The 225,931-nt window shown below is 62.3% G+C and carries 209 protein-coding genes and 4 pseudogenes (2 of these 213 running past the window's edge); 104 read left to right on the top strand and 109 right to left on the bottom strand.

The window, feature by feature from the left end:
- The 7 genes from EC86_RS0107435 to EC86_RS0107405 form a co-directional block, all read left to right on the top strand.
- Positions 1–874 carry the 3' portion of an ABC transporter substrate-binding protein gene (locus EC86_RS0107435; protein WP_029525037.1) on the top strand. Its footprint begins 299 nt before the window's first position, so 874 of the gene's 1,173 nt are visible here — the last part of the coding sequence; the start codon falls outside the window, past its left edge; its stop codon occupies positions 872–874.
- Positions 875–1,013: 139 nt separating this feature from the next.
- Complete coding sequence (locus EC86_RS0107430) at positions 1,014–1,886, top strand: branched-chain amino acid ABC transporter permease (RefSeq protein ID WP_029525036.1); 873 nt, start codon at positions 1,014–1,016, stop codon at positions 1,884–1,886.
- 1 nt (position 1,887) lies between these two features.
- Entirely contained in the window at positions 1,888–2,865 is a 978-nt protein-coding gene (locus tag EC86_RS0107425) for a branched-chain amino acid ABC transporter permease (protein WP_029525035.1), read from the top strand.
- Positions 2,862–3,644, top strand: a complete 783-nt coding sequence (locus EC86_RS0107420; protein ID WP_029525034.1) for an ABC transporter ATP-binding protein — start codon at positions 2,862–2,864, stop codon at positions 3,642–3,644. The genes EC86_RS0107425 and EC86_RS0107420 overlap by 4 nt, the downstream gene beginning before the upstream one ends.
- Positions 3,637–4,344: an ABC transporter ATP-binding protein gene (locus EC86_RS0107415; protein WP_029525033.1), complete on the top strand. Its 708-nt coding sequence runs from the start codon at positions 3,637–3,639 to the stop codon at positions 4,342–4,344. The genes EC86_RS0107420 and EC86_RS0107415 overlap by 8 nt, the downstream gene beginning before the upstream one ends.
- Positions 4,345–4,524: 180 nt before the next feature.
- Complete coding sequence (locus tag EC86_RS0107410) at positions 4,525–5,643, top strand: aromatic ring-hydroxylating oxygenase subunit alpha (RefSeq protein WP_051675780.1); 1,119 nt, start codon at positions 4,525–4,527, stop codon at positions 5,641–5,643.
- A gap of 10 nt (positions 5,644–5,653) precedes the next feature.
- Positions 5,654–6,625, top strand: coding sequence for a PDR/VanB family oxidoreductase (locus EC86_RS0107405; RefSeq protein WP_029525031.1), 972 nt, complete (start codon positions 5,654–5,656; stop codon positions 6,623–6,625).
- A gap of 134 nt (positions 6,626–6,759) precedes the next feature.
- Here EC86_RS0107405 and EC86_RS0107400 read toward each other — a convergent pair.
- Positions 6,760–7,038: pseudogene (locus tag EC86_RS0107400) on the bottom strand (acetoacetate--CoA ligase); the annotation flags it as partial.
- Positions 7,039–7,041: 3 nt separating this feature from the next.
- Here EC86_RS0107400 and EC86_RS27640 point away from each other — a divergent pair.
- A pseudogene (locus EC86_RS27640) lies at positions 7,042–7,260 on the top strand (IS3 family transposase); the annotation flags it as partial.
- Positions 7,261–7,318: 58 nt separating this feature from the next.
- The gene (gene thiD, locus EC86_RS0107395) at positions 7,319–8,182 is read left to right on the top strand and encodes a bifunctional hydroxymethylpyrimidine kinase/phosphomethylpyrimidine kinase (protein ID WP_029525029.1); all 864 of its coding nucleotides are present in this window, start codon (positions 7,319–7,321) and stop codon (positions 8,180–8,182) included.
- A gap of 142 nt (positions 8,183–8,324) precedes the next feature.
- Here the strand turns inward: thiD and EC86_RS0107390 are convergent, their stop codons facing one another.
- Positions 8,325–9,986: a 4-hydroxyphenylacetate 3-hydroxylase family protein gene (locus EC86_RS0107390; protein ID WP_036771955.1), complete on the bottom strand. Its 1,662-nt coding sequence runs from the start codon at positions 9,984–9,986 to the stop codon at positions 8,325–8,327.
- 102 nt (positions 9,987–10,088) lie between these two features.
- Here EC86_RS0107390 and EC86_RS0107385 point away from each other — a divergent pair, with 102 nt between their 5' ends.
- From EC86_RS0107385 to EC86_RS0107375, 3 genes are all read left to right on the top strand, one after another.
- Entirely contained in the window at positions 10,089–10,715 is a 627-nt protein-coding gene (locus EC86_RS0107385; RefSeq protein ID WP_029525027.1) for a TetR/AcrR family transcriptional regulator, read from the top strand.
- A 21-nt stretch (positions 10,716–10,736) separates the two neighbouring features.
- Positions 10,737–12,458 (top strand): acyl-CoA dehydrogenase family protein, encoded by a 1,722-nt coding sequence (locus EC86_RS0107380; protein ID WP_029525026.1) that lies wholly within the window; start codon positions 10,737–10,739, stop codon positions 12,456–12,458.
- A gap of 86 nt (positions 12,459–12,544) precedes the next feature.
- Entirely contained in the window at positions 12,545–13,168 is a 624-nt protein-coding gene (locus tag EC86_RS0107375; RefSeq protein WP_029525025.1) for an isochorismatase family protein, read from the top strand.
- Positions 13,169–13,187: 19 nt separating this feature from the next.
- Here the strand turns inward: EC86_RS0107375 and EC86_RS0107370 are convergent, their stop codons facing one another.
- Complete coding sequence (locus tag EC86_RS0107370) at positions 13,188–14,906, bottom strand: ABC transporter ATP-binding protein/permease (RefSeq protein ID WP_029525024.1); 1,719 nt, start codon at positions 14,904–14,906, stop codon at positions 13,188–13,190.
- Between the two features lie 376 nt (positions 14,907–15,282).
- On the opposite strand from EC86_RS0107370, the gene EC86_RS0107360 reads away from it, so the two are divergent.
- A complete protein-coding gene (locus EC86_RS0107360) occupies positions 15,283–17,211 on the top strand; it encodes a propionate--CoA ligase (RefSeq protein WP_269635734.1) in 1,929 nt (642 codons plus the stop codon).
- A gap of 113 nt (positions 17,212–17,324) precedes the next feature.
- Here EC86_RS0107360 and EC86_RS0107355 read toward each other — a convergent pair whose 3' ends face one another.
- From EC86_RS0107355 to EC86_RS25985, 11 genes are all read right to left on the bottom strand, one after another.
- Positions 17,325–17,810 carry a hypothetical protein gene (locus EC86_RS0107355; RefSeq protein WP_029525022.1) on the bottom strand — a complete coding sequence of 162 codons (486 nt, stop codon included), beginning with the start codon at positions 17,808–17,810 and terminating at the stop codon, positions 17,325–17,327.
- 49 nt (positions 17,811–17,859) lie between these two features.
- On the bottom strand, positions 17,860–19,878 hold the full coding sequence (locus EC86_RS0107350) for an ABC-F family ATP-binding cassette domain-containing protein (RefSeq protein WP_029525021.1): 2,019 nt from the start codon (positions 19,876–19,878) through the stop codon (positions 17,860–17,862).
- Between the two features lie 81 nt (positions 19,879–19,959).
- Positions 19,960–20,856, bottom strand: coding sequence for a 50S ribosomal protein L3 N(5)-glutamine methyltransferase (gene prmB, locus EC86_RS0107345; RefSeq protein ID WP_029525020.1), 897 nt, complete (start codon positions 20,854–20,856; stop codon positions 19,960–19,962).
- Positions 20,853–22,073, bottom strand: coding sequence for a succinyl-diaminopimelate desuccinylase (gene dapE, locus EC86_RS0107340; protein ID WP_029525019.1), 1,221 nt, complete (start codon positions 22,071–22,073; stop codon positions 20,853–20,855). The genes prmB and dapE overlap by 4 nt, the downstream gene beginning before the upstream one ends.
- Before the next feature lie 218 nt (positions 22,074–22,291).
- Positions 22,292–23,440 carry a PilT/PilU family type 4a pilus ATPase gene (locus EC86_RS0107335; RefSeq protein ID WP_029525018.1) on the bottom strand — a complete coding sequence of 383 codons (1,149 nt, stop codon included), beginning with the start codon at positions 23,438–23,440 and terminating at the stop codon, positions 22,292–22,294.
- Positions 23,441–23,742: 302 nt separating this feature from the next.
- Positions 23,743–24,570 (bottom strand): 2,3,4,5-tetrahydropyridine-2,6-dicarboxylate N-succinyltransferase, encoded by an 828-nt coding sequence (gene dapD, locus EC86_RS0107330; protein WP_029525017.1) that lies wholly within the window; start codon positions 24,568–24,570, stop codon positions 23,743–23,745.
- A gap of 10 nt (positions 24,571–24,580) precedes the next feature.
- Complete coding sequence (dapC, locus tag EC86_RS0107325) at positions 24,581–25,789, bottom strand: succinyldiaminopimelate transaminase (protein ID WP_029525016.1); 1,209 nt, start codon at positions 25,787–25,789, stop codon at positions 24,581–24,583.
- Positions 25,790–25,827: 38 nt separating this feature from the next.
- Positions 25,828–26,094, bottom strand: a complete 267-nt coding sequence (locus tag EC86_RS0107320; RefSeq protein ID WP_029525015.1) for a BrnA antitoxin family protein — start codon at positions 26,092–26,094, stop codon at positions 25,828–25,830.
- Positions 26,054–26,230: a BrnT family toxin gene (locus EC86_RS27635; protein WP_408633915.1), complete on the bottom strand. Its 177-nt coding sequence runs from the start codon at positions 26,228–26,230 to the stop codon at positions 26,054–26,056. The genes EC86_RS0107320 and EC86_RS27635 overlap by 41 nt, the downstream gene beginning before the upstream one ends.
- A gap of 239 nt (positions 26,231–26,469) precedes the next feature.
- Entirely contained in the window at positions 26,470–26,751 is a 282-nt protein-coding gene (locus tag EC86_RS0107315; protein WP_029525014.1) for a hypothetical protein, read from the bottom strand.
- Complete coding sequence (locus EC86_RS25985) at positions 26,720–26,971, bottom strand: hypothetical protein (protein WP_156955258.1); 252 nt, start codon at positions 26,969–26,971, stop codon at positions 26,720–26,722. Before EC86_RS25985 ends, EC86_RS0107315 begins: the two co-directional genes overlap by 32 nt.
- A gap of 192 nt (positions 26,972–27,163) precedes the next feature.
- Here EC86_RS25985 and smc point away from each other — a divergent pair, with 192 nt between their 5' ends.
- The 3 genes from smc to ligA all read left to right on the top strand — a co-directional run bounded on the left by smc (position 27,164) and on the right by ligA (position 34,214).
- Entirely contained in the window at positions 27,164–30,709 is a 3,546-nt protein-coding gene (smc, locus tag EC86_RS0107310) for a chromosome segregation protein SMC (RefSeq protein WP_029525013.1), read from the top strand.
- 14 nt (positions 30,710–30,723) lie between these two features.
- Positions 30,724–31,812, top strand: coding sequence for a cell division protein ZipA C-terminal FtsZ-binding domain-containing protein (locus EC86_RS0107305; RefSeq protein ID WP_029525012.1), 1,089 nt, complete (start codon positions 30,724–30,726; stop codon positions 31,810–31,812).
- 68 nt (positions 31,813–31,880) lie between these two features.
- Positions 31,881–34,214: an NAD-dependent DNA ligase LigA gene (gene ligA, locus EC86_RS25980; RefSeq protein WP_232229837.1), complete on the top strand. Its 2,334-nt coding sequence runs from the start codon at positions 31,881–31,883 to the stop codon at positions 34,212–34,214.
- Here the strand turns inward: ligA and EC86_RS0107295 are convergent.
- Complete coding sequence (locus EC86_RS0107295; RefSeq protein ID WP_029525010.1) at positions 34,200–34,682, bottom strand: YbaN family protein; 483 nt, start codon at positions 34,680–34,682, stop codon at positions 34,200–34,202. The two genes, ligA and EC86_RS0107295, sit on opposite strands and share 15 nt — an antisense overlap.
- Here EC86_RS0107295 and def point away from each other — a divergent pair.
- Entirely contained in the window at positions 34,681–35,220 is a 540-nt protein-coding gene (gene def, locus EC86_RS0107290; RefSeq protein ID WP_029525009.1) for a peptide deformylase, read from the top strand. The two genes, EC86_RS0107295 and def, sit on opposite strands and share 2 nt — an antisense overlap.
- 486 nt (positions 35,221–35,706) lie before the next feature.
- On the opposite strand, the gene EC86_RS0107285 is transcribed toward def, so the two are convergent.
- Both EC86_RS0107285 and map read right to left on the bottom strand, forming a co-directional pair.
- Positions 35,707–38,301, bottom strand: coding sequence for a [protein-PII] uridylyltransferase (locus EC86_RS0107285; protein ID WP_029525008.1), 2,595 nt, complete (start codon positions 38,299–38,301; stop codon positions 35,707–35,709).
- Positions 38,302–38,372: 71 nt separating this feature from the next.
- On the bottom strand, positions 38,373–39,206 hold the full coding sequence (gene map, locus EC86_RS0107280) for a type I methionyl aminopeptidase (protein ID WP_029525007.1): 834 nt from the start codon (positions 39,204–39,206) through the stop codon (positions 38,373–38,375).
- 230 nt (positions 39,207–39,436) lie between these two features.
- Between map and purL the strand changes: the two genes are divergently transcribed.
- Complete coding sequence (purL, locus tag EC86_RS0107275) at positions 39,437–43,480, top strand: phosphoribosylformylglycinamidine synthase (RefSeq protein WP_029525006.1); 4,044 nt, start codon at positions 39,437–39,439, stop codon at positions 43,478–43,480.
- Between the two features lie 76 nt (positions 43,481–43,556).
- On the opposite strand, the gene EC86_RS0107270 is transcribed toward purL, so the two are convergent.
- Positions 43,557–44,438: a D-hexose-6-phosphate mutarotase gene (locus tag EC86_RS0107270; RefSeq protein WP_029525005.1), complete on the bottom strand. Its 882-nt coding sequence runs from the start codon at positions 44,436–44,438 to the stop codon at positions 43,557–43,559.
- Positions 44,439–44,494: 56 nt separating this feature from the next.
- Positions 44,495–46,114: an alpha/beta hydrolase family protein gene (locus EC86_RS0107265; protein WP_029525004.1), complete on the bottom strand. Its 1,620-nt coding sequence runs from the start codon at positions 46,112–46,114 to the stop codon at positions 44,495–44,497.
- A gap of 144 nt (positions 46,115–46,258) precedes the next feature.
- Between EC86_RS0107265 and EC86_RS0107260 the strand changes: the two genes are divergently transcribed.
- Both EC86_RS0107260 and EC86_RS0107255 read left to right on the top strand, forming a co-directional pair.
- Positions 46,259–47,023, top strand: coding sequence for a heparan-alpha-glucosaminide N-acetyltransferase (locus EC86_RS0107260; protein ID WP_029525003.1), 765 nt, complete (start codon positions 46,259–46,261; stop codon positions 47,021–47,023).
- A gap of 206 nt (positions 47,024–47,229) precedes the next feature.
- Entirely contained in the window at positions 47,230–49,677 is a 2,448-nt protein-coding gene (locus EC86_RS0107255; RefSeq protein WP_036772896.1) for a catalase, read from the top strand.
- A gap of 63 nt (positions 49,678–49,740) precedes the next feature.
- On the opposite strand, the gene EC86_RS0107250 is transcribed toward EC86_RS0107255, so the two are convergent.
- From EC86_RS0107250 to EC86_RS0107230, 5 genes are all read right to left on the bottom strand, one after another.
- Positions 49,741–50,523, bottom strand: a complete 783-nt coding sequence (locus EC86_RS0107250; RefSeq protein ID WP_029525001.1) for a peptidylprolyl isomerase — start codon at positions 50,521–50,523, stop codon at positions 49,741–49,743.
- Positions 50,524–50,627: 104 nt separating this feature from the next.
- A complete protein-coding gene (locus tag EC86_RS0107245) occupies positions 50,628–50,930 on the bottom strand; it encodes a BolA family protein (RefSeq protein WP_051675777.1) in 303 nt (100 codons plus the stop codon).
- Positions 50,927–51,553 (bottom strand): septation protein A, encoded by a 627-nt coding sequence (locus EC86_RS0107240; protein ID WP_029524999.1) that lies wholly within the window; start codon positions 51,551–51,553, stop codon positions 50,927–50,929. The genes EC86_RS0107245 and EC86_RS0107240 overlap by 4 nt, the downstream gene beginning before the upstream one ends.
- 196 nt (positions 51,554–51,749) lie before the next feature.
- Positions 51,750–52,160, bottom strand: a complete 411-nt coding sequence (msrB, locus tag EC86_RS0107235; RefSeq protein WP_029524998.1) for a peptide-methionine (R)-S-oxide reductase MsrB — start codon at positions 52,158–52,160, stop codon at positions 51,750–51,752.
- A gap of 28 nt (positions 52,161–52,188) precedes the next feature.
- Complete coding sequence (locus tag EC86_RS0107230) at positions 52,189–53,682, bottom strand: protein adenylyltransferase SelO (RefSeq protein WP_029524997.1); 1,494 nt, start codon at positions 53,680–53,682, stop codon at positions 52,189–52,191.
- A gap of 197 nt (positions 53,683–53,879) precedes the next feature.
- On the opposite strand from EC86_RS0107230, the gene EC86_RS0107225 reads away from it, so the two are divergent.
- The 17 genes from EC86_RS0107225 to EC86_RS0107145 all read left to right on the top strand — a co-directional run bounded on the left by EC86_RS0107225 (position 53,880) and on the right by EC86_RS0107145 (position 72,757).
- Positions 53,880–55,502, top strand: coding sequence for a 3-(methylthio)propionyl-CoA ligase (locus tag EC86_RS0107225; RefSeq protein ID WP_029524996.1), 1,623 nt, complete (start codon positions 53,880–53,882; stop codon positions 55,500–55,502).
- A gap of 122 nt (positions 55,503–55,624) precedes the next feature.
- Complete coding sequence (locus tag EC86_RS0107220) at positions 55,625–56,857, top strand: branched-chain amino acid ABC transporter substrate-binding protein (RefSeq protein WP_029524995.1); 1,233 nt, start codon at positions 55,625–55,627, stop codon at positions 56,855–56,857.
- Positions 56,858–56,968: 111 nt separating this feature from the next.
- Complete coding sequence (locus tag EC86_RS0107215; protein WP_029524994.1) at positions 56,969–57,916, top strand: branched-chain amino acid ABC transporter permease; 948 nt, start codon at positions 56,969–56,971, stop codon at positions 57,914–57,916.
- A gap of 5 nt (positions 57,917–57,921) precedes the next feature.
- Positions 57,922–59,232, top strand: a complete 1,311-nt coding sequence (locus EC86_RS0107210; protein ID WP_036771944.1) for a branched-chain amino acid ABC transporter permease — start codon at positions 57,922–57,924, stop codon at positions 59,230–59,232.
- A complete protein-coding gene (locus EC86_RS0107205; protein ID WP_029524992.1) occupies positions 59,229–60,026 on the top strand; it encodes an ABC transporter ATP-binding protein in 798 nt (265 codons plus the stop codon). Before EC86_RS0107210 ends, EC86_RS0107205 begins: the two co-directional genes overlap by 4 nt.
- Before the next feature lie 2 nt (positions 60,027–60,028).
- Positions 60,029–60,724: an ABC transporter ATP-binding protein gene (locus EC86_RS0107200; RefSeq protein WP_029524991.1), complete on the top strand. Its 696-nt coding sequence runs from the start codon at positions 60,029–60,031 to the stop codon at positions 60,722–60,724.
- Between the two features lie 196 nt (positions 60,725–60,920).
- Positions 60,921–63,020 carry a 3-hydroxyacyl-CoA dehydrogenase NAD-binding domain-containing protein gene (locus tag EC86_RS0107195; protein WP_029524990.1) on the top strand — a complete coding sequence of 700 codons (2,100 nt, stop codon included), beginning with the start codon at positions 60,921–60,923 and terminating at the stop codon, positions 63,018–63,020.
- Positions 63,021–63,063: 43 nt separating this feature from the next.
- Positions 63,064–64,239 (top strand): acetyl-CoA C-acyltransferase, encoded by a 1,176-nt coding sequence (locus tag EC86_RS0107190; protein ID WP_029524989.1) that lies wholly within the window; start codon positions 63,064–63,066, stop codon positions 64,237–64,239.
- Positions 64,240–64,258: 19 nt separating this feature from the next.
- Positions 64,259–66,091 (top strand): acyl-CoA dehydrogenase, encoded by a 1,833-nt coding sequence (locus tag EC86_RS0107185; protein ID WP_029524988.1) that lies wholly within the window; start codon positions 64,259–64,261, stop codon positions 66,089–66,091.
- Positions 66,091–66,315, top strand: a complete 225-nt coding sequence (locus EC86_RS25975) for a hypothetical protein (RefSeq protein WP_036771942.1) — start codon at positions 66,091–66,093, stop codon at positions 66,313–66,315. Before EC86_RS0107185 ends, EC86_RS25975 begins: the two co-directional genes overlap by 1 nt.
- Positions 66,316–66,374: 59 nt before the next feature.
- Positions 66,375–67,166 (top strand): SDR family oxidoreductase, encoded by a 792-nt coding sequence (locus tag EC86_RS0107175; RefSeq protein ID WP_029524986.1) that lies wholly within the window; start codon positions 66,375–66,377, stop codon positions 67,164–67,166.
- 6 nt (positions 67,167–67,172) lie between these two features.
- Positions 67,173–67,616, top strand: a complete 444-nt coding sequence (locus EC86_RS0107170; protein WP_029524985.1) for a PaaI family thioesterase — start codon at positions 67,173–67,175, stop codon at positions 67,614–67,616.
- Between the two features lie 96 nt (positions 67,617–67,712).
- The gene (locus tag EC86_RS0107165; RefSeq protein ID WP_029524984.1) at positions 67,713–68,729 is read left to right on the top strand and encodes an NADP-dependent oxidoreductase; all 1,017 of its coding nucleotides are present in this window, start codon (positions 67,713–67,715) and stop codon (positions 68,727–68,729) included.
- A gap of 25 nt (positions 68,730–68,754) precedes the next feature.
- Positions 68,755–70,416, top strand: a complete 1,662-nt coding sequence (locus EC86_RS0107160; RefSeq protein WP_029524983.1) for an isovaleryl-CoA dehydrogenase — start codon at positions 68,755–68,757, stop codon at positions 70,414–70,416.
- Positions 70,417–70,438: 22 nt separating this feature from the next.
- On the top strand, positions 70,439–71,386 hold the full coding sequence (locus tag EC86_RS0107155; protein ID WP_029524982.1) for a glutathione S-transferase family protein: 948 nt from the start codon (positions 70,439–70,441) through the stop codon (positions 71,384–71,386).
- On the top strand, positions 71,383–71,835 hold the full coding sequence (locus EC86_RS0107150; protein ID WP_029524981.1) for a GNAT family N-acetyltransferase: 453 nt from the start codon (positions 71,383–71,385) through the stop codon (positions 71,833–71,835). The genes EC86_RS0107155 and EC86_RS0107150 overlap by 4 nt, the downstream gene beginning before the upstream one ends.
- A 16-nt stretch (positions 71,836–71,851) precedes the next feature.
- Positions 71,852–72,757: an SDR family oxidoreductase gene (locus EC86_RS0107145; RefSeq protein ID WP_029524980.1), complete on the top strand. Its 906-nt coding sequence runs from the start codon at positions 71,852–71,854 to the stop codon at positions 72,755–72,757.
- Positions 72,758–72,816: 59 nt separating this feature from the next.
- On the opposite strand, the gene EC86_RS0107140 is transcribed toward EC86_RS0107145, so the two are convergent.
- On the bottom strand, positions 72,817–73,050 hold the full coding sequence (locus EC86_RS0107140; RefSeq protein ID WP_156955257.1) for a hypothetical protein: 234 nt from the start codon (positions 73,048–73,050) through the stop codon (positions 72,817–72,819).
- 513 nt (positions 73,051–73,563) lie between these two features.
- On the opposite strand from EC86_RS0107140, the gene EC86_RS0107135 reads away from it, so the two are divergent.
- Complete coding sequence (locus EC86_RS0107135; RefSeq protein WP_029524978.1) at positions 73,564–74,352, top strand: response regulator transcription factor; 789 nt, start codon at positions 73,564–73,566, stop codon at positions 74,350–74,352.
- A gap of 104 nt (positions 74,353–74,456) precedes the next feature.
- Here the strand turns inward: EC86_RS0107135 and EC86_RS28665 are convergent, their stop codons facing one another.
- Entirely contained in the window at positions 74,457–74,570 is a 114-nt protein-coding gene (locus EC86_RS28665) for an IS4 family transposase (RefSeq protein ID WP_232229835.1), read from the bottom strand.
- A 65-nt stretch (positions 74,571–74,635) separates the two neighbouring features.
- Here EC86_RS28665 and EC86_RS30530 point away from each other — a divergent pair, with 65 nt between their 5' ends.
- From EC86_RS30530 to EC86_RS30355, 3 genes are read left to right on the top strand one after another with little or no spacing between them, the layout of a single operon-like run.
- Positions 74,636–74,842 (top strand): transposase, encoded by a 207-nt coding sequence (locus tag EC86_RS30530; protein WP_084181223.1) that lies wholly within the window; start codon positions 74,636–74,638, stop codon positions 74,840–74,842.
- Positions 74,805–75,383 carry a transposase gene (locus EC86_RS28660; protein ID WP_051675775.1) on the top strand — a complete coding sequence of 193 codons (579 nt, stop codon included), beginning with the start codon at positions 74,805–74,807 and terminating at the stop codon, positions 75,381–75,383. Before EC86_RS30530 ends, EC86_RS28660 begins: the two co-directional genes overlap by 38 nt.
- Positions 75,368–75,496, top strand: coding sequence for a hypothetical protein (locus tag EC86_RS30355; protein WP_269635693.1), 129 nt, complete (start codon positions 75,368–75,370; stop codon positions 75,494–75,496). Before EC86_RS28660 ends, EC86_RS30355 begins: the two co-directional genes overlap by 16 nt.
- A 26-nt stretch (positions 75,497–75,522) precedes the next feature.
- Here EC86_RS30355 and EC86_RS28655 read toward each other — a convergent pair.
- The 4 genes from EC86_RS28655 to EC86_RS0107100 form a co-directional block, all read right to left on the bottom strand.
- Positions 75,523–76,285 (bottom strand): IS5 family transposase gene (locus EC86_RS28655; RefSeq protein ID WP_156955256.1). Its coding sequence is split into 2 segments (ribosomal slippage): positions 75,523–75,970 and positions 75,969–76,285, totalling 765 coding nucleotides; the frame shifts between segments, so codons are not numbered across the junction.
- A 114-nt stretch (positions 76,286–76,399) separates the two neighbouring features.
- Entirely contained in the window at positions 76,400–78,085 is a 1,686-nt protein-coding gene (locus tag EC86_RS0107110; protein ID WP_029524976.1) for a PhoH family protein, read from the bottom strand.
- Positions 78,086–78,238: 153 nt separating this feature from the next.
- Positions 78,239–78,715 carry a peroxiredoxin gene (locus EC86_RS0107105; protein WP_029524975.1) on the bottom strand — a complete coding sequence of 159 codons (477 nt, stop codon included), beginning with the start codon at positions 78,713–78,715 and terminating at the stop codon, positions 78,239–78,241.
- Positions 78,716–78,844: 129 nt separating this feature from the next.
- On the bottom strand, positions 78,845–79,237 hold the full coding sequence (locus EC86_RS0107100) for an Mth938-like domain-containing protein (protein WP_029524974.1): 393 nt from the start codon (positions 79,235–79,237) through the stop codon (positions 78,845–78,847).
- Between the two features lie 199 nt (positions 79,238–79,436).
- Between EC86_RS0107100 and EC86_RS0107095 the strand changes: the two genes are divergently transcribed.
- The 8 genes from EC86_RS0107095 (at position 79,437) to clpB (ending at position 88,920) form a co-directional block, all read left to right on the top strand.
- Entirely contained in the window at positions 79,437–80,660 is a 1,224-nt protein-coding gene (locus tag EC86_RS0107095) for a pyridoxal phosphate-dependent aminotransferase (RefSeq protein ID WP_029524973.1), read from the top strand.
- Between the two features lie 73 nt (positions 80,661–80,733).
- Positions 80,734–82,080: a homoserine dehydrogenase gene (locus EC86_RS0107090; RefSeq protein ID WP_029524972.1), complete on the top strand. Its 1,347-nt coding sequence runs from the start codon at positions 80,734–80,736 to the stop codon at positions 82,078–82,080.
- Complete coding sequence (gene thrC, locus EC86_RS0107085) at positions 82,080–83,507, top strand: threonine synthase (RefSeq protein WP_029524971.1); 1,428 nt, start codon at positions 82,080–82,082, stop codon at positions 83,505–83,507. Before EC86_RS0107090 ends, thrC begins: the two co-directional genes overlap by 1 nt.
- A 78-nt stretch (positions 83,508–83,585) precedes the next feature.
- Positions 83,586–84,122: a molybdopterin-guanine dinucleotide biosynthesis protein B gene (gene mobB, locus EC86_RS0107080; RefSeq protein WP_029524970.1), complete on the top strand. Its 537-nt coding sequence runs from the start codon at positions 83,586–83,588 to the stop codon at positions 84,120–84,122.
- Positions 84,123–84,172: 50 nt separating this feature from the next.
- Positions 84,173–85,432, top strand: coding sequence for a molybdopterin molybdotransferase MoeA (locus tag EC86_RS0107075; protein WP_051675774.1), 1,260 nt, complete (start codon positions 84,173–84,175; stop codon positions 85,430–85,432).
- A 13-nt stretch (positions 85,433–85,445) separates the two neighbouring features.
- Positions 85,446–85,697 (top strand): MoaD/ThiS family protein, encoded by a 252-nt coding sequence (locus tag EC86_RS0107070; RefSeq protein ID WP_029524968.1) that lies wholly within the window; start codon positions 85,446–85,448, stop codon positions 85,695–85,697.
- A gap of 5 nt (positions 85,698–85,702) precedes the next feature.
- Positions 85,703–86,179 (top strand): molybdopterin synthase catalytic subunit MoaE, encoded by a 477-nt coding sequence (gene moaE, locus EC86_RS0107065; protein ID WP_029524967.1) that lies wholly within the window; start codon positions 85,703–85,705, stop codon positions 86,177–86,179.
- Positions 86,180–86,316: 137 nt separating this feature from the next.
- Positions 86,317–88,920 carry an ATP-dependent chaperone ClpB gene (gene clpB / locus EC86_RS0107060; RefSeq protein ID WP_029524966.1) on the top strand — a complete coding sequence of 868 codons (2,604 nt, stop codon included), beginning with the start codon at positions 86,317–86,319 and terminating at the stop codon, positions 88,918–88,920.
- A 296-nt stretch (positions 88,921–89,216) separates the two neighbouring features.
- Here the strand turns inward: clpB and EC86_RS0107050 are convergent, their stop codons facing one another.
- The 6 genes from EC86_RS0107050 to EC86_RS0107025 form a co-directional block, all read right to left on the bottom strand.
- Positions 89,217–90,293: a spore germination YkwD domain-containing protein gene (locus EC86_RS0107050; RefSeq protein ID WP_029524965.1), complete on the bottom strand. Its 1,077-nt coding sequence runs from the start codon at positions 90,291–90,293 to the stop codon at positions 89,217–89,219.
- Between the two features lie 324 nt (positions 90,294–90,617).
- Positions 90,618–91,013, bottom strand: a complete 396-nt coding sequence (locus tag EC86_RS0107045) for a type II toxin-antitoxin system death-on-curing family toxin (RefSeq protein ID WP_029524964.1) — start codon at positions 91,011–91,013, stop codon at positions 90,618–90,620.
- Complete coding sequence (locus EC86_RS0107040; protein WP_029524963.1) at positions 91,010–91,234, bottom strand: AbrB/MazE/SpoVT family DNA-binding domain-containing protein; 225 nt, start codon at positions 91,232–91,234, stop codon at positions 91,010–91,012. The genes EC86_RS0107045 and EC86_RS0107040 overlap by 4 nt, the downstream gene beginning before the upstream one ends.
- Before the next feature lie 459 nt (positions 91,235–91,693).
- Positions 91,694–92,023, bottom strand: coding sequence for a chaperone modulator CbpM (locus tag EC86_RS0107035; RefSeq protein ID WP_029524962.1), 330 nt, complete (start codon positions 92,021–92,023; stop codon positions 91,694–91,696).
- Complete coding sequence (locus EC86_RS0107030) at positions 92,020–93,006, bottom strand: DnaJ C-terminal domain-containing protein (RefSeq protein ID WP_029524961.1); 987 nt, start codon at positions 93,004–93,006, stop codon at positions 92,020–92,022. Before EC86_RS0107030 ends, EC86_RS0107035 begins: the two co-directional genes overlap by 4 nt.
- Positions 93,007–93,122: 116 nt before the next feature.
- The gene (locus EC86_RS0107025; protein ID WP_232229833.1) at positions 93,123–93,644 is read right to left on the bottom strand and encodes a CreA family protein; all 522 of its coding nucleotides are present in this window, start codon (positions 93,642–93,644) and stop codon (positions 93,123–93,125) included.
- A 90-nt stretch (positions 93,645–93,734) separates the two neighbouring features.
- Here EC86_RS0107025 and EC86_RS0107020 point away from each other — a divergent pair, with 90 nt between their 5' ends.
- The 5 genes from EC86_RS0107020 to EC86_RS0107000 all read left to right on the top strand — a co-directional run bounded on the left by EC86_RS0107020 (position 93,735) and on the right by EC86_RS0107000 (position 101,490).
- Positions 93,735–95,162: a coniferyl aldehyde dehydrogenase gene (locus EC86_RS0107020; RefSeq protein ID WP_029524959.1), complete on the top strand. Its 1,428-nt coding sequence runs from the start codon at positions 93,735–93,737 to the stop codon at positions 95,160–95,162.
- Between the two features lie 344 nt (positions 95,163–95,506).
- Positions 95,507–96,742, top strand: coding sequence for an MFS transporter (locus tag EC86_RS0107015; protein WP_029524958.1), 1,236 nt, complete (start codon positions 95,507–95,509; stop codon positions 96,740–96,742).
- A 127-nt stretch (positions 96,743–96,869) separates the two neighbouring features.
- Positions 96,870–99,323: a DUF3772 domain-containing protein gene (locus EC86_RS0107010; protein ID WP_232229832.1), complete on the top strand. Its 2,454-nt coding sequence runs from the start codon at positions 96,870–96,872 to the stop codon at positions 99,321–99,323.
- Positions 99,324–99,421: 98 nt separating this feature from the next.
- Positions 99,422–99,724 carry a hypothetical protein gene (locus EC86_RS0107005; protein ID WP_029524956.1) on the top strand — a complete coding sequence of 101 codons (303 nt, stop codon included), beginning with the start codon at positions 99,422–99,424 and terminating at the stop codon, positions 99,722–99,724.
- 71 nt (positions 99,725–99,795) lie between these two features.
- The gene (locus EC86_RS0107000; RefSeq protein WP_029524955.1) at positions 99,796–101,490 is read left to right on the top strand and encodes a thiamine pyrophosphate-binding protein; all 1,695 of its coding nucleotides are present in this window, start codon (positions 99,796–99,798) and stop codon (positions 101,488–101,490) included.
- Here the strand turns inward: EC86_RS0107000 and EC86_RS28650 are convergent.
- Positions 101,452–101,670 (bottom strand): hypothetical protein, encoded by a 219-nt coding sequence (locus EC86_RS28650; RefSeq protein WP_156955255.1) that lies wholly within the window; start codon positions 101,668–101,670, stop codon positions 101,452–101,454. The genes EC86_RS0107000 and EC86_RS28650 overlap by 39 nt on opposite strands.
- Before the next feature lie 11 nt (positions 101,671–101,681).
- On the opposite strand from EC86_RS28650, the gene ppk1 reads away from it, so the two are divergent.
- Positions 101,682–103,772: a polyphosphate kinase 1 gene (ppk1, locus tag EC86_RS0106995; protein ID WP_029524954.1), complete on the top strand. Its 2,091-nt coding sequence runs from the start codon at positions 101,682–101,684 to the stop codon at positions 103,770–103,772.
- An 8-nt stretch (positions 103,773–103,780) separates the two neighbouring features.
- Positions 103,781–104,254 carry a SixA phosphatase family protein gene (locus tag EC86_RS0106990; protein WP_029524953.1) on the top strand — a complete coding sequence of 158 codons (474 nt, stop codon included), beginning with the start codon at positions 103,781–103,783 and terminating at the stop codon, positions 104,252–104,254.
- Positions 104,255–104,306: 52 nt separating this feature from the next.
- On the opposite strand, the gene EC86_RS0106985 is transcribed toward EC86_RS0106990, so the two are convergent.
- Positions 104,307–105,806, bottom strand: a complete 1,500-nt coding sequence (locus EC86_RS0106985) for a Ppx/GppA phosphatase family protein (protein ID WP_029524952.1) — start codon at positions 105,804–105,806, stop codon at positions 104,307–104,309.
- Between the two features lie 82 nt (positions 105,807–105,888).
- A complete protein-coding gene (locus tag EC86_RS0106980) occupies positions 105,889–106,239 on the bottom strand; it encodes a fasciclin domain-containing protein (RefSeq protein WP_051675773.1) in 351 nt (116 codons plus the stop codon).
- Between the two features lie 132 nt (positions 106,240–106,371).
- Between EC86_RS0106980 and EC86_RS30480 the strand changes: the two genes are divergently transcribed.
- Positions 106,372–106,662, top strand: a complete 291-nt coding sequence (locus EC86_RS30480; RefSeq protein ID WP_029524950.1) for an ATP-binding protein — start codon at positions 106,372–106,374, stop codon at positions 106,660–106,662.
- On the opposite strand, the pseudogene EC86_RS28645 reads toward EC86_RS30480, so the two are convergent.
- The 5 genes and pseudogenes from EC86_RS28645 to trxA all read right to left on the bottom strand — a co-directional run.
- Positions 106,637–106,861, bottom strand: a pseudogene (locus EC86_RS28645) (MATE family efflux transporter); the annotation flags it as partial. The gene EC86_RS30480 and the pseudogene EC86_RS28645 sit on opposite strands and share 26 nt — an antisense overlap.
- Positions 106,837–108,606: a hypothetical protein gene (locus EC86_RS0106970; RefSeq protein ID WP_051675772.1), complete on the bottom strand. Its 1,770-nt coding sequence runs from the start codon at positions 108,604–108,606 to the stop codon at positions 106,837–106,839. The pseudogene EC86_RS28645 and the gene EC86_RS0106970, both read right to left, overlap by 25 nt.
- 129 nt (positions 108,607–108,735) lie before the next feature.
- The gene (locus EC86_RS0106965; RefSeq protein WP_036772877.1) at positions 108,736–109,029 is read right to left on the bottom strand and encodes a type B 50S ribosomal protein L31; all 294 of its coding nucleotides are present in this window, start codon (positions 109,027–109,029) and stop codon (positions 108,736–108,738) included.
- Positions 109,030–109,246: 217 nt separating this feature from the next.
- Positions 109,247–110,509: a transcription termination factor Rho gene (rho, locus tag EC86_RS0106960; RefSeq protein WP_029524947.1), complete on the bottom strand. Its 1,263-nt coding sequence runs from the start codon at positions 110,507–110,509 to the stop codon at positions 109,247–109,249.
- 270 nt (positions 110,510–110,779) lie between these two features.
- Positions 110,780–111,112: a thioredoxin TrxA gene (trxA, locus tag EC86_RS0106955; protein WP_029524946.1), complete on the bottom strand. Its 333-nt coding sequence runs from the start codon at positions 111,110–111,112 to the stop codon at positions 110,780–110,782.
- A gap of 168 nt (positions 111,113–111,280) precedes the next feature.
- On the opposite strand from trxA, the gene EC86_RS0106950 reads away from it, so the two are divergent.
- From EC86_RS0106950 to EC86_RS0106935, 4 genes are all read left to right on the top strand, one after another.
- Positions 111,281–113,815, top strand: coding sequence for a PD-(D/E)XK nuclease family protein (locus EC86_RS0106950; protein WP_029524945.1), 2,535 nt, complete (start codon positions 111,281–111,283; stop codon positions 113,813–113,815).
- 261 nt (positions 113,816–114,076) lie between these two features.
- Positions 114,077–117,340, top strand: coding sequence for a UvrD-helicase domain-containing protein (locus EC86_RS0106945; protein ID WP_029524944.1), 3,264 nt, complete (start codon positions 114,077–114,079; stop codon positions 117,338–117,340).
- Entirely contained in the window at positions 117,340–117,675 is a 336-nt protein-coding gene (locus EC86_RS0106940; RefSeq protein WP_029524943.1) for a DUF4124 domain-containing protein, read from the top strand. The genes EC86_RS0106945 and EC86_RS0106940 overlap by 1 nt, the downstream gene beginning before the upstream one ends.
- Before the next feature lie 279 nt (positions 117,676–117,954).
- Positions 117,955–119,262, top strand: a complete 1,308-nt coding sequence (locus tag EC86_RS0106935; protein WP_232229960.1) for a TIGR03862 family flavoprotein — start codon at positions 117,955–117,957, stop codon at positions 119,260–119,262.
- Between the two features lie 16 nt (positions 119,263–119,278).
- On the opposite strand, the gene EC86_RS30475 is transcribed toward EC86_RS0106935, so the two are convergent.
- Both EC86_RS30475 and EC86_RS0106925 read right to left on the bottom strand, forming a co-directional pair.
- Positions 119,279–121,342, bottom strand: coding sequence for an erythromycin esterase family protein (locus EC86_RS30475; RefSeq protein WP_029524941.1), 2,064 nt, complete (start codon positions 121,340–121,342; stop codon positions 119,279–119,281).
- Between the two features lie 14 nt (positions 121,343–121,356).
- Positions 121,357–122,061 (bottom strand): dienelactone hydrolase family protein, encoded by a 705-nt coding sequence (locus EC86_RS0106925; protein WP_029524940.1) that lies wholly within the window; start codon positions 122,059–122,061, stop codon positions 121,357–121,359.
- Positions 122,062–122,208: 147 nt separating this feature from the next.
- Here EC86_RS0106925 and EC86_RS25965 point away from each other — a divergent pair.
- Positions 122,209–123,266, top strand: a pseudogene (locus EC86_RS25965) (IS701 family transposase).
- Between the two features lie 77 nt (positions 123,267–123,343).
- Here EC86_RS25965 and argA read toward each other — a convergent pair.
- Positions 123,344–124,693, bottom strand: a complete 1,350-nt coding sequence (argA, locus tag EC86_RS0106915) for an amino-acid N-acetyltransferase (protein ID WP_029524939.1) — start codon at positions 124,691–124,693, stop codon at positions 123,344–123,346.
- Positions 124,694–124,932: 239 nt separating this feature from the next.
- On the opposite strand from argA, the gene hrpA reads away from it, so the two are divergent.
- Positions 124,933–128,832 carry an ATP-dependent RNA helicase HrpA gene (hrpA, locus tag EC86_RS0106910; protein ID WP_232229958.1) on the top strand — a complete coding sequence of 1,300 codons (3,900 nt, stop codon included), beginning with the start codon at positions 124,933–124,935 and terminating at the stop codon, positions 128,830–128,832.
- Positions 128,833–128,892: 60 nt separating this feature from the next.
- On the opposite strand, the gene EC86_RS27615 is transcribed toward hrpA, so the two are convergent.
- The 6 genes from EC86_RS27615 to lptF all read right to left on the bottom strand — a co-directional run bounded on the left by EC86_RS27615 (position 128,893) and on the right by lptF (position 134,176).
- Positions 128,893–129,051: a DUF3309 family protein gene (locus EC86_RS27615; protein ID WP_084181217.1), complete on the bottom strand. Its 159-nt coding sequence runs from the start codon at positions 129,049–129,051 to the stop codon at positions 128,893–128,895.
- Between the two features lie 90 nt (positions 129,052–129,141).
- On the bottom strand, positions 129,142–130,329 hold the full coding sequence (locus EC86_RS0106900; RefSeq protein WP_029524937.1) for a pyridoxal phosphate-dependent aminotransferase: 1,188 nt from the start codon (positions 130,327–130,329) through the stop codon (positions 129,142–129,144).
- Positions 130,330–130,334: 5 nt separating this feature from the next.
- Positions 130,335–131,279 carry a CysB family HTH-type transcriptional regulator gene (locus EC86_RS0106895; RefSeq protein WP_029524936.1) on the bottom strand — a complete coding sequence of 315 codons (945 nt, stop codon included), beginning with the start codon at positions 131,277–131,279 and terminating at the stop codon, positions 130,335–130,337.
- A 212-nt stretch (positions 131,280–131,491) separates the two neighbouring features.
- A complete protein-coding gene (locus tag EC86_RS0106890; RefSeq protein WP_029524935.1) occupies positions 131,492–131,869 on the bottom strand; it encodes a sirohydrochlorin chelatase in 378 nt (125 codons plus the stop codon).
- A 37-nt stretch (positions 131,870–131,906) separates the two neighbouring features.
- Positions 131,907–133,058, bottom strand: coding sequence for an LPS export ABC transporter permease LptG (lptG, locus tag EC86_RS0106885; protein ID WP_029524934.1), 1,152 nt, complete (start codon positions 133,056–133,058; stop codon positions 131,907–131,909).
- Positions 133,055–134,176, bottom strand: coding sequence for an LPS export ABC transporter permease LptF (lptF, locus tag EC86_RS0106880; protein WP_029524933.1), 1,122 nt, complete (start codon positions 134,174–134,176; stop codon positions 133,055–133,057). The genes lptG and lptF overlap by 4 nt, the downstream gene beginning before the upstream one ends.
- Positions 134,177–134,241: 65 nt before the next feature.
- Here lptF and EC86_RS0106875 point away from each other — a divergent pair, with 65 nt between their 5' ends.
- From EC86_RS0106875 to EC86_RS30525, 5 genes are all read left to right on the top strand, one after another.
- Positions 134,242–135,762: a leucyl aminopeptidase gene (locus EC86_RS0106875; protein ID WP_029524932.1), complete on the top strand. Its 1,521-nt coding sequence runs from the start codon at positions 134,242–134,244 to the stop codon at positions 135,760–135,762.
- Entirely contained in the window at positions 135,759–136,199 is a 441-nt protein-coding gene (locus tag EC86_RS0106870; protein WP_029524931.1) for a DNA polymerase III subunit chi, read from the top strand. The genes EC86_RS0106875 and EC86_RS0106870 overlap by 4 nt, the downstream gene beginning before the upstream one ends.
- Positions 136,196–136,543: a hypothetical protein gene (locus EC86_RS0106865; RefSeq protein WP_029524930.1), complete on the top strand. Its 348-nt coding sequence runs from the start codon at positions 136,196–136,198 to the stop codon at positions 136,541–136,543. Before EC86_RS0106870 ends, EC86_RS0106865 begins: the two co-directional genes overlap by 4 nt.
- 180 nt (positions 136,544–136,723) lie before the next feature.
- Entirely contained in the window at positions 136,724–137,854 is a 1,131-nt protein-coding gene (locus tag EC86_RS0106860) for a branched-chain amino acid ABC transporter substrate-binding protein (protein WP_029524929.1), read from the top strand.
- A gap of 129 nt (positions 137,855–137,983) precedes the next feature.
- Positions 137,984–138,175, top strand: coding sequence for a transposase (locus EC86_RS30525; RefSeq protein ID WP_051675771.1), 192 nt, complete (start codon positions 137,984–137,986; stop codon positions 138,173–138,175).
- 408 nt (positions 138,176–138,583) lie between these two features.
- Here the strand turns inward: EC86_RS30525 and EC86_RS0106850 are convergent, their stop codons facing one another.
- The 5 genes from EC86_RS0106850 to lexA form a co-directional block, all read right to left on the bottom strand.
- Positions 138,584–139,363 (bottom strand): oxepin-CoA hydrolase, alternative type, encoded by a 780-nt coding sequence (locus EC86_RS0106850; protein WP_029524928.1) that lies wholly within the window; start codon positions 139,361–139,363, stop codon positions 138,584–138,586.
- Position 139,364: 1 nt separating this feature from the next.
- Positions 139,365–140,888, bottom strand: a complete 1,524-nt coding sequence (locus tag EC86_RS0106845) for a 3-hydroxyacyl-CoA dehydrogenase (protein ID WP_029524927.1) — start codon at positions 140,886–140,888, stop codon at positions 139,365–139,367.
- Positions 140,889–140,944: 56 nt separating this feature from the next.
- On the bottom strand, positions 140,945–141,952 hold the full coding sequence (locus tag EC86_RS0106840) for a D-2-hydroxyacid dehydrogenase family protein (protein WP_029524926.1): 1,008 nt from the start codon (positions 141,950–141,952) through the stop codon (positions 140,945–140,947).
- A 133-nt stretch (positions 141,953–142,085) separates the two neighbouring features.
- A complete protein-coding gene (locus EC86_RS27605) occupies positions 142,086–142,496 on the bottom strand; it encodes a hypothetical protein (protein ID WP_029524925.1) in 411 nt (136 codons plus the stop codon).
- 147 nt (positions 142,497–142,643) lie between these two features.
- Complete coding sequence (gene lexA, locus EC86_RS0106830) at positions 142,644–143,348, bottom strand: transcriptional repressor LexA (RefSeq protein ID WP_051675769.1); 705 nt, start codon at positions 143,346–143,348, stop codon at positions 142,644–142,646.
- 126 nt (positions 143,349–143,474) lie between these two features.
- Here lexA and EC86_RS0106825 point away from each other — a divergent pair, with 126 nt between their 5' ends.
- Positions 143,475–144,440, top strand: coding sequence for an asparaginase (locus EC86_RS0106825; RefSeq protein WP_029524923.1), 966 nt, complete (start codon positions 143,475–143,477; stop codon positions 144,438–144,440).
- Between the two features lie 45 nt (positions 144,441–144,485).
- On the opposite strand, the gene adk is transcribed toward EC86_RS0106825, so the two are convergent.
- From adk to EC86_RS0106795, 6 genes are all read right to left on the bottom strand, one after another.
- Positions 144,486–145,142: an adenylate kinase gene (gene adk / locus EC86_RS0106820; RefSeq protein WP_029524922.1), complete on the bottom strand. Its 657-nt coding sequence runs from the start codon at positions 145,140–145,142 to the stop codon at positions 144,486–144,488.
- Positions 145,143–145,297: 155 nt separating this feature from the next.
- Positions 145,298–146,080 (bottom strand): 3-deoxy-manno-octulosonate cytidylyltransferase, encoded by a 783-nt coding sequence (gene kdsB, locus EC86_RS0106815; RefSeq protein ID WP_029524921.1) that lies wholly within the window; start codon positions 146,078–146,080, stop codon positions 145,298–145,300.
- 6 nt (positions 146,081–146,086) lie between these two features.
- Positions 146,087–146,269, bottom strand: a complete 183-nt coding sequence (locus tag EC86_RS0106810) for a Trm112 family protein (protein WP_029524920.1) — start codon at positions 146,267–146,269, stop codon at positions 146,087–146,089.
- On the bottom strand, positions 146,250–147,281 hold the full coding sequence (lpxK, locus tag EC86_RS0106805; protein ID WP_029524919.1) for a tetraacyldisaccharide 4'-kinase: 1,032 nt from the start codon (positions 147,279–147,281) through the stop codon (positions 146,250–146,252). Before lpxK ends, EC86_RS0106810 begins: the two co-directional genes overlap by 20 nt.
- Positions 147,282–147,321: 40 nt before the next feature.
- On the bottom strand, positions 147,322–147,750 hold the full coding sequence (locus EC86_RS0106800) for an ExbD/TolR family protein (RefSeq protein ID WP_029524918.1): 429 nt from the start codon (positions 147,748–147,750) through the stop codon (positions 147,322–147,324).
- Complete coding sequence (locus EC86_RS0106795) at positions 147,747–148,274, bottom strand: MotA/TolQ/ExbB proton channel family protein (protein ID WP_232229829.1); 528 nt, start codon at positions 148,272–148,274, stop codon at positions 147,747–147,749. Before EC86_RS0106795 ends, EC86_RS0106800 begins: the two co-directional genes overlap by 4 nt.
- Here EC86_RS0106795 and EC86_RS29845 point away from each other — a divergent pair.
- The 3 genes from EC86_RS29845 to EC86_RS29840 all read left to right on the top strand — a co-directional run bounded on the left by EC86_RS29845 (position 148,273) and on the right by EC86_RS29840 (position 150,677).
- On the top strand, positions 148,273–148,455 hold the full coding sequence (locus EC86_RS29845; protein ID WP_232229828.1) for a hypothetical protein: 183 nt from the start codon (positions 148,273–148,275) through the stop codon (positions 148,453–148,455). The two genes, EC86_RS0106795 and EC86_RS29845, sit on opposite strands and share 2 nt — an antisense overlap.
- Before the next feature lie 263 nt (positions 148,456–148,718).
- Positions 148,719–150,038 carry an exodeoxyribonuclease VII large subunit gene (gene xseA / locus EC86_RS0106790; protein ID WP_029524916.1) on the top strand — a complete coding sequence of 440 codons (1,320 nt, stop codon included), beginning with the start codon at positions 148,719–148,721 and terminating at the stop codon, positions 150,036–150,038.
- Between the two features lie 57 nt (positions 150,039–150,095).
- Complete coding sequence (locus tag EC86_RS29840; RefSeq protein ID WP_029524915.1) at positions 150,096–150,677, top strand: superoxide dismutase; 582 nt, start codon at positions 150,096–150,098, stop codon at positions 150,675–150,677.
- 77 nt (positions 150,678–150,754) lie between these two features.
- On the opposite strand, the gene EC86_RS0106780 is transcribed toward EC86_RS29840, so the two are convergent.
- Positions 150,755–151,201: a DUF192 domain-containing protein gene (locus tag EC86_RS0106780; protein WP_156955392.1), complete on the bottom strand. Its 447-nt coding sequence runs from the start codon at positions 151,199–151,201 to the stop codon at positions 150,755–150,757.
- Between the two features lie 665 nt (positions 151,202–151,866).
- Between EC86_RS0106780 and icd the strand changes: the two genes are divergently transcribed.
- The 4 genes from icd (at position 151,867) to sbcB (ending at position 157,695) form a co-directional block, all read left to right on the top strand.
- Positions 151,867–153,120 (top strand): NADP-dependent isocitrate dehydrogenase, encoded by a 1,254-nt coding sequence (gene icd, locus EC86_RS0106770; protein ID WP_029524912.1) that lies wholly within the window; start codon positions 151,867–151,869, stop codon positions 153,118–153,120.
- A gap of 175 nt (positions 153,121–153,295) precedes the next feature.
- Positions 153,296–153,667 (top strand): ATP-dependent Clp protease adapter ClpS, encoded by a 372-nt coding sequence (gene clpS / locus EC86_RS0106765; protein WP_036772865.1) that lies wholly within the window; start codon positions 153,296–153,298, stop codon positions 153,665–153,667.
- Positions 153,668–153,746: 79 nt separating this feature from the next.
- Positions 153,747–156,083 (top strand): ATP-dependent Clp protease ATP-binding subunit ClpA, encoded by a 2,337-nt coding sequence (gene clpA, locus EC86_RS0106760; protein WP_029524910.1) that lies wholly within the window; start codon positions 153,747–153,749, stop codon positions 156,081–156,083.
- 169 nt (positions 156,084–156,252) lie between these two features.
- Positions 156,253–157,695, top strand: coding sequence for an exodeoxyribonuclease I (gene sbcB, locus EC86_RS0106755; protein WP_029524909.1), 1,443 nt, complete (start codon positions 156,253–156,255; stop codon positions 157,693–157,695).
- A 76-nt stretch (positions 157,696–157,771) separates the two neighbouring features.
- On the opposite strand, the gene EC86_RS0106750 is transcribed toward sbcB, so the two are convergent.
- Complete coding sequence (locus EC86_RS0106750; RefSeq protein ID WP_051675768.1) at positions 157,772–158,512, bottom strand: glutathione S-transferase; 741 nt, start codon at positions 158,510–158,512, stop codon at positions 157,772–157,774.
- Position 158,513: 1 nt separating this feature from the next.
- Positions 158,514–159,470, bottom strand: a complete 957-nt coding sequence (trhO, locus tag EC86_RS0106745) for an oxygen-dependent tRNA uridine(34) hydroxylase TrhO (RefSeq protein WP_029524907.1) — start codon at positions 159,468–159,470, stop codon at positions 158,514–158,516.
- A gap of 235 nt (positions 159,471–159,705) precedes the next feature.
- Here trhO and EC86_RS0106740 point away from each other — a divergent pair, with 235 nt between their 5' ends.
- Positions 159,706–160,929 carry an extracellular catalytic domain type 1 short-chain-length polyhydroxyalkanoate depolymerase gene (locus EC86_RS0106740; protein WP_029524906.1) on the top strand — a complete coding sequence of 408 codons (1,224 nt, stop codon included), beginning with the start codon at positions 159,706–159,708 and terminating at the stop codon, positions 160,927–160,929.
- Between the two features lie 107 nt (positions 160,930–161,036).
- Here the strand turns inward: EC86_RS0106740 and EC86_RS0106735 are convergent, their stop codons facing one another.
- Positions 161,037–161,564: a hypothetical protein gene (locus EC86_RS0106735; protein ID WP_051675767.1), complete on the bottom strand. Its 528-nt coding sequence runs from the start codon at positions 161,562–161,564 to the stop codon at positions 161,037–161,039.
- Between the two features lie 32 nt (positions 161,565–161,596).
- Positions 161,597–162,121 carry a hypothetical protein gene (locus EC86_RS0106730; protein WP_029524904.1) on the bottom strand — a complete coding sequence of 175 codons (525 nt, stop codon included), beginning with the start codon at positions 162,119–162,121 and terminating at the stop codon, positions 161,597–161,599.
- 158 nt (positions 162,122–162,279) lie between these two features.
- Here EC86_RS0106730 and EC86_RS0106725 point away from each other — a divergent pair, with 158 nt between their 5' ends.
- Positions 162,280–164,652 (top strand): Tex family protein, encoded by a 2,373-nt coding sequence (locus EC86_RS0106725; RefSeq protein WP_029524903.1) that lies wholly within the window; start codon positions 162,280–162,282, stop codon positions 164,650–164,652.
- 287 nt (positions 164,653–164,939) lie between these two features.
- On the opposite strand, the gene EC86_RS0106720 is transcribed toward EC86_RS0106725, so the two are convergent.
- Both EC86_RS0106720 and EC86_RS0106715 read right to left on the bottom strand, forming a co-directional pair.
- Positions 164,940–166,913 (bottom strand): acyl CoA:acetate/3-ketoacid CoA transferase, encoded by a 1,974-nt coding sequence (locus tag EC86_RS0106720; RefSeq protein ID WP_029524902.1) that lies wholly within the window; start codon positions 166,911–166,913, stop codon positions 164,940–164,942.
- Positions 166,914–167,006: 93 nt separating this feature from the next.
- Complete coding sequence (locus EC86_RS0106715) at positions 167,007–168,143, bottom strand: iron-containing alcohol dehydrogenase (protein WP_029524901.1); 1,137 nt, start codon at positions 168,141–168,143, stop codon at positions 167,007–167,009.
- Between the two features lie 166 nt (positions 168,144–168,309).
- Here EC86_RS0106715 and EC86_RS0106710 point away from each other — a divergent pair, with 166 nt between their 5' ends.
- Complete coding sequence (locus EC86_RS0106710; RefSeq protein ID WP_029524900.1) at positions 168,310–169,275, top strand: alpha/beta hydrolase; 966 nt, start codon at positions 168,310–168,312, stop codon at positions 169,273–169,275.
- Complete coding sequence (locus tag EC86_RS0106705) at positions 169,272–170,129, top strand: YbgC/FadM family acyl-CoA thioesterase (RefSeq protein ID WP_029524899.1); 858 nt, start codon at positions 169,272–169,274, stop codon at positions 170,127–170,129. Before EC86_RS0106710 ends, EC86_RS0106705 begins: the two co-directional genes overlap by 4 nt.
- A 73-nt stretch (positions 170,130–170,202) precedes the next feature.
- Here the strand turns inward: EC86_RS0106705 and EC86_RS0106700 are convergent, their stop codons facing one another.
- Positions 170,203–171,054: an NRDE family protein gene (locus EC86_RS0106700; RefSeq protein WP_051675766.1), complete on the bottom strand. Its 852-nt coding sequence runs from the start codon at positions 171,052–171,054 to the stop codon at positions 170,203–170,205.
- A 24-nt stretch (positions 171,055–171,078) separates the two neighbouring features.
- On the bottom strand, positions 171,079–172,038 hold the full coding sequence (gene ygfZ / locus EC86_RS0106695; protein WP_408633868.1) for a CAF17-like 4Fe-4S cluster assembly/insertion protein YgfZ: 960 nt from the start codon (positions 172,036–172,038) through the stop codon (positions 171,079–171,081).
- 85 nt (positions 172,039–172,123) lie between these two features.
- Between ygfZ and mltG the strand changes: the two genes are divergently transcribed.
- The 6 genes from mltG (at position 172,124) to EC86_RS0106665 (ending at position 177,083) form a co-directional block, all read left to right on the top strand.
- A complete protein-coding gene (gene mltG, locus EC86_RS0106690) occupies positions 172,124–173,131 on the top strand; it encodes an endolytic transglycosylase MltG (RefSeq protein ID WP_029524896.1) in 1,008 nt (335 codons plus the stop codon).
- Between the two features lie 176 nt (positions 173,132–173,307).
- Entirely contained in the window at positions 173,308–174,021 is a 714-nt protein-coding gene (tmk, locus tag EC86_RS0106685; protein ID WP_029524895.1) for a dTMP kinase, read from the top strand.
- Complete coding sequence (locus EC86_RS0106680) at positions 174,018–175,148, top strand: DNA polymerase (RefSeq protein WP_051676127.1); 1,131 nt, start codon at positions 174,018–174,020, stop codon at positions 175,146–175,148. Before tmk ends, EC86_RS0106680 begins: the two co-directional genes overlap by 4 nt.
- Positions 175,149–175,215: 67 nt before the next feature.
- Entirely contained in the window at positions 175,216–175,593 is a 378-nt protein-coding gene (locus EC86_RS0106675; protein ID WP_029524893.1) for a PilZ domain-containing protein, read from the top strand.
- A 21-nt stretch (positions 175,594–175,614) separates the two neighbouring features.
- The gene (locus EC86_RS0106670) at positions 175,615–176,415 is read left to right on the top strand and encodes a TatD family hydrolase (RefSeq protein ID WP_029524892.1); all 801 of its coding nucleotides are present in this window, start codon (positions 175,615–175,617) and stop codon (positions 176,413–176,415) included.
- A complete protein-coding gene (locus EC86_RS0106665; RefSeq protein ID WP_029524891.1) occupies positions 176,412–177,083 on the top strand; it encodes an ankyrin repeat domain-containing protein in 672 nt (223 codons plus the stop codon). Before EC86_RS0106670 ends, EC86_RS0106665 begins: the two co-directional genes overlap by 4 nt.
- 98 nt (positions 177,084–177,181) lie before the next feature.
- On the opposite strand, the gene EC86_RS0106660 is transcribed toward EC86_RS0106665, so the two are convergent.
- On the bottom strand, positions 177,182–178,195 hold the full coding sequence (locus EC86_RS0106660) for a DNA-binding protein (protein ID WP_051675765.1): 1,014 nt from the start codon (positions 178,193–178,195) through the stop codon (positions 177,182–177,184).
- A gap of 105 nt (positions 178,196–178,300) precedes the next feature.
- Between EC86_RS0106660 and EC86_RS27600 the strand changes: the two genes are divergently transcribed.
- The 3 genes from EC86_RS27600 to EC86_RS0106645 all read left to right on the top strand — a co-directional run bounded on the left by EC86_RS27600 (position 178,301) and on the right by EC86_RS0106645 (position 183,075).
- Entirely contained in the window at positions 178,301–179,380 is a 1,080-nt protein-coding gene (locus tag EC86_RS27600; protein WP_084181215.1) for a tyrosine-type recombinase/integrase, read from the top strand.
- A gap of 121 nt (positions 179,381–179,501) precedes the next feature.
- Positions 179,502–180,443 (top strand): hypothetical protein, encoded by a 942-nt coding sequence (locus EC86_RS0106650; protein WP_029524888.1) that lies wholly within the window; start codon positions 179,502–179,504, stop codon positions 180,441–180,443.
- 445 nt (positions 180,444–180,888) lie between these two features.
- Positions 180,889–183,075, top strand: a complete 2,187-nt coding sequence (locus EC86_RS0106645; protein ID WP_029524887.1) for a catalase — start codon at positions 180,889–180,891, stop codon at positions 183,073–183,075.
- 4 nt (positions 183,076–183,079) lie between these two features.
- Here EC86_RS0106645 and EC86_RS0106640 read toward each other — a convergent pair whose 3' ends face one another.
- From EC86_RS0106640 to EC86_RS0106620, 5 genes are all read right to left on the bottom strand, one after another.
- Complete coding sequence (locus tag EC86_RS0106640; RefSeq protein WP_029524886.1) at positions 183,080–184,003, bottom strand: adenylate/guanylate cyclase domain-containing protein; 924 nt, start codon at positions 184,001–184,003, stop codon at positions 183,080–183,082.
- Between the two features lie 57 nt (positions 184,004–184,060).
- Entirely contained in the window at positions 184,061–185,020 is a 960-nt protein-coding gene (locus EC86_RS0106635; protein ID WP_029524885.1) for an LD-carboxypeptidase, read from the bottom strand.
- Between the two features lie 122 nt (positions 185,021–185,142).
- Positions 185,143–186,333, bottom strand: a complete 1,191-nt coding sequence (tadA, locus tag EC86_RS0106630) for a tRNA adenosine(34) deaminase TadA (protein ID WP_051675764.1) — start codon at positions 186,331–186,333, stop codon at positions 185,143–185,145.
- Between the two features lie 55 nt (positions 186,334–186,388).
- Positions 186,389–186,634: a hypothetical protein gene (locus tag EC86_RS0106625; protein ID WP_029524883.1), complete on the bottom strand. Its 246-nt coding sequence runs from the start codon at positions 186,632–186,634 to the stop codon at positions 186,389–186,391.
- A gap of 1 nt (position 186,635) precedes the next feature.
- On the bottom strand, positions 186,636–187,283 hold the full coding sequence (locus tag EC86_RS0106620; RefSeq protein WP_029524882.1) for an FMN-binding negative transcriptional regulator: 648 nt from the start codon (positions 187,281–187,283) through the stop codon (positions 186,636–186,638).
- A 1,002-nt stretch (positions 187,284–188,285) separates the two neighbouring features.
- Between EC86_RS0106620 and EC86_RS28635 the strand changes: the two genes are divergently transcribed.
- Positions 188,286–188,693 (top strand): hypothetical protein, encoded by a 408-nt coding sequence (locus EC86_RS28635; RefSeq protein ID WP_156955253.1) that lies wholly within the window; start codon positions 188,286–188,288, stop codon positions 188,691–188,693.
- Positions 188,694–188,794: 101 nt separating this feature from the next.
- Here the strand turns inward: EC86_RS28635 and EC86_RS27595 are convergent, their stop codons facing one another.
- The 17 genes from EC86_RS27595 to EC86_RS0106530 all read right to left on the bottom strand — a co-directional run bounded on the left by EC86_RS27595 (position 188,795) and on the right by EC86_RS0106530 (position 206,914).
- Positions 188,795–189,349: a hypothetical protein gene (locus tag EC86_RS27595; RefSeq protein WP_084181213.1), complete on the bottom strand. Its 555-nt coding sequence runs from the start codon at positions 189,347–189,349 to the stop codon at positions 188,795–188,797.
- A gap of 148 nt (positions 189,350–189,497) precedes the next feature.
- Complete coding sequence (locus EC86_RS28630) at positions 189,498–190,049, bottom strand: hypothetical protein (RefSeq protein ID WP_156955252.1); 552 nt, start codon at positions 190,047–190,049, stop codon at positions 189,498–189,500.
- Positions 190,046–190,561 (bottom strand): glycoside hydrolase family protein, encoded by a 516-nt coding sequence (locus EC86_RS0106600; protein WP_036771925.1) that lies wholly within the window; start codon positions 190,559–190,561, stop codon positions 190,046–190,048. Before EC86_RS0106600 ends, EC86_RS28630 begins: the two co-directional genes overlap by 4 nt.
- On the bottom strand, positions 190,558–190,860 hold the full coding sequence (locus tag EC86_RS0106595; protein WP_029524877.1) for a hypothetical protein: 303 nt from the start codon (positions 190,858–190,860) through the stop codon (positions 190,558–190,560). Before EC86_RS0106595 ends, EC86_RS0106600 begins: the two co-directional genes overlap by 4 nt.
- A 23-nt stretch (positions 190,861–190,883) precedes the next feature.
- Positions 190,884–191,105, bottom strand: coding sequence for a hypothetical protein (locus EC86_RS0106590; protein WP_029524876.1), 222 nt, complete (start codon positions 191,103–191,105; stop codon positions 190,884–190,886).
- Positions 191,106–191,114: 9 nt separating this feature from the next.
- Positions 191,115–193,157 carry a hypothetical protein gene (locus tag EC86_RS26975; RefSeq protein ID WP_051675763.1) on the bottom strand — a complete coding sequence of 681 codons (2,043 nt, stop codon included), beginning with the start codon at positions 193,155–193,157 and terminating at the stop codon, positions 191,115–191,117.
- 3 nt (positions 193,158–193,160) lie between these two features.
- Positions 193,161–193,571, bottom strand: coding sequence for a hypothetical protein (locus EC86_RS0106580; protein WP_029524874.1), 411 nt, complete (start codon positions 193,569–193,571; stop codon positions 193,161–193,163).
- On the bottom strand, positions 193,568–194,938 hold the full coding sequence (locus EC86_RS26970) for a hypothetical protein (RefSeq protein ID WP_051675762.1): 1,371 nt from the start codon (positions 194,936–194,938) through the stop codon (positions 193,568–193,570). The genes EC86_RS0106580 and EC86_RS26970 overlap by 4 nt, the downstream gene beginning before the upstream one ends.
- 3 nt (positions 194,939–194,941) lie before the next feature.
- Positions 194,942–196,114, bottom strand: coding sequence for a hypothetical protein (locus EC86_RS0106570; protein ID WP_029524872.1), 1,173 nt, complete (start codon positions 196,112–196,114; stop codon positions 194,942–194,944).
- Between the two features lie 31 nt (positions 196,115–196,145).
- Entirely contained in the window at positions 196,146–199,658 is a 3,513-nt protein-coding gene (locus EC86_RS0106565; RefSeq protein ID WP_029524871.1) for a hypothetical protein, read from the bottom strand.
- A 6-nt stretch (positions 199,659–199,664) separates the two neighbouring features.
- On the bottom strand, positions 199,665–200,063 hold the full coding sequence (locus EC86_RS0106560; protein WP_029524870.1) for a hypothetical protein: 399 nt from the start codon (positions 200,061–200,063) through the stop codon (positions 199,665–199,667).
- Entirely contained in the window at positions 200,064–202,766 is a 2,703-nt protein-coding gene (locus EC86_RS0106555) for a phage tail tape measure protein (protein WP_051675760.1), read from the bottom strand. It lies immediately after the preceding gene.
- 138 nt (positions 202,767–202,904) lie between these two features.
- The gene (locus EC86_RS0106550; RefSeq protein WP_029524868.1) at positions 202,905–203,663 is read right to left on the bottom strand and encodes a phage tail tube protein; all 759 of its coding nucleotides are present in this window, start codon (positions 203,661–203,663) and stop codon (positions 202,905–202,907) included.
- Between the two features lie 42 nt (positions 203,664–203,705).
- A complete protein-coding gene (locus EC86_RS0106545; RefSeq protein ID WP_029524867.1) occupies positions 203,706–204,125 on the bottom strand; it encodes a hypothetical protein in 420 nt (139 codons plus the stop codon).
- A 1-nt stretch (position 204,126) separates the two neighbouring features.
- Positions 204,127–204,435: a head-tail joining protein gene (locus tag EC86_RS0106540; protein WP_156955250.1), complete on the bottom strand. Its 309-nt coding sequence runs from the start codon at positions 204,433–204,435 to the stop codon at positions 204,127–204,129.
- 24 nt (positions 204,436–204,459) lie between these two features.
- Positions 204,460–204,822, bottom strand: a complete 363-nt coding sequence (locus tag EC86_RS0106535) for a DUF2190 family protein (RefSeq protein WP_029524865.1) — start codon at positions 204,820–204,822, stop codon at positions 204,460–204,462.
- A 70-nt stretch (positions 204,823–204,892) separates the two neighbouring features.
- Positions 204,893–206,914: a ClpP-like prohead protease/major capsid protein fusion protein gene (locus tag EC86_RS0106530; protein ID WP_051675758.1), complete on the bottom strand. Its 2,022-nt coding sequence runs from the start codon at positions 206,912–206,914 to the stop codon at positions 204,893–204,895.
- 226 nt (positions 206,915–207,140) lie between these two features.
- On the opposite strand from EC86_RS0106530, the gene EC86_RS0106525 reads away from it, so the two are divergent.
- Positions 207,141–207,953: a TIR domain-containing protein gene (locus EC86_RS0106525; RefSeq protein ID WP_029524863.1), complete on the top strand. Its 813-nt coding sequence runs from the start codon at positions 207,141–207,143 to the stop codon at positions 207,951–207,953.
- Positions 207,954–208,064: 111 nt separating this feature from the next.
- On the opposite strand, the gene EC86_RS0106520 is transcribed toward EC86_RS0106525, so the two are convergent.
- The 9 genes from EC86_RS0106520 to EC86_RS25945 all read right to left on the bottom strand — a co-directional run bounded on the left by EC86_RS0106520 (position 208,065) and on the right by EC86_RS25945 (position 215,623).
- Positions 208,065–209,657, bottom strand: a complete 1,593-nt coding sequence (locus EC86_RS0106520) for a phage portal protein (RefSeq protein WP_029524862.1) — start codon at positions 209,655–209,657, stop codon at positions 208,065–208,067.
- A gap of 8 nt (positions 209,658–209,665) precedes the next feature.
- Positions 209,666–209,890, bottom strand: coding sequence for a hypothetical protein (locus EC86_RS0106515; protein ID WP_029524861.1), 225 nt, complete (start codon positions 209,888–209,890; stop codon positions 209,666–209,668).
- A gap of 52 nt (positions 209,891–209,942) precedes the next feature.
- Entirely contained in the window at positions 209,943–210,290 is a 348-nt protein-coding gene (locus tag EC86_RS0106510; protein WP_232229822.1) for a Mor transcription activator family protein, read from the bottom strand.
- 6 nt (positions 210,291–210,296) lie between these two features.
- Complete coding sequence (locus EC86_RS0106505; RefSeq protein WP_051675757.1) at positions 210,297–212,474, bottom strand: phage terminase large subunit family protein; 2,178 nt, start codon at positions 212,472–212,474, stop codon at positions 210,297–210,299.
- Positions 212,474–212,986: a terminase small subunit gene (locus EC86_RS26965; RefSeq protein WP_051675756.1), complete on the bottom strand. Its 513-nt coding sequence runs from the start codon at positions 212,984–212,986 to the stop codon at positions 212,474–212,476. The genes EC86_RS0106505 and EC86_RS26965 overlap by 1 nt, the downstream gene beginning before the upstream one ends.
- A gap of 134 nt (positions 212,987–213,120) precedes the next feature.
- Positions 213,121–213,900: a hypothetical protein gene (locus EC86_RS0106495; RefSeq protein ID WP_029524857.1), complete on the bottom strand. Its 780-nt coding sequence runs from the start codon at positions 213,898–213,900 to the stop codon at positions 213,121–213,123.
- A 6-nt stretch (positions 213,901–213,906) separates the two neighbouring features.
- Positions 213,907–214,752, bottom strand: coding sequence for a helix-turn-helix domain-containing protein (locus EC86_RS26960; RefSeq protein ID WP_156955249.1), 846 nt, complete (start codon positions 214,750–214,752; stop codon positions 213,907–213,909).
- 17 nt (positions 214,753–214,769) lie between these two features.
- Complete coding sequence (locus EC86_RS0106485) at positions 214,770–215,096, bottom strand: hypothetical protein (protein WP_029524855.1); 327 nt, start codon at positions 215,094–215,096, stop codon at positions 214,770–214,772.
- Entirely contained in the window at positions 215,093–215,623 is a 531-nt protein-coding gene (locus EC86_RS25945; protein ID WP_156955248.1) for a phage regulatory CII family protein, read from the bottom strand. Before EC86_RS25945 ends, EC86_RS0106485 begins: the two co-directional genes overlap by 4 nt.
- A gap of 32 nt (positions 215,624–215,655) precedes the next feature.
- Between EC86_RS25945 and EC86_RS0106475 the strand changes: the two genes are divergently transcribed.
- Positions 215,656–215,910, top strand: a complete 255-nt coding sequence (locus EC86_RS0106475; protein ID WP_029524853.1) for a hypothetical protein — start codon at positions 215,656–215,658, stop codon at positions 215,908–215,910.
- 135 nt (positions 215,911–216,045) lie between these two features.
- Positions 216,046–216,414, top strand: coding sequence for a hypothetical protein (locus EC86_RS0106465; protein WP_156955247.1), 369 nt, complete (start codon positions 216,046–216,048; stop codon positions 216,412–216,414).
- 115 nt (positions 216,415–216,529) lie between these two features.
- On the opposite strand, the gene EC86_RS28625 is transcribed toward EC86_RS0106465, so the two are convergent.
- Positions 216,530–217,243 (bottom strand): hypothetical protein, encoded by a 714-nt coding sequence (locus EC86_RS28625; protein ID WP_156955246.1) that lies wholly within the window; start codon positions 217,241–217,243, stop codon positions 216,530–216,532.
- A gap of 1 nt (position 217,244) precedes the next feature.
- On the bottom strand, positions 217,245–217,658 hold the full coding sequence (locus EC86_RS0106455; protein WP_029524850.1) for a helix-turn-helix domain-containing protein: 414 nt from the start codon (positions 217,656–217,658) through the stop codon (positions 217,245–217,247).
- A gap of 74 nt (positions 217,659–217,732) precedes the next feature.
- Between EC86_RS0106455 and EC86_RS0106450 the strand changes: the two genes are divergently transcribed.
- The 3 genes from EC86_RS0106450 to EC86_RS0106440 are packed head-to-tail and all read left to right on the top strand — an operon-like array spanning position 217,733 to position 219,991.
- A complete protein-coding gene (locus EC86_RS0106450) occupies positions 217,733–218,236 on the top strand; it encodes a hypothetical protein (protein WP_156955245.1) in 504 nt (167 codons plus the stop codon).
- Positions 218,233–219,132: a hypothetical protein gene (locus tag EC86_RS0106445; RefSeq protein ID WP_029524848.1), complete on the top strand. Its 900-nt coding sequence runs from the start codon at positions 218,233–218,235 to the stop codon at positions 219,130–219,132. The genes EC86_RS0106450 and EC86_RS0106445 overlap by 4 nt, the downstream gene beginning before the upstream one ends.
- On the top strand, positions 219,107–219,991 hold the full coding sequence (locus EC86_RS0106440) for a hypothetical protein (protein ID WP_156955244.1): 885 nt from the start codon (positions 219,107–219,109) through the stop codon (positions 219,989–219,991). Before EC86_RS0106445 ends, EC86_RS0106440 begins: the two co-directional genes overlap by 26 nt.
- Before the next feature lie 44 nt (positions 219,992–220,035).
- Here the strand turns inward: EC86_RS0106440 and EC86_RS0106435 are convergent, their stop codons facing one another.
- Positions 220,036–220,902: a hypothetical protein gene (locus tag EC86_RS0106435; RefSeq protein WP_029524846.1), complete on the bottom strand. Its 867-nt coding sequence runs from the start codon at positions 220,900–220,902 to the stop codon at positions 220,036–220,038.
- Complete coding sequence (locus EC86_RS28620) at positions 220,887–221,102, bottom strand: hypothetical protein (RefSeq protein WP_156955243.1); 216 nt, start codon at positions 221,100–221,102, stop codon at positions 220,887–220,889. The genes EC86_RS0106435 and EC86_RS28620 overlap by 16 nt, the downstream gene beginning before the upstream one ends.
- 403 nt (positions 221,103–221,505) lie before the next feature.
- Between EC86_RS28620 and EC86_RS0106430 the strand changes: the two genes are divergently transcribed.
- From EC86_RS0106430 to EC86_RS0106395, 8 genes are all read left to right on the top strand, one after another.
- Positions 221,506–221,778 carry a hypothetical protein gene (locus EC86_RS0106430; protein ID WP_029524845.1) on the top strand — a complete coding sequence of 91 codons (273 nt, stop codon included), beginning with the start codon at positions 221,506–221,508 and terminating at the stop codon, positions 221,776–221,778.
- Complete coding sequence (locus EC86_RS28615; RefSeq protein WP_156955242.1) at positions 221,772–221,939, top strand: hypothetical protein; 168 nt, start codon at positions 221,772–221,774, stop codon at positions 221,937–221,939. Before EC86_RS0106430 ends, EC86_RS28615 begins: the two co-directional genes overlap by 7 nt.
- A 6-nt stretch (positions 221,940–221,945) precedes the next feature.
- The gene (locus tag EC86_RS0106420) at positions 221,946–222,302 is read left to right on the top strand and encodes a hypothetical protein (protein WP_029524844.1); all 357 of its coding nucleotides are present in this window, start codon (positions 221,946–221,948) and stop codon (positions 222,300–222,302) included.
- The gene (locus EC86_RS0106415; protein WP_029524843.1) at positions 222,299–222,514 is read left to right on the top strand and encodes a hypothetical protein; all 216 of its coding nucleotides are present in this window, start codon (positions 222,299–222,301) and stop codon (positions 222,512–222,514) included. The genes EC86_RS0106420 and EC86_RS0106415 overlap by 4 nt, the downstream gene beginning before the upstream one ends.
- Positions 222,511–223,224, top strand: a complete 714-nt coding sequence (locus tag EC86_RS0106410; RefSeq protein ID WP_029524842.1) for a deoxynucleotide monophosphate kinase family protein — start codon at positions 222,511–222,513, stop codon at positions 223,222–223,224. The genes EC86_RS0106415 and EC86_RS0106410 overlap by 4 nt, the downstream gene beginning before the upstream one ends.
- Complete coding sequence (locus EC86_RS0106405; protein WP_029524841.1) at positions 223,221–223,607, top strand: hypothetical protein; 387 nt, start codon at positions 223,221–223,223, stop codon at positions 223,605–223,607. The genes EC86_RS0106410 and EC86_RS0106405 overlap by 4 nt, the downstream gene beginning before the upstream one ends.
- A 15-nt stretch (positions 223,608–223,622) precedes the next feature.
- Complete coding sequence (locus tag EC86_RS0106400) at positions 223,623–225,461, top strand: ParB/RepB/Spo0J family partition protein (RefSeq protein WP_029524840.1); 1,839 nt, start codon at positions 223,623–223,625, stop codon at positions 225,459–225,461.
- A 106-nt stretch (positions 225,462–225,567) separates the two neighbouring features.
- Positions 225,568–225,931, top strand: the 5' portion of a protein-coding gene (locus EC86_RS0106395) for a hypothetical protein (protein WP_029524839.1). Its footprint extends 176 nt past the window's final position; the window shows 364 of its 540 coding nt (coding positions 1–364); it begins with the start codon at positions 225,568–225,570; its stop codon lies beyond the right edge, outside the window.

Raw genomic sequence — 225,931 nt, 5'->3', positions numbered from 1 at the left:
CTTCGGCATCACGCCGTCGGCCATGGCCACCGCGCCGATTGCCACCCAGTCCAAGACGCCCATGGTGGTGATGGCTGCGGCCACGTCGAGCATCACGCAGGCTTCGCCCTACATCGTTCGGACCAGCTTCACGCTGCCGCAGGCCTCGGTTGCGCTGGCCGACTGGGCGCCCAAGAACGGCATCAAGAAGGTCGTCACGCTGGTGTCGGACTACGGCCCCGGCATTGATGCGGAAAAGTTCTTCAAGGAACGCCTGACCTTTAACGGCGGCCAGGTCACCGAATCGCTGCGCGTGCCCTTGCGCGGCCCCGACTTTGCGCCGTTCCTGCAAAAGGTGCGGGATGCCAAGCCTGACGCGCTGTTCGTGTTCGTGCCGTCCGGCGCGGGCGCGGCCGTGATGAAGCAATTTGCAGAGCGCGGCCTGGACAAGGCCGGTATCAAGCTGATCGGCACCGGCGACGTGACCGACGACGACCAGCTCAATGAGATGGGCGACGTTGCGGTGGGCGTGGTCACTTCCCATCATTACTCGGCCTCCCATCCTTCGGCCATGAACAAGAAGTTTGTGGAGGCCTTTGGCAAGGCCAATAACGGCATGCGGCCCAATTTCATGGCGGTCGGCGGCTATGACGGCATGCGGGTGATTTATGAGGCCCTCAAAATCAGCAAAGGCCAGGGCGGCGGCGATGCGCTGCTGGCCGGCATGAAGGGCCAGATTTTCGAGAGCCCGCGCGGCAAGATGTTCATCGACGCGCAGACGCGCGACGTGGTACAGGACATTTACCTGCGCAAGGTCGAGCGCAAGGACGGCCAGCTCTACAACGTGGAATTCGACGTGGTCAAGGACGTCAAGGACCCGGGCAAGACCAAGTAATTGCGCACCCCCATCCAGGCTCACTGCGTGTAGCCTGTTTCCCCCTTGCAGGGGGCAACGCCTGCGGCCCGGCAAAGCCGGTTCCGCGGCGTTCCTGAAATGGTCTTTTTCAAGCAGCTTCTGAATATCAGGCCCCAACATGCTGACCATTCTTTTCGACGGTATTGCCTACGGCATGCTGCTCTTCATCCTTGCGGTGGGCCTGGCGGTCACCATGGGGCTGATGAACTTCATCAACCTGGCGCACGGCGCCTTTGCCATGGCCGGCGGCTACATCACGGTGCTGCTGATGCAGCGCTTTGGGGTGCCCTTCCTGCTGTGCCTGCCGCTGGCCTTCATTGGTTCGGCGCTGCTGGGCGGCGTGCTGGAGCGCACGCTGTACCGGCCCATGTACCACAAGCCGCACCTGGACCAGGTGCTGTTTTCCATCGGCCTGGTCTTCATGGCGGTGGCCAGTGTGGACTACTTCATCGGCTCGACGCAGCAGATCATGCAGCTGCCCGAATGGCTCAAGGGCCGCACCGAACTGGGCAGCGGCGACTGGATGCTGGGCATGGGCCACTACCGGCTGTTCATCATCGCGGTGTGCGCGGCGCTGACGGTGGCGCTGCAGTATGTGCTGGGTTACACGCGCTTTGGCAGCCGGCTGCGCGCGTCGGTCGATGACCAGCGGGTCGCGGCCGGGCTGGGCATCAATGTGAACATCGTGTTTCTGTCCACCTTTGCCGTCGGCTCCGGCCTGGCCGGGCTGGGCGGCGCGCTGGGCGCCGAAGTGCTGGGGCTGGACCCGAGCTTTCCGCTGAAGTTCATGGTGTACTTTTTGATCGTCGTCGCCGTGGGCGGCACGTCTTCGATCACCGGGCCGCTGCTGGCCGCGCTGCTGCTGGGCATTGCCGATGTGGCGGGCAAGTACTACATCCCCAAGCTGGGCGCCTTCATCGTGTACAGCCTGATGATCGCGATTCTGATCTGGCGCCCGCAAGGCCTTTTCGTGCGCAAGGGAGGCAAGTGACATGAACGCCCAACAACAATCGCTCCTCAAGTACAGCCGCTTCAAGCCCTGGGAGCCGGTGCTGTGGCTGCTGGCCTTTGCCGCGCCGGTGCTATCGCCCAGCCACGCGCTCATCATCAACGAGATCGCCATCGTCGCGCTGTTTGCCGTGTCGCTCGACCTGATCCTGGGTTACACCGGCATCGTCTCGCTCGGCCATGCCGCCTTCTTTGGGTTGGGGGGTTATGCGGCTGCGCTGTTCGCCAAGCTGGTAATGCCCGATCCGCTGGTCGGGCTGGCGGTCGGCATCGCCGTGGCCACGCTGCTGGGCTTTGTCGCCTCGTTTTCCATCATGCGCGGCAGCGACCTGACGCGGCTGATGGTCACGCTGGGCGTCGGCCTGATTTTGCTGGAACTGGCCAACAAGCTGGACTGGCTGACCGGCGGCGCCGACGGGCTGCAGGGCGTGGTGATGGGGCCGGTGCTGGGCCGGTTCGAGTTTGACCTGTACGGCATCACGGCGGCGTATTACTCGCTGACGGTGTTGCTGGTGCTGTTTTTGCTGCTGCGCCGGGTGGTGCATTCGCCCTTCGGCGCGACGCTCAAGGCGATTCGCGACAACCGGCTGCGCGCCATGGCCATCGGCATTCCGGTCAACGCCAAGCTGGCCATGGTCTACACACTGGCGGCAGGCGTGGCCGGCGCGGCAGGCGCCTTGCTGACCCAGACCACGGGGTTTGCATCGCTCGACTTGTTCGAGTTTCACCGCTCGGCCGATGTCATGCTGATCCTGGTGATCGGCGGTACCGGCTGGCTGTACGGCGGCGTGGCGGGCGCGATTGTGTTCAAGCTGCTGCAGGATTTCCTGTCGTCCATCACGCCCCAGTACTGGACCTTCTGGATTGGCCTGTTCCTGGTGGTGCTGGTGCTGGTCGGCCGCGATCGGCTGATGCGCCCCTGGACATGGTTCAGGCGGCCTTCTGGCGGAGGCAAGTCATGAGCGCCCTTCAACACAACGCCGACACGGTGCTGTCGGCGCAAGGCCTGGTGATGCGTTTTGGCGGCATCACTGCCACTAACAACGTGACGCTCAACATCAAGAAAGGCGCGCGCCATGCGCTGATCGGCCCCAACGGCGCGGGCAAGACCACGCTCATCAACCTGCTGACCGGCGTGCTGCAGCCGACCGAAGGCCGGATCGTGCTCGAAGGGCAGGACATCACCCACCTGGCGCCCAACCAGCGCGTGCAGCGCGGCATGGTGCGCACCTTCCAGATCAACCAGCTGTTCGACTCGCTCACGCCGCTGCAGACGCTGGCGCTGGTGGTGTCGCAGCACCTGGGGCTGGGAACGAAATGGTGGCAGCCGCTGGGCCGCAACCAGCAGGTCACCGAGCGCTGCGAGCAACTGCTGGCGCAGTTTCACCTGCTGGAAGTCATGAACCAGCCGACCCATGTGCTGGCCTACGGCAAGCGCCGGCTGTTGGAAATCGCCATTGCGCTGGCCTGCGAGCCACGCGTGCTGCTGCTCGACGAGCCCGTGGCCGGCGTGCCGGCCGGCGAGCGCGAGGAACTGCTGCAAACCGTGGCCGCGCTGCCTGCCGAAGTGTCGGTGCTGTTGATTGAACACGACATGGACCTGGTTTTCAGTTTTGCGAACTTCATGACGGTGCTGGTCAACGGCACCTTGCTGACCGAAGGCACGCCCGAACAGATTGCCAATGATCCGCAGGTCAAGGCGGTTTATCTGGGCCATGGCGAGGAGGTGCGACATGGCTGAGCTGTTGAAAGTCGAGAACCTTCGCGCCGGCTACGGCGAGGGGGTCGTGCTGCAGGACGTGTCGCTGTCGCTGGGCGAAGGCCAGACGCTGGCCCTGCTCGGGCGCAATGGCACCGGCAAGACCACGCTGATCAACACGCTGGCGGGCGCGACGCGCCAGCACGGCGGCAGCATCACGCTGGGCGGCATCGCATTGCACAAGCTGCCGTCGCACGAGCGGGCAGGGGCCGGCATCGGCTGGGTGCCGCAGGAGCGCAACATCTTCAAGTCGCTCACGGTGCATGAAAACCTGACGGCCGTGGCCCGGCCCGGCAAGTGGAACCCGGACGGCGTGTACAAGATGTTTCCGCGCCTGGCCGAACGCAAGACCAACCTGGGCACGCAGCTGTCGGGCGGCGAGCAGCAGATGCTGGCCGTCGGCCGAGCGCTGGTGCTCAACCCCAGGCTGCTGCTGCTCGACGAGCCGCTCGAAGGGCTGGCGCCCATCATCGTCGAGGAACTGCTGCGCGCCATTGCCCGCATCACCCGCGAGGAAGGGTTGAGCGCCATCATCGTCGAGCAGCATCCGCAGGCGATTCTGGCCATCAGCCACCGCGCCGTGGTGCTCGACCACGGCACGGTGGTGCATAGCGGCAGCGCCGACGACTTGCGCGAGCAGCCCGAGTTGCTGGACCGCCTGCTGGGCGTGGCCAGGGCCTAGAGTCAATGGATTTTGGCCAGCAAGCGGGTTTTATGAATCAAATTGGCCTTTTGCGCACGCATGGTCTGGACAAGCAGCTATGAATTATGTAGCAATAAGCAAGGTCTTCACGCTTCATTTGTCTTTGAACCCCAGCCGGCGCAGCGTCTGCCGGCCGAACTGAAAGAAAGGTATCCCCTCATGTTCCCCAAAAACACCTGGTACGTTGCCTGCACCCCGCAAGACATCGACGACAAGCCGCTGGGCCGAATGATCTGCGGCGAGCGCATCGTGTTCTACCGTGGTGAAGAAAACCGCGTGGCGGCGCTGGAAGACTTCTGTCCGCACCGGGGCGCTCCCCTGTCGCTCGGCTTCGTGCGCGAAGGCCGGCTGGTCTGCGGCTACCACGGGCTGGAAATGGGCTGCGAGGGCAAGACCATTTCCATGCCGGGCCAGCGCGTGCGCGGCTTTCCGCAAATCCGCAGTTACCCGGTCGAGGAGCGCTACGGCTTCATCTGGGTCTGGCCGGGCGATGCCGCGCTGGCCGACCCGGCGAAGATTCTCGTCCAGGCTTGGCATGACGACCCCGAATGGGCCTACGGCGGCGGCATGTTCCACATCCACTGCGACTACCGCCTGATGATCGACAACCTGATGGACCTGACGCACGAAACCTATGTGCATTCCGCCAGCATCGGCCAGAAGGAAATCGACGAGGTGCCGTGCAAGACCGCCGTCAACGGCGACCAGGTGGTCACCAGCCGCTTCATGGGAAACATCATGCCGCCGCCGTTCTGGCAACTGGCCCTGCGCGGCAACAACCTGGCCGACGACGTGCCGGTGGACCGCTGGCAGATCTGCCGCTTCACGCCGCCCAGCCATGTGATGATCGAAGTTGGCGTGGCGCACGCGGGCATGGGTGGCTATGATGCCCCGGCCGAACACAAGGCCTACAGCATCGTGGTGGATTTCATCACGCCCGAGACGGAAACCTCGATCTGGTATTTCTGGGGCATGGCGCGCAAGTTCAACCCCAGGGACAAGGCGCTGACGGCCAGCATCCGCGAAGGGCAAGCGAAGATTTTCAGCGAAGACCTGGAAATGCTCCAGCTTCAGCAGCGCAACCTGCTCGACCATCCGAACCGCGCCCTGCTCAAGCTCAACATCGACGCCGGCGGAGTGCAGTCGCGCAAGATCCTGGACCGCATCATGGCCGAAGAGCAGGCGTTGCGCGCCACGCCGGCCAGCGCTTCGCCTGTTTTGCAAGATTCACCGGCTGTGCCCGCTGGCACGGCCAGCAACGCACCCGTCAGGGCATGAGGAGGCCTGCATGAGCAACCATCAACCCACCATTGCCGTGCGCGTCGCCCGCAAGCAGCAAGAAGCCGTGGACATCTGCAGCTTCGAGCTGGTCGCCGAAGACGGCGCGGCGCTGCCCGCGTTTTCCGCCGGTTCGCATGTCGATGTGCATCTGCCCGGCGGCCTGGTTCGTCCGTACTCCCTGTGCAACCCGCCGGGCGAGAACCACCGCTACCTGATCGGTGTGCTGCGCGACCCGGCCTCGCGCGGCGGTTCGCAGGCGATGCACGACCAGGTGCAGGAAGGGCAAACGCTGCAGATCAGCGCGCCGGCCAACCACTTTGCGCTGGCGCATGACGCCAAACGGCACCTGCTGCTGGCCGGCGGCATTGGCGTCACGCCCATCCTGTGCATGGCCGAGCGCCTGGCCAACACCGGCGCCGATTTTGAAATGCACTACTGCACCCGTTCGCCCGACCGCACGGCCTTCTACCCGCGCATTGCCGCTTCAAGCTTTGCCCCCAAAGTGCAATTTCATTTCGATGATGGCGCGGCGGAGCAGAAGCTGGACATTCCTGCGCTACTGAACGCGCTGGCCAGCGGCGTTCACCTGTACGTCTGCGGACCCAAGGGCTTCATGGACGCGGTGCTGAACACGGCGCGGTTGCAGGGCTGGCCCGAGGACCAGCTGCATTACGAGTTCTTTGCCGGCGCGGTTGCGACTTCCGATACCGATGCCAGCTTTGAAGTCCAGATCGCCAGTTCCGGCCAGATCGTGGTCGTGCCCCGTGACAAGACGGTGGTGCAGGTGCTGGCCGAGGCCGGCGTCGAGGTACAGATGTCGTGCGAGCAAGGCGTGTGCGGTACCTGCCTGACCCGCGTGATCGAGGGCATTCCCGACCACAAGGATATGTACCTCACGCCCGAGGAGCAGGCGGCCAACGACCAGTTCACGCCGTGCTGCTCGCGCTCCAAAACGCCAAGGCTGGTGCTGGATCTCTGAGACTGCGGTGGCCAGACGCGCACCGCTGCCGCCCGGCTGATAGCCGAGCGCAATCACGCCGCAAACGCTTCGTTGGGCGCAATCATGCCCAGCCGGGCTATGGCGAGTCCCGTCAATGCATGCACTTTTCTGCTTCACGCATGAAGGGGGTCCTGGAGGGCTTTCGCATACTGGACAAAGAAAGCCAGGCTGTCCGGGTTCTGCATCGAATCCAGACTGGCCGCCTTGTCTGGCGAGGCGCCCAGCAGCAGTTTTCGCACCGGCACCTCCATCTTTTTTCCGATCAGCGTACGGGGTATTTCAGCCACCTGCACCACCTCATTCGGCACGTGGCGGGCAGAGGCCTTGGTGCGTATCTGGTGCTTGATGCGCTCCTGCAGGGCCTCGCCCCATACCGCGCCGCCTTGCAGCACCGGTCGCGCAAAGGGTGTTCGCCCGACAATGCGGCCTGTGAGGGATTCTTCGGGCGGCTGAAAACGGAGCTGTTCTATCCTCGGGACTGGCAGGCTACAACCATTGAGCAATTCATTCAGGTAGTTGACTCCATCCGCTGGTATAACGAAAAGCGCATCAATATCTCCCTTGGCTCACTCAGTCCCCTCGAATACCGAAAGAGCCTCGGACTTGCGGCATAAACAAGTCCAAGATTTATGCCACACCCCCGGTGGGGCAACATTCAATCGGCGCCGACATATGTCTAAACATAAACAATCTGTTCAATATTCCCATAGGTTCGAATACCCACGTGTCTTGTCCATCGCGGGTTCAGACAGCGGTGGGGGTGCAGGCATACAGGCCGACCTGAAAACCATCGGTGCCCTGGGCTGCTATGGCATGACAGCCATCACCGCCCTGACAGCCCAAAACACGCTGGGCGTACGGAGTATTCACGGCGTTCCGCCGCAGATGCTTCGAGACCAGATTGATGCGGTGATCGAGGACATTGGTGCGCATGCCGTGAAAATCGGAATGCTGCATGCCCCTGAAATTGTGCTGACCGTAGCACAGGCCATCGACCGTCACGCATTGCCACAAGTTGTGCTCGACCCGGTCATGGTGGCCACGAGCGGCGCCGTACTGATCGACAACCCGGCCATCACCATCCTGGTGCGTGAGTTGTTTCCGCGCGCGCTTCTGGTCACGCCCAATCTGGACGAAGCTTCATTGCTGGTCGGCAGGCTGCTGCACAATGAGCGGGATATGGAAGTGGCGGCGCAAGAAATGCTCGAGATGGGCGCTCACGCTGTATTGCTCAAGGGAGGCCATTTGTCGGGCGATATGGTGTGTGATTTGCTGCTGACGAAAAATGGCGCGGCGCATTGGATGCGCGCCCCGCGTATTCACACAGGCAATACCCACGGCACCGGCTGCACACTGTCTTCGGCCATTGCGGCGTATTTGGCCTTGGGCGCCGGCTTGTGTGAAGCGGTCGAGGCGGCACGTTCCTATGTGCGCGCTGCGCTGGCGGCCGGCGCCGCAGTACGCACAGGCGCAGGTGGCGGGCCGCTGAACCACAGCCATGCACCGCTGAACATGCAGCTTCAGCCCTTGCGCTGAGCTTTGGGCGGTTGGCTGTCAGAAAAGTTATTGCCTAAAGTGAAGCTGGGCATGCCGCTTTTTGCGTGTGTTTAGGCTTCTTGATCTGTAAGTAGTCCGCCTCGGCACCGGTGGTGGTCTATGCCACCCAGTACCTGAACGGCTACTGATCCAGGCTGGAAGCGCCCGCACGCCGTGAAGGCCGGTTTGCTTGTACCTCGGGCAAATCGACCATCACCGGCTGGCCAGGCGCGGTGCAGCCGGTGTCGCAGCATTTGCCGGGCTGGCGGTTCCGGGTGATGGCGCGCTGCGGGTCATGCGGCGTGGCGGCTGGCGAGCCGTCGGCGGCAATGCCGCGCTCCAGGATGCGCTCGACCAGTTCCACCTTGGAGCCGATGGGATAGTTGCGGTAGATTTCCTGCTTCATCGCCGCCGGCGAACCGCCGCCATGCAGGCTGATCACGCTGTACCAGCCGCCCTGGTAGCCCGCCGTCAGGTCTTCAATGAAGCGCGCGGTCTCGATCCGCTGCTCGTAGGGCACGTCCGGATTGGCGCGCAGCACTTCCGACAGTTTCGCGCCTGTCTCCGGGTTGTGGTCTTCGTCCGGGCCGGGCAGGGTGACGATCAGGCCGCCGCTGACATAGTGGGCAATGCGGTGCATGTCGTAGATTTTGGTCGCCAGCAGCAGCTTGCCGATGTTGGAAAACACCGGGTCGGGCATGAAGGTCTGGCTGTGTTCGTCGGGCTTGCCATAGACGCTGGCTGCCACGCCGCAGGCGAAAAAGCTTTCGGTGATGGTGATCAGCTCGACCATCTGCTCGCGCAAATGCGTTTCCTTGCCCGGATCGAAGCCGTTGGCCTCGCACATCAGGGCGCCCGCGCCAATCAAGAGGTCGCCAAACCCGGCGCGCGCGGCTATGCAGGTGTGGCGGTGATGCGTGGCGTAGCTGTAGGTCAGGTGGCCTGAATGCTCCCATTCGCCGGCGTAAAACACGTTGTCCCATGGCACGAACACCTGCTCGAACATCACCACGCCGGTGCTCTGGCCGTACTTGCGGCTGAACAGCGCTTCGCCATGCTCGACCTTCTCGCCGGGCCGTCCGGCCGGACGGGCGATGATGGTGATGCCGGGCGCATCGACTGGCACGGCGCAGCAGACGGCGAAGTCCGCATCCTCCTTGCCCATGTTGCGACACGGCATGACCAGCAGTTCATGCACATAGGGCGCGCCGGTCACGATGGCCTTGGTGCCGCTGATGACGATGCCTTGGGCGTTGCGCGCCACGATGTGCAGGTAGCTGTCCACATTGGCCTGCTCGTGCGGGCGCCGGCTGCGGTCGCCCTTGGCGTCGGTCATGGCGATGCCCAGCGTCAGGTCCTGGTCCTGCACCCGGTGCAGGTAGTTCAGGAAGCGGGCGCTGTTCTCAAGCGTGCCGCGCGCGTCGTCGATGCGGCTGGATACCTGGCCGATGGCATTGAGCGCGTCATGCGTCAGGTAGCGCTGGGCACAGCCGGTTTCCTGGCAGACCAGCCGCACGGCCTCCAGCTTGTTCAGCAGGTCGCCGCTGCTGGTGTTGATATGGCTCAAGCGGTTGACGACCTTGCCGCTGGTGTGCTGCACAGCGGTCATGACCGGTGCGTATTGTTCCTTCAGCGCGTAGTCGTAGGTCAGCGCAATCGCATTGATGCCGGGGCCAAAGCCGCGCTCGTCGGCCACGCTGGCAACCTGCCGGCCGTCAAGGAAAACGCGCGGCTTGTAGCGGCGCAGCGATTCACGGAAGTCGTCGCCGGACATCAGCGTGGCGGCGGGTGCAAAAGCGTTCATGGTCGGGTCTCCAGGTTTTTGTAATTTTAAACACTGTTCAATTTAATCATCAAGCGTTTAATTTTGCGTATCTTCTGGCATGTTTGCGTTTATATTCTGGCCATGCAAGCCAGACTCCAACGCCAGCAGGCCCTGAACGACTCGCGCCGCGCGCTGATGCTCGACGCTGCGCGTTCGGTGTTCCAGCGGCTCGGCATCGAAGGCGCGAGCATTCGCGAAATCGCCAAGGCGGCCGGCTACACGCCCGGCGCCATCTATTCCTATTTTGAGAACAAGGAAGCGATCTACGGCGCCTTGCTGGCCGAGTCGCTGGAGCGGCTCAATGAAGTGGTCGATGCCGCCGATGCGATTGAAGGCTCGGCGGCTGACATGCTCAAGGCCAAGGCCAGCGCCTGGTTCGGCTTTTATGCCGCCAATCCGCGCGACCTGGACCTTGGCTTTTACCTGGTGCAGGGCATGCAGCCGCGCGGGCTGAACGCCGAACTCAATTTCCAGCTCAACGACCGCCTGCACGATGCGCTGCGTCCGTGCGAAGCGGCACTGCAGGCGATGGGCCTGACGGCGGACGAGGCGCTGCGCGAGAACACGGCGCTGTTTGCCCATGGCGTGGGCCTGCTGCTGCTCCAGCACACCGGCCGTATCCGCATGTTTGGCCAGGAGGCGACCGACCTTTTCACCCGTTATCTTGACGACTTGCCCGGCCGCCTGGCCCGTGGCAAGGCCGCCTGACCCCCAAGCCGGAGAACCCCCATGAACGCACCGATGAACGCACAGAAGCTGTTGCCCGTGCAGGACGGCGCAAGCCCCCTTGCCACGCATCTTGTCAAGAACCAGGCCAGCCCTCTGACCGGCTTCAATGCATTTGACCAGGACGCCGTGCTGTCCGCCGCCGTGCAGCGCGAAGTGCCTTGGGCGGCAGGGCGCTGCCAGGCGCTGGGCCGGCTCGTCGGCGACGAGGACATCCAGGAACTGGCCCGCCAGGCCAACCGCCATCTTCCCGAACTCAAGACGCATGACCGCTACGGCAACCGCATCGACTGGGTCGAATTCCACCCCAGCTGGCACCAGCTGATGGCGCTGGCCTGGAAGCACGAGGTGCATTCGCTGGCCTGGACCGCGCCCGAGGCGCAGCCGCACTATGCCCGGGCCGTGCTGTCTTACCTCTGGAACCAGGTCGAGCACGGCACGGCCTGCCCGACCGGCATGGCCTATGCCTCCTTCGCCGGCTTTCAGAGCGAGCCCTGCCTGAAGCTGTGGGCCGACAAGGTGTGCGGCACGCAGTATGAATTCAGCCGCCGCGAAGTGGCCGACAAGGCGTCGGTCGTGATTGGTTACGCCATGACCGAAAAGCAGGGCGGCTCGGACCTGCGCGAGACACAAACCACGGCCCGGTTTTCGCACAGCGCCGGCTACCACGGCGCCATCGCCCACTGGTACGAATTGACGGGCCACAAGTGGTTTTGTTCGGTGCCGCAGTCCGACGGCTTTTTCACGCTGGCCAAGGTGGACGGCGGCGTGACCTGCTTTTTCCTGCCGCGCACCTTGCCTGACGGCAGCTTCAACCGGTTTTTCATCCAGCGCCTGAAGGACAAGTGCGGCAACAAGTCCAATGCCTCGAGCGAGATCGAATATGCCGGCACGCTGGCCCTTCGCGTCGGGCCGGAAGGCGGCGGCCTGCGCGAGATTTTGTCGCACGCGCACCTGACGCGGCTGGACTTTGCCGTCGGATCAGCCGGCCTGATGCGCCAGTCGCTGACGCTGGCGCTCAACCATGCCGGCACCCGCCGGGGCTTCGGGCAGACGCTGGCCGAGCAGCCAATGATGGCCAATGTGCTGGCCGACATGGCCGTCGAGGTCGAGGCGGCGACGCTGCTGGCGCTGCGCGTCGCCAAGGCCACCGACCACATTGAAGGCAGCGCGCAGGAAAAGGCCTTCGCGCGAGTGGCCACGCCGATGGCCAAGTTCTTCAACTGCTCGCGCGCGCCTGCCATTGCCTATGAAGCCCTGCAATGCCACGGCGGCAACGGCTTCATTGAGGAAAACCCGATGGCCCGGATCTACCGCGAGGCGCCGCTGAACAGCGTCTGGGAAGGCTCGGCCAACATGATGTGCATGGACGTGCGGCGTTCGTTGCTCAAGGAGCCCATGACGCGCGATGCCTTCATGGCCGAAGTGAATTCGGTCAAGGGCATGGATCGCCGCTTCGATGGCTACCTGGATGCGTTGCCGTCCTTGATCCAGGCGGCCATGGACGATGAGTTCCTGGCCCGGCCGGCCTGCGAAGCCATGGCCCGGGCCGTCCAGGGCGTGGAACTGCTGCGTCACTCCAACACCGATGTCGTCGATGCATTCATGGGGACGCGGCTCAATGCCCAGGCGGCGGGCTGGGGTTGCACCCTGGGTTCCATGGGCGCGGCAGTTTCCCGGGCACAGGCCGGCCGCATCGTGGACAGGGCGCGCGTCGCTCGCTAGCGGTCAGCAGGCCCGGACTGGCGCGCCACGGCAGCCGTCACCCCGGCAAGGGCAGGGATAATGGCCGCCAAACCTAAGGAATAACCATGTTGCTAGATGCCGACGACTCCCAGCTCGTGCTGGTCGATTACCAGACCCGCCTGATGCCCGTGATTTTTGAAAATGAAATCGTCGTGGCCAATGCCTTGCGGCTGGCGCGCATGGCCCGTTTCATGGAGGTGCCGGTCTGGGGCACCGCGCAAAACCCCGACAAGCTCGGCCAGAACCTGCCCGAGCTGCAGGCGGCGATTGATTCGGCCGGCGGCAAGACCATGGCCAAGATGCATTTCAGCGCCGCCGCCGACGGCCTGGTCGAATGGCTGCGTCCGCCGGTTCGCAAGGCGCCGACCGGCGGCAATGCGCGCAGCCTGCCCAAGCACCTGCAAAAGCCCGCCGAACCCGAGGAAGAGGGCCGCAGCATGATCGTGATTGCCGGCTGCGAAGCACATGTCTGCCTGATGCAGACCGCGCTGGAACTGCTCGAAGAAGAGTTCGACGTGTGGGTCGTGACCGATGCCTGCAGCTCGCGCAGCGAGCGCAACCGCGACGCCGCGTTCGACCGGCTGGCCGGCAACGGCGCCGAGCTGGTCACCACCGAGATGGTGGCCTTTGAATGGGCCCGCACCTGTGAACATGACGCGTTCAGGGAATTGCTCGCGCTGGTGAAGTGATCCCGGTTCACCCTGGAAGTCACCGGTAGCTGCTCGCTCCCTGCAGCGTCCACCGGCCGTCCCCGGGCAGTTCCAGCACCCATTGATGGTATTTCACGACCGCCGGATGGTGGCTGATGCTGACCGGCGTGATCGACAGGCCCGCCAGCTGGCTGTACAACAACTCTTCGTTGGCCGCATCCAGCGCGCTGGTGGCTTCGTCCAGCAGCAGGTAGCGCGGCCTGGCCAGCAGCGCGCGGGCAAAGGCCAGCCGCTGCTGCTCGCCAACCGACAGCACCCGGGCCCAGTCCAGTTCGGCGCTCAGGCCACCGAAGCGTTCGGCCAGCGTCGGCAGGTTCACCCGCTCCAGCCAGTGCAGCAGTTCCTCGTCTGAAATGTCGCGGTCCGTGTGCGGATAGGTTAGCTGGCTGCGCAGGTCGCCCAGCAGCAGGTAGGGCTGCTGGGGCATGAACAGCATGTCCGACCCGGCCGGGCGCGTGATTTCACCCGAGCCCGTCGTCCATAGTCCGGCAATCACCCGCAGCAGGGAACTCTTGCCGCTGCCGCTGGGGCCGGAAATCAGCAGCCCCTCGCCGGGCTTGATGGCCAGCGTGAGGTCTCGCAGCAGCAGATGCTCGCGGCCGGGCGTCAGAATGGTCAACCGCCCAAGTGCCAGCTCGAAGCCGTGCAGCGTCTGGATATGCCGCGCGCTGTCGTCGCTGTCGGCCGGGCGGCCGGCATTGGCTTGCAGGGCTTGCGAAAAAGCATGCAGCCGCTCGACGCCGGCGGAAAAACGGCTGAGGCTTTCAAAATGCTCGACGATCACCGTCAGCGCGCTCAGGATGGCGGCAAAGGCACCGGCGGCCTGGATGGCGCGGCCCACCTCCAGCCGCCCCGACAGCACATCGCCGGCAATGATCACCGTCGGCAGCACGATGGTCAGGAAAGCATGGGCGTACTGGAACAGGTTGAGCCCGAACTGCCAGCGCAGCACCTGCTGGTAGTTGGCATAGACCCTGGCGAAGATGGCTTGCAGCGCCGTCATCTCACGCGCCTCGCCGTCGTGAAAGGCAATCGGCTCGGCGTGTTCACGCACCCGCACCAGGCCGAAGCGGAAGTTCGCCTCGCGCTGCAGCTGGCGAAAGTTCAGGCCAATCAGCCGCTTGCCAAACGCTGAAGCAGTGAACACGGTGCTGAGCACCGCATAGCCGATCAGGAACAACACCAGCCCCCGCGAGATCGACCACAGCACGGCGGAAAAGGCGGCCAGCTGCAGCACCGAGCCCAGCACGATCATTGAAAAATAAAGTGATTGCTGGGTGAAGGTGTTGATGTCCTCGGCAATGCGCTGGTCGGGGTTGTCGATGCCGGCGGCAGCATTCAGCCGGTAATAGGCGCGCTGGTCGAAATAGCGCGCCAGGAAGGCATCTGTCAGCCAGCGGCGCCAGCGCAGCCCGAGCGTGTCGCGCACGTAGTAGTACAGGGCGTAGATCGGCACCGCCGCCACCAGAATCGCCGTGTAGCGCCAGATCGACGCCCAGAAGCGGCCGGCATCCCGCGCGGCCAGGGCCGAGGTGAACTCGCCGGTTTCCTGGTTGAACAATACGTTGAAGGCGGTCTGCCCCAGCAGCACAACCACCAGCAGCACCAGCAGGCCCCGGGCGCGCCAGCGTTCCTCTGAAAACCAGTAGGGCCGCGCAATCGCTGCAAAACGATGCCACAGTCGGGCATTGAAGCCAGGTTCTTCTGCTGCGCTCATGAAGTTCTTCGTTGAATGGGCCAGCCGCCGATTTAATCCGAAATGGCCAAAGGCCGCAGCAGCAGCATGAAAAAATTCAGTTTATGTATGAAAAGTGGTGTTTACGCAATAGGAACGAGCCTAGCCAGCTATATTTTTAATAGCATTCAGAGGACTTCCTCGAACATCGACCGCTCGACGTCAGCTTGCAGAAAGACCGCTGCCCATAATTAAGAATTCAGTTTTCAGACATCCAGGGTGCGAATTTTTTTCCAGCCTGTCCCTGATGTGAACGAAACCCCTTGGCCTGCGCTGCGGTAAAGCCGAAGGCCTTGATGACGTGCAAACCCAGCGGCCGCATGGCGGTCAAAATTTCAACTCGACAGTTGCCTCAAAAATACGGAGACCCTCCATGACCAGCTATGCAGACTTTTACCTTCAGTCCATCGACCAGCCCGACGCCTTCTGGGCCGAACAGGCCAATCTGATCGAGTGGCACAAGCCATTCGAGCGCGTCTGCAACTACGACAACCCGCCCTTCGTCAACTGGTACGAAGGCGGCCAGACCAACCTGTGCCACAACGCCGTTGACCGCCACCTGAAGGACCGCGCCGGCCAGGCCGCCTTGATTGCCGTCTCCAGCGAAACCGGCCTGGAGAAAACCTACACCTTCACCGACCTGCACGGCGAAGTGCAGCGCATGGCCGCCAGCCTGCTGGCGCTGGGCGTCGAAAAAGGCGACCGCGTGCTGATCTACATGCCGATGATTGCCGAGGCTGCCTTTGCGATGCTGGCCTGCGCCCGCATTGGCGCGGTGCATTGCGTGGTGTTCGGCGGATTTGCCAGCGGCTCCCTGGCGTCGCGCATCGAGGACGCCGCGCCCAAGGTCATCGTCAGCTCTGACGGCGGCTCGCGCGGCGGCAAGGCGCTGCCGTACAAACCGTTGCTCGACGAGGCGATCCGCCTGTCCAGCCACAAGCCGGGCGCCGTGCTGCTGGCCGACCGTGGCCTGGCCACCATGGAACTGGTCGCCGGGCGCGATCACCTCTGGAACGAACTGCGCGAAACGCATTTCGATGCGCAAGTGCCATGCGAATGGCTGGACTCGACCGCCATCAGCTACACCATCTACACCAGCGGCACCACCGGCAAGCCCAAGGGCGTGCAGCGCGACACCGCCGGCTACACCGTGGCACTTGCCGCGAGCATGAAGCACATCTTCGACGGCAAGGCCGGCGAAACCTTCTTCTCGACCAGCGACATCGGCTGGGTCGTCGGCCACAGCTACATCGTCTATGGCCCGCTGATCGCCGGCATGGCGACCATCATGTACGAAGGCCTGCCGACGCAGGGCATGGACAAGAAGCCCAACGGCGGCATCTGGTGGGAACTGGTTGAAAAGTACAAGGTCACCGTCATGTTCAGCGCGCCGACCGCCGTTCGCGTGCTGAAAAAGCAGGACCCGGCGCTGCTGACCAAATACGACCTGTCCAGCCTGCGCGCGCTGTTCCTGGCCGGCGAACCGCTTGACGAGCCCACCGCCCGCTGGATCAGCGAAGGCTTGAGAGTGCCGATCATCGACAACTACTGGCAGACCGAAAGCGGCTGGCCGATCCTGACGATCGCCAACGGCGTCGAGTCCAAGCCGAGCAAGTTCGGCAGCCCCGGCATTCCGATGTACGGCTACAACGTCAAGCTGCTGCACGAAGCGACCGGCGAGGAACTCACCAATCCGGGTGAAAAAGGCGTGGTCGTCATCGAAGGCCCGACGCCTCCGGGCTTCATGCAGACCATCTGGCAGGACGATGCGCGCTTCGTCAACACCTACTGGAAGAGCATTCCCGGCAAGCTCGTGTACAGCACCTTCGACTGGGGCATCCGCGACAAAGATGGCTACTTCTTCATCCTGGGCCGCACCGACGACGTGATCAACGTCGCCGGCCATCGCCTGGGAACGCGCGAGATCGAGGAAAGCATTTCCGGCCATGCGCAGGTGTCCGAAGTCGCCGTGGTCGGCGTCTCCGACAACCTCAAGGGCCAGGTGGCGATGGCGTTTGCCGTGCTCAAGGATTCGAGCGTGCTGAACGACACTGCCGCCTGCGCCAAACTGGAGGCCGAGATCATGAAGCGCGTGGACAACGACCTGGGCGCCGTTGCCCGGCCGGCACGCGTGCGCTTCGTGACAGTCTTGCCCAAGACGCGCAGCGGCAAGCTGCTGCGCCGGGCGATTCAGGCCGTGTGCGAAGGCCGCGATGCGGGCGACTTGACGACGATGGACGATCCGGCCGCGCTGCAGCAGATTCGGGACCGGGTCGAGGCGGTCTAAAAATCAGGTGCTGAAGTCCTAAAGGGGCTGGCTGTTCACGCGGCCAGCCCCTTTTTTTGTTTTTCAAGACAGCAAAGTTCTTGCCCGGCAGCGCAGCCGCCGGATGCGAAGCTTCACTCCAGTCGCAACTGCGCCTGTTTCGACACCCGGATGCAGTCCTTCATGTGCTCTTCGCCGAAGTAGCGGATGGCCGCATAGCCGACGGTGGCCGCGACGATCTGGCCCGCCAGCGGGATGTACTTGGCGAGTTGCTTGGTCGCCATGCGCGTGCCGATCTTGCCGGCTGCCTTGAGGACCAGATCGCGGCTGATGAACTTGCCGACCAGCACCGAGCCGACCATGGCCACGGCTTTTTGCACCTGCTCGCGCTTTTTCGGATCGAGCTGGTCAATCTGTTCCGGCGCCAGGCCGAACTCCTTGTTGATGGCAGGAATGAGTTTGGACAGCAGGGCAGCATCCACCGCCCAGTCCAGACCGGGAACCGGCACGGCGCTGGCCACACCGGCCATCAGCGCCCGCTTGTGAAGCAGCTTGCGGCTGCGCTGGACAGCGGCCAGGAGCGCCGCATCGTCAGCGGCCAGTTGCAGGGCAGTGGGCATGGATCAAAACCTCTTTCAAGCTTGCCGGTCAAGCGCCGACGAAGCCCCTTTATACCGCGACGGCTTCGAGCTTTTCCGTCACTTCCAGCCAGCGTTCTTCCAGCTTGGCCAGGTCGGCTTCGATCACCTTGAGGCGCTTGCCGGCCTGGGCAATTTCCGCAGGCGACTTCGACGTGGTCAGAAGCGTTTCGAGATTGGCTTTTTCGCTGTTCATGCTCTGCATCTGGCGGTCGATTTTTTCCAGATCCTTGCGCAGCGGCTTGGCGGCCTCCGATTGCTGCTGGCGTTTTTGGGCATCTTCCTTCTTGCCAGATGCATTTTTTACGTCAAAAACGGGCTTTGCGCTTGCTGTGTCTGCGCTGACAGCTATTTTTTTGGTAGCAGTCGGTGCGACCGGACTGTTGCTCGACTTCTTCGCTTCCTCGCGCAGGCGCTTGGCTTCGTCGAGCAAATAGCGCTGGTAGTCGTCCAGGTCGCCGTCGAAGGGCGCGACGCCGCCGCGCGAGACCATCCAGAACTCGTCGCACACCGCGCGCAGCAGGGCGCGGTCATGGCTGACCAGCATCACCGTGCCCTCGAATTCATTCAGCGCCATCGACAGCGCCTCGCGCGTGGCCAGGTCCAGGTGATTGGTCGGCTCATCGAGCAGCAGCAGATTCGGCCGCTGCCAGACGATCATGCACAGCACCAGGCGCGCCTTTTCGCCGCCGCTCATGCTGCCGACGGCCTGCTTGACCATGTCGCCGCCAAAGTTGAAGTTGCCCAGGAAGCTGCGCAAGTCCTGCTCGCGGGTCGGCTGGTTGCCCAGCTTGCCGGCGGCGGTGACTTCCTTGACCAGGCGGATCATGTGCTCCAGCGGGTTGTCCGTCAGGCGCAGCACGTCGAGTTCCTGCTGGGCGAAGTAGCCGATGTTCAGGCCCTTGCCTTCGGTCATCTCGCCTGAAATCGGCGCCAGCGCGCGCGCCACGGTCTTCACCAGCGTCGATTTGCCCTGGCCGTTGGCGCCCAGAATGCCGATGCGCTGGCCGGCCAGCACCGACTTGCTGACGTTCTGCACGATGACGGTGGGCGGCGTGCCTTCGGGCGCGTCCTCGGGCGCGGGGTAGCCGAAGAAGGCGTTCTGCATCGACAGCATCGGGTTGGGCAGATTCGCCGGTTCCTTGAACTCGAAAGTGAAGTCGGCTTCGGCCAGCAGTGGCGCGATTTTTTCCATGCGGTCCAGCGCCTTGACGCGGCTTTGCGCCTGCTTGGCCTTGCTGGCCTTGGCCTTGAAGCGGGCAATGAACTTCTGCAGGTGGGCAATCTTGTCCTGCTGCTTGGAATAAGCGCCTTGCTGCAGCGCCATCTGCTCGGCGCGCAGGTCTTCGAACTTGCTGTAGTTGCCGCCGTAGCGGGTCAGCTTGGCGCTTTCGATGTGGACCGTCACGTCGGTCACTGCGTCGAGGAATTCGCGGTCATGGCTGATGACCAGCATCGTGCCCTGGTAGCGCTTGAGCCAGGCTTCCAGCCAGACCAGTGCGTCCAGATCCAGGTGATTGGTCGGCTCGTCAAGCAGCAGCAAATCCGACGGGCACATCAGCGCGCGCGCCAGTTGCAGGCGCATGCGCCAGCCGCCCGAAAAGCTGTTGACCGGGTTGTCGAGCTCGCTGAGCTTGAAGCCCAGCCCCAGGATCAAGGCCTGCGCGCGTGCCTGCGCGTCGTGCGCGCCGGAGTCGTACAAGTCCATGTAGGCATGCGCCATGCGGTCGCCGTCGCCGCTGGCTTCTGATGCATCGACTTCGGCCTGTGCGGCCAGCAGCACCACGTCGCCTTCGATCACGTAGCTGGTGGCGCTTTGTTCGGTTTCGGGCATGTCCTGCGCGACCTGCGCCATCTTCCACTGCGCCGGAATGTAGTATTCGCCGCCGTCCTCATGCAGCGTGCCGTTGAGCATGGCGAACAGCGAGGACTTGCCCGCGCCGTTGCGGCCAACCAGGCCGATTTTTTCGCCCGGATTGAGGGTGACAGAGGCGCTATCGAGAATCACTTTGGAGCCGCGACGCAGCACCACGTTTTTAAGGGTAATCATTTAAACCAACAGACTGAAGAAATAGGGTCGGACCGCAGGGCGCCCGGCAAAGCGCTTGCGGTCCGACATACGAAGCAGGGATCAGGCCAGCTGTTCCCGCGTCAGCAGCAAAACCTGGTCAGGGCCGGCGCTGGTTTCAAACCAGAGCGGCTCTAGGTGCGGAAAAGCGCGTGCAAAATTCTCGCGCTCGTTGCCGATTTCCAGCACCAGGACGGCATTTTCGTTCATTTGCGGGGCAATGGTCAGAAAAAGGCCGCGAATGAAGTCCATGCCGTCGGCGCCCCCAGCCAGCGCCAGGCCGGGTTCGGCCTTGAATTCAGCAGGCAGGGCGGCCATGCTGGCGGCATTTACATAGGGCGGGTTGCACAAGATCAGGTCGTAAGGCCCGTGGCAGTTGGCCAGGCCGTCCGACTCGATCAGCGTGATGCGCCCGGCCAACTGGTGCCGTTCCACATTGATGCGCGCCACCGCCAGTGCATCAAGGCTGATGTCGGCGGCATCGACCACCACTTCCGGATACGTCATGGCGGCCAGCACGGCCAGGCTGCCGTTGCCAGTGCATAAATCGAGCACGCGCTGCGTTTCGTCGCTGAGCCAGTCGTCGATGCTGCCGTCATCCAGCAGCTCGGCAATCAATGAGCGGGGAATGATCACGCGCTCATCGACATAAAACGGCACGCCCATCAGCCACGCCTCGTTCGTCAAATAAGCGGCGGGCTTGCGCGTGCGGATGCGCTGGTCCACCAGCAGGGCGACCTGCGCCTGGTCCTCGGGCGACACCGGCCGGTTTTCGACCGATTCCAGGTCGTCCAGTTCCAGCCCGAGCTTCCACAACACCAGCCAGGCGGCTTCGTCGAACGCATTGGTCGTGCCCTGGCCGTAGCCGTCGGCAAAGCTCAGGCCGGCGGCGTCCAGCCGGTCAGCCATCCGCTCAATCACCTCCAGCACGGTCACGGTCGGAGCGGGAGTTGTCGTCATGCCAGGCCCTCCAGGCGCTCTAACACGCCCTTGTAGATGTTCTTGAGCGGATCGATGTCACTGACCGCCACGCATTCGTTGATCTGGTGAATGGTCGCGTTGACCGGCCCGAGTTCAATCACCTGCGGGCAAACCTTGGCGATGAAGCGGCCGTCGCTGGTGCCGCCGGTGGTGGACAGTTCGGTCTGCAGGCCGGTCTCGGCCAGAATCGCGCCGCGCACCGCATCGACCAGCGTGCCGGGCGTGGTCAGGAAGGGCAGGCCGCCCAGCGTCCATTTCAGGTCGTATTCGAACTGGTGCTTGCTCAAAATCGCCAGCAGCCGCTGCTGCAGGCTTTCGGGTGTCGATTCGGTGCAGAAGCGGAAATTGAAGTCCACCACCAAATCGCCCGGAATCACGTTGGTCGCGCCGGTACCCGCGTGCAGGTTGGACACCTGCCAGCTGGTCGCCGGAAAGAAGTCGTTGCCAGTGTCCCACTGCGTGGCCACCAGTTCGGCCAGCGCGGGCGCGAACAGGTGGATCGGGTTCTTCGCCAGGTGCGGATAGGCGATATGGCCCTGCACGCCCTTGACCGTGAGCTTGCCGCTCAATGTGCCGCGCCGGCCGTTCTTGATCATGTCGCCCAGGTTTTTGACCGACGTGGGTTCGCCGACGATGCAGTAGTCGAGCACCTCGCCACGGGCTTTGAGCTTTTCGCAGACGACGACCGTGCCGTCGATGCCGGGGCCTTCCTCGTCGCTGGTGATCAGGAAGGCCATCGACAGCGCCGGCCGGGGATGCGCTGCCAGGAATTCCTCGACCGCCACCACCATGGCCGCAATCGACGTTTTCATGTCGGCCGCGCCGCGCCCGTACAACTTGCCCGCGCGGTGGCTGGGCGTGAACGGGTGGCTGTGCCACTGCTCCAGCGGACCGGTCGGCACCACGTCGGTATGGCCGGCAAACACCAGCGTCTTGACGCGGGTAGTGGCCGAAACTGACTTTGCTATGGATTCAATAGCTGCTTGCGCAGGCGCAGCTTGCGCAGAAGGGCTAAAACCCTCAAATTTCGCCCACAGGTTGGTGACCCGGAAGTGCTCGGGTCCGCTGACGATGGTTTCACAGCTGAAACCCAGCGGCGCGAGCCGCGCGATCAGCATGTCCTGGCAGCCGGCATCGTCGGGCGTCGCCGAAGCGCGGGAAATCAGTTGCTCGGCAAGGTGGAGTGTTCGGGACATGGTTGTGTATGTAGTCGCTGCCTGATCGGCCTAAAGTGAGAAACGTGACAACAGCAGCAGCCTCGGGTGGGGGGCAGCGCAGTGCGCGAAGCGACACGCCTGGAGGCTGCAGTTCCAAGCCAGCCAGGGCCGCGGGACTGGCTTCGCCAGACCGCAGGCGCAGCGGCCCCCTCGGGGGGCAGGGAGCCACACGCAGTGGGCGACCGTGGGGGCCACATTTAGTGCCTCACGTCGAAGGTGATCTCGGTAAAGGAAGGTTCGTCATCCGGGTCGATGCCGGACTTGTCGGCCTTGGCCTTGCCTGCGGTGAAGTCGTTTTCCAGCCGCCACATCAGGTTGGTCGGCGAATCGGCATTGGCCAGGCCCTCCTTGCGCGTCACCGTGCCTTCGGTGATCAGCCTGGCGATGTGCTGCTCGAAGGTCTGCGAGCCGACCGCCATGGATTTTTCCATGGCTTCCTTGACACCCGAAAAGTCGCCTTTTTCGATCAGCTCGGCCACCAGCTTGGTGTTGAGCATGACTTCCACAGCAGGAACCCGCTCGTTGCTCAGGCTGCGCAGCAGGCGCTGGGAAACCACCGCCTTCAGCGCGGCCGCCAGATCGCCGAGCAGGGTCGGCCGCACTTCGACCGGGTAGAAGCTCAACACGCGGTTGAGCGCCTGGTAGCTGTTGTTGGCATGCATGGTGGCCAGGCACAGGTGGCCCGACTGCGCATAGGCAATCGCCGCCGACATGGTTTCGCGGTCGCGGATCTCGCCGATCAAGATCACGTCGGGCGCCTGGCGCAGCGCATTTTTCAGCGCCACCTGCAGCGACTGGGTGTCGCTGCCGACTTCGCGCTGGTTGACGACCGATTTCTTGTTGGTGAAGTAATACTCGATCGGGTCCTCGATCGTCAGGATGTGGCCCGTCGTGGTTTCGTTGCGCTGGTCGATCATCGAGGCCAGCGTGGTGCTTTTGCCGGCGCCGGTCGCGCCCACCATCAGGATCAGGCCGCGCTTTTCCATGATCAGCTCGCCCAGCAGCGGCGGCAGGTTCAGGCTGGTCAGCGCCGGAATCTTGTTCGGTATGTAGCGGATCACCGCTGCATAGGTACTGCGCTGGCGAAAACCGCTGATGCGGAAATTGCCCAGTCCCTTCACCTGCAGCGCCATGTTGAGTTCGCCGATTTCATCGAGTTCCTCGATCCGCGCGGGCGGCAGCACTTCGGCCAGCAGCGAGCGCGTGGCATCGGCCGGCAGAATCTGCGCATTGATCGGGATGGACTGCCCGTTGATCTTGATCATGGCAGGCGAGTGCGCCGACAGGTAAACGTCAGACGCCTTCTTGTCGACCATCAGCCGCAGAATTCTTTCCATCGTGCTCATGGTTCAGCTTTCGTTATGACGTTGAGACATTATGGTGGTCAGCGTCAGGCGGCCCCAGGAAAAACCGGCCCTCAAAGGGCAGCGCATTGGATAAAGCGACAAGCGTGGGGGCAAGTCCCCACCAGCCAGGGCCGTGGAACCGGCTTTGCCGGGCCACAGGCGCAACGGCCCCCGTGGGGGGCAGGGAGCCACACGCAGTGGGCGACAGTGGGGGCAACACACTTGGCTTTGCCGGGCCACAGGCGCAGCGGCCCCCTCGGGGGGGGGCAGCGCAGCACACGCAGTGGCAGGCGTGGGGGCCATCAGTCCCGCAGCAGGTCGTTCAGGCTGGTGGTGGCGCGGGTTTTTGCGTCCACGCGCTTGACGATGACAGCGCAATACAGGCTGTACTTCCCGCCGGCCTTGGGCAGGTTGCCCGACACCACGACCGAGCCCGCCGGAATGCGGCCGTAGCTCACGGTATCAAGTTCGCGGTCGTAAATCGGCGTGCTCTGGCCGATGTACACGCCCATCGAGATCACCGAGTTTTCCTCGACGATCACGCCTTCGACGATTTCGGAGCGCGCGCCGATGAAGCAGTTGTCCTCGATGATGGTCGGGTTCGCCTGCATCGGCTCCAGCACGCCGCCAATGCCGACGCCGCCCGACAGATGAACGTTCTTGCCGATCTGCGCACACGAACCCACGGCGGCCCAGGTGTCAACCATCGTGCCTTCATCGACATAGGCGCCAATGTTGACGTAACTGGGCATCAAGATCGCGCCCTTGGCAATGAAGCTGCCCCGGCGCGCCACGGCGGGCGGCACCACGCGAACGCCGGTGGCGCGCATTTCCTGCTCGCTCAGGTGCGCGAACTTGGTCGGCACCTTGTCGTAAAAGCCCAGTTCGCCGGCGCGCATGAGTTCGTTGTCCTTCAGGCGAAAGCTCAGCAGCACGGCTTTCTTGATCCACTGGTGAACCGTCCACTGGCCCACGCCCTGGCGGGTGGCGACGCGCAACTGGCCGTTGTTGAGTTCGGAAATCGTCTGCTCGACGGCGTCCAGCACTTCCTGGGGCGCGGCGGTGGGCGACAGGTTGGCGCGGTTTTCCCAGGCGGCGTCGATGATGGCTTGCAGGTTGTCTTGTGTCATTTTGAGTTTTTCAGAGAGATTTGGATTGAATGAATTGGACGATGCGTTGGGCGGCTTCGACGCATTCGGCGGTTTGCGCCACCAGCGCCAAGCGGATTCGGCCGGCGCCGGGATTGTGGCCCTGCGCATCGCGCGCCAGGTAACTGCCCGGCAGCACGACGACATTGTAAAGAGCCAGCAATTCCCGCGAGAACGCCGTGTCCGAACCCTTGAACGCCTCAGGCACGGCCGCCCACAGGTAAAAGCCGGCGTCGGGCAGGCGCACGTCCATCACTTCGGCCAGCAGCGGCGTGACCTGCGCGAACTTTTCGCGGTACTGGGCGCGGTTGTCAACCACATGCGCCTCGTCGGCCCAGGCGGCGATGCTGGCGGCCTGAACGATGGGGCTCATGGCGCTGCCGTGATAGGTGCGGTAGAGCAGGAACGACTTGATGATGGCCGCGTCGCCCGCGACAAAACCGCTGCGCAGGCCGGGCACGTTGCTGCGCTTGGACAGGCTGGTCAGTGCAATCAAATTCTTGAAGTCATGCCGGCCCAGTTGGCTAGCGGCCTGCAATCCGCCCAGCGGCGGTTCGTCGCGGAAATAAATCTCGCTGTAGCACTCGTCCGATGCAATCACGAAGCCGTACTGGTCGCTGAGTTTGAACAGCAGTTCCCATTCATCCAGCCCCATGACCGCGCCGGTCGGGTTGCCCGGCGAGCAGACAAACAGCAGCTGGGTTTTTTCCCACACGGCTGCGGGCACGGCGGCCCAGTCGATGCCGAAGTTGCGGGCAGGGTCGCTAGGCGCAAACCAGGGCTGCGCGCCGGCCAGCAGCGCCGCGCCTTCGTAGATTTGATAGAACGGGTTGGGGCTGATCACCGTCGCGCCCGGCCGGCTCGGGTCGATCACCGTCTGCGCCAGCGCGAACAGCGCCTCGCGCGAGCCGTTGACCGGCAGGATCTGCGTCGCCGGGTTGACGGTCAAGCCTCCATAGCGCCGGGCCAGCCAGTCGCTCATGGTTTGCCGCAATTTGAGCTCGCCCAGCGTGCCGGGGTAGCTCGCCAGCCCGGCCAGGCTGCCGACGAGCGCATCCTTGATGAGCTGCGGCGTGGCGTGGCGCGGCTCGCCGATGCCCAGGCTGATGGGTTGGTAGGCCGGATTCGGCGTGACATCGGCATGCAACTGGCGCAGCCGCTCGAAGGGGTAAGGCTGAAGGCGGGAAAGCAGGGGATTCATGGGGCGCGATTATCCCTGACAGACCTTTTCAGGTTGACCTATTTGGGCGCGTGCGCGGCCAATAACTCGGCTGCACGCGTTTGCCAGCCCTTGCCCGAAGCGCGCCAGCGCGCCAGCACGCTTTCATCCAGGCGCAAGGTCGTGGGCCGCTTCACCGACGCTTGGGTGCTGCCGACCGGCCGGCCCCGGCGCACCAGCTTGTCGCCTTTGAACAAGTCGGCCTCGGCCACCCACTGGTCGGTAATTTCCGGTGCGTCGTCGGGGTCAGTCCAGGCGGGCGCCGATGGCTTGAGTTTCGCGTTCATTGATTTTCCTCATGGAAATAATGCGGCGTGCCGCGCCGCGCGGAGTCCAGACCATCATCACCAGCCGGCCATCGAGCCATCCCACCGTCTGGTAGCGCGTCTCGGCATAGGCTTGGCGCTCATCTTGCCGCGTCAGGTGATTGCCGGCAAATACTTCGGCAGCCCGCGCAAAGTCAAGTCCGCGCGCTTAAGGTGTTTTGCTGCTTGGCAGGGTCAAACTCAATCTGCATGAATTAATTGTACATTTAATTAATTAGTTTTTCAGCGAGGGAAGAACTTGATCATCAATGCCTTGCTGTTGCCCTATTTGTGCCACAGCCTGTGGCACAAACGGCCAAGCGAATGAATTACTATGAATTTAATAGCTGCTTGTGCTTATGCAGCGTGCGCAAGCGGCTGATTTAGTTCATAAACCGGGGCTGGTTCCGGGGCTGTCGGCTGGTTTTCGATCAGGCGCACGACGGCGAGCGTTTGCAGGCGGGCCAACTGGGCGGCCACCGGATGGCCGGGGGCGAAGAGGGCGGCGGCCACGGCCTGGGCGTTCATGCCCGTGCGGATGCCGGCGGCGGCGCAGGCGTCGAACAGGCGGATGTTCTGGGCGTGCAGGTCTTCGGGGAAGAAGAGTTCATAGACCAGGCCGTTGAGGGAGGCGTTCATAGTCGGGGCGGCGGGTGCCAGCAGTGATGGTTTCCAGAATGCATTCAATAACAGCGATTTGCTCGTTGCTGGCAGCAGGAATGGGAAGTGATTCCAACATTTGCGGCTGAACTTCGTAGTAGCCCCAGTTGAGCTGGCTCTGTTCCAGAAAATCGGCAACTTTGCCCCGGGTGTGGTTGTCTTTGATGCCGTGCGAGGAAAAGAGGGATTTTTCAGTCATGGTTCCGGGATCCAAGGGTGTCGTCAGATTATGCGGAGCTGACAGAGCGCATGAAGGCGCTGGCGGCGGTTAAAAACCGCACGTCGCTCGGGTAACATCACAGGCCGTGTGCCGCCTACCGATGGCGCTGCGGGTTCACAAGCGTCAAAAGCATCAACGCGTTAGCCCCAGGCTCAACAACACAGGTCAGCCGTGCGTCTCAATTCGATCAAGTTAGCCGGTTTCAAGTCCTTTGCCGACCCGACGCATTTCCAGCTGCCCGGCCAGCTCGTCGGCGTGGTCGGCCCCAACGGCTGCGGCAAGTCCAACATCATGGATGCCGTGCGCTGGGTGCTGGGCGAATCCAAAGCGTCGGAACTGCGCGGCGAGTCGATGCAGGACGTGATCTTCAGCGGCACCACCACCCGCAAGTCGGCCAGCCGCGCCAGCGTGGAGCTGGTGTTCGACAATGCCGACCACCGGGCCGGCGGCCAGTGGGGCCAGTACGAAGAAATCGCCGTCAAGCGGGTGTTGACGCGCGACGGCACGTCGAGCTACTACCTGAACAACCAGCCGGTGCGCCGCCGCGACGTGCAGGACGTGTTCCTGGGCACGGGGCTGGGGCCGCGCGCCTACGCCATCATCGGCCAGGGCACGATCAGCCGCATCATCGAATCCAAGCCCGAGGAACTGCGCCTGTTCCTGGAAGAAGCCGCCGGCGTGTCCAAGTACAAGGAGCGCCGCCGCGAAACCGCCAACCGGTTGAGCGACACGCGCGAAAACCTGGTCCGCGTGGAAGACATCCTGCGCGAACTCAATGCCAACCTGGAGCGGCTCGAAAAGCAGGCTGAGGTCGCCCTGCGCTACAACACGCTGCAGGCCGCCGGCACCCTGAAGCAGCACCAGCTGTGGTTCCTGAAGCGCACCGAGAGCGAGGCCGACCAGACCAGGGTCCGGCTGGAGGCCGAAAAATCGGTCAACGACCTGGAAAGCCGCGTGGCCGATCTGCGCCATGTCGAGGCCGACCTGGAAACCATCCGCCAGGCGCACTATGCAGCCGGCGACCAGGTCAACCAGGCGCAGGGAAAACTGTACGAGGCCAGCGCCGAGGTGGGGCGGCTGGAGGCGGAAATCCGCTTCGTGGTCGATGGCCGGCTGCGCGTCGATCAGCGCCTGGTTCAGCTGAAAGAGCAATCCGCGCAATGGGCCACGCGCGGCGAAGATGCGGCGGTCGAGTCTGAAAGCCTGGCCGGGCAAAGCTTTGACGCCGAGGAAAAGGCCGAACTTCTGGCCGCGCAGCTTGAGGAGCAGCAGGACCAGCTGCCGGCGCTTGAAGAAGCGCTGCGCCAGGCCCAGGCGACGGCGAATGCGCAGCGCGCCGGCGTGACGCAGGTGCAGCAGCAACTCCAGGTGCTGGCCGCCGAGCAGCGCCATGTTGAAGAGCAGCTGCGCATGCTCGGCCTGCGCCATGAACGCCTGTCGGCGGACCGCAAGGCGCTCGATGCACCCGACGAGGCGCGGCTGGCCAGCCTGAATTCGCAACTGGACCATGCCCGCGAAGCGCAGGCCGTGGCGCAGGCCTGCCTGCAGGAACTGACCGAAGCCGTGCCGCAGCTTGACGATGCGCGGCGCGCCCTTCAGCAGGCGGCCAATGCCGAATCGGCCCGGCGCGCCGACCTGTCGGCGAAGCTCGAAGCGCTCAAGGCGCTGCAGGAAAAGGTCAGGACCGACGGCAAGCTCAGGCCCTGGCTGGCCCGGCACGGCCTTGAAAATTTGCCGGGCCTGTGGAGTCGCCTGCACATCGAGCAGGGCTGGGAAAACGCGCTGGAAGCCGCGCTGCGCGAGCGCATGGGCGCGCTGGAAGTCAGCCGGCTCGACATCGTGCGCGGTTTTGCCGGAACCGACGCGCGCGGCCAGGCGCAAGGTCCGCCCGCCAAGCTGTCGTTCTACACGCCGCCACAGGCCGCCGCGCCAGCCCGCGCCCAGTCGGCGCTCACTCTCAAGCCGCTGGCCGAGCTGCTTCGCCTGAACGATGCCGCTCTGTCGGCGCTGCTGGACGACTGGCTGGACGGCTGCTTCACCGCGCCCACGCTGGACGATGCACTGGCTGCGCGCGACCGGCTGGAGCCGGGCGAGACGATCTATGTCATGGGCGGCCATGCCATCACAAAGCACAGCGTGAGTTTTTATGCGCCCGATTCCGAGCAGGCCGGCCTGCTGGCGCGTGCGCAGGAGATCGACAACCTGGAAAAAAGCCTGCGTGCGCAGGTGCTGATCAGCGAGGAAGCGCGGGCCACGCTGGCCCGCGCTGAAGCCTGCTACCTCGAAGCCAGCCAGCGCCTGGCGGCGGCGCGCCGCGAAGCGGGCGAAGCGCAGAACCAGAGCCATGCGCTGCAGGTCGAAGTGCTGCGCTTGAGCCAGCTGGCCGAGCAGGCGCGCGCCCGCAGTCAGCAGCTCCAGGCCGACCTCGCCGAGATCGAGGCCCAGCTTGAGGAATTGCAGGAGCGCAAGATCACCGCCGAGGGCCGGTTTGAGGAACTCGACATGCAGCTGGCCGACAGCCAGGAGCGCCATGCCCAGCTGGAAGACCGGGTGATTGCCGCCGAGCGCCGGCGTGCCGAATCGCGCGAGCAGCAGCGCACGCTGGAGCGGCAACTGCAGGAAGCGCAGTTTGCGCTGCGCACCCTGGCCGCGCGGCGCGAGGAACTGGCGCGCTCCATCGCCATTGCCGCAGCCCAGGCGTCGTCGATTGCCGCCGAGGAAGGCCGCGCCCGGGACGAACTGGCGCGGCTGACCGATGCTGCGGCGCAGGGCGGGCTTCAGGACGCGTTGAATGCCAAAATGGTGCGCGAAGCCGAGCTGCTGGCCCAGCGCAGCCAGTACGACGACCTGACCCACCGGCTGCGCAGCAGCGACGAGCGCCGCGCCGTGCTGGAACGCGAACTCGAACCGCTGCGCCAGCGCATCACCGAATTCCAGCTGAAAGCGCAGGCCGCACGGCTGGGCTTCGAGCAATATGCCCAGCTGCTGCTTGACGCGCAGGCCGATCTGCCGGCGGTCCAGGCGTCCATCGAGTCCGGCAATGTGCGCATCAGCGGGCTGCAGGGCGAAATCGACCGCATTCAGCGCGACATCCACGCGCTGGGCGCGGTGAACCTGGCCGCGCTCGACGAACTTAGCATTGCGCGGGAACGCAAGCAGTTTCTCGATGCGCAGTCGGCCGACCTGAACGAGGCCATGACGACGCTGGAAGACGCGATTCGCAAGATCGACATGGAAACACGCGATTTGCTCTCCAGCACGTTTGACGCCGTCAATGGCCACTTTGGCCGCATGTTCCCCGAGCTGTTCGGCGGCGGCAATGCCCGGCTGGTCATGACCGGCGAGGAAATCCTGGACGCCGGCGTGCAGGTCATGGCGCAGCCGCCGGGCAAGAAAAACCAGACTATCCACCTGTTATCTGGCGGCGAAAAGGCGCTGACCGCGATTGCACTGGTGTTCGCGATTTTCCAGCTCAACCCGGCGCCGTTTTGCCTGCTCGACGAGGTCGATGCACCATTGGACGACGCCAACACCGAACGGTATGCCAAACTCGTGTCCAGCATGAGCAAGCAAACCCAGTTTTTATTCATCAGCCACAACAAGATTGCCATGGAAATGGCCGAGCAGCTGATTGGCGTGACGATGCAGGAGCAGGGCGTGTCCCGCATCGTCGCCGTTGACATGCAGGCCGCCCTGAGTCTTGCCGAAATAGCCTGAACCCATCAAAGATCATGAGCACATTACAAATAAGTCTGGCGGTTGGTGGCAGCCTGGTCCTGGTCGGCATCGTTGCCCATGGCGCCTGGTCCGCACGCAAGAACCTGCCCAAGCAAGCCACGCCCAAGCCAGCGGTTGAGCCGGAGCCCATGCCCTTGCAAGCGCCGGACGACGGCTTTCAGATGAGCGGGCTTGACGGCCAGCCAGAGCGGCACGAGCCGAGCTTTGACGTCGATTCCGGTCTGGCGGCCTTGACCCAGCTCACCACGCCCGAGAGAAAAGCGGTGCTCGACATCTTGATTGATGCAGTGGCGCCCATCACGCTGGAGTCGCCGGTATCGGGCGAAGCCGCGCTGGCCGCCATGCCTGGCACGCGCCGGGTGGGCAGCAAGCCTTTTGCCGTCGAGGGCTTGCGCCAAGACGGCCGCGAATGGGAAATTCCCGCCGCTGGCTACCGCTACAGTGCCTTTCAGTGCGGTGTCCAGCTGGCCAACCGCACCGGCGCCCTGAACGCGATTGAATACTCCGAATTTGTCATGAAGACGCAGGCTTTTACGGATGCCATTGGCGGCGAAGTGGAGTTTGCGGAAATGCAGGGCGAAGTGGCCCGGGCCAGGGAACTCGACCAGTTCGCCAGTGCGCACGATGCGCAGCTGAGCTTCAAGCTGCGCGCCGTCAAGACCGCCTGGAGTCCGGGCTATGTGCAGCAATGCGCGGCCGGCCAGGGCTTCGTTCCCTCGGCGACGCCCGGCCGCATGCTGCTGCCGGCCAGCCAGCCGGGCCAGCACGGCCCGATCCTGGGCCTGAGCTTTGACTCGCAGGCCGCCCAGGCCGAAGACCCCGAACAGACCGCTTTGTATGAATTGACGCTGTCGCTGGACGTGCCGCAGGTGCTGCGCGGTGAAGCGCCTTTTGCCCGTATGTGCGAGATTGCCATTGCTCTGGCGGGCAGCATGGACGGCGTGATCATCGACGACAACGCCATCCTGGTCAGGCCCGAGGCCATGGAGGCGATCCATGCGGACCTGGAGCAGCTTTACGACCGCCTGGACGCGCGTGAACTGTCGGCCGGCTCGGCGCTGGGCCGGCGGCTGTTTTCATAATGTCCTGATTCCTGGATCATTTTCCGGCTGCCTGAGGCGGCCGATTTTTTTCAAGCACCGACATTCCCATGGCCACTCCAGACATGTTCGCCCAGCCATTGCCGCAGCCCGAGCCGCAGCCAGCCGTGCCGGCGCCCGAGCGCATCAAAGCCCTTCGCGCCGAACTCGACCTGCATGCGCACCGCTACTACGTGCTCGACGAGCCCAGCATTCCCGACGCCGAGTACGACCGGCTGTTCCGGGAGCTGCAGGCGCTCGAAGCGGCGCATCCTGAACTGCTCGCCCCGGACTCCCCCACGCAGCGCGTCGGCGGCAAGCCGCTGGGCCAGTTCGCCACGGTGCGCCACCGCATTCCGATGCTCAGCATCCGCACCGAAACCGACACCGAGGCCAGCGGCGCCAAAAATTTCGACACCCGCGTGCGCAAGGAGTTGGGGCTGAAGGAGTCCGACCCGCCGGTCGAGTACGTGGCCGAACTCAAGTTCGACGGCCTGGCGATGAGCCTGCGCTATGAAAACGGCGTGCTGGTGCAGGCCGCCACGCGCGGTGACGGTGAAGTCGGTGAAGACGTGACGCAGAACATCCGCACCATCCGGCAGATTCCGCTCAGGATTGTTGCCCCCACGCTTGTCGCTTCGCATACTGCGCTGCCCTTGCAGGGCGCCACGCCGCCTGAGGCGTCGCATCTTCAGTCTGTCCAGGCCCGCGCAGGCGGGCTCGGAGCCGCAGCCTTCAGCCCCGAGGGGACCGCTGCGCCTGCGGCCCGGCAAAGCCGGTTCCGCGGCCCCGACGCGCAAAGCGAGTCTGCGGCCACTTCAATTGGCCCCGTGCCTGTCGTTTCGATTCCTGCTGTGATGGAAGTGCGCGGCGAAGTCTATATGCGCCGCGACGAATTCGAAGCGCTCAACGAGCGCCAGCGCCAAAAGATTGCGCAGGGCGCCAGGGGCGAAAAGACCTTCGTCAACCCGCGCAACGCGGCGGCCGGCGGCGTGCGCCAGCTGGACCCGGCGATTGCCGCCAACCGGCGCCTGAGCTTTTTCGCCTATGGCGTGGGCGAGATCACGCCGCCCGAGGAAGGCGGCCCGGTGTTCGAAACCCATTTTGAACTGCTGCAAACCCTGAAATCATGGTGTTTTCCGGTCGCCGCGCAGACCCGGCTTGCACAAGGCGCTACAGAACTGATAGCGTTTCATCAAACCATCGGCCAGCAGCGCGACCAGTTGCCGTATGACATCGACGGCGTGGTTTACAAGGTCAACAGCCTGGCGTTGCAGCGCAAGATGGGTTTTGTCAGCCGCGAGCCGCGCTGGGCGGTGGCGCACAAGTACCCGGCGCAGGAGCAGCTGACCACGGTGCTGGGTATCGACATCCAGGTCGGGCGCACCGGCAAGCTGACGCCGGTGGCCAAGCTGGCACCGGTGTTCGTCGGCGGCGTGACCGTGACCAATGCCACGCTGCACAACGAGGACGAGGCGCGGCGCAAGGATGTTCGCCTGGGCGACACGGTCATCGTGCGCCGCGCCGGCGATGTGATTCCCGAGGTGGTCAGCGTGCTGCTGGAGCGCCGGGTGCCTGACGCGCCGCAGTTCACCATGCCGCGCCAGTGCCCGGTCTGCGGCTCGGACGCGGTCCGGGAAGAGGGCGAGGCCGACTACCGCTGCACCGGCGGGCTGTTCTGCGCCGCCCAGCGCAAGGAAGCGATCCTGCACTTTGCGCACAAGCGCGCGGTCGAGATCGAGGGGCTGGGCGACAAACTGGTCGAGCAACTGGTCGATGCGGGCGTCATCCGCACGCTGCCTGACCTTTACAAGCTGGGTTTTACATCGCTGGCCAGCTTGGACCGCATGGCCGAAAAATCGGCCAATAACCTGGTGGCCGCGTTGGAAAAGTCCAAGCACACCACCCTGCCGCGCTTTGTCTTCGGGCTGGGCATCCGGCATGTCGGCGAGGCGACTGCCAAGGCGCTGGCCCGCCATTTTGGCCAGCTCGACCGCATCATGGACGCGAGCGAGGAAGCTTTGCTCGAAGTGGCCGACGTCGGCCCCATCGTCGCCAAAAGCATCCGCACCTTCTTTGACCAGCCGCACAACCGCGAAGTCGTGGAGCAGTTGCGCGCCTGCGGCGTGACCTGGGAAGAGGGCGAACCCGCCTTCGTTGCGCCCAAGCCGCTGTCGGGCAAGACCTTCGTGATCACCGGAATCCTGCCCAACCTGGGCCGTGACGAAGCCAAGGACCGGATCGAGGCCGCAGGCGGCAAGGTCGCCGGTTCGGTCAGCAAGAAGACCGATTACGTCGTGGCCGGCGCAGAGGCGGGCAGCAAGCTCGTCAAGGCGCAGGCGCTGGGCGTCGCGGTGATCGATGAAGCCGCCTTGCTGGCGCTGCTGGGTTCACCGCCGGCCTGAGTTTCCGCGCGTCGCCTGCTCGGGACGCAGCCACAGCCAGACCAGCACGCAAGCCATGAACGCCACCGCTGCCAGCGCAGCCCAGTGGTCGCCCAGCAGCAGCCACGTCGCGACGGCGCTGGCGGCCATGGCCACCGTGGCGGTCCACTTGGCGCGCCTGCGCACCACGCCGGCCCGCTGCCAGTCGGTGATGTGGGCGCCAAACCGGGGATGGGTTTTCAGCCAGTAAGACAGCCGAGGTGAACTGTGTCCAGCCGCCCAGGCCGCCAGCAGGACGAAAGGCACCGTCGGCAGCACCGGCAGAAACAGGCCCAGAATTCCCAGGCCGAGGCTCGCGACAGCCAGCGCCAGCAGGCACCAGCGCGCGGCTGCAGGCAACGCGGGCTTACGCGATGCTATGTTTTGTTTCACTGGCGGTTCGGCGGGCATGGTCACGATTGTGCCGCCAGCCGCTATGCTTGAGGACATGACCATTCGTGAAATTCTCAAAATGGGCGATGCGCGGCTTTTGCGCATCGCCCGGCCCGTGGCAGCCTTCGACACCGATGCGCTGCATGTCCTGATCTCGGACATGTTCTACACCATGCAGTCAGTCAACGGCGCCGGCCTGGCCGCGCCGCAGATCGGCGAGGACCTGCAGGTGGTGATTTTTGGCAGCGACCAGCTCAACCCGCGCTACCCCGACGCGCCGGTCGTGCCGCGCACCGTGCTGATCAATCCGGTGATCACGCCGTTGGGCGTGGAGGAGGAAAGCGACTGGGAAGGCTGCCTGTCGGTGCCCGGCCTGCGCGGCATGGTGCCGCGTTTTTCGCGCATCCGCTACACCGGTTTCGACCAGTACGGCGACCCGATCGACCGAACAGTCGACGGTTTTCATGCGCGCGTGGTGCAGCATGAGTGCGATCACCTGATCGGCAAGCTCTACCCGATGCGCATCCGCGACCTGAGCCAGTTCGGCTACACCGAAGTGCTGTTTCCGGGCCTGGACGCTGAGGCCGACGACTGACTGAGCGGGAAATCGCTAAACGACACGCTATCGACTTTCGTTATCGCGCGCGTAGCGCGGCAACTCCCAAGACTGCGCTTTGTCGGGCCGTGGTCGGCGGTGCTGGCCTGAGCTGGCCGGTCTCGCCCGGCAGGCGACTCACTTTCTTTGCTTCGCCAAAGAAAGTAAGCAAAGAAAGGCGACCCGCAGTCCGGGTCCCTTCGCTGCGCTACGGGCAACCTGCGCTGTGCTGAAAAAACGGGGGGCGGCGCAAACTCGCTTCGCTCAAACAGCGCGCCGCCCTGATCCCGTTTTTTCAGCACAGCGCAGGCCCGGCCAGAACGGGTGGGATTCGGAAGCGGGATCGGATTGCCCCGTCACAAGCGGACGCGAGCAGGCCGGCTTTGCCGGATGCCAGGCGTCGCCCCCTGCAAGGGGGAAAGGAAGTACACGAAGTAACGACGATGGGGGTGTGCCAACCATCTTGCGATGGGGGTGTTCCAAACCCTAGTCGTTCAGCGCCTGCAGTAACTCGGTTTCAATCGCGATCTGCGCCTTGTTGTGCTGCAGCTCCGGCCCGTCGATCAGGAAGGTATCCTCGACGCGCTCGCCCAGCGTGGTCACCTTGGCCAGCTTGACGTTGATGTGGTGCCTGGCCAGCACCCGGGCGATCAGGTAGAGCAGGCCGACGCGGTCACTGGCCGACACGCTGAGCAGCCAGCGCTGGGCTTTCTCGTCCGGCCGCAAATCAACGCGCGGGGTGACGGGAAAGCTCTTGACGCGGCGCGACACCCGGCCCTTGCTGGGCGGTGGCAGCGGGCCTTTTTCTTCCAGGATGCGGCCCAGGTTCACCTCGACCATGGTGGCCAGTTCGCGGTAGTGCTCCTCCAGCGGCTCGCTGGTCACCTGGAAGGTGTCCAGGGCAAAACCGTTGTTGGTGGTGTGTACCTTGGCATCGAGGATGCTGAAGCCGGCCTTGTCAAAAAAGCCGCAGATGCGCACGAACAGATCGGGCGCGTCGGGCGTGTAGACCAGCACCTGCATGCCTTCGCCGGCCGCCGAGTGGCGCACGCGCACCGTCACCACCGCCTTGCCGATGTGGCGCGACAGGTGGCGCGCGTGCCAGGCAATGTCGGCGGCCTCGTGGCGCATGAAATAGCTCACGTCGAGTGTGTCCCAGAGCGCCTTGTAGGCCTGGAATGGCTCGGCATGCAGGGCCAGCAGCGTCAGTGCGCCGCGCTTGCGCGCCTCGATCTCTGCGGCCGCATCGGGCGCGCGGCCGCCCAGCACGCGCAGCGTGTAGCGGTAGAGGTCTTCGAGCAGCTTGCCTTTCCAGGCATTCCAGACCTTGGGGCTGGTGCCGCGAATGTCGGCCACGGTGAGCAGGTACAGCGCCGTCAGGTAGCGTTCGTTGCCCACTCTTTTTGCAAATGCGGCGATCACTTCCGGGCTGCTCAGGTCTTGCTTCTGGGCGACGCGGCTCATGCTCAGGTGTTCGCCTACCAGGAATTCGATCAGCCCGGTGTCTTCGGCGGCAATGCCGTGCTGGCGGCAGAAAACGCGCACTTCCTTGCGACCCAGCTCGGAATGGTCGCCGCCGCGTCCCTTGGCAATGTCGTGGAACAGCGCGGCAATGTACAAAATCCAGGGCTTGTCCCAGCCTGCGGCCAGTTGCGAGCACATCGGGTATTCATGCGAATGCTCGGCCATGAAAAAACGCCGCATGTTGCGCAGCACCATCAGGATGTGCTGGTCCACCGTGTAGACGTGGAACAGGTCGTGCTGCATCTGCCCGACGATGCCCCGAAACACCCAGAGGTAGCGGCCCAGCACCGAGGTCTGGTTCATCAGCCGCATGGCATGGGTGATGCCTTCGGGCTGCTGCAGGATGCGCAGGAAGGTCGCCCGGTTGACCGGGTCGCTGCGGAACTTGGCGTTCATCATCCCGCGGGCGTTGTAGAGCGCGCGCAGGGTGCGTGCCGACAGGCCCCGGATGCCGACGTGGGTTTCGAACAGCAGGAAGGTTTCCAGGATCGCGTGCGGCTCGCGCAGGTAGAGGTCGTCGCTGACCACTTCGAGCATGCCGGCCTTGTCAAAGAAGCGCTCATTGAGCGGGCGCAGCGGATAGTTGCACGGGCTGAGCTGCTCTTCAATGTTGAGCAGCAGGATCTGGTTCAACTGGGTGACTGCCTTGGCCGTCCAGTAATAGCGGCGCATCAGCGCTTCGCTGACCCGGCGCGGCAGCTTGCTGCCATCGTCGGCGGTGGCGGAATAGCCGAAGGACTGGGCCACCGCCGTCTGCAGGTCAAACACCAGCCGGTCTTCGCGCCGGCCGGCAATGATGTGCAGGCGCGCGCGTATCAGGCTCAGCAAGGCCTCGTTGGCCTTGATCTGCCGGACCTCGAAGGTGGTGACCAGGCCATTTCGGGCCAGCTCGTCCCAGGATTTTCCCAGGCCGGCGGCGCGCGCTACCCACAGCACCACCTGCAGGTCGCGCAGGCCGCCGGGCGACTCCTTGCAATTGGGCTCCAGCGCATAGGGCGTGTTTTCAAACTTGTTGTGGCGCTGGCGCATTTCCAGCGTCTTGGCGATGAAAAACGCCTTGGGATCAAGAATCGCGTCCAGCTGCGCCTGCAGACGCTGGTAGCTTTCGGCCGAGCCGGTCACCAGCCGCATTTCGAGCAGAGAGGTCTGCACGGTGACGTCCTTGGCCGCTTCCTCGACGCAGTGGGCCGCCGTGCGAACGCTGGAGCCGATTTGCAGCCCGCAGTCCCAGCAGCTGCTGATGAAGCCTTCTACCCTGGCTTTGAGGGCCGGATTGTCCTCGACATCGACGACGTCGTCGGGCAGCAGCAGCAGCACATCGACATCGGAATGCGGAAACAGCTCGCCCCGGCCAAAGCCGCCCACCGCGATCAGGCAGGCTTCGGGCGGAAACCCGGCCAGTTGCCACAGCCGGCGCAAGGTGGTGTCGGTCAGCCGGCCCAGCTTTTGCAGTTGGCCGTGAATGCCCCGGGTCGAGGCGCCGCTGCCGGCCAGCGCGGCAAGCACGCCCGCCTTGCCAGCGCTGTATTGTTCGCGAAAGGGAGTCAGTTCAGTCATGAAGGCAGGGCCTGACCGTGAAAGGATCGAAAAAGGCGGTCCCGCCAGGGAGACCGGGGTCAGGGACGGAATTAGGCGGCGGTTTTTTCGCGCGAGGGCTGCGGCACGAAATCCGGAATCGGCGGGCTGCCGGCCGACAGCGTCAGCACTTCGTAGCCGGTCTCGGTGACCAGCACCATGTGTTCCCACTGCGCCGACAGCGAATGGTCGCGCGTCACGATGCTCCAGCCGTCTTTTTCGGGGCCGTCCTTGATGTCGCGCTTGCCGATGTTGATCATCGGCTCGATGGTGAAGACCATGCCGGGCTTGAGTTCCTCCATGGTGCCGGGGCGGCCGTAGTGCATCACCTGCGGCTCTTCATGAAACTTCTGGCCAATGCCGTGGCCGCAAAATTCACGCACCACGGAGTAGCCGCTTTTTTCGGCAAACGTCTGGATCGCATGGCCCACATCGCCCAGGCGCGCGCCGGGCTTGACCTTCATGATGCCGTGCCACATGGCTTCGTAGGTAACCTGGCACAGCCGCCTGGCGGCAATCGAGCAGTCGCCGACCAGGAACATGCGGCTGCTGTCGCCGTGCCAGCCGTCCTTGATGCCGGTGACGTCCAAATTGACGATGTCGCCTTTCTTCAGCGGCTTGTCGTTGGGCACGCCGTGGCACACCTGGTGGTTGACCGAGGTGCACAGCGACTTGGGGTAGGGCGGGTAGCTGGGCGGGCCATAGCCGAGCGTGGCCGGAATCGCCTTTTGCACATTGATGGTGTAGTCGTGCGCCAGCTGGTTGATTTCGTTGGTGGTCACGCCGGGTTTGACGAACGGCGTCAGGTAGTCCAGCAACTCGCCAGCCAGCCTGCCGGCCACGCGCAAGCCTTCAATACCGGCTGCATCTTTGATAGTAATACTCATGCCGGAATTATCCCACCGGAGTCCGGCGCGTGTTTTTATCCTGGGCCGCAGGGGTTTTGGCGGCGCGACCAAGCCCGGCCGGTGCGCTGATAAAATCGCCGGCTGACGCAAACCTCGCGGATTTTGGCCTTTTGCCTGGAAAGTTTTTTTCAGCAGGGCGCCCCAGATTCGACAAAAGACAGCTTGCCGGCTGCCTCCACCACTTTCCAATTCAAAAGGCCACCGCTACCGTGACCCTGCACCTGACGACTTTTGAGGGCGACGCCCACGGCATCCGTGCCCTGAGCGATTTTCGCGTCCAGCAACTCCTGCCCCGCCTGCAAGCCATCCACGACAAGATCGTCGGCATCAGCGCCCGGTTCGTGCATCTGGTGGCCACCGAGGCAGCGCCCTCGGCCGACCTCAGCGCCAGCCTCGCGGCCTTGCTGCGCTACGGCGAGCCTTGCGATCAGCCTGCCGCCGGCGCCGCCGACAGCTTGCCGTTCATCGTCTCGCCGCGCTTTGGCACGGTGTCGCCGTGGGCGTCGAAAGCCACCGACATTGCCCACAACTGCGGGCTTGCAGTCAGGCGCATCGAGCGCCTCACCGAATACCGCGTGACGCTCAAGTCCGGATTTTTCAGCAAAGCTGTGTTGAGCGAATCCCAGCGTGAGCAGGTCGCGGCGCTGCTGCACGACCGCATGACGGAAAGCGTGGTCGCCGACCGGGCACAGGCCGAAGCGGGGCTGTTCACCGAACTGCAGGGCGCGCCGCTGCAGACCATCGACGTGCTTGGCGGTGGTAAAGACGCGCTGGCGCAGGCCAACAGCGAATTCGGCCTGGCGCTGGCCGACGACGAGATCGACTACCTGGTCCAGGCCTTCACCCAGCTCCAGCGCAACCCGACCGATGTCGAGCTGATGATGTTCGCGCAGGCCAACAGCGAGCATTGCCGGCACAAGATCTTCAATGCCGACTTCACCATCGACGGCGCGCTCCAGGACAAGAGCCTGTTCGGCATGATCCGCAACACCGAGCAGTTGAACCCGCAGCACACCGTCGTCGCGTATTCCGACAACGCTTCGGTCATGGAAGGCGCAAAAATTCAGCGTTTTTATGCAAAATCGGCCTCTTCCGCAGATGGGATGAGCGCAAGCAGCTATCAAAGCTATAGCGCCATGGACGACGTGCTGACGCATGTGCTGATGAAGGTCGAGACGCACAACCACCCGACGGCGATTTCCCCCTTCCCCGGCGCCTCGACCGGCGCGGGCGGCGAAATCCGCGACGAGGGCGCGACCGGGCGCGGCTCCAGGCCCAAGGCAGGCCTGACCGGTTTCACGGTGTCCAAACTGTTTGACGGCGACTACGGCAAGCCCGGCCACATCGCCAGCCCGCTGCAGATCATGACGGAGGGCCCGCTGGGCGGCGCGGCCTTCAACAACGAATTTGGCCGGCCCAACCTGAACGGCTACTTTCGCGAGTACGAGCAGACCGTGGCCGGCCAGCGCTGGGGCTACCACAAGCCGATCATGATTGCCGGCGGCGTCGGCACGATTGACGCCGGGCTGACGCACAAGATCCTGTTCCCGGCCGGCACGCTGTTGATCCAGCTCGGCGGCCCCGGCATGCGCATCGGCATGGGCGGCAGTGCGGCCAGTTCCATGGCGTCGGGCGTTAACGCGGCGCATCTGGACTTTGATTCGGTGCAGCGCGGCAATCCGGAAATCGAGCGGCGCGCGCAGGAAGTCATCAACCAGTGCGCCCAGCTGGGGCTGGCCAATCCGATTCTGGCAATTCACGATGTGGGCGCGGGCGGGCTGTCCAACGCCTTTCCCGAGCTGGTGAACGACGCCGGTCGCGGCGCGCGTTTCGATTTGCGCGCCGTGAAGCTGGAAGAAAGCGGCCTGTCGCCCAAGGAAATCTGGAGCAACGAAAGCCAGGAACGCTACGTGATGGCGATTGCCCCCGAGTCGCTGGCGCAGTTCGAGGCTTTTTGCGAGCGCGAGCGCTGCCCGTTCGCGGTGATCGGCGTGGCGACGGAAGAGCGCCAATTGATGCTGTCGGACGACGGCAACGCCGCGCCCGTCGATATGCCCATGAACGTGCTGCTGGGCAAGCCGCCCAAGATGCACCGCGACGTGACCAGCGTGGCGCGCGCCATCAAGCCGATCGACCTGACTGGCGTGGACCTGCAAAAAAGCTGCATCGACGTGCTCAGCCACCCGACCGTTGCGTCCAAGCGTTTCCTGATCACCATCGGCGACCGCACCGTGGGCGGCATGACGCACCGCGACCAGATGGTCGGCCCGTGGCAGGTGCCGGTGGCCGACTGCGCGGTGACGCTGGCCGACTACCAGGGCTTTGGCGGCGAGGCCATGAGCATGGGCGAACGCACGCCGCTGGCCGCCGTCAACGCCGCCGCCTCGGGCCGCATGGCGGTGGCCGAGGCCATCACCAACCTGCTGGCCGCGCCGATCGAGCTGGCGCGCGTCAAGCTGTCAGCCAACTGGATGGCCGCCTGCGGCGAGCCGGGCCAGGACGCCGCGCTGTATGAAACCGTCAAGGCCGTGGGCATGGAGTTGTGCCCGGCGCTGGGTGTGTCGATTCCGGTTGGCAAGGATTCGCTGTCGATGCGCACCGTCTGGAAGGACGAGGACGAGGACGAGGACGATGGCGCGGCCAAAAAAGTCATCTCGCCGGTGTCGCTGATCGTCAGCGCCTTTGCCACGCTGGCGGATGTGCGCGGAACGCTTACGCCCGAGCTGAACACGGTGGAAGCCGACACCACCCTGATCCTGATCGACCTGGGCAAGGGACAAAAGCGCATGGGCGGCTCCATCCTGGCGCAAACGCTCAATCTGGAAGACGGCGAAGTGCCCGACCTGGACGACCCGCAAGACCTCGTCAACCTGGTCAACGCCGTCAATGATCTGCGCGCGCAGGGCCAGATCCTGGCCTACCACGACCGCAGCGACGGCGGCCTGTTCGCCACCGCCTGCGAGATGGCGTTTGCCGGCCATGTCGGCGTGTCGCTCAACATCGACATGCTGCTGGTCGAGGGCGATGGCATCAGCGACAGCCGCATGGAGATGGGCGACAGCAAGAACTGGGCGTCGCAGGTCAGCGGCCGGCGCGACGAGCTGACGCTCAAGGCGTTGTTCAATGAAGAGCTGGGCGCGGTGATCCAGGTGCGGACCGATGCGCGCAATGACGTGATGCAGACGCTGCGCACGCACGGCTTGTCCAAGTTCAGCCATTTCATCGGCAAGACGCGGCCGGCGCATGCGTCGCTCGAAGTCGGCAAGGGTGAAGTCCGGGTCTGGCGCGACACCAAAACAGTCTTCAAGGCCCCGCTGCAGGACCTGCACCAGGTCTGGGACGCCGTGAGCTGGAAGATTTGCCAGCAGCGCGACAACCCGGCCGGCGCCGACGCCGAGCATGCCGCCGCAGGCGATTCCGCCGATCCCGGTTTGCATGTGTTCCTGCCACCAACCGTGCGCGAAGTCAGCGCCCCGGCCCTGATGCTGTCCCGCCCGAAAGTCGCGGTATTGCGCGAGCAGGGCGTCAATTCGCATGTGGAAATGGCCTACGCCTTCACGCAAGCCGGTTTCGAGGCCATCGACGTTCACATGACCGACCTGCAGACCGGCCGCGCCCAGCTGGCCGACTTTGCCGGCATTGTCGCCTGCGGGGGCTTCAGCTACGGCGACACGCTGGGTGCGGGCATTGGCTGGGCACGTTCGATCACCTTCAATCCGGCGCTGGCCGAGCAGTTCGGCGGTTTCTTCGGCCGCAGCGACACCTTCGGACTGGGCGTGTGCAATGGCTGCCAGATGTTTGCCGAACTGGCCGACATCATTCCCGGCGCCGGGGCCTGGCCGCGCTTCACGACCAACCGCAGCGAGCGCTTCGAGGCGCGCCTGTCGATGGTCGAGGTGCTGGATTCGCCGAGCCTGTTCTTTGCCGGCATGGCGGGCATGCGCCTGCCGATTGCCGTCGCGCACGGCGAGGGCTATGCCAATTTCGCCCACCGGGGCGATGCGTCAACCGCGATTGCAGCAATGCGCTTCACCGACCATCACGGCCAGCCGACCGAAGCCTATCCGGCCAATCCGAACGGCAGCGCCGGCGGCTTGACAGCCGTCACTACGGCGGACGGCCGCTTCACGGCGATGATGCCGCACCCCGAGCGGGTGTTTCGCAATGTGCAGATGAGCTGGACAAGCCTGGACAAGAGCGATGCCAGCCCGTGGATGCAGCTGTGGCACAACGCGCGCCAGTGGGTCGGCTGAACAGGTAGTTTTGAAAACGGGGCAAGCTGCTATTGTTTAGATAGCTGCTTGCGCCCGCCAGGACTGCGCAAACGGCTTATTCGATGCTTAAAGTCTGCCCCAGCGCGTGTTCGGCGCCCGGCACCAGCGCGATGACATCCGGCCCGGCATTCGCGGCCTCGATGCAGAAATAATCCTGCCAGCCGTCATCAGGCACGTCGGCCATCCTGCGCGCGCCTTCGCTGCCGGGGTTCCACACCACCACCGACCGGCTGCCTTGCGTGGCAATGACGATGCGGCGCTGCCAGCCCGGGTCTGCCAGGGTGTAGCGGCCGGTGAAGGCGCTGCCGGCGTCCGGCGCCGCATGGTAGATGCGGTCGCACGCCTGATCGAGGGCAAACGGCGCCTGCTGGATGTCGGCTGCCATGCCGCGCAGTTTGTCCCGGTAAGGCAGGCCGGCCAGCCCTTCGATGCCGACCTGCGCCGCATGGCTGACGGCAAAATAACTGTGCAGGGCTTGCGTCAGATGAAACGTCTGCGTGCCGAGGTTGCGGGTGCGCAGCGTCTGGCTCAGCGTCCGGCCGAGCGTGATCTTCAGGCTGACCTGCAGATCGGATGCCAGGACGGCGAAGCGGTCATTGGCGCAGGGGGTCAGGCTCAGGCTGATTTCATCCATGCCGCTGGCATGCACCGCGCTGACCTGCCACCGATTGACGCGCGCCGGCCCGTGCTGCAGCGCGTCCTCTAACATGCCCTGTTTGGCAAACCATGGCCAGCACACCGGCACGCCGCCGCGAATGGCAGCTGGCTCGGGCGGCGAGTCGGGGGAAAGCCAGAAGACATCGCGCTGGCCGGCCGGCACCCACGACAGCAGGTGCGCGCCGTGCAGCGCGATGACGGCGGTGCCGTGGCGGGTGGCCAGTAGCAGGGCCTTATGGCCTGCGTGCTGGCAGCGGGTGATTTCGGGGGGCAGGTGCATGCCACGAATTATGGCCGCGCCCGTCTGGTTCAAGCCAGCCTCGAGCGCTCTCGTAGTTACAAACCGGCTGCCGTGACCTGCTGGAAGAAGCCGCGTGCGGCGGCGTTGCAGAACGGCGGCACCAAGCCGCCATGATAGGCCTGCACAACGGCAGAGGCGCCGCCGTCGGAAGCGCCTGCAGCCACGGCCGCCTGCGCGGTGCCGGCCTTGGCCTGCGCAAAACCGGCCTTGGCAGCGGCATAAGGATCACTGGCGCTGGTGGGCGCTGAGTCCACGTTGAGAACGGTCAGCAAACTGGCGGCGGGCGCTGCCGGTGAAGGGCTTGTCCAGAAACCCTGCATCAGCTGGGTGTTGACGTTGTAGAACACCGTCGGGTCGCCGCTGCCGGCGCAGAGCAATACGGGGCGCGTCGGCGTCCAGCTGCGCAGGTCGTTCTTCTTGGCGGCCACCCGCATTGGATTTGCCGGACTGGCTGCGGGCAGGGCATTGGTCAGCGCCGGAACAGCGCCATCGGGATGGGCCAGCGCGTCGAGCAGGTAGTTCAGCCGCGAGCTGTTGGTGATGAGGTTGCTCGTGCCAAACCCCAGTGCGAACAGCGGCGCCAGTTCAGGCGGTGTGGTCGGCGGGCTGATGGCGTTGAGCGTGGGCTGCAGCGACGGCGGCGAACCTGCCGGCGCCGTCGGCGGCGTGCGGCTGAACAAGGCGGTCTGCGGCAGCTTTCCGCCGGGCGCAAGCAGGGTGGACAGCGGCGTGTTGGTGGGCAGCAAGGTGTCGATGCCGGTGGCATAGGCCGGCTCGTAGATATCGGTGAGCTGGCTGTAGATGTTGCCGTAGGCCTTCTGGTAGCTGTTGATCAGCAGGGGCGTGAACAGCGTACTGCCCAGGTTGACGTTGCCGTAGTACACCGCGTCGCCAAACGCCGCCAGCGCATACGGGCCGGACATGGGGGCGCTGGCCGTCACGCTCTGGCCGGCGGCCTGCATGGCCTTGTGCGTGGCCATGGCCACATGGCCGCCTTGCGAATAGCCGGTGATGAACAGCTTGCCGTTGTCCTGCACCGGCTGGATCAGGCCGGGCAGGGCCTTGCGGGCGGCGCTCAGCGCGTCCATCATGTCCTTGGACGACTGGTCGGCATTCAGGTAGGGGTGGTAGGCCAGCTTGGACGTGTCGTATCCGGCGTAATTGGGTGCCACCACGATGAAGCCCTGCGCTGCATACATCGCGGCGATCAACACGGCTTCGGAATATGCCGCGCCGTTTTCGTCCACCAGGTTCGCCAGGTTGTAGCTTTTTGCGGTGGTCGTGCCGTGGGCATACAGCACCACAGGACGGCTGCCGGTGCAGTCCGGGCCGCCCGACGGCGTCATCAGCGCGCCGGTTGCATCGGTGCTTTCGTTGGCGCCGCCCACGGTGCCGTAGCGGATGTACTGGACATCGACGCCGCACTTGGGCGTGCCGGCAATGGCCAGGAGGCTGCGGCCGCTGGCGCTGGCATTGAGCCTGGCGGCAAAATCGCCGGCCGAAAAGAAGGCGGTTCGCGCTGGCGGATTCTGGATCAGCGCGCCGCGCGCTGGCGGGCTGTCAACAACCACAGGGCTGTCGACAGAGTCGTCGCCGCCGCAGGCGGCCAGTAAACACGCCGCCGCGACGATGCTCAGTAAAGGTATGGTTTTCATGCTTGTCCCTGTCTTGTGAATTAAAAAGAACGACCGTACTATTTGTTACGGGAAATGTTAACGAACTTGGCATCAGCGCGCTGTCGGGTTACTACCTAACAAGGCGCAAGCGACGCAAAAAAACATCTGCGTACACTCTGCGCCATGCTGTTTCGACGACTTGACTTTCTCGACGCCCTGCGCGGCCTGGCCATCGTCTGGATGACCGCTTACCACTTGTGCTTTGATCTGAACCATTTCGGCTACCTGCGGCAGGACTTTTACGCTGATCCGCTCTGGACATGGCAGCGAACGGCGATCGTGACGCTGTTTCTGTTCACCGCCGGCCTGGGCCAGTCGGTGGCCGTCGATCGGCGTCAGGCATGGGCGCGTTTCTGGCGGAGATGGGCTCAGGTGGCCGGTGCTGCGCTGCTGGTCAGCGCCGGCTCCTACGCCATGTATCCGCAAAGCTTTATTTATTTTGGCGTGCTGCACGGCCTGGCGGTCATGCTGGTCATCGTGCGGCTGACGGCGGGCTGGGGCCGGTGGCTGTGGTTGCTGGGAGGCACGGCGATTTCCCTGAAATTCCTGGCCGATGGCGCGCATGCACTGTGGCCTGCGCTTGATTTCCTGAACCACAAGGCGCTGAACTGGCTGGGGCTGGTCAGCCGCAAACCCATCACCGAGGACTATGTGCCCTTGATTCCGTGGCTGGTTGTCATGTGGTGGGGCATGGCGGCGGGGAACTGGGTGCAGCGCCAGCGGCCGCACTGGCTGGCTCCCCAGGCGAAGACAGACTTTGCAGCGCTCAAGGTGCTGGCGGGACTGGGCCGGTGGAGCCTGAGCTATTACCTGCTGCACCAGCCCGTGCTGATCGGTGCGTTGATGGGTTTGGGCGCCTTGAAACAAGCCTGGCCGTTTCTGCCTTAATTTAAGGCATCCTGGCCTAAGCCACGCCCTGTCTCGCTTTGGCGGCTTTTGCAGGGGCTCATCAACAAAGTTATCCACATGATGCAGGAACAACTTTGACGCCCCACAAAATGCTTTCCCGGGCAAACGGTCGCGTCCTACAAATGGCTCTGCAGTGCTTCGGTAATGTGGCTGCTGGCAATCCCGCCGGCTCATTCTTAACGCCCATGCCCAAAACCATCCCACCGGCCGATGGCCGAAAAAAAACTGAAAAAACCGCTTCCAGCAGCAGTGCCGCCAAGGCAGCTGCTCGGAACACCGACAGCGGACCCTCCAAGGTGAATCCTGATTCCGGTGGCGATACGCATGTCGAAAAAATGACGCAGACCGAAGCCCTGGTCGCTGCCATGCCTTTCAATGCGACCAAGCCCGCCGAACATGGGTATGCAAACGCCATCTCGCCCCGGCAAGGCGCCACTGTCGAGCCAGCGTCCAGACTGCCCACCGGCAGCACACTGTCCGAAGAGAACAGCAGCGACAAGACCGGAACCATTGCGCCCGAAGGCGTGAACGCCACCATCGAGCCGCTGGACCGTGTGCGCGTGGATTCCTCTGGCCAAATGCTGACGACCAACCAGGGCGTGGCAGTGGCTGACAACCAGAATTCGCTGAAATTCGGCCTGCGCGGGCCAGCGCTGCTGGAAGACTTCGTGCTGCGCGAAAAGATCACCCATTTCGACCATGAGCGCATTCCCGAGCGTATCGTGCATGCGCGCGGTTCCGGCGCGCACGGGTACTTCGAATGCTACCAACCGCTGACGCAGTACACCAAGGCCGCGCCGTTCCAGGAAGCCGGCAAGGTCACGCCGGTGTTCGTGCGCTTTTCCACGGTGGCCGGCGAGCGCGGCTCCAAGGACACGGCGCGCGACGTCCGCGGCTTTGCCGTCAAGTTCTACACCGACGAGGGCAACTGGGACCTGGTGGGCAACAACATCCCGGTGTTCTTCATCCAGGACGCGATGAAGTTTCCGGATCTGGTGCATGCCGTCAAGCCCGAGCCGCACCACGGCATGCCGCAGGCTGGCAGTGCGCACGACACCTTCTGGGATTTTGTTTCGCTGATGCCTGAATCGACCCACATGCTGATGTGGGTGATGTCGGATCGCGCCATTCCGCGCAGTTTTGCCACCATGCAGGGCTTTGGCGTACACAGCTTTCGCTTTGTCAACGACGCCGGCGAGTCGGTGTTCGTCAAGTTTCACTGGAACCCGATGGCCGGCACGCATTCGCTGGTCTGGGACGAGGCGGTGAAGATTTCCGGTGCCGACCCCGACTTCCACCGCCGCGACCTGTGGGAGCGGATTGAGGCGGGCGCCTACCCGGAGTACGAGCTGGGCGTGCAGATCTTCACCGAGGAGCAGGCCGAGCAGTTCAGCTTCGACATCCTGGATGCGACCAAGATCATTCCCGAGGAGCTGATTCCGGTGCAACCCGTAGGTCGCATGGTGCTCAACCGCAACCCGGACAACTTTTTTTCGGAAACCGAGCAGGTGGCTTTCTGCACCGCGCATGTCTTGCCCGGCATCGACTTTTCGAATGATCCGTTGCTGGCAGGCCGCATCCATTCGTATGTCGATACCCAGATTTCACGCCTGGGCGGCCCGAATTTCCATGAAATCCCGATCAATTCGCCGATCGCGCCGGTACACAACAACCAGCGCGACGGCATGCACCGCCAAGCGATTCACCGGGGCCGCGTGAGCTACGAGCCGAATTCGCTGGCTGGCGGCTGCCCGTTCCAGGCGGGCGCCGGGCAAGGTTTTGTCACGGTGCCGGCGCGCTTGCAGGCGCAGGAAGAGCAGGCCAAGGTGCGCGGCAAACCCGAGAAGTTTGCCGACCACTACACGCAGGCGACGCTGTTTTATGAAAGCCAGACGCCGGCCGAGAAAGCGCATATCGCTGCCGCCTTTCGCTTTGAATTGAGCAAGGTCACGGTACCGGCGATTCGCCAGCGTACCGTGTCCATGCTGCGCAATGCGTCGGAAGCCCTGGCGCAAAAAGTCGCCGAAGGCTTGGGAATGGACGCGCTGCCCGACGCCATGCCGCTGGCGCTGGCCCAGCCGGCCAAGCCCGAGGTCACGGTGTCGCCGCCGCTGTCGCTGATGGCCCGGCCGGGCGATGGCCGCATCAAGGCGCGCAAGATTGCCTTGCTGGTTGCGCCCGGCGTGATGGGCGAATCGATGGCGCAGGTGCAGGCTGCCTTGCTGGCTGAAGACGCCGTTCCGCGTCTGGTGGCACCGCATATAGGCTCCGTCGCCACGGCCGAAGGCGGGACGCTCGATGCCGACGCTTCACTGGAAAACGAACCCGGCTTCCTGTTTGATGCGCTGGTGCTGCCCGATGGGCAAGCCGCCGTCGATGCGCTGGCGCTGGATGGCCACACGATGGAATTCATCAAGGATCAGTACCGGCATGGCAAGACCATCCTGGCGCTGGGCGCTTCAAGCGCGTTGCTGGAAAAGGCCGGCATACCGGCCACGCTGCCAGACGGCAAGCCCGATGCCGGGCTGATCATGGCGCCTTTGGGGAGCGCGGCCGATGCTGCGGCGACCTTCATCAAGGGCATTGCGCTGCACCGTCACCCGGCGCGGGAAACCGATCCGCCGCGCGTGTGATGCGGCCTTGCCCATGAAAAAACGCGGCCTTGGCCGCGTTTGTCGTTGGAATAAACGGGTTGCTTATTCGACCTTGGCTTTCTTGCGCAAGTCTTCCTGGAAGGCGGCGAGCTTTTGCTGCTGCATCTGCTGGGCAATTTGCGGCTTGACTTCTTCAAACGCCGGCAGTTGCGCCGAGCGGATGTCATCGACCCGGATGACGTGGTAGCCGAACTGCGACTTGACCGGTGTGTCGGTCATCTGGCCTTTGTTCAGCTTTAGCAGGGCTTCGGTGAACTCGGGCACGTAGCTCGATGGATTGGCCCAGTCCAGGTCGCCGCCCTTGGCGCCGGAGCCAGGGTCTTTTGATTGCTTCTTGGCGATGTCCTCGAACTTGCCGCCTTTTTTCAGGCTGGCGATGATGGCGGTGGCTTCGCCTTCCTTCTCGACCAAAATATGGCGCGCCTTGTATTCCTTGCCGCCGTTGGCTGCGGCGAACTTGTCGTATTCGGCCTTCAGGTCGGCATCGGTGATGGGATGGGTTTTTTGATAGTTGGCGAACAGTTCGCGGATCATCAAGGTCTGGCGTGCCAGTTCCATCTGCGCCTTGAAGTCGTCTGTGCCGGAAATGCCCTGCTTTTCGGCTTCCTGCATGAATACTTCGCGGGCAATGACTTCCTCGCGCAACTGGCCTTCCATTTCCGGCGTGACCGGGCGGCCGGCCTTGGCGACCTGCTGGGCCAGCGCATCCATGCGCGACTTGGGAACGGCCTTGCCGTTGACGATGGCCAGGTTTTGCGCCATGGCGCCTGTGCTCAGTGCCAGCAGGCTTGCCATGGCCGTGGCCATTAAAAATTGTTTCTTCATGTTCAAGTGGGAATCCTTAGGAAGGGGTTTATGGGCTGATTGTTCCAGCCCGAGGGCCGGCACGGTTGCGAGAGATCAAGCGGGCCGGTCTGACCCGAAGACTTTCAACGATCTTTAACGATCTCAATGGCCAGGGCATGCAGGCCCTGGTCGATGAAATTTTGCATTGCATCATACACAAGCCGGTGGCAGGCCACCCGGCTCTTGCCGGCAAACGCCGGGCTGGCGATGCGAACCCGAAAGTGCGAGCCGAATCCCTCGGCATTGGCGCCGGCGTGGCCGGCATGCGCTGCGCTTTCGTCCAGCACTTGCAGCAGGGTCGGTTCAAGACGCGCCTGGAGCTGCTGCTCGATTTCCTTGACACGCACCGGCAGGGCGGGGTTAACGCTGGATGAATGTGTGCTCATGAGGTGGTGTCGGGCTTGATGTGCTTGTTGAGGAAAAAGGCCTGCGCCAGAATGAACACCAGCATCAGCCCCATGCTGCCGAAGAGCTTGAAATTGACCCAGGTGCTGGTGGAAAAGTTAAACGCCACCCACAGGTTGATGCAACCCATGGCCGCGAAAAACGCCACCCAGCTGAAATTGACCTTGCGCCACACCGCATCGGGCAGGCTCATCTGCGCGCCCATCAGCGACTTGATGCCGTTTTTCCTGAACACCAGCTCGCCCACCAGCAAGGAGGCGCCCATCACCCAGTAGAGCACCGTCGGCTTCCACTTGATGAAGCTTTCGCTGTGAAAGTAGATGGTGGCGCTGCCCAGCGCGGTGACCAGCCCCAGGCTGACCCAGAGCATGGTGTCCACCTTGCGGCCGCGTGCCTTGAGCCACAGAATCTGCAGCAGCGTGGCGACAATCACCACCACCGTGGCCAGCAGCACCGGCGCTTCGGCCGGGCCGACGACGCCGCCCGATACCATGAAGCCGAGCCAGTCGGTGGCAGTGCTTGCAGCCCAGTCCTTGTGGCCTTCGGCGTACTTGAACATGCCAAAGAACAGGGCAATCGGCAGAAAGTCGAACAGAATTTTCATGGCGTGATTATGGCGGAGCGAGATTTATTAAAAAAATGAGAAAAAGTCTGCCCGGCATATTGCGGTGTGCAAACTAAAAGCTGTGCGGCGATAACTTCTCAGGCCAGTCAGGGCTGCGGAACCGGCTACGCCGGGCCGCAGGCGCAGCGGCCCCCTCGGGGGGCAGCGAACCACACGCAGTGGGGAGCGTGGGGGCTCATTTCTTTTTGAAGTCGAGCGATGCCGAGTTCATGCAATAGCGCAGCCCGGTGGGCGTGGGGCCATCGGGGAAAACATGCCCCAGGTGCGCGCCGCAGTTGGCGCAAACGGTTTCGGTTCGCGTCATGCCGTGGGCGCGGTCCACATGCTCTTCAATTGCGCCTTCCTTGATTTCTTCGGAAAAGCTCGGCCAGCCGCAGCCGGCGTCGAACTTGGTGGACGAGTCGAACAGCTCGGCATCGCAGCAGATGCAGCGGTAAGTGCCTTCGGCGTAGTTGTCCTCGTATTTGCCGGTGAACGGGCGTTCGGTGGCGGCATGGCGGGTGACGTTGAAAGCCACGGATTCGGCGCCTTTGTCAGCAAGCAGGGCTTTCCATTCAGCATCGGTTTTCTGGATTTTGGCGCTCATGTCTTGGGGTCCTGTCTGGTTGAAAAAATTAGGAACTGCAGCTGATGGCAATCGACGCGGCCCAGTCGGGCGGAAAACCGGCAAAACTGTCATGGCCGGGATGCTCGTCGAAGGGCGCCTGCAACAGCGTCAGCAAGGTATCGACCTGCGAGAAGTCTTTAAGTTTCGCCGCCTGGATGGCTTCTTCGCCCAGGTGGTTGCGCAGCACGTATTTTGGATTGCTTTTCAGCATAAAATCGGCCCTTTGCGCACTGTCCACGGGCATGATCCGCTCTGAATACTGTAGCGCCCAGGCATTGAAGGATTCCAGGTCGTAAAACAGGTCGCGCACCGGCTCGTGGCCGCTTTGCGCGGTGAACCCGCACAGCCGTCTCCAGAAGATCGTGTAATCCACCTTGTTGCTGGCCAGCAGCCGGAAGGTGCTTTCGATCAGCTGGCCGTCGCCTTCATGCTCATCGGGCAGCCCCAGCTTGGCACGCATCCGGGCCTGCAGCGCCTGCGGGAACACGGTCTTGTACGACTCCAGCGCGGCCAGCGCGTCTTCCTGGTTGTCGATCAGCGGCAGCAGCGCCTGGCCAAGGCAAAACAGGTTCCAGTAGGCCATGTTGGGCTGCTTGTTGTAGGCATAGCGGCCCTGTTCGTCCGAATGGTTGCAGATGTGGCCGGGGTCGAAGGCATCGAGGAACTGGAACGGGCCGTAGTCAATCGTCAGCCCCAGGATGCTCATGTTGTCGGTGTTCATCACGCCGTGGCAAAAGCCGACCGCCTGCCAGGCGGCCATCATGCGGGCGGTGCGTTCGCTGACGGCCTGCAGGAAGGCCGCATACGGCTGCTTCGCTTCCCGGCATTCGGGAAAAAAGCGGTCGATGACGTAATCGGCCAGGGTTTTCAGCTGGGCATGCTGGTTGCGGTAGCTGAAGTGCTCGAAATGGCCGAAGCGGATGAAACTCGGCGCGGTGCGGGTCACGACGGCGGAGGTTTCGATTTCCTCGCGGCGCACCGGCGCGTCGGAGCCGGTCACGCACAGCGCACGCGTCGTTGGAATGCCCAGCCCGTGCATGGCTTCCGAGCACAGGAATTCGCGGATCGAACTGCGCAGCACGGCCCGGCCATCGCCCATGCGCGAATACGGCGTCTTGCCCGCGCCCTTGAGCTGGAGCTCCTGCGGTCCGCTGGGCGTCTGCATCTCGCCGAGCAGGATGGCCCGGCCATCGCCCAGCTGCCCGGCCCAGACGCCGAACTGGTGTCCGCTGTAGACGCTGGCCAGCGGCCGGCTGCCGGGCAGCGGCTGGTTGCCGGTGAGGGCGGCCAGCGTGTCGGCCGATTCGAGCCACTGGTCTTGCAGCCCCAGTTCACGCGCCAGCGCACGGTTACGCCCGACCCAGTAGGGCGACGGCAGGGGGCGGGGTTCCAGCTCGGTATGGAAATCCGGCCCCAGCGCGGCAAACGAATGGCTCCATTGCAAATCAGGGGCGGCAGGCGCGGGGCGGGTGGCTAATGGAGTGTCAAGGGCAGTGCTCATGACTTTATTGTGATGTAGGGCAAGCAGCCCTGTGCAGCAAGGGGTAAGTGTTGTGTTTTGCGTTGCACGCTGTCGCCAAGGTGGCGCAGCTACGGACTTTCCCGAAGCGGGACGGGAAAAGCGGCCTGTACCATGCAGACCGGTGGACACGATTTTCATGGCATGCCCGTTCGGGCGACAAAAAAAGGATGCAGACGATGTTAGGTTTAATGCAGAACCAGCCCTTGCTGATTTCATCACTGATCGAATTCGCCGCGCGCCACCATGGCGATGCGGAAATTGTCTCGCGCCGGGTGGAGGGTGACATCCACCGCTACACCTACCGGGAAGCCGCGCGGCGCTCGCGCCAGGTGGCCCATGCGCTTGATGCGCTGGGGCTGGCCTTTAGCGACCGCGTCGCCACGCTGGCATGGAACGGCTACCGGCACTTCGAGCTGTACTACGGTGTCAGCGGATCGGGCCGGGTATTGCACACCATCAACCCGCGCCTGCATCCGGAGCAGATCGCCTGGATTGCCAACCACGCCGAGGACCAGGTGCTGTGCTTTGACATGAGCTTCTTGCCGCTGGTGCAGGCGGTGCATGCCAAATGCGCCACCATCAAGCATTACATCGCCCTGTGCGATGCCGACAAGCTGCCTGCGGACACCGGCATTCCGGGCCTGCAAAGCTATGAAAGCTGGATCGGCGGCCAGCCGGGCGACTACGACTGGCCGACCTTTGATGAAAACACCGCGTCAAGCATGTGCTACACCAGCGGCACCACCGGCCACCCGAAGGCCGCGCTGTACAGCCACCGCTCCAGCACGCTGCATGCCTATGCGGCGGCCCTGCCCGATGTGATGAGCGTCTCGGCGCGCGATGCCATCCTGCCGGTCGTGCCGATGTTCCATGTCAACGCCTGGGGCATCCCGTATTCGGCGGCGCTGACCGGCGCCAAGCTGGTGTTTCCCGGTCCGGCGATGGACGGCAAGTCGGTGTACGAGCTGATCGAGGCCGAAAAAGTCACCTACGCCGCCGGCGTGCCGACCGTCTGGCAGATGCTGCTGACGCACATGAAGCCGGGCGGGTTGCGGTTTTCCACCCTGCGCCGCACGGTAATTGGCGGCTCGGCCTGCCCGCCGGCCATGATCCAGGCCTTCAACGATGACTACGGCGTGGAGGTGCTGCACGCCTGGGGCATGACCGAAATGAGCCCGCTGGGAACCCTCTGCACCCTAAAGAACAAGCACGACAGCCTGAGCGAAGAAGAAAAGATGAAGATCCGCCTCAAGCAGGGGCGGGCGATCTACGGCGTCGACATGAAGATCGTCGATGGCGCCGGCAAGGAACTGCCCTGGGACGGCAAGACCTACGGCGACCTGATGGTCAAGGGGCCGTGGATCATCCGCGAATACTACAAGGGCGAAAGCGATCCGCTGGTCGATGGCTGGTTCCCGACCGGCGACGTGGCGACCATCAATGCCGACGGCTACATGCAGATCACCGACCGCAGCAAGGACGTCATCAAGTCCGGCGGCGAATGGATCAGCTCCATCGACATCGAGAACATCGCCGTGGCGCATCCGGCGGTGCTGATGGCGGCCTGCATCGGCATGACGCACCCGAAGTGGGACGAGCGGCCCATCATTGCCGTGGTCAAAAAACCCGGCATGGACGTCAGCCGCGAGGAATTGCTGGCATTCTACGAAGGCAAGACCGCCAAATGGCAGATTCCCGACGACGTGGTGTTTGTCGATGCGATTCCGCTGGGTGCCACCGGCAAGATGCTCAAGACGCGGCTTCGCGAGCTGCTCAAGGATTACCAGTTGCCTGGCTGAGCCGCAGACGCCGGCAGAGTCACCGAGGTGATAGCTGCACCCCTTTCCTAAGGGCATTCCCTGAGCGGCACCCTGAACAAAACTTGTACGCTCACGAAATCAACAAACGAAGGAGACATGCAGTGAATTTTGCTATCAAGTCTGTAGCGGTATGTGCAATGCTTGCAAGCGCCTCGATCGCTTTTGCCCAAAAAGGCGAGACGGTCAAGATCGCCATGATCGAAGGCCTGTCGGGGCCCTTCGGCAACGTGGGCCAGAACCAGTTGAAAAACTGGCAATTCGTTACCGAGCGCCTCAATGGCGCCAAGAATGCGGCCGGTGTCAAATTCGAAGTCGTCGGCATCGACAGCAAAAGCTCACCCCAGGAAGCCTTGAACGCGCTCAAGTCGGCGATTGATCAGGGTATTCGCTATGTCGCGCAGGGCAATGGCTCGGCTGTGGCGCTGGCGCTGGCCGATGGCATTGCCAAGCACAACGAACGCAATCCCGGCAAGGAAGTAATTTTCCTGAACTATGCCGCTGTCGATCCCGCGCTGACCAACGAAAAATGCTCTTTCGCGCATTTCCGCCTGGACGCCGACACTTCCATGAAAATGCAGGCCCTGACCGCGTTCATGAAGGACCAGCCCAAGGTCAAGAAGGTCTATTTGCTCAACCAGAATTACTCGCACGGCCAGCAGGTGGCCAAGTATTTCAAGGAAGGCCTGGCCCGCACCCGGCCCGATGCGCAGATTGTGGGTGAAGACCTCCACCCGTTCGGACAGGTCAAGGACTTTGCCCCCTACATTGCCAAGATCAAGGCTTCAGGCGCTGACACGCTGGTCACTGGTAACTGGGGCCAGGACATGACCCTGCTGGTCAAGGCGATCACCGAAGCCGGCCTGAAAATCCCGATCTATGCCTACTATCCGGGTGTGAGCGGCACACCGACGGCCCTGGCCGCCGCAGGCGACATTGAGGTCTACCAGATCGCCTACAACCACTCCAACTACACCGGCGAGTTGGGCGCCATCATGAAGGAGTTCAAGCAGAAGTACAACGACGACTTCTACACCTTCGCCATCTACAACGGCGTGGTGCTGCTGTCCGAGGCGATGAACAAGGCCAAGTCCACCGACCCGATGAAAGTCGCCGCCGCCATGGAAGGACTGTCTTTCAAGGGGTTCAACGGCGACTCGCAGATGCGCAAGTCGGACCACCAGTTGCAGCAGGGCTTGTTCATTTCAAAATGGCAGAAAGTGGACGCCAAGAACAACTACAGCGTTGAAAACACGGGCTACACCTTCGCGCCCGTCAAATACATCGACGGCTACATCGCCAGCACGCCCACCAGCTGCGACATGAAACGCCCCTAGGCACTTCGACTGATTTGCCGTTTCTGCGCCGGGTGGCGAAAGTTTCCCCGGCGCACTTTTTGATCCTGACAAAGCCGTGTATTTTTCCAGGCTTCTGACTGACGGACATTCATGGAATTTTTCACCATTTCCCTGCTGAATGGGCTGAGCTACGGCCTGCTGCTCTTCATGCTTAGCTCGGGGCTGACCCTCATATTCAGCATGATGGGCGTGCTCAACTTTGCGCATGCTTCCTTTTACATGCTGGGCGCCTATTTTGCCTACAGCGTCACCAGTTTGGTGGGTTTCTGGCCTGCCCTGGTCATTGCGCCTCTGCTGGTCGGCGTGATCGGCGCCGCCTTTGAAAAAATCTGTTTGCGCCGGGTGCACAAGTTCGGCCATGTGCCTGAGCTGCTCATCACCTTTGGCCTGAGCTACATCCTGGTTGAACTCGTGCAACTGGTGTGGGGGCGCATCGCGGTGGACTACCGTGTGCCCGAAGCGCTCAAAGGGCCGCTGTTCACTCTGTACGGAACGCAATTTCCAATGTACCGGGGTTTCATGATGGCGGTGGCCCTGTTCATGCTGGTGGCTGTCTGGCTGCTGCTCAAAAAGACCCGCATCGGCCTGGTCATTCAGGCGGCCCTGACCCATCCCGAGACGGTGGAAGCGCTGGGGCACAACGTGCCGCGTGTCTTCATGCTGGTGTTTGGCGGTGGCGCCGCCCTGGCCGGGCTGGCGGGCGTTATCGGCGGCAACGCCTTCGTGACGGAACCGAGCATGGCCGCGGCCGTGGGCTCGATCATTTTCGTGGTGGTGGTGGTGGGCGGCATGGGGTCGCTGGCTGGAGCTTTTCTGGCCTCGGTGCTGATCGGCGTGCTGCAGACCTTTGCGGTCGCGGTGGACAGCTCGCTCATGAGCGCGGTATCGGGGCTGGGCGTTGCAGTGACGCCGGAAACCTTCGGCTACGCAGTGCTCAAGCTCAAGGTCAGCCAGATCGCGCCCATATTGCCGTACCTGTTTCTGGTGCTGATGCTGATTTTCCGGCCCAAGGGTCTTTTAGGTACCCGGGAGGGATAACAGTTATGTCGGCCTTTCTTCATTCTTCGTCGGTCCAGCGCCGTTCCAGTTCCCCAAGCCGTGGGCGCCTGATGGTCTGGAGCCTGTTTGCCTTGGTGATCGCGGCGGCACCGCTGGTCTTCACCAGTAGCCTGAGCCATACCATTTTGTCGCAAATGGGCGTCGCTATCATTGTTTGCCTGAGCTACAACATGTTGCTGGGGCAGGGCGGAATGCTCAGTTTCGGCCATGCCGTCTATTCCGGTCTGGGTGCGTTTATCGCCATGCATGTCCTGAACGCCGTAAGCAAGGGAAGCCTGGCCTTGCCGGTCAGCCTCATACCCCTGGCCGGCGGCCTGGCCGGACTGGTGACGGCGCTGATACTGGGCTGGGTCACCACCAAGAAATCAGCCACCACGTTTGCCATGATCACGCTGGGCATTGGCGAGCTGGTCTGGGCCATGTCGCTGATGTTTCCCGAGTTTTTCGGCGGCGAAGGCGGCATTTCGGGCAACCGCGTGACCGGACCCAAGCCCTTGGGCATCACGTTTGGCCCGCAGATCCAGTTGTACTACCTGATAGCGGTGTACACCTTTGTCTGCACCGGCCTGATGTTCGCCTTCACCCGCACGCCGCTGGGCCGCATGCTCAACGCGGTGCGCGATAACCCTGAACGGGTCGAATTTGTCGGCTACGACACCCAGAAAGTGCGTTACTTGTCTTTTGTGATCGCGGCCTTTTTTGCCGGCATCTCGGGCGGGCTGGCCGCGCTGAACTTCGAGATCGTAACGTCGGAAGTGGTCAGCGGCTACCGCTCCGGCGCCTACCTGCTGTTCACGTTTCTGGGCGGGGCCACCTTCTTTTTCGGCCCCATCATTGGCGCGGTGCTGATGGTGCTGGCCTTTGTGCTGCTCAGCGAGTTCACCAAGGCCTGGCTGCTGTACCTGGGCCTGGTGTTTTTGTTCATGGTCATGTTTGCGCCAGGGGGCTTTGCCAGCCTGATCATGACGAATGTGCGCGTGGCGGCGTTCGGCAGGCTCAAACCGCTGCTTGGCCACTATGCGGCGCTGCTGGTGACGGGCCTGGTTGCTTTTGCCGGTGCTGCCGCCATGATTGAAATGCTCTACCACCTCCAGCTCGATGCGGCCCTGGGCTCGCAGCTTCACTTCATGGGCATGCAGCTGAATGCGGCGGCGCCCGTCACCTGGGGTGCCGCCGCCGCGATCACGCTGGCGGGGCTGATCGTTTTTGAGCTGGCACGCCGCCGCTTCGCCGTGAAATGGGGCGATACGCAGGAATCGATAGAAAAAGAAATTAAGCGGCGGGAGGCCCTGTGAGTGCATCAAAATCCCAGACAGGCCAGCAGTTCGCACTTGAACTCAAAGACCTGCGCAAGAGTTTTGGCAAGACCGAAATCATCCGCGGCATCAACCTGGCGGTCGAGCCGGGCCAGCGCATCGCCATCATCGGCCCCAACGGGGCCGGCAAATCGACGCTCTTCAACCTGATCAGCGGGCGGTTTGCACCAACGAGCGGGCAGGTCCTTCTCGATGGCCAGTCCATTCAGGGAAAAAAGCCCTTTGAAATCAACCGGCTGGGACTGTCGCGCAGCTTTCAGATCACCAACATCTTTCCCAAGCTCAGCGTGTTTGAAAACCTGCGCTGCGGCGTGCTGTGGAGCCTCGGCTACAAGTACACCTTTTTGAAATTCCTCGCCAACCTGGACGACGCCAACGCGCGGGCTGACGAACTAATGGCCATGATCAAGCTCGACAAGAAGCACGATGTGCTGGCGACCAACCTCACCTACGCCGAACAGCGCGCGCTTGAAATCGGGATCACGATTGCCGGGGGCGCCAGCGTGATCCTCCTTGACGAGCCGACAGCGGGCATGAGCCGCTCCGAAACCAGCCGCTTCATCAGCCTGATCAAGGAGGTCACGGTGGGCAAGACCCTGCTGACGGTCGAGCACGACATGGGCGTGGTGTTCGGCCTGGCCGACAAGATTGCTGTCGTCGTGTACGGGGAAGTGATCGCCTTCGATGAGCCCGAAGCAGTGCGCGCCGATCAGCGGGTGCAGGAAGCGTACCTGGGTTCATCGGTGGCCGACGCGCAAGGGCAAGGACATTGAGCATGCTGAAACTGACCAACCTCAACGCCTTCTACGGCAAGAGCCACGTCTTGCACGATGTCTCCTTTGAAGTGCAGCCCGGCGAAATCGTGGCCTTGCTGGGCCGCAACGGTTCGGGCCGCTCGACCACCGCCAAAGCTGTCATGGGCCTGGTCGATTGCCAGGGTTCCATCCTCTGGAAAAACGCGGAAATCGTCGGCAAGAAGGCCTACCAGATTGCCCATCTCGGCCTGGGTTATGTGCCGGAAAACCGAGATATTTTCCCCAAGCTCACGGTTCACCAGAACCTGCTGCTCGGCCAGAAAGGATCGGGCATGGGTTCGCGCTGGTCGTTTGACGACATGTACCTGCTCTTCCCCCGGCTGCGCGAGCGCCAGCACACCGAGGCCGGCGTGCTGTCGGGCGGCGAGCAGCAGATGCTCACGCTGTGCCGCACGCTGATGGGCGACCCGGACCTGATCATCATCGACGAGCCCACCGAGGGCCTGGCGCCCAAGATCGTCGAGCTGGTCGGCCAGTACCTGCAGACCCTGAAGGCCAAGGGCATTTCTGTGCTGCTGATCGAGCAGAAACTGACGATTGCGATGGCCATTTCCGACCGTGCGCTGGTCATGGGCCACGGCAGCATCGTGTTCGACGGCACGCCCGACAGCCTGCGCGCCGATGCCGACATCCGAAAGGAGTGGCTGGAGGTGTAACAAGCTGGCGGCTTTGTCACGACAGGGACAAAAACCGGGTAAACCCGCATCCTTCGCACTTCGTGGCCCTCGTAAGCGTCCCTACAATGGAAAAGAACGGTCGTACTATTTTTACCGGAACTGCCAGGCGCCTGGACCGGGCCAGCGCCCTCTGAAACTTCAACACTGACATTTCAATCAAGGAAAGAACCAACCCATGACAACCCTCTACGAAGTTCACGGCTCGGTGGCGCTGATCACCCTGAGCAATCCGCCGGTCAACGGCCTGGGCCATGCCACCCGGCTGAGCATCACGGACAACCTGCAAAAGGCCAACGTCGACGATGCGGTCAAGTCCATCGTCATCACCGGCGCCGGCAAGGCGTTTTCGGGCGGCGCCGACATCAAGGAGTTCGGCTCGCCCAAGGCCATGCAGGAGCCCAATTTGCTCAGCGTGATTCTGGCGCTTGAAAACTCGTCCAAGCCGGTGGTCGCCGCGATTCATTCGGTCTGCATGGGCGGCGGACTTGAACTCGCCCTGGGTTGCCACTACCGCATTGCCGCGCCCGGCTGCAGCGTGGCGCTGCCTGAAGTCAAGCTCGGCCTGCTGCCCGGCGCTGGCGGCACCCAGCGTTTGCCGCGCGCCCTGGGCGTGGAGCCGGCGCTGAACATGATTGTCAGCGGCGAGCCAGTCAAGAGCGAAATGCTGGCGCAAATCCCGGGCCAGAAGCTGTTCGACCAGATGGCCTCTTCGCCTGAGACGCTGGCCGACGAGGCATTTGCCTTCGCGCAGGCAATTGCCGACACCCGCCCCCTGCCGCTGGTGCGCGACCTGCCCTGCAAGCACCGCAACGGCGACGCCTATTTCCAGTTCGCCCGCAACATGGTCAAGGGCATGGCGAAGAATTTTCCCGCGCCGCTCAAGTGCGTTGATGCCGTGGAAGCGGCGACGAAGCAGAAATTCGACGACGGCATGCGCTTTGAGCGCGACCTGTTCATCAACCTGATGTGGACGCCCGAAAGCCGCGCGCTGCGCCACATCTTCATGGCCGAGCGCGCCGCCTCCAAAATCCCCGACGTCCCGGCGGACACGGCCCAGCGCGAAATCAACTCGATTGCCGTCATCGGCGCCGGCACCATGGGTGGCGGCATCGCGATGAATTTCCTCAATGCCGGCATCCCGGTCAAGATGCTGGAGATGAAGCCTGAAGCGCTGGAGCGCGGCATCGCCACGATGCGCAAGAACTACGAATCGCAGGTCAAGAAGGGCAAGCTCAAGCAGGACAAGTACGAGCAGCGCATGAGTCTGCTCAGCACCACGCTGAGCTACGACGACCTGTCCGATGCCGACATGGTGATCGAAGCCGTGTTCGAGGAAATGGGCGTCAAGGAAAAAGTTTTCACCGAGCTCGACCGCGTGATGAAGCCCGGCGCCATCCTGGCGTCCAACACCTCGACGCTGGACCTGAACCAGATTGCATCGTTCACCCGTCGCCCAGAGGATGTGGTCGGCCTGCATTTCTTCAGCCCGGCCAACATCATGAAGCTGCTCGAAGTGGTGCGCGGCGACAAGACCGCCAAGGACGTCATGGCCACGGTGATGGCCGTCGCCAAGAAAATCCGCAAGACTGCCGTGGTGTCGGGCGTGTGCGACGGCTTCATCGGCAACCGCATGATCGAGCAGTACGGCCGCCAGGGCGGCTTCCTGCTCGACGAGGGCTGCACGCCCGCGCAGGTGGACAAGGCGATCGAGAAATTCGGTTTTGCCATGGGGCCATTCCGTATGGGCGACCTGGCCGGCAATGACATTGGCTGGGCCATCCGCAAGCGCCGCTACCAGGAAAAGCCAGGCATGAAGTACAGCAAGACCGCCGACCTGCTGTGCGAGAAAGGCCGCTTCGGCCAGAAGACCGGCGCCGGCTGGTATGACTACGTGGCCGGCAAGCGCGACGCCATTCCCAACAAGGAAGTCGTCCAGATGATCGAGGAACACCGCAAATCGCTGGGCATCACGCCGCGCAAGATTTCGGACGAGGAAATCGTCCAGCGCCTGGTGTATTCGCTGGTCAACGAAGGCGCGCACATCCTGGAGGAAGGCATTGCCTCCAAGGCCAGCGACATCGACATGGTGTATTTGATGGGCTACGGTTTCCCGATTTACCGGGGCGGCCCGATGCTGTATGCCGACCAGGTCGGCCTGTTCAACGTGGTGCAGGCGATGAACCGCTTCGCCAAGAATCCGCTCGACGACGCCAGCTTCTGGCAGCCCGCGCCGCTGCTGGCCCGGCTGGCCGCCGAAGGCAAGACCTTCAACTGATCCGCTGCCCATCACGTCAAGCCCCCCAATTCCGGAGATTTCCATGACCTCAGCTGTAATCGTTTCCACCGCCCGCACCCCCCTGGCCAAGAGCTGGAAGGGCGCCTTCAACATGACGCACGGCGCCACCCTGGGCGGCCATGCGGTGCAGCATGCCATCGCCAGAGCCGGCATCGACGCGGCCGAAATCGATGACGTCATCATCGGCTGCGCCACGCCCGAAGGCGCGACCGGCGCCAACATCGCCCGGCAGATTGCCCTGCGCGCCGGCTGCCCGGTCAGTGTGTCGGGCATGACCGTTAACCGCTTTTGCTCGTCGGGCTTGCAGGCGATTGCGCTGGCGTCGCAGCGCATCATCGCCGGCGAGGCCGACATTTACGTGGCCGGCGGCGTCGAAAGTATCTCCTGCGTCCAGCAGGAAATGAACACCCACATGCTGCAGGAAAGCTGGCTGGCCAAGAACAAGCCCGAGATCTACTGGAACATGCTGCAGACCGCCGAGCAGGTCGCCAAGCGCTACGAAATCAGCCGCGACCGCATGGACGAATACGGCGCGGCCAGCCAGCAGCGTGCCACCGCTGCGTTGGCTGCCGGCCTGTTTGAGGCCGAGATTGCGCCGATCACCGTGACCGCCGGCATCGCCGACAAGGTGATGGGCTTGATGACGAAACAGGTCACCGTGAGCCAGGACGAAGGCATCCGCGCCGGCACCACCCAGGAAGGCATCAGCGGCCTGCGCTCGGCCATTCCGGGCGGGCTGATCTCGGCCGGCAACGCCAGCCAGTTCTCGGATGGCGGCGGCGCGGTCGTGGTCATGGACGAAACAGTGGCCGAGCGAAAAGGCCTCAAGCCGCTGGGCCGCTTTCTGGGTTTTGCGGTGGCCGGCTGCGAGCCCGACGAAATGGGCATTGGCCCGGTGTTTGCCATTCCGAAGGTGCTGGCCAAGCTCGGCCTGAGCGTCGGCGACATCGACCTGTGGGAGCTGAACGAAGCCTTTGCGGTGCAGGTGCTGTATTGCGCTGACAAGCTGGGCATTCCTATGGACCGGCTCAACGTCAACGGCGGCGCAATTGCCGTCGGCCACCCCTACGGCGTCACCGGCCAGCGCCTGACCGGCCATGCGCTGATCGAAGGCAAGCGGCGCGGCGCCAAGCGCGTCTGCGTGACCATGTGCATCGGCGGCGGCATGGGCGCTGCGGGCATTTTCGAAGTCCTTTAAGCTAGCGTACACACAGGCGATGAAACTTCGGTCCACCCTCGATTTCTTGCTCTACCAGTGGCTTGACGCCGAGTCGCTGAGCCAGCGCGAGCGCTTTGCCGATCACAGCCGCGAAACGTTTGACGCGGTGTTCGACACCTGCGAGCGCATTGCGCGCGAGAAATACGCGCCCTTCAACCGCTTGGTCGATACGCAGGAGCCGCATTTCGACGGCGAAAAAGTCATCCTGCCGCAAGCCACGCACGATGCCCAGAAAGCCTATGCGGCGTCGGGCATGCTCAGCGCGGCGCAGGACTACGACATCGGCGGCATGCAACTGCCTTACATGGTCGAAGCCGCCGCCAACGCGTTTTTTGCGATGGCGTCGGTCAGCATGGGGTCGAGTTTGCTGACCTCGGGCAATGCCAATTTGCTCATGGTCCATGGCACGCCGATGCAGAAGGACGTGTTTGCCAAAAATGAATTTTCAGGCCGTTTTTCCGGAACCATGTGTCTGTCGGAACCGCAGGCCGGCTCGTCGCTGAGCGACATCACGACCCGTGCCGTGCCCGATGCCGCCGGTTTCGAGTCCGACCCGCTCGGCCCGCGCTATCGCCTCAAGGGCAACAAGATGTGGATATCAAGCGGCGAGCACGAGCTGACCGACAACATCATCCACCTGGTGCTGGCCAAGATTCCGGGCGCTGACGGCAAGCTGATTCCCGGCACGCGCGACATTTCGCTGTTCATCGTTCCCAAGAAGCTGGTCGATACAAATGGCGAGCTGACCGGTGTTCGCAACGACGTGGCGCTGGCCGGGCTGAACCACAAGCTCGGCTGGCGCGGCACGACCAACACGCTGCTCAATTTCGGCGAAGGCAAATACCCGGTCGATGGCGAGGCCGGCGCGGTCGGCTACCTGGTCGGCCAGCCGCACGAAGGACTGCGCTGCATGTTTCACATGATGAACGAAGCGCGCATTGCCATTGGCATGGCGGCGACCATGCTCGGCATGGCGGGCTACCACGCGTCGCTCGACTATGCCAAAAACCGGCCGCAGGGCAGGCCGGTGACTGGCGCCGGCAAGGATGCTTCAGCGCCGCAAAGCCGGATCATCGAGCATGCCGATGTCAAGCGCATGCTGCTGGCTCAAAAGTCGTATTGCGAGGGTGCGCTGGCACTGGAGTTGTACTGCGCCCGGCTGGTCGATGAGCAGCACACCGGCACTTCGCAGGCGGCCGACGAGGCGCGGCTGCTGCTCGAAGTGCTGACGCCGATGGCCAAGAGCTGGCCCAGCGAATGGTGCCTGGAGGCCAATTCGCTGGCCATCCAGGTGCATGGCGGCTACGGCTACACGCGCGATTTTCCGGTCGAGCAGTACTGGCGCGACAACCGGCTGAACATGATCCACGAAGGCACCCACGGCATCCAGGCCATGGACTTGCTGGGCCGCAAGGTGCTGATGGAAGGCGGCAGGGGTTTTGATTTGCTGGCCGCGCGCATCACGGCCACCGCAGCCCGGGCCAGCCATGTTCCCGAACTCGCCACCCATGCCGACGCGCTGGCCGATGCGCTGGCGCAAGTCACGGAAGCGACCCGGGCCGCGTGGGCCACCGGCCAGCCCGCAGAAGCATTGGCCAACGCCGTGCCCTATATGCAGGCCTTCGGCCACACCGTGCTGGCCTGGATCTGGCTGGACGTGGCGCTGGCCGCGCCAGCCTCTAGCGCTACGCAATCAATAGCTGAAAACGCAGGCAGAATGGGCGCAATGCGCTATTTTTACCATTATGAGCTGCCAAAAACAGCAGCCTGGCTTCAGGCGGTCTGCAACCGCGACCGCACCTGCGCCGACTTTCCTGAAGAATCCTTCTGATGAGCTATTTCAAAAAAACCGCTGGCACCGAGCTCAACCCGTCCCTGGCCCGCCTGGGCGCGCTGACCTGGATATTGATCTATGGCGGCTTGCTGGCGCTGGTCTGGGGCGTCTGGGTCGGGCGCGGCGACGAGGACGCTGGCTGGCTGATGATGGTGGCCGGCGCGCTGGCGGCCGCCATCGGCTTTGCCTTGATCTACTTCCGTTCAAGAATTAAAAACTGATGCCTGTTCCTGACCGTGGTCAGTGACAAACTTCAACCAACCCGCAAGGAGACAAATCCATGACCCGCACCATCCAGCAACTTTTCGACCTCAAGGGCAAAACCGCGCTCGTGACCGGCGGCTCGCGCGGCCTGGGCCTGCAACTCGCCCAGGCGCTCGGTGATGCGGGCGCCAAAGTCATGCTCAGCTCGCGCAAGGCCGAAGACCTGGTCGAGTCCGCCGCCGTGCTGAAGGCCGCCGGCATCGACGTGGACTGGATTGCCGCCGACTGCTCCAAAGAAGCCGACATCCGCGCGCTGGCCGACGAAACCATCCAGCGCTTCGGCCATGTGGACATCCTGGTCAACAACGCCGGCGCCGCCTGGGGCGCACCGGCCGAAGACCATCCGGTCGAGGCCTGGGACAAGGTGATGAACCTGAACGTGCGCGGCTACTTCATCTTGTCGCAGCACATCGCCAAGCACAGCATGATCCCGCGCAAGAGCGGCCGCATCATCAACGTCGCCTCGATCGCCGGCCTGGGCGGCAACCCGCGCGGCATGAACACGATTGCCTACAACACGTCCAAGGGCGCGGTGATCAATTTCACCCGCGCCCTGGCCTGCGAATGGGGCGTGAACCATATCACCGTCAACGCGATATGCCCGGGGTTTTTCCCCAGCCGCATGACGGTCGGCACGCTCAAGGCCATGGGCGAGGAAAAGCTCGCCGCCCACGCGCCGCTGGGCCGGCTGGGCGACGACGAAGACCTGAAGGGCTTGTGCGTGCTGTATGCGTCGGACGCCGGCAAGCACATCACCGGCCAGTATCTGGCGGTCGATGGCGGCGTTTCCGTGATCACTGGAGGCTGATCGGTGATGAACTTCGGCGCGGAAATCCCTTTCGTCACCCATCTCGGCTTCACGCTCGAACTGTTCGAAGGCGGCGAGTCCGTCTTGGGCTACACGCCACGGCCCGAGCATTTGAATTCCTTTTCGGTCACCCACGGCGGCGCCTGCATGACGCTGCTCGACGTGGCCATGGCGGTGGCGGCGCGCAGCGTGCAAAAGGACATGGGCGTGGTCACCATCGAGATGAAGACCAGCTTCATGCGGCCCGCGCCCGGCGACGGCACGCCGCTCACGGGCAAGGGACGCCTGATGCATCGCACGGCGACGCTGGCATTTGTCGAAGCCACGATCTACGATGCAAAAGGCCAAGCCTGCGCCCACTCGACCGGCACCTTCAAATATGTCAGGCCCAAGCCAGGCCCTGCCGCAAATGTCCCGCCTTTGCCATTCAGCCCGATTTCAACCGACTGATATTTAATTTTATGAGTCAAATAATGCTTTTACGCACGTCCTGTATGCGTTAGAAGCTATAGATTCAATAGCATAATCCTCATCAAGGAGAACCCCATGCCCACCAGTCAACAATTCCTGCTCGACAACCGCCCTGTCGGCGAAGCCAGCGCCAGCAACTTCAAGCTGGTCAGCACTGAAACCCCTGCCTTGCAAGAAGGCCAGGTGCTGGTGCGCCACCATTTCCTGAGCCTGGACCCCTACATGCGCGGCCGCATGAACGATTCCAAAAGCTATACCGCGCCGCAGCCGCTCGGGCAGGTGATGGGTGGCGGCACTGTCGGTGAAGTGCTCGAAAGCCGTTCGCCCAAGTTCCAGCCAGGCGACAAGGTGGTCGGCATGGGCGGCTGGCAACTCTACAGCGTCGTGAACGCCGACGAGCCCGGCGCGCTGCGCAAGGTTGACACCACCGACGTGCCGCTGTCCTATTACCTGGGCGCGGTCGGCATGCCGGGCGTCACGGCCTGGTATGGCCTGGTCAAGATCATCGAGCCCAAAGCCGGTGAAACCATGGTGGTCAGCGCCGCCACCGGTGCGGTTGGCAGCGCGTTTGCGGCCTTGTCGAAGGCGCGCGGCTGCCGCACCGTCGGCATTGCCGGCGGCCCGGACAAATGCCGTTATGCCGTCGAGGAACTCGGTTTCGACGCCTGCATCGACTACAAGCTGCACAAGGATGCGGCATCGCTGTCAAAGGCGTTGAAAGAGGCATGTCCCGACGGCATCGACGGCTTCTTTGAAAACGTCGGCGGCATGGTGCTCGATGCGGTGCTGCTGCGCATGAATGCCTTTGGCCGCATTGCCGTGTGCGGCATGATCGCCGGCTATGACGGCAAGCCGCTGCCGCTGACCTACCCGGCGCTGATCCTGACGAATCGCCTCAAGGTGCAGGGCTTCATCGTCAGCGAGCACATGGACATCTGGCCGCAAGCGCTGAAGGAACTCGCCGCGCTGGTCGCCACCGGCAAGCTGCATCCGCGTGAGTCGATTGCCGAAGGGCTGGAAGCGGCGCCTGAAGCCTTTGTGGGCCTGCTCAAGGGCAGGAATTTCGGCAAGCAGCTGGTCAAGCTGTTCTAGTTTTTTTGGAAGGCAGGAGGCCGCCATGGACGCCACCCATGAAGTCTTCAACCAGCCCGAGCTACTGGTCAACTACAACCTGTTCGAGGGCAACCGGGGCTTGCGCGATGCACTGAAGTTCAACGCGCCGGGGCTGGACACGGCTGAACTCGCTCGCCTGGGCGCCCAGCTGGGCACCGCCGACATGCAGGCGCATGCGCGGCTGGCCAACGTGCATCTGCCCGTGCTGCACACCCATGACCGTTTTGGTCGGCGCATCGACCAGGTCGAGTTCCATCCAAGCTACCACGCGCTGATGTCGGCATCCGTCGGCGCCGGCCTGCATGGCACGCCGTGGGCAAATCATGAAAGCACTTCCCCCCATGTGCTCAGGGCTGCGGGCTTCATGCTGTTCACCGAACTGGAGCCGTCCAGCCTGTGTCCGGTTTCCATGACCTATGCCGCCACGCCGGCCTTGCGCGCCAATCCGGCAATCCATGCGGACTGGGCGCCAAAACTGACCAGCCGGCACTACGACCCGGTGCTGAAAACCTGGCGCGACAAGCCGGGCGTGACCATGGGTATGGGCATGACGGAAAAGCAGGGCGGCTCGGACGTGCGCGCCAACACCACGCGGGCCGTGCCCATGGGTGCCGATGCCTGGGGCCAGCGCTTTGCCGTGACCGGCCACAAATGGTTTTTCTCGGCGCCGATGTGCGACGCCTTCCTGATCCTTGCGCAGACTCAAGCGGGCCTGTCGTGCCTGTTTTTGCCGCGCGTGCTGCCCGACGGCACTTTGAATGCAATCTACATCCAGCGCTTGAAGGACAAGCTCGGCAACAAGGCCAATGCCAGTTCCGAAGTCGAGTTCAGCGGCGCCAGCGCCTGGCTGGTCGGCGAGGACGGCCGGGGCGTGCCGCAGATACTGGCGATGGGAACGATGACCCGGCTTGACTGCGCCCTGGGCACCAGCGGGTTGATGCGCCAATCGCTCAGCCTGGCCCTGAACCACACGGCCCAGCGCCAGGCGTTTGGCAAGCGGTTGATACAGCAGCCGCTGATGCGCAACGTGCTGGCCGACCTGGCGATTGAAAGTGAAGCGGCCTGCGCGCTGTCCATAAGGCTCGCCAGGTGTTTCGACCATCCAGAAGACGCGCATGAGCAAGCCTTGTCGCGCTTGCTCACGCCGGTCGCCAAGTTCTGGATCTGCAAGCGCGGCAGTGCATTTGCCCAGGAAGCGATGGAATGCCTGGGCGGCAATGGCTATGTGGAGGAGGGCGGCGAAGGCGTCATGGCGCGCATCTACCGCGAAATGCCGGTCAACTCGATCTGGGAAGGCGCGGGCAACATCATGGCGCTGGACCTGCTGCGCGCCTTGCGCAAGCCCGATGCCGTAGCCGCGCTGGCGCAGGAACTGCGCGCTGCACAAGGCGCGCATCCGGCGCTGGACCGGCTGGCCGCCGTGCTGCCCGTGCGCCTGGAAGAAATGGCGTCCGAGCTGCAGGCCCGGCGCCTGGCGCAGGATGTGGCGCTGGCCCTGCAGGCGGCGCTGCTCTGCCAGGGTGCTTCACGCGCGGTGGCGGACGCCTTTTGCGACTCTCGCCTGGCAGGCCACTGGGGCCAGACCTTCGGAACACTGCCTTCCCGCACCGATTTCGACGGCATCATCGACCGGGCCATGCCCCGGCAAGCTTCACAAGTTCAATAATCCCAGTTTTCAGGAGCCCCGCATGACCACGCCGCCGACCTTGATCCTTCACCACTACCCGTCCTCGCCCTTTTCCGAAAAAGTCCGGCTGATGCTGGGCTACAAGAACATTCCCTGGAAGTCGGTGGTCATCCCGATGGTGAGCCCCAAGCCCGACCTGATCGCCCTGACCGGCGGCTATCGCAAGACGCCGGTGCTGCAGATTGGCGCTGACATCTACTGCGACACGGCGCTGATTGCCGACGTGCTGGAACACATCGAGCCGCTGCCCGCGCTGTACCCCGAACCCAGCAAGGGCATGGCGCGCACCCTGGCCCAGTGGGCCGACAGCACGCTGTTCTGGGCTTCGATGGCATACAACCTGCAGCCCAGGGGAGTCGCCCAGCTGTTCGAGCACGCACCGCCGGAAGCCGCCCAGGCTTTCGCCCTGGACCGCAAGGCGATGAGCGCCGGCATGGCCCGCCAGCGCCCGCAGGATGCGGCTGCAGCCTACCGGTCGTATCTTCGCCGCCTGTCCGACATGCTCGACGACCGGCCTTTCCTGCTGGGCGACATGCCGTGCATCACCGACTTTGCGATGTACCACCCGCTGTGGTTCACACGGGTCCGTACCTCGGTACTCGCCGGCCTGCTCGACGCCACGCCGGCAGTGCTGGACTGGATGGACCGCATGGCGGCGATGGGCCATGGCGCCATGGAAAAGTCGAGTGCGCAGGACGCCATCGCTGTGGCCTTGGCGTCCACGCCGTCAGCGCTGCACAGCGATGTTTTTCAAGACGAACACGGCATTGCGCTGGGCAGCGAGGTGCGGGTCTGCGCCGAGACTTTCGGCCAGGAGCCGACCCAAGGCGAACTGGTGGCTGCCACCCGAATGCATTACACGCTGCGACGCACCGACGAACGGGCCGGCCTGGTGCATGTGCATTTCCCGCGCATCGGCTATTCGCTGCAGGCGGTCGCAGCCGCATGAACGGCATCGAATGGCGTTACCTGGCCTTTGAGGAATTGACGGTTGCCGAACTGTATGCAGTGCTTCAGTTGCGCAGCGAGGTGTTCGTTGTAGAACAGGCCTGCATCTTTCAGGACATGGACGGTTCCGATGCGCAGGCAATGCACCTGCTGGGAAGCTTTCAGGGCGCGCTGGTGGCTTATGCACGCTGCTTTGAAGCGGGCGTCAAGTTCGCCGAAGCCAGCATAGGACGGATTGTGACCAGCCCTGAAATCCGGGGTAGTGGCTCAGGCCATGCATTGGTTGAAAAAGCCATTGCCTGTCTGTCCGTGCCATTGGGTGCGCCGGCCATCAGGATTGGCGCGCAGGCGCGGTTAAACGCTTTTTACCGCCGGCATGGTTTTGAAACATCCGGACCGGTTTACCTCGAAGACGGCATTGCCCATATCGAAATGTTACGCAGCCTTTAATTTCAAGGAGTGTTTGATGATCACGAATTTCAAAGGCAAGACCGCCGTGCTGACCGGCGCCGGATCGGGCTTTGGCCTCGAATGCGCCCGCATGGGCGCCCGCCTGGGCATGAATCTGGTACTGGTCGATGTGCAGCAGGACGCGCTGGACCAGGCCAGCGCCGAGATGCAGGCTACAGGTGCGCAGGTAGCTTCGTTCAGACTCGATGTGTCGAGCGCCGACCAGATGCAGGCGATGAGCCAGTCGGTGTTCGAGCGCTTCGGCGCGCCGCACTTCGTGTTCAACAATGCCGGCGTCGGCTCGGGCGGCCTGATCTGGGAAAACAGCGTGAAAGACTGGGAATGGGTGCTGGGCGTGAACCTGTGGGGGGTCATTCACGGTGTGCGCCTGTTCACGCCGATGATGCTGGAAGCAGCTGCCACAGACCCGTCCTGGCAGGGCCACATCGTTAACACCGCCAGCATGGCCGGACTGCTCAATCCGCCCAACATGGGGGTTTATAACGTCAGCAAGCATGCCGTGGTGTCCTTGAGCGAAACGCTGTACCAGGACTTGCGCCTGGTCAGCGACCAGGTTGGCGCCAGTGTGCTGTGCCCGTATTTCGTGCCCACCGGCATCAGCCAGAGCCATCGCAACCGGCCCGCCGGCCTGGACGCCGAAAAACCGACCCGAAGCCAGCTGATCGGGCAGGCCATGACCGACAAGGCCGTGGGCTCGGGCAAGGTGACGGCGGCCGAAGTCGCGCAAAAAGTGTTTGACGCCATGGCGACCGACCAGTTCTATATCTTCAGCCATCCCAAGGCGCTGGGCAATGTGCAAAGCCGCATGGAGTGCATCGTGCAGCAGGCCAATCCGATGGATCCATTTGCGGAGCGGCCCGAGATTGGCCGTGACCTGAAGATGGCGCTGCGGGCTGGCTAGCAGCCATTTTGCCGTCCCATCCCATGGGGGCATTTAGCAATGCTCCATCGGATGGGCAGTCAGATGCCAACCCTGGCGGCTCCAAGGCCCACCATCAGCAAGAGGCAAACCATCAGCCCAGCCGCGATCGAAAGCCGGAATCGGAGGCGGCGCTTCTGACGAGTCCGGTGATCGCAGTAATCGCGGTAATCCCAGTTGCTTTGACGTTCACACATGCTGCGAAAGAACATAGCGTTGTTTCCTTTAGGGTTGCAAGGCAGCGCCTGTAAATAAAAGAAGATTGCAAAAATCATGGGTACGGCAAGCCGCATATTTTTGCAATCCAAGTTCAAAAAATTACCAGATTTCACCGAATACAGTTGAAAACTGCAACAAAATCATCAGCCTGATCCGCCCCGAGTACATAAAACAGGCTGTTTGGTTTCGCACTTCGTGTGCCCTCATGGTGCAGTTTCGTTAAAACCACGATTTCGACCAATCACTTCAATTGGCTACATAGGTTTTTAACTCCCAAACTCTTTCAAACTCATCCATCTCCCGAAAATATATTAAATGGCGGTCTTTCAACGGTTTTTGTAAGTTTGAAAGCGTGAGTTTCCGTGAGAAATTTCCGTAACTACACGTAATTAAGGTCGATGAATGATAGATTTTTCCCTTGTTTTGCGTATCAATACACCCTACGGTGTAAGTGTGAGAAGTCAATAAGTAACAATTTTCCAGACAGCAATCCGTAAAAGTCAGTAAGCTGATAGCCAACTGTCTCATGCTTGAACAATCTTCTGGAAGCGAAAGGCAAGGGGAAAATAATGGAAATTCGTAACGAATCACAAGTCGCTTCAGACTTTCTGATAAAAAATACCGCTACGTCATCTAGTCATCATTTGGCGCCGCACAGCGGCCTTCCATCGATGTGGCCTGGGTTTTTGACGGGTCAGGCGGAACAACCCGTTCGCGTGCTGTTGATTGACGATGATCCGCACATGAGCCGTGTCATTGCACACGAATTACTGGCGGACCTGCGCATCAATCTGCTGGGCCAGGGAAGCAGTGTCAAGGAAGGTCGCCGGCTGATTAGCCAAAATGAGTTCGACGTGATGCTGGTCGACCTCAATTTGGGAGACGGCACCGGTTTCGCGCTCATCGAGTACATGAAGACCGTTCGCCCCATGGCGGAAGCTATTGTTATCTCCGCAATGGAAGACGAGCAGCATGCCCTGCATGCGTTTGAACTAGGTGCCACTGGTTATCTCGTGAAAAACTCCTGGTTTGGAAATTTTCCGCAAGCTGTTCTCCAGGTGGTCAACGGTGGCGCGTCGATCACTCCGAACCTTGCACGTCGATTGCTCAACAAGTTCGAACAGCCTCAGACCAATACACAAGCACTGCAGGAAAGCAAAAACAAGGAAAAGCTGTCAGAGCGCGAAAAGCAGGTACTTAAACTCGTTGCATCAGGCTACACAAGCACCGAAATTGGTTCCCGGCTGATCATCAGTGCGCAAACTGTCAACACGCACATCAAGAACATTTACCGAAAACTCAATGTCCGCACACGCGCCCAGGCGGTAAGCTTCGCAGCAAGTCGCGGCTTGTTTTAATTCAGGTCTTTTGATAAAGCAACTTCTTTTCTATAAATTCCCGTCTCTGGGTTTGGGCCGGTATGGATTGGGGGGGTGGTTAGGGTCATCCCATTACACACAAGTCACCCATCGTTGAACTGGCGTGCATAACGAGCACCCTCGACGAAGACGGCAATCTCCTGCATGCCCAGACACATCGTCCTGGCGCCCGGGTCCGCCATTGTGGCCGTGACCACGCTGTGGGCCGACGAGGCGCATTACCACCCGCTGCATGTAGCGCCCCTACACGCCAGAAAAGCGCCTGGCCAAAGGCCGGCAAGACCCGGCGTTTCGTACCAAGCCGCAAATCGCGCTCGAACTGGTCGAGCGCGCGCAGGCCGAAGGCATCGCGTTTTGCGCCACCGTGGCCGACTGCTTTTACGGCGACAAGCATGCCCTGGAGATAGCTCTTTTGCAGCGCCGTCTGCCCCATGTGCTGGCGCGCCGCAGCACTGTTGGGCGCGGCTGAGCGCCAGCTTAGGCGGACCCCTCTTTCAAGGACGCCGCGCAGGCGCTGCCGCTGCGCGCTTAGGCAGCAAGTCATCCGTCGCTTTCGTGGTGGCCACACCGAGCGCTGGTGGGCCGCCGAGCTCACGCTGTTCGGCTATGGCCCGCTCAAGCCGGTGCGGGCGGTTTGCGCCACGACCGACCGGCGCGTGTTGCCGGACCTGTCCACCTGGTATTTGACGACCAACCTGCCCGCGCCTGTGGCCGAGATCGTGCGCCTGTACGGCTTGCGCAACTGGATCGAGCAGGGCAACAAACAGATGAAGGACGAGCTCGGCTGGGCCGACTTCATGGTTCGCAGCGACCGGGCGATCCGCCGGCACCGGACACTGGTGTGCTGCGCATTTGCCTTTTGCTGGTGGCATCACGCGTTGCAAGCGCGCGCAGACACCTTGCCACTGTCTGGTATCCCCGAAGCGCCGCCCAGGGCGGGGAAAAAACCGGCCTCTTCAAGGCGCTGCCGTGCAGGCCGCGCCTGCTGCGCGCCGTGCGCGCCTGGCTGACCCCGGCGTACTGGCTGGCGCGCTGCTTGGCCGCCTTTGCCGACACGCCCCCGCCGGCCGAACTCGGCGCCCTGAACACCGGCCACGGGATTAACCTCTACCTTCGGATTTAACAAACTACCGCTAGGGCGGGTTAACACTATCGAAGCACCTCGGCAATGAGTGCAACGGTAATAAAGGCAGCAAACATCACGTCAAGCATATCGTAGCGAGTGAACACTCGACGCCAGGCCTTGAGCCGGCGAAACATGCGCTCAACCTCATTGCGCCGGCGGTAAAGCGCCTTGTCCAGCTCCCAGGGCTCGCACCGCTTCGGGTTTGGGGGCACCACCGGCACGAAACCCAGCTGCCTGGCCAGCTCGCGCGTGGCATCGCCCTCATAGGCACTGTCCATCAGCAAGGCGACTTCGCCGGCCTCCTGCGGCCCGCCCATGGCTTCGATCAGCCTGCGCCCTTCGGGCGCATCGCCGTGCTGCCCCGGCGTCAAGCTCCACGTGATAACGTCGCAGGCACCTGCGGCAACCAGATGAAGTTTGGTGCTCCAGCCGCCCCGGCTCTTGCCAATGGCCTGGGGACCGTTTTTTTTGCGCACCCGTGCCGTCCGGATGCACCTTGATGATGGTCGAGTCCAGGCTGACCGCTTCAATGCGCACATGCATCAGGCGCTCGCGCTGCAGTTTCTCGAACACTGTGCTGAGCACGCCAGCCCTGGCCCAGCGGCTCATGCGCGTGTAGATGGTGTGCCAGCAGCCGTAGTGCTTGGGCAGCGCGCGCCATTTGCAGCCATTGGCCGCGACGTACAAGATGGCGTTAACCACCTCAAAGCTGTCGAGCAAAACATTGCCACGCTGACGCGGCAACAACGGTGCGATCACCTCGAATTGTTCACGAGTCAGTTGCATTCCCACAGTTTTCCAGCAACGCCTCAGCTTGTCAAATTTGAGTTAACACGCCCTAGTCCGACACAGGGGGGCCTGCGGCGGCAATCCAGCCGCAGGAAATTCGGACAAGTGGCTTTAAAGGACTTCGCTGGCAAAGTCTGCCAGACGCGAGCGCTCTCCGCGCGCAAGGGTGATGTGCCCGCCATGCGGCCAGCCCTTGAAGCGGTCAACGGCAAAGGTCATGCCCGACGACCCTTCAGTCAGGTAGGGCGTGTCGATCTGCGCCAGATTGCCCATGCAGACAATCTTGGTTCCAGGCCCGGCACGGGTAATCAGTGTCTTCATCTGCTTGGGCGTCAGGTTTTGCGCCTCGTCAATGATGACGTACTTGTTCATGAAGGTCCGGCCGCGCATGAAGTTCATGCTCTTGACCTTGATGCGCGAGCGGATCAGTTCATTGGTCGCCGCGCGGCCCCATTCGCCCGCGCCGCCGTCGGTCTTGCCAAGCACTTCAAGGTTATCGTCTAACGCGCCCATCCATGGCCCCATTTTTTCTTCCTCGGTGCCGGGCAGGAAACCGATGTCTTCGCCGACCGACACCGTGGCGCGGGTCATGATGATTTCGGTGTAGCGTCGGTCATCAAGCACCTGCGTCAACCCGCTGGCCAGGGCCATCAGCGTCTTGCCCGTGCCTGCAGTACCGGCCAGGGTGACAAAGTCCACTTCCGGGTCCATCAGCAGGTTCATGGCGAAATTTTGTTCGCGGTTGCGCATCGTCACGCCCCAGACCGAATTCTTCAGATGGGTGAAATCTTTCAGTGTCTTCAGGACCGCTGTTTTTCCCTGGATTTCCGTGATCCGGGCATACAACGACGGTTCGCCGGGCGACTCGAAAAACACGAACTGGTTGATCATCAGACTCGGCACGATCGGGCCAGTGATGCGGTAGAAGGTGTGAATGCCTTGCTGCCAGCTTTCCAGCGTCTTGCTCTGGCGCGTCCAGAAGTCAGGCGGCAGGGCCAGCGAGCCTGCATACAGCAGGTCGCCGTCTTCAAGCACCTTGTCGTTCTGGTAGTCGTCGGTGTTGAGCCCCAGGGCACGCGCCTTGACGCGCATGTTGATGTCCTTGGAGACCAGCACGACTTCACGCGACGCATATTCCTTGCGCAGCGCTTCGACCACGCCAAGTATCTGGTTGTCGGCCTTGCCCTGCGGCAGGCTCATGGGCAAGGTGTAGTCGAGCACCTTGGTCTGGAAAAACAGGCAGCCGCTGGCTTCAGGGTGCCCGGTGGTGTTGAGTTTCAGGCCCTTGCCGATGTCGGCGCCGTTCGCCCCGGCGAGCCCGTCGAGCGTGCGGCTGGTCTGGCGCGCATTGCGGGCCACTTCAGTCATGCCCTTCTTGTGGCCGTCGAGTTCTTCCAGCACGATCATTGGCAGGAAAATATCGTGTTCCTCGAAACGGAACAGGCACATCGGGTCGTGCATCAGGACATTGGTGTCCAGGACAAAGAGTTTGGGCTGGCCGGACGGCCGGGTCTTTTTCGGCCTGAAGGCCGGCTGGGCGCGCGGAATGCTCTCTTTTTGAGAGCTGACTACCCTCGCATCCATTGCGGAAGGAGCCTTTTTCTCTGCATAAATGATGGGGTGATCAAGTTCCCTGACGGCAGGGCTTTCCAGCAGCCCGATGGCCACAGGCTGGCTGGCCAGTTCAACCGGTTTTGAGGATTTTCGCGGTGCTTTTGCGGACGCGCGTGCCGGCGCATCAAGCACGTCTGGTGAAAGCAGGGCAGCACGTTTGGTCGGGGCGGGTGGCAGGGGCATGGTGCTTAAAACTCTTTACATGAAGTTTCAGAAATAAAAAAAGCCGCCTCAAGGCCGGGGCGGCTTTTTTTGAACGCAGTCGCTGGGGTCAATTGCATGAACTCATTATGCACAACTCAAATGACAGCCCGAGCGACAGGCGCGAAGCGGGTTTCAGGCTTCTTTCTTGAGGCCCTTGACCGCCTTCAGCACTTCCTCGACGTGGCCGGGAACCTTCAGGCCGCGCCACTCTTCCTTGAGCAGGCCGTCCGCGCCCACCAGAAAGGTGCTGCGCTCGATGCCCTTGACCTTCTTGCCGTACATGATCTTGTTTTTGACCACGCCGAACATGTGGCACATTTTTTCTTCGGTATCGGCGATCAGCTCAAAAGGGAGTTCCAGCTTGGACTTGAACTCATCGTGGGATTTCATGTTGTCGCGTGAGACGCCAAAGACGGTTGCGCCCGCCTTGATGAAGTCCTTGTGATGGTCTCGAAACTGCATCGCTTCGGTGGTGCAGCCTGGCGTGTTATCTTTCGGGTAGAAAAACAGCACGACCACTTTGCCCAGATGCGTTTGGTTTGAAACTTTGAGGCCGCCGGTGGCGAGTGCTTCAAATTCGGGAAGAGGTTTGTTGACGACGACTGCCATACTGAGGGTACCCTGACGAAAGTAGTTGTAATTAGCCGCGGCCTTTGCCAATGAAGACAGATGTAGTTCACTGGGTGCGGTGCCAAGTGCAACCCTATATTTTACGCTGAAAGGGACATCGCTCAGCTCTCAGGCTGCATCGGGCTCTATCAGCAGGGCTGCAACCACATGGCGACCTTCGCCAGCCAGAATGTTGTAGGTTCGGCAGGCCGCCAGCGTGTCCATGGTTTCGAGCCCAATACGCTGATCCATCAGTCCGCGCAAAAAGGCCGGGGGCGGAAACCGCAGGCGCTTGCCGCTGCCGAAAATCACCAGTTCAGGTTTCATGCCCGCCAGCAAGGCAAAGTGCTCGGCGGTCAGCTGCTCGAAGCGTTGGCAATCCCACGGCAGTTTTTCTCCGCGTGACCCGATCACGACGCTGTAGTCGATTTTTTCAGCAACGCCGTTGTTGCCCAGGCCGACCCATCCGGCGCCGTAGGCAAGAATGGACTGGACATCGAGGCGGTCTGGTTGAAGTTTCATACGGTATTGAGGGTTGTGGCGTTCGCTCCAACAGCCGGGCCGGCCACGACCGACAGGCTGCGGAGTTGAGGGTAAAAATCAGCGTTTTATGTGGTCAAATTATAGATTCCGCCCAAAACTCAGGTGGCTGCACCGGTTTTTCACCTTTGGCGCGTTCCATTGGCGAAGCGGCCCTGCCCAACCTTTCATCAAAACCGACATGAAACCGATCACCAAGTCTGCCAAACTGGCCAATGTGCTTTACGACATCCGTGGCCCGATCATGGATGCGGCCAAGCAGATGGAAGAAGAAGGCCAAAAGCTCATCAAGCTCAACATTGGCAACCTGGCGGTGTTTGGTTTTGACGCGCCCGAGGAAGTCCAGCAGGACATGATCCGCAATTTGCCCGCATCAGCCGGCTATTCGGACAGCAAGGGCATTTTTGCGGCGCGCAAGGCCGTGATGCACGAGACGCAAAAGCAGGGCATCAAGGGCGTGACGCTGGAAGATATCTACCTGGGCAACGGCGCCAGCGAGATGATCTCGATGGCGACCAACGCCTTGCTCGACAACGGCGACGAACTGCTGCTGCCGTCGCCCGACTACCCGCTGTGGACCGCTTCCGTGAGCCTGGCGGGCGGCACACCGGTTCACTACATCTGCGACGAGAGCAACGGCTGGATGCCCAGCCTGGATGACATACGCGCCAAGATCACGCCGCGTACCAAGGGCATTGTCGTCATCAACCCGAACAACCCGACCGGCGCGCTGTACTCCGACGCACTGCTCAAAAGCATTGTCGAGATTGCGCGTGAACACAACCTGGTGATCCTGGCCGACGAGGTGTATGACAAAGTGCTGTATGACGGCGCGCGCCACACGGCGCTGGCCAGCTTGTCCACCGACGTGCTGACGCTGACCTTCAATTCGCTGTCCAAGAGCTACCGCTCCTGCGGCTACCGCGCGGGCTGGCTGGTTGTGTCCGGCCCCAAGAACAGGGCGCAGGACTATATAGAAGGCCTGAACATGCTGGCCAACATGAAGCTGTGCTCCAACGTGCCGGGCCAGTGGGCGATCCAGACGGCGCTGGGCGGCTACCAGAGCATCAATGACCTGACTTGCCCGGGCGGCAGGCTGCGGCGCCAGCGCGACCTGGCGTATGAGCTGATCACCGCCATTCCGGGCGTGAGCTGCGTCAAGCCCAGCGCGGCGCTCTACATGTTTCCCCGGCTCGACCCCGAGGTCTATCCGATCACGGACGACCGGCAATTCTTCCTCGAACTGCTCAAGGAAACCAAGGTCATGCTGGTGCAGGGCACGGGGTTCAACTGGGCCGCACCCGACCATTTCCGCATTGTCTTTTTGCCGCATGAGGAAGACCTGCGCGAAGCCATCGGCCGCATCGCCCTGTTCCTTGAAAAATACCGCAACAAGCTGATCTGACTTTCATTTTTTCATTTTCCCGCTGTGCCCTTTGAACGGCCAGTTCGCACAACCACGACACGCAGGACTCCAGGTGAACCTCAAAACAACGACGAATTTAAGCCCGATCCGGGTAGGCCTTCTGGGCATCGGGACTGTGGGCAGCGGCACGTTCAATGTGCTCAAGCGCAACCAGGAAGAAATCCGCCGCCGCGCCGGTCGCGGCATCGAGATCACCATGGTCGCCGACCTCGACATGGCGCGCGCCCAGGCCCTGGTGGGCGACGGCGTGCTGGTGGTCAATGACGCGCGCCAGGTCGTGGCCAGCCCGGACATCGACATCGTGATCGAACTCATCGGCGGCTACGGCATTGCCAAGGCGCTGGTGCTCGAAGCCATCGAGTCGGGCAAGCATGTCGTGACCGCGAACAAGGCGCTGCTCGCCGTGCATGGCACCGAGATTTTCGCGGCGGCCCAGCGCAAGGGCGTGATGGTGGCCTTTGAAGCTGCCGTGGCCGGCGGCATCCCCATCATCAAGGCGCTGCGCGAAGGCCTGAGCGCCAACTCCATCCAGTGGATTGCCGGAATCATCAACGGCACGACCAACTTCATCCTGTCCGAGATGCGCGACAAGGGCCTGGACTTCGGCGTGGTGCTGAAGGAAGCGCAGGCGCTGGGCTACGCCGAAGCCGATCCGACCTTCGACATCGAAGGCGTGGACGCCGCGCACAAGGCGACGCTGATGAGCGCGATTGCCTTTGGCATCCCGGTCCAGTTCGACAAGGCCTATGTCGAGGGCATCACGGGCCTGGCCGCGCAGGACATCCGCTACGCCGAGCAGCTGGGCTACCGCATCAAGCTGCTGGGCATCACCAAGCGCGTGGCCAATGGCATCGAGCTACGCGTTCACCCCAGCCTGATCCCGGCCAAGCGCCTGCTGGCCAATGTCGAGGGCGCTATGAACGCTGTCGTCGTGCATGGCGACGCCGTCGGCACGACGCTTTACTACGGCAAGGGCGCCGGCAGCGAGCCGACCGCCAGCGCGGTGATTGCCGACCTGGTCGATATTTCCCGACTGCACACCGCCGACCCGGAGCACCGCGTGCCGCACCTGGCCTTCCAGCCCGACGAAATGAGCGACCTGGCCATCGTGCCGATGTCGGAAATTGTCACCAGTTACTACCTGCGCCTGAAAGTCGCCGACGAAGCCGGCGTGCTGGCCAATGTGACGGGCATCCTGGCATCGCTCGGCATCAGCATCGACGCCGTGCTGCAGCGCGAAGCCGACGAAGTGGGCGGCGAAGGCTCGACCCAGACCGACCTGATCATCCTGACGCATGACTGCGTCGAAGCCAAGATGAACGAAGCCATTGCGCAGATGCAGGCGCTGCCCACGGTGCTGGCAGACATCACCCGCATCCGCAAGGAGGAACTGGCCTGATGCACTACATCTCCACCCGCGCCTCGTCGGGCAACCCGCCCGAGCGCAAGCGCTTTTGCGAAATCCTGCTCGAAGGCCTGGCGCCGGACGGCGGCCTTTATTTGCCCGAATACTATCCGCAGGTCAATGACGCCACGCTCAGTAAATGGCGCGGTCTGCCCTATGCCGGCCTGGCATTTGAAGTGCTGTCGCTGTACATCGACGACATCCCCGCCGCCGACCTGAAGGCGATCTGCGACAAGACCTACACCGAGCAAGTATTCGGCAGCAAGGAAATCGTGCCGCTCCGCCCCTTGGGCGAGGGCCTGTACCTCGAAGCGCTGTCCAACGGCCCGACGCTGGCCTTCAAGGACATGGCGATGCAGTTGCTGGGCAACCTGTTCGAATACGAACTGGCCCGGCGCGGCGAAGAACTGAACATCCTGGGCGCGACCAGCGGCGATACCGGCAGCGCTGCCGAATACGCCATGCGCGGCAAGAAAGGCGTTCGCGTCTTCATGACGTCGCCGAACGGCCGCATGAGCCCGTTCCAGCAGGCGCAGATGTTCAGCCTGCAGGACGAGAACATCCACAACATCGCGATAGACGGCGTGTTCGACGACTGCCAGGACATCGTGAAAGCCGTGTCCAACGACCTGGCATTCAAGCGTCAGTACAAGATCGGCACGGTCAACTCGATCAACTGGGCACGCCTGATGGCGCAAGTCGTGTATTACTTTTCCGGCTATTTCCAAGCGACGAACTCCAACACTGAAAAAGTCAGCTTCAGCGTGCCGTCGGGCAATTTCGGCAATGTCTGCGCCGGCCACGTGGCGCGCAGCATGGGGCTGCCGATTGAGCAGTTGGTGGTGGCCACCAACGAGAACGACGTGCTCGACGAGTTCTTCCGCACCGGCATCTACCGCGTTCGCACCAGCGCCGACACGATTGAAACTTCCAGCCCGTCGATGGACATTTCCAAGGCGTCGAACTTCGAGCGCTTCGTGTTCGACCTGCTCGGCCGTGACGGGGGCAAGACCCGCGCGCTGTTTCACGACCAGATTGCCAGCCAGGGCAGTTTCGACCTGGGCGCCGACCCGGCGTTTGCCATGGCCGCCGGGCGTTACGGTTTTGTCAGCGGCAAGAGCACGCACGCCGACCGGCTGGCGACGATTCGGGACACTTGGCAGCGTTTCGGCACCATGATCGACACCCACACCGCCGACGGCGTGAAGGTGGCGCGCGAGCATTTGCAGCCCGGCGTGCCGATGATCGTTCTGGAAACCGCCTTGCCGATCAAGTTCGCCGCCACCATCGAGGAGGCGCTGGGCAAGCCGCCGGTGCGGCCTGCGGGCTTCGAGGGCATTGAAGATTTGCCCAAGCGCGTCAGGCTGCTGCCGGCCGATGCTGCGGCCATCAAGCAGTACATTGCCGAAAATGTGCATTGAATTGGGCTTTTGCGCAGGTACCACGGGCGCAGGCAGCTATTTATTCGATAGCGGTCTGTTCCGCATGGATACCGCCGGATGAAGGTCATCGGATTTGCCGGCTACTCGGGTTCGGGCAAGACCACGCTGGTCGAAAAGCTGATTCCCGCGCTCAGGTTGCGCGGCCTGCGTGTGTCGGTCGTCAAGCATGCGCACCACAAGTTCGACATCGACCATCCCGGCAAGGACACCTTCCGCCATCGCGAGGCCGGCGCCTTCGAGGTCGTCGTGGCCTCGCAAAACCGGCTGGCGTTGATGCGCGAGTTCGAGCAGCCCGCCGAACTCACGGTACACCACTTGATCGCCGAGCTGTACGAAGGCGTTGACTGGGTGCTGGTCGAGGGCTTCAAGCACAGCGATTTGCTCAAGATCGAGGTCTGGCGAGCCGCGTCCGGCAAGCCCACGCGTTACCTCGAAGACCACTACGTGGTGGCCATTGCCACCGATTCCCCCGGCCAGCTGCCGGTGGCAACCTTGCGTCCGGTGCTGGATTTGAACGACGCCGACGCCGTGGCCGATTTCCTGATGAACAATCAGGACCGGTTCGAGTATTCGTTTGAACACCGGCTCGACTGAGCGGTTTTTTTTCTCCGACTCCACCGTTTACAACGTTCCGGACACCCGCCATGCCTTCAGTTTCAGTTTCCACCCCGGCGCCTGCCCGGCCAGAGCGTCCGCCCATGAAGCCGCTCGACCTGGCGCTGGCCGAACTGCTGGCCTTCGCTGCGCCGCTGGCGCCTGCCGAAAGCATTTCAACCTTCGATGCCGATGGCCGCGTGCTGGCGCAGGACCTGCTCTCCAGCCTGGACGTCCCTGCGCACGACAACAGTTCGATGGACGGCTACGCGCTGCGCTGCGCCGACTGGCTTGGCCTTGATACGCTGCTGCCGGTCAGCCAGCGCATTCCGGCCGGCTCAAGCGGATATGCGCTGGCGCCGGCAAGCGCTGCGCGGATCTTCACCGGCGCGCCGATTCCGCCGGGCGCCGATGCGGTGGTGATGCAGGAAGACTGCGCTGCCGTGGACGGTGGCATCCGCATCGCGGCGCAGCCACGGCCCGGCCAGTGGATACGTCGCCGTGGCGAAGACGTGGCCGCCGGCGCGGTCGTGCTGGCGCGCGGAACGCGCCTTTTGCCAGCATCCCTCGGGCTGGCCGCCAGCATCGGCTTTGACCGCTTGCAAGTCGCGCCGCGCGTGCGGGTGGCTCTGTTTTCCACCGGCGACGAACTGGTGATGCCCGGCGACGTGGCGCCCGGCGACATGAAACCCGGTGCCATCTACAACTCCAACCGTTTTTTCCTGAAGGCCCTGCTGCAGCGGCTGGGCTGCACCGTGACCGACCTGGGCATCGTGCCCGACCGGTTGGAGGCGACCATAGACGCACTCAGGGGCGCCAGCCAGCAGCACGATTTGATCCTGACCAGCGGCGGCGTGTCGGTCGGCGAGGAAGACCATATCAAGCCCGCCGTGCAGGCGCTGGGCGAACTGACCCTCTGGCAGATTGCCATCAAGCCGGGCAAGCCATTTGCCTACGGAAAGATAGCTGCCGCCCACTTCATCGGCCTGCCGGGCAATCCGGTGTCGAGCTTCGTGACCTTTTTGCTGCTGGTGCGGCCATTCATCCTCAAGCTTCAGGGGGCGACCGCTGTTGCTCCTGTATCTATAGCGCTCCCCGCCCATTTTGACTGGCTAAAAGCCGACAAACGCCGTGAATTTTTGCGCGCCAGGCTGAATGCGGCGGGCGGGCTGGATCTGTTCGACAACCAGAGTTCGGGCGTGCTGACCTCGGCAGTCTGGGGCGACGGGCTGGTCGATCTCCCGGCGGGCCAGGTCATTGCCCGTGGCGACACGGTGCGCTTCCTGCCGTTTTCGGCGCTGCTGTCGTGAAGGTTTTTGCGCCATGAACGTCACCATCAAATACTTTGCGTCGATCCGCGAAGCCATCGGGCAGGGAAGCGAGTCGCGCGAAACCTCGGCTTTGACGCTGGCCGGCCTGCGCGACGAACTGCTCGCCGCCAGCCCGGCGCATGCCGCCAGCCTGGCGCGCGGCAGGGCGGTTCGCATGGCCGTGAACCAGGTCATGAGCGACGAAGCCGCGCTGCTGGCCGACGGCTGCGAAATCGCTTTTTTCCCGCCCGTGACCGGAGGCTGATCCGCATGACCACGGCGCGCGTCACCATCCAGACCGGCGACTTCAACCTGGCCGACGAGGTCGATGCGCTGCGAAAAAATGACAAGCGCGTCGGCGCCGTCTGCACCTTCACCGGCACGGTGCGTGACCGCAATGACGGCTTGAGCGTCAGCAGCATGGAACTGGAGCACTATCCCGGCATGACCGAAAAAGCCATCGAGGCGATGATTGACGCGGCGATTGAACGCTTCGACATCTTTGCCGCGCGGGTGGTTCACCGGGTCGGGCTTTTGCTGCCGCTCGACCAGGTGGTGATGGTCGCGGTCACGTCGGCGCATCGGGGCGAGAGCTTCAAGGCCTGCGAATTCCTGATGGATTACCTCAAGACGCAGGCGCCGTTCTGGAAAAAGGAAGAAACGCCCGAGGGTGCGCGCTGGGTCGATGCGCGGGTCAGCGACGATGCCGCACTGGCCAAATGGGGCATTCGCGCGCCGAACGCCTGAAGCGCGTCACCCTGGCTTGACCTTGATCAAGCTAAGGCCAGCCCGGGCGACATACGGCGCCACCGCTGCTTGTAAAGCGCGGTAAAAGCCCCAAGCTTCGCAGGGTCTGAATTTATTCAAGTTCTACCGGAGATTTCATGCGACAAGACAAACTCACCACCAAATTCCAGGAAGCCCTGAGCGACGCCCAGTCGCTGGCGCTGGGCAACGACAACAACTACATCGAGCCGGCGCACCTGCTGGCCGCCATGCTGCGCCAGGACGACGGCCCGCGTGCGCTGCTGGAGCGGGCCGGCGTCAACATCAATGGCTTGACGCAGGCCGCCGACGTCGCCGTCAAGAAGCTGCCGCAGGTGCAGGGCCAGGACCAGGTCCAGGTCGGCCAGGAACTCGCCCGGCTGCTGCAGGCGACCGAAAAGGAAGCCATCAAGCGCAATGACCAGTTCATCGCCGGCGAGCTGTTTTTGCTGGCGCTGACCGACTCCAAAGCCGACGTCGGCAAGATCGCCCGCGAGAACGGCCTGACGCGCAAGGCCCTTGAAGCCGCGATTGACGCGGTGCGCGGCGGCCAGGGCGTAAACAGCGCCGATGCCGAAGGCCAGCGGGAAGCCCTGACCAAATACACCATCGACCTGACCGAGCGCGCCCGGCTGGGCAAGCTCGACCCGGTGATCGGCCGCGACGACGAGATCCGCCGCGCCATCCAGGTGCTGCAGCGCCGCACCAAGAACAACCCGGTGCTGATCGGTGAGCCCGGCGTCGGCAAGACCGCCATTGTCGAAGGCCTGGCCCAGCGCATCGTCGCCGGCGAGGTGCCCGATTCGCTCAAGGGCAAGCGCGTGCTCAGCCTGGACATGGCCGCGCTGCTGGCCGGCGCCAAGTTTCGCGGCGAGTTCGAGGAACGGCTGAAAAACGTGCTCAAGGAACTGGCCAAGGACGAAGGCCAGACGATTGTCTTCATCGACGAGCTGCACACCATGGTCGGCGCCGGCAAGGCCGAGGGCGCGATGGACGCGGGCAACATGCTCAAGCCCGCGCTGGCGCGCGGCGAGTTGCATTGCGTCGGCGCCACCACGCTCGACGAATACCGCAAGTACATTGAAAAAGACGCCGCGCTGGAGCGCCGCTTCCAGAAAATCCTGGTCGGCGAGCCGACCGTGGAAGCGACCATCGCCATCCTGCGCGGCCTGCAGGAAAAATACGAAACCCACCACGGCGTGCAGATCACCGACCCGGCCATCGTCGCGGCGGCCGAACTGAGCCACCGCTACATCACCGACCGCTTCCTGCCCGACAAGGCCATCGACCTGATCGACGAGGCCGCTGCCAAGGTCAAGATCGAGATCGACTCCAAGCCCGAGGTCATGGACCGGCTCGACCGCCGCCTGATCCAGCTGCAGATCGAGCGCGAAGCCGTGCGCCGCGAAAAGGACGAAGCCTCGCAAAAGCGCTTTGGCCTGATCGAGGAGGAAATCGGCAAGCTGCAAAAGGAAATCTCCGACATGGATGAAATCTGGCAGGCCGAGAAAGCCCAGGCGCTCGGTTCCAAGGACGTGATGGAGGAAATCGACAGCATCAACACCCAGATCGAGGAATTCACCCGTAAGGGCGACTTCAACAAGGTCGCCGAACTGCAGTACGGCAAGCTGCCCGAGCTGAAAAAACGCCTGAAGCAGGCGCAGGACACTGAAGAAACCAAGGGCGTGGGCGACAAGCCCCGGCTCTTGCGCACCCAGGTCGGCGCCGAGGAAATCGCCGAGGTCGTCAGCCGCGCCACCGGCATTCCGGTCGCCAAGATGATGCAGGGCGAAAAGGACAAGCTGCTGCAGATGGAGATCAAGCTGCATGACCGCGTCGTTGGCCAGGACGAGGCGATTGGCGCCGTCGCCAACGCGATTCGCCGCTCGCGTTCGGGCCTCTCGGACCCGAACCGGCCGACCGGCTCCTTCCTGTTCCTCGGCCCCACGGGCGTCGGCAAGACCGAGCTCTGCAAGGCGCTGGCGGGCTTTCTGTTCGACAGCGAGGACCACCTGATCCGCGTGGACATGAGCGAGTTCATGGAAAAGCATTCGGTCGCCCGCCTGATTGGCGCGCCGCCGGGCTATGTCGGCTACGAGGAAGGCGGCCACCTGACCGAGGCCGTGCGCCGCAAGCCCTACAGCGTGCTGCTGCTCGACGAAATCGAAAAGGCGCATCCCGACGTTTTCAACGTGCTGCTGCAGGTGCTGGACGATGGCCGGCTGACCGACGGGCAGGGGCGCACGGTGGACTTCAAGAACACGGTGATCGTGATGACCAGCAACATCGGCTCGCCGATCATCCAGTCGATGACCGGCCAGCCGTATGAGGACATCAAGGATGCGGTGCTGGAAGAACTGAAGAACTATTTCCGCCCCGAGTTCCTGAACCGCATCGACGAAACCGTGGTGTTCCATCCGCTCGACGCGAAGAACATCGAATCGATTGCCCGCATCCAGCTCAAGGTGTTGCTTGAACGCCTGGCCAAGATGGACCTGGCGCTCGACGTGTCCGAAGCGGCGATTGGCGAACTCGCCAAGGTCGGGTTCGACCCGGTGTTCGGCGCGCGGCCGCTGAAGCGTGCGATCCAGCAGCGGATTGAAAACCCGCTGAGCAAGCTGCTGCTCGAAGGCCGGTTTCCGCCCAAGAGCACCATCCATGTGGACGTGAACCCGATTCTGGAGCCGGGCGTGTTTCACTTCGGCGAAGCGCAACTGGCCTGATGCACCGGGCGTGGGCTGCTTTTTTTGATAGCAGCCACGCCCGTGGCTATTGCGCAAACGGCATTTTTGGCTTGAGATCCTGTTCAGCTCGTTGCTGGAACGTCTTTTTCTCCCTCTCTTCCTCTGTCATTGCGGGCTTGACCCGCAATCCACAGCACCCCAACCAAGCCGCAGCCAGGCAGCGGCTGGAATTCAATACACAGTTGACTGCGCACGGATGGATTGCCCCGGATCAAGTCCGGGGCAGGCTCATCAAGCCCGCAATGACAGCGGGAGGCTGAACGTCGGCCCTTTGATCAGTCCCCGCTGCCGGTCGAAAAGATAAAGCTGCGGCTGAACGCCGTGCCGTTGTTGGTTCCACTGAGCATCACGGTGTACGCCGTGTCCGGCAGCAGCGGCGCGTCCGGAACGACATAGGCCTGGTGCGGCCCGAAGCAGCCGCTCAAGCAGGGTCCATACGGGTCGTTGGCCGACGTGACCGGCGGGCGCAGCGCCACGGCTTCGCCGGTGGCTGCCTGCGTCATCGCCGCGCGGGTGATTGCCAGCCGGTTGCCTTGGCGAACCGCAATGTAGACGCTTGAGCCCAGCGGCGCCGTGCGCAGGTCGCGGCCCGGCACCGGGTTGGGCGTTTCGTTGGTCAGCTGGCGGTTCACGCCGCTCGTGCCTTCGCAGGGATAGGTCTGCACGTCGCTGCTGCCGAGCAACTGCGGACCGGCGCTGGCGGTGAAGGCCGCGTTGATCTGCACGAAAACGCCTTCCTGTCCCTTGCCGGTGTCTTCTCTGGAACGCACGGCAATGCCGACATCGCGGTAGCCGGTCATCAGCCCGTTCAGGTGGTAGGGCGCATTGAGCAGTCCGCGAACGCCCAGCACGCCGATACCGCGCTTGGACAGCGGCGGTCGGCTGGAGGTGAAAAAGGCAAATTCGTCGGTCACGCCGCCCAGGTCGGTGTAGCCCTGCGCCCTGACGCGTGCCGCCGGGTCAGTGCCGGTGAAGCCTTCCGGAAACTGCGCGGCGTTTTGCAGGTGCGAATTCTGGCTGTTGATGATCATGTAGTCGGCATGCGACCTGGCCGCCGCGTCCAGCGGCGCGTTGGCGGCCAGCAGCCCGAAACCGCAGCGGCCACGCTCGGCATTGAGGAGCAGGTAGGCCGCCAGTTCCTCGCTGCCCGGCGCATAGGCCGGCGGCGCGCCAGGCGTGATGACGAGCGAAGCGTTTGGCGAAGCGGGCGTTGTTGCCGCCTGGGCGGTCGGCGCCGCCGGCAGGGCGCTGTTGCCATCGCTGCCGCCGCCGCACGCCGACAGCAGCGCCGCCAGCGCCAGCACCGAAAGCAGACGGGTGCCTGGATTTGAATTGAAAAAATGAAGGTTCATCAAAGCCTCAATTGGCAACGGCAACAAGCTGCGGGCAGGTAAACCCTAGCCCACGACGATAACGCCAATCCGCCAGAATGCTGTAAGCGTTTGTCGCCTGATGCTATGGTTTCAATAGCTGCAAGCGCTTGTACGTTGTGCGTAGGCAGGCGTTTTGGTTTAAAAATCTCCTTTTGTCATTGCGGTCTTGACCCGCAATCCACCGCACCTTAACCAAGCCGCCGTCGGGTAGCCGCTGGAATTCGCAGCGTGTTGGTCTGCGCGGAGATGGATTACGGGTCAAGCTCGCAATGACAGACGGGAGAGAAAAAACCTGGCGCCGCGTCAGCGTGCAGCCGCACGGGCGCGCAGCCAGTCGGCGAATTCGCTTTCGGTGATGTCGCCATCGGCCAGTCCCAGGACCGTGATCGTTGCATCGGCTTGCGAAGCGTTCAGCCGGTAGCCGTTGAGGTACAGAAACAGGCCGGTCGCCAGGAAGACCGCGCGCTTGTTGCCGTCCACGAACGGATGGTTCCTGGCCAGCCACACGGCGTAGCTGGCGGCCAGCGCTGCAACATCCGGCGGCGCGGCCGGGTAGGCATAGGTCAGCAAATTGAGCGGCCGGCCCAGCGCCGAGTCCAGCAGGCCTTCGTCCTGCATGCCTTCAAGCCCGCCATGCGTGGCCAGGCTTTCACCGTGCAGCAGCAGCAATGCCGGCTTCCTTATCCAGCGCCAGTTCATTTGGCAAGCTGGTGAAAGGTGTCGCGAAAATCGCGCATGAAGGCGCGGCCCGCCGTGATTTCCTCTTCAAGCGCCGGGTCGTAGGGCGTGAGCGCATAGCCGTCCGGCGTTTCGGTCAGGAAGACCGTTTCACCCTTGGCCAGCTTGAGCCGGGAAATAACTTCCTTGGGCAAGATCACGCCCACCGAGTTGCCGATCTGGGTCAGTTTGAGTACATGCATGATGTTCCTTTTGTTATTACGGACGTAATACTAAAGACGATTCAAGCAGGCGTCAAACCGCTTCGGCTTTTGGCAAGCCGTCAGCTTGGACCCGTCATTCCCGCGAAGGCGAGAATCTAGTGTCGCGTCAGGCGCAAACTGCCGGTTCTCGCTGGCCATCGCCGCGCATCGCCGCGTTGCAGCCCTTGCCAGGGCTTCAGCCCTGGCAAGGGCTGCGCCTTGCGCTGCACGCCGCTGGCGACGCCATCTCTCGACACTTTGCGCCTGACGCGACACTAGTCCGGCGTTTGAAAGACGCGCCGCCTTTGGCAAAGCGTCTGGATTCCCGCCTTCGCGGGAATGACGGCGACATTTGAATAGTGCTATTTTTTTGATAGCTTCTTGCGCAGGACTGGCATGCGAAAACAGGCTATTTACCTTGTAAAAAACAAGTGTAGCCGTGCTGTCCGGCGTCAAGGCTTATCGGCCGCTGGCTTCCAGCCGCTGCACGCGCTCGCGCAGGGCGTCGAGTTCATCGAGCAGTTCCAGCGCCAGCGCGGCGCCGGCCAGGTTCACGCCCAGGTCGCTTTCCAGCCGCAGCGCCACGCGGGCACGGTGCAGGTGGACGCCGGTGAAGCGCCATTCGCCGGGCGCCGTGCCGGCGGGCGTCAGCAGGCCCTCGTCCACCAGCTCGACGATGCGCTCGGCCTGCGCGGCGCAGGCGCGGCACAGGTCGTCCAGGCTCAGTTCGGTCTGGTCTTCCAGGATCAGCCCGGTGATTTGCACGAGTTGGAAGTCGGTGGTGGTCATGGCTGGCCTTCCAGTTTGGCTCTGGGTTTGAATGTGTTGAACTGCCTGGCCATGCTTTCATAGAACGCTTTGCCACTGTCGCTGTCGGCGGCCGGCACGGCAATTTGCAGCACGAAGTAAAAGTCGCCCGGCGTGCTGCCGGGCAGTCCGCGTCCCTTGAGCCGCAGCTTGCGCCCGGCTGCCGAGCCGGGCGGCACCGTGACCTCGACGCGGCCGGTCGGCGTGGGCGCCTCCACGTTGGCGCCCAGCGCGGCTTCCCATGGCGCCACGGGCAGGTCCAGGTAGACATCTCGCTGGTCCACGCGGTAGAGCAGGTGCGGCTTGAATTCGACGTCAAGGTACAGGTCGCCCGCGCCACCGCCGCCCACGCCGGGCGCGCCCTGGCCGGCCAGGCGGATGTGCTGCCCGGCGCGGATGCCCTTGGGAACACTGAAACTGATCTGGTGCTCGTGGTGGCTGACCTGGCCCTGGGTGTCTACCTCGGGCACGCGCAGGCTGATGGTGCGGGTGGCGCCGCTGTAGGCGTCTTCCAGGTCGATGAGGATCTTGGCATGGCGGTCTTCGCCAGCGGCGCTGAAGCTGGCGCGGTGGCCTGCGGCGCCCGCGCGGCTGCCGCCACCGGTGGCAAAGCCCTGGCGGAACAGTGACTCGAAAAAGTCGCTGTAGTCGCCGCCGTCGCCCGCTGGGAAATCGCGCGGCGCGCTGCGGCCGGCATGTTCGGCGCCGGCGTTCCAGCCGGGCGGCGGACGGAATTCCTGGCCTTCCTTCCAGTGCTGGCCCAGCTGGTCGTAGGCGGTGCGCTTTTCCGGATCTTTCAGCACTTCGTAGGCTTCGCCGAGCTGCTTGAAGCGCGCCTCGGCGTCTTTTTCCTTGCTGACGTCGGGATGGTATTTGCGCGACAGCTTGCGGTAGGCGCGCTTGATGTCGTCGGGCGCGGCGTCGCGCGCCAGTCCCATGACGGTGTAGTAATCCTTGAATTCCATGAAGGCCTTCCCTGAACAGATGCGACCCATGGCGGGCCAGCCAGCACCTTAGCGCAAAACCGCGCCGTTTTTACTGTGCTGCGTCAAACTGCCGTGCAGGCCATCGGCTTGCCGGCTTATTTCACCGGAATCGGCGTGGCGGCCGGCACCGGAACGGCGGTCACGCTGTTTTGCGGCGAGCCCTCGATCAGGCGGTCGGAATAGGTCAGGTAGACCAGCGTGTTGCGCTTGGCATCGACCATGCGCACCACGCGCAGCCGCTTGAACACCAGCGAGATGCGCTCGCTGAACATTTCTTCCTGCTTGTCCAGCGGCTTGCCGCCGGCAAAGCTGATGACGCCGGTCTGGCGGCAGGCAATCGACGCATCGGACTTGTCCTCGGCCAGGCCGAACGCGCCCTTGATGCCGCCGGTCTTGGCGCGCGACACGTAGCAGGTCACGCCTGTTACCTTCGGGTCGTCGTAGGCATCGACGACGATCTTGTGGTCGGGGCCGATGAACTTGAAGACGGTATCGACCGCGCCGACTTCCTCGGCGCTGGACAGGCCGCAGCCGCTCAGGACCAGGGCGGCGGCCAGTGCGGCACGGCGGAAGTGGTGCGAAACGTTCGATGGCGTGGAAGCGGTGGATGCATGCATGGGGAAATTCCTTGAGAGGTACGCCAAACAGGTGAGGGCGCTGGTACCAAGCCTCTAATGTACAAAGCCGGCCGCCCCTATCATGGGCGGATGATTTCCAGCCCACCGCCGTCCAGCCTGCATTCCCTGTTCGAAGCCCAGCACCGCGCCAGCCGCGCCCAGGCCGAAGTGCCGCTGGCGCTGCGCCGCGAGCGGCTGCTGAAAATGCGTGCGCTGCTGGCGCAGCATGGCGCGGCGCTGGCCGGGGCGGTGCAGGCCGACTTTGGCGTTCGCTCGCCGCAGCTGACCGAGATTGCCGACCTGTTCGTGCTGCGCACGCTGCTGGCCGGCGCACTGAAAAACCTGGCGCGCTGGATGAAGCCGGTCCGGGTGCGAACGCCGCTGTACCTGCAGCCCGCCCGCGCCTTCCTGCTGCGCCAGCCGCTGGGCGTGGTCGGCGTGATTTCGCCATGGAACTACCCGGTGCAGCTGGCGCTCGGGCCGGTCATCACCGCGCTGGCGGCGGGCAACCGGGTGATGCTCAAGCCGAGCGAGCTGACGCCACGCACCTCGGCGCTGCTGGCCGAACTGATCGGCCAGAGCTTTGCGCCAGAGGAGCTGTGCGTGGTGCAGGGCGACGGCGACGTGGCCGCCGCCTTTGCCGGCCTGCCGTTCGACCACCTGTTTTTCACCGGCTCGACGGCGGTGGGCCGCAAGGTGGCCGCAGCGGCCGCCGCCAACCTGACGCCGACCACGCTGGAACTGGGCGGAAAGTCGCCGTGCATCATCGACGCGTCCTGCGACCTGGAGCAGGCGGCGCTGAAGATTGCCCACGGCAAGCTGCTCAATGCCGGGCAGACCTGCATCGCGCCTGATTACGTGCTGCTGCCTGAGGGCCGCGAGGCGGCGTTTGCCCAGGCGTTCGAGCGGGCCGTCGCCAGGCTGTTCCCGAGCATCGAAGGCAACCCCGATTACGCCGCCATCATCAGCCCGCGCCAGCATGCGCGCCTGCAGGCTCTGCTCGACGATGCGCGCAACGACAGCGCGCGGGTGCAGGAGATCATTCCCGGTAACGGTACTGCGGCCGCTGCCGGGTCGCGCCAGATGCCGCCGGCGCTGGTGTTTCACCCGGCACCTGATTCGCGGCTGCTGAACGAGGAAATCTTTGGCCCCATCCTGCCGGTGCTGCCCTACCAGTCCCTGGACGAAGCGATTGCCTATGTCAATGCCCGGCCCCGGCCGCTGGCGCTGTACTGGTTCGGCACGGATGCCGCAGCGCGCCACAAGGTGCTGTCGCGCACCGTGAGCGGCGGCGTGACGGTGAACGACACGCTGATGCACATTGCCCATCCCCACCTGCCATTTGGCGGCGTGGGCGAAAGCGGCTGGGGCGCCTACCACGGCGAAGCCGGATTTTTGCGGCTGACGCACCAAAAGCCGGTGCTGGCGCAGTCGAAATGGGCGCGCGGCGACCTGTTCTATCCACCCTATGGCCGGCGCTTCGACCAGGTCATGGGGCTGCTCAAGCGGATCATCTAACGGACGGGCTTTAGGAATTTGTAGCTACTAACGCTTTTGATTGGATCACTGTGGTTTCTGTTTTGGGGGCCTTGGGCGGCTTCTTCTGTGGGTTGAGGGAAGGCGCTCACCCCTCAATCCACAGAAGAAGCCACCCAAAGGCCCCAAACAAAAAGCAAAAACCGCAGCGGTCAAATCGTAAGCCTTAGTAGTTACAGAAATTCCATAAAAACAGGATTTTGCGCAATATCCACGGGCGTTACTAGCTATTAATTAAATAGCAATTGAATCTCGGCCAGCTTCAGCTTTTTGCATGGAACTGAAGCGACTTGCTCTGCCCGGTCGGCCAGCATTACGATAGCGCCATGACCATCTCAAGCACTCTGAACACGACCGATAGCGCCCATTCCTTGCGTCTGGACGCCGGCGTGATCGGCCTGGTCGGGCTGGGCCACCTGACCAGCCACTTCAGCCAGCTGTTGCTGGCGCCGCTGTTTCCCTGGCTCAAGGAGGCGTTCGACGTCAGTTATGCGCAGCTGGGGTTTTTGATGACGATTTTCTTCGTCGTGTCGTGTGCGGTGCAGGCGTTGTCGGGCTTCGTGGTGGACCGCTTCGGCCCGCGTCCGATTCTGTTTGGCGGCCTGGCGCTGCTGGGTTTTGCCGCGCTGGGTTATTCGATCAGCACCAGCTACGCGATGCTGGCCGGCTTTGCGGTGGTGGGCGGCATCGGCAACGGCGTGTTTCATCCGGCCGACTACACGCTGCTCAACCGCAAGGTCAGCGCGCCCCGCCTGGGCCATGCCTACAGCGTGCATGGCATCACTGGCAGCCTGGGCTGGGCGCTGGCGCCGGCGCTGGTGGTGTCCCTGACGTTCGCGTTTTCCTGGCGCATTGCGCTGGCTGCGGCCGGGGTTGTGGTGTTTGCCGTGCTGCTTGTTCTGCTGCTTCAGCGCGACAAGCTGGCGCTCCAGCCGGTCGTGCCGGCCGTCGGCGCCAAGGCGGCGGGCGGCAACCTGGATTTTTTGAAGATTCCCGCCGTCTGGATGTGCTTTGCCTTTTTCTTCTGGAATGCCATCGTGCTCAGCGTGGTGCAGGCCTTTGCCCCCGAGGCGGCGCGCCAGCTGCACGGCATGGCCTTGAGCCTGGTGGCCGTCTGCCTGACGGTGTACATGGTCTGCGCGGCCGGCGGCATGGTGCTGGGCGGATTTCTGGCGGCCGATCCGGCGCGCTGCGAGCGCATCGTCGGCGTCGGCTATGGCCTGGCGGCGGCGGTGGCGCTGGTGCTGGCCCTGGGCAGCCTGGCACCTGGCGTGGTGCCGGTGCTGTTTGGCCTGATGGGTTTTACCTCGGGCATGGCCGGGCCGTCGCGAGACCTGCTGGTCAAGCGCTCGACGCCTGAAAACGCCACCGGCCGCGTGTACGGCGTGGTCTATGCGGGGCTGGACATCGGCCAGGCGGTGGCACCGCTGGTCTTTGGCGTGATGATGGACCATGGCCAATACCGGGGCGTGCTGCTGGGGCTGGCACTCACGCAGGGCGTGCTGATTGCCAGCGCCTTCAATGTGCGGCGGGTGCGCCGCACCGCGCTGGCCGCCGCCTGAAACCGGCCTGAGACAGCGCCGGACCTGGCCGGCGGCGGCAGCGCATTTATGATGGCGGTCCCCTTGACTCCTGCTTGCCGCGCGCCAGCGTTGCCGCTTTGTGATGCGCATAGTTCAACCACACCCCTTGAGTTTTCCTTCATGCAAGGCTGACGCCTGCGCCGGTTTGCCGGGCATTGCCCATCGGCTGCGCTGCCTCGTCCTCGGTCTGCTGCTCCTGCTGTCCGCGCTGTGCGCCCAGGCGCAGCCGGACAACATCGACGCATCGCTGGATGCTGTGCGCGCGCAGATCGACCAGGCGCGAAAAGTCCTCGACAGCCCGCCGAAAGAGGCTGCCGACCTGCTGCCGCTGCGCGCCGGAGTGCTGGCTGCCGGCACCCAGGCCGACGCGGCGGCCGCGCTGCTGGAGCCGCAGCTGGCAAGCGTCCAGGCGCGGCTGGCCGAGCTGGGGCCGGTCACGCCCGGACAGGCCGAGGCGCCCGACGTGGCGGTGTTGCGCACCCAGCTGAACAAGGTGCGCGCCGAACTCGATGCCAGGTTCAAGCAGGCCAAGCTGCTGTCGGTGGAAAGCGAACAGACGGCCGGTGAAATCTCGGCGCTGCGGCGCTCCGAATTCCAGGCCCGGCTGGGCGAACGCACCTCGTCGATCCTGAGCGCTTTGTTCTGGGCCGAGCTGCGCATGGACATTCCCGGCGACATGCTGCGCGCCCGCCGCCTGGCCGACGCGCTGGTCGCCACCGCGCGGGCCAGCGGCACGGCGGTCTGGGCCAGCGTGGGCCTGGCCATGCTGGTGCTGCTGGGCCTGCACGCCTGGGCGGGCATGGCGCTCTTGAGGCTGACGACCACGCGCGTGCCGCCGGGCCGGCTGCGCCGGTCGCTGCATGCCTGGACGCGGGTGCTGCTGCCCACCGCCACGGCCGGCCTGACGGCCGAGGCGGTTTACCTGGGGCTGGTCTGGGTCGCGCCGCTGCCCGAGGCGCTGGCGCCGATCATGGGCCGGCTCGCCGGCGTGATCTGCTTTGGCGGCTTCGTCGTCGGCCTGGGCCATGCGCTGCTGCTGCCGGCCCGGCCGTCATGGCGGCTGCTGCCGCTGCCCGATGTGGTGGCGCTGAAGCTGCGCTGGCTGCCGCCGGTGCTGGCGCTGCTGATGGTGCTGACCTGGGCGCTGATGCAGCTGACCGCGCAGATCAATGCCAGTTTGGTGACCACTGTGGCGGCTGACTGCATCGTCGCGCTGGCGATGGGCCTGGCGATGGGCCTGGGCCTGCTGCTCAGCGACGTGGCGCGCCGGCGGGCCTTGCGCGAGCCCGAGTCGGCCGCGAACTGGCCGCCCAGCCCGCTGTGGCTGACCACGGTGGTCGGCCTGGCCTGGCTGGGCACGGCCAGCAGCCTGCTGGCGCTGTTGCTCGGCTATGTGGCGCTGGGCAGCTTCGTGGTACACCAGATGGCCTGGATTTCCGTCGTGCTGGGATCGGCCTACCTGCTGGCGGTGCTGATAGACGATGGCTTCATTGCGCTGCTGGGCCCCAAGACCAGCCCTGCTGGCGCTGCCGACGCCATTCTCTCGACGGCAGAGGCCGACATGCCGGCGTCGCGCTTTCTCAAGGTGCGGGCGCAGGCCGCCGTGCTGCTCTCGGGCGTGGGCCGGCTGCTGGTGGTGGCGCTGGCGCTGATGCTGCTGCTGGCACCCTTCGGCGAAGGGCCGTCCGAGTTGTTCGAGCGCGCCGACAAGCTGCACCAGGGGATTTCGATTGGCGAATTCCAGATCCTGCCGGTGTCGGTGCTGCAGGCCGCGCTGGTCATCATCCTGTGCCTGGTCGTGGTACGCATCGTAAGGCGCTGGCTGAAGGAGGATTTCCTGCCGACCACGTCGCTGGACGCCGGTATGCAGGTCTGGACGTCCACGCTGTTTGCCTATGCCGGCAACCTGCTGGCGCTGTCGCTGGGGCTGGCCGCCGTCGGCATCGGGCTGGAGCGCATTGCGTGGGTGGCCAGCGCCTTGTCGGTGGGCATCGGTTTTGGCCTGCAGGCGGTGGTGCAGAACTTTGTCTCGGGCATCATCATGCTGGCCGAAAAGCCGGTCAAGGTCGGCGACTGGGTGTCGCTGGGCGGCATCGAGGGCGACATCCGGCGCATCAATGTGCGCGCCACCGAAATCCAGATGGGCGACCGCTCGACCGTGATCGTGCCGAATTCGGAATTCATCACCAAGACAGTGCGCAACGTCACGCATGCCAATCCGCTCGGGCTGGTGAAGATTTTGCTGCCGGTGCCGCTGGACGCCGACGCCGACCAGGTGCGCAGCCTGATCCTGGAACTGTTCGAAGCGCATGCCGACGTGCTCAAGACGCCCGAGCCCAGCGTGCAGCTCGACGCCATCGACAGCGCCGGCATGGTGTTCAACGCCACCGCTTTCGTCAACTCGCCGCGCGCGGCCTACGGCGTTCGCAGCGCCTTGCTGTTCGACGTGCTGCGGCGGCTGCGCGAGGCCGATATTTCGCTGGTCAAGCCGGCCGGGCTGGTGCTTCGCGAAGCGCAGAATAAGGCGCTGGAGCCGCCCCTGCCGCCACCGCTGGCCTAGCGTCCGGGCGCTTCCTGTTGCGCTGGCCGGGGCGACGGCGTACATTGGCTTTTTGCGAAAGCACGGCTGCTACGATGTCTTAACTTCAGGAGACTTCAATGACCGCTTCCCAGACCCCTCCCGCCAACGACTTTGTCCGCTGGGTGGAAGAAAAATCAGACGCCGTCATGGCCGACATCGCTGACAAATTCCCGCCGGCCACCAGCGGACCCGAGGCGATCCACGCCGAAACCTACACCCAGCGCATCGAGGAAGTGCTGCTCGGCCACGAACAGCCCGACGACGCGCTGCTCGAAGAACTCGCCGCGCTGGAAGACGCGCCACCGCTGAGCGACGAGGAACTGGCCCGCCAGGCGCTGGAAAGCGGCGGCGCGGACGCCGACCCGACCACGCCGGAATAAGCCGGGCGCCGCCGCGCTTCGAGAGGGCGGCCGACATTACGGGCCGCAGCGGCCAAGGCACAATAAAGCGCATGACCCAACAACTTGCCGGCCACCTTCTTGTCGATTGCCTTCTGGCCCAGGGCGTCACCCATGCATTCGGCGTTCCCGGTGAAAGCTACCTCGCCGCGCTCGACGGCCTGCATGCGCGCCAGGACCGGATCCGCTTCATCACCTGCCGCCAGGAAGGCGGCGCGGCCTTCATGGCCGAGGCGCACGGCAAGCTCACCGGCCGGCCCGGCGTCTGCATGGTCACGCGCGGGCCGGGCGCGACCAATGCGTCCATCGGCGTTCATACGGCGTTCCAGGATTCGACGCCGATGGTGCTGCTGGTCGGCGACGTGGCCAGCGACTGCCGCGACCGCGAAGCCTTCCAGGAAGTGGATTATTCGAGCTTTTTCGGCCCGAGCACCAAGGGTTTCGCCAAGCGCGTCGAGCGCATCGACGACGCCGACCGCATCCCTGAATATGTCGCGCGCGCCTTCGCCACGGCGATGAACGGCCGGCCCGGCCCGGTGGTGCTGGTGCTGCCCGAGGACATGCTGACGCGCATGAGTTCCGCGCAGCCGCTGCCGCGTGTCGAGCCGGTCCAGGCCTGGAGCGACCCCGGCGCCTTGCGCACGCTGCGCGAACTGCTATTGAAATCAAAGCAGCCACTGGTCATCGCCGGCGGCGGGGGCTGGACGCCGCAGTCGGCGCAGGCGCTGCAGCGTTTTGCCGAGAACTGGAAGCTGCCGGTGGGCAATGCCTTTCGCTTCCAGGACACCTTTGACAACCACCACCCGTTGTATGCCGGCGATGTTGGCATCGGCCTGAGCCCGAAACTGGCCGCGCGCGTCAAGGCCAGCGACCTGATCATCGCCATCGGCCCGCGCCTGGGCGAGATGACGACCGGCAACTACACGCTGATCGAGGCGCCCCGGCCGAAGCAAAAACTGGTGCATATCCACGCCAGCGCCGAGGAACTGAATCGCGTGTTCCAGGCTGACCTGGCGATCAACGCGACCATGAACGCCGCTGCCCGTTCGCTCGAAGTGCTGAGCGCGCCGGTGTCGGTGCCGTGGGAGGCGTGGACCGCTGAGGCCAACGCCGACTACCTGGCCAATCTGGAGCCGCAAGCGCTGCCGGGCGACATCGACATGCCGGCCATCGTCGGCCTGCTGCAAAAACACTTGCCGCCAGATGCGGTGCTGACCAACGGCGCTGGCAATTTCGCCAGCTGGGTTCACCGCTTCTTCAAGCACCACGGGCTGGTCAAGGGCCACAAGACGCAACTCGCGCCCACCGTCGGCGCGATGGGCTACGGCGTTCCGGCCGGCATCGCGGCGGCCATCACGACCGGGCGCGTGGCGTTCACGATCGCCGGCGATGGCGACTTTTTGATGAACGGCCAGGAACTGGCGACGGCAGTGCAGCACGGCGCCAAAAGCATCATCGTGCTGCTCAACAACGGCATGTACGGCACCATCCGCATGCATCAGGAAAAGACCTATCCGCAGCATGAGAGCGGCTCGCGCCTGAACAACCCGGACTTTGCCGCGCTGGCGCGCGCCTACGGCTATGCCGGGGTTCGCATCACCCGCACCGATGGGTTCGAGGTCGAACTGCTGGCCGCGCTGGCCCGGCCCGAGGGCACGCTGATCGAGGTCATGCTCGACCCGGAAGTCATCACCACGCGCGCCACGCTGTCATCGATCACGCAGGCCGCGCTGCAGCAGGGCTTGTAAAAATGATAGCTGCTTGCGCCCGTGGCTATTGCGAAGACGGCTGTTTTTGCTTGAAAATACGACAAGGCAGGCGTTTTTCCCAAGCTGCCAGCCGGCGATGACCCCCACACCATCGGGGCCGCTGGCAGTCACAAAAATGTCATCAAACCAGACAACACTAGGGGCTATTTTTTTGACCATAAAGACCTGTCTTGTTACTTCCCGCATCGGTCCCCGTCGCTGTGCCCATCAAGTTTCTTGACCGCGACCACAGCATCCTCGCCTTCAATGAGCGGGTGCTGGACTGGGCGCGCCGTACCGACGTGCCGCTGCTCGAACGCCTGCGTTTTTTGTGCATCGTGTCGTCCAACCTGGACGAGTTTTTTGAAGTGCGGGCGGTGTCGCACCTGACCGCCGCGCTGAACAACGAGCTGAAAGGCACTTACTCGGTCGCGTCGTTCAAGATGCTGTCCGGCATGGCGCATGACATGGTCGCGCGCCAGTACGCGCTGTACAACGACGAGCTGCTGCCGGCCTTTGCCAGGCACGGCATCCGCATCGTCTCGCATGGCGAGCGCAATGCGGTGCAGCGGCGCTGGGTCAAGTCCTACTTCGAACGCGCGGTGCGGCCGCTGCTGGTGCCGGTCGGACTCGACCCGTCGCACCCGTTTCCGCAGGTGGCCAACAAGTCGCTGAACTTCATCGTGCGGCTGGGCGGGCGCGACGCCTTTGGCCGCGAGAATGAAATCGCCATCGTCAAGGTGCCGCGCGTGCTGCCGCGCCTGATCCACATGCCGAGCCGGGGGGCTGAAAAGGGCAACAAGCTGTTTTTGTCGCTGTCCAGCGTGATCCGCGCACATCTGGCCGATCTGTTTCCCGGCCGCAAGGTCGGCGAGTTCTCGCAGTTCCGCGTCACGCGCCATTCCGACCTGGAAGTCGATGAGGACGATGTGAAAAACCTGCGCACCGCGCTGCGCCTGGGGCTGGAGCAGCGCCACTACGGGCAGGCAGTCCGGCTTGAAGTGTCGGCCGGCTGCTCGGAATTCCTCTTTGGCTTTTTGCTCAGGCAGTTCAACCTGCCGGCGCAGGCGCTCTACCGCGTGCAAGGCCCGGTCAACCTGGTGCGGCTGACGCAGCTGGTTGACCTTGTGAACGACCCGAAGCTGCTGTTCCCGCCCTACAGGGCCTGCTACCCCAGGCAGCTGGTACCGGGCCAGTCGTTTTTCGAGCGGCTTCGCCAGGGCGACGTGTCGATCCACCAGCCTTTCGAAAGCTTCGACGGCGTGCTGGCCTTCTTGCGCGAGGCGGTCAACGACCCCTCGGTGCTGGCGATCCGGCAGACGATCTACCGCACCGGTCCCGATTCCGAGCTGATGCTGCTGCTGCGCGAAGCGGTGCGGCGCGGCAAGGAGGTCATGGTGGTGGTCGAGCTGAAGGCGCGCTTCGACGAAGAGGCCAACATCAACTGGGCCGAGATGCTCGAATCCATCGGCGCGCAGGTTGTCTACGGCGTGATGGGGCTGAAGACCCACGCCAAGATGCTGCTGGTCACCCGGCGCGAAGGCCGGCGCCTGGTGCGCTATGCCCACCTGTCCACCGGCAACTACAACCCCGGCACGGCGCGTCTGTACACCGACGTCAGCTACCTCACGGCCGACCCGCTGCTGACCGCTGACATCGACCATGTGTTCGTCCACCTGGCGAGCCACAGCCGCCTGCCCAAGCTGCACCACCTGCTGCTGGCGCCGTTCCAGCTGCAGCGCAGGCTGCTGGACAAGGTCGCCGCGCTGGCCCAGGCCGCGCAGGCCGGCAAGGACACCCGCATCGTCGTCAAGACCAATGCGCTGACCGACGAGGACCTGATGCGCGCGCTGGTCAAGGCCGGGCAGTGCGGCGTGAAGATCGACCTGATCGTTCGCGGCGCCTGCATGCTGCCGGCGCAGGTCAAGGGCGTGACCGACAACATCCGGGTGCGCTCGGTGATCGGCCGCTTCCTGGAGCATACAAGGGTGTTTTACTTTCGCTGCGGCGACGACGAAACCTTGTTGCTGTCGAGCGCCGACTGGATGAATCGCAACATGCTGCGCCGGGTCGAGCTGGCCTGGCCGGTAAATGACCCGGTGATTCGTCAGCGCCTCATCGACGAATGCCTGGTGGCCTACCTGCACGACGGCCGCGATGCCTGGGATTTGCAGCCCGACGGCACGTATGTGCTGGTGAATCCGGCAGACCCTGAAAAGCGCCACGGCGCGCAATCGGCGCTGATGGCGCGCTATTCGGCCCTGAAACCCCGCGAAAGGTAGAGTCAACCATGGACCTGATCTTGTGGCGTCATGCCGAAGCAGAAGAGTTGCCCGAAGGCACGGCCGATGCGCGCAGCGACCTGGAGCGCAAGCTGACCGCTCGCGGCGACAAGCAGGCCGCCCGCATGGCCGAATGGCTGGACCGGCAACTGCCTGGCAGCGCGCGCATCCTGGTGAGTCCGGCGCGGCGCTGCGAGCAGACCGCGCTGGCGCTGGGGCGCAAGTTCAAGACACGGCTGGAACTGGCGCCAGGCGCCATGCCCGCCGAGCTGCTGGAGCTGGTGCAATGGCCCCTGAGCAAGACACCGGTGGTGGTGATTGGCCACCAGCCCACGCTGGGCAAGACCCTGGCGCAGCTGCTGCGCCTGGTCGAAACCGATTGCGCCATCAAGAAGGGCGCGCTGTGGTGGCTGCGCACCCGGGAACGCGACGGCCAGGTGCAGGCGGTCGTGGTGACCGTCCAGTCGCCTGACTTTCTTTAACCGCGTCCCGCCACGGCCTCAACCGCCGGGAACGGCTCCCGGCGCGGCCAAGTCAGGAAGTTGAAACCTGCAGCGTCCACGGCGTTTTTTGCCAGGCCAGCACCTCTTCCTGCAGTAGCCAGGCAGACTGCGGGAAGGCTTCGGCCCAGCCGGGCCGGCAGCTCAGCCAGAAGCGCCGGCCGGGCTCGGCTTCCCAATTGAGCTGCAGGCCCTTGAGGTCCGGGTCGCGCCGCGCATGGCACAGGATCACGGCCAGGCGCAGGCAAAGCAGTTGCTGGACGAACCCCCGGTCTTCGAAATCGGCTTCGAGCTTGCGCAGCTTGCCCCGGTGGCCGAGCACCAAGAGGCTCAGGTGGTGCATTTCATGCACCGCGAAGCCCGGCGCGTCAGCATTGTCCAGAATGTAGGCGCCGTGCTTGTGGTAATAGTTGTGCGACACCTGGCTGCCGACTTCATGCAACTGCGCCGCCCAGCCCAGCTTTCGCTGGGCGCGCTGCACCTGGGCTTCAGGCATGCCGGCGCTGGCCAGCTTGAACAGATGCAGCGCGACCTTACTAAGGCGCGCGGACTGCACGGTGTCGGTGCTGAAGTTGTGCGCCAGCCGCTGCACGCTGGTGGCGCGCACATCGGTCAGCTCTTCCTCCCGGTCCACCAGGTCGTACAGAACGCCATGGCGCAACGCGCCTTGCGCCGCGTGCATCTGCTCGATGTCCAGCAGGCTGAACACCGCCCGGAGCACGCTGACGCCGCCGCCAATCACTGCCCGGCGGTCTTCCTTGATGCCGTCGAGCTTGAGCCGGTCGGCGCTTTGCGCCTTGATCAGCCGATCCAGCAGCCAGTCCAGCCCTTCGCGCGTGACCACGTCGGCCGGCCAGCCGGCCACGGCCAGTATCTCGCTGACCGCGCCGATGGTTCCCGAGGCGCCGTAGGCCGTGTCCCAGGCGTCCGGCCGGTAGGTGCCCATGGCTTCGTCGAGCACCGCCTTGGCGGCGATTTCAGCCACCTCAAAAGCGCGCGCACTGAACTGCCCTTCGGGAAAGTAGCGCATCGACCAGGCGACGCTGCCGACGCGGTAGGACTCCAGCGTGCGCGCTTCCAGGCCCCGCCCGAGGACCATTTCGGTCGAGCGCCCGCCAATGTCGATCACCAGGCGCCGCTCGTCGGACTGCGGCAGCAGATGGGCCACGCCCTGGTAGATCAGCCGGGCTTCCTCACGCCCGGCAATCACGTCGACCGGAAAACCGAGCAGTTGCTGGCCGCGCTTGATGAAGTCCTCGCGGTTGACGGCTTCGCGCAGGGTCTGCGTGGCCACGGCGCGCACCTGCTCCTTGCCGAAACCGGCCAGGCGTTCGCCAAAGCGCGCCAAACAGTCCCAGCCGCGCTGCATGGCGTCTTGCGACAGGTTGCGGTCGGCGTCCAGGCCGTTGCCCTGGCGCACGGTTTCCTTGAGGTATTCGATGCGATGAATGCGGCCGTGGTCAAGACGGCCAATTTCAAGGCGAAAGCTGTTGGACCCCAAGTCCACAGCGGCAAGCAGTGTTCCGTTTTGCATATTCAGGCTTTTTGTTCGGAGGCCAGCATAGCATTCGGGGGAAGTGTCTTTCAGCCGGGCCACGGGCGCGCGGATCAGGTCGTCAGCCAATCAGCCGGCCGTCCAGCGCATTGAGCACCTCAAACGTGTAGCGGACGGCAATCAAGCCGGCCAGGCTCAGCGCTACAGGCGCCTCGTCGAACAGGCGGGCCAGCGTTTCCGTGGTCTTGGCTGACATCTTGGCAAAGGTGTCATGGGTGGGCGCAAATATGCTGAACAGGCCGCTTGCCTTGAACGTGCCGGTCAGCCCGGCCCTGGCAGCCAAGCTGTTCAGCGTGGACAACCGCGCTTGCGCTGTCAGTGTGTCGGCGACAGAAACCGCAGGCTGGCCGCAAGCGCAGCCGGCAACAACAGCTGCGGTGGCAAGGGCAACCACGAAATGACGCCTGGACATATGAATTCTCTGGGGGCGGAAAAGGTCGGCGGATAAATAAGACAGCTGCAAGCGTAGGAGGACTGCATGACCGGTTGATGACAAAAATTTGACGTGTCCATGAAATTTTTCAGCGTTTGAACTGGTTGCCAGGTGCGCCCGGTCCATCACAACTTTGTCACACCCTGGTCGAGCATCCTGCCCCGGCTGACCGAACGGTTTTGCCGGGTGGAGCGCTGCCGTTCGCGTGGTACCGGCAGCACCGGCCTGGCCATCGCCAGGCATGTGACGCAGCGGCACGGGGCTGAACTGCGGATCGACCGCCATCAGGGGGCAGGGTTCATGCAGGCGCACAGCGCCCGCATGGCATCGGCGACCTGGGCGGCCGCCACCCAGCTCAGCAGCCCTGACGCCATGGCAGGGCGGCCATGCCCGCAAGGCTGATCAGGACACACAGGTACAGGCTTTGGCGCAATGAGGGACCAACGGCCGCATGACGGCGTGCGCCCAGCATTTCAGCCCAGATAGGCAGCAGCGCTTGCACGACACCCATCAAGCCGACACCCATCAAGCCGACATACACGCTGATGTAAAGCGCCGAGCCGACCGACAGCGCGGCTAGCGCCGCCTCGCTGTGGCGCCCGCCGGTCCGGGCACCGCGCCGAGACTGACCCGCTTGTACACCAGCATGTTTTCAGACTTGTCGGTCGGTTTGCGCACCGTCGCCAGGAAAGCCCAGTCGGGCAGGTTGACCGCACGGCCCAGGCGCGCCTGGGCCGTGACATCGACCACCAGGTAAGGGCAGCTTGCCTGCGGCGTTGCCTGGCGCAGTTCAAGCTGGCCGTGGTACTGCAGGGCCGCCGCCTGGGCGCTGCCGACGCCGAAGATTTCAACGCAGTTTTTCTTGTCGACCAGGCTGGCCACCTGGCGCGACAGCGGCCCCAGGCTGCGCGCATAGTCCAGCAAAGGCATCCAGAGCGTCATCAGCAGCAGCCAGCACAGCGTGGCGCCGCCCGCAGGCAGCACCAGCGATTTCCATATCGCCGAGCGATGCGCGCCAGTGCGCCAGCGCACCAGCCAGGCCCAGGCCAGCGTGGCGGCTACCGCGCTGGCAAAAGCCAGCAGCGAAAAACTCGGCTCAAAGCCCGGCGCCAGCTTGGCGACATTGGCCGCCGGCTGCCGGGGAACGCCGGTCTGCATGGCAATCCAGATCACCCAGATGGCAATGGCGCAGGTGGTGAAAAACAGCAGCGTGAACCAGTCGATCAGCGATGCCACGCTGCGCTTGAGCGTCGGCAGGGCAAAGGCGGCCAGCGCCGCCAGCGGCGGCAGGCTCAGCAGCAGGCTGCGGTCGGAGGCATCGGTGGTGAGCGCCGACACCACGGCCATGCCGGAAAACCACATCGGCAGCGCCACATGGCGACTGGAGAGTTGCCGGCGCCAGCGCCACAGCGTCCACAGGGCCAGCGGCCAGGCCGGCCAGGTGAACCACAGCAGCAGGCGCCCCAGGCTTTTCCAGTCGCTCCAGGCGGGCTGATCGTTGGTGCCGGGCAGCTCGATCCGCCAGCGCCACAAATCCAGTCCCGAGCTCAATAGCGCTACGGCCAGCGTGATGCTGGCGATCAGCAATACCCAATGCCAGGACTGCTGGCGGCTGGCGGCGTCCGGAGGGGATGATGGGTTCCATCGCGCGTGCGACCATTCCACCAGCGTGCCGCCCACGCCGAGCAGCAGCGCCAGTGTCGGCGCGCCGCTCAAGGCCAGGCCGGCGAGGCCGACCAGCAGTCCCAGCGCCGGACCGGAAACCTGCGTGGCAAGGCGGTAAGGGCTGGAGGCCATGGCGTAAAACGCCAGCGACGTAAAACCCAGTTGCGCCAGCGCCGGCGTGGTTTCGTGCGAGAACTGCGCCAGTCCCAGGCTGGCGATCAGCGCCAGCACGCCGCCGTCGGCAATTGCCCGGGCATAGTCCACCGGGTTGGCTTCGCCGCCAAAGGCAAACGCCACCGGCTGGGCCTGCGGGCTTCTGGCCAGGTAATACACCGCATACCAGCTGGTCAGCAGTGTCAGCGCCAGCAGCAGCATGTAGGGAAGGCGCACCGCCATGGCGGGATCGAGAAAAGTCAGCAGATTGATGGCCAGTGCGCCCAGCCAGTAGGGCAGCAAGGCATCGAAGCCGGTGACCTGGCCCAGCAACTGGGGCTGCAGCCAGTTGGCAGCGGAGGAGGTGAGTTCGCGCATCACGCCAAAGGCGGCGATGTCCTCGTTTTTCCAGGGGCCGCGCCCCAGGAAGCCCGGCAGGATATAGGCCACGCAGAACAGCAGCAGCGCCCAGCGCGGCAGGCGCCGCACGGCAGACTGGGCAATGATGGCGGGAGAAGGTTTGTTCAAAGCAGCTTGTCGATGGAAGAGGGCCGGTTCGGCCGGGTGAAATGCGCTGGAAGCAGGAAATTTAGCCGAAAAAAAAGCAGCCTGAACTTCAGGCTGCTTTTTGTGCTGGCGGGCAGAAGCTTGTGCAGCTTACTCGGCAGCTACCGCAGCAGCTTCAGGCGCTGCATCCTTGGCGGCGGTCTTGCCAAAGCGGTTGCGGAAGCGCTCGACGCGGCCACCCATGTTGTCCACGGATTTCTGCGTGCCGGTGTAGAACGGATGCGATTCGCTGGACGTGTCCAGCTTGTACAGCGGCAGTTCGCGGCCGTCTTCCATCTTCACCATTTCTTTGGTGTTCACGCACGAGCGGGTCACGAACTTGAAGTTGTTGGACAAGTCCATGAAACAAACTTCGCGGTAGTTGGGGTGAATTCCTGTTTTCATGATTTTTCCTTTTTCATTGTTTTGGTAGCCACCCGGAACCGTTCCAGGCACTTTCCATGAAGCCAAAGATTATAACCCCCACGCTCCCCGCTTCGTGTGGTTCGCTGCCCCCCGAGGGGGCCGCTGCGCCTGCGGCCCGTCAAAGCCGGTTCCGCGGCCCTGGCTGGCATGTGGGCTGCAGTCACTTCCGCTAAGCGGCTGTGTGCGGAAGTCGAAATCAGCCGCCCCGGCGCATCATGTCGAAGAATTCGTGGTTGTTTTTAGTGGCCTTCATGTTTTTCAGCATGAGTTCCATCGATTCGATCTCGTCCATGTTGTACATGAACTGGCGCAGGATTCGCGATTTCTGCAGGATTTCGGGCGCCAGCAGCAGTTCTTCCTTGCGGGTGCCGCTGCGATTGAGGTTGATGGCCGGGAACACGCGCTTTTCATACAGACGGCGGTCCAGGTGGATTTCGCAGTTGCCGGTGCCCTTGAATTCCTCGAAGATCACTTCGTCCATGCGGCTGCCGGTGTCGATCAGCGCGGTACCGATGATGGTCAGGCTGCCGCCTTCCTCGATCTTGCGGGCCGCGCCGAAGAAGCGCTTGGGGCGCTGCAATGCGTTGGCATCGACGCCGCCGCTCAGCACCTTGCCCGACGAGGGCAGTACGTTGTTGTAGGCGCGTGCCAGCCGGGTGATGGAGTCCAGCAGGATGACCACGTCCTTGCCGAGCTCGACCAGGCGCTTGGCGCGCTCGATCACCATTTCGGCCACATGCACATGGCGCGCGGCGGGCTCGTCGAAGGTCGATGAAATCACCTCGGCGCGCACGCTGCGCTGCATCTCGGTCACTTCCTCGGGCCGCTCATCGACCAGCAGCACCATCATGACCACTTCGGGGTAGTTGGCGACGATGGCATGCGCGATGTTCTGCATCATCACCGTCTTGCCGGACTTGGGCGGCGCCACCAGCAGGGCGCGCTGGCCCTTACCGATGGGCGCGATGATGTCGATGATCCGGCTGGTCAGGTTTTCCTCGGCCTTGATGTCGCGTTCCAGCTTGAACTGCTCGCGCGGGAACAGCGGCGTCAGGTTCTCGAACATGACCTTGTGCTTGTTGTCCTCGGGCGGGCCGTCGTTGATCTTGTCGAGCTTGTTCAGCGCAAAGTAGCGCTCGCCGTCCTTGGGCGTGCGCACTTCGCCTTCGATCATGTCGCCGGTGTGCAGGTTGAAGCGGCGGATCTGGCTCGGGCTGATATAGATGTCGTCGGTAGAAGCGGTGTAGCTCGAATCGGGCGCGCGCAGAAAGCCGAAGCCGTCAGGCAGCACTTCCAGCACGCCATCGGCGACGATGGTTTCGCCCGTCTTGGCGCGTTTCTTGATGATGGCGAACATCAATTCCTGCTTGCGCATGCGGCCGACGTTTTCGATCTCAAGGGCTTCCGCCTGCTTGAGGACTTCAGACACGTGCAGCGCCTTGAGTTCGTTTAAGTGCATGGGATGACTCCTCGCGGAGTTGATTTAGAAAAAACGGGGGGAGGTTTGAAAAGAAGCCGCTCTGGATTAGAGGGCTGACAAACCGGGAACTCGAACCTGCCGGCAGCAGCCGGCGGGTGAATAAGGTTAATTATGACAGGAAATCAAGGCGCTGACGCTGGGGTTTGCCAGGGGCGTCAGCAGGGAACGGAGGTTGGGGAATGTAAAAAGGAAAGGAGAAATAAAAACAGCCGGAAGAAGCCGCCAGGGCTTTTTCCGGCTGCCTGGACGTCAGGCCAGCTGCTGGTCGATGAAGGCGGTCAGCTGCGACTTGCTCAGCGCGCCGACCTTGGTGGCGGCCAGTTCGCCGTCCTTGAACAGCATCAGTGTCGGGATGCCGCGAATGCCGAACTTGGCGGGAATCTCGCGGTTCTCGTCCACGTTCATCTTGGCAATCTTCAGCTTGCCTTCGTAACCCGTGGCCACGTCGTCAAGGATCGGCGCAATCATCTTGCAGGGGCCGCACCATTCGGCCCAGTAATCGACCAGCACGGGGGTGGTGGACTTGAGCACGTCGGCGTCAAAGGTGGCATCGGTGGTATGTTTGATCAGTTCATTGGCCATGACGGCTCCTTGGGTCTGGTTACGATAGGAAAGAGTGATAAATGTCGCGTTTATTGTGGCAGAAACAAGGGCCACGGGCGCTGGCCGGCCGCTATCGCGTCGATAGCCCGCTGCTGCGGGGCGCCTTCTTCTCTTTTGTCGATTGAAAAAACTTCGTTTTTCCCCTCCATGACCATTTCACCTTCCCTTTCCGCCCGCTGCTGGCACCAGGCCATTCAGCGGCTGGCCGAGACCATTGCGTCGCGCGGCCTTCATCCTTCCGAGGTGGTCGTGCTGCTGCCTTACGCCCAGTTGATCCAGCAGGCCCGCCAGACCTGGGCCGAGAACGCCGGCGGCACCTTTTTCGTGCCGCGCTTTGAAACCACAATGAACTGGGCCACCGGCCTGGGCGGCACGCTGGGCATGTTCACGCCTTCGGGCGTCGATCTGCGAATGGATGTGTCGGTGGACATGCTGACCGCCGCGTCGCTGCTCGGCCAGGCCGGCTTGGCCGCGCAGCAGGATGCACTGGCTGGCCGGCTGGTCGAGGCCGCCTGGAGCCTGGCCCGCGTGGCCGCCAGCGTGCTGCCCGCCGAACGCCAGGCCTGGAGCGAGTCGGTGGCCGAGGCGCTGGGCGTCGGCCTGGACTCGCCGGTGCTGGCGCTGGAAGCGGCCGTCGGGCGCATTGCGCTGGCCTGGGTGGCGGCCTCGGGCTACGCATCGGACCGGCTGTTCCAGGCCGAGCCGGCGCTGCTGGTGGTCGTCGAGGGTTTCCAGGCCGAGCCGGTGACCGAGGCACTAAGGCTGCATCTGGGCGAGCGGGCGTTGTCGATTGCGCTGTGCCTGCCCGAGGACGAAGCGGATTCGCCCGATGCGCTGCTGCCGTCGCTGCATGCCGCGCTCGACGCCGAAGACGAGGCCGGCCGCGCCACGGCCTGCGTGCTGGCGCACCTGGCGCAAGGCCGCAGCCCGGTGGCGCTGATCGCGCAGGACCGCCAGCTGACCCGCCGCGTGGCCGCAATGCTGGCCGAGCGCGGCATTCCCATGCGCGATGAAACCGGCTGGAAGCTGTCCACCTCGCGCGCGGCGGCCAGCCTGATGAGCCTGCTGCGCGCCTTGCCCTGGGATGCGTCCACCGATGCCGTGCTTGACTGGCTGAAACATTCGCCGGCCTTTGCCGCCGCCACCGTCACGAAAGCTGAAGCCGAGCTGCGCAGGTTCGGCATGCGGGCGTGGCGCGACCTGCCGGCGGCGCCGCTGGGGTCGCTGGCCGCCGCCCAGCTGCTGGCGCTGCAGGTGAACCGGCTGCGCGATGGTCTGGTTCGCCCGCGCCTGCTGGCTGCCTGGCTGCGCGACCTGCGAACCGCCCTGCAATCGGCCGGCCAGTGGGAAGGGCTTGCGCGCGACGAGGCCGGCCAGCGGGTGCTGGAGACGCTTCGCCTGCACGAAGGCGCCGACAGCGAGTTTGCCGGCGCCCCGGTCATGAAGCTCAGGGAATTCACCAGCTGGGTCAACCAGGCGCTGGAAGGGCAAACCTTTTCTCCCGTGCATCCGGTGGACGAGCAGGTCGTGATTCTGCCGCTGGCGCAACTGCTGGGCCGGGGGATGCAGGCCGTCGTGCTGCCCGGCTGCGACGAGATCCGCCTGCCGGTGTCGCCCGACCCGCCGGGCCAGTGGACGCCGAGCCAGCGCGAGCTTCTTGGACTGCCATCCCGCGAGGCGCTGGCCCGGGTGTCGCGGCGTGCCTGGGCCTATGCCCTGCAGCTGCCGCATGTGGACCTGCTGTGGCGCCGCAGCGAGGCCGGCGAGCACCTGATGCCCAGTGGTTTCGTGCAGGAATTGCTGCTCGGCCGCTCCCTTTCGTCGGACCTGGCGGACGACCCGCGCAGCCTGCGCGCCGTGGCGGACTGCCCGACGCCCCGGCCGCAGCCCAGCGGCGAGGCGCTGCCTGTCACGCGGCTGTCGGCCAGCAGCTATGGCGACCTGCGCGCCTGCCCCTACCGTTTTTTTGCGCTGCGCCAGCTGGGCCTGCACGAATCGGACGAGCTGGAAAGCGAACTCGGCAAGCGCGATTTTGGCAACTGGCTGCACAGCCTGCTCTGCACCTTTCATGAAGCATTAAAAGAGGATCCTGCGCAGGACCAGCCTACACGCATAGCTATGATTAATGTAGCGGCCGAGCAGGCCACGAAAAAGCTCGGCCTGAGCAGCAGCGAATTCCTGCCGTTCGCCGCCGCCTGGGGGCCGGTGCGCGACGGCTACCTGGCCTGGCTGGCCGCGCACGAGGCCAGCGGCGCCTGGTTCGACAGCGCCGAGCAGTGGCGTGAGATGCCCTTGGGTGACCTGACGCTGATCGGCCAGATCGACCGCATCGACCGGCAGGCGGGCGGCGAACTGCTGCTGATCGACTACAAGACCGAGCCGCGCGCCACCACTGCCGAGCGCATCAAAAACGGCCTGGAGGACACCCAGCTGGCCTTCTATGCGGCCTTGAGCGCCGACGACACGCTGGCGGCGGCCTATGTCAACCTGGGCGAAAAGGAGCCGACCCGCACCTACGACCAGCCCGGCATCGTGGAACTGCGCGATGCGCTGATCGACGGCATCCTGCTGGACATGTCGCGCATCGCGCAGGGCGCGCCGCTGCCCGCGCTCGGCGAAGGCAAGGGCTGCGCCTATTGCGCCGCGCGCGGTTTGTGCCGAAAAGACTTCTGGAGTGAATAGTGCCCCCACGCTCCCCACTGCGTGTGGTTCGCTGCCCCCCGAGGGGGCTGGCCCGCCAGCGGCCTGGCAGAGCCAGTTCCGCGGCCGGTGCTTGCACGGGCGGGGATGGCTCCGGCTCTCCTCGCTGCATGGGGTTCGCTTCCCCGAGGGGGCTGACTCGCCTGTTGCCTGGCCGAGCCCCTTTCGCAGCCGGTGCTTGCACGGGCAGGGAATGGGACAAATCCTCTTCTTGAACATCGAAATAATGAATACTTACCGACCATGACCGCAGCCTACGAATGCAACGGCAAGCCCGTTTCCGCCGACGCCTTCTACGCCATCGCCTGCGATCCGCGCCGCAGCGTGGCGGTCGAGGCCTGCGCTGGCGCGGGCAAGACCTGGATGCTGGTCTCGCGCATCGTGCGGGCGCTGCTCGACGGCGCCAATGCACCCGACCCTGCCGATGGCAGTCCGCGCGAGGCGGTCCGGCCGCATGAGATCCTGGCCATCACCTTCACCAAGAAGGCCGCCGGCGAGATGCGCGAGCGGCTTGTTGAATGGCTGCAAAAGTTCACCCATGCCGACGACGAAACCCTGCGCCAGGAACTGGTCATGCGCGGCGTTTCAAGCCAAAAGAGCCCGCAGTCCAATGCCGACATGCGCTGGCAGCTGTCAAATCTGTACCGCTCCATGCTGGCCGGCGGCCGCTCGGTGCAGATACGCACCTTTCACGGCTGGTTTGCTGCCTTGCTGCGCAGCGCGCCGGTGGCGGTGCTGCACCGCCTTGGCATGCCGGTAAGCTACCAGCTGCTGGAAGACGATGCGCCGGCCCGGGCGCTGGTGTGGCGGCGCTTTTATGCGGCGCTGGCCGCCGAGCCGGCGCTGCAGGCCGACTTCGAGGCGCTGGTGCTGGGCCACGGCCGCTTCCAGGCCGACAAGGCGCTGCAGGCCGCGCTCGACAAGCGGACCGAGTTTGTGCTGGCCGATGAAAAAGGCGTGGTCGATGCGTCGGTCCAGCCTTTCGCGGCGCAGTTTCCGGAGTTCGCCGAACTGGCCGCGCCGCAGGACTGCCTGGCGCCTGCCGGCGCTGGCCACGCCTTGCTGGTCCAGGCGGCCACGGCGCTGGGCCGCGCCAGCGCGCCGTCGTTTTCAGCCAAGGGCGCCGAACTGGAGCAGGCCTTGAGCGCGCTGGACCTGCCCGGCATCTTCGGCGCGCTTCTGACCGACAAGGGAACGCCGCGCAAGTTCGGCGAAAAAATCAACGGCATAGCCACCGTGCGCCAGGCGCAGGACCTGGTGCTGCGGGTTCAGGCCGCCTGCCAGCAGCACGAGGCGTGGTTGCACCAGCAGCGCATGGCCCGGCTGAGCCGGCTCTTGATTGTCCAGTACACCCAGCTCAAGCGCGAGCATGGCTGGGTGGACATGAACGATGTCGAGCGCGCCGCGCTTATCCTGCTCAGCGACCCGGTGCTGGCCGGCTGGGTGCAGGAGCGGCTGGACGCGCGCATCAAGCACCTGATGATCGACGAGTTCCAGGACACCAACCCGCTGCAGTGGCAGGCGCTCTCAAGCTGGCTCAGCGGCTACGGCGGCGCGGGCGCGGCGCCCAGCGTGTTCCTGGTCGGCGACCCCAAGCAGAGCATCTACCGCTTCCGCCGCGCCGAGCCGCAAGTGTTCCGCGCTGCGCAGGCCTTCGTGATCGAGGGGCTGGGCGGCGATTTGCTCAGCTGCGACCACACCCGGCGCAATGCGCTGGCTGTCATTGGCACGGTGAACGCCGTCATGAGCCATGCCCGCGAGGTCGATGGCTACGACGGTTTTCGTGACCACAGCACCGACTCAAGCATGGCCGGCGCCACCGGCTGCCTGCCGGCGATTCCCCGCATGAAGGCCGATGCCGATGCGCAGGTGCAAGCCGGCTGGCGCGACAGCCTGAGCACGCCGCGCGAACTGCCCGAGGAAACGCTGCGAACGCTGGAGGCGCGCCAGGCTGCCGCCTGGATTTCGCAACAGATCGCCGGGGGCCTGGCGCCGTCCGATGTGATGGTGCTGTCGCGCAAGCGGGCCGGCCTGCTGCCGGTGCAGGAAGCCTTGCGCGCGCTGCACATCCCGGCGCAGATCGGCGAGAAAACCGACCTGATCGACTGCTGCGAAGTACACGACATGGTGGCGCTGCTCGACGTGCTGGTGTCGCCGCACAACGACTTGTCGCTGGCGCGCGCCTTGCGCTCGCCACTGTTCGGCCTGGCCGATGCCAGCCTGGTGCAGATCGCGCTGCTGCAACGCGAGCACAAGTTGCCGTGGTACGAGCTGCTACAAAAAACAGAGCTGCTAGCGTTAGAGCTGCAAGGGCTGGCGGTCATATTGAGCCGATGGAAAGGCTGGCTCGACAGCCTGCCGCCGCACGACGCGCTGCAGGGCATCTACGACGATGGCGATGTGCTGGCGCGCTTTGCGGCCGCTGCGCCCGCCACCCGGCGCCTGGCGGTGCTGGCCAACCTGCGCGCGCTGCTCGGCGTGGCGCTGGGGCGAGATGGCGGGCGCTATGCCACGCCCTACGGCCTGGTGCGCGCGCTCAAGGCCGGCGGCCTGCTGGCACCGGTGGCGGCCAGCGACGGGGCGGTTCGGCTGCTGACGATCCACGGCGCCAAGGGCCTGGAAGCCGAAGCGGTGCTGCTGCTGGACACCGACACGGTAGAGCGCAATGCCGACAGCATGGGCGTGCTGATCGACTGGCCCGGCGAAGCCACCGAGCCGCGCAAGCTGGTGTTCCTGGTCAGCGAAGGCAAGCCGCCGGCCTGCGCGCAGGAAGCGCTGGCCGCCGAGCAGGCGGCCCGCAAGCGCGAGGAACTCAATGCCCTGTATGTCGCCATGACGCGCGCCCGGCACACGCTGGCGATCTCGTCAATCGAGCCGCACCGCGCGACCACCGACAGCTGGTGGCAGCGCATGCAGGGCCTGCTGCCGCCGCTGGCGGCGCCGAGCGCCGGCGGCATGCCCGACAGCCCGGACGCTCCCGGCGTGTTTTACCTGGCCGAGCTCGCGGCCCTGCCCGACACCCGGCCGCCCAAACCGCCTTCGGAGGAACCGGCGGACGAAGACCCGGCCAACGCCCGCATCGGCAAGGCCATGCACCGCCTGCTCGAATGGGGCGGTCCGTCGTCGGCCGAGCATGTCGGCGCGGTCGCGCGCGAGTTCCGGCTCAGTCCGGCGCAGGCGGCCCAGGCGTCCGTGCTGGCCCAGCGCATCATCCAGGGCGACGGTGCCTGGGCCTGGCGCGACGACGTGCTGGCCTGGCAGGGCAATGAAGTGGACCTGGTGTTCCAGGGCCAGGCCTTGCGTCTCGACCGGCTGGTCCGGCGCAAGGACGCCGGCCATGAAGGCCAGTGGTGGGTGCTCGATTACAAGTCGGCGCCGGAGCCCGAACTGCAACCCGAGCTGATCGTGAAGATGCGGGTCTACCGAGCCGCCGTGCAGCGAATCTATCCGGGCGCCACGGTGAAGGCGGCCTTCCTGACAGGGCTTGGCACGGTGGTGGAGTCGTGATGCGAGGCATCGCCTTGCGCAGCGTTGTGGCCGTCATCGTTTTCTGGACGATGACGCATGCTGGCCACGCGCAGACGTACTACACCTGCATGAGCGCGCAAGGCCGCCCCGAATTCTCTGAACAGCCCTGCTCGGGCCGGCCGGCCGAAAAGGTTGAAAGCCTCAACTGCCGCAAGGCCCGGCAGGAGTTGGAGGCTGCGCGCTTCGCGGACCCTCGCCGCACCGATCTGCAGGCCAGGCGCGCGGCCATGAACAGCGCCTGTGGTCTGAAGCCTCCCCATGTCACCATCATCAGCAAGCCGGCGTCGCTCCAGCCTTATTCCGGGTCGCGTTAAAAACGGCCACTGGCGGCGCCCTGGCGCTGCCGCCGGATTGATTTACAAGCGAAATGACCTCTTTGCGCAATACAGACGGCCACCTACAGCTATTAAAAACAGAGCTGATAGGATGCGCCGGGTAGCTTGCCCCTGAATGCAGCCCTTTTTTGACCTCGAAATGCACCTTCGTGCGGACGGATTTTTCCTGTGAACACCATCGACTCTCTTGCCAGTCCCACCCTGAACCCGGCCCGGCCGCTGCGCGTTGCCGTCATTGGCGGCGGCCCCTCGGGCCTGATGGCGGCCGAAGCGCTGGCCAGCGCCGGCCCTGCGGTTTCGGTGCAGGTGTATGACGCCATGCCATCGGTTGGCCGCAAGTTCCTGCTGGCCGGCAAGGGCGGGCTGAACCTGACGCATTCCGAGCCCCCGGAGATTTTCCTCAAGCGCTACGGCGAGCACAGCGGGCCACTGCAGGCGCTGATGGCCACTCACGGGCCAGCCGAACTGCGCGCCTGGGCCGAAGCGCTGGGAATTGAAACCTTTGTCGGCAGTTCGGGGCTGGTGTTTCCCAAGGACATGAAGGCCGCGCCGCTGCTGCGCGCCTGGCTGCACCGCCTGCGCGCCTCTGACGTGGGGTTTTCCATGCGGCACCGCTGGCTGGGCTGGGCCGAGGACGGCGCGCTGAAATTTTCAACGCCCGCCGGCGAGGTGCTGGCCCGGTTTGATGCCGTGGTGCTGGCGCTGGGCGGCGCAAGCTGGAAACGCCTGGGCTCCGACGGCGCCTGGGTGCCACTGTTGCAGGTGCGCGGCGTGCCCGTGGCGCCGCTGCAGCCGTCGAACTGCGGCTTTGACGTGGCCGCCCGGCCTGCGCTGGACGCCGCCGGTCATGGCGAAACCCGGCGCGATTTCTTCCGGGAACTGGTCGGCCAGGCGCCGCAGCCCCAGCCGGGCTGGAGCGAACACTTTGCCAGCCGCTTTGCCGGCCAGCCCTTCAAGTCGGTGGCAATCCGTTTCACCGATTCCCAAGGCCGCGCTTTCAGCCGCAAGGGCGAATTCGTCGCCACGGCCACCGGCGTCGAAGGCAGCCTGGTCTATGCGGCGTCCAGCCTGCTGAGGGACGAGATCGCGGCCCAGGGCAGCGCGACCCTGCTGCTCGACCTGCTGCCCGACAAGACGCCCGAACAGGTGCTGGTCGAAGTGCGCCATCCGCGCGGCTCGCGCTCGCTGTCGAGCCATCTGAAAAGCCGATTGAACCTGGACGGCATCAAGGCCGGCATGCTGTACGAACTGCTGGGCAAGGAAGCAATGGCCGACCCCGTGAAGCTGGCGGCCGGCATCAAGGCGCTGCCGCTGCGGCTGGTGGCGGTCCGGCCCATCGACGAAGCCATCAGCAGCGCCGGCGGCGTCCGGTTCGAGGCTCTGGATGCGAACCTGCGCATCACCGTGCCGGCCGACCTCAAGCCGCCGGTGTTTTGCGCCGGGGAGATGCTTGACTGGGAAGCGCCCACCGGCGGCTACCTGCTCACGGCCTGCTTCGCCACCGGCCGCGCGGCCGGGCAGGGCGTTTTGCGGCACTTCGGGCATACCATGCCGGCCGGCGCCTGAGCGGCTTGCGGCCTGGCTAGATTCCCGACGGAAAGGTCTCCGGGGCTTCCCCGGCGCTCCAGACCGGCCCCTTGTCCAGCGGCTCCAGCGCGCTGGTCTCATCAATGTGGATCATGGCATCGAACTGGCTGGCCAGGCGGGTGTGGAAATAGTGGCTCTGGCGCTCGGTTTCGGGCCGGTAGATGACGCCGATGGCGCGCTGCAGCCGCAGCGGCTCGGCCAGCTTGCGTAATTGGGCATGGTCCCGCAGGGCGAGGAAAAAGCGCTTCGTTCCGGTCTGGTGGAACACGTCTTCCCAGCTGCCGTGCAGGCCGTCCGGCACCCGCTTGCGCTGCGGCGGACTGTCCCAGTCCGAGGCGGCCGTCACCCAGCCGTGGTGGGTACTGAAACCGACGCGCACGGCATCCAGGCCATAGCGGTCGCGCATCAGCTGGCCGACATTCCATTCGCCCCGGTCGCTCATCTCGGTGGTGCCGGCATCGCCCAGATGCGAGTTGTGCGCCCACACGGCGATGCGCGGCGGCGTGCCGGCGGCGCCCAGGTGCCGGTCCAGCGCCTGCAGCGTCTCGACCATGTGGCTGTCGCGCAGGTTCCAGGACGACACCCGGGCGCGGAACATAGTGCGGTAGTACTCCTCGGCGTTGCGCACCAGGCGGGCGTTTTGCTGGGCATGGAAAGCCTCATCGCGCTCCAGCCCGGGCGTGTGCGGCAGTTCCGCCGCGCGCCGTGTTATTTCCCGCAACTGCTGCACCACCGCGTCCTCGCAGCTCGGCGCCATTCCAAAGCTGGCAGCGTAGCCATAGGCGTTGCTGTCCCCGCCCGCATGGTCAAAGCAGCTGTAGCGGTCGCGGGCGCGCCGCGTGGCCTCGGGATCGACCCGGTCGAGGTAGGCCAGCACCTCCTGTATCGAGGAAAACAGGCTGTACAGGTCGATGCCGTAAAACCCGGCCTGGGTGTCCGGGTCGCGGCCGGTGTTGTAGTCGCGCAGCCATTCGACAAAATCGCGCACCTCGGTGTTGCGCCACATCCAGGCCGGAAAGCGTTTGAATCCCGACAGCGCCGATTCCGCATCGGCGTCGCTGCCCAGGCCGCGCACATAGCGGTTCACGCGCCAGGCGTCGGGCCAGTCGGCTTCGACGGCAACGGCCGTGAAGCCTTTCTCGGTGATCAGCCGGCGCGTGATGGCGGCGCGCTCGCGGTAGAACTCCTGCGTGCCGTGCGATGCCTCGCCGAGCAGGGCAAAGCGCGCCGGGCCGATCAGTTCGAGCAGCGCATCGTAGTCGTTTTCAGCGCCGTCCAGCGGCTGCAGGTGCTGCTGCAGGCTGTGGACCAGCGCGCTGGCGGGTTGATGGGCATCTGACTGCGGCTCGGGCGACGGGTTTTTCTGCCAGGCTTTTTCCCGGACCAGATTGGCCTTCAGCGCCTGCTCATGCGTGCGGCGGGCTTCATCGAGCAGGGCGATGACTTCCTCGTCGGGGGTCTGTCCAAAGGTCTTGTACCAGAGGCCGACGGCGCGAAACGGATGCGGCATGGCGGCGCAGACCACCTCGTCGGCTTCCTCGCGCAGGGCCTGGCAGCTGTCCTGCGCGCCCACCGGAACGGCCACCACCAGCCGCGCCGGATGATGCTGCCGGATGGCCAGCACGGCCGCGCGCATGCTGGCGCCGGTGGCCAGGCCGTCATCGACCACGATCACCGTGCGGCCTTCCAGGCTGAGCGGGGGGCGCTGTCCCCGGTAGAGCTGCTCGCGCCGCACCAGTTCATCCTGCTCGCGGGCCACGACCTCGGCGATTTCCGAGGGCGCGATGTCCAGGCCGCTCAAGGGCGTCATGACGCGAACGCCGCCGCTGGCAATCGCGCCCATGGCGTATTCCTCGTGGCCGGGAAGGCCCAGCTTGCGCACCACGAAAATGTCCAGCGGCGCCTGCAGCGCGCGCGCCACTTCAAAGGCCACCGGAACGCCGCCGCGCGGCAGGCCGAGCACCAGCAGGTGGGTCTGGCCGGCGTAGTGGGCCAGTTTTTCCGCCAGCACCCTTCCAGCATGGCGGCGATCATTCATCGGCAAGGTGATGTCACGCATGATGACTTCCTCCTTCAGGCTTTGACTGCGGGCGCGCCTCCGGGTTCCCGGTGCGCCAGGTGGGTGCCGAACCATGACGCCGCCAGTTCGGCCACCGCCTCCAGCGCCCCTTTTTCTTCAAACAGGTGGGTCGCGCCCTCGACAATCGCCATGCGCTTCTCGCAGCGCAGGTGCGCGAGCGAATCCTCGTTGAGCTCGATCACGCCGTGGTCGGCGCCGCCGACGATCAGCAGCGTCGGCGCGGTGACGGCCGCCAGCGCCACCGGGCCGGCCAAGTCGGGCCGGCCGCCGCGCGACACCACAGCGGCAATCCGTCGACCCAGCCGGGCGGCGGCAATGATGGCGGCGGCGCTGCCGGTGCTGGCGCCGAAGTAGCCGACGGGCAGCTGCTGCAGGCCGGGCCGCACCACCGCCCAGGTAGTTGCGTCCTGCAGGCGGCGGGTGAGCAGCGCGATGTCGAAACGGTGCTCGCGGGTGTGCATGTCGATCTGCTCCTCCTGCGCGGTGAGCAGGTCGAACAGCAGCGTGGCAATGCCGGCCTGCTGCAGCCTGTGCGCGACCAGCCGGTTGCGCGCGCTGTGCCGGCCGCTGCCGCTGCCATGCACGAACAACACCACGCCGAAGGCGCCGGCCGGCACTGTCAGGTCGCCGTAGAGCCAGGCGTCACCGCAGGGAATGCGGACTTCATGCGCGGCAGGGACTAGCACGTCAGGATTCATGGCGATCTCCAGCACGATGGAAGCATCAGCCTATAAGAAACCGGCGCGTCGGGATATCAGGTTTTTTCTATTTTTCCTGTAGTCAAGCCCGTGCAAGCAGGGGTTTAAGTAACTGACCTTACGCAGCCCGCCTGTTAGCCTACGCGCATGAAAAATTCTGAACTGGAGTTGTACACGGACTACCTGCTGAGCAGCTTTGGAGCGACAACAGCGACGGGGCTGTCGGCCATGGTGCAGGGCGATGTCAGCCATGACCGGATTACCCGGTTTTTATCCGGGCAGGACTACACGTCAAAGGACTTGTGGCGCCAAGTCAAGGCGATGGTTCGTGAAGTGCAGGATGTCCAAGGCGTGCTGATTTTTGACGACACCATCCAGGAAAAGGCGTGGACGGACGAGAGCGATTTGATTTGTTGGCACTTGCGAACCATTGCAGCGGTCGCACGGTCAAAGGAATTAACCTGCTCAACGCGCTGTACCACTGCAACGGCAGGTCAATTCCGGTGGCGTTTGAGTTGGTGCAAAAGCCACTCCAATGCGACATGGCGACGCGCCAGGTCAAGCGCAAAAGCGAGAAGACCAAAAATGAAATGATGCGCCAGATGATCCATGCCTGCTTGCAAAACACCTTGCAATTTCACTTCGTGCTGATGGACAGTTGGTTCTCCTTCGAGGAGAATTTTGATTTCATCACGAGCCGGGGCAAGCATTTCATAGCGGCACTGAAGGACAACCGGCTGGTGGCGTTGAGCCAGGAGGACTGGAAGAAAAAGCGTTTCGTGCGCGTAGACGAGCTGCAATTTCCAGAGCAAGGCGCCGTGCAAGGCTGGCTCAAGGGGTCTGCCAGGGCAGTCCGTTTGGTCCGCCAGGTCTTTAAAAACCAAGACAGCAGCACCGGCACATTGCACCTGGTTTGCAGTGACCTCACGTGCGACTATGACGCCATCACCACGACCTACAAAAAACGGTGGCAAGTGGAGGTGTTTCACAAATCCTTGAAGTCCAACGCAGGCATGGCCAAATCGCCAACGCAGACGTTGAGAACCCAAAGCAACCACGTCTTCATGGCGATTTATGCCGTATTCAAACTTGAATGCCTGAGCGTAAAAAGCAAGATAAACCCTTTTGCTTTACGGTTCAAACTTCTCATCAATGCCACCCGCAGCGCTTTTGACCAGCTTCAGAAATTTCAAGCTGCTGCGTAAGGTCAGTAAGAAAAAAAACCGATTTTCGCGTTTGCCTTGTCTGCGCTGACCGCACCCGGCGGCGCAATGGCTCCTGCTCAGCCCAGCTTCTTAACCAGCACCTGGCTCTTGCGGTCCCAGTTGTACTTGCGCTTGCGCGCGTCGGGCAGCCAGTCCGGGTCCACCTGCACGAAGCCGCGCTTGATGAACCAGTGCATGGTGCGCGTGGTCAGCACGAAAATGCTTTGCAGCCCGGCGGCCTTGGCGCGCTGCTCGATGCGCTTCAAGATTTTCTCGCCGTCGCCCTGGCCCTGGCTTTGCGGCGACACCGTGAGGGCGGCCATCTCGGCGGTCTTGGCTTCCGGATAGGGGTAGAGCGCGGCGCAGGCAAAGATCACGCCGTCGTGCTCGACGATGGTGTAGTGGTCGGCGTCGCGCTCGATCTCGGTGCGGCTGCGCTTGACCAGCGTGCCGTCCTGCTCGAACGGCTCGATCAGCTGCAGGATGCCGCCCACGTCGTCGGCGGTGGCTTCGCGCAGTTCCTCCAGCTTTTCATCGACCACCATGGTGCCGATGCCGTCATGCACATAGATTTCCAGCAGCAGCGCGCCATCGATGGCGAACGGGATGATGTGGCTGCGCTCGACCCCGGCCTTACAGGCCTTCACGCAGTGCTGCAGGTAAAACGCGGTATCGGTCGGGCGCTGGCCGGCAGGCACCTTGGCCAGCAGGGCTTCGGCGGCGGCCAGCGGCAATTCGGTGTCGATCGGGTTGTCCTCGCTGACGGGCTCGTCGGGCTTGAGCCGGATGCCCGGAATCTCGGTCACGAAGATCAGCTTGTCGGCCTGCAGCGCAATCGACACGCTGGTCGCCACTTCTTCCATGGTCAGGTTGAAGGCCTCGCCAGTCGGCGAAAAACCGAAGGGCGAGATCAGCACCATCGCGCCGAAGTCGAGCGTGCGGGAAATGCCCGCCACATCGACCTTGCGCACCAGGCCCGAATGCTGGAAATCCACGCCATCGACAATGCCGACCGGCCGGGCGGTGATGAAGTTGCCCGAGATCACGCGAATCGTCGAGCCGGCCATCGGCGTGTTCGGCAGGCCCTGGCTGAAGGCGGCCTCGATTTCATAGCGCAGCTGGCCGGCGGCTTCCTGCGCGCAGTCCAGCGCCACTTCGTCGGTGATGCGCATGCCGTGCGAATACTTTGCCTCGTGGCCCTTGGCCCGGAGCTGCTCGTTGACCTGCGGCCGGAAACCATGCACCAGAACGACCTTCACGCCCATGCTCTGAATCATGGCAAGGTCCTGCGCCAGGTGCGGCAGCTTGCCGGCGGCAATCGCCTCGCCGCAGACGGCGACCACGAAGGTCTGGTTGCGGAACTTGTGGATGTAGGGCGCCACCGAGCGGAACCAGGGAACAAAGGTGAAATTGAAGACCGTGGACATGGCGCGCTTTCGGGGTTCGGGAGGGGCAAAGGACAAAAAAGGCCAGGATTCGGTCCAGTCCTGTCCCTTTCAACCCTTTTCCCGGGAAACAAAAAAATAGCAGTGAGTTTAAGGGAAGACCCTAGTCGCCACAGGCGCACTGGCGCTGCAAACCCCGCCAGCCAAGCCTTGAACAGGCAGAGCGCCGATAATCAGCAGTTTTGACTGCTGGGCCTGCCTTGCTTCCTTCCTTGTCTCCTCTGGCCATCACCTTTCCCGAGTCGCTGCCGGTTTCCGCCAAGCGCGACGACATCGCTGCGGCGCTCACGGCGCACCAGGTCATCATCGTCTGCGGCGAAACCGGCTCGGGCAAGACCACGCAACTGCCGAAAATCGCCCTGGCGCTGGGGCGCGGCAAGCTCAACTACCCGCCCGGCCAGGGCAAGCTGATCGGCCACACCCAGCCGCGCCGGATTGCCGCTTCCAGCGTCGCCAAGCGCATCGCCGAGGAGCTGAAGACGCCGCTGGGCGACGTGGTTGGCTACAAGGTGCGTTTCCAGGACCGGCTGAGCCGCGACGCCTCGGTCAAGCTGATGACCGACGGCATCCTGCTGGCCGAAACGCAGACCGACCCGCAGCTGCGCGCCTACGACACCATCATCATCGACGAGGCGCACGAGCGCAGCCTGAACATCGACTTTTTGCTCGGCTACCTGCGCCAGCTGCTGCCGCGCCGGCCCGATTTGAAAGTCGTCATCACCTCAGCGACGATTGATGCGCAGCGCTTTGCCGATTACTTCGCTTCCTCCAAAGGGCCTGCGCCGGTCATCATGGTGTCGGGCCGGATGTTCCCGGTCGAGCAGCGCTACCGGCCTTTCGAGGAATCACGCGATTACAGCCTGAACGACGCCATTGCCGATGCGGTCGATGAACTCTGGCTGAATCCGCACAGCGCCGGCGATATTTTGATTTTCCTGCCTGGCGAGCGTGAGATCCGCGAAGCCGCCGACCACCTGCGCAAGCACCTGGCGCACCAGCCACTGACGCGCAATGCCGAGGTGCTGCCGCTGTTTGCCCGCCTGAGCCAGGCCGAGCAGGACCGTATTTTCGACGGCCACAGCGGCCGGCGCATCGTGCTGGCAACCAACGTCGCCGAAACCTCGTTGACCGTTCCGGGTATCCGCTACGTCATTGACGCCGGAACGGCGCGCGTCAAGCGCTACAGTTTCAGGAACAAGGTCGAGCAGCTCATGGTCGAGCCGATCTCGCAGTCAGCCGCCAACCAGCGCGCCGGGCGTTGCGGGCGGGTGGCCGACGGCATCTGCATCCGGCTCTACGACGAGCCCGACTTCCTGGGCCGGCCGCGCTTCACCGACCCCGAGATCCTGCGCAGCTCGCTGGCGTCGGTGATCTTGCGCATGAAGTCGCTGCACCTGGGAACGATTGAAAGCTTTGCCTTCATCGAGCCGCCGCAGGGCCGCGCGATTGCCGACGGCTATCAGTTGCTGGCCGAACTCGGCGCGGTGAACGACGACAACGAACTCACGCCCGTGGGCTGGACGCTGGCCAAGCTGCCGCTGGACCCGCGCGTCGGCCGCATGATCCTGGAGGCCAAGGACCGGCAGGCGCTCGACGAGGTCTTGGTGATTGCCAGCGCGCTCAGCGTGCAGGACGTGCGCGACCGTCCCATGGACAAGCAGGCGCAGGCCGACCAGGCGCATGCCAAGTTCGACGACGAGAAAAGCGAGTTTGTCGGCTACCTCAAGCTGTGGAAGTGGCTGGGCGACTCGCGCGGCGGCCATGACGCAACGCACAAGCTGACGAACCGCCAGTACGAAACGTTGCTGCGCGAGAACTTCGTCAACATCCGCCGGGTGCGCGAATGGCGCGACATCCATTCGCAGCTGCAGGCGGTGGTCGGCGAGCAGGGCTGGCACCTCAATGACAAGCCAGCCAGCTACGAGCAACTGCACCTGTCGCTGCTGTGCGGCCTGCTGGGCAACATCGGCTTGAGAAGCGAGGAAGACGACTGGTACCTGGGCGCGCGCGGCATCCGCTTTTACCGCCACCCCGGTGCCAAGCTCAGCAAGAAGCCGGGCCGCTGGATCGTGGTGGCCGAGCTGGTCGAGACCACGCGCCTGTTTGGCCGGGGCATTGCCAACATCGACCCGCAGTGGATCGAGCAGGTCGGCGGCCATCTGTTGAAAAAGCAGCTGCTCGACCCGCACTGGGAGAAAAAAGCCGCGCAGGTCACGGCGCTGGAGCGCGCCACGCTGCACGGGCTGGTGGTGTACAACGGCCGGCGCGTCAACTTCGGCCGGGTCGATCCGATCACGTCGCGCGAAATCTTCATCCGCGAGGCGCTGGTGGCGGGCAACTGGGACACCAAGCTGCCCTTTTTGGCCGCCAACGAAAAGATGATCACCCATGTCCAGGACCTGGAGCACAAGGCGCGCCGGCAGGACGTGCTGGTCGATGACGAGCTGATCTACGCCTTTTACGACGAGCAGTTGCCGGCCGGCATCTGCACCGGCGCGGGCTTCGAGAGCTGGTTCAAGGCCGAGGTGAAGACGCAGCCGAAGCTGCTTTTGTTGACGCAGGACGAGCTGATGCGCCACGAGGCGGCCGGCATCACCACGCAGGCGTTTCCCAAGACGCTGCGGCTGGGCGGTGTCGATTGCCTGGCGACCTACCTGCACGAGCCGGGCGATGCGCGCGACGGCGTGACGGTCGAGCTGCCGATCTTTGCGCTGAACCAGGTCAACGAGGAACGCTGCGAATGGCTGGTGCCCGGCATGCTCAAGGACAAGATCCAGGCGCTGATCAAGACGCTGCACCAGCGCCCGCGCTCGCGGCTGGTGCCGTTGCCCGACACCGCCGCGCGCATGGCGCAGGAGCTGATGGCGGCGGAAAAATTCGGCGCGGGCTCGCTGACGGACGCGGTACTGAAATGGGTGCGTGATGCCACGTCGCTCGACATCAAGCGCGGCGATCTGAAGCTCGACATGCTGGCGCCGCACCTGTTCATGAACTTCCGCGTGGTCGATGAGCACGGCCGCCAGCTGGGCGCGGGCCGCAACCTGGGCGCGCTCAAGGGCGAACTGGGCTCGCAGGCGCGCGGGGCTTTCCAGGCGCTGGCGGGGCTGAAGAACCTGGGCCGGGCGGCGCCGCCTGCGCTTGACACCGTCCCGGCCGGTGCTTCAGACCGAAATAAAGCATCAAATAGCCCTTTTGCGCAAGCCGGACGGGCGCAGGCAGCTCCTGAAAAGATAGTAGCCAAGGTTCCGGAGCGCTACACCAGCTGGAGTTTTGGCGAACTGCCCGAACTGATGGAAATCGGCAAGGGCGCGCAGACGCTGATCGGTTTTCCTGCGCTGATCGATCTGGGCGACGCGGTGACCATCGAAGTGTTTGACGAGCCTGATGCAGCCGCCATCAAGCACCGCGCCGGCTTGCGCCGCCTGTTTTCGCTGCAGATCAGGGACGCGCTGAAGTACCTGGAAAAAAACCTGCCCGACCTGCTGAAAATGAGCACGTCCTACATGCTGGTGGGCCGCGCCGCCGACAACTCGGGCGGCGGCACGTTGGACGAGTTGCGCCAGCAGATCATCGAGGTGGCACTTAGCCGGGCGTTTCTGCTCGATCCGCTGCCAACCTGCGAGCTTGACTTCAAGAAGCGGGTGGATGAGGGCCGCGGCCGCCTGACGCTGATTGCCTGCGAGGTGGCGCGGCTGGCGGGCGGCATCCTGACGGAATTTGCCGTGGCGCAGCGCAAGATCAAGGATACGAAAAACGCGCTGGAGGCGGTTCAGGACGCCACGCAGCAGCTTCAGCGCCTGATGCCCAAGAAATTCCTCACGGCCACGCCCTACGGCCAGCTGCAGCATTTCACCCGCTACCTGAAAGCAATCACGCTGCGGCTGGAGAAATGGCGCGCCGACCCGGCCCGCGATGCCACCCGCTTGGCCGAATTGCGGCCGCACGAGCAGCGTTTCTGGCGGCTGCTCGCCGAGCGCAAGGGCGCAGCGGACGCGCGCATGCAGGAATACCGCTGGCTGCTCGAAGAGTTGCGCGTCAGCTTTTTCGCGCAGGAGCTGCGCACGCCGCAGCCGGTCAGCATCAAGCGGCTGGACAAGCTCTGGGCGCAGCTCAATAGCTGACGGCCCAACGAAAAAAGGACCTTGCGTGGCAAGGTCCTTTTTTGGGGAGCAATCAGGGGGTTAGATTCGGCCCATCAGCAGCAGTACGATCAGGATGATCACCACCAGGCCGATGCCGCCGCTGGGACCGTAACCCCAATTGCGGCTGTGACCCCAGCTAGGCAGTGCGCCGACCAGGATCAGGATCAAAACGATCAGCAGGATGAGCGAAAGGGACATAGAGAACTCCTTGTTATGTATGCGTGTATTCTTGCCTTCCGCTTGCGCACGTCAAGCAGGAAGGCGGCTGATACAGGCGTCAGGAGTTGCCTACAGTCGGGCCAGGCGGCTAAGTGCCAGGTGCAGGGTTTCGTCTTTTTTGGCAAAGCAGAAGCGCACGACGTGCTGGTCAAACCCGTCGCCATAAAACGCCGACATGGGAATCGCCGCCACGCCGATGTCGGTGGTCAGCCATTGGCAGAAGTCGGCTTCGCCCAGGTCGCTGACATCGGAGATATCGACGCACTGGAAATAGCTGCCTTCGCTGGGCAGCAGCCTGAAGCGCGTGTTTTCCAGCCCGGCCCGGAAAAGGTCGCGCTTTTGCTGGTAGAACGCCGGCAGGTCCAGGTAGGGCCGGTCGCTGGCCATGTAGGCGGCCAGGCCATGCTGCACCGGCGTGTTGACGGTGAACACATTGAACTGGTGTACTTTGCGGAATTCGGCTGTCAGGCTGCCTGGTGCAGCCACATAGCCGACTTTCCAGCCCGTGACATGGTAGGTCTTGCCAAAGCTGCTGACGATGAAGGCACGCGCCGCGAGCCCCGCAAAGCGCGCCGCGCTCTGGTGGAACTGGCCCTGGGCGGCGTCAAACACCATGTGCTCGTACACCTCATCGCTGATCAGCAGGACATCGGTGGGCGCCAGGATGCTTTGGAGCGTGAGCATCTCGGCCTCGGTCCAGACCGTCGCGCTCGGGTTGTGCGGCGAATTGACGATGATGGCGCGCGTGCGGGGGCTGAGGGCGGCCCTGATCTTTGCGAAATCGGGGCGAAACGTGCCCGGCGTCAAGGGCACGCGCACCACCGTGCCGCCGGCCAGTTCGATGTTCGGCACATAGCTGTCGTAGCACGGCTCCAGCACGATGACCTCGTCGCCCGGATGCACCACGGCCAGGATGATGGTCAGGATGGCCTGCGTGGCGCCTGCCGTGATGGTGATCTCGCTGCCTGGGTCGTAGTTGCGGCCGTACAGCGCGGCCAGCTTGGCGCTGACGGCCTCGCGCAGCACCGGCACACCGGCCATGGGCGGGTACTGGTTCAGGCCGCGCTGCATGGCGCCGGTCACGGCATCGACCAGTTGCGGGTCGCAGTCGAAATCCGGAAACCCCTGGCCGAGGTTGACCGCGTTCTTTTCCGCAGCCAGGGCCGACATGACGGTGAAAATCGTCGTGCCGACCCGTGGAAGCCGGCTGGTCAGCGCCGGCGTGCGGGCCGGTGGGATTGTGAAAACGTCAGCCATGGTGTTCAAACCTCGTCATCGTGAAGGCGACCTGCCATGGCCCGGGCCACCAGGTCGCGGTTGAGCTTGTCGCTGAGCAATTCAGTGAACTTGTAGACAAAATTGCGCAGATAGGCGCTGCGCTTGAAGGCCACGCGGGCAACGTTCACGCCGAACAGGTGGCCTGCCGGCAAGGCAATCAGGTCGGCATTGGTGCCGTCATCCTTGACCGCCATTTCGGCCACGATGCCCACGCCCAGCCCCAGCCGCACATAGGTCTTGATCACGTCGGAGTCGATGGCTTCCAGGGCAATGCGCGGGTGCAGGTGCCGGGCGGCAAACGCCTGGTCGATCTTGGTACGGCCGGTGAACGACGGGTGGTAGGTGATCAAAGGCTCCTGCGCCAGGTCTTCCAGCGTGATGTGCTCCTTGCGGGCCAGCGGATGGTCGCTGGGCATCACCAGCATGTGCTGCCACTCATAGCAGGGCAGCGTCACCAGGTCGTCGTACTGGCTCAGGGATTCGGTGGCAATGCCGATCTCGGCGACTTCTTCGAGCACCATGCGCGCCACCTGGTCGGGCGAGCCCTGGTGCAGGCTGACGTTGACCTTGGGAAAGGCCTCGCGCAGGCGGGCGACCGGCTGCGGCAGCACGTACCTAGCCTGGGTATGGGTGGTGGCAATCGACAGCGTGCCGCTGTCCTGCGCCGAGAACTGCTCGCCGATGCGCCGCAGGTTGCCGACTTCCCGCATGATCAACTCGATGCTTTTGAGCACATGTTCGCCGGGCTCGGTGACACGCTTCAGGCGCTTGCCGTGTCGCGCAAAGATTTCCACGCCCAGTTCTTCTTCCAGCTCGATGATGGCCTTGGAAACACCGGGCTGGGAGGTGTGCAGCGCACGCGCGGTCTCGGTCAGGTTCAGGTTGCGGCGGACGGCTTCCTGGACAAAGCGGAATTGGTGCAAGTTCATGTGAAATTCGGTCTGATGATTGGTTTTATTATGACTGGAATGCACTAGAGTGGAACAGCACGACGGACCATGGCACGCGCTGAATATCTGTTGTCATATGCTACTGAATAAATAGCTGCTTATGCATGACTGGCGTGCGCAAAAGGCCTATTTGATGCTAAAAAATTGTCGCCTGCCTGTGCCCGGGACCGCCGCAGTGACGAAATCCGGCCTCACGCCACCGCGATGTCGGCCATCAGCGATGTCATCTGCGGGTACTCGCCCGCGGCCTGCAGCAGTTCGATGCCCACGTCGGGATGCGCGCTGCGGATGTCCTCGATCAGCAGCGGCAGGTCTTCGCGCGCATGCTTGCCCACGCCCAGAAACAGGGGAAACACCCTTAGCTGCCGGGCGCCCGCCGCAATGAGTTCACCGGCTGCCTCGGGCAGCGACGGCGTGCAGATTTCCAGGTAGGCGCAGCGCACCAGGATGCCAGGATTACGTGCGCTGATCTGCGCGGCGACCGCCTCGATCGGCAAGCGCCACAGCGGATCGCGCGAACCGTGGGCAAACAGGACAATGCCGCGCAGCGCTGGGAATATGGTGGTCATAAGTCCTTGGAAAAGTGAAAGGAAGAGATCGGCCAGGTCATCGCCTGAGCACCAGCCAGCCGAATGCGCCCATGGAAACCGCCATGTAGATCAGTCCCGGGGTGGCCGCTGCCAGCCAGGGCTGCCAGTTGCGCAGGTTGCCGATATAGCCGAACACATTGTTCAGCAGGAAAAAGCTGATGCCGATCATGACACCGGCAAACACGTAGCCGGTGATGCCGCCGGAGCGAAAATGCAGGTAGGCAAAAGGCAGGGCCAGCATCACCATGACCAGGCAGCTGAGCGGATAGAACACCTTGCGCCAGAACTCGATTTCGTAGCGCTGCGACGTCTGTCCATTGGCTTCCAGATGGCGGATGTAATTGAACAGGTCGATAGTGGCCATCCGGTCGGGCCGCAGCAGCGCGACAGACACCATTTCGGTATTGATTTCGGTGGGCCAGCGAAAGCTGGCCACGGCGCTGCGGTTGACGCGCGCCTGTTGTGGGGAGACGCTGGCGTTGCCGGCGCCGCTTGCGCTGGCGGACACGGCAAACTCTGTCCGCGTGGCATCACGCAGCAGCCAGGCGGTGTTTGATGAAAAAGCAGCCACCGGTGCTTCGGTCGCCGAGACGATCAGGCCCTTGCCGTCGAACTCGTAAATACGCACGCCATGCATCTCGCCATCAGGCGACAACTCGCTGACGTTCACGATGAAGCTGCTGCCGGCCTGTTTTTCCTTCAGCCAGGCGCCGGTCTGGCCCACGGTGATCCTGCTCTGGTATTTGGCCTTGAGCAGCTGCGCAGCGCGCTCGCTGACGGGCGATATGTAGTCGCCCACGACGAAGCTCAGCGCGACGAAAAAGGCGCCAAGCCACAGCAGCAGCTTGAGCGCCCGCCAGGGGCCCAGGCCGCTGGTGCGCAGGATCGTGTATTCCGAGCTTTGCGCCAGGCGCGCCATGACGAAAATACTGCCAATCAGCACCGAGATCGGCAAAAGCTCATACAGGTGGTTGGGAATCAGCAGGGTGACGTACAGCAAGGCATGCCTGATCTGGTAGGTGCTCTCGCCCACCAGGCCGTTGTTTTTCCCCAGGTACTGCAGTTCGTCAACCAGGTCAAAGAAGAAGAACAGGGCCAGAAACCCCAGGGCCACCAGGGCAATCGAGGTGAGGACTTCGCGGTAGATGAGGCGCCGTATGGTCTTCATGCCCGGCCTCCCGCCTGAACTGGAGAGACCGGAGCGCGCGCGCGCTGCCTGCGCCCGAAGCGCCAGTTCAGGTGCCGCTTGGCCAGCCAGGCCAGCGCAAGCAGCAGGACGCCGCCATGCAGGGCCAGCAAAAGTTGGCCGAAACCGATCAAGCCGACAAATATCAAGTTCTGGCCCAGGTTGACCAGGTTGTTGTAGACCACGAAGGCCAGCACGACAAAAATCATGTTGACGCTGCGCCCGCCACGCGGGTTCACGCTGGACAGCGCCAGCGCCACCACCACCAGGTTGATGGCGGACAAGGCCAGACCCAGCCGCCATGCCAGTTCGCCCAGGTTGCCGCGTGTCGGGTCCTTGATCAGTGCGCGGCTGGACATCAGCTTGGCTTCCGGCGGTGTTTCGCCCAGCAGTCCGGTACTTCCGGTCTTGACGCCGTATTCCTTGAAGTCGCTGATCTTGAGCGCTGACTTGCCAATTTCGTTTTCCAGCCGCTGGCCGTTGGAAAGCATCAGGAACTGCGCGTCGCCACGGGTTTCAATGCGGCCGGACTGCGCGGTGGTGACCGAGCTTTTTCCTTTTTCAGTGGCGGCGATGAAGACGTTGTTGCTGGCCTGCTCGCCGGCCAGGTCGCGGTCGATGAAAAACACCCGGTTGCCGCTGGAGGACTCCTGAAACACGCCGGGTGTGATGCGGTCCAGGTCGCCGCGCTGCTGGTAGCGGCTTTGCATGTCCCTGGTTTGCTGGTTGGTCCACGGCCAGACAAAAATCGCCATGAGGCTGATGACCATCAGCACCGGCCAGGCAAAGTGGAACAGCGGCCGCAAAAAGCCCGCCAGTCCCTGGCCGCTGGTGAACCACACGGCCATTTCGCTGTCGCGGTACATACGCGACAGGGTGCTGACCAGCGCAATGAACAGGGCTAGCGTCAGGATGGTCGGCAGGCGCCCCAGGCCTGAGTACGCCATGTAGAGCATCACGTCCTGCGGACTGATCGAGCCTTTGGAGGCCTGGCCCAGGGTGCGTATCAGCACGATGGTCATGACGATGGTGACCAGCACCACCAGCGTGGCGCCGAAACTGCGCGCCAGTTCCTTGCGGATTGAAGATTGGAATAACATTGACTGGATGGCTGCCTTGCTCGGCTGCATTTGTGTAAGCTGGTTTTTCTACCCAACCGTGAATTATGGACTTTGAACTTAAAACTCTGAACCGCGCCCTTGTCTGCAGTGAAAAAGCCGATGCGCTGATGGTGTTGGTCCCCGAAGGCTTTTCGGGAGGCGGCGACGCCTTGTCCGTCCTTGCCGCACTGACCATCAAGTCGGGCGATCTGGAAACCAAGCCCGGCAAGCTGCTGAGCGCCTACCGCACGCCCGGCATCGAGGCAACGCGCGTGGTGCTGGTCGGCGCGGGCGATGCCAGCGAAAAAAGCATCCGTACGGCCGTCAATGCCGCCATGGGTGCCTTGAAGACCAGCAATGCGCAGCGCGCCGTTCTTTGTCTTGGCTTGCTGGCCAGCGCCCAGCCCGAGGCGGTGCGCGCCGCCGTCGTCGCCTGCGCCGAGGCCAGCTATGCCTACACCACGACCAAGTCCAAGCCTGCTGCAGCCAAACTGCAGCAGGTGGCCGTTGCGGTTGACGGTCTGGTCAATGTCCAGTCGGGGTTTGACAAGGCCATCGGCCTGGTCAAGGGCATCGAGCTGGCCAAGGAATGGGCCAACCGGCCGGCCAACCATGCCACGCCTTCCTTGCTGGCAGGCGCTGCCAAGGAGCTTGGAAAGCTGCGCTGTATCAAGACTGAAGTGCTGGGGCACAAGGAGGTTGAAAAGCTCGGCATGGGCGCATTCCTGGCGGTGGCACAGGGCTCCGCCGAACCGCTGCGCTTCATCGTGCTGCGCTACGAGGGCGGCGCAAAGGACGACGCGCCGGTGGTGCTGATCGGAAAAGGCATCACCTTTGACACCGGCGGCATCTCGATCAAGCCGGCGGCTGAAATGGACGAGATGAAGTTCGACATGTGCGGCGCCGCCAGCGTGCTGGGTACGTTCCGGGCGCTGGCCGAACTGCAGCCCGCCCTCAACGTGGTCGGGCTGATCCCGGCTTGCGAGAACATGCCGGGCGACAAGGCCATCAAGCCGGGCGACGTGGTGACCAGCATGAGCGGGCAAACCATTGAAATCCTCAACACCGATGCCGAAGGACGGCTGGTGCTGTGCGATGTGCTGACTTACGCGGCGCGCTTCAAGCCGAGAGCCGTGGTGGACATCGCCACGCTGACCGGCGCCTGCGTGGTGGCGCTCGGCGCTGTGCGGAGCGGGCTTTTTTCAAGCAACGAAGCATTGGCCCAATCGCTGGCCCGGGCCGGTGACTCCTCGCTCGACCTGTGCTGGCGGATGCCGCTGGACGACGACTACGCCGAAGGCCTGAAAACCAATTTTGCCGACGTTGCCAACGTGGCGGGACGTGCCGGTGGCGCGGTGACAGCCGCCAAGTTCCTGCAGCGCTTTGCGGCCGACTTTGCCTGGGCGCACTTGGACATTGCCGGAACGGGCTGGAAAAGCGGTCAGGCCAAGGGCGCCACCGGCCGCCCCGTGCCGCTGCTGCTGGACTTCCTGCTCGCACAGGCGACTGTAGCGTCCATTGAGCCAGCGGCGCCCAAGGCAAGAGCGGCCAAAGCACGCGCGCCTGCCGCCAAAACCCGGGCATGACCGACATTGCCTTTCATTTCAACACGGCCGACAAACTGGCCTACGGCTGCCGGCTGCTGAGAAAAATCTACCAAAGCGGCGCGAAGGTGGCGGTCACGGCCGAGCCGGCCGTGCTGGCCGAACTCGACACGCTGCTGTGGGCTTTTTCCGGGACCGATTTCGTGCCCCACTGCACGGTTGATGCATCGCCCGCCACGCTGGCGATCACGCCGGTCGTGCTGGCGGCTTCGCCAGCCGGTTTTTCGCAGCAGGGCATCCTGGTGAACCTGGGGCACGACGTTCCTGCAGGATTCGAGGGATTTGAGCGTTTGATCGAAGTGGTTTCGCTGTCTCCTGAAGATGCGCAGGCCGGGCGCAGCCGCTGGAAGCATTACGCGGCACGCGGCTACACCCTGAAAAGACATGACCTGGCCCATCGGGCCACAGGCGCAGCATGAGCCGTCCACCAGGGCCGCCAGCTTATGTGCCCACGCTGACCGAAATCGTCCCTACGGCGTCTTCCCGAGAGACTCCGGATGAACGCGCGATGGTCGAAATGGCCGCTGCAACAGACCTTCAGGCGTTGATGGTTCAAAGGGTTCTGCGCCATGTCGACGGGGTGCTGGAAACGCGTTTGCGCGAGGCCACCGAGCAACTGATCCGCGAGCATGTCCTGGCCCTGCTGCCGCAATTGCTCGATGAAGTTGAACGGGTCGTGCGTGAGTCGGTAAGTCAGTCATTTCAACGTGAAATGCCTGTATCCCCTGGGCAGCCTGACCGCCAAAAATCCACGCTGCCGTGACCCCTGTCAGCACAAATTTCTTACAAAAAATTGCGCCATATCAGGGCAAACCCTCTGATCAAACATAACCTAGGGACGTTGCTATGGTGCAGGCCTAAAAATTGCGTTATGTTCTGCCCCGTTGAGTTTAAAAAAAATGTTCTCAACCTTCACAGGTAAATTTTCTAACCGGAGTTTTTTATGCAGATGAAATTGAAATTGACAGCGCTGGCGGCCCTTGCGATGGTGGCGGGCCTGGCTTCGGCACAGGATGCTGTCGTGAAAATTGGTCATGTGGCACCGATGTCCGGTTCACAGGCGCACTATGGAAAAGACAACGAAAACGGTGCGCGCATGGCTGTTGAAGAGTTGAACACCCAGAACATCGTCATTGGCGGCAAGAAAATCAAATTTGAACTGGTGGCTGAAGACGACGCTGCTGATCCAAAACAGGGCACGGCCGCTGCACAGAAACTGTGCGACTCCAAAGTTTCGGGCGTGGTCGGTCACCTGAATTCGGGCACGACGATTCCTGCTTCCAAGGTCTACAACGACTGCGGCATTCCCATGGTGACCGGCGCGGCAACCAATCCCAGCCTGACCAAGCCCGGTTACAAGACCACCTACCGCATCATCGCGAACGACAACGCCCTCGGCGCGGGTCTGGCCTTCTATGCAGCCGATGCGCTGAAACTGAAAAAAGTCGCCATCATCGATGACCGCACGGCCTACGGCCAAGGCGTTGCCGAAGTGTTCAAAAAGACGGCACAGGCCAAAGGCATGACCGTGGTTGACGAGCAGTTCACCACCGACAAGGCCACCGACTTCATGGCCATCCTGACGGCCGTCAAGTCCAAGGCTCCCGACGCGATTTTCTTCGGCGGAATGGACCCCCAGGGCGGTCCGATGTTGCGCCAGATGGAGCAGCTCGGCATGAGCAACGTCAAGTTTTTCGGCGGTGACGGTATCTGCACTGCGGAACTGGCCAAGCTGGCTGCCGGCGCAAAAACCATCGGCAATGTGGTCTGCGCCGAAGGCGGTGCGTCGCTGGCCAAAATGCCAGGCGGCGAAGCCTGGAAAAAGCGTTATGACACGAAGTACCCCAACCAGTTCCAGGTTTACAGCCCTTACACCTATGACGCGACCTACCTTCTGGTTGACGCCATGAAGCGCGCCAATTCGACCGACCCCAAGGTGTACACGCCCGAGCTGATCAAGTCGAATTTCAAGGGTGTCACGACCACCATCGGCTTCGAGCCGAATGGCGAGTTGAAGAACCCCGCCATCACCTTGTATGTCTACAAGGACGGCAAGAAATCGGCTTTGAACTGATACCCGGCCTGCAGCCTGGATGCCAGGTGACGGTCAGGAACTGGCAATAGTTCCACCCAAAACGCCCTGCGCAAACTTCTTGCGCAGGGCGTTTTTCAGTTGGAAATTCATGGCGCTCATGCCGGGTGCATGCAGATATTCCTCGATACCGTGGCGCCGCGCCGCAATGGCGAGAACATCGTGATGATTCTCGATGGCGCTGGTTGGCATTCCAGCGGCAAACTCATCACGCCGGCCAACATGCGATTGCTGCCATTGCCACCGCACACACCGGAGCCTAACCTCGTCCAACACGTCTGGGACGAACTGCGCGAGAAATGATTTCACAACAAGATTTTCGAATCGCTCGACGCCTTGGAGGACGATCTCTTGCTTGCATTGCTGGCCGTGGAAAATACGCCGGCCGTGATTGAATCCATTTCTGGATGGCCTTGGATCATCGATGTCTTATCGACGGGGAAATAGTATAAATCCAGTCCACCCTGGCCGGAACGCACCACTCGTTTGACCATGCCAAGTACGAGCCACGTTATCTGGCCGAATTTGCTTACCGTTTTAACCGCCGGTTTGACTTGGCAGCGATGCTGACCCGCCTGCTGCGCGCTGGGGCACGGACCCGACCGCTTCCCCTTTGGGTGCTGCGCTTGTCTGAGGCCGGTAGCTAATCAGGTCATTGAGGTGCGATTGCCCTGCGCATATGAGCACGCAGCTATTAAATCAGGAGTGATGCTAGCGGTAATGCGGCAGGCGCTTTTGCAAAAAAGCCTCGATGCCTTCGCCGCCGTTGGCGTGGTGCAGGTTGCGCACAAAATGGTTGCGTTCGCTGTCGAGTTGCTGGCTCAGGGTGTTGGCCGGCGCGTCGTTGATCAGGTCCTTGATGCTGGCCAGCACATTGGGCGCGCGGGCGTTGAGTCGTGCCGCTAATACCAGCGCTTCACCGATCGCGCCGCCGGGGGCGGTGACGCGGTTGACCAGGCCCAAGTCATGCAGCCGCCCGGCGCTGATGCGCTCGGCCCCCATGAGCAGTTCGCTGGCCAGGGCGCGGGGCAGGGCGCGCGCCAGGCTCCAGCTGCCGCCGCCGTCGGGTGACAGCGCCACGGTGCTGTAGGACATGACAAACACGGCGTTGTCGGCGGCGACGATGAAGTCGCAGGCCAGCGCCAGCGAGAAGCCCGCACCGGCCGCAGCCCCTTCGACCGCCGCAATCACCGGCTTGGGATAGGTGCGAATGGCCTCGATCCAGTTGTGCAGCGCCTCGATGCTCTGCGCCTGCACCTCGGGCGCCAGGCGCCGGTTCGCCTGCAGCCGCTGTAGGTTGCCACCGGCGCAAAACATGCTGCCTTGGCCGGTGATCACCACGCTGCGGATTTCCGGGTTGTTCTCGGCGGCGTTCAGTGCCTCGATGCCTGCGGCGTACATGTCCGGGCCTAGCGCATTTCTGTGCTCGGGGTTGCTCAGCGTCAGGATGAGCGTGCCGCTTTCGCTGGTGCTTTTCAATGAGCCGGACATGTCAGCTTTCCTCGTGCATCAGGCTCAGGCCGATGGCACCCCGGCGGCGCAGCCAGGGCGAGGGCCGGTAGCGCTGGTCGCCATAGACGGTCTGCAGGTTGAACAGCACTTCCAGGACATTGGTCGGCCCGTAGCGGTCGCCCATGGCCAGCGGCCCCATCGGGTAGCCCAGCCCCAGCGTGATAGCGGTTTCCAGGTCTTTCGGGCTGCAGATCCCCTGCTGGCAGATGTCGCTGGCAATGTTGACGATGGTGGCGACCACGCGCTGCGTCACGAAGCCGCCGCTGTCGCGGATCACGCTGACCGCCTTGCCGTCGCGCGCAAACAGCGCATGGGCCGCATCGCGCATGTCGCTGCGCGTGGCCGGGTTGGTCGCCAGCACGCGGCGCTTGGTAGAGGCGTCATCGATCAGCATGTCGATGCCGACGGTGCGTGCCGGATCCAACCGCTCGACCACGGCGACCGTGGTGATGTCAAACCCAAGGGGGGCGACCAGCGTCAACGCCTGCGGGGAGGGCGACTGACCGGTCTCGATGTGGGCGTCGAGGGTTTTCAGCAACTGCAGCAGTTCCGAGCGGCGCGCCGCTCGGGGGGAAACCCAGACCGGCGGCATTTCAGCCACCTCGGGAACAGGCGCGTCGGCCGGGACCTGGGCAACGCCGCCTTCATAGCGGTAAAAGCCCTCGCCGGTCTTGCGTCCGAGCAGGCCGCCCGCCAAGCGCTGCGCGGTGATGACGCTGGGGCGGTAACGGTCTTCCTCGTAATACTGGTGATAAATGGATTCCATCACGGGATGCGACACATCGAGCCCGGTCAGGTCCATCAGCTCGAACGGGCCGAGCCTGAAGCCGGCCTGGTCGCGCAGGATGCGGTCGATGGTGGCGAAATCGGCAATGCCTTCGCTGACGATGCGCAGCGCCTCGGTGCCGTAGCCGCGTCCGGCATGGTTGACGATGAAGCCTGGCGTGTCTTGCGCCTGCACGGGCGTGTGGCCTGTCTGGCGGGCATATTTGCTCAGCCCGTGGCAGGTGCCGGCTTCGGTCTTCAGGCCGGCAATGACTTCCACCACCTTCATCAGCGGCACCGGATTGAAAAAGTGATAACCGGCAAAGCGGCCAGGATGTTTGAGCCCGGCCGCAATCGCTGTGACCGACAGCGACGAGGTATTGCTGGCCAGCACGGTTTGCTCAGGCACGATGCTTTCCAACTGGGCGAACAGCGCCTTTTTGATGTCCAGCCGCTCGACGATGGCTTCAATCACCAGATCACATCCGGACAGGTCAGCGAGCGTATCCGCGACCTGGACCCTGGCTTTGTGGCCTTCAGCGATGTCGGCGCTGATGCGTCCATTTTCGGTCATGCGGTCCCACTGGCTGCAAAGCGCCTCGCGCGCTGTCTCGGCGGCGCCCGCCTGTGCATCCATCAGCCTGACCATGCTGCCGGCCTGAGCGGCAATCTGGGCAATGCCTCGTCCCATGGCACCTGTGCCCACGATGCCGACTGTTTGATAAAAAGTTGCTTGCATGGTTGATTCGCTGGCTAGGTAAAAAGGTTGAACGAAGGGCTTGGCAATGCCAAGGGCTAGCGCCTGACCTGCAGCGCCCCTGGATTGACGATATTCGTCGGTGTGCCCTTGATGAAATTGATGACATTGTCAAAAGCTGCGCCGAAATACATTTCGTAGCTGTCTTGCTCGACATAACCGATGTGCGGCGTGCAGATGCAGTTTTCCAGCCGCAACAGGGCATGCCCCTGAAGGATGGGCTCGGACTCAAACACGTCGATCGCCGCCATGCCCGGACGGCCCCGATTGAGCGCCGCGATCAGCGCTTCGGATTCAATCAGCTCGGCGCGCGACGTGTTGACCAGCAGCGCGGTCGGTTTCATGCGTGACATGTCTTCCAGCGTGACGATGCCGGTGGTTTCTTCGCCAAGGCGCAGGTGCAGGCTGAGCACGTCACATTGCTTGAACAGCTCGGTTTTGCTCGGCGCGAGTTCAAATCCGTCGGCTTGGGCGCGCTCGCGCGATGCCGGGCTGCCCCAGATGATCACCCGCATGCCAAACGCCCGGCCGTAGCCGGCCACCAGCTGGCCGGTCTTGCCATAGCTCCAGATGCCCAGCGTCTTGCCCTTGAGCACGTTTCCGAGGCCGAAATTAGGCGGCATGGACGCCGATTTCAGCCCCGATTGCTGCCACGCGCCATGCTTGAGATGCGACACATACTGCGGAATGCGTCGCATGGCCGCCATGACGAGCGCCCAGGTCAGTTCCGCCGGTGCAACTGGAGAGCCCGTGCCTTCGGCCACAGCAATGCCGCGCTCCGTGCAGGCGGCCACATCTACGTGGCTGCCTATGCGGCCGGTCTGGACGACCAGCTTGAGCTTGGGAAGCTTTTCAATCAGCTGACGTGTCAAGTGGGTGCGTTCGCGGATCAGCACGATCACGTCGGCGTCTTTCAGCCGGACCGACAACTGGCCCGCGCCCTTGACGGTGTTGGTGTAGACCTTCGCCGGATAGGCTTCAAGCTTGGATGCGCAAGCCAGCTTTCGCACCGCGTCCTGGTAATCATCAAGAATCACAATATTCATTCGGATATTGTGCCTTCAAGATTCCTGTTTTTAGAAGATCAGCGGCCCACACCCTAATAGGACGTTTCCTGTTCACGTCAAGGTTCAAGGGGTTGGGGCTGGCAGCCTGGTTTTACCTGGCACCGGAAAAGCATCAATCGGCAAGATTGGCCGCCGCTTGCAGGGCCATGCGGTCAAGTTCTGCGCAGACGTCGGCCATCCGTCCTGAAATGACCATGCGTCCCGCGCAATCGGGCTTGATGGCCGTGTCGGATTCACGTACGACGCGCAGTGTGCTGCGGGCCGGTTCCTGTGTCATCGCGAGACGGGGCAGGCCGGCCATTTCGGTAGGCACGTCGAAAATGGCGTCATTGCTTGCAGGGGCGGTGCAAGGTAGAAAAGAAGATGGTGTTGCAGGTGCTGCGCCGGCCGAGCGCTGCGCGATGGATGAAACTGCGCTGTGCCCAAAGGAGTGTCTGATCCGGGTGATCCATGGCGCCAGCGCCTGAACCGGTGCCGTCCAGAATGCTTGCATGGGGGCATGTGAAAAGCTGATGATTCGCATGAAGAACTCCAGTTGATAAAGTTTGGACACAGGCGTGGCAAGGTCTGCCAATAGAAAAGGCGGATCGTTTTCAAAGGGGGGCGGTTTTGCTGCCGCTATTTCGACAACAGGCGACGACAGCAGGCGGCGCCAGGAAGGCTGACGGGACTACATCGACAGCCTGCTGCGGATCAGCCCGACGGCCAGGCCTTCAAGCTCGAAAGGCTCGCCGGGCTGGACCACGATGGGCTTGAAGTCGGGATTTTCGGACATCAGTTCGATCAGGTCCTTGTTGCGGTAAAAGCGTTTGACGGTGACCTCGTCGCCGAGCCGCGCAACCACGATCTGTCCATTTTTGGCTTCCTTGGCCTGCTTCACGGCCAGCAAGTCGCCGTCCATGATGCCCACGCCCTGCATGCTCATGCCGCGCACCTTGAGCAGGTAATCGGGCTTTTGCTCGAACAGGGAACTTTCGAAATGGTAGGTCTGTTCGATATGTTCCTGCGCAAGGATCGGGCTGCCCGCAGCCACGCGGCCCACAAGCGGCAGGGCCAGCTGGGCAAGCCGCTCGGGCGGCATTGGAAACGGGTCCATCCGCGATTCGTTCAAGGCCCGCAGCGCATCGGTTCGAAGTCGGATGCCTCGCGAGGTGCCGCTGATGAGTTCGATGACGCCTTTTTTGGCGAGAGCCTTCAAATGCTCTTCGGCTGCATTGGGCGAACGAAAGCCGAGCTGGGCCGCAATTTCTGCCCTCGTGGGAGGCGCGCCTGTCTGAGCGATGGCATTCTGGATCAATTCCAGGATCTGTGCCTGTCGGGCGGTAAGCTTGGGTCTGCCAGCAGGCAGAGCAGGAAAATCATTGAAATTGCGCATAAGCTTTGGGCCTTGGATTAAAACGGGACATGCCTGAAATCAACGCGTTGGCAAGATTCAAAAAACTGTATGAATAGCCAGTTGCTGTATTTTCATACAGCTTTTATTAAAATGCAACTACATCCTATGAAGCATCGCAAACTGGTCATTTTGGGAACTGGCGGAACCATTGCCGGAAAGGCCGACCATGCCGCTGACAACATTGGCTACACCGCTGCAAAGGTGGGAATTGACCAGCTGCTCGCAGCCATTCCAGCACTGACCGGCAGTGGTTTGTTCATCAGCGAACAGGTGAGCCAGGTCGACAGCAAGGACATGAGCTTTGACGTGTGGGCGCAACTCGCGGCCCGCGTCCGCCATTTTCTTGCGGATGACGATGTCCAGGGCATTGTCATCACGCATGGTACCGATACGCTGGAGGAAACAGCTTATTTTCTGCAATCGGTATGCCAGCCGGCCAAACCGGTGGTGCTCACCTGCGCCATGCGACCAGCCACCGCACTGGCGCCCGATGGCCCGCAAAACGTGATGGACGCCGTGGCGGTCGCCCGCCATCCAGAGGCCTGCGGCGTGGTGGCCGTCTGCGCCGGAACGGTCCACAGTGCGCTCGATGTGCAAAAAGTGCATCCCTACAAGCTCGACGCCTTCAGTTCCGGCGATGCCGGTCCCGTCGGCTATGTCGAGGAAGGAAGGCTCAGATTGTTAAGAAATTGGCCGTTTCCGCAGACTGGTATTGCTTGTGCAGCTATTGAAAAAGTAGCAACCTGGCCCCGTGTCGAGATTGTCATGAATTACGCAGGCGCGAGCGCTCTCATGGTTCAGGCACTGGTCGATCAGGGCGTGCGGGGGTTGGTGGTGGCCGGTACCGGCAACGGCACGATCCATGAGGATCTGCAAGCCGGTTTGCTCCGTGCCCAGGCATCCGGCGTGCGGATCGTGCGTTCGACACGCTGCCTTGAAGGCCGCATTTTGCCGCTGTCGGGCAACGCGATAGCCGACTCGCAGGGGCTCAGTCCGGTCAAGGCCCGGATCGCGCTGATGCTTGATCTGGTCGCTCAAGACGCGACGTCTTCAGCCGTCGGGCAGGCATGAAAAAAGCCATCCCGGGGGATGGCTTGCCTCGGCGTTTGAACCGGTTCAGTCCGACAGCGCCTTGAAGGCTCTTTCGGTGATCTCTTCAACGCTGCCCGTGCCGCTGATGGCGCGGTATTTCGGCGCTTCGTCAGGTGCGGCTTCTGCCCAGCTGGAGTAATAGGCCACCAGCGGGCGCGTCTGGGCGCTGTACACCTCAAGCCGCTTGGCAACGGTTTCTTCCTTGTCGTCTTCACGCTGGATGAGCGGTTCGCCGGTCACGTCGTCACGGCCTTCGACCTTGGGCGGGTTGTACTTGACGTGGTAAGTGCGGCCCGAAACGCTGTGCGAACGGCGTCCGCCCATGCGCTCGATGATGGCTTCAAACGGCACGTCGATTTCCAGCACGTAATCAATCTTCACGCCGGCAGCCTTCATCGCATCGGCCTGCGGAATAGTGCGGGGGAAGCCGTCGAACAGGAAACCCTGCGCGCAGTCGGGCTGTGCAATGCGTTCCTTGACCAGGTTGATGATCAGGTCATCGCTGACCAGTCCGCCCGCATCCATGACTTTCTTGGCCTCGATGCCCAGCGGGGTTCCTGCCTTGACCGCGGCACGAAGCATGTCGCCGGTGGAAATTTGCGGAATGCCGTATTTTTGGCAAATGAACGTGGCTTGTGTGCCTTTGCCCGCGCCAGGCGCGCCCAACAAAATAAGTCTCATGAAGGTCCTCGGATTATTGTGAATTCTGGATGTCAAACTGGAGGTTTGACGGGCCGACTTGCCCTTTGTCGCTTTGCGTCCCGCCCGGTTGCCTGCATTTCCCGCCGCCGGACAATTTTCCGGTCGAGGATATCATGCACATCCCTGACGGGAGCTTACACAGACGCCGCCAGATGCGGCTTTTCAGCCGTCAGACGCCGGACACGCTCCAGGTCTTCGGGTGTGTCCACTCCGGCGCCTGGCGTCTGCTCGGTGATGTGAACGGCAATCCGGTAGCCATGCCACAAGGCGCGCAACTGTTCAAGCGACTCAAGCTGCTCCATGGGCGCTTGGGGCAACTGGGGAAACCGGCGCAAAAATCCGACCCGGTAGGCATAGATTCCGACATGGCGCAGCGGCCGGGGAAACCCGCCTTGCTTCCACCATGCCTGGCCGGCCAGGTCACGCGCGGCGGGAATCGGCGCACGGCTGAAATACAGGGCCGTCTGTTGCGCATCCAGCACCACCTTGACAACGTTGGGATTCAGAAAATCAGCCAGTTCATCAATGAAGTGCGCGGCCGTTCCCATGGCGCAGTCGTGACGGCTCTGGAGCAGTCGGGCCACCGCATCGACCAGGGCTGGGTCGATCAGCGGCTCGTCGCCCTGAACGTTGACCACAATGTCGTCGTCCGCCAGGCCCAGTACATCGCAGGCTTCGGCCAGCCGGTCGCTGCCGCTCGGGTGGTCGACGCGGGTGAGTACCGCCTGAATGCCGAAAGCCTTGCATCGATCAATGATTTCCGCGCTGTCGGCGGCGACCACCGTCTGCAGCGCACTGCTTTGCAGGGCGCGCTGTGCCACGCGCACCACCATGGGCAGGCCATTGATGTCTGCCAGCGGCTTGTTGGGGAGGCGGGTGGACGCCAGGCGCGCTGGGATCAGGACGGTAAAGCTCATGCCCGCTTACAGGCCAAGCTCGTCGTCGGTCAGCGGCCGTGCCTCGTTTTCCAGCATGACCGGGATGCCATCGCGCACAGGATAGGCAAGGCGCGCGCTGCGCGAAACGAGTTCTTGCTTTTCGCGGTCATGTTCCAGATGGCCCTTGGTCACGGGGCAGACCAGCAATTCAATGAGTTTGTTGTCCATGGCTTGATGGTAATGGAGAAAGCAGGGGTGCCAGCAGCGCATCCAGCGCATCGAAGAACGCTGGTTCGGGCGAGAATTCGAGCGGAACTGCCAGCAGTTTCAGCCCGGGCGGGGCTGGCAGGGCAAACAGCTTGACCGCATCCTTTTCCGTGCATAGAACGATGCGGCCTGACAGTGCATCCAGGTCGTCCTTTTTGAAGTCATGATGATCGGGAAATGCAAGGGTTTGGTCCAGCGTCAGCCCGCATGCCCTGAGCATGTCGAAGAACGCCTCGGGGTTGGCGATGCCCCCAAGCGCCACCAGGGGCTGATGCCTCAAGGCAGTCAATGCCAGCCGGCTGCCATCGGCCGCCACCGCTTGGCTGGCCAGTTGGCGTCGGGAAACATAGCCTGCAAAAGCAGCTTTATGGCCGGTATGCAGGACCAGGTTGATGCCCTGACTTAGGCGACCGGGCCACGGCTCGCGCAGCGGTCCGGCGGGCAGCAGCCAGCCGTTGCCCGCGCCTTTGTCATCGAACACCACGATTTCGATGTCGCGCTGCAAGGCATAGTGCTGAAGGCCATCGTCGCACACGACTGCGGAGGTCGCCGGGTAGGCCGCCAGCAAATCCCTCAAGGCGTCGGTTCGCCTGTCTGCTACAAAAACAGGAGCGCCTGTCGCCCGCTGGATAAGCGCTGGCTCGTCGCCGGACACATAAACCGGGGTGTTCGGCCTGACTTCAAGGCTTTGCCGGCCGGCACGCCCGTAGCCGCGAGACACCACGCCGACGCGCAAACCCTGTGCCTGGAGATGCTTGATCAGCGCCATGACCAGCGGTGTCTTGCCCGCGCCGCCCACCACGACATTGCCCACCACGATGACCGGTACGTCAAAGCGCCTGGAGTGCATAATGCCGCGCCGGTACAGGGCACGGCGCCATCTGACCAGCAGCCCGTGAACCTGCGCCACCGGCCAGAGCAGGCATGCCAGCCAGCCACGCGTGCGCCAGGCGCCTGGAAGGATATTTTTCACGTCCCTGCCATGTCGTAACGGAGAGTCGAGGCTTGCAGGATTACCTGGCGCCTGACGGGGCAGTGCTCTGGGTGGCGAAGGTGATCTGGGTCAGCCCCTGGCGCCGCGCGGCTTCCATCACGGTAATGACGGCCTGGTGCGTTGCCGCGGCATCTGCGCTGATGATGATGACGCTGTCCTTCCCGGCCTTGGCGGCCTGGGTGAGGGCAGCGCCCAGCTGCTCGATTCCACGGCCATCGACCAGGATTCTGTTAACCATGTAGCGGCCATCGCTGCTGACGGCAACAATGACCTCTTTCGGATAGTCGCGCAGTTGCTCGGCGTCGGCGGCGGGCAGCCTGACCTGAAGTTCGGTAAATTTGCTGTAGGTGGTCGAGAGCATCAAAAAGATGAGCACCACGAGCAGTACATCGATGAACGGAATCAGGTTGATTTCAGGCTCTGGGCGCGCGCGGGGTCGAAAGTTCATTTGCGCAAGCGGTTCAGATGGCGCACGAACTGCTCGGCCGCCAGTTCCATCGACAGCAGGTAGCCATCCACCCGGGCACGGAAATAGCGCCAAAAGATCAGCGCAGGAATGGCCACCATGAGGCCGAAGGCGGTGTTATACAGCGCGATTGATATGCCTTGCGCGAGCTGCGCCGGGTTGCCGCCGCCAGCGTTGCTGGTATTCCCGGACTGGGCGCCAAAAATCTCGATCATGCCAATCACCGTGCCCAGCAGGCCGAGCAAAGGCGCAGCCGATGCAATGGTGGCCAGCGCGGCCAGGTAACGCTCCAGCTTGTGCGCCGCCTGCCGGCCAGCGCCTTCCAGCGTGGAGCGCAGATCGGCTTCGCTGATACGGGGATTGGCGCCAAGTGCCCGCAACCCGCTGGCCAGCACCTCGCCAAGCAGGGAATTTTGTTCCAGCTTCAGCACCACGTCCGGCGGCGGAAGGGCGGTTCGCGAAACCACCATGGCTTCGCCCAGCAGCTTGGGAGGGGCAATCTTCATGGTTTTCAAGCTTGAAAACCGTTCAATAACCAGTGCCAGCGCAACGATGGAGCACGCCAGCAGAGGCCAGATGGGCCAGCCGGCTGCTTGTATGATCGAGAACAATGCGCATCTCCAGTCAGATATTGGTGCTGGATTATGGCGCACCTCCTGTGCGAAAAAGCAGGTCGCCGCCGCCTGAGCCAGAATGTTTCGCGTGTCGGTTTCAACCCGTGTAACGCACAAAATCTGTGGATAACTTTGTGGGTAAGTGTGTGCCTAGCCAGTTCCAAGCCGCACCAGAGCGTCGTTCTGACAGAATGATTAAAATTTAGGCATGATTTTTTCTATATAAATCAATGGGTTACGAGTTTTCTTGGGGCTGTTCAAAGGGTGCCGTCAGTGCCTGTCGCCCCGCTTCGCCACCTGTGGAGTACTGGTTTTTGAAACATTCTGGAGATGGCTGTGGTTGATGCTTACTCGGTGCGTGAAAGGCTGCCTGCCCCCTTGGCTACAGACGGGGTCCGGGTCTGGCCAGTGAGCTCGTTGCTGCACGCCATCGCGGACAGCCTGGAAGCCCGGTTCAATCCCGTCACGGTGCAGGGCGAACTTTCCGGCTTTTCACGCGCGTCCAGCGGGCACTGCTATTTTTCGCTCAAGGATGATCAGGGGCAGGTCCGCTGCGCCATGTTCCGGCGCGCTGCAAGCCTGCTCGATTTTTCGCCGCGAGATGGCCAACTGGTCGAGTTGCGTGGCCGGCTGGGCGTGTACGAGCCTAGAGGTGAGTTGCAACTGGTCGTCGAATCCATGCAGCAGGCCGGCCAGGGCAGTCTGTTCGAGCAATTCCTGCAGCTCAAGGCCAGGCTTGAAGCCGAAGGACTTTTCGCCACTGCCCGAAAGCGCCCGCTGCCGGTGATGCCGCGTGCCATCGGCGTGGTGACATCGCTGGGCGCTGCCGCGTTGCATGACGTCGTAACGGCTTTGCAGCGCCGGGCACCGCACATTCCGGTGGTGCTCTATCCGGCCAGCGTGCAGGGAGCGCAGGCCGCTGGAGAACTGCGCAGCGCATTGCTCAAGGCTGCGGAGCGGCAGGCTGCAGACCAGGTCGATGTGCTGCTGCTGGTTCGCGGCGGCGGAGCCATGGAGGATTTGTGGGCCTTCAACGATGAGTTGCTGGCCCGGGCCATCATTGCCTCACCCATGCCGGTGGTTTGCGGCGTGGGCCATGAAACCGACTTCACCATCGCCGACTTCTGCGCCGACGTGCGCGCGCCCACACCCACGGCGGCAGCCGAGCTGTGTGCGCAACCGCAGACCGCGTGGCTGGCTGCGTTAGAGCAGGCTTTTTCGCGCCTGCAAAACGGCGTGGACCGGCAGATGCAGGCGGCCAGCCAGCGACTCGACCGCGTGGCGGCGCGCGCCAGCCAGCCTTCGCATCTGATCACGCGTCAGCACGCGCGGCTGGGCGGCATGGCCCAAAACCTGGGCCATGCCATGCAACTGGCGCTGGAGCAGGAAAAGCATAAGCTGGAGAGCCTGAGCCGTGATTTGCCAAAGGTACTTGACGGCCGTTTGATGCACAGCCGGCATCGGCTGGAACGCGCCCAACTGCGGCTTGGCATGCTGGACCCGCAACTGGTGCTCCAGCGCGGCTATGCCTGGCTTGCCGACCTGGACGGCCATGCCATCACCAGCGTGAAAAACACCCATCCCCGCCAGCCGGTTCGCGCTACCCTTGCCGATGGACAGGTCGATTTGACGGTCGCTGCACGGCGGCTGATTTAGTTTTTACAATGTCTTTTGCATGTCAATGGACATCTCATCAACCCCACGAGGAAATATATGGAACACACGCTCCCCCCGCTGCCTTACGCCATGGACGCACTGGCTCCGCAATACAGCCAGGAAACCCTGGAGTACCATTATGGAAAACACCATAACGCCTACGTCACGAACCTCAACAACCTGCAAAAAGGCACCGAGTTCGAATCGATGACGCTCGAAGAGATCGTCAAGAAATCCAGCGGCGGCGTCTACAACAACGCGGCCCAGATATGGAACCACACGTTCTTCTGGAGTTGCATGAAGCCCGCCGGTGGCGGTGAGCCTGGTGGTGCGCTGGCCGAAGCCATCAATGCAAAATTCGGTTCTTACGCTGCGTTCAAGGAAGCGTTTGTCAAGTCCGCAGTCGGCAATTTTGGCTCGGGATGGACCTGGCTGGTGAAGAAAGCCGACGGCACTGTAGACATCGTCAACACCGGCGCCGCCGGCACCCCGCTGACCACAAGTGACAAAGCTTTGCTGACGGTTGACGTGTGGGAACACGCGTATTACATCGATTACCGCAACCAGCGCCCCAAGTTTGTTGAAACCTTCCTGTCCAACCTGGTGAACTGGGAATTTGCCGAAAGCAATTTCGCCTGATACCTGACGACTGACCTCGTTTAGCCATAAAAAAGCCGACTTCGCGTCGGCTTTTTGTTGCGCTGGCTGCACGCAGATCAGCGCGGCCCCCCAAACATCGGGCCGGAGAGCTTGCTGCCCGGTTTAATGCCTTTTTTGGCAAACCATCCTTTGTTCATTTCCAGAACATAGCGAACCGGCTTGGCGGAGCAATGCGAGTCGGTGGTTTCAGGCTTCATGTCCACTGTGTTCACGATGGTGCCGTCATCGGCCACAAAGGCGGCAGTCAATGGCAGCAGCGTGTTTTTCATCCAGAAGCATTGTTCGCCGGCTTGTTCGAAAACAAAGAGCATGCCCTCAGTCTGCGGCATGTCCTTGCGCAGCATCAAGCCGGTCTGACGCTCCTGGGGTGTCAGGGCCACCTGTGCGTCAATCACATGCATGCCCGCGTTCAGCTTGACACGCTGCAGGTTAAGTTGCGGCGATTGCTGCGCGGCTGACCAGCCTGGCAGGACCAGTGTCGTGGCCGCTGCCATGGAAACCATGAAGCGGGAGGCCTTTGCTGGAATTTTGAAAAAGCAGTTATTGAATCCCATACGCACGCACCATTGAAGTTTGTTCATCAGCATAAACACCGGCCATTAAAAAACCCGCACTAGGCGGGCATTTTGACTGAAGCGGGAAACTATTTCCCGGCTTCAGCTTTTCTTGGCAGCGGCTTCTTTCTTCGCCATGGCAGCATCTGCCTTTGCCTTCTTGGCAGCAGCGGCTTTTTCCTTTTTGGCAGCCTTGGCCGCGGCTTTTTCTTCCTTGGTCATGGCCGCTGGCTTGGCTTTTGCAACTGGCGCAGAGGCAGCTGGAGTAGCTGCCACGGCGGGCATTGCGGCAACTGCTGGCGTTGCGGGTTTCGCCGGTGCGGCGGCAGGCGCTTGTGCGTAGGCACCGGCGGCAAAAAGGGCGGCAACGAGGGTGGCGAGAATCTTGTTCATCTGGAGTTCCTTGGGAAATTGGTAAGGCAAGTTATCGTTTGAAAACACCCCGAACCTTTCGGAGTCCTTCCCATAACGAAGCAGTTTTCAATGCGTTGACAGCCTTCCAAAATATCTTTGCAAAATTTTTTGGGACTAGAATTTGAGCGGCTTTTACCTCAATTCCCTGAAGCAACGCGCCGATCGGGTGCGTCATCCAGGCTTACCGGAGACTTCAGTACATGTACCAGCACATCAAGGTGCCCGCACAGGGCGAGAAAATCACTGTCAACGCAGACAATTCACTCAATGTGCCTGACGAGCCCATCATTCCGTTCATCGAGGGCGACGGCACGGGTGTCGATATTTCTCCGGTGATGCTGAAAGTGGTCGATGCTGCGGTGGCCAAGGCCTATGGCGGCAAGAAAAAAATCCAGTGGATGGAAGTTTTTGCCGGTGAAAAGGCCACAAAGGTCTATGGGCCCGACGTGTGGCTGCCTGAAGAAACGCTGCACGCCGTGAAGGACTACGTCGTGTCGATCAAGGGGCCGCTGACAACGCCCGTGGGCGGCGGCATACGCAGCCTGAACGTGGCGCTGCGCCAGGAACTGGACCTGTATGTCTGCCTGCGTCCCATCCAGTATTTTGCCGGCGTGCCGTCGCCGGTCAAGGAGCCGCAAAAGACCAACATGGTGATCTTTCGCGAAAATTCGGAAGATATCTACGCCGGCATTGAATTCGAATCCGGCAGCGACAAGGCCAAAAAGCTCATCAAGTTCCTGCAGGATGAACTGGGCGTCAAGAAAATCCGCTTTCCTGAAACGTCGGGCATTGGCATCAAGCCGGTTTCCAGCGAAGGCACCGAGCGCCTGATGCGCAAGGCGATCCAGTACGCCATCGACAATGACAAGTCCAGCGTGACCATCGTGCACAAGGGCAACATCATGAAGTTCACCGAAGGCGGCTTTCGCGACTGGGCGTATGGCCTGGCGCAGAAGGAGTTCGGCGCTGAAATGATCGACGGCGGTCCATGGTGCCAGCTCAAGAATCCAAAAACCGGCAAGGACATCGTGATCAAGGACGTGATTGCCGACGCCTTCCTGCAGCAAATCCTGCTGCGCCCGGCCGAGTACAGCGTGATTGCCACGCTCAACCTGAACGGTGACTACATTTCCGACGCGCTGGCGGCCCAGGTCGGCGGCATCGGCATTGCGCCGGGAGCTAACCTGAGCGACACGATCGCCATGTTTGAGGCCACGCACGGCACCGCGCCCAAATACGCCGGAAAGGATTACGTCAACCCCGGTTCGCTGATCCTGTCGGCTGAAATGATGCTGCGCCACATGGGCTGGCTGGAGGCGGCCGACCTCATCATCAGTTCGATGGAGCATTCGATTGCTTCCAAGAAGGTCACCTATGACTTCGCCCGCCTGATGGACGGCGCCACCCAGGTGAGCTGCTCAGGCTTCGGCCAGGTCATGATCGACCACATGTAAGCGGGTCGTCCCGACAAGCAATGCAGACCGCCCGGGAGTGATCCCGTGGCGGTTTTTTTATCTCTCAGGCAAATGTGCAGATATGAAACCATCGTTTCATGCTTGAACTTTGTCCGCGCACCACCAATTGATTTGTCTGATGCAATGAACGGTACCGATGGCTAGAATGATTTCCATGGCAACAAAACCCCCCAAATCGCCGGCCCAGCCGCCAAGTCCTGCTGTCGTCAAGCCTGCCGATGTCAACGGCGGAGACTCGGTGGTGCTGGAGCGCCGTCCGCAAAAAACCAAACCGCCGCAGATGTACCAGGTGGTGTTGCTCAATGACGACTACACGCCCATGGAGTTCGTGGTGGTGGTCATCCAGGAGTTCTTCAACAAGGACCGTGAGACCGCGACCCAGATCATGCTGAAGATCCACCTCGATGGAAAAGGCATCTGCGGGATTTTCTCCAGGGACGTCGCGGCTACCAAGGTGGACCAGGTGACCGAAGCCGCCCGGAAAAACGGTCATCCGCTGCAATGTGTCAGCGAGCCCATTGAATAACGGCAAAATCGGCCAATATCCTCTTAAGCGTCGAATAGACAAGTAAAGTAGTTACCCAAGCAAGCCGAAAGGAAAATCTATGATTGCCCAGGAATTAGAAGTCAGCTTGCACATGGCCTTTGTCGAGGCACGCCAGCAACGCCACGAGTTCATCACCGTCGAACACCTGCTGCTGGCCTTGCTGGACAACCCCAGTGCCGCTGAAGTGCTGCGCGCCTGCTCAGCCAATGTGGATGATTTGCGCAAGTCGCTTGCCAATTTCATCAAGGACAACACGCCGCAGGTGGCCGGCAGCGACGATGTCGATACGCAGCCCACGCTGGGTTTTCAGCGCGTGATCCAGCGCGCCATCATGCATGTGCAGTCCACCGGCAGCGGCAAGAAGGAAGTGACCGGTGCCAACGTGCTGGTCGCCATTTTTGGCGAAAAAGACTCGCATGCGGTGTACTACCTGCACCAGCAGGGCGTCACGCGCCTTGATGTGGTCAATTTCATTGCCCACGGCATCAAGAAAAGCGACCCGCCCGAGCCGACCAAAACCGGCGAGAGCGCTGCCGAAAATGAAGAAGGCGGCGAGAAGAATGAAAAATCCTCGCCGCTGGAGCAGTACACCGTCAACCTGAATCAGCTGGCCAAGGAAGGCAAGATTGATCCGCTGATTGGCCGCCACTACGAGGTCGAGCGCGTCATCCAGATCCTGTGCCGCCGCCGCAAGAACAACCCGCTGCTGGTGGGCGAGGCCGGCGTGGGCAAGACGGCGATTGCCGAGGGGCTGGCCTGGCGCATCACGCAAAAGGACGTGCCTGAAATCCTGGCCGAGGCGCAGGTCTACTCACTCGACATGGGCGCGTTGCTGGCGGGCACCAAGTACCGCGGCGACTTCGAGCAGCGGCTCAAGGGCGTGCTCAAGTCGCTCAAGGACAAGCCCAACGGCATTCTGTTCATCGACGAAATCCACACGCTGATTGGCGCTGGCGCGGCTTCGGGCGGCACGCTCGATGCGTCCAACCTGCTCAAGCCGGCGCTCAGTTCGGGCCAGCTCAAGTGCATCGGCGCCACCACCTTCACGGAATACCGTGGCATTTTCGAGAAAGATGCGGCCCTGTCGCGGCGCTTCCAGAAGGTTGATGTGGTCGAGCCGACGGTGCAGGAAACCGTCGATATCCTCAAGGGGCTGAAGTCGCGCTTTGAAGAGCACCATGGCGTCAAGTACGCGCTGGCTGCGCTGCAGGCGGCTGCCGAATTGAGCGCCAAGTACATCAACGACCGCCATTTGCCCGACAAGGCGATTGACGTGATCGACGAGGCGGGCGCTGCCCAGCGCATCCTGCCGGCCAACAAGCGCAAGAAAACCATCACCAAGACCGAGGTGGAGGAAATCGTGGCCAAGATTGCCCGCATCCCGCCCGCCAACGTCTCGAACGATGACCGCGGCAAACTCAAGACGCTGGAACGCGATCTGAAGAGTGTGGTGTTTGGCCAGGACAAGGCACTTGACGTGCTGGCGTCGGCCGTCAAGATGGCGCGTTCGGGGCTGGGCAAGGATGACAAGCCGATTGGCTCCTTCCTGTTCTCGGGTCCCACCGGCGTCGGCAAGACCGAAGCGGCCAAGCAACTGGCCTACATCATGGGCATCGAGCTGATCCGCTTCGACATGTCCGAGTACATGGAACGCCATGCCGTAAGCCGGCTGATCGGCGCGCCTCCGGGCTACGTCGGTTTTGACCAGGGCGGGCTGCTGACCGAGGCGGTGACCAAGAAGCCGCATTGCGTGCTGCTGCTCGATGAAATCGAAAAGGCGCATCCGGACATCTTCAACGTGCTGCTGCAGGTCATGGACCACGGCACGCTGACCGACAACAACGGGCGCAAGGCTGATTTCCGCAACGTGATCATCGTCATGACGACCAATGCGGGCGCCGAGACCATGAACAAGGCGACCATCGGCTTCACGAACCCGCGCGAGGCCGGCGACGAGATGGCCGACATCAAGCGGCTGTTCACGCCCGAGTTCCGCAACCGCCTCGACGCGGTGGTGAGCTTCAAGGCGCTCGACGAGGTGGTCATCCTGCGCGTGGTGGACAAGTTCCTGCTGCAGCTGGAAACCCAGCTGGCCGAGAAGAAGGTCGAGGTCACGTTCACCGACACGCTGCGCAAGTACCTGGGCAAGAAGGGCTTCGATCCGCTGATGGGCGCGCGTCCGATGCAGCGGCTGATCCAGGACACGATCCGCCGTGCGCTGGCCGACGAGCTGCTGTTTGGCCGGCTGACCGAAGGCGGTCGCCTGACCGTGGACATGAAGGTCACGACTGACGAAAAAGGCGTGGAAAGCGGCGAAGTCGAGCTGGACATCCAGCCGCTGGCCAAGCGCGAAGGCCGCGCCAAGCCAGAGTCGGAAGCCGCCGAGGCGAGCTGATCGCGTCAACCAGCCTGAACCAGCCCGAACCGGCTGGCAGGCTCGAAAAGGCCGGTAGCATCTTGCTATCGGCCTTTTTGCATGGTGCTATTAAAAAAGTAGCTGCCAGCGCCCGTGCTATCTGCGCAAAAGGCCAGTTTGACTAAAAAATATTGGAAAAACCCAGCCCATGGATTCCCACACCTTTCTCTGGCACGACTACGAAACCTTCGGCCTGAACACGCGCCGCGACCGGCCGGCGCAGTTTGCCGGCATCCGCACCGATGCCGAACTCAACGAGATCGGCGAGCCGCTGATGATTTACTGCCAGCCGGCCAACGACTACTTGCCGGACCCGGCGTCGTGCGTGCTGACCGGCATCACGCCGCAGCATTGTCTGGCGCAGGGCGTTCCCGAGCATGCGTTTTCCGCGCGGATCGAGCAGGTGCTGGCGCAGCCCGGAACGATTGGCGTGGGCTACAACACCATCCGGTTTGACGACGAGGTGACGCGCCACCTGTTCTGGCGTAACTTGATCGACCCGTACGGCCGCGAATGGCAAAACGACTGCGGCCGCTGGGATCTGCTTGACGTGGTGCGCATGGCCTATGCGCTGCGGCCCGACGGCATTCAGTGGCCGCTGAAGGAAGACGGCAAGCCCAGCTTCAAGCTCGAAGACCTGGCGCGCGCCAACGGCCTGATGCACGAGGCTGCGCACGATGCGCTGTCGGATGTGCGCGCCACGATTGCGCTGGCCCGGCTGATCCGCAAGACAAACCTCAAGCTGTTTGAATTCTGCCTGGGGCTGCACAAGAAAACCCGGGTGCTGGCCGAACTGGGGTTGCCGGCGACGGCGCAGATGTCGCGGCCTTTCCTGCATGTCTCGGGCATGTTTTCGCCTGAGCGTGGCTGCCTGGCGATCATGTTTCCACTGGCAACGCATCCGGCGAACAAGAACGAGGTGCTCGCCTGGGACCTGGCGCACGACCCAAGCGAATTGCCGCTGCTCGACGTGGCTACCTTGCGCCTTCGGCTGTTCAGCAAATCGGCCGACCTGCCCGAAGGCGTGCAGCGCCTGCCGATCAAGTCGGTGCATCTGAACAAGTCGCCCATGGTCGTACGTAATCTACAAACTTTAACGCCCACCATGGCCACGCTCTGGGGCGTGGACAAGGAAAAGGCACTGCGCCATGCCGAAATCGCCGCTGGCTTGCCCGACATGAGCGCGCTGTGGTCCGAAGTGTTCCGGCGCCCGGCTGAAGCCGAACCCGATGTGGATGAAAACCTGTACGGTGGTTTCATCGGAAACGACGACCGCCGCAGGCTGAACCAGCTGCGTGAAATGTCTGCGGCCGAACTGGCGCACAGCCGCATAGGTTTTGACGACAGCCGGCTGAAAGAACTCGTTTTTCGCTACCGCGCCCGCAATTTTCCGCAAACCCTGAGCCCGGAAGATGCCGGGCGCTGGGAAGCGCACCGGGCCGCGCGGCTGCTCGAAGGAGAGGGCGGTGCGCGCAATGTCGATGCGCTGTTTGAAGAGATCGATGCCCTGGCCGAAACTGCCGATGAGCGGGCCGAGGCGATTCTGGGCGCCTTGTATGACTATGCCGAGTCGATTGCGCCGGAACTCTAAAAACCCGTGTCTGCTATTGAATAAATAGCTGAATGTGACCGTGGAATATGCGCAATCGGCCTGAATGACTTAAGTTTTAGCGCTTCAAACCAATCGCCCGGGCAGGCACCGGCCCGAATTCAATGACCGGCTCGCCCGGCTGCCAAGGCGGGTATTTTTCCATGACCTGCTGGAACAGCGGCCCGGTTTCCCAGTCCAGCAGCCACGCCTTCAGGTACGGCCACGGCTGGGCATCAAACCACGACCGGTCGGTATGCGCAAACTGGCGGACGAAGGGCAGGATGGCCATGTCGGCCAGGGTGGCCGCATCGCCAAACAGCCAGGCGTGGCGGCTTACCCGGGTTTCAAGCTCCAGCAGCCAGCGGCCCGCGTCCTTCCGGTGCGCCATTGCATAGGCCTGCCCGTCGCCCGCATGCTCGTGCGGGTAGCGGCTCGGGTACTTGTAGCGGTCCAGGTGCTGCTTGAACTGGCCGTCGTTGACGGCGATCAGCGCCTGCATGGCAGGCAGCATTTCGCGATTCGCCGCAAGCCAGTCGTGCGGGTCGTTCTGCGCCAGCGCCCAGTGCATGATCTCCAGGCTCTGCTCGATCACCCGGCCGTCGGGCAGCACCAGCACCGGCACCGTCGCCTTGGGGGAGGCGGCCAGCATCTCGGCAGGCTTGCTGCGCAGCACGACTTCGCGCAATTCGCAACGCAGGCCGCTGGCCGCGATGGCCAGCCGCGCCCGCATCGCATACGGGCAGCGGCGAAAGGAATACAGCACCGGCAAGGGCTGATGCGTTTCTAAAAAAGCGGGCAGGGCCGCCGCTGTGTTCATGTCATTCGCTGCCCGGCTGGCGAACGCCAATATGCGCCTGATGGCGCGCGGCGGCCAGTTCGACCTGGCGCTGGCGTTCGCGGTAGCCCTGCTTTTGCGCTTCGGTGGTGCGGGCGTGGCAGTGCGCGCAGCTCACGCCGAGTTCATACAGCGGCGACTGGCGGTCCGTGGCGCCCAGCGGGTCGCGGCAGGACCGGCACAGCGTGAAGTCGCCTGGATGCAGCCCATGGCCGACCGAGACGCGCTCGTCGAACACGAAGCATTCGCCCTGCCAGCGGCTTTTTGCCTCGGGCATGGTTTCAAGGTACTTGAGGATGCCGCCTTCCAGGTGGTAAACCTCCTCGAAACCCTGCGCACGCATGAAGGCGGTGGATTTTTCGCAGCGGATGCCGCCGGTGCAGAACATGGCGACCCGGGGCTTTTTGCCATCGACCGGGGCCAGCGCGCCACCGTCGGCCATTTCCTTTTCAACCCAGGCGGGCAGTTCCGAAAAGCTGTGCGTCGCCGGGTTGATGGCGCCCTGGAAGGTGCCGATGGCGACTTCGTAGTCATTGCGGGTATCGACCAGCACCAGGCCAGGGTCGGCCAGCAGTGCGTCCCAGTCCTGCGGCTTGACGTACTGGCCGGCCATCAGCGCGGGGTGGACATCAGGCACGCCCAGCGTGACGATCTCCTTTTTCAGCCGCACCTTCATGCGATGGAACGGCATCTGCGCGGCATGCGCTTCCTTGTGCTCCAGCTTTTCCAGGCGCGGGTCGGCACGCAGGAAGCTGAGTACCGCATGCACGCCTTCAGGCGTTCCGGCAATCGTGCCGTTGATGCCTTCGGCCGCCAGCAGCAGCGTGCCCTTGACGCCCTGCGCTTCGCAGCAGGCCAGCAGCGGTGGCTGCAGCGCGGCAAAGTCAGGCAGTTCGACAAATTTATACAGTGCGGCGGTCAGGAAGTCGGGCGTGGTCATAAAAAAAATCCAGGCGAAAAAATGGTGGGCGCGGTCGTGCCCCGGTGGGCCAATTATCCCGCCAGCCCGGTTTTGTACCGCAGCGCCTTGCTTCTGGGGAAAAGGGCTTACACAAATTTATGCTGCATTGCAGCAAAATACAGGGAACGGTTGAGGAATCAGGAGCCGGCGCAGGGCGTTTGCGGCACCGTCCCCATTCCCCATCCTCTGAACACCTCACAACGCCAAAGACCCCATGACAAAAAGTCTGACCAGCCTCTGGCTCAAGAATCTGCGCCGTGTCGGCAAGGCACAGCAGGCGCAGGGCCGAAAACTCTTCAAAAGCCTGTTGACGACGGCGGCCCGCACACCGGTGGCCAAAAGCGTCAAACCCGCCAAAGTCGCCAAGACCCTTCGCACCACCACCCTGAAAACCGTCAAGGCGGTCAAGGCTGTGAAGCCTCCGGTGGTAAAATCCGCCAGTCCGCGCCGCAAGGCGGCTGCTGCGCCCGCCCGGCCTGCGGCGACGCTGCTGCCGGCGCTGCCCGGAAGCTGGAAAAAATCATTTTTCAGCCTGCCAGGCACGGGGCTGGCGCCGGCGCGCCGGATGATGTACTGGCTTTACCTGCCGTCGGGCGTTTCCAGGGTGCCGCTTCCGCTGGTCGTCATGCTGCACGGCTGCAAGCAGACCGCGACCGATTTTGCCGCCTCGACCCGCATGAATGAACTGGCCGAACGCAAGGGCTTCGCGGTGCTGTATCCGCAGCAGTCGGCCGCCGCCGACGCGAACCGCTGCTGGCACTGGTACCGGCGCGCCACCCAGCAAGGCAATGGCGATGTCTCGCTGATCGCCGAAATGATCAAGCAGGTGCGCGCCCGGCATCGGCTGGACGCGACGCGAACCTACGTCGCGGGCCTGTCTGCCGGCGCCGGCCTGGCGGCGATCCTGGCCTTGCGCCATCCGCAGCTGATTGCCGCCGCTGGCCTGCATTCGGCGCCGGTCTTTGGCACCAGCGACTCGCCCATGAGCGGTTTTCAGGCGATGCAGCAGGGCGCAGGCGTGCATCACAAGGAGGCCGTGCGCGAGTTCACCGACAGCAAACTGCAGTTTCCCGGCATGCCGGTCATGCTGGTTCAGGGCAAGAGCGATTCGGTGGTGCGCCGCGTCAATGTGGACCACCTGACCGCCCAGTTCTCCATCATCGATGCGCCCTGGATCACCAGCGCCGAACCTGTGGTGCGCAGCTATGCCGGGCGCAGCAGCGGCCGAAGCCCGCGCCATGCCTACAAGACGGCGACCTATTACGCCGGCCGAAAGCCGATGCTGGTGAAGTGCGAGATTGACCTGCTGGGCCATGCGTGGAGCGGCGGCGAAGGCAGCCTGGACTACAGCACGCCCGAAGGCCCGGATGCCACGCTGCTGATGTGGACCTTTTTCTCGCGCCAGCAGCGCCTGCAGTCGGTGCCTGTGGTGATGTAGGCGCCGAATAAGCCCGCCGGCATCGCCTGTTTCAAGCCGAACAGGGTGTTTTCGCAATGCTGGCGGTCTTGTGCCGCTATCATTTTTGATGCCATGCAAGTGCCGGCCTATTTGTCCTCGCCTGATCTTGCCGTCTTGAATAGGCTCCAGAAATGGACCAGTAAGGCCCTTGCCCTGTGCTTCATCCGCCGTCCCAGGCGCCAGGGCCATGAAACGCGGACCTGCCTCAGCATCCGGTTCTTCCATGATTTCCAGGGCGGGTAAAAACGCGCGAACCATCCGAGTTGCATCAGTGCCGGTTCTGTCAGCTGGAAAAGGCGCGCTGCCAGCGCGGTGCCTGCGATTTTTGCCATGAGCACCAGGCTCAGCCCTGCAGCGACATGGCCCTTGCCGAGCAGGAAAATCGCCAGCAGCTTGACGGGTACGAGCAGCAGCACCGGGATGCCAAACGCCAGCACGGCCGCCCAGGGCGGCAGGCGAATGATCAGCCGCTCAATCTGCCGCCAGACGGGCAGTCGGCCCAGCGCCGCAAAGCATGCGGCCAGGGGCTCCCATCCCCATTCCTCGAACAGCAGGAACAGGGCAAGCGGCGCAAGCGCGATGCCTTTAAGGATCCGTTTGAGGAAGGCTATCAAACCGCATCAGCCATGTCGAGCATGGCCGAAGCTTATCTCAACGTGGTGTTGCTGTCGTGCGGGAGGGTGTGGGTGACGGTTGCGGCACTGCGCTGCGCCAGGCGCTGTTCCAGTTCGCCCATGTAGGCGGCCAGGGTGTTGTCCATCTGCTCCATGCGTGTCAGCAGGACTTGCTGCTGCTGGGCGAAACGGTCAGCCAGCACTGTTCCCAGGGCAGTTTCGCGCTGCTGCTCGGCCAGCACCTGCGCTTCCAGGTAGGAACGCAGTTCGGTGAAGCGCGAGGCTTCGGCCTTGTCGGCCAGTTCGCGCTGGGCATTGAGTTCACGCGTATGGGTGCGCGATTCAAGTACATGACGGCTCTGCATGTAGATGGTGCTGCCCAGGAAGATGACCAGCGCGAGCACCAGCAGCCCCAGCATCACCAGACCAAGCGGCACGTTGAGGGTGGTGAAACCCAGGCTCAAGGGGCTGGGCTGGGTGAACACATCGACGTTCAGGGCGACGAAGCCGGCCAGCAGCAAGATGGAGACAACCAGAAGAATGGTGCGAAAACGCATGGAGAACTCCCTTTTTGATTTGTATGAATGACGCGGACGCAGGCCGAAATTATGGTGGCGCAGGCCGGTTTTGACTGTGGGACAATTCCGCCCTTTGGCGTCAGCAGGCACGGGAGTCGGCGCTGGCATCCGGCCAAAAAACCTCAACCCGACACCACATGCAAAAAATCATTCGCCAGATCGCGGCCGAAATCAGGGTCCATGAACACCAGGTCAAGACGGCCGTGGAACTGCTCGACGGCGGCGCGACGGTGCCCTTCATTGCGCGCTACCGCAAGGAAGCGACCGGCGGGCTGGACGACATCGAGCTGCGCGAACTCGAACAGCGGCTGTCCTACCTGCGCGAGCTGGAAGACCGCCGCGAGACGGTGCTGAGAAACATCGACGAGCAGGGCAAGCTGACGCCCGCGCTGCGCGCGTCGATTGAAGCGGCCGCCACCAAGCAGGACCTGGAAGACCTTTACCTGCCCTACAAGACCAAGCGCCGCACCAAGGGCCAGATGGCGCGCGAGGCCGGGATCGAGCCGCTGGCCGACCGGCTGTTTGCCGATCCGTCGCTGAACCCTGCGGATGAGGCCGCTGCCTTCGTGAAGGCTGAGAAAAGCGAAAGCGGCGACGACTTCACCACCGTGCAGGCGGTGCTCGACGGCGTGCGCGACATCCTGAGCGAGCGCTGGGCCGAGGATGCGCTCCTGGTGCGGTCGCTGCGGCAGTGGCTCTGGAGCGAAGGGCTGCTAGCGTCCAAGCTGGTCAGCGGCAAGGACGAGAACCTGCCGGACAACGCCAAGTTCCGCGATTATTTTGACTACGACGAGCCGATTGGCCGCGTGCCTTCGCACCGCGCACTGGCCGTGTTCCGCGGCCGGGGGCTGGAAATCCTGGATGCCAAGCTGGTGCTGCCGGTGCCGCCCGAAGCCGGGCAGCCGAGCATTGCCGAAGGCAAGACTGCGCTGCACCTGGGCTGGAGTCACCAGGCGCGGCCGGCCGATGACCTGATCCGCAAGTGCATCGCCTGGACCTGGCGCGTCAAGCTCAGCCTGTCGCTGGAGCGCGACCTGTTCACCAAGCTAAGGGAAGACGCCGAAAAGGTTGCCATCAAGGTGTTTGCCGACAACCTGCGCGACCTGCTGCTGGCCGCGCCTGCCGGCCCGCGCGTGGTGATGGGGCTGGACCCGGGCATTCGCACTGGCGTGAAAGTGGCGGTGGTCGATGCAACCGGCAAGCTGGTCGAGACCGCCACGGTGTTTCCGCATGAGCCGCGCAAGGACTGGGACGGCTCGCTGCACCTGCTCGCCAAGCTCAGTGAAAAACACGGCGTGAACCTGATTGCGATTGGCAACGGCACGGCCAGCCGCGAAACCGACAAGTTGGCCGCCGATTTGATAAAAATCATGTCAAAGCAGGCTTCCCAGCACGATGGTAAAGAAAAGTTTGCTATAGAAAAAGTAGTGGTCAGCGAAGCCGGCGCGTCGGTCTATTCGGCCAGCGAATTCGCCAGCCAGGAAATGCCCGATGTCGATGTGAGCCTGCGCGGCGCCGCCAGCATTGCCCGCCGCCTGCAGGACCCGCTGGCCGAACTGGTCAAGATCGACCCGAAATCGATTGGCGTCGGCCAGTACCAGCATGACGTGAACCAGAGCGACCTGGCGCGCAGCCTGAGCGCGGTGGTCGAGGACTGCGTGAACAGCGTCGGCGTGGACCTGAACACCGCCAGCGTGCCGCTGCTGGCGCGCGTGTCGGGGCTGAGCCAGACCGTGGCCAAGTCGGTGGTGCGCTGGCGCGATGCCAATGGCGCGTTCGGCAGCCGCGCCGACCTGCTCAAGGTGACGGGGCTGGGCGCCAAGACCTTCGAGCAGAGCGCCGGCTTTCTGCGGCTGCGCGGGGGAACGAATCCGCTCGATATGACCGGCGTGCATCCTGAAACCTATTCAGTGGTCGAAAAAATCATGGCGCACACGGGAAAGCCGGTGGCCGAACTGATGGGCCGCGCAGAAATGCTCAAGACGCTCAAGCCCGAACTGTTCGCCAACGAGAAATTCGGCGTCATCACGGTCAAGGACATCCTGGCCGAGCTGGAAAAACCCGCCCGCGACCCGCGTCCCGATTTCAAGGTGGCGCGCTTCAATGACGGCGTGGAAGATATCCGCGACTTGAAGGACGGCATGCTGCTGGAGGGCACGGTCAGCAACGTCGCGGCCTTTGGCGCCTTCATCGACATTGGCGTGCACCAGGACGGGCTGGTGCATGTGAGCCAGCTGTCCAGCAAGTTCGTGACCGACGCGCGCGAAGTGGTCAAGACCGGCGACATCGTCAAGGTGCGCGTGACCGAGGTCGATGTGGCGCGCAAGCGCATCGCCTTGACCATGAAGCTGGACGCGGCGCCAGCGCGCCGCGACGCCCCGCGCGACAACCGCTTTGAAGGCGCCCGGCCCGGCGCGCAGCAGCGCGGCGGTGCGCGCCAGGCGGCGCCGCACCCGGCATCGACGGCGATGGAATCGGCGTTCAGCAAGCTGGCGGGGCTGAAAAAATAACGTGTCGGTTTTTACGGTCATTGCGGGCTGAGTCTGCCCCGGACTTGATCCGGGAACCTGCCATCCATCGCGCCGAAATCAGGTGATGCGGGGCTGCGGCTGGTGAGACGAAATCACCCTGCTAATCCGCGTGGCGAGAAAAACTGCTGACAGTTTTTGCTATTTAATTAATAGCTTCTTAACCAATATGGACGTGCGAGAAAGGCATATTTGATGCTTGAAAACACGTTTTTCGGCAAGACGAATGCGCTCTGGCATGGCAGCCCCGGTCTCGGCCACGGGTTGGTTCAGCCGGCCGCCGTTTTCAGCGCTTCCAGCCTGGCCTTGAGGAATCCGCCCGTTCCGTAGCGCGTCACGCGGCTGTAGTAACGCGCGCTCAGGCGCTGGACCATGGCCGAGTAGTCGTCGATCAGCCGGGGCAGGATGCTGAAGCTGTCGTAATTGACCACCGCCGCCACGCGCTCTCCCAGTGGCTCCAGCGGCGCCAGCAGGGCGGTGAGCTGCTGTTCGATGGCCTCGATGTCCGCCGCGCTGTCCACCGCCAGTCCTTCGAAGTTGATGAACAGCATGCCGTGCGCGCGGTCCAGCTCGAAGCGCTGCGCCAGCGGCGTGGCCAGCAGTCGATGGCGCAGTCCGATGGGCTCGTCCAGGAACAGCGCCGCATCCATCAGCCTGAGCTGCGGGCTGATGGCCGGCATGAAGTCCATCTGCGCCAGCACATCGCGTTCCAGGTTGATGCCCGGCGCGATCTCGATCAGTTCGAGCCGGCCCTGGCTGCTATCGCCTTCATTGCCGCCACCGGGCTTCAATTTGAACACGCAGCGCTCGGTGACGTAGAGCACGCGCTGGCCGCGCCTGCAGGCCTCGCGGCCGCTGAAGGTGCGGTGCTCGACCTGCGCGACGAACTTGCGCGTGCTGCCTTCGCGCTGGATGTGCAGCCGCCCGTCCTGCACGCGCACATCCAGGTCGCCCGCCGTGAAGGTTCCCACGAACACGACGGTACCGGCGTTCTGGCTGATGTTGATGAAGCCGCCCGCACCCGCCAGCCGGGGGCCGAAGCGGCTGACGTTGAGGTTGCCCTGGGCGTCGGCCTGCGCCAGGCCCAGCACCGCGATGTCGAGCCCGCCGCCGTCGTAGAAGTCGAACTGGCTGGGCTGGTCAATCACCGCCTGGGCATTGACCGCCGCGCCAAAGCTCAGCCCGCTGGCCGGAATGCCGCCGATCACGCCGGGCTCGGCCGTCAGCGTGACCAGGTCGATGACGCGTTCCTCTGCGGCCACGCTGGCCACGCCCTCGGGCATGCCGATGCCCAGGTTGACCACGTCATTGGCGCGCAGCTCCAGCGCGGCGCGCCGGGCCATCACCTTGCGCGCATTCAGCGCCATGGCTGGCAGCGAATCGACCGGCACGCGGATTTCACCGGAATAGGCCGCGTTGTAGGCCTCGGAAAACGTCTGCATGTGGTGCGCCGGATCGGTGGCCAGCACCACGGCATCGACCAGCACGCCGGGCACCTTGACGCTGCGCGGATGCAGCGTGCCGCGCTCGGCAATGCGCTCGACCTGGGCAATCACGATGCCGCCCGAATTGCGCGCCGCCATGGCAATTGCCAGCGCTTCAAGCGTCAGCGCCTCGCGCTCCATGCTCAGGTTGCCCTCAAGGTCGGCGGTGGTGGCGCGGATGATGCCGACCGAGATCGGAAAGGCCTTGTAGAACAGGTAATCGCGTCCGTCGATTTCCATCAGCCGCACCAGGTCCTCGGTGGTGCAGGCGTTGATCTTGCCGCCGCCCCAGCGCGGATCGACGAAGGTGTCGAGCCCGACGTGGGTGAGGGTGCCGGGCTTTCCGGCGGCAATGTCGCGAAACAGGTGGGTGATCACGCCTTGCGGCAGGTTGTAGGCTTCGATCAGGTTGTCGACCGCGAGTTTTTGCAGGGCCGGCACCAGCCCCCAGTGGCCGCCAATCACGCGCCTGACCATGCCGGCATGGCCGAGGTGGTTTAGACCGCGCTTGCCGCCATCGCCCTGGCCGGCGGCATACACCAGCGTCAGCTTGCGCGGCGCGCCGCATCCGGTTTCCGCCTGCGTGTCGAGGAAGCGCTGCTCCAGCGCCACGGCGATGGTTTCGGCAAAGCCGATGCCGACGAAGCCGCCGGTGGCCACGGTGTCGCCGTCATGGATCAGTCGGACCGCATCGGCCGCGCTGACGACCTTGTTGCGCCGGGCGCCGGCGGGGCTGGACTCATTGAAGTGGTGGTGCATGCGGGCTTTCGCAGGGCTGGGTGTTCCATCATCAGTCGATCCGCCCGGCGGGTGTCACCGGGAAAACCACGCCTTGTGCGGGCGGGCGACCGGTTACATCGAATCTTCCAGCATCGCCTCGTAGTCCTGCGCGCTGGCCAGGCGCGGATTGGTCAGGTGGCAATGGTCGGCCAGCGCCCCTTCGATGATCTGGCCGAACTGCTCGCGCTGCACGCCCATTTCAGCCAGTCCGCCCGCCAGCCCGAGGCGCGCATTCATGGCCTTGATGGCGTCGGGAATCTCGCTGCCCGACGTCAATCCCATGACGCGCGCCATGCGCACCAGGCGAAGTTCCTTCTGCATCGATTCAGCCCCCGCATTGAAGCGCACCACAGCCGGCAGAAACACCGCATTGAGCGAGCCGTGGTGTAGGCGCGGGTCCACGCCGCCCAGGCTGTGGCTGAGCGAATGCACGCAGCCCAGGCCCTTCTGGAAGGCCATGGCGCCCTGCATCGACGCACTCATCATGTTCAGCCGCGCCTCGCGGTCGCTGCCGTCGCGCGTCGCGCGCTCAATATGCGCCCAGCCGCGCTCCAGGCCGTCGAGCGCGATGCCGTCTGCCGGCGGGTTGAAGGCGGCCGACATGAAGGTCTCCATGCAGTGCGCAATCGCATCCATGCCGGTGGCGGCCGTCAGGCGGGGCGGCAGGCCAAGTGTCAGTTCAGGGTCGCAAATCGCGGTTTTCGGCACCAGGTGCCAGGAATGAAAGCCAAGCTTGCGATGGTCGCCGACGATGATGATGGCGCCGCGCGCCACCTCGCTGCCGGTGCCGCTGGTGGTGGGTACGGCGATCAAGGGGGCGACGCTTGCGGTGATTCTGGCCGAGCCTCCTTCTATGGTGGCGTAACTCGTCAGCGGACCTTCGTGCGTCGCGGCAATCGCCACGCCCTTGGCGCAGTCGATGGCCGAACCGCCGCCCACGGCGATCAGGCCGTCGCAGCCGCTGGCCTGGTAGAGTTCGGCCGCAGCAAGTACCGCCGCTTCGGTCGGGTTGGAGGGCGTCTGGTCATACACCGCCACACGCAGGCCGGGCAGGGCGTCCAGCGCCTTTTGCAGGATGCCCGCCGCCTTGACGCCCGGGTCGGTCACGATGAGGGGGCGCTTGATGCCGACACGTTCGCATTCCTGCTTGAGCAGCCTGATGGCGCTAAATTCAAACTGGACCTGGGTGACGTAGTAGATAAAGGCCATGGTTGCGTGTCTTTCTGCGTTGTACGATGCGAAGCTGTTGACGTGAACCTTACTTTAAAGGCTGGAGCCGACCTTGAATTACAAGCAAACCCTGATGGCGGTCACTTTGGCGATAAGCCTTGCAGCGGTGCCCATCCCACCGATTTTTTCCGTATCGTTCGTCTAAATGCATTTCCGCTCCCCAGAAAGCCTGCTGACGCCGCCCATGCGCGATGTTCTTGTGCGCATGGCGCGCGCCAATCGCCCGCCGTTTTACACCCTCTCACCCGGCCAGGCCCGCGCTTCGTACGAAGCCGGATCGGGCGTGCTGGAAATTGCAAAGCCTGTGCTGGCGCTGGTTCGGGATTTCTCCATTCCGGCGCGCGATGGACATTGCGTGCCCGCGCGGCTGTATGCGCCGTCGGCCGAAAAACTGCCGGTGCTGCTGTACTTTCACGGCGGCGGCTTCACCATCGGCAGCATCGCCACCCATGACGGGTTGTGTCGCCAGCTCAGCCATCTGGCGGGCTGCGCCGTCGTGTCGGTGGATTACCGGCTGGCACCCGAGCACCAGTTTCCGGTGGCGGCCCATGATGCCTGGGATTCGCTGCAATGGCTGGCCGGCCACGCCGCTGAACTCGGGCTGGACGCTGGTCATCTGGCCGTTGGCGGCGACAGCGCGGGCGGCACGCTGGCCGCGATGTGCGCCCTGATGGCCCGGGATGCCGGCCTGCCACTGGCGCTGCAGCTGCTTTTCTACCCCGGTTGCGCCTCCCGTCAGGATACGGCTTCGCACCGCAGGTTTGCCAAGGGTTTTGTGCTCGATGAAGCGGACATCACCTGGTTTTTCAATCATTATTTGCGCGGCCCGGCAGACCGCGAGGACTGGCGTTTCGCACCGCTCAATGCGGATCATGTGGACAATGCGGCGCCGGCCTGGTTCGGGCTGGCTGAATGCGATCCGCTGGTCGATGAAGGGCTGATGTATGCCGACAAGCTGCGCGCCGCCGGCGTGCCGGTGGACCTGGAGATCTACCGGGGCGTGACCCATGAATTCATCAAGATGGGCCGCATCCTTCCCGAGGCGCGCCATGCCCATGCCGACGCCGCCCGGGCGTTGCGCCATGCCTTTCACCTGAAACATCGATCATGAAACTGTCTGAATTCCGGCTGGTTCATCGCCTGCGCGTGCGCTGGGCCGAGGTGGACATGCAAAAGATCGTGTTCAACGCGCACTACCTGATGTATTTCGACACCGCCATCACGGACTATTGGCGTGCCCTGGCGCTTCCCTACGAGGAGGCCATGGCTCAGTTGGGCGGCGAACTGTATGTGAAGAAGGCCAGCGTCGAATACCACGCCTCGGCGCGCTTTGACGACCGGCTTGCCGTGGGGCTGAAGTGCGAACGGATCGGTAATTCATCGATGGTTTTTACCGGCGCGATTTTCAGGGGCGAGGAATTGCTGATCACCTGTGAACTCGTGTATGTGTTTGCCGACCCGGCGTCGCAGACTTCCCGTCCTGTGCCGCATGGCCTGCGCAGCCTGGTCCAGCGTTTCGAGGCGGGCGAGTCGATTCTTGAGGTCAAGCTTGGCGACTGGGCGGAACTGGGGTTGGCTGCCGCAGGAATCCGAGGGCTTGTGTTTGTGCAAGAGCAGGGCATTGCGCTTGAAAGCGAATGCGATGAAGCTGACCGTTCAGCCTTGCATGCCGTGGCGTTCAATGCCTTGGGGCAGGGCATTGCAACAGGCCGGCTGGTCAGTCAAGGCAACGCTTTGGGCAAGATAGGCCGCCTGGCGGTGCATCGCGCCTTGCGGGGCGAGGGCATCGGCCAGGCCGTTCTGAAAGCGCTGGTCGGTGCGGCCCGGCAACGCGGTGATCACGAAGTCATGCTGCATGCGCAACGCAGTGCCGAAGGGTTTTATCTGCGTGAAGGTTTTATGGTGCGCGGAGAACCTTTTATGGAGGCGGGCATTGCGCAGAGGGAAATGTTCAAGCCGCTTTGAGGCATCAGGATTCGAGGGCTCTCATTTTTGCTTGGAATGTAATCTACAAAAATATAGAAAATAAGCCGAAAAATCAGCAGGGGAAATTGAAGGAAATGCTGGATATAGCAGGAGTCTCATCAACAGACGAGCGCAGATGCGTCTGCTCCATCATGTCGATCCGCAGGGATTTACTTGCAAGAGGATCTAACATCCTGCTAGCCACCAGCACCGTGCTACTCCGCGTGCCATAGCCATGTTCAGGAAAATCCACAAATGCGCTGGACAAGGCCGCTTCCATCGCCTCGGAAACCCCGGTTGTAGGCAAACTGTAAATCGGGGCTTGTTCGCGATTACCAAGCGCCGCCCAGAGAGGGCCTTGCCATGAATCATCCTGCGAATTGGACGTAGCTTCTTGTTGCAACGCCGCCATCAATGCGTTTTTCAGCGCCAATGTCTTGGGCCATGGCGTATCCAGCGCTGCGTTCGACAGCCCGTACACACCAGGTGCCAGCGTTTCGAAATGCCAGCCGGCAACAGATGCCAGCGATCGGTTCGTCATCCACGTCCAGGCATTTCGCCGCACATCACCCAGCACCAAGTTGAACCCGCCGTACTGGTGCTTGTCCTTTTCAAGCGAGGCAGCAAATGCTGCGGCATCGCTGTGGCTTTCGAGCCAGCGTGTCACCAGTTCACCCCGCGAAAACGTGGCAAGCTTTGGCCCGGCTTCGCGCACATTGGTCAGGAATGCCACCCGCCCAGCCGGTGTCATTCCCAGCCAGGTTCCACCTGCGCGCAGATCGCGTCCAGAAATGATTTCCTGCCCGCAAGCCGTTTTCCAGTAGTCCAGCGGCAGCGTTGGGCGTTCCAGGATTTCGTCACGATTGGAGGCAATCACCAGGGGCCAGCGCTTTGACGCGCCAATGGCGAACGCAATCAGGCACATCCACAAGCCTTTCGCGACATGGCTTCAGATATCTTCAAGCAAAGGGTAGGGCAGCGGCAGCAGCGCCAGGGCCGGGCCTGCCGCGCTGCCCAGCGTCAAGCGCCTGTCCCCGGTATGCGCTGTCGCATCAGCCGCCGCAGCGGTTTGAATCGACACGATCGCATCGAAACCGCCAGCCGGATGCGCGGCGCAAGCCGCCACCAGACCGCAAGGCTGATCGCTGTCTTGCGCATGGAAGACTTCCTGCCCTGGCGCAGGCGCCGCATCGGTATCGGTATGTACCAGATAGGCACGGCGCTTGAGCGTGCCGCGAAACTGGCTGCGTGCAACGATTTCCTGTCCGGGGTAGCAGCCTTTCTTGAAATTCACGCCGCCGACCGATTCATAGTTGAGCATTTGCGGCACGAAGGACTCGAAAACCGGCGGGCTGATCATGGCAATTCCCGATTGCACTTCAAGCCAGTTCCACATTTCCAGGTCGATGGGCTCACCTTCTGGCTGGAGACAACCGGCGGGCGCGCACCAGATTGCTCGCGCCTGTCCGGCACCGGGATAAAGAAAAATCAGGTTTGCCTCATCAATATCAACCTTGGTCCAGGCAGGCTGTGTGCTGGATGCTATGGAATCAATAGCGTTTCCCGTGAGGCCATAAAGCAGGAAATCATCACTGGCATCGGTGAGTTTTGCCTTTGCGCGCATCACGAACATCGACAGCCGCTTGAGCGTGGCGGCCAGAAGGTCGCGACTGCACACCAGCAGGACTTCTTCCGGGCTGCGCTTGAACAGGACAAAACTGGCCTGCATCCGTCCCTTGGCATTGCAAAATGCCGCGAGCCGGGCCTGCGTCAGATCCAGCTGCGCGACGTCCTGTGTCAACTGGCCCTGCAGGAACTTGACGGCGTCTTCGCCGGCGGCGCGGATGATCGCGAGATGCGTCAGCTTGACGACGCCAGAAATTGGAGGGACTGAACTGGTCATGGTCATGAGGCATTCGCTGTAAGGGTGAAGATGGCCTGAATTATCATTGCCCGGTGTTTAGTGCTGTGGATGTTGAAAAGGTAGCTGGGTCGTGCGTCGTGTTTTTACAAGTTTATTGATCTTGCTGTTTATCGCAGCGCTGCTGCTGTTCGGCGCGGCCCTGTGGTGGCTGCACGAGCCCATGCTGCTGCGGCTGCAACCGGGAAGCCAGGTCGTGGACCTTGAAATCGAGCACGGCACCACGGCCAATGGCGTCGCTGACGCCGTGGTGGCCAGCGGCGCGGACGTGCCGGTGCTGCTGCTGCAGGCCTGGTTTCGTTTTTCGGGACAAGCCCGGCTCATCAAGGCTGGCAGTTATGAAATTGTTCCCGGCACCTCGCCCCGAAGACTTTTGAGCATGCTGGTTCGCGGTGAGGAAACGCTAAAAAATGTCACACTGGTTGAAGGATGGACCTTCAGCCAGGTTCTTCAGGCACTACAAAAAGCAGAGCAGCTAACGCCCGACACGCTTGCGCTAAGCCCGGAAATCATCATGGAAAAGCTGGGAAAGCCAGGCGTCCATCCTGAAGGCCGTTTTTTCCCCGACACCTATACCTATGCCAAGGGCGCCAGCGATCTGGCCGTGCTCAAGCGCGCCGCACGCGCCATGGATCGGCGACTCGAAGCCGCCTGGAGTTTGCGCAGCCTGGAGACGCCGCTCAAGTCTCCCGACGAGGCGCTCATCCTGGCCAGCATTGTCGAAAAGGAAACCGGCAAGCCCACGGACCGTGGACAGATTGGCGGCGTCTTCATCAACCGCCTTCGCATCGGCATGCCCTTGCAGACGGACCCGACCGTGATTTACGGCATGGGCGCCCGGTTTGATGGCAACCTGCGCAAACGCGATCTCCAGCAGGACACGCCTTACAACACCTACACCCGAACGGGCCTTCCGCCAACGCCGATTGCCATGCCAGGCAAGGCCGCCTTGCTGGCGGCAGTCCAGCCGGCACCGACCAAGGCGCTTTATTTTGTCTCGCGCGGTGACGGCACCAGCGAGTTCAGCGAAAACCTTGACGGGCACAACCGCGCCGTCAACAAATACATTCGAGGCCGATAGATATGACCCCCACGCTTGTCGCTTCGCGTACTGCGCTGCCCCCCGAGGGGGCGCTGCGCCTGCGGCCCGGCGAAGCCGGTTCCGCGGCCCCTGCTGGTATGGAAGAGGCTTCTGCATTGCCTGACGCTACAAGTTCTGTGCTGCTCCCCATTGGGGCTGGCCCTGATGGAGAAAGCCTGGCGCGGCGGCCTTCGCATTCCCAGGGCGTATTCATCAGTTTTGAAGGCATCGACGGCGCCGGAAAATCAACGCACATCGACGGCCTGGCCCATGCCTTCCGGTCCGAAGGCCGGGCGGTCACGCTCACGCGCGAACCAGGCGGCACCTTGCTCGCTGAAAAGCTGCGCAGCCTTGTACTCGAAGAGGCAATGGACCCGTTGACCGAGTCGCTGCTGATCTTTGCGGCCCGGCGCGACCATGTGGTGCGTGTGATCGCGCCCGCGCTCCTGCGGGGCGAAGTGGTGCTGTGCGACCGTTTCACCGACGCGACCTTTGCCTACCAGGGCGCCGGGCGCGGATTTGATCTGGGAGTGCTGGCAACGCTTGAGCGCTGGGTGCAGGCCGACGAAGGCCTGCTGGGCGACCCGGCGGGCAATCAGCCAATGAAGCCCGAGGTTGAAACGGTGATCGAGCCCGACCTGACGATCTGGTTTGACCTGCCGCCGGAGGATGCCGCCTTGCGCCTGGCGGGTTCTCGCGTTCCCGATAGGTTTGAATCGCAGCCGGTGGAGTTTTTTCGCCGTGTAGCTCAAGGCTATGCGGACCGTCAGCGCGAGCATGTTGAACGCTTCGCGCGGATTGATGCTTCCGTGGCGCGTGATGCTGTCTGGCAGTGCGTCCTGCAGGCGGTGGTTGAAAAGGGATGGATGAACGCCACGGCCAGGTCATGAACGCGTCGAATTCAACCACCCATTCCGGCCGGCGTCTGGCTCCATGGCTGCAAACCCAGTTGGAGAGCCTGCTGACGCAGCGCGGCCATGCCTGGCTGCTGGGCGGGCCGTCAGGGCTGGGACAGTTCGAGCTGGCATTGGCACTGGCCACCGCCTGGCTGTGCGAGAAGCCAACGGCGCAGGGCGCCTGCGGCCACTGCGGCAGTTGCCATGCGGTCGAGGTTCATACACATGCCGACCTGTGCATGCTGCTGCCTGAAACCCTGTCGCTGTCGCTGGGCTGGCCGCTCGACGAAAAAACACAGGACGACCTGGACGGAAAAAAACGCAAGCCCAGCAAGGAGATCAAGGTGGATGCGGCGCGCGAAGCCGTATCGTTCACCCAGTTCACCCGTTCGCGCGGAACGACCAAGGTCGTTTTGGTGTTTCCCGCCGAACGCATGAACCACGTCACGGCCAACACGCTGCTGAAAACCCTGGAAGAGCCGCCAGGCGCGGTCAAGTTCATCCTTGCAACGGAAGCGGCGCATCAACTTCTGCCGACGATCCGCAGCCGCTGCCTCGGCCATACCATGCTGTGGCCTGATTTTGAGCAGGCTTTGACCTGGCTTGGCCGTGAAACGGCTCGAATGGGCAGCACGGACAACAATACTCAAAAAACGGTTCGCCCGCCCGATACCGCTGGCTTGAAGACGCTTTTGCTCCGAGCGGGTGGGCGGCCGGCAGACGTGCTCAACTGGGCGCAAGGCAGCCCAGCTTCGGAGACTGCGCAGCGATGGCTGGATTTTCCCAAAGCCATGCTGCGCGGCGACGTTGGTGCGCTGATGGACTGGCCACCGGCCATGGCGGTTGACGCCTTGCAAAAGCTTTGCCATGACCTCTGGTCTGTCCGGGTCGGTGCGGAACCCCGGTTTTTCAGTGCCAAGGACCTGGCGGCAATACCCGAAAGACCGACTGGCAAAGCGGGCCATGCGTCTCATGAACTGGCTGGAACGGGGTTGCATGCGCTGGCAAGCTGGTCCAGGGATCTCAACGCCATCGCGCGCACCGTGGATCATCCCTACAACCCCGGGTTGCTGATTGAATCGCTGGTCAGCCGTGCAAAGACGGCGCTGACTGCCGCATGAGTTGGTACGTAATCGTTCAGAATGCTGCTGTCAATCGGCAGCATTCCAACCTTCAGGAATAAATCGCATGAGTACTAAACCCATTTCCAGTTCTACGGCTACAGCATCCAGGCCTAGCATTGTCCAGTTGGGCATCAAAGAAAAGGCAGATCTTTACGCCGCCTACATTCCACTTTTTAAAGAGGGGGGCATCTTCATCGCGAGCACGCGCGACTACAAGCTCGGCGATGATGTCTATTTGTTGCTGACGCTTCCGGATGAAACGCAACGCCATCCAGTTACAGGAAAAGTCGCATGGATTACTCCGGCCCATGCGGCCGGTAACCAGACGCAGGGAATAGGTGTTCAGTTTCCCTCAGACGAGAAATCGCGCATGCTCAAAGCCAGGATAGAAGAAGCCTTGGGCGCTAGCCTGGCCTCTAATCGGCCCACGAATACCATTTAAATATCATCTACATATTTAAATATGTTCACAGATTCACATTGCCATCTAAGCTTCCCAAGGTTAAAAGAAAATCTTGCGGAGGTTAGAAAAGCCATGCAGGAAGCTCAAGTCAATAGGGCGTTGTGCATATGCACCACGCTAGAGGAGTTCAATGTCGTTCACCAGCTTGCCACCACTTACGACAACTTCTGGTGCACAGTCGGAGTTCACCCGGACAATGAAAATGTCCAGGAGCCGGGAATCAACGACCTTGTCATGCGGGTAGCGCTTGACAAGGTCGTGGGCATTGGTGAAACAGGCCTTGACTATCACCGGCTGGGCGAGCGTACGGTTGCAGACATGGAGTGGCAACGAGAACGTTTTCGGGTGCATATCCGGGCAGCTCGCCTGACTGGAAAACCTCTTGTTGTCCATACTCGAAGCGCCTCGGACGATACGATTGCCATCCTGAAGGAAGAAAGTGCTGCAGCCGCCACAGAAGGCGGGCAGGTACGCGGTGTTTTCCACTGCTTCACCGAAACACAGGCGGTAGCGCGAGCCGCCCTGGACCTTGGGTTCTACATCTCATTTTCAGGCGTGATCACATTTAAAAATGCGGGAGATATTCGTGAGGTCGCCCGATTTGTGCCCCTTGACCGGCTTTTAATCGAGACAGACAGTCCCTACCTAGCCCCCATGCCTTACCGGGGCAAAACCAATAATCCGTCTTATGTACCTTTTGTTGCGAAACAGCTTGCGGAAACCAGGTCGGAATCGATTGAAGTGATTGCCAACGCGACCAGCCGCAATTTTGAACAGCTTTTCACCGGTATCAATGCATGACTCGATTCTTTACTGAATGCGCGAATAAAATTTTCCTTGTGTTTGTTCTTGCGGGTACCGGCGTTGCGTGGGCGGGTTCCTTTGAAGATTTTTTCAATGCCATCAAACAGGACAACGCGCAAAAGGTCAGCGAACTGCTGACCAGAGGATTTGATGTAAACACGATCGATTCAAACGGTCAAACCGGCCTGTATCTTGCCTTGCGCGAGCCATCGCCGAAAGTGGCCAAAGTTTTGATTGACTGGCCAAAAACCGACCTTAACAAGCTCAACGCGAAGGGGGAAAGCATTTTGATGCTGGCAGCACTCAAAGGACAACTGGAGTTAGCGGACAGGCTTATCAAAAAGGGGGCCGATGTGAATAAAACAGGCTGGACGCCTCTGCACTACGCAGCCAGCGGTGGACATACCGAGCTGATTGGCCTGTTGCTTGAAAACAGCGCCTACATCGACGCAGAATCGCCCAATGCCACCACGCCCCTGATGATGGCCGCCATGTATGGCTCTGAAGCCTCGGTCAATATACTGCTTCAGGAAGGCGCTGATCCGAAACTAAAAAATCATCAAAAACTCACGGCGCTGGATTTTGCCCAGCGCGCACAAAGGCCGGATGCAGTGGAGGCAATCGCTGCAGCGATCAGAAGCAAACGGCCGGCTGGGAAATGGTAAAAAATTCGCACAGCTTGACCTTCCACGATGTATATTATGTTAAGTAAATGATTGCTGAAGTAAAGCGATTTGTTGCGGTTTTGCTTCAGTTTCAGTGTTCATCCCTTACGAGTACTACGAGTCCGTTTTAACTTTTTCGCCAGAAATCTCGCTCCTGCGGCCGGTGCAGTTTCCCGATTCAACAGAGCGTCTGTCAAACGTGCAACTGCTTTTTTGCTATCGTCCAGTTGTGCTTTCAACAGAGTTTTAATTTCATGTGAACGCGAGTCGGAAACGGCGAGGGTTTCCCGAAGCGCATGAATATCTATTGATTGGGCCGCATACAGGGCTTGGATTGTTGACTGCTCTTTTTCAAGAGTCCGTATTTTCTCTTCCCGCAGAATTTTCTCGGCTGCAAATTGTCTCTCGACTGCTTGTGCATCGCTGGAGATTTTTATTGTTTTCTGCCTGGCCCGGTCGATTTCTTCGAGTAACCTATGCTGCGTAGCCTGGGCGCGCTCTTCGAGTTTTTGTCTTTCACTGAGGTAGTCGGCAGTTATTTCCTGATGTTGGCGAATTTCTGAGTCACGCGCTGTTTCTACGGTAATTAGTCTGGCGTGAAGGTTTTGAATTTCCCTATCACGCCTGCTTGCCAACTGTTGGGCTTCACTCAGTCTTGCAAGTGCATCTTCGGTGATATTTTTAGCCGAATTGAGAGCATCTTCAAGCGCCTGCTGTTTTACTGCTCGTACCTGCTCCATCTGAACAAGTTCGACCTCGCGGTTTTGTACCATCAGGGTGGCCTGCGCCAGATCATCTTGCGCCCGTACGATTTCCAGCGCAGATTCTTCCCGGCCTTTTGCCAAAGCAATTTCCCAGGCAGCTTTGATCGCTTGTTGAAGTGCTTTTGGAACATGCTCAGACTCACTAGCTTGCTTATTGACACCAAGTCGCGAAGCCAAAGTCGCAAACCATGTTTCCAGCATCGGGCTGACCGTGTTTGGCGATCCCCTGCCTATCTTTTGTCTGACCCGCTCAATAGTCGGCCTGAGCCCATCCGCTATCAGACTGTCTGCAGCAGACCATACGTCTTCTTGTTGAACACCTCTGTTGTTAAAACTTCTAGTTTCCATCTCAATCCTTCCATGATAAATTTACCCTCGATAAAAGAATGTTATCGAGATCAAAATTTGTTAAATTGTTATACAACATACATTTTATGTATGAAATTATAGAGAATGCAAACGATCGTGCAAATTATCTTAAATAGTCATATTTCTGCACTGAATCCTTCTGTGCTGGATGTCGACGCCCAAAGTGCAGTTGAGGATTTACTACGAGAAGGTGAATCGGCAAATACGCTTGCTAGCTACCGTAGCGCACTAAAGTACTGGGCAGCGTGGCATGCAATGCGCTACGGTTGTCCGATCCAGTTGCCGGTGCCTGTTTCGTCGGTTTTGCAGTTCATCGTTGATCATGCGCAGCGAACCACCGAAAAAGGCCTTGTATCGGAACTACCCCCTTGCATTGACATGGCGCTTGTCAATAGCGGCTACAAGGGAAAACCAGGTCCGCTTGCTCACAACACCATGGTGCATAGAATTGCCGTTCTGTCGAAGGCTCACCAGATTGAAAAACAGACGAATCCGTGCCATGACTACAAGATCAGGGAATTGCTTTCACGCATACGCAAGGCGTATGCAAAACGTGGCGTCCTTCCCAATAAAAAAGATGCATTGACCAAGGATCCACTCCAGCTGATTCTGAACAGCTGTGACGACAGCCTTCGCGGCCTTAGAGACCGTGCGCTTCTGCTCTTCGCCTGGGCCAGTGGGGGGCGACGACGGTCTGAAGTTGCCAATGCAGACATGAAATTCTTGAAACGTGTTCCCAACGGATTCATATATACCTTGGCGCATTCAAAAACCAACCAGGCTGGTCGGGAACGGCCGGAAAACGAAAAACCCCTGCTGGGAAGTGCCGCAGCTGCAATGACCGCGTGGCTTCAAGCCTCAGGAATTTTTGAAGGTCCGATCTTCAGGCAAGTCCGAAAGGGAGGGCAACTTGGCCCGGCGCTGGCAGCTGCCGCCGTGCGTGATATCGTGAAATACCGTTGTACCCTTTCAGGTGTTGAAGGCAGTTTTTCAGCCCATTCACTTCGCTCGGGATTCATCACTGAAGCGGGACGTCAAAACATGCCATTGGCCGAAACCATGGCGATGACCGGTCATCAAAGTGTCGCAACAGTGATCGGCTACAGCCGTGCAGGTGCCGCACTGTCAAGCCAGGTAGCGCACCTATTTGACAATTCCTTGTAACGCAATTTTTGGTTTACAAGTTCTTCGATTTGCCTGCTTGCAGGCCGCCGCGAATGACAGTGTTTGTAGGACGAAAGATGTTGTTACCAGATATCAGGGCGCTTACTGGCAAACTTGAAAGATGAAAAAAATATTGAATTTCAACTTCCAAAAAAAAACACTACTGGTGTTCGGTACTTCTGCAATCATTGCCTGCACCTGTATTGGAAATGCTTTTTCGCAGTCTGTTTCGACCACGAACGGCGAGTCAAGGGCTTCAGCTCTGCTTGAAAAGCATGCAATGCTTAAACCTCAGTTGACGAAAAATGTTTATCATCGCCCTTTAGTTTTCGAATCAGCAGAAAATGTTGACACAGTCACTAGTGACGTTTACGCCATATTAGATTCACCGTTTAGCGCGGTAAGTACCACTTTTAAAAAACCTGATCTCTGGTGTGAAGTACTGATACTGCATTTGAATACCAAATACTGCCATGCAAGTCCTGAATCAGCCAAACCCGCCAAGCTTGCAGTCAATATCGGCAAAAAAACGCCTCAGCAACTTGCAGACACCTTTATGCTCGAATTTTCGTATCGCGTTACTGCGGAAACGCCCCAATACCTGGCAGTTGAATTGCATGCGAACAAAGGGCCTTTGAATACGACCGACTACCAGTTGCAACTGCGCGCCGTCCCTTTGTCTGAAGATAAAACGTTTATCAATCTTCGCTATTCCTACGGATATGGGTTGGCTGGCAAATTGGCCATGCAGACCTACCTATCAACTCTGGGTCGCGGTAAAGTAGGTTTCACCAAGCTTACGTCCGATGAAAACTCTGCTTATGTCGGAGGAATGCGCGGTGCCGTAGAACGAAACACCATGCGTTATTACCTTGCAATGGAAGCTTACCTTGCATCACTTAAACACTCCCCGCCGCAACCGGTAGAAGCAAGATTGCAGTACTGGTTTGATGCGACCGAAGAGTATGCGTTGCAGCTACGTGAAGTGGACCGCCCCAGTTACCTGGCCATGAAGAAGGATGAATATCAAAGGCAGAAAACCATCGTTCCTGCCCAGCGCTAACCGAGTGCAGATTTGTCCATTTGTATTGACACTCACAATCTGCGGCTGGTGTTGCATACCAAGTTCGCGGATTGGAAAGGCTGGCTCTGATGGAGGTGGCTCGTCAATCTCTATTGGCTTGGAAGATTCTGGTGGAATGACGATCGGACGGCTGCTGTCGGGCACTGGGACCGGTGGGTTTGGTTGAGGAACTGGTATCTTTTCTAGCATTTTTACTTCATTTTTTCATGAACTTTGTTATTAAAAATTTGTAGATTACATTGTTTTATATTTGACTCAGGCTTTGCCCAACAGAAAACTTCCATTTCTTTCCTTAGACAGGGACATCAACCTACGCAAAATGCTCAGTGAAAAACATATCCTTGGAATTCTTCCTTACCCGAAATGGGTATGAGTTTTTAAGCATCGATGCCGTTTTGAAGCCGGATATCACCAAGGAAATTTAATGTCGTTGCTTCCAAAACGCAATGCGTCCAACCCGCGCAACACTTCAGTTCCAGCAAAGCTTGCTCACGAAAAGTTGGCGCAACTCGAGGCGTTCACTTTGGCTGCAAGTCCGGGATTGACGAGTAATCAAGGTGTGCAACTTGCAGACAATCACAATTCGCTCAAAGCCGGCGACAACGGCCCTACTCTGCTCGAAGACTTCATTCTCCGCGAAAAGTTAACGCACTTCAGTCATGAACGTATTCCTGAGCGTGTAGTCAATGCCCGGGGCTGTGGCGCGCATGGATTTTTCAAGCTCTACAAATCCATGGTGCAGTACACAAGCGCAGCTTTTTTACAGGATTCGGACATTGAAACTCCCATTTTCGTACGATTTTCCGGAGCGTCAGGATCTCAAGGATCAGCCGACACGGTACGGGATGTACGTGGATTTGCCGTGAAATTCTACACACAAGAAGGAAATTATGACCTTGTGGGAAATAGCATGCCGGTGTTTTACATTCAGGACGCGATTAAATTTCCGGATCTGATCCACGCGCTCAAACCTGAGCCCCACCATGAAATGCCGCAAGCCAGCAGCGCGCACGATACCTTCTGGGATTTTGCTTCCCTGGTGCCTGAAGTCACCCATATGCTGATGTGGACCATGTCGGATCGTGGATTGCCACGCAGCTTTCGCATGATGGAAGGGTTTGGTGTGCATGCATTCCGCTTCATCAATGCAAGAAACGACGCCTTCTTTGTCAAGTTTCACTGGAAACCGAAGCTGGGCGTACATGGACTTGACTGGGATGAAGCCCAAAAAATAGCCGGCAAGGATCCGGACTTTCTTCGTCGAGACCTTTGGGAAGCTATTGAAGCCGGCAATTTTCCAGAATGGGAACTGGGCGTGCAAATCGTCGATGCGGGCCGGGAAAATGACTTGGGCTTCGACATTCTCGATCCTACGAAGCTGATTCCGGAATCTCAGGTACCGGTGCAGATGATTGGAAAAATGGTGCTGAACCGCAATGTCGAGAATTTTTTCTCAGAAACCGAGCAAGTTGCTTTTCACCCCGGAAATCTCGTACCAGGAATAGACTTCTCCAATGACCCTCTTTTACAAGGCCGCCTTTTTTCTTATACAGACTCGCAGTTGACGCGGCTGGGGGGTTCGAATTTTCATGAAATTCCAATCAACCGCAGCGTTTGCCCCATTCACAATTATCAGCGCGGGGGCCTTCATCGCCAATCCATCAACAAGGGCCAGGTCGCGTATGAACCCAACACTCTGGCCAACGGGATCGAACTCCGCGTGGATGGTGCCGCCGATGGATTTCAATCCCATCCCGACCAGCTTGGAGTATCCAAGTCACGGCGTCGGCTTCCCTCGTTTGAAGACCATTTTTCTCAGGCGACCTTATTTTGGAACAGTCAGAGTGTCAGCGAAAAAGACCATATCGTTGCAGCCTTCAGATTTGAATTGTCAAGGGTAGAAGTATCCGAGATTCGCCAGAGGATGGTCGATAACCTTGCGCATGTTGATCTCAAACTGGCGGCCCGCGTGGCCTTGCCATTGGGAATCAATGCGCCAGACCCAAAAGCAGCGGCGGGCCGAACTGGTTATCGCGATTATCGGATCGCTTTGAAAGTCAGCGAAGATGCTGCGTTGAGTATGGCGACACGAGTTGGCGCCAGCATAAAGACCCGAAAAATTGCCGTCCTGGTGGCCGACGGTGTCGATGCGCCTGCCTTGCGACGTCTTGTGCTCGACATGACCGCAGCAGGAGCTATCTGCAAGCTTATAGGGTCGCAACTGGGAAGCGTCTGTACGGCTGCAGGCAAACAGCTTGTCGTTGACCACACCTTTATTACCATGCCTTCAGTCATGTTCGACGCAATCGTGATTCCAGGGGGCGAGGAAAGCACGGCAGCCTTAAGTCGTCTGGGCGAAGCTGTTCATTTTGTTCTTGAAGCCTATAAGCACGGAAAAACCATTTGCGCCTTGAATGAAGGCCATCAACTGTTGGTCACTTTAGGTTTCAGCATTGAAAAGAACCCGGAGTTGGTCAATGTACCAACACCAGGCGTTATATTGGCCGATGCGCGCAAGGTACTCGATGGGCAGGTGTCACAGGACTTTCAGGCAGCCATAGCCCTTCATCGCCACTGGGATCGGCTGAATGTTGACGCAGTTCCAGCCTGACGGTCTAGCGATCAGATGCTTCCTGAAGCTTGAAGGCAACAGTGGGTACAGTGAAATCTTCAAAAGATGCACCAAGTGCCATTTCCCCATTTTGCAGCAATACACAATCTTGGCGGCGCAACGGAATGATCGATTCACCGTTGGAAAACCGGACCCAGGTGCCGTAGCTGCTGATGTCCTTCAAATAGAACTTTCCGGCGCGCCGTTCAATCATGGCATGTCTACGTGACACCCTGGGATCTTGAACTATAAATTGGGCGTCAGCATCGCGGCCAAGATAAACGGGAAGCTCCGCAGCGGTAAACCTCGCGTTCAGATCAAGCCAAGACAACTCAATGAAGACTGGATTGACGTCGTGCTTATCAAGGGTCGAAGACATCAAGCCGGCGGGCATGGTGAATACCTCAGAAAGCACCTCGTCCTGCCATTCGACACGATGCACAACGCATGACTCGGTTCGGCCCCTGATCACCATGGGGCCAAGACAGCGGGAGCGAACTGCGAAAGTATCCGGTAGCTGCTGGATCACGCTTTCACTGACAAGTATCTGATCGGAGCCCGATAAATCGCTCAATCGGGATGCCACATTGACTGCATCGCCATAGCAATCGCCGTCCTGTTCGACAACATCGCCACGTGCCATGCCTATCTGGAGCCTCATTTTGAGGGGAAGCGGCCAATGGCGGATTCGGTCATAGTGAATTTTCTGAAGCTCGCTTGCAGCCGCAACCGCATCCCGGCTTTCCTTGAACAAGATCAGGACGCCATCGCCCAAGTACTTCACGACATGTCCGCTGTGCATTTCACAGACCTGGCCTATCCACTGCGTCAGACGGGTGATAGCCTGGGCGGCCTTGACATTGCCAAGTTTTTCGAAAACGCCCGTGCTTCCAGTGAGGTCCGCAAAAACGACGGTGAGTTCTGCCATGTGCTGTTGATGCTGCCTGTTGTAGGAGGTTTGATTACAGCATGGCTGACATGCTGTTCAATGCTGGTGACCCCAAAGCAAAAATGCGTCTCGTCCCTCCACAGCAAGTGTCACGGGCAGGCCCACCGGCAACACAACTTTAGTGGCGACATGCCCGAAGGGAAGTCCGGTGAGAACCTGCGCAGTCACCTGACTTTGCAACCACGCGATCACACTGGCTATCTTGTAGCCTTTGTCGTGAGGCACCAGTTTGTAATGGGTGAACTGGCCGAATATGATTGCTTTTTGCTGCGCCAGCACGCCGGCCTGGAGCAGTTGGGCGAGCATTCGTTCCACGCGGTAAGGATGCTCGCCAACATCCTCAATGAATAAAATGCCATTTTTCACGACAGGAAGAAAAGGTGTTCCGACCAGTGAAGCCAGCATGGCCAGATTGCCACCCCAAAGCACGGCATCATGAATACTGTAAGTATCATTCATAGAATTTTCACATGATGGAACTGTATCTTCAGCTATTTTTTTAATAGCTGTTTTGGGCAACCGCCAGCCGCTACCCTCCCCTTGTCCAGTCACCAGATCGTCAAAACAGGCTTCCATGATGTCGTCAGCGCCTGCAGCAGCGCCAAAATCTTCACCCAGCGCCGGTCCTGCCCAGGTCACAGCGCCTGTTTTTGCCAATAGCGCCATCTGGAATGCAGTGAAGTCACTAAATCCGACAAACTGCGTACCACGGGCCACAGCTTTCGCAACAGCTTCGTAATCAATGGCGGGAAGAATACGTGTAAGGCCATAGCCTCCACGAGAAATTAGCGCTACATCGGCACCGCTGACTGAAGCCCGGTGAATGGCTGCAAGACGTGTTTCATCATTCCCCGCAAATCTCTGATGGCTTGCCAATGCAGCCTCATCGACCTCGACCTCATACCCTGATGCCGTCAGGCGCTTGAGCCCGCGTTTGAAAGCAGCTTTGTCGCGTATTGCACTGGAGGGAGAGTAAATGTAGATATGTTTTTTCACGGCCCAAGTATCCCATTGTGTAGCCTGAAAACTCGTTGGTCTGGCCCATGGTTTTGCATCAAATATTCATGTAAATTACATTAATAAATTAAATTGGTTCGATCCAGCCTCATGACTCGCATTTAGCTCTTGATATGAAGCGTCCAGAACCGTTCAGCTTCTGTGAAAACATCAAATTTTTGAGCATCCTCGAAATCCGGTGCCAACGCAGAAAGTGCAAGCGCTCCTGCCCGATAGCTAGGTCCGGGAAATGGTGCGTCGCATCCTGGGCCGATTTGATTTCTTGACTTGATTTTTCCTGCTTGTTTCCACAGCACAAGCCCCCCGCTCAAGGGCTGTTCATCTTCGATCAAACGGCCCTCGGCATTCATGAGCCGCAGGCCTCGGTAACGCAGCGGTGCGGCCATCGGCAGCGTCAACCCCAGCAGGCTTTGCCATTCAGGAAGCACCAGCACGATGTTGCGCAGATCCAGTGCTTCAACCAGTTCAACCAGTACCTGGCGATGCCTTGAGAAGGTATGGAAAGCAGCCTTCTTGGGCTTGTCGCTTTTGCCGAATCCGATCAGATCCGGTACGACGACCCGGTCACCAGCGCCCAGCAAGAAGGGAATCAGCTGACGAAACCCATAACTCCAGCCTGGAAGGTCATGCAGGCACAGGTAGCTGACCGGTACCGGCTTGGCGTCTATTTCAGGCACGACCACCTGTTCGTCAAGATAATGCATTCGCAAGCGGTCCAGAGCTGGTAAATCGCTGCGGTAGTGTGGAGTCCAGGGATAGGCAGGCAAACCAGCGAAGGCGGCATCGGGCGTTCGCAGTGCGTCATCGCGCAAGGGATGGCGCTGTCGTGCCGACTCACGCTGCTCATGCCGCCGCTGGCGGAAAAAATCCTGCATCAGCGCGCGGCTCGCCTCGGCCAGCACCCCGCCCTGCCACTCGGTTTGGTGGTTGAGCGTGGTTTGTGCAAACAGGTTGATGACAGAGCCAGCCGCGCCTGTCTTGGGCTCAGGGGCACCAAAGATCACGCGTTTGAGCCGTGCGTTCAGGATGGCGCCACAGCACATCGCGCATGGCTCCAGCGTGACAAACAGTTCGCATTCGTCCAGCCTGTAGTTTCCGAGGACTTTGGCTGCGGCGCGCAAGGCTACGATCTCGGCGTGGGCGGTGGGATCATGGCCACGGACCAAGGCATTGCGGCCAGTGGCAATCACTTGGCCTTGCCGAACGACCACAGCTCCGACAGGGACTTCTCCGGACGAGGCTGCCATCCTGGCCTGGTCAAGGGCCAGTACCATAAAGTCGGCATCGTTCATTTGCTACTTAAAGTATAGCTACAAACACAATAGGGTATTGCGCAATTGCCACTTTTTACTCTCCATCAACAGTTCGCGGCTGTTGCATGGCGGCTTCGACCGACTGCCTGACTTGCTCCTGAATCTGCTGACTCTGCAGCTGAGGATTTTTTATGCCCAGCGATCCGGCCGGCACGGCGGCAGCCTGGCGGGCAAGCGCGGAATCTTGCTTTGCCGTCAAGGCCGCCAGCTGCTTTTTTGCCAGCAGGCCAACGACGGCCAGCACGGTCAGCAAACTGATCATCCCGAATACCAGACGCATTTCAATCTTTCCGACTGTGTATTGAACCGCTAACGATGTGTTTCATCCAACGCCCAAGATCCTGTTCGGCATCATTGCCATTTTCGTAAATGGCCTGCGTTGCTAAAACCGCTTCGGACCGGTGCTGGTTGAGCTTTAACTTGCATTGCAGGCCCGTGACCTGCAACTCAAACGCAACGATGCCCGCCAGCATTTTTCGGGCATACGCATCGTCCATTCCCCGCCACTGTTCAGCATAGGCAGGCTCGTGATCACCAATCAGTTTTTTCAGAAGACTGTCCTTGGCTGCAGCGTCTTCAAGCAGCGTTGCCTGCACGGTGCAGTGCACCGCCAGGTAATTCCAGGTCGGAACCCGGGCCAGGTCGGGGTAAACCTTGGGCGACAGGTAGGCATGCGGCCCGAGAAAAGTCACGACAGCCTGCGGTCGATCGCGCAAATAGTGCCAATGGGGATTTCCCCTGGCAACATGCCCCAGCAGGGTGAACGCCTGTTGCCCGGCAGGGTCGTCAGCCATTTCCAGATGCAGTGGCAAATGGGTGATGAAAGGAAGACCCGACTCGTCAACGCTGATGAGGCTGGCAAAAGGATGTTGACGGATCAGGGCCGCTGCGTGCGAGCGGTCACCCTCAAAATGGGAAGGCAGGTACATGGCCCCAAGCTTAGTCCAGAATCACATCCAGGCCCCGAACAAACTTGCTGGAATCCCGGGCTTTTGACATGGCTCAGCAATGCTTCGCAACACGTTCAGGCGAGCGCATTCGCCAGTCAATGGCTTACTCCCACTCGATCGTTAACAAGCGCCTGAAACCCGCATGAACAAAGAGTTTCAAGGGCTTGTGTTTGTTTGATGCCATGTTTAATACCATTGCCAATGTAAATACTCACAGTTTGACGTTTCGATGATGACGTGATTAAACAGCCTCCAGCGACTTTAACTCAGTAGATGCACCCTAACCCTACCCTTTGCTCAACCCGAGAAAAGCGACTGTCGGCAGTTCTGGAGAGTCGGTTTTTTTGATACATATCATTAAAACATTCTGACAGATACCAGTGCAGACGTCTGCACGGCGCTATTCAACGCATTAGTTCAGGTCAGCGATACACTACCGGTAGTGGTTGCAACATCTTTAGACACTAGATATAGTGCCAAGGTCTATATGCAAAAAGCCAAGGCGGCAACCTTGGCTTTTGCACCCGAACCGTTACAGCACGGGGAGGTGCAGATCAAACAATCTTCACGACACAAGTGCAAGTTTGCCATGGTTTGCGATTGGAACTGCTGGTTTTTTGTAACGCCCTTTGGGCAGAAAAATTGTCACCATGGCTAAATCTCCCACGCGTACCCCACCCCCTGGCAGCAAAGCTCGCGATGCAGGCTCCGGCCAGTACGTTCCTTTGGATCGTGCTCGTACAGCGCCAAACAGAACGGTCATAGAAAGCCCGCCAAAGAAAAAATAACCTGATCGAGTTAGTTTCAAAGCTCGTCAGCCAAAAGCTGCCGGGCTTTTTTTGCGTGACGACATGCCTTACTAGTTCATTCAATCACACCTAAAGCACTTTAATCGTGACTATGCATCCTGTTTTTTTGTGATGCTATTAGATTTTTGATGGCCAATCAACAAAATCAGAATATATCCAAGAAGGTTTTCTAATGAAGTGGTTACTTTTCATCGCAGCCTTATTTCCTTTTTTGGCTCATTCTGGTTCGATTTACCTTTGCAAAGCTTATAGCGGAGGGACCTTTTGGGCTCAGTCACACTGCAGCAAGCACAGCGCCTTGATTGACAGCATTGTTAGCGTTCCCGACAGCCTGGCTTTTGATCAGCAAGTCAACCTTGCCGAACAACAACGACGTTCAACCGCCATCATGAACACCGTCACCCATACGACAGTCACGACCTCCCCCGCACAAGACAGAAATGCCGAGTGCAAAACCCTTGACGCTCGAATCACCGACTATGACGCCCAGGCCCGACATCCTCAAAGTGGACAGATGCAGGACTGGATTTCAGAAAATAAAAGAAAAGCTCGAGACCGGCAATTCAGTCTTAGGTGCTGACGCTATTAACCAATAAATGCTTGTCGCAGCGTGGCCACGCTGCATTTTGATTTTGTAAGCAATGGACCGTGGAAATCTGCAGCGTGACTAACTTCGTTGCGTTAACCGATTACAGGGACTCCAACTATGTATGGTTCCAAACCATTTTTGTGCCTTCGTGCAAACTGCTTATGATTTTTTATGTAGCAAGGATCTTGCGCAGCTTGACGCAGCCAAAGTCGCGCACCGCTGATCATTTCACGGCAAAACAAGTTGAGATCAATGCAAAGTGCACCGCCCATATTTCCGTAATGGATCACGCTTAATGTTGCGCCAGGCTCAATAAATATGATGCGATTAAATGCGCTCTTTGGATGCTGTGAGCTGCCTTGGTGAAGCAGCGAACAACGAAAACGATAACAAGCATCACCCGTGAGTGGATTTTTCATCTCTTTGATGTACTCGCGTTGGTGAGGCGGTACCGACTCAAGTGTGTTTTTCACAAACATGGGCCGAGCCCACTTTTCGAACCAATCTTTATATTTAGCTCCAGTAGCCTCCCCGTTTTCTGAACACAATGCGCCAGCAATATCAGGAATTGTGAGGGTTGCATATAAAGACAGGAGATACAAACCAGATCCTAGGGAAGCCTCAATTTGGTCGATAAGTGTCTGCATATGGCGCTTTGCCTAAAGTGATGTGGATTGTATGGATGAGTTTAGCCGAGGGCCGCTTGCGGTACTGTCAGCGCTGAGCTCAATCATTTCTTGGGCGCTTTAGGCAGCCACCGCTCCCAGATGAGCAGCCACACAGCCGGACCCCATATCACTTCAGCATCTCGCGCAGGTTGAGGCTGTCGGCCCGGCAAGAGGTATAGGCCAGGTTCACCTGGTCGGCGTCTGCGGCCTGGCTGAGAAGAAATTCAGTAAGCTGCTTTGATAAAAACCCATCGGCCTCGGCTCCGTCTGCTGCACCACCTTCGGCACGGGCGGGATCTGCGGCCGGGGCGCCACCACCACCGCCCCCACATCCTGCAGCATGGGGGTCGCGCAGCCGAGCAGCAGGCCCGGCAGCAGCACGCAGGCGAACAGCCAGACCAGCAATAGTGCTTTTGTTTTGAACATCGTCTTTTTCCTGTTGAAGTCTGAAGTCGGCGAGCGCCTGGTTCGCGGCTTTAGTTTTTTCAGTTTCAGTCGCCAGCAGCTTGCCGGCTTCTTCTTTCTGCGACCGGATGGCCAAGTTGTAAGCCGTGGTGGCGCGCGTTTCGCCAATGGCCTGCTGATGCGCTGCCCAAGGCTCATAGCCAAAACCCAGAACAGCCAGCAGCGAGGCCAGCGCAACAGCCAAGGCAGCAATGATCTTGGTTGACGCGCTCATGATTGCGCCGCCAAGCACTGCGCATGCCTGGCCTGCTGGCGCGTCCAGACACCAGCGCAGACCCGGTTGCCTGGCACCGAGCAGTCGTAGCCCGCTGAAAACCGGTACCGCAGCAGCGCCTGGCACGCAGCCGGGTAGTTGCCGGCGCGCAGCTCGCGCAGCATCGACGAATTGCGCCAGGTGGTCGCGCCGTACTGGTAGCGCCAGTCTATGTAGATGTCATATTCAGCCTGGTGCAGCGACACGCCATCGAGCGACTTTCGCATGTCGGCTTCGTCCGCCTGGAGGTACTGCAGCGTCCTGGCCAGCGCCTTTGCCGGCGTGGTGGTGTCGCCCATGCGCACCGGCCGGCCATCGGCATGCGTGGTGCTGCCAAAGCCCAGCGTCGGCACATCGCCCCGGGTCGGGATGACGGCCGCGCTGGTGTAGCTCTCATCGAGCGCCAGCCCGACCAGGGCCGTCGCGCTCAGGCTCAGGGCCGCCACCATGATCCGGTTTTTCATGCCGCTCATCTCGACTGCCCTCCCGTCTTGACCGCCACCCAGACGGCAGCGACCGCCAGGCCTGCTTTGAGGATGTAGCCCAACGGCTTGGCCAGCTTGCCAACATACTCCAGCACCTTCATCGCGCCCTTGAATGCCTTGAAGATATCCACCAGCTCGGACGTGTTGTCTGCCGTCTCGCGTGTCGCGGTCGTGTTGACCGCGAGATCCTGCTCGATCCGGGTCATGCGCGCATCGCCCGCGTCGAGCCGCGCTGTCAATGCGGCCGTGCCTGGTGGATGCACCAGGTTGCCAAAGTCGTCTTGCATCAAACCGCACCCCTTTAGATTTTTTAGATTTCAATGATTTCGACGGGCAGATTGGGTGCAGGACCCTCGATCTGCCCATCCCGGACAAAGACACGCTGGTCGGCGGCTGCCTGGCCACGCGCCTGCAAGAGGCCACCGCCTGGCAGCTCGACCGTGGCAATGCCACTGGACACCGACAGCACGGTGCCGACCTGCAGCGGCCGGCCGGGCAACAGATCGAGGAACGCTTTGAATAGATTGCTCATGGGTGCTCCTTAAGCGTGGGTCTCGACCGCGATGGTTTGGCGAAGCTTGGGGCGGGACCATGCCAGCGACGTGCTGCGCACCAAACCCAGCCGCGACTGCCCGCCGTCCAGGTAGCGCACGAACTGGCCGGGTTTGATCAGGCCCGTCTCGCTAAGTACCGGCACCGTGAGCGTGACCCGCGCCTGCTGGCCCGTGTCTGACAGGATGGCCAGGCCGCGCTGGCGGGCCGCGTCGGCATGCGTGATCAAGGCATCCGTCACCATGGGCGCGACACTGTTGCCGGCCGTGCCGGCGCGGGTGACCTGACCCAGCACGCCGTTGGCCACGCCGCTGACAAACACGCGGTTGTAGTCCGCCTTGCGCGTCCAGTCGATGCCCTCGACGCTAACGACGGCCGATGGCAGCTCGACGTCGGGTGTCACACTGCCCCACTCCCAAGGCGCGGCCGGGTAGCGCGGCAGGATGCGCAGCGTCTGCGCGGTGTTGTGCGGCTGCACGTAGCCGCCGGCGGCCTGCGCGATGGCTGTGATTGCAGCAATGTAGGCACCTTGGGCCGTCCAGGTGCTGCCCGGCACCAGCCAGTCTGTCAAATTCCAATCCACCGCCCAGCCAATGCCGACACCGTTGACTGTCAAGACGTCCGTCATGAGCTGCTGGGCCGTGCGGGCCTGCAGGTTGCCGAAGTTCAGGCTAGGTGCATACGGCGCGTCGAGCATCGCCGCCTTGCCGCGTCCCTTGACCGCAATGCGCGCCTGGCCGAACTGGCGCTGGCGGCTCACGCCCTCGGCATAAAGCCGGTACGGCACGCCGTTGACCAAGGCCTCGACCTCGACGGGCTCGCCGTCGCTGCCGGGCTGCACCAGGGGCAAGGCATCGGCCGGGACGGACGCGCTCCAGGACCAGGTCCACGACTCGACATCGAGCGACATCTGGAAGGCATAGGCGGGAATGGCCATGTCGCCATCGACGCGGCGCAGGGTGATGGAATTGATGGTCACATAAGTCCTCAGGAGGGGCACGATGACCGTGCCGGGAATGACAGGCGGCAGGTAGCAGGCTCGCGCCCCGAACACCAGGTGGGCGACGGCCAGCGGCGGGCACTCAAACTGCAGGTGCCCGTCACGCGGATAGACGGTTGGGCCTTCGGCCTGCGGCTGCGGCCACGCGCTCTTGCCGTTTTTTGCCTGCCCGGCCACCTGCCAGGGAAACGACACCTGCGCCGCGCCGCGCAGGCGGCGGCTCGCGCCACTGCGTCCGGTCAGGCCCTGCACTTTGGACTGCGCCCACTGCCAGGTGGCTGCGGCATGCAGGGTGTGTAACGCCCCCGTCTGCATGGGTGACGCGGCCTGCTGCACCGACTGCACTGCCGCCTGGTAGCGGACCGTTTCCAGGTGAATCTGCGGCTCGGCTTTCTGGTGCGGCGCGGCAGCGGCTATCACGGTGGGCACTGCCGTCTTCCAATCGCCCTGTGCATGCAAACGCTGGGGCACTCCGGCATCGAATGCCGCGCCCGCTGTGTTTTCGGCAGGCATGGCCGTCTGCCAGGGGAGTTCCGGGGCGAGCCGCTGGGGCAGCGTGACGCCGGATTCACTGGCAAGGTCCCGCCGATCGGGCAGCGCCGTCTGGTGCATCGCGGCCATCCGCTGATCCAGCCAGGGCGTGACCCGCACGTCATAAAATGTCGCGCTGGTGACCTGCACCGCCCCCGACAGCCGCACCAAGGCCTCGGCGCGAACGGGCATCACGCCCTGACCTGCAACCTCGACGTTCGGAGAAAGCTGCACGGCAATCTCGGCCAGCACCGGATCGCGTACCACCACCTCGTCTAGCACAGTGCCAAACAGCAGGTGTGTCGGGGTGCCCGCCAGCGGCGCGGCCTCAAAGCGCAACTGGATCGACGTGTCCCGCCGCACCTGCGCCGACACCGACACCCGGCCCGACAGCAGGACGTACACGCGGGCCGTGACCGGCGCGCCCTCATCCCCAAAGATCAGGGGCGTGGGCGACCCGGCCAGCCGGGGTGTGCCAAAAATCAGGGGGATGTCGGCCACGGCTTATTCCGCGATGATGCAGGCGACGAGTTGCAACTCGCCGTTGGCGAAAATCTCCAACACATTGACGATGACCGGCTTGCCCGAGCCCGCCAGCCCGGCCTCCAGGTCCATGAACCCGTCGCCCGCTGCGTTGACAAAGCGCACCCATCCGATCGTGCCCGACGCCGACGCCGCAGCCACGCGCGGGACGGTTAGCGTGAGCAGCGCCAGATCGCCCGACGATCCGACCACCCCGACCGGGGTTGCCAGCAAGATGGTGCCCAGCAGCGTGGCGGAGCCCGGTGCGTCCGAGGGCAGCGCGGGCGGAAGTCCGGTGTAGAACCTTGCAGCGGCTGCGCCGCCTGCGACCAGTTCGCCAGCCAGGCCTTTGAGCTGACCCTTGCGGGCAATGAGGGACAGTGGCGTGGTCATGCGATCAACTCCGGGATTTGCCCATCGGCCACCACGGCGCGGAATGCGCCCGTGTGGTCATAGCTCAGGACGGTGAATTTTTGCAGTTCGTCCACGTAGTCGAAGCTGTATGCGCCGGTCGCGGGGTTGCTCCAGGCTTCCCGAATCAGCAGCCCGTCGCGCTCGCGGATCAGTCGCACCTTGCGGTACACCGGGGCGTCGGGCGTGCCTTTTTCCTTGACAGTGCCTGCCACGCGGCCTCTGCCAGTGCCCAGCACGCCCGAGTTGTGGTCCTTGACCGAACCGGACTCGATAGTGAGATTGACGGGCGCATTGAGTTGCGGGATGCCGTAGACGATGGCAGGGCCGGTGCCAAGAGAATGGGGGTCGATTGAGGCTGCGCGGCCTTTGACTTTGTTCATCACCAAAAACGGGGAAATCGGGGGTCCGGTTGTCACGTTCTCGGTATCCTGCACTCCAACGTAGCCGAATATGCCGCAAAAAAGGTCGCCTGAAATGCTAGGCAACGTTCCTGTCAGCCTCAAGGTTCCGTTCAAGGACAGATTAAAAACACCTCCCGGCAGGTACTCGACACGCCACACCACCAAATCCCCAACTACCACCTCGGCAGCGGCAGGGTTCGGGGCCGTGGCAAATGCGGCATCCTCGGCGTTGTTGACCCACCGGCTCATTATTAAGCCTCCAGTGATGGACGCAATACGAACACCTGTCACCCCGGACCCGTAGCTGAGAAAAAATCCGGTGTGCCGGATGCCGTAGGGGTCTGACACGACGCGCTGTGACATTTCCATGTACATGCCGGGGGAGAGGGCCGGCAGGGCGTCCAAGCGCAGCATGCTCGCATCGGAGGTGTTGCACCGCACGGCCTGCGTTGCACTGGACCACTCCCACGCCCCGCGCAACGCGGTCATGCGGCTGGTGGGGTCGGAGGTGAACGAGTCAGAAGCCACGGCAGGGGCGGACAGTGAGGACTTCGCCTTGGCCCCCGGCCAGGCGATGCCGCTGTACACAGCCTGCTCGGCCCACGCCAGCCCATCGTCCGAGAACTGAAGGGCCGCGATCAGCAAAAACCGGGGGAAGCTGTCCCCGGCAAGTTGCACGGTGTACACATTGGCAGGATTCCCTCCGAAGTCCCACGCCAGAGCCAGGCCCCCCACGGATTGCGCCAGCCAGCGCGCAGCAGTACCTACGTTGTCATCCTGCAAATTGGCAACCGCCCCCGTGGCAGGCGCAATGCTTGAGGTCAGCGTAGCAGAGGCATCCACGCGCACCCCCGCAGCGTCAAGCAGGTGAAAGCAACTCAGTTCCACTTCGCCTGCCCCGTAGGCTTCCATGGCGACAGCGCGCCAGTAACGATGTGCTGTCATGGCTTATCTCCAAGGACCCGTGATGTCCACAAACGAAATGCCGTTCGATGCACCGTTCGATGTGGGCGAGACTGTAGGCAGCAGTGCCAGAAGTTTTCGCCCTGCCAGCGCACCTGTTCCGCTGATCACGTCGCGCAGGCCGAACGCAAGGTGCAAGTTGCTCATGGGTACGTGGTAAAGCCCCGGTAAATCGCTACGCGGCGGTTGGTTGGCACCTGCTGCAAAGAACTTCTTGGACAGCCGAAGCCCGCCATCGACCGCACTGGGGAAAGCACCGAAAAAACTGTCTTGCCCTGAAAGGCTGCTCAATCCCGTGTACGGGCTACAGGCGAGCCGCACGCACGACCCCAGGCCCGTGTACCCGCGAGGGGAAGCGTGGTTTAACGCGGCGTTGTAGTCCAACAGTCCTGACGTGTCGTTGGGTGACCCGGAATCCGCGTAACTCAGCGTGCAGGCATACGGGTCCCCACCGGGGCGCGTTGCCAGATCGTCACCGAATCCCCGCGTGGCAGCGCCTATATAACTGGGACTGTTCGCGCCGTAGGCTGCCCACGAAAAAATAAACTTACGCCCATCGGCAATCAGCGTCCAACCGATCGGCGTAGTGCCAGCGATGCTGCTTTTAGGCCAGTACCCGCCGCCTGCAATGTCAGCGTCCCTCGGAAATGGGCCTGCCCCCGTGTTTACGTCGCTCATGGTCTCATAGCCCCTCACCCGGGTCACGGTGGAGTCCGTGTCGTCCATACGCAGGTGCATCCCTGTACCTGCAACATCCGTGCTCTTGTACACTGCCAAATTAGTCCCCGCAAAAGGCTTGAGCCAGCCCGCAGGAGCCATCTTGAAGCTGGGCGTTCCCGCCGCTCCGTCTGCCGCTGCCGTGGCAAACCGCACAAGACCCGCGCCAATGGCCGTGACTTTCTGCTCGCCATTCAATGCGGCGATGGAACTGCCTGTGACCAGCACCACCGAGTCCACCGAGGCGCTGTGAGTTCCCGTGAAGCTCAAGGTGGCAATGCCGCCCGAGACCACCAGCGAACTGGCAACCTTGGTGTCAAAGCCGTCTTTCAGGCAGGCATCAAGCAGCGAAATCATGGAGCCCGCCACGCCGTTCAGGATGGGCGCGCCCACCATGGCGCTGTGAAAATGTTTTACCGAGGTATCGACAACTGAGGTCATGTTTTTCTTTCAGTGAAGTTGATTGCAAAGATTAAGGACGGTCCACGTCGCCGCGAAAGGCGATGGAAAAGACATCGCTGTTGAGCGTGGCCGGGCCTTGCAGCACGGTCCTCACGACCCAGAACGGGGCGCCGCACGCCGCCGTGTTGAAGCGCAGCACGTTGCCCGCCGACCAGCCGTTGCCCCAACCTGACGCGGGCAGCGTGAAGTAAGGCGCACCCGTTGCCGGATTGATCGGAGCCGTCGCCAGCGAGGTGCTGCTGGTGCCGATGTCGCCCACCGACTCGCCCACGATCCTGAACGACAGGTTGCTGGTGAAGATCAGCGCCCAGCGTTCGGTGATGGCCCCGCGATTCGTCGTCACAGCCGGGTACTGGCCTTCGTTGAAATTCGCCGCTGCCGGGGCTGCGCCAATCAGCGCGTCACTCCACGCGCCCGTCCAGGTCGTCTGCTCGATGTAGTTGAAGCACCGGGCAAAGAGGTCGCCAAAGGTCAAGGCGCTCGACACAAAGGACGTGTTCGCCGGGAAGTCATGCGTCAAGCTGCGGGTGAACTTGAGTTGCCCCGAAATGTCGGCCAGCGAGCACACCACCATGTCCTCGATGCGGTGCTCGACGGTCAGCGGCTGGCTGTACCCCGTGATGGTGGACTCGGCGGGAACAGTGATCGTGCCGGGGTTGAGGTCCGAGACATACAGGCTGCTCGGCACCAGCACCCCCAGCGAATCCTTGACCCGCACCGACGCCAGGCGTTCGCGCCCCAGCGGGTAGGCCGTGCCCTTGACCAGCGGGTTGGGCAGTTGCATGGTCAAGGTGTTGTGCACCACCACCAGGTCGCCCGTGCGAAAGATCGGCACCCGGCCATCGAGCGGCAGGCGCACCGTGTCGATGCCCAGCAAATCCTTGTCCAGCGGCAGGTACTGCAAAAAGACCGCGTTGTAGCTCAGCGAGTCGGCGGGAATCTCCGGGCTGGAAGCCCACTTGACGACACCGCGCTGAAAGTCCACCGACCCGGTGAAACTGCCCCCAGAAAGGACGCCCGACTCGTTGGCATTGGCGATCCTTGTGCCCGACTGCAGTTGCATCACGCCGGTCTTGAGGGGTGCGCTCGCGGTGCGAAAAACGCCCCCTCCGACCAGTTTGGCCGAAGCGTCCTGCGCAGCATTCGCCCATACAAATCCATTTGTGAAGTTGTCCGGGAGCATGGCAACAGTGATCACGCCGTCACTGGTGAGCGTGCCCGCCGACGCCACCAGGGGCGCTCCAGTGAGGGGGTTCCAGCCCCGGCGCAGCACGCCGTCTTTGACCGTGTAGTTGTCGCTGCCCAGTTTGAAGGCCAGATTGCTCACCAGCAGCGGCACGCCGCCCGTGCCGATCACCCCGGTCCAGGCCGTCGCGGTGGCTTCGTTGGTGACGGGAGTCTGCGTGCTGACCGTTTCGTAGGTGGTGACGTACTGGGTGGTGGCCCCGGCGTGGTAGTCGGGTGCCGACAAGGCCCCGAACGCGGCGATCTGCACGACGCTCTGCACTAGACTGCGGCTCTTGTAAACCTCTTTGACCCACCCGGTCGCCTGGGGAATCTTGTCCGTCTCGTACCACATGAACATGGTGAAGTCGGTGCGCAGGCTGATCTGCCCCGTGGCGTAGTTGATCGTGCCGACGAGCAGTTCGCTGTTGTTGTTGGCGATCCCATCTTCCTTGTTGCCGTGGTATCGGGCAAACAGTTTGCCGCGCCGGTCGAACACGTCGAGCACGCTGGCCGGATAGACGGCATACGGCGGCGTGGTCACTGCCAGCTTGCCGGCAAAAGTGAACTCGGCAATGGGCAGGCTGGCCGCGTTCGCCTGATAGGTGTAGGCGACCGGGTTGGTGACCGGCGTGACAACGGTATCGACGCGGTTGGCATACGCAACGCCCGACATCGACACGGGACCTGCCGGAAACACGTTGGGCTCAAAATTGACCACGCCGCCGCCCGCCCAGCCCGTCGCGTCGCCCGTGACCTGCCCATCCACACCGATGGCGGCGTTGTACGTAACGCCTGCCCGCGCCCAGGTCATCGTGATCGCACCCCCGACCCCTGCCGGCAAGGGCAGTCGCGCGCCCAGGCGCAGCGGCAAGCGGGATGACTCAATGGCCGTGGCCGAGGTTTTGTCGCCCCAGTCCGCGATCAGCAGCGAGCCCACATCCGGCACAGCGCCGAGCGTGACCCCCATCGAGCCGGTGGCAGAGTCCAGGGTCCCCGCGCCATAGCTGCTGTCCGCGCCGCCGATCTTGCCCGAGCCGTTGTCGGTCAGGTCGTACCAGCGGGCCTGTGCCATGTAGGACAGCGTGAAGCTGCCCGGTGCTGGTGCAGGTTCAAATGCATTGACAAAGGACCTGCCCTGGTTCGCAATGGTCACCAGCATGGAACTGGAGTGGTTCGCCATCGGTGCCACGGTGGCAGGCGAGTAGGTCAACTGGAGGATGTTCTGTCCATACTGCGGAGAGGCTCCCCCAAAAGCGATCTTGCCCAGCTTGTAGTCCACCGTGCCGACCACCAGCGTGCCGATCACCAGGTTGCCTATCCGGTCATCGGTGAAGGCATAGTTGACCGAGACAAGCGACAAGGTGCCGGGGGCAATCGGCGTGGGGGTCGTCAGGACCACCCCGGCGCCCAGATAGGTCGTGAAGGGTTGAAGCGCAAGGGGCGCCATGGCCGTAGGGACGATGCCGGTGCGGTCCTTGAGGGGGTAGAGGTCAATGATCGGGGACTCGACCGTCGCGGCGGGCACCACGGGCGTGTAGATGCCGCCCGAGGCCATGACGCTGTAGTCGCCCGGCGCGCCCGCCGACGCCAGCGGCTTGATGCCGTAGAACTTGGCACCGCCCGCGATGTTGGTGGAGTAGGCTTGTGCATACAGGGCCTCGTTCAGTCCCACGCGCAGCGCGGGCGGGCCGAAAATGTCGCGCTCCAGCGGGTTGCCGATGTCGCAGGTGGCCACTGTGGCGTTGACCAGCACCGTGCTGCCGTTTTCCGTCACCGCGACCTGCTGCGTGGCCGTGCTCACCCGCAGGATGCGGACATACTGCTCGTCCCCGTTGGGGTTGCGCAGCACGATGGCGTCGCCCCCGGCAGGTGCGGTGCCCTCCACCATGCTGATGAGCTTGATCAGGAGCGATCCCGCGTAGTGCGTGTCCCACAAGCGAAACACGAGGCGTGGCCCCTTGACCAGATACTTTTCGATGCTGTCCTGCGCAACGGCGCGGGTGTCGGCCCAGTTGGCCGTTTCCATCAGGGTGCAATGCACCAGCGGATCAGCCGGGGCCTGCGTCACCATGGCGTGCGCGCCCATCAGGGTATCGGTGTCGCTGGTGTGCGCCACGCCGAACAGTTTGCGGGCATTGACAACCCCCAGCGCCCGGTTCACGGCGGACGTGTCGGGCACCAGGTTGTTGCTCTGCCCGTCAATGACAACGACGCCCGTCATGGCCCCGCCGCCCTCGGGCACGTCTGCCATGACGGCGGATTTCAGCAGCTTGATGTCTTCTGTCAGGATGGCCATGTTGGGTTATTTCTCCAGGAATCGAAAGGTGGGCAGGTACAGCGTCTCGTCGGTGTGTTCGCCATCGGCCAGGCGCCACACGGGCGCGGCGGTGAAGCCTTTTTTCGCCTGGTCAAACATGACGGCGCGAGGCGCGCCGCGCACGGTCAACGTCAAGGTGATGCCCGGCAGCGAGGCCCAGGCCTGCAGCGTGTCGCACACGGCACGGGTCAGCCAGGCGGCGGTATCAGCGCCTTCGAGCGTGATGGGCCGGCCGGCCAGCTTGAGCGCGACATCGACCAGCATGGCGCCGGTGGTGCTGAATTCGGTGCTTTGCTCGACCGGGCTCCAGTCGTATTCATCAAGCCATTGCAGGCGGTCGCTGAGGGCGGCGGTGGTGCCGTTGTAGGTGAGGAGGATGGTCATTTAGCTGGCCGTGAGTCGTGCGTTTTGGAAGGCAGCGATCAGGCGCTGGGCGTCCGCGTCGCTGGTCAGGTTGAACTCTTCGGACTTGCCGGCGCTCTCCAAAACGACGCGGTAGGTCTTGGCCTGGGCGCCACTGGTCGAGCCGGCCGCGTTGATCAGCACGAGCTGGTCGATCTTCTTTTGCAGGTCGGTGCTCCAGTTCGAGCCGTCGTCCAGGGGCGAAGCGACCTTGAGCCCGGAGCCGTTGTAGGGAAGCGCGGTTTTCTTCGACAGTTCCAGCGCCTGCGCCTCGGTCAGGCCGGAGTCCTTGGCGCGCTGGTAAATGCTGGCCTGGCTTTCCACGGCGACATTGACCCGCTGGCCGGCCGTGTTCAGGCTGTAGCCTTCCTTGTCGATGTTCAGGCGCTCGCGCTCCAGGGCGTTGCGCCGCTCTACCAGGGCGTTTTCTTTTTCGATCAGCGAGATCTGGCGCTCGGTGTAATCGCTGCTGAGCTTGTATTTCATCGCCAGGCGGTCCTGCGCGTCTTCAAGCGCCCTCACCTGCTCGGCGGTCAGCTTGACCTGGTCACCCAGCTTGGCCGCTGCGGCCTGGCCTTCGCCCATGGCCTTGACGACGGACTTGCCGGCGCTGTCAGTCTGGATCTCCAGGCCGCGCATGGCCGCCTGGCTCTTGATCGTTTCCGTGGCCACGCCGTTGTTGGCGGCAATGGCTTTTTCGGCATAAGCCGTGAAGGCGTTGGACAGGTCGGCGGCGGTCGAGGTGCCATCGGCCTTGATGCGGTCGTAGTACACCTTTGCCGAGCTGGCCACCAGCTTCAAGCTGGCCTGGCTGGAAATGCCCAGCGCCTCGAAAGCTTCTGCCGTGAGCTTGGCCGCGTCCTGCGCCGCCTTGACCGAGTCTTTCGCGGCGGCAGGCGTTGCCTGCAGGGCCTTGTTGATGTCCTTGATCTTTTCAGCGGCGGCTTGCAAGTTTCCGCTGGCGACCAGCGCGGCATATTCGTCCTTGAGCTGGCGCACGGCGACTGTGGCGGCAACATCGGCAATGCGTTTGTCATCGGTAGCCTTTTGGGCATCGTGGCTTTTTTGGCGGGTCGCTTCCAGCTTGGCGCCGACATCGTCAATCGCTTTGGCAGATGCGTCGGCAGCTGGCTTGGCGCCCGTCATGGCTCCGGCCAGCCCGGTAAAGCCGTCGCGGGCCAGCTGGGCACCATCGGCCACGCTCAGGAACGCGTCGCGGGATTTGTCGCTCAGCGCCTGTGCAGCCGCAGCCGTGGCGTCAGACAATTGCCGGATCTCGGCTGCAATCGCCTTGTACTGCTGCGACAGCGCGCCAAAGGTGGCCTTGCTCGACGCCTCGTAGAGCGCTGCCAGGCCCGACTGAATGCCGCTGGCCACCGTGGCAAAGCCGCTTCCCAGCGCATAGATGCTGCCCAGCACGGCATTGGTGCCAGCCGACATCACACCATAGGCGAGCTGGACACTGTTGCCCGCCGTGGTGGCGTACTCACCGATCCGGATGAATGCTTCGCCGGTACGGTCGGCAAAGGCGCGCAGGTCGGCCGTGAGCTGCTTGAAATCGATCTGCGCGGCAAATTCGCGCACCCACTTGATGCCCGCCTGAAAGGACGCGGCAATGGCTTCGCCGAAGCGAGCAATGGTGCCGTCCGACACGGCCGACTTGAAGGCGCCAGCCAGCTGGTCAACCCCATCCTTGAGCACCGGCAGCACGGGCGTGGCCAGCGCGTTCTTGAGCGTGTCCCAAGCGCTGGACAGGCCGCTGAGCGAGCCGTTCAGGTTGTCCTGCATGACCTTGGCGGTGGCGGCAGCGCTGCCCTCGGCATTCTTGAGCTTGGCGGTCAGCTCGTCCAGCGCGCCCATGCCCTGGTTGAGTAGGGCGCGCAGCGCCGGGCCGGCTTCCTGCCCGACCGCATTGATGGCCTTGGCCCCAGTCGGGCCGGCCTTGGCCAGCTGGTGCAGCGCGGTCTCGAAGTTGCTGGTGGTGATGCCGGCCGCGCTAAGTTCCTGGCGAAACTTGCTCGCCGGGTCACCGAACTGGCTCATGATGCTGTTGAGGGCCGTGCCCGCCCGGCTGGCATCGATGCCCGCATCAGCGAACTTGCCGATGATGGCGACCGTGCTTTCGAGCGACATGCCCAGGCTTTGCGCGACCGGCGCGGCATAGCTCAGCGCCTGCGCCAGGCCGGTCACGCTGGTGTTGGTGGCGTTCGCGCCCAGCGCCAGCACATCGGCCACGCGGCCGGCGTCCGTGAAGGCCAGGCCCATGCCCATGACGGCCTTGGTGAGGAATTCGCTGGCGGTGCCCAACTCGATGTCGCCGGCCTGCGCCAGGTTGAGAACGGCCGGCAGCGCGGCAATGGCGTCCTTGGCCGTCAAGCCCGCCTTGGCCAGGTTCTCCAGCGCGCCCGCGGCCTCGGTGCTGGTGAATTTGGTATTGGCGCCCGCGTCTTCCGACGCCTTGCGCAGCTGCGCCATTTCGGCCGCGCTCGCCCCGGTGGCGGCTTGCACGCGGCTCATGGCCTGCTCGAAGTCGGCCGCGCCCTTGACCGCGCCGGCGAAGGCCTGGACACCAAAGTAGCCCAAGATGGCCACGCCCACGGCCATGACCCGGGCTTTCAGGCTGTCGAACACCGCAGACGCGTTGTCCTTGGCGTTGATCAGGATCTCGATGGGCTTCATGGCCATGGGCGGGGTGCTCAGTAAATAGGGTCAACGGGCAATGCAGCGGCTTCAACTGATGCCGTTTTGGCAGCAGCACTTGAAGCCGCACGGCGCTGTGCGGCGCCGTGGCGGGGGTGGCGCGCAGGCTGCGCGCCGGGTGGGTCAGGCCATCGAGACCCTGTAGTAGCGGCTGATGCCGGTGCCGGTCTTGGTCGGATCGAGCAGCACCGAGCCTTCGACGTCCAGGGCGCCAAAGTCCTTGTTGATTAGCGCGAGCTTTTTGGTGATGCCCTGGCTGGCGCGGTAGATGTCCACGACCACCGGCTTGCCGCCGTCCGCCTCGTTCAGACCGCCAAAGGTCAGCTGCAGCTCGACCGACTTGGTGGTCATGGCCTCGATGACGGCATAAGCGCCGTAGGTGTAGCTGATCCAGAGCTTGTCGGCTTCTGTCACCCCCGCAGCATCGGCATTGATGAAGATGCCTTCGGGGCGCACTTCGTAATTGCCCGGCGCTGTCACCACCGTGGCAGCGCCAGCGCTGGCGCCTTTCTTGACCGTCACGGCCGTGGGCTGGATGTGCGCCAGGCGCACCAAGCCGCCCAGCGTGGCGGCATGCGCCTCGTCCTCGACCTCGCCTGCGGCCTTTTCCGATGCTTCGCCAAAAATGGCGCGGGACATGTTGACCACGTTCAGGTCGGCCAGCTTCATGGTGAGCTTGGCATCCTTGATGCGGCGCACCTCGGCATGAGTGCCGCCGCCCAGGGCGGTCATGTCGTCTTGCTTCTTGACGTCCTCGTCGTGCTCCAGGCCGAGTTCGAGCACGTTGCCGATGGGCAGCGGCAGGCCAGGGCTGCCGTAGACCTTGGCGTACACCTGGCCGACGGTCATGGACGGCTTGTAGATCTGTTTGATGATGGACATGGCGGGGATGCTTTCGGTAAGAGGTTTGGAAAAAAAGAAGGCTCAGCGCGTCAGCACCTGGCCGTGGTACACGGTGCTGGTGGCAAACACCAGCTCCAGGCCAGCCTGGCCTTCGGCGGTAAACTCGGGCTCGCGCACGGTCTGCAGCGCCAGGCGCCGCCACACCCGGCCCGACAGCTGGCCGGGATGCCAGTTGTGCAGACTGCCGATCACGGCATTGAGCGCCGCGTCCAGCTGTCCGGCTGCCTGGTCGCTGCGCGGCACGACCAGGGTGACGGTCCAGGCCGGGTCAAGCGTGACGGCTGTCGTCTCGCTGTCGGTCGTTCGCGCCCCGGTGCAGCGCACATCGGCAGCGGGCACTGCGCGCCGCTCGCTTGCTTCGGTGCCGGTGCGCACGGCCCAGCCCGTCAGGGCGGACAGGGCCGCCAGGCGGGCCTTGAGATGGGATTCGAGGGCGAGCATGTCAAACCACCGGGAACACTTGCAGCTGCAGCCAGCCGGTTTCATCGGGCTCAGCGCTGCCGCTCACGCGGTAAGCTGCGCCATCGATCATGAGCAGGCTGCCCTGCGCAATGCCCGGCGCCATCGCGCCGTCCAGCGAGCAGGTGCGCGCAGACGCCTCGACCACTTCGCCAAACGGCTCGGCGGGGGTGCGCTCGAAAAGCACCCCGAACGGCTGGCCGCCCAGGTAGGTTGCCGTGGCATTGGCCAGGCGCGACAGCACGGCGCGGTTAGCGCGTGCTTGCAGTGAGGCGAAAGGGGCAAGCGTCATGATGCTGTGCAGACGTCTGTACGGTTAAGCCGCGACGATGCCGGGCACGCCGGTAAAACGCACCGCGATGGTTGCCACGCCATTGCCGGCAGGCTCGAAGGCAACAGCGGGCGCGCCCTGCACATCGCCAACAGCTGTCGCCGTAGTGGCATCGTCAAACGCGCCAGCTGAGGCATCCCAGGTCAGCGACTCGCCCCGGGCAATCACTGCAGTGGGGATCTTTGGCACCAAAAACACGCCCTCGATGTGCGCTTGGCCGGTGTCACCAATGGCCACATCGGAAGCCGACACACCCAGGATCTGGCCAATGCGCACGACCTGGCCGGAGACAACGGCAGCTGCCGCAACAAAATCGATAACCTTGCCGGGCTGAATGAAAGTTTTCATGATGGTTCTCTAAAAAATATGGGGTTGGTGGCACTGCCAGGCGCGATGCATGGCAGTGCAGCGGCGGCGTTTAGCCCGCGTTTTTCGCCAGGGTGCGGAAGTCCAGCGGCGCCACGCCGGCATCGATGCGCACCTTGAACTCGGTGCCGTCCACACCCCAGCCGTCCTTTTGCTCCAGCACGGGGGCCTGGTTGCCGTCCAGGTAGCTGACCTCGATGGTGTCGTTGCTGGCCGAGCTGGCCGCGCCATACCAGGCCGTGGCCGACGTGGCATCGAGCCGGGCGTCGGCAATCACCTCGAACGAATCGCGCACGCTGTTGGGGATGGAGCTTTTCTTGTCGGCGCCCACATCGAATTCGCTGCTGCGCACCACATTGGCCAAGCCCTTCAGGGCACGCGGCACGATCAGGTACTGCATGGCAATGTTCAAGGTGGCAGCGCCCTGCTTTTGCTTGGCCATGGCTGCGCCCATCGCATCGACAGCCGCCGTGGAAATGGCGCCAGCGGTTAGCAGATTTCCGTGATCGGCATGGAAAAGGGCAATTCCATCGCTCATGGGTTGATTGCTGGTCAGCACCGCATAAACCAGGTCACCGATGGTGCGAATCGCAGCGCGGCCCATCAATTGCGGGATGCGGGTGAAGGCGCCCAGGTCGTCGTTGATGATGGCCTGGCGGTTGATCGAGAACAGCTCGCCGTAAGTGGCCAGCAGCACGGTCTCACCACGGTCGCCAATGGAAGCGTATTTGTACTCAGCACCGGCCGCGACTTCGCGCAAACTCGGAAACGCATTGAGATCCACGCGCTTGCCGGGCTTGAAGTCGGGCAGCTCGCCGGCACGGGTCCAGAGCTGGAAGGTTTCGGCCGCTTCCGCATAGCCCTTGAGCATGGCCTTTTCAGCCACATTGGCCAGGATGCTGCCGAAGTCGCTGGAGCCGTGCGTGAAGGCCGCACCGATGAAAGTCTTTTTGTCCTGGCCTTCAGAGCGGTAACCGGCCCGTGTCAAGCTGGCGCGGGCCAGTTCGGTCAGCGTGAAGCCGCGAAAGGGGTTGGCGCCTTCGGCCTTGACCACGCCAGCGCGGGCCAGCAGCGCCTGCGTCGTGCCCTTGCGCGCCTTGTCGGTTTCATCTTCCAGCGTGACGATGTTCTTGCCATTGACGCTGGAGGCGTCTTTGCCCAGGACGGCCAGCAGCTTCAGGCCGGCAGCTTCGGGCGAGCAGGCATGGTCGTCCTCACATTCGAGCTGCAGCGCGGACACGCCCTCACGGCTGGCGAAGCCTTGAAAGCTGGCGCGGATCTGGCCGCGACGCGCTTTGTCTTCGGCCAGGACCGCAGCGGGATCTTTAGGGGTGGCGGCGGGGGTTTGGTTGGCCGCCGAGGTTGGGGTTGACATGGAAAGCTCCTGAGATGGTGCGGCGGCAGCCGCGAGAATGCCCACGGTCTGCAAAGCTGCAGGCAGTGAGCGGTAACGGTTAAGTGGCAGATCCCGGCTGGCAGACGCGGCCACGGGCATCGGGTCGGTGATGGCATCGACAAACTTCTCGGCGAGCGCCTGCTCGGCCGTGTAGTAGTGGTCCTTGCCATCGGTGAGCAGCGCCAGCATGGCCGGCTGGTCGCCCGTGCGTGCGGCGTAACTGGTAGACATGGCAGCGGCCCAGACATCGAGCTGGTCGGCCAACTCGCGCAGCTCGACGCTGTTGCCGGCTGCATACGTCCAGGGGCCGTGAATCATGAGCATGGCGTTGTTGGCCATGTTGACCTTGTCGCCGGCCATAGCGATCAGGCTGGCGATGGAGAACGCCATGCCATCGATCTCGATGGTGACCTCGGCTTTGTGCCGGCGCAATGCGTTGTAGATCGCCAGGCCGTCCGGCACCGAACCGCCAATGCTGTTGATGCGCACAGTGATGGCCGTGGCATCGATCTCGTTGAGTTCCTTGACGAACGTGGCGGCCGATACGGTTTCCTCGTACCAGCTCTCGCCAATGTCGCCGTAGATGTAGATTTCGGCTGCTGCCACCACGCCCAGCACGGCAGCGGCCATGGCGGTGCGGCGGCGGATGGCGTACCAGGGAGTTGCTTTCTTGCTCATTTCACATGACCTCTAAAAGAGTTGCATCGGGACAGATGCTTGTCAGTGTGTAAGAAAGTGCGTCCGGTTTTTAGGGGAGAAACCGGACTATTTGAAGCTACCTTTAAGATGACCGGTAAATTCTCTAACCTTTGCGATGTTCACATTTCTAGGATTTATAGAATTTCAATGTCCACGCTCTTGGGGCAAGGTATTTTTATTGTTAGATATTTAAAGAAAATTCAGAATGAATAAAGACAACGTACTCACTAAACTGGAACTGTTTCGTGATCGACTGCTAAGCGATGTTTTGAGCGCGTACTCAAGGCGTGGGTCCTCTTTCGGGCGAGAACGTATGGCGGCATGGAGAAATCAATTCGGAAAATTTTTAGATGAAAGCCTTCCTGGAGCTTCAAAAAGACTAGATGAAAAGCTGCATAAATTTGCATTTTTCGTGGCTAGTAATGAGTCTGATGAAGATACGTTTATGCGGGAAGATGGTGAGCCATGTTTAGCTTTCATTGATTCATTAAAAATAGACGTTACAAATGATGAGTACAGTTTTTCAGAACCACGAGAGGTTATTCAAGATCAAAAACCAAAAAAACCCTCGCTATCTAATAAACGCGTTTTCATAGTGCACGGTCACGACGATTTACTAAAGTCGAAGACAGCAAGGTTCATAGAGAAGTTAGGGTTTGAAGCCGTTATCTTGCATGAGCAGGCCAGCAAAGGTATGACAATCATTGAGAAGATTGAAGCGAATTCTGACGTTGGTTTTGCTATCGTTCTTTACACTGGTGATGATGCCGGCAATACGAAGTTAGCTGCAGAAAAAGGTGAGCTTAATGTTCGGGCTAGACAAAATGTTGTATTCGAACACGGCTTTTTGATCGCGAAGCTCACGCGTGGACACGTTGTTCCACTTGTAAGTGGAAAGGTTGAACTCCCGGGCGATGTTAGCGGAGTGGTGTACGTCGATGACACGAATTGGCAAATGGAGATTGCCAAAGAGATGCGGGGTGCAGGTTATGTTATCGATTTCAACAAGATTTTGTGAATCTAACTATTTCGGCATGTGCTGAACACCAACCTTAATGACAGCCTTTGATCCTGACGACCAACTGCTGTTAAATTGAAAAAGGCATTCATTTTCAATACTGGTCTGACCTTATTGGTTATTTGTGTTGTCGTTTACTCCCTGCGCGTTGTCGGCGGTTTCCTGTTGCTGCACAGTCGGTACAGCCGACACGCTGACCGTAGTCTGGCGCGTGGCTGCATTACTGCTGAAGACAAGGTCCTTTTCTTTGGCCGTGGTTCTGAAGGTGGATATCTGCTCCAGCACGTCATTCGGATTGGCGCCACGCTTGCGAATGACTTCGACCTCACTGGCAAAGCCGGCCTGCACCAGTTTTTCCCAGGCAGTCGCCTCATGCATCGGGTTGATCCAGGGCATCGACTGGCCGACAAATAGGCAGTCGTTTTCCGTGCCGGGCTTGAGGTCTGCAGGCATGCGAACCACCCCGCTCAAATGCGCCGCGATCACGAACTGGTCATAGGCTGGCTGGACAATGGCCGAAGAGAAATCGTCCGACAGCACGGCGTAATTGACCCACTGCTCGACCAGCTCCTGGCGCTGCGCGCTGTAGGTGCCGTTGTAGTCCCGGCTCAGGCTGGAGTAGCTGGTGCCAATACCAGCGGCGAACGCACGCAACTGGCCGGCGCGCCAGCCGATCAGATTGGGGTTGGGCCGGTTGCTGTTGATCATGCCGATCTCTTCGCCGGCCACCAGGTCATCGATGATCATGCCCGGCTCCATCTGCAGTTCACGCGGCTTGACATGACCGTCTTCGTCCTTCTCAAGGCCTTCGCCGGTATAGCCCGTTTCGGTCGCGGCCAGGCGCTTGACGTAAGCCGTCATCGATGCCGCCACCTTGGCCGCGATCCGCTCGGACTCCTCGTACTCTTTCAGATCTTCGCCCCGGGTAATCACGCTGGCAAACTCCGACACGCCGCGGGCCTGGCCGATGCGGTCCATCTGGGCAATGTGCAGCACGTTGTCCGATGAGATCCGCTTGAGCGATGCGCTGCTATTGAGCCAGGCCAGCTGCTCGCGGGGATCGGACTTGTACACCCAATACGCCCGGCAGCGCCCCCAGTTGTTGAACTCCATACCCTGGCGGATGAACTTGTCTGGGTCGTCGTAGTCCAGCGGCACCATGTCGGGCTCGAACATTTCCAGCGAAAACGGCACGCGCGTGCCGTGGTCCAGTCCGGGCACGGTGCCCGTGAGCATCTGCGCAAAGGCCTCGCCGTCGCGCAGCCAGGTCTTGGCCAGCAGCCGCTGCATTTGCGCGTCCGAATGGCGCCGCGTGACTTCCGGGCAGCGCTGCCAGTCGCGCCGGGCCTCGCGCAGCGCCGCCGCGTATTCCTTGTGGATGGTGCCATCCATCCGGCGCGGCTGCGGCTCCACGCCGATTCCGTTGGGTCCCACCACGTTGTTCACCAGCGTGCGAATGGCGCCCCGGGACAGGTCGTGGTTGCGCTCCAGAAACCGCGCCTGCGCTCGCAATGCCGCCGCCGATGAGCCGACCAGCGTGTTCGGGCTTTGGTTGGCTTTGCGCACCTTGCGCTGCTTGCTGGGCGCCGCTGCCTCATAGACCGCAAAGACGCGCCGGGCCTGCGCCCGCTGCACCGCCTTGACGGGATTCGTGACAGAAACAACCCGGTCAAATGCCGAGCCGAGGGTTTGAAGTAGTTTCACGGGATGCCTTAGTTGAAGCGTGCGGTTTTGTAGCGAAGACCGCCAAAGGTTGGAACGCCAGCGGCGCGAGCGGCTTCGGTGCTGACCCGGCCTTCCCATTCGCGCCGGCCTTTTTGAATCACGTCCAGGTTCTCCATGGTGTGGGTGCGACCGGCGAACTGAATCGTCTTGCCGGCGAGGATGGCGGTTTCGGCGTCCAGGTAAAGCTGGAGCATGGTGGTGGATGTGGTCATGCCGTTACGCTACCTGCATCCATGTCCGGTTTCTAGGGGAAGAACCGGACTTTCAGACCGAGGCGACAAGCTGCGAATCCTTGAGGTCACGACGTGCGCAGATTTCATAGACCCGGGTGCGGCTGACATTGAACTTCGCCATGACATGCACCAGGTTCTTGCCATCGAACTCGCGCCGGATGCCGGCGTCCCGGTCGGAGCGGTCCGGCGCAGGAATGTACAGCTCGCCCCCGCCCATGCGACGGCGCAGGCCTCGCACCACAGCACTGGCAAATACCGAGGCAATGGCTTCATGCATGCCGATCTCCTCGCGCACGATCTCAACCAGATCCTGCTGCAGCTGCACCGCGGCGTCTTCGGCCTGGCCGGCGGTGAGGGCTTTGTGTTTTGTTTTGGTCATGGTCATTTATCTGAATCCCCTGGAGGCCCAATCTGGGCTGGCAAACGAACTGGCTCGGCGGCGCGGTCGAACCGGGGCCGCAGGTGGTGGTGGTGAAACGGGCTGGGCAAGCAACGACTCGGGCGCCTGTGCAGACGCCTGCACGGACTCAAGTGGCCCGGACTGCGCAGGCGATGCCGGCTGTGCAGACGCCTGCACCGGATTGGCCTGCGCGGGCATTACCAGCGCCGGCATGTCAACCGGCAACAGCTCAGCCTGGCGCAGCCGGCGCTCGGCAATGTCCCACTGCATGGGCTTTCTCAGGTGCAGCTTGAGGTGGCGGTAGAGGTACAGGGCATAGACGGTGCAATCGAGCGCCTCATGCGCCCGGTCCTTGCGCTCTTTCCAGACGCGCTTGCTGGGATTGTTCCGGCTCGGAATCTTGATCTCGCCCAGAATCTGCTCATAGAAGTCATCGCGCACGCCCTCATACCAGTGCATTCGCCCGGGGCCGCTGCCTTCCAGGCGAATGCGTCCACCCTGCTCCGACCAGCCCAGCAGCAGATCCTTGGCCTTGGCCGTACCCACCAAGTGGACCATCACGCCTGCCCGGCTGGCCTTGGTGGCGCGGTGGTTCGGATCGATGGCCTTGGGCGGCGTCCAGATCTCGACCTTGCCGACATTGTCCGAGGCGCCCTTCATGGCCAGCACGGGCCGGTCGTGGCGGTGGTGCTTGCGGCAAAACGCATACACCGCGTCGCTGGTCTGGCCGTCGCCCGAGTCAATGCCGACCACACGAATGCCCAGGCCTGCGCCGGACGCATGCAAGATACCCCGGGCCATGAACTGCTCCAGTTCGATCCAGGCGCCGGCATGCTCAACCACGGTTCTGCCGTAGAACTCGCCCCAAAACGCCAGCCACATTTCCTCGCCCCGACCGAACACCCAGACGGTGACCGCGACCCGGTCGTGCTGCACGTCCACCGTCATCAAGGCCTCGACCGCTCCGGCCGGACACGTCATTTCATGGTATTTCTCGGCACGCGCCCGCAGCTCATCCTCTTCAGGCAGCTCGCCCTTGTATTCCCAAGTAAGGCCCAGCGTGCTGTTGTAAAAGGCGATCATGTCGTTGACGTCGCCCTTGTCCATGTTGTCTTTGGCTTCGAGGTATTTGCGGGCCAGGACCGGAACGCGGGAGCCGTCAAACGTGCTGAGCAGCTCGTTCAGGTAAAAGCCCGGCACGGTGCTGTCGGCCGTGGCGATCCAGCCGGCACCGGCTGATTCGGCCCGGCGCAGGTTGGAAATTCGGTCTTCATCGGTCCAGACGGTCGCACAATGCGGGCAGGTGTAAAACGAATCCTCCCATCGCTGCGTGCCATACACATCACGCGGAGCGGTACCCTCGGGCGCTTGCGGGATGGTGACGTTTTCCCAAGCCAGGACGTGCGCCTCACCGCAGGAATGGCAGGGCACATGAAAATAGCGCTTGTCGCTTTTTTTCATTTCGTCTTCGATGGCGCTGGCGTCCTTGGCCGTGGGCGTGCCGCCGATCAGGATCAGGTGGTCGTTGTAGGTTTTGGCCCGTTCTTCGAGCAGCTTCAAGCTGTTGCCCTGCCCCTTGACGTTGCTGCTCGCGTCATCGGGCTCCTCGACCACCACAAGGCGAGCGCTGGTGGACTTCACATCGCTCGGGCTGTTGGTGCCGACCAGCTTGATCAGCCCGCCCGGGAAACGCTTGCGCAGCATGCTGTTGCCCTGCGCCCGGCTCTTGAGTGCAATGCGCTTGCACAGCACGGGCGTGGACAGGATCATGGGGTCGAGCTTTTCGCTGGCAAAGTCCTTGGCCGCCATCGAGCGCGGGAAAGCGGCCACGATCACGCTGGGCCGGTAATGGATGTGATATCCGATGACGTTGCAGACGATGCCGGCCGTGTAGCCAACCTGAGCACTCTTTTGCACCGCGATCTTGCGGGTGCCCGGCAGGCTGGCCGCGTCGGCAATGCCTTTGAGCGCAGGCGACACGTCCCAGCTGAAGCGGCCCTTGAGCGCCGATTCCTCTTCGCTCAGCACACGGTAGTTTGTCGCCCAGCTGGTGATCGTCAGTTTAGGCAGCGGGCGGTGCTTGAACCACACGCGGCCAAACATGGCGCGCACGGCCACGCGGGCCAATGCAGCCGCATTGAATCCGCCAGGCGTGCCAAGCATCAGGCGTCATCTCCGTGATACCCGTCTTCGTCGGAGGCCTCGTCCGGCTCGATATCATCTTCTTGCATGGCGGCACGCCAGTTGGAGAGCTTGACCAGGTACGCCTCGAACGTGGTGCGCAACAGTTCTTCCAGCGCAGGCTTTTCCATGCCGATGGAGAGCGACGCAATGCGCGGCGGCTCGCCCAGCAAGTACTCCCTGGCGGCTATCACGGCGCCTTCCCACATCGGTTCGATCTCCGAGGCCGGGATCAGCTTGCCGGCGTCGCGCAGCATTTCCTGCTCCAGCTTGTCGCCCTGCAGCCGCGACAGCCGATCCTTGGGCGTCTCGCTCCTGATCTTGGACACCTCGCGCCCCACCATCCAGGCGATGCAGGCAGGCGACTCGTACTCGCTCGGCACGCCCGGCCCGCCTTGAAAAGCGACCGGAAAACCGAACACCTGCCACTCGGTGATGGTCTTGGGTGCCACGCCAAACAGCGCTGCGATCTGCTCTTGCCCCTTGATCCTCATACTTACTTACCTCCAGTGAAACCTGTGAACTAGAAAAAAATCGAGGTTCGAATTACCCGTACAGCGCACCCTTTCGGGAGGACCCATTGACCCGGCGGGGGTCGGGCCGACCGACTGGCGACGGGCAATCAAGTTCAAACGCCGGCCGCCTCTCGAATGCGAAAGCGAAGGCGACGGTCCAGGTATTCCTGCACGTCCACCGACTTGGCCACGCGCTCCATGCTCAGGCGCGCCTGATAGATTGGTGCCTTGACGAACATCAGCACAGGCCTGACGTCCACACCGTAAGGACCAGACGCCGCCCAGATGCCAGGCGCGAGGTGCTGCGTCTTGCCGCTGCGCAGATGGCCATACGCCACGAAGTAGCGCCGCCCTGCGGTCTTGGCCGTGCCTTTGTGGATCGAGCGCTTGCGCTTGTCGGTCATGTTCGCCTTGTAGCCCTGCTCGCCTGCAGCTTGAAAGTAGGTGATCAGCTGCACCAGGAACGGGCCGCGCACATTGCCGCGCCCGTCATCGCTGCCCGGGTACGGCGTGGCAGGGATGGCGGTGTAGTAGCCAGCAGGCAGGATGCCGGCCCGGCGCAATGCCGCTTCGCTGCGCTTGTCACGCCGGGCGCCGCCGAATTCCTGCGCCTGGAGAATCTTCTGCGGATCAATGCCCTTGCCGCCCATGTAGGCAGGCGCAATGCTGGCGGTCAGCTTGCCGGGCGTGGCCAGGATCACACGCGGGCTGCTGACGATGTACGGCGTGGGCCGGTCGAACACGGACTTGATCTCTGCCTGCATGGCCCGGCGCACCTGAAAGGCGGTGTCGTTGATCGCCTTGGCATACGCCACCCGCGCCTGATCGCCGCTCAGCTGCTTGAGCGTGTCAGCGACCGCGCCCAGGTTTTCGATCTTGAGGGAAATTTCCATGATGGCTTATGCCGCCCTGGCCTGCTGGCGCTCAGCCATCGCACCCATGACCCGGGCCTTGTAAACCGGGAACTGCTCCATCGCGTCCCACGCCTTGATGCCCAGCTGCAGCGCAATCTGCTCGACATGGCCCCGCGAGCCTTCGACATGCACCACACCGGCAACTTCAGCCACGCCGCCAGCAGCATCCGTCACCTGGTCAAGCCAGCGCTCGCCGTTCAGCCAAGCCGAAGCCTTGGGCACGTACCGGCCTGCATCGCGCAGCCAAGCCTCGCCAGCGGCCTGCACCCGAACGGCTTGAAGAATTCGCGCCTGCAGCGCAACATCGGGCGCCAGCTTGTCCCAGCGCTTGCGGGCTTCGGCTTCGGCCAGTTTCTTCGGATAGGTTTTCCAAAATTCAGCAAACCCACTCGCCGCCCCCTTGGGGGTAGGGGGTGTATTTAACTCATTGGTATTAATTGATACTAGTGTCCGTTTGGCGGACGGGTCTAGTCCGGCTGGCGGACGGGTCGGGTCCGTTTGGCGGACGGGTCCGGCTGGCGAACGGGTCCGGCTGGCGGACGGGTCAAAGGCTTTGTCCGGATAACGTTCGCCTGCCCAGTTTTCAGGCGTGACCCAGTACGTTGTATTGCGCCCGCTCTCCCGATTGGGGGCAATGACCTTTTGCTCTTCAAGAAAGTTGAGCGCCTCAATGACCGCCGACCGGCCCCAGCAGGTGCGCATGCACAGGTAGTCAATCGAGGGAAACGCAAAGCCGTGGTCGTTCGACATTTCGGCCAGCTGCATCAGAACATTTTTAGCAACGCCGGGCATCTTGAGGCGGACGCAGGCGGTAGATATCAGGAAGCTCACGAATCAATCCTTTGATATCAGTAAGGCAAATCGGGTTGCGTGGGCGCCAAGCTCACAGGCAGCACCGACCGTTCGCTCCAAGCGCAGAGCCTGGACTCGGCAGCGTGCACCAGGCGCTTGGCTTTGACCAGCGCATGGACGCGTGCCGAAACCGTGGACACATCGATATCACGCGAAAACCTGTCCTGGTACAGATGCTTGATCTCGCGCAGGCTCAGGTCTTTGCGCCCGGCAGCGCACGCCTTAGATATCACTTCAAAGATGTCGTCGCCCTGCGTGTTCTTGCCGGGCTGCGAGAGGCGCGCCAGTGCCTGGCGGGATGTGGTGGCAACGTTAGATATCACTTTGAATCCTCGGAAGTGCGGGGCACCCTGTTGCGCACCAAGGCGCCAAACGCATTGATCGCGCCGATCAGCTCGCCCTGGTGAAACTCGACACGATTGATCTGGGTGCGCGTGACCGGCAAGCCCGAAGCCGTCGCGTCACAGGCCGCACGGGTCAACTCGGCAAGGGCATCTTGAATGCGCGCCTGGCCATCGAGCAGGCTGGTGGGCTCGACCGGGTTGATCCGAATGCAGACATATCCCTCGGCAGCGGCCAGCGCCTGAGTCGGCCCGATATCACCCGTTGCATGCTGCAGCAGCTGCAGCTCATCGACCCGCAGATGGTGCGTGTCGTTGTTCAGATTGGCCTTGTGCTGCAAGGTGTTGGCCGACACGCCCGAGCGCTTGGCCAGCGCCAGGACACCGCCAGGAAATGAATGCACCAGGTGCGCGATGGCCATGCGCACATCACGACCGGCCGGGTTGGCTGGAAGCGCCTCATTTTCGCCATAGGCAAGGCCAGGTGGAATTGAGATAGTTGGTCTCATGAAAAGCACCTCACGGATGAAAAGGAAAAATCATGGATTCGACGCTCGACAACCAAGTCATCAAACTTCAATGCCTGCATTGCGAGGGATCGCTGGCCGAGCGCATTGCCGGCCTGGCGGACGGTCCGATGCCCAGCTGCAGCACCTGCGAAGCCGCAGTCCAGGGGTATGCGGATCTGCTCAGGGCCGAACTGGCCCGGATCGATCAGGCGCTGGCCGACTGCCAGGGCAAGCTCGACGCGGCGCTGTGGAAAGACTGGGAAATGCTGACCAGTCAGCGGCAGTGATGAAAGCATCACAAGCCCTGCCCCACGCCTTGGGTGCTTTCAAATACGACAGCACCAACAAGTTCGGGAAAGAAGTTGGGAATCAGGTAGCCTTTGGTCCAAGCAGTACCAAAAACGAACCCGACAACGAACAAGATGGCAACGACCCAATCAAAGAATTTCAAAGTAACGTACCTCAAGCTGTTGTCGAACAGTGGGAATCCCGAGAAGTCCGACTACTGGGCCGCAAAGGAGTTGATCGACAATTTCCATGCAACCGGTCAATACATAACAAGCAGGTCTCGCGAATCGCACGGCGAAGTCACCGCCCTGGTTGGCTTCGCGCCGACATTGAGCGGAAGGCTGTTTGCGGACGAGTTGACCGCCCAACTGCGCAAAAACACTTGGCGCTACCGGCTCATGCAAGCTGCATTTGCAGTTTTCATGTTTTTGGGCGGTTGGCTTGCCGCAGTTATGAATCAGGTAACGGCTTCGGCCATCACCAAATGGTTGGGTATTGGCTGATATCACGAACCCTGCCCTGCGTTGTTGATATCAAGGTGCCGGACACGCAAAAGGCGAGCATCCCCAAAGCTGGACAATGGAGTTGTCACACGACCATCAGCAACAAAGGGAATGCTCATAAATGGAAACCGCCACAGCTATTGCAGCCCTTCAGGCTAGCTACACCTTCCTTAAAGATGTCGCTGGATTTACGCTCAACGAGCGCGACCGCCAGAAATTTGCGGCCCTCCAGATCGATCTCACGGACAAGATCATTCAGGCTCAAGCCAATATCATTGAGGTACAAAACGCCATCACCAGCAAAGGTGTTCTTCTGCGCGCTCTCCAGGAACGCATTAGCGACATGGAGCGAGATGATCGGGAGTGCGGCAGATATCAGCTTGCAAAACTGGGCCTCGTTGGGGATTTCTTCGCGTATAAGCTGCGACCGGCGAGCGAACTCCCGGAGCGGGCCGACGAGCCGGAGCATTTCTTGTGTCAGCCTTGTTTCGATGCCGGCAAGAAGAGCGTCTTGCGCGTGTCCAAATACACTGCCTTTTGCCTCTTGTGCAAAGCCAGTGTTCAGACCGACTTCCGGCCCGCACTTCCCGTCAACAGGAGCAGAGGAATCGACCGCGACAGATGGTGATTGGCCATCAGGAGTAAGCAAGCGGGCCAGCGCAGCCGCCCATTCAGGGCTTAGCGAACGACTGATAACCCGGCGACCAGACCACAGCGTCAGGACAACCTCGCCAAAAGCATCAAGCGGATCAGCCGCAACTGCAAAAGCCAGTTGTGACCGGACATGCCTCTTAGCGTGGCGATTTTTCAATTTTCGAGCACTAGCCATCTCAGACCCCCTGCCCTTCGCTGGCGATATCTACCTGCCTACGATCAACAGTCCGGTGCGGCACCAGAGAGATGCGCTTTTCCGGACCGTCAAACTGTTGTTTAACCATGCGCCGGTCAGTCGGGCCAATGCGCCGCTCTTGTAACGCCAGCCCATCGGCCAACTTCATGAAAACCTCTTGAGGCGTTGGCATGGCTTGGCTTTCGGATTCTGCGGGCCGGTCGCTGGCCAGCAAGCTGCCCCCAAAGTAGTCAGCCAGCTTTTGCACATGCTGCACCCCTGGATTGGGCGTGCGGCCCGATGCAATCTTTTTCAGGGTTTCATACGGAATGCCGGTGTCGCGTGCCACCTGCGTCCAGGGAATCTCACGCGCAGCCAACTTGGCCAGAACATGGCTGTGTAAGTTAATAAACATAGGTCGCATTATGAGTCCGAATTCGGAACTTCACAAATCCATTATTGTTCTTTTTGATGGGCCAAACTAGAAACATGGATACAACAGCCATTCTTTCTAAAAATCTCAAAGGCTTGATAGACGCAAACGCTGGTCTTACAGAGCATTCGCTGAGCATCCTTGCGGACGTCCCAAAAACGACAATTCGTCGAATGCGATTGGATGAAGGTGCCGCTCAAATCGATAGCGTAGAAAAGGTCGCCAAGGCCTTCAAGCTGCGGGCCTGCGACATTCTTGACCCGGACCTGCTCAAGCGGCTGGCCGCCGGCGAGCCTTTACGCATGGGGGAGCCGCGCCCGCCCGTTATGCCCGATGAGGAGTGGCGCGCCATGTCACCGCGGGCGCGCGCGCTCGTCGAAGATTTGTGCACCCGCACGCTGGCCGGACAACTAGAAGAAGGCGACATTGCCTGGCTGCACGACAGCCTGCAGCGCATCAACCCACCTGCCCAATCAACGCCCGTGGCGGACATGGTGCTAAAAGCCAAGCCGGTCACCCGCACCACCGACCTCGTTAACAAGGCCGCCAACAAGTCATGACCTACCAGCCCAACCACTTCCTGATTGGACTGGCCAACCCCGATAATTTCATTACCCCCTACCGGTGGGCCAATGACGACCAGGACAATGTCTGCCCCGTGCTCCACTGCCAGTTTGACCTGCCCGGCACAGGCCCGACTGACGTCTATGCCAAGGCCATCGACCTCTCGGTGCGGCAAGGCGTCGTGATGTGCCTGAACGAGATCAGCGGCTGGTTGCTGGCCCGCGCCGGCCAACTGCCGGTCGCCGCCTCGGCATTCCTGGCCAACATACGCTCCAGCGAACTGCCAGCCTTCACACACGGCGCCTTGCCCCCTGAGTTGCCCGGCGGCGTGCGCCTGTTCTTTTGCACGCAGGAGATCAGCCGCACCCAGGCCACCGGGCTGTTAAACACCGACGCACTCATCACCGAGCAAGCCCACTGGCCTCACGTGCATGACGCCATCGCCCTTGACGAATACACCGGCAACTCTGACCGGCACCCCTACAACATGGTGCGAAAAGCGCACCAGGACTTTGCGCTGATCGACCACGGCAGACTGCTGTACCGCAATGCCGAGCCCTGCTGGCACGGCGATGAGCTCGAAGGACTGCTGGACCATGGGTTTGCCAACGCCATCCACCACAATATGTATGTATACGGCAATATCAGCGCATCGGCCGCCCGAACAGACGGTTTCAAGCGGTGCAGTGACAGCGCCTTGCATCAGGCGCAAAATATGCGTTCTGTGTTCTTCGAAATCGCCTACTGGTGCGCCAAGCTGTCGCCAGGCACAAGCGCCCAATGGCTTTATTTTTTGAACGAGCGCATGCACCGCGTAGACTCGCTTTTGTCCAAACGATTTGGGATTCTTAACCTGACTTCACCTCATGCATTCGCTGTTGCAACTCCTTGACCCAAAAGACATACCCTTCAAGCCCAGGGCTGAAGGGATCTGGCAAGTTGCACGCCTATGTCTGGACAGGGCCACGGGCGAACAGCTTAACGTCGGCGTGGTGTTTACAGATCATCAGGGCGGCGGCATCACCAGCCGGTTTCTGAGCAACCTGTCAGGGCTGCGCTGCCTGTACAACGACGACATGGCCGACGATGCAGGTTTCTTGATTGATCAGGCCGAGCAAGCGCTGGGGCAAGGAGTCCGGATTCCTTCGGGGTGGAACATCTCTTTGGGAGAACCGTTGTTCGTGCGTGGTGAAACGCCGCAGAGCATTGTGGACAGCATGTTTAAGCGCATGGTGCCGCTGGGATCACGCGAAAACGCGGCCGAGCGGCTCGATGGCGACGACCATGCCCACACCACGCGCAATGTTCGCAAAACTGTACGTGAATTGCTGAGCAAGCACATGCACAGCAAAAAAGCGCCAGAATTCTGGCGTGCAGCACCTGTGGTGTCGGCCCAGGACGGCGGCGAGGTGCAGATTGATTTGCAGATTTTCGGTGCCGGCAAAGAAGGCGACTACAGAGGCTCGATTGCCTCAGCCTGGTACAAAACCCATTACCACCGCAGCGCCTACCTAGACAGGGCGGCTAATGCGGTGCTCAAGGCCCGCGAGGTTTACCCTAGCGCTTCCAACATCATGTACCTGCTGCAGCCACTGGACATTGAGGGCTTTACCAGGGCAGACATGGGCGTGATTCAAAAGGAAATTGACGGCTTGTCCTGGCTGCTTAAAAAGAGCGGCGCCAAGTTGCACGCATTCAGCAGTGAACGGGCCATGGCCCAGAACATTCTGGAAGACATGGGCGTGATCTAGCCAGCCAGTGACGCACAGTGCAAGTGCAAGACAAAGGATTTTCCTTAGCCCGCCCGTAGCTTGGCACGCTCCCTGATGTGCTGTTGTCGGGCCAGCCATTTTCGGCGCCGGCCTTCTATGCGCGCCACGGTACGCGGCCAGTCCAGGGTGACAAAGCCTTCTCCGCCAGCGGCAAGCACGTCGCCGGTTATGGCCAGCAAGGGATCAATGCCAAAGTGCAAATAGCAATACTCTGCATGACCAAATTCGGCCATATCGGCCACCTTGTGGCAAGCCTTGCGAATTTGACCTTCAGTAGCGCTCTGCACCAAATCTTTAAGATAGGCTCGCACAATGTCCACGGCCCACTGGGCTTGCATGGGCCCGTTTCCCTGGCGCTTGCGAGGATGCACCGCCAGGTTGGCCATGCGGCTGACAAGACAGTGCAGCGGGTGCAGCACCCGCAACTTGATACTGCCGCCATCGGGTGCGGGCACTTCGATTTCAGCGGCCAACTGGTCTATTTCCTGATTTTCAAGGCCGGTGACGCAACGCAAAAAATCCATCATCAGCACCTGGCTCTCTACCCGCTCCAGGTACAACAACGCTGCGGCGGTGGTGGAGTCATCAAATGAAGGGCTCCACAACTCGGTATGCTCAACGCCCAGCAAATTGGCCAGCCATACCGCATCGGAACGGTCCCCCAGCCAGTCGGTGTCTTCGGTTAACGGGTGGAGCTGGCCGTTGGGCGTAGGCACCTTGAGGAGCACGCCCCAGGTTTCCAAGGCTTGCCCACCCACTAATACCAAGCGGTCGGGCTCTTGCGTCACCTTGCTGGTGACATAGAAGAAATCATCCCGCGTGAAGGGCGTGATGCCCCGCTGGCCGGCTATCGTGCTCAGCCTTTTGGCCTGCCTTACAGGCTGGGCCAACGAACAATCACGCCTTGGACGTCCTTGGGAAAGAAACCAAAATCTTGCGCCGCTTCACGCGCAGGTGGACTCACGTGCGATGCGGAGGCGCTAAGGGCCACGGCTTTAACCCTTTGCAAAGAGACGTTTTTCCCGTCCAGTCTTGCTTCGTTTATGCGCGGCCCATTGGAAATGCGTGATGGTGAGTAGTAAAGCTTCATAGGAATTACCCCCTGGAAAGTCTATTTGGCGACACCTTTAGGGTACCAGATATCAATGAAAGGCTCTGTTTTTGTTGGGCATTCACCAACAGCAGCACAGGAAACATTCAACCTGCGGAACCAGAGTTCAAAAGCATTCAACAAATTCCGTATAGGACCCGTTGATATTCCGAATAATAAACATTGTTCCGTTATTGTTATTGCATATGTTCCTTATTCGGAATATTATTCTCCTAACGCAGCGAATCCTCGAAGCGCCAGGCAGCCATAAGCCGACCCCCACCTTGCGGGCTTATTTACCTCGGAGGCTCAATTGAACACCCCTTCCCCCAGCGAACCCTGTGCAGACGCCTGCACAGCCAGCGCCAAGCGGCCCGTCAAGGCCCGCCGAATGCCTTTCCCCATGCTGCCGAAAACAGGCGATGGCGCCAATTTCTGGTTGCCTGCGTGGACTCGCGAGACCGCCAAGCTCGAAGCTCTGATGGCTTTCAGTCGCCTGCTGTCCACACAAAAGGCCTGCGACAAAAGCGAGCCGCTCTATCTCGCAATGATCAGCAGCGAAATCAAGCTCAAAGAATCGGCAGATATGTCTCTTGAGCAGCTAACAAACACGGGTGGCCTGATGTTCGCCTTTCCAGAAAGCACCAAGCTCATGCAAGGCGGTGCCACATGCTGAGCTTTCGCATCCTGATCCCCGGCGTGGCCGAATACACCGGCGTCTTTGCGGGCCAACTGCAGGCCGCGCTTGACGCCGAGCAGCGCTACCCCGACGCACCGCCCGCCTGGACGTTCCTGCTGCCAGCCGATGGTGCCGCGACCGTTCATTACATCCAGTAAACCGCAATGTCCGAGCCAAGCACCCTTCCGATCCGCGCCTACCTGCGCATGAGCGCCGGCACCTGCATGGCAGCAGACACCACGCGGGGCATGGTGCTGGTGCTGCGCGACACCGCCGGGCTGTTTCCGGACGGCATCACGGTGCAGTGGCTGGGCAAGGAAGCCGCCACGTTTTACGACCGGCACCGCAACGAACTCACCTCGGGCCGGTGCCTGGACCTAGAACTCTTTCACTTTCGCAGCGTGCAGAACCAGCTGCGCGCCAGCGTCAAGACCTGCCAGCTTGCGCCCCTGGCGCCCAGCTGGCTCAAGCATGCCGAAAAACCCGCCACCCCACAAACTCCAGGACTGCGCATCGTATGACCACCGTCACCATTGTTTTAATCGATCTGCCTAAGGGCAAGGGCGTTGCCGTGCAAACCGATGCCGGCACCCCCCGCATCGGCCAGCAACGCACCCCAGCCGAGGCATTGGCCATGGACTTGCTGCGCACCTGCAACCGCCAGGCCGACAGCGTGCAGTACGGCCAGGCCAGCGCCGCGCTGCAGGGCGAACTCATCCAGGCACAGGCATGATGCGCTCGGACATCATTGGCCTGTGCGGCCTGGCCGGAAGCGGCAAGGACACGGTGGCCCAGCTGCTGGCAACGCACCTGCGGTTTTCGCAGATGGCGTTTGCCGATGCACTGCGCACCGAGATCTGCCAGGCTTACAAGATCGACCTGTCCATGTTGACTCGGCGCGACACCAAGGAAGAGCCTACCCAGGCCCTGGCGCTGAGCCGATGCAGCACCGACAACGGCTTTGCGATGGCGGTGATCGAGCAGTGCAAATGGTTAGAGCCCGGCAAGAGCGTGAAAGAGGAATTTTCCGCTCCCCGCTCGCCACGGCAAATCATGCAATGGTGGGGCACCGAATACCGCCGCACCTACTGCGGCCAGGACTACTGGACACGCACCCTGAAAGCCCGGGTTCATGCCCAGCAGCAAAGCAACCAGTTCCGCCACGTCATCAGCGACGTGCGGTTTGCGAATGAAGCGGCAGCGGTGCGCGCCATGGGCGGCGTGATCTGGGACATCAGGCGGCCAGGCCTGAAGCACAACACCAGCCACATCAGCGAAGCGGACGGCAGCCAGTTTGCGCCGGACCTGGTGATCCACAACTGCCACGACATCAAGCACCTGCAGGGCGTTGTCACGGGTGCCTGGCTGATGGCCGAAACCGGCATGGGCGATGCCGATGTGATCGACATGGGCGCCACTTATTCCAGGCTGAGCCGGTCATGATGCGCACCACGCCATCGCCCCAGACGCTGCGCATGCTCGCGGCCGTCGCCATGCGTGAATTTTCGCTGCGCCACCAGCGCGCTGCCCTGCCCGTGCAGATGCCTGCACCGTCCGCGTATGTGGTCCAGATGTGCGACTTGCCGCACGTTGCGCGCCATGTCCTGCGCTTCATGGACAAGGTCCAGCTGGCCAGCGCACAGACATTGCGCCGCGAGATCGGCCGGGAAAGCGACATGCTGCCCGCTCTCGGCGCCCTGATCCGCCACAGGCTGATCGAGCCGGTGTACCGCAGCTACCGCATCACGCCGGCAGGCACCGCCTGCGTCAGCGCAGAGCCGGGCTATGCCCAGTTGCGCCGCACCGTCTTTCCATTAAGTCATTAAGCCCAGGAGTCCACCATGGCCAAAGCCCCCAAACTCTCGACCCTGCTGATCGGCAAGGAGGTCAACCTCAACCTGAATTTGAGCGACATCGATGGCGATGCGCATCCCTACGCCGGCAAGAAGGTCCAAATCATTGCGCGCAACAGCAAGACCCACTACCAGATCGCCACCGACGACGGCAAGGTCTTCGTGGTCACGACCGACGACTGGAACACGTATGACCCGACCAAGGTATATCCGGGTGACCACCTGGTCAAGCAGCTGGCCACGATCAACCTCTACACGGACGCCAAGGTCAACCGCGTCGAGCAGCTGCTGCTGGGCACGGTACACGAATCCCCTTTCAATCCGCGCACTAACTTCCCAGCCGCTGAAATGGAAGAACTGACCGAGTCGGTCAAAACCGTAGGTATCATGCAGCCCGTGCTGGTTCGCCCCCGGGGCGATGGCAGCTTTGAGCTGGTGTTTGGCCATCGCCGGCACCGCGCTGCACAGCTGGCCCGGCTCGAATTCATCCCGGCCATCGTGCGCGACCTGATCGACGCGCAAAGCGCCCAGCTGCAGGCAGTTGAAAACGTCCAGCGCAAGGACTTGGACCCGATTGACGAGGCGCTGGGGTATGCGGCATTCATCGCCGCGCACGGGATCACCAAGGACGAGCTGGCGCGGCAGATCGGCAAGAGCCGCACCCACGTGTACAACCGTCTAAAGCTGGCCACGCTGCACCCAGCCGGCCAGATGGCATTGCGGGCCGGCAAGCTACGCACCGAAGTCGCCACGCTGGTGGCCCGGGTGCCAGGCGAAAAGAACCAAGCCAAGGCGTTGGCCCTGGCGCTTGAAGGCGGCTATGCAGGCGAGTTGAAAAGCTACCGCACTGCCCGCTCTGAGTTGGCCGAGAAGTTCACGCTGGACCTGAAAGCGGCGCTGTGGGTGCTCGATGACGCCGGTCTGGTCGAGAGTGCAGGCGCCTGCACAGCATGCCCCAAGCGTTCGGGCGTTGACCCCATCGTGTATGCCGACATGCTCGACAAGAAGGGCTACAACGACTACACGCCCAAGGGCGACAACGTCTGCACCGACTCCGATTGCTTTGCCGGCAAGAAGACAGCCCAACTCAAGCGCCAGCAGGAAGCGCTGGAATCCAAGGGCAAGGTGATGGTGGTCGGCAACGCAGCGCGCAAGGCGGTCGATGCGCAGGGCAACGTCAAGGGCGACTACATCCCTGTTTCGCAGATGCGCGAAGCCCTCAAGAGTGCCAACCTAGGCACGGCCGGCCCAGCCGTCACCATTCTGACGATCCAGGACCAGCGCAGCGGCAAGACCATCGAGGTCGTCAAGCGCAAGGAAGCCGAGGCTGCAGGCGTCAAGACGCCAGCGGCCAAACCCACCAATTCCCGCATGAACTGGAATGCCTACGAGCTTGACCGCAAGGAAGAGGAAAAGGTCCGTGACGCCAAGGCGGCGGCGCAGACCCGGCTGAATGTCGCCGCGCTGCGCAAGGTGCGCGAGACAGCGACCCGGGTGGGCATGGGCATGTTCGAACTGCGGCTGATTGCGCAGGTGGCCATTGCAGGTGTGGCCTACAAGGACAGGGACACGCTCCTGGCGCTGCATGACGCAGAGGACATTGAAGCGCTGAGAGACAAGGCCGGTCGCATGTCGCACAACGAATTGAACGCCCTGCTCCTGGACTGCGCGCTGGTGGACCATATCCGGGCGTTCAGCTATGGCAAGCCAGAGGCGCCAGCGGCGCTGCTGGCCGCTGCCACGCAGTACGGCGTGGAGATCGATGACGTGCGCAGCGCCTACCCAGCCGAGGCAGCCATCGAAGAACCCGCCGAGATGGAAGCCTGACCATGCGCCGCCACCCAAAACGCTCCCAAGCCATTTACGTTGCGCAGGCACTGGCCCTGGTGGCCGGTTGCGCAGTTGTTGCTGAAATTGTCCTGAGGATTGTTTTATGAGAAAGACCACCGCTCATGGGCGAAAGCTCAAGCACCTGCAAGCGCATGCCCAGATCGCCGGATACATGGCCGCCCATGCAAACCCAGTCGGTCGCGCTGTCATCGCGAAAGAAGAGGTCGATAGCGTCACCGCATTGATGACCAGCGTGACCGGCATCAGCACACGCGTTTACTTCACACAGGACGGTGATTGCGACAGGTTGCTGCTGTCCCACTTAACCTTGGTGCTGGGCGTGGGCGCAGAGGTCGCGCTGGCCCTGGCCAAGCACCACCCCGAATCCAAACGGCTGCACGCGGCCTTGCGCACGGTCGTGCAGATGAGTGTGGACGGCGGGCGGTGGAACAGCACCCAAGCCAAAA

Origin of the sequence: Polaromonas glacialis (genome assembly GCF_000709345.1) — a bacterium.
Taxonomy (GTDB): domain Bacteria; phylum Pseudomonadota; class Gammaproteobacteria; order Burkholderiales; family Burkholderiaceae_C; genus Polaromonas; species Polaromonas glacialis.
Note: the sequence above shows the minus strand (reverse complement) of the source record. Positions and strands in the feature narration are given on the sequence as shown.

What these genes read in the sequence shown, in the direction of transcription:
- EC86_RS29840 (WP_029524915.1), top strand. Translation starts at nt 150,096, where the DNA reads ATGGAACACACGCTCCCCCCGCTGCCTTACGCCATGGACGCACTGGCT.
- ygfZ (WP_408633868.1), bottom strand. Translation starts at nt 172,038, where the DNA reads ATGACCATGACCAGTTCAGTCCCTCCAATTTCTGGCGTCGTCAAGCTG.
- EC86_RS0106450 (WP_156955245.1), top strand. Translation starts at nt 217,733, where the DNA reads ATGGATACAACAGCCATTCTTTCTAAAAATCTCAAAGGCTTGATAGAC.
- EC86_RS0107430 (WP_029525036.1), top strand. Translation starts at nt 1,014, where the DNA reads ATGCTGACCATTCTTTTCGACGGTATTGCCTACGGCATGCTGCTCTTC.
- EC86_RS26970 (WP_051675762.1), bottom strand. Translation starts at nt 194,938, where the DNA reads ATGACAGCACATCGTTACTGGCGCGCTGTCGCCATGGAAGCCTACGGG.
- EC86_RS0107375 (WP_029525025.1), top strand. Translation starts at nt 12,545, where the DNA reads ATGTTGCTAGATGCCGACGACTCCCAGCTCGTGCTGGTCGATTACCAG.
- EC86_RS0107190 (WP_029524989.1), top strand. Translation starts at nt 63,064, where the DNA reads ATGACCTCAGCTGTAATCGTTTCCACCGCCCGCACCCCCCTGGCCAAG.
- lexA (WP_051675769.1), bottom strand. Translation starts at nt 143,348, where the DNA reads ATGCGCAATTTCAATGATTTTCCTGCTCTGCCTGCTGGCAGACCCAAG.
- adk (WP_029524922.1), bottom strand. Translation starts at nt 145,142, where the DNA reads ATGAGACTTATTTTGTTGGGCGCGCCTGGCGCGGGCAAAGGCACACAA.
- tadA (WP_051675764.1), bottom strand. Translation starts at nt 186,333, where the DNA reads ATGAACGATGCCGACTTTATGGTACTGGCCCTTGACCAGGCCAGGATG.
- EC86_RS0106665 (WP_029524891.1), top strand. Translation starts at nt 176,412, where the DNA reads ATGACTCGATTCTTTACTGAATGCGCGAATAAAATTTTCCTTGTGTTT.
- EC86_RS0106740 (WP_029524906.1), top strand. Translation starts at nt 159,706, where the DNA reads ATGACAAAAAGTCTGACCAGCCTCTGGCTCAAGAATCTGCGCCGTGTC.
- EC86_RS0107095 (WP_029524973.1), top strand. Translation starts at nt 79,437, where the DNA reads ATGAAACCGATCACCAAGTCTGCCAAACTGGCCAATGTGCTTTACGAC.
- EC86_RS0107255 (WP_036772896.1), top strand. Translation starts at nt 47,230, where the DNA reads ATGCCCAAAACCATCCCACCGGCCGATGGCCGAAAAAAAACTGAAAAA.
- EC86_RS0107260 (WP_029525003.1), top strand. Translation starts at nt 46,259, where the DNA reads ATGCTGTTTCGACGACTTGACTTTCTCGACGCCCTGCGCGGCCTGGCC.
- EC86_RS0106800 (WP_029524918.1), bottom strand. Translation starts at nt 147,750, where the DNA reads ATGAACTTTCGACCCCGCGCGCGCCCAGAGCCTGAAATCAACCTGATT.
- EC86_RS0106545 (WP_029524867.1), bottom strand. Translation starts at nt 204,125, where the DNA reads ATGCTCGCCCTCGAATCCCATCTCAAGGCCCGCCTGGCGGCCCTGTCC.
- EC86_RS0106550 (WP_029524868.1), bottom strand. Translation starts at nt 203,663, where the DNA reads ATGTCCATCATCAAACAGATCTACAAGCCGTCCATGACCGTCGGCCAG.
- EC86_RS0107105 (WP_029524975.1), bottom strand. Translation starts at nt 78,715, where the DNA reads ATGGCAGTCGTCGTCAACAAACCTCTTCCCGAATTTGAAGCACTCGCC.
- EC86_RS28630 (WP_156955252.1), bottom strand. Translation starts at nt 190,049, where the DNA reads ATGAGCGCGTCAACCAAGATCATTGCTGCCTTGGCTGTTGCGCTGGCC.
- EC86_RS0106850 (WP_029524928.1), bottom strand. Translation starts at nt 139,363, where the DNA reads ATGTCCGGCTCATTGAAAAGCACCAGCGAAAGCGGCACGCTCATCCTG.
- EC86_RS0106950 (WP_029524945.1), top strand. Translation starts at nt 111,281, where the DNA reads ATGACCATTTCACCTTCCCTTTCCGCCCGCTGCTGGCACCAGGCCATT.
- EC86_RS0106455 (WP_029524850.1), bottom strand. Translation starts at nt 217,658, where the DNA reads ATGTTTATTAACTTACACAGCCATGTTCTGGCCAAGTTGGCTGCGCGT.
- EC86_RS0107305 (WP_029525012.1), top strand. Translation starts at nt 30,724, where the DNA reads ATGAGCACATTACAAATAAGTCTGGCGGTTGGTGGCAGCCTGGTCCTG.
- EC86_RS0107140 (WP_156955257.1), bottom strand. Translation starts at nt 73,050, where the DNA reads ATGATTTTTGCAATCTTCTTTTATTTACAGGCGCTGCCTTGCAACCCT.
- EC86_RS30475 (WP_029524941.1), bottom strand. Translation starts at nt 121,342, where the DNA reads ATGCGTGACATCACCTTGCCGATGAATGATCGCCGCCATGCTGGAAGG.
- EC86_RS0107045 (WP_029524964.1), bottom strand. Translation starts at nt 91,013, where the DNA reads ATGAACTGGCGCTGGATAAGGAAGCCGGCATTGCTGCTGCTGCACGGT.
- EC86_RS0106650 (WP_029524888.1), top strand. Translation starts at nt 179,502, where the DNA reads ATGAAAAAAATATTGAATTTCAACTTCCAAAAAAAAACACTACTGGTG.
- EC86_RS0106780 (WP_156955392.1), bottom strand. Translation starts at nt 151,201, where the DNA reads ATGGTTTCCATGGCAGCGGCCACGACACTGGTCCTGCCAGGCTGGTCA.
- EC86_RS27595 (WP_084181213.1), bottom strand. Translation starts at nt 189,349, where the DNA reads ATGCAGACACTTATCGACCAAATTGAGGCTTCCCTAGGATCTGGTTTG.
- EC86_RS0106700 (WP_051675766.1), bottom strand. Translation starts at nt 171,054, where the DNA reads ATGTGCCTGATTGCGTTCGCCATTGGCGCGTCAAAGCGCTGGCCCCTG.
- EC86_RS0106870 (WP_029524931.1), top strand. Translation starts at nt 135,759, where the DNA reads ATGACCGACATTGCCTTTCATTTCAACACGGCCGACAAACTGGCCTAC.
- EC86_RS0107195 (WP_029524990.1), top strand. Translation starts at nt 60,921, where the DNA reads ATGACAACCCTCTACGAAGTTCACGGCTCGGTGGCGCTGATCACCCTG.
- EC86_RS0107240 (WP_029524999.1), bottom strand. Translation starts at nt 51,553, where the DNA reads ATGAAAATTCTGTTCGACTTTCTGCCGATTGCCCTGTTCTTTGGCATG.
- EC86_RS0106495 (WP_029524857.1), bottom strand. Translation starts at nt 213,900, where the DNA reads ATGGAAATTTCCCTCAAGATCGAAAACCTGGGCGCGGTCGCTGACACG.
- EC86_RS27605 (WP_029524925.1), bottom strand. Translation starts at nt 142,496, where the DNA reads ATGCGAATCATCAGCTTTTCACATGCCCCCATGCAAGCATTCTGGACG.
- EC86_RS0107185 (WP_029524988.1), top strand. Translation starts at nt 64,259, where the DNA reads ATGAAACTTCGGTCCACCCTCGATTTCTTGCTCTACCAGTGGCTTGAC.
- clpB (WP_029524966.1), top strand. Translation starts at nt 86,317, where the DNA reads ATGCGACAAGACAAACTCACCACCAAATTCCAGGAAGCCCTGAGCGAC.
- lptF (WP_029524933.1), bottom strand. Translation starts at nt 134,176, where the DNA reads ATGTTATTCCAATCTTCAATCCGCAAGGAACTGGCGCGCAGTTTCGGC.
- EC86_RS0107380 (WP_029525026.1), top strand. Translation starts at nt 10,737, where the DNA reads ATGAACGCACCGATGAACGCACAGAAGCTGTTGCCCGTGCAGGACGGC.
- EC86_RS0106530 (WP_051675758.1), bottom strand. Translation starts at nt 206,914, where the DNA reads ATGAGCAAGAAAGCAACTCCCTGGTACGCCATCCGCCGCCGCACCGCC.
- EC86_RS0106935 (WP_232229960.1), top strand. Translation starts at nt 117,955, where the DNA reads ATGGCGGCCGAAGCGCTGGCCAGCGCCGGCCCTGCGGTTTCGGTGCAG.
- EC86_RS0106420 (WP_029524844.1), top strand. Translation starts at nt 221,946, where the DNA reads ATGTCCGAGCCAAGCACCCTTCCGATCCGCGCCTACCTGCGCATGAGC.
- dapD (WP_029525017.1), bottom strand. Translation starts at nt 24,570, where the DNA reads ATGACACAAGACAACCTGCAAGCCATCATCGACGCCGCCTGGGAAAAC.
- clpS (WP_036772865.1), top strand. Translation starts at nt 153,296, where the DNA reads ATGGCAACAAAACCCCCCAAATCGCCGGCCCAGCCGCCAAGTCCTGCT.
- EC86_RS0106560 (WP_029524870.1), bottom strand. Translation starts at nt 200,063, where the DNA reads ATGACCATCCTCCTCACCTACAACGGCACCACCGCCGCCCTCAGCGAC.
- EC86_RS0107000 (WP_029524955.1), top strand. Translation starts at nt 99,796, where the DNA reads ATGACCCAACAACTTGCCGGCCACCTTCTTGTCGATTGCCTTCTGGCC.
- lptG (WP_029524934.1), bottom strand. Translation starts at nt 133,058, where the DNA reads ATGAAGACCATACGGCGCCTCATCTACCGCGAAGTCCTCACCTCGATT.
- EC86_RS0106535 (WP_029524865.1), bottom strand. Translation starts at nt 204,822, where the DNA reads ATGAAAACTTTCATTCAGCCCGGCAAGGTTATCGATTTTGTTGCGGCA.
- trhO (WP_029524907.1), bottom strand. Translation starts at nt 159,470, where the DNA reads ATGACCACGCCCGACTTCCTGACCGCCGCACTGTATAAATTTGTCGAA.
- EC86_RS0107225 (WP_029524996.1), top strand. Translation starts at nt 53,880, where the DNA reads ATGTTAGGTTTAATGCAGAACCAGCCCTTGCTGATTTCATCACTGATC.
- EC86_RS25945 (WP_156955248.1), bottom strand. Translation starts at nt 215,623, where the DNA reads ATGAGACCAACTATCTCAATTCCACCTGGCCTTGCCTATGGCGAAAAT.
- EC86_RS27600 (WP_084181215.1), top strand. Translation starts at nt 178,301, where the DNA reads ATGCAAACGATCGTGCAAATTATCTTAAATAGTCATATTTCTGCACTG.
- argA (WP_029524939.1), bottom strand. Translation starts at nt 124,693, where the DNA reads ATGTCCACGGTCTTCAATTTCACCTTTGTTCCCTGGTTCCGCTCGGTG.
- EC86_RS0106895 (WP_029524936.1), bottom strand. Translation starts at nt 131,279, where the DNA reads ATGAACTTGCACCAATTCCGCTTTGTCCAGGAAGCCGTCCGCCGCAAC.
- EC86_RS0107160 (WP_029524983.1), top strand. Translation starts at nt 68,755, where the DNA reads ATGGACGCCACCCATGAAGTCTTCAACCAGCCCGAGCTACTGGTCAAC.
- EC86_RS28650 (WP_156955255.1), bottom strand. Translation starts at nt 101,670, where the DNA reads ATGGTCAAAAAAATAGCCCCTAGTGTTGTCTGGTTTGATGACATTTTT.
- EC86_RS0107035 (WP_029524962.1), bottom strand. Translation starts at nt 92,023, where the DNA reads ATGACCACCACCGACTTCCAACTCGTGCAAATCACCGGGCTGATCCTG.
- EC86_RS0106890 (WP_029524935.1), bottom strand. Translation starts at nt 131,869, where the DNA reads ATGACCACCATATTCCCAGCGCTGCGCGGCATTGTCCTGTTTGCCCAC.
- EC86_RS0106540 (WP_156955250.1), bottom strand. Translation starts at nt 204,435, where the DNA reads ATGACGCTTGCCCCTTTCGCCTCACTGCAAGCACGCGCTAACCGCGCC.
- EC86_RS0106430 (WP_029524845.1), top strand. Translation starts at nt 221,506, where the DNA reads ATGCTGCCGAAAACAGGCGATGGCGCCAATTTCTGGTTGCCTGCGTGG.
- EC86_RS25985 (WP_156955258.1), bottom strand. Translation starts at nt 26,971, where the DNA reads ATGACTGAAAAATCCCTCTTTTCCTCGCACGGCATCAAAGACAACCAC.
- EC86_RS0106725 (WP_029524903.1), top strand. Translation starts at nt 162,280, where the DNA reads ATGCAAAAAATCATTCGCCAGATCGCGGCCGAAATCAGGGTCCATGAA.
- EC86_RS0106580 (WP_029524874.1), bottom strand. Translation starts at nt 193,571, where the DNA reads ATGACCACGCCACTGTCCCTCATTGCCCGCAAGGGTCAGCTCAAAGGC.
- EC86_RS0107110 (WP_029524976.1), bottom strand. Translation starts at nt 78,085, where the DNA reads ATGCCCCTGCCACCCGCCCCGACCAAACGTGCTGCCCTGCTTTCACCA.
- def (WP_029525009.1), top strand. Translation starts at nt 34,681, where the DNA reads ATGACCATTCGTGAAATTCTCAAAATGGGCGATGCGCGGCTTTTGCGC.
- EC86_RS0106595 (WP_029524877.1), bottom strand. Translation starts at nt 190,860, where the DNA reads ATGCAAGACGACTTTGGCAACCTGGTGCATCCACCAGGCACGGCCGCA.
- EC86_RS0106475 (WP_029524853.1), top strand. Translation starts at nt 215,656, where the DNA reads ATGGATTCGACGCTCGACAACCAAGTCATCAAACTTCAATGCCTGCAT.
- dapC (WP_029525016.1), bottom strand. Translation starts at nt 25,789, where the DNA reads ATGAATCCCCTGCTTTCCCGCCTTCAGCCTTACCCCTTCGAGCGGCTG.
- EC86_RS0107285 (WP_029525008.1), bottom strand. Translation starts at nt 38,301, where the DNA reads ATGACTGAACTGACTCCCTTTCGCGAACAATACAGCGCTGGCAAGGCG.
- EC86_RS0106400 (WP_029524840.1), top strand. Translation starts at nt 223,623, where the DNA reads ATGGCCAAAGCCCCCAAACTCTCGACCCTGCTGATCGGCAAGGAGGTC.
- EC86_RS0106900 (WP_029524937.1), bottom strand. Translation starts at nt 130,329, where the DNA reads ATGGCTGACGTTTTCACAATCCCACCGGCCCGCACGCCGGCGCTGACC.
- EC86_RS0106620 (WP_029524882.1), bottom strand. Translation starts at nt 187,283, where the DNA reads ATGTACCTGCCTTCCCATTTTGAGGGTGACCGCTCGCACGCAGCGGCC.
- EC86_RS0107070 (WP_029524968.1), top strand. Translation starts at nt 85,446, where the DNA reads ATGAACGTCACCATCAAATACTTTGCGTCGATCCGCGAAGCCATCGGG.
- EC86_RS0106640 (WP_029524886.1), bottom strand. Translation starts at nt 184,003, where the DNA reads ATGGCAGAACTCACCGTCGTTTTTGCGGACCTCACTGGAAGCACGGGC.
- EC86_RS0106810 (WP_029524920.1), bottom strand. Translation starts at nt 146,269, where the DNA reads ATGGACAACAAACTCATTGAATTGCTGGTCTGCCCCGTGACCAAGGGC.
- EC86_RS0106875 (WP_029524932.1), top strand. Translation starts at nt 134,242, where the DNA reads ATGGACTTTGAACTTAAAACTCTGAACCGCGCCCTTGTCTGCAGTGAA.
- clpA (WP_029524910.1), top strand. Translation starts at nt 153,747, where the DNA reads ATGATTGCCCAGGAATTAGAAGTCAGCTTGCACATGGCCTTTGTCGAG.
- EC86_RS0107250 (WP_029525001.1), bottom strand. Translation starts at nt 50,523, where the DNA reads ATGAAGAAACAATTTTTAATGGCCACGGCCATGGCAAGCCTGCTGGCA.
- EC86_RS25975 (WP_036771942.1), top strand. Translation starts at nt 66,091, where the DNA reads ATGAGCTATTTCAAAAAAACCGCTGGCACCGAGCTCAACCCGTCCCTG.
- EC86_RS0107165 (WP_029524984.1), top strand. Translation starts at nt 67,713, where the DNA reads ATGCCCACCAGTCAACAATTCCTGCTCGACAACCGCCCTGTCGGCGAA.
- EC86_RS0106715 (WP_029524901.1), bottom strand. Translation starts at nt 168,143, where the DNA reads ATGGCCTTTATCTACTACGTCACCCAGGTCCAGTTTGAATTTAGCGCC.
- EC86_RS0106925 (WP_029524940.1), bottom strand. Translation starts at nt 122,061, where the DNA reads ATGAATCCTGACGTGCTAGTCCCTGCCGCGCATGAAGTCCGCATTCCC.
- EC86_RS0106505 (WP_051675757.1), bottom strand. Translation starts at nt 212,474, where the DNA reads ATGCTTGGCACGCCTGGCGGATTCAATGCGGCTGCATTGGCCCGCGTG.
- EC86_RS0107270 (WP_029525005.1), bottom strand. Translation starts at nt 44,438, where the DNA reads ATGCACCTGCCCCCCGAAATCACCCGCTGCCAGCACGCAGGCCATAAG.
- EC86_RS0107030 (WP_029524961.1), bottom strand. Translation starts at nt 93,006, where the DNA reads ATGGAATTCAAGGATTACTACACCGTCATGGGACTGGCGCGCGACGCC.
- EC86_RS0106600 (WP_036771925.1), bottom strand. Translation starts at nt 190,561, where the DNA reads ATGAGCGGCATGAAAAACCGGATCATGGTGGCGGCCCTGAGCCTGAGC.
- EC86_RS0106675 (WP_029524893.1), top strand. Translation starts at nt 175,216, where the DNA reads ATGAGTACTAAACCCATTTCCAGTTCTACGGCTACAGCATCCAGGCCT.
- EC86_RS0107020 (WP_029524959.1), top strand. Translation starts at nt 93,735, where the DNA reads ATGATTTCCAGCCCACCGCCGTCCAGCCTGCATTCCCTGTTCGAAGCC.
- msrB (WP_029524998.1), bottom strand. Translation starts at nt 52,160, where the DNA reads ATGAGCGCCAAAATCCAGAAAACCGATGCTGAATGGAAAGCCCTGCTT.
- EC86_RS28635 (WP_156955253.1), top strand. Translation starts at nt 188,286, where the DNA reads ATGAAGTGGTTACTTTTCATCGCAGCCTTATTTCCTTTTTTGGCTCAT.
- EC86_RS0107040 (WP_029524963.1), bottom strand. Translation starts at nt 91,234, where the DNA reads ATGCATGTACTCAAACTGACCCAGATCGGCAACTCGGTGGGCGTGATC.
- EC86_RS0107420 (WP_029525034.1), top strand. Translation starts at nt 2,862, where the DNA reads ATGAGCGCCCTTCAACACAACGCCGACACGGTGCTGTCGGCGCAAGGC.
- EC86_RS0106680 (WP_051676127.1), top strand. Translation starts at nt 174,018, where the DNA reads ATGAACGCGTCGAATTCAACCACCCATTCCGGCCGGCGTCTGGCTCCA.
- map (WP_029525007.1), bottom strand. Translation starts at nt 39,206, where the DNA reads ATGAGTATTACTATCAAAGATGCAGCCGGTATTGAAGGCTTGCGCGTG.
- EC86_RS0107100 (WP_029524974.1), bottom strand. Translation starts at nt 79,237, where the DNA reads ATGAAACTTCAACCAGACCGCCTCGATGTCCAGTCCATTCTTGCCTAC.
- EC86_RS0107265 (WP_029525004.1), bottom strand. Translation starts at nt 46,114, where the DNA reads ATGAAAACCATACCTTTACTGAGCATCGTCGCGGCGGCGTGTTTACTG.
- EC86_RS0106670 (WP_029524892.1), top strand. Translation starts at nt 175,615, where the DNA reads ATGTTCACAGATTCACATTGCCATCTAAGCTTCCCAAGGTTAAAAGAA.
- thiD (WP_029525029.1), top strand. Translation starts at nt 7,319, where the DNA reads ATGTCTAAACATAAACAATCTGTTCAATATTCCCATAGGTTCGAATAC.
- EC86_RS0106980 (WP_051675773.1), bottom strand. Translation starts at nt 106,239, where the DNA reads ATGTCCAGGCGTCATTTCGTGGTTGCCCTTGCCACCGCAGCTGTTGTT.
- EC86_RS0107210 (WP_036771944.1), top strand. Translation starts at nt 57,922, where the DNA reads ATGTCGGCCTTTCTTCATTCTTCGTCGGTCCAGCGCCGTTCCAGTTCC.
- prmB (WP_029525020.1), bottom strand. Translation starts at nt 20,856, where the DNA reads ATGACGACAACTCCCGCTCCGACCGTGACCGTGCTGGAGGTGATTGAG.
- EC86_RS0107230 (WP_029524997.1), bottom strand. Translation starts at nt 53,682, where the DNA reads ATGAGCACTGCCCTTGACACTCCATTAGCCACCCGCCCCGCGCCTGCC.
- thrC (WP_029524971.1), top strand. Translation starts at nt 82,080, where the DNA reads ATGCACTACATCTCCACCCGCGCCTCGTCGGGCAACCCGCCCGAGCGC.
- EC86_RS28660 (WP_051675775.1), top strand. Translation starts at nt 74,805, where the DNA reads ATGTGCTGGCGCGCCGCAGCACTGTTGGGCGCGGCTGAGCGCCAGCTT.
- EC86_RS0107385 (WP_029525027.1), top strand. Translation starts at nt 10,089, where the DNA reads ATGCAAGCCAGACTCCAACGCCAGCAGGCCCTGAACGACTCGCGCCGC.
- EC86_RS0107315 (WP_029525014.1), bottom strand. Translation starts at nt 26,751, where the DNA reads ATGAACGCCTCCCTCAACGGCCTGGTCTATGAACTCTTCTTCCCCGAA.
- EC86_RS0107075 (WP_051675774.1), top strand. Translation starts at nt 84,173, where the DNA reads ATGCCTTCAGTTTCAGTTTCCACCCCGGCGCCTGCCCGGCCAGAGCGT.
- EC86_RS0106405 (WP_029524841.1), top strand. Translation starts at nt 223,221, where the DNA reads ATGATGCGCACCACGCCATCGCCCCAGACGCTGCGCATGCTCGCGGCC.
- EC86_RS28620 (WP_156955243.1), bottom strand. Translation starts at nt 221,102, where the DNA reads ATGAAGCTTTACTACTCACCATCACGCATTTCCAATGGGCCGCGCATA.
- EC86_RS0106945 (WP_029524944.1), top strand. Translation starts at nt 114,077, where the DNA reads ATGACCGCAGCCTACGAATGCAACGGCAAGCCCGTTTCCGCCGACGCC.
- EC86_RS0106710 (WP_029524900.1), top strand. Translation starts at nt 168,310, where the DNA reads ATGCATTTCCGCTCCCCAGAAAGCCTGCTGACGCCGCCCATGCGCGAT.
- EC86_RS0107425 (WP_029525035.1), top strand. Translation starts at nt 1,888, where the DNA reads ATGAACGCCCAACAACAATCGCTCCTCAAGTACAGCCGCTTCAAGCCC.
- moaE (WP_029524967.1), top strand. Translation starts at nt 85,703, where the DNA reads ATGACCACGGCGCGCGTCACCATCCAGACCGGCGACTTCAACCTGGCC.
- EC86_RS0107170 (WP_029524985.1), top strand. Translation starts at nt 67,173, where the DNA reads ATGAACTTCGGCGCGGAAATCCCTTTCGTCACCCATCTCGGCTTCACG.
- EC86_RS0107415 (WP_029525033.1), top strand. Translation starts at nt 3,637, where the DNA reads ATGGCTGAGCTGTTGAAAGTCGAGAACCTTCGCGCCGGCTACGGCGAG.
- EC86_RS30525 (WP_051675771.1), top strand. Translation starts at nt 137,984, where the DNA reads ATGCAGATATTCCTCGATACCGTGGCGCCGCGCCGCAATGGCGAGAAC.
- EC86_RS0107145 (WP_029524980.1), top strand. Translation starts at nt 71,852, where the DNA reads ATGATCACGAATTTCAAAGGCAAGACCGCCGTGCTGACCGGCGCCGGA.
- EC86_RS0106865 (WP_029524930.1), top strand. Translation starts at nt 136,196, where the DNA reads ATGAGCCGTCCACCAGGGCCGCCAGCTTATGTGCCCACGCTGACCGAA.
- dapE (WP_029525019.1), bottom strand. Translation starts at nt 22,073, where the DNA reads ATGTCCCGAACACTCCACCTTGCCGAGCAACTGATTTCCCGCGCTTCG.
- EC86_RS0107025 (WP_232229833.1), bottom strand. Translation starts at nt 93,644, where the DNA reads ATGCATGCATCCACCGCTTCCACGCCATCGAACGTTTCGCACCACTTC.
- EC86_RS0107370 (WP_029525024.1), bottom strand. Translation starts at nt 14,906, where the DNA reads ATGAGCGCAGCAGAAGAACCTGGCTTCAATGCCCGACTGTGGCATCGT.
- EC86_RS0107215 (WP_029524994.1), top strand. Translation starts at nt 56,969, where the DNA reads ATGGAATTTTTCACCATTTCCCTGCTGAATGGGCTGAGCTACGGCCTG.
- EC86_RS26965 (WP_051675756.1), bottom strand. Translation starts at nt 212,986, where the DNA reads ATGAGGATCAAGGGGCAAGAGCAGATCGCAGCGCTGTTTGGCGTGGCA.
- sbcB (WP_029524909.1), top strand. Translation starts at nt 156,253, where the DNA reads ATGGATTCCCACACCTTTCTCTGGCACGACTACGAAACCTTCGGCCTG.
- icd (WP_029524912.1), top strand. Translation starts at nt 151,867, where the DNA reads ATGTACCAGCACATCAAGGTGCCCGCACAGGGCGAGAAAATCACTGTC.
- EC86_RS0107200 (WP_029524991.1), top strand. Translation starts at nt 60,029, where the DNA reads ATGCTGAAACTGACCAACCTCAACGCCTTCTACGGCAAGAGCCACGTC.
- EC86_RS0107015 (WP_029524958.1), top strand. Translation starts at nt 95,507, where the DNA reads ATGACCATCTCAAGCACTCTGAACACGACCGATAGCGCCCATTCCTTG.
- EC86_RS0106990 (WP_029524953.1), top strand. Translation starts at nt 103,781, where the DNA reads ATGGACCTGATCTTGTGGCGTCATGCCGAAGCAGAAGAGTTGCCCGAA.
- EC86_RS0107005 (WP_029524956.1), top strand. Translation starts at nt 99,422, where the DNA reads ATGACCGCTTCCCAGACCCCTCCCGCCAACGACTTTGTCCGCTGGGTG.
- EC86_RS0107050 (WP_029524965.1), bottom strand. Translation starts at nt 90,293, where the DNA reads ATGAACCTTCATTTTTTCAATTCAAATCCAGGCACCCGTCTGCTTTCG.
- EC86_RS0106965 (WP_036772877.1), bottom strand. Translation starts at nt 109,029, where the DNA reads ATGAAAACAGGAATTCACCCCAACTACCGCGAAGTTTGTTTCATGGAC.
- EC86_RS28625 (WP_156955246.1), bottom strand. Translation starts at nt 217,243, where the DNA reads ATGGCTAGTGCTCGAAAATTGAAAAATCGCCACGCTAAGAGGCATGTC.
- kdsB (WP_029524921.1), bottom strand. Translation starts at nt 146,080, where the DNA reads ATGAGCTTTACCGTCCTGATCCCAGCGCGCCTGGCGTCCACCCGCCTC.
- EC86_RS0107245 (WP_051675777.1), bottom strand. Translation starts at nt 50,930, where the DNA reads ATGAGCACACATTCATCCAGCGTTAACCCCGCCCTGCCGGTGCGTGTC.
- EC86_RS0106625 (WP_029524883.1), bottom strand. Translation starts at nt 186,634, where the DNA reads ATGCGTCTGGTATTCGGGATGATCAGTTTGCTGACCGTGCTGGCCGTC.
- trxA (WP_029524946.1), bottom strand. Translation starts at nt 111,112, where the DNA reads ATGGCCAATGAACTGATCAAACATACCACCGATGCCACCTTTGACGCC.
- EC86_RS0107390 (WP_036771955.1), bottom strand. Translation starts at nt 9,986, where the DNA reads ATGAACGCTTTTGCACCCGCCGCCACGCTGATGTCCGGCGACGACTTC.
- EC86_RS0106440 (WP_156955244.1), top strand. Translation starts at nt 219,107, where the DNA reads ATGCATTCGCTGTTGCAACTCCTTGACCCAAAAGACATACCCTTCAAG.
- EC86_RS0106570 (WP_029524872.1), bottom strand. Translation starts at nt 196,114, where the DNA reads ATGACCTCAGTTGTCGATACCTCGGTAAAACATTTTCACAGCGCCATG.
- EC86_RS0106940 (WP_029524943.1), top strand. Translation starts at nt 117,340, where the DNA reads ATGCGAGGCATCGCCTTGCGCAGCGTTGTGGCCGTCATCGTTTTCTGG.
- EC86_RS0106565 (WP_029524871.1), bottom strand. Translation starts at nt 199,658, where the DNA reads ATGGCCATCCTGACAGAAGACATCAAGCTGCTGAAATCCGCCGTCATG.
- EC86_RS0106860 (WP_029524929.1), top strand. Translation starts at nt 136,724, where the DNA reads ATGCAGATGAAATTGAAATTGACAGCGCTGGCGGCCCTTGCGATGGTG.
- EC86_RS0106515 (WP_029524861.1), bottom strand. Translation starts at nt 209,890, where the DNA reads ATGACCACATCCACCACCATGCTCCAGCTTTACCTGGACGCCGAAACC.
- EC86_RS0106410 (WP_029524842.1), top strand. Translation starts at nt 222,511, where the DNA reads ATGATGCGCTCGGACATCATTGGCCTGTGCGGCCTGGCCGGAAGCGGC.
- EC86_RS0106720 (WP_029524902.1), bottom strand. Translation starts at nt 166,913, where the DNA reads ATGCACCACCACTTCAATGAGTCCAGCCCCGCCGGCGCCCGGCGCAAC.
- EC86_RS0107175 (WP_029524986.1), top strand. Translation starts at nt 66,375, where the DNA reads ATGACCCGCACCATCCAGCAACTTTTCGACCTCAAGGGCAAAACCGCG.
- EC86_RS0106825 (WP_029524923.1), top strand. Translation starts at nt 143,475, where the DNA reads ATGAAGCATCGCAAACTGGTCATTTTGGGAACTGGCGGAACCATTGCC.
- EC86_RS0106795 (WP_232229829.1), bottom strand. Translation starts at nt 148,274, where the DNA reads ATGAAGATTGCCCCTCCCAAGCTGCTGGGCGAAGCCATGGTGGTTTCG.
- EC86_RS0106590 (WP_029524876.1), bottom strand. Translation starts at nt 191,105, where the DNA reads ATGAGCAATCTATTCAAAGCGTTCCTCGATCTGTTGCCCGGCCGGCCG.
- EC86_RS0106510 (WP_232229822.1), bottom strand. Translation starts at nt 210,290, where the DNA reads ATGACCAAAACAAAACACAAAGCCCTCACCGCCGGCCAGGCCGAAGAC.
- EC86_RS0107155 (WP_029524982.1), top strand. Translation starts at nt 70,439, where the DNA reads ATGACCACGCCGCCGACCTTGATCCTTCACCACTACCCGTCCTCGCCC.
- EC86_RS27615 (WP_084181217.1), bottom strand. Translation starts at nt 129,051, where the DNA reads ATGTCCCTTTCGCTCATCCTGCTGATCGTTTTGATCCTGATCCTGGTC.
- EC86_RS0107350 (WP_029525021.1), bottom strand. Translation starts at nt 19,878, where the DNA reads ATGATTACCCTTAAAAACGTGGTGCTGCGTCGCGGCTCCAAAGTGATT.
- EC86_RS29845 (WP_232229828.1), top strand. Translation starts at nt 148,273, where the DNA reads ATGGTTTTCAAGCTTGAAAACCGTTCAATAACCAGTGCCAGCGCAACG.
- EC86_RS0107150 (WP_029524981.1), top strand. Translation starts at nt 71,383, where the DNA reads ATGAACGGCATCGAATGGCGTTACCTGGCCTTTGAGGAATTGACGGTT.
- ligA (WP_232229837.1), top strand. Translation starts at nt 31,881, where the DNA reads ATGGCCACTCCAGACATGTTCGCCCAGCCATTGCCGCAGCCCGAGCCG.
- EC86_RS0106845 (WP_029524927.1), bottom strand. Translation starts at nt 140,888, where the DNA reads ATGCAAGCAACTTTTTATCAAACAGTCGGCATCGTGGGCACAGGTGCC.
- EC86_RS0107135 (WP_029524978.1), top strand. Translation starts at nt 73,564, where the DNA reads ATGGAAATTCGTAACGAATCACAAGTCGCTTCAGACTTTCTGATAAAA.
- rho (WP_029524947.1), bottom strand. Translation starts at nt 110,509, where the DNA reads ATGCACTTAAACGAACTCAAGGCGCTGCACGTGTCTGAAGTCCTCAAG.
- EC86_RS0106445 (WP_029524848.1), top strand. Translation starts at nt 218,233, where the DNA reads ATGACCTACCAGCCCAACCACTTCCTGATTGGACTGGCCAACCCCGAT.
- EC86_RS0107355 (WP_029525022.1), bottom strand. Translation starts at nt 17,810, where the DNA reads ATGCCCACTGCCCTGCAACTGGCCGCTGACGATGCGGCGCTCCTGGCC.
- EC86_RS0106525 (WP_029524863.1), top strand. Translation starts at nt 207,141, where the DNA reads ATGAATAAAGACAACGTACTCACTAAACTGGAACTGTTTCGTGATCGA.
- EC86_RS0106750 (WP_051675768.1), bottom strand. Translation starts at nt 158,512, where the DNA reads ATGAACACAGCGGCGGCCCTGCCCGCTTTTTTAGAAACGCATCAGCCC.
- EC86_RS0106730 (WP_029524904.1), bottom strand. Translation starts at nt 162,121, where the DNA reads ATGCGTTTTCGCACCATTCTTCTGGTTGTCTCCATCTTGCTGCTGGCC.
- EC86_RS0106415 (WP_029524843.1), top strand. Translation starts at nt 222,299, where the DNA reads ATGACCACCGTCACCATTGTTTTAATCGATCTGCCTAAGGGCAAGGGC.
- EC86_RS0106555 (WP_051675760.1), bottom strand. Translation starts at nt 202,766, where the DNA reads ATGGCCATGAAGCCCATCGAGATCCTGATCAACGCCAAGGACAACGCG.
- EC86_RS0106645 (WP_029524887.1), top strand. Translation starts at nt 180,889, where the DNA reads ATGTCGTTGCTTCCAAAACGCAATGCGTCCAACCCGCGCAACACTTCA.
- EC86_RS0107405 (WP_029525031.1), top strand. Translation starts at nt 5,654, where the DNA reads ATGAGCAACCATCAACCCACCATTGCCGTGCGCGTCGCCCGCAAGCAG.
- EC86_RS0106465 (WP_156955247.1), top strand. Translation starts at nt 216,046, where the DNA reads ATGGCAACGACCCAATCAAAGAATTTCAAAGTAACGTACCTCAAGCTG.
- EC86_RS0107410 (WP_051675780.1), top strand. Translation starts at nt 4,525, where the DNA reads ATGTTCCCCAAAAACACCTGGTACGTTGCCTGCACCCCGCAAGACATC.
- EC86_RS0107320 (WP_029525015.1), bottom strand. Translation starts at nt 26,094, where the DNA reads ATGAACGCGAAACTCAAGCCATCGGCGCCCGCCTGGACTGACCCCGAC.
- EC86_RS0107335 (WP_029525018.1), bottom strand. Translation starts at nt 23,440, where the DNA reads ATGAGCACGATGGAAAGAATTCTGCGGCTGATGGTCGACAAGAAGGCG.
- EC86_RS0106840 (WP_029524926.1), bottom strand. Translation starts at nt 141,952, where the DNA reads ATGAATATTGTGATTCTTGATGATTACCAGGACGCGGTGCGAAAGCTG.
- EC86_RS28615 (WP_156955242.1), top strand. Translation starts at nt 221,772, where the DNA reads ATGCTGAGCTTTCGCATCCTGATCCCCGGCGTGGCCGAATACACCGGC.
- mobB (WP_029524970.1), top strand. Translation starts at nt 83,586, where the DNA reads ATGAAGGTCATCGGATTTGCCGGCTACTCGGGTTCGGGCAAGACCACG.
- EC86_RS0106705 (WP_029524899.1), top strand. Translation starts at nt 169,272, where the DNA reads ATGAAACTGTCTGAATTCCGGCTGGTTCATCGCCTGCGCGTGCGCTGG.
- EC86_RS0106985 (WP_029524952.1), bottom strand. Translation starts at nt 105,806, where the DNA reads ATGCAAAACGGAACACTGCTTGCCGCTGTGGACTTGGGGTCCAACAGC.
- EC86_RS0107295 (WP_029525010.1), bottom strand. Translation starts at nt 34,682, where the DNA reads ATGTCCTCAAGCATAGCGGCTGGCGGCACAATCGTGACCATGCCCGCC.
- EC86_RS0106660 (WP_051675765.1), bottom strand. Translation starts at nt 178,195, where the DNA reads ATGGAAACTAGAAGTTTTAACAACAGAGGTGTTCAACAAGAAGACGTA.